The organism is Streptomyces sp. PTL18 (assembly GCF_059510295.1).
The window spans coordinates 393,278-618,719 of sequence record NZ_JCAJZO010000001.1 but is presented as its reverse complement, the minus strand read 5'-3'; the positions used below and the strand labels follow the sequence as shown (position 1 = coordinate 618,719).

Annotated in this window: 197 protein-coding genes and 19 pseudogenes (2 of these 216 cut by a window edge); 114 read left to right on the top strand and 102 right to left on the bottom strand. The window is 71.3% G+C overall.

All coding sequences use genetic code 11. The annotated features are described in order from the left end of the window. Both AC5WS8_RS02930 and AC5WS8_RS02925 read right to left on the bottom strand, forming a co-directional pair. A protein-coding gene (locus tag AC5WS8_RS02930) for an SDR family oxidoreductase (RefSeq protein WP_496101638.1) crosses the window boundary here: on the bottom strand, nucleotides 1-726 show its 5' portion. It extends 186 nt beyond the left edge of the window; only the first 726 of its 912 coding nucleotides appear in the window; the start codon lies at nucleotides 724-726; its stop codon lies beyond the left edge, outside the window. Nucleotides 727-761: 35 nt separating this feature from the next. After that, nucleotides 762-1,538: an SDR family oxidoreductase gene (locus AC5WS8_RS02925; RefSeq protein ID WP_496101637.1), complete on the bottom strand. Its 777-nt coding sequence runs from the start codon at nucleotides 1,536-1,538 to the stop codon at nucleotides 762-764. 77 nt (nucleotides 1,539-1,615) lie between these two features. Here AC5WS8_RS02925 and AC5WS8_RS02920 point away from each other — a divergent pair, with 77 nt between their 5' ends. The 4 genes from AC5WS8_RS02920 to AC5WS8_RS02905 are packed head-to-tail and all read left to right on the top strand — an operon-like array spanning nucleotide 1,616 to nucleotide 5,095. Beyond that, entirely contained in the window at nucleotides 1,616-2,407 is a 792-nt protein-coding gene (locus AC5WS8_RS02920) for an enoyl-CoA hydratase family protein (protein ID WP_496101636.1), read from the top strand. Beyond that, nucleotides 2,404-3,267, top strand: coding sequence for a CoA transferase subunit A (locus tag AC5WS8_RS02915; protein ID WP_496101635.1), 864 nt, complete (start codon nucleotides 2,404-2,406; stop codon nucleotides 3,265-3,267). Before AC5WS8_RS02920 ends, AC5WS8_RS02915 begins: the two co-directional genes overlap by 4 nt. Then, entirely contained in the window at nucleotides 3,264-4,034 is a 771-nt protein-coding gene (locus AC5WS8_RS02910; RefSeq protein WP_496101634.1) for a CoA-transferase subunit beta, read from the top strand. The genes AC5WS8_RS02915 and AC5WS8_RS02910 overlap by 4 nt, the downstream gene beginning before the upstream one ends. After that, nucleotides 4,031-5,095 (top strand): NAD(P)H-dependent flavin oxidoreductase, encoded by a 1,065-nt coding sequence (locus AC5WS8_RS02905; RefSeq protein WP_496101633.1) that lies wholly within the window; start codon nucleotides 4,031-4,033, stop codon nucleotides 5,093-5,095. Before AC5WS8_RS02910 ends, AC5WS8_RS02905 begins: the two co-directional genes overlap by 4 nt. 77 nt (nucleotides 5,096-5,172) lie before the next feature. Here the strand turns inward: AC5WS8_RS02905 and AC5WS8_RS02900 are convergent, their stop codons facing one another. After that, nucleotides 5,173-6,330 carry an acetyl-CoA C-acetyltransferase gene (locus AC5WS8_RS02900; protein WP_496101632.1) on the bottom strand — a complete coding sequence of 386 codons (1,158 nt, stop codon included), beginning with the start codon at nucleotides 6,328-6,330 and terminating at the stop codon, nucleotides 5,173-5,175. Between the two features lie 113 nt (nucleotides 6,331-6,443). Then, on the bottom strand, nucleotides 6,444-7,232 hold the full coding sequence (locus AC5WS8_RS02895) for an SDR family oxidoreductase (protein ID WP_496101631.1): 789 nt from the start codon (nucleotides 7,230-7,232) through the stop codon (nucleotides 6,444-6,446). Between the two features lie 80 nt (nucleotides 7,233-7,312). Here AC5WS8_RS02895 and AC5WS8_RS02890 point away from each other — a divergent pair, with 80 nt between their 5' ends. From AC5WS8_RS02890 to AC5WS8_RS02870, 5 genes and pseudogenes are all read left to right on the top strand, one after another. Beyond that, nucleotides 7,313-8,170, top strand: coding sequence for an enoyl-CoA hydratase (locus tag AC5WS8_RS02890; RefSeq protein WP_496101630.1), 858 nt, complete (start codon nucleotides 7,313-7,315; stop codon nucleotides 8,168-8,170). Beyond that, nucleotides 8,170-9,339 (top strand): acyl-CoA dehydrogenase family protein, encoded by a 1,170-nt coding sequence (locus AC5WS8_RS02885; RefSeq protein WP_496101629.1) that lies wholly within the window; start codon nucleotides 8,170-8,172, stop codon nucleotides 9,337-9,339. Before AC5WS8_RS02890 ends, AC5WS8_RS02885 begins: the two co-directional genes overlap by 1 nt. After that, nucleotides 9,339-10,328, top strand: coding sequence for an acyl-CoA dehydrogenase family protein (locus AC5WS8_RS02880; protein WP_496101628.1), 990 nt, complete (start codon nucleotides 9,339-9,341; stop codon nucleotides 10,326-10,328). The genes AC5WS8_RS02885 and AC5WS8_RS02880 overlap by 1 nt, the downstream gene beginning before the upstream one ends. A gap of 128 nt (nucleotides 10,329-10,456) precedes the next feature. Then, nucleotides 10,457-10,618, top strand: a pseudogene (locus tag AC5WS8_RS02875) (MarR family winged helix-turn-helix transcriptional regulator); the annotation flags it as partial. Nucleotides 10,619-10,623: 5 nt separating this feature from the next. Next, nucleotides 10,624-10,901: pseudogene (locus AC5WS8_RS02870) on the top strand (MBL fold metallo-hydrolase); the annotation flags it as partial. 202 nt (nucleotides 10,902-11,103) lie between these two features. Here AC5WS8_RS02870 and AC5WS8_RS02865 read toward each other — a convergent pair. The 6 genes and pseudogenes from AC5WS8_RS02865 to AC5WS8_RS02840 form a co-directional block, all read right to left on the bottom strand. Then, nucleotides 11,104-12,378 carry a glycoside hydrolase family 6 protein gene (locus AC5WS8_RS02865; protein WP_496101627.1) on the bottom strand — a complete coding sequence of 425 codons (1,275 nt, stop codon included), beginning with the start codon at nucleotides 12,376-12,378 and terminating at the stop codon, nucleotides 11,104-11,106. 159 nt (nucleotides 12,379-12,537) lie between these two features. Next, a complete protein-coding gene (locus tag AC5WS8_RS02860; protein ID WP_496101937.1) occupies nucleotides 12,538-12,873 on the bottom strand; it encodes a hypothetical protein in 336 nt (111 codons plus the stop codon). Nucleotides 12,874-12,991: 118 nt separating this feature from the next. After that, nucleotides 12,992-13,804, bottom strand: coding sequence for a MerR family transcriptional regulator (locus AC5WS8_RS02855; RefSeq protein ID WP_496101626.1), 813 nt, complete (start codon nucleotides 13,802-13,804; stop codon nucleotides 12,992-12,994). Nucleotides 13,805-13,939: 135 nt separating this feature from the next. Next, on the bottom strand, nucleotides 13,940-14,146 hold the full coding sequence (locus AC5WS8_RS02850) for a hypothetical protein (RefSeq protein WP_496101625.1): 207 nt from the start codon (nucleotides 14,144-14,146) through the stop codon (nucleotides 13,940-13,942). 187 nt (nucleotides 14,147-14,333) lie between these two features. Then, nucleotides 14,334-14,627, bottom strand: coding sequence for a hypothetical protein (locus tag AC5WS8_RS02845; protein WP_496101624.1), 294 nt, complete (start codon nucleotides 14,625-14,627; stop codon nucleotides 14,334-14,336). 89 nt (nucleotides 14,628-14,716) lie between these two features. Continuing rightward, nucleotides 14,717-15,436: pseudogene (locus AC5WS8_RS02840) on the bottom strand (MFS transporter); the annotation flags it as partial. A 1,192-nt stretch (nucleotides 15,437-16,628) separates the two neighbouring features. Here AC5WS8_RS02840 and AC5WS8_RS02835 point away from each other — a divergent pair. After that, nucleotides 16,629-18,089 (top strand): annotated as a pseudogene (locus AC5WS8_RS02835) (glycoside hydrolase family 10 protein); the annotation flags it as partial. A 395-nt stretch (nucleotides 18,090-18,484) separates the two neighbouring features. After that, the gene (locus tag AC5WS8_RS02830; protein WP_496101623.1) at nucleotides 18,485-20,128 is read left to right on the top strand and encodes a glycoside hydrolase family 27 protein; all 1,644 of its coding nucleotides are present in this window, start codon (nucleotides 18,485-18,487) and stop codon (nucleotides 20,126-20,128) included. Nucleotides 20,129-20,308: 180 nt separating this feature from the next. Here AC5WS8_RS02830 and AC5WS8_RS02825 read toward each other — a convergent pair whose 3' ends face one another. Next, a complete protein-coding gene (locus tag AC5WS8_RS02825; protein ID WP_496101622.1) occupies nucleotides 20,309-22,960 on the bottom strand; it encodes a glycosyl hydrolase in 2,652 nt (883 codons plus the stop codon). 648 nt (nucleotides 22,961-23,608) lie between these two features. On the opposite strand from AC5WS8_RS02825, the pseudogene AC5WS8_RS02820 reads away from it, so the two are divergent. Then, a pseudogene (locus AC5WS8_RS02820) lies at nucleotides 23,609-23,797 on the top strand (transposase); the annotation flags it as partial. A gap of 110 nt (nucleotides 23,798-23,907) precedes the next feature. Here AC5WS8_RS02820 and AC5WS8_RS02815 read toward each other — a convergent pair. The 3 genes and pseudogenes from AC5WS8_RS02815 to AC5WS8_RS02805 all read right to left on the bottom strand — a co-directional run. Next, a pseudogene (locus tag AC5WS8_RS02815) lies at nucleotides 23,908-23,992 on the bottom strand (XRE family transcriptional regulator); the annotation flags it as partial. 27 nt (nucleotides 23,993-24,019) lie between these two features. Further along, nucleotides 24,020-24,187, bottom strand: a pseudogene (locus AC5WS8_RS02810) (transposase); the annotation flags it as partial. Between the two features lie 413 nt (nucleotides 24,188-24,600). Then, a complete protein-coding gene (locus AC5WS8_RS02805) occupies nucleotides 24,601-24,987 on the bottom strand; it encodes a hypothetical protein (RefSeq protein ID WP_496101621.1) in 387 nt (128 codons plus the stop codon). 120 nt (nucleotides 24,988-25,107) lie between these two features. On the opposite strand from AC5WS8_RS02805, the gene AC5WS8_RS02800 reads away from it, so the two are divergent. Further along, complete coding sequence (locus AC5WS8_RS02800) at nucleotides 25,108-25,569, top strand: transposase (protein WP_496101936.1); 462 nt, start codon at nucleotides 25,108-25,110, stop codon at nucleotides 25,567-25,569. On the opposite strand, the gene AC5WS8_RS02795 is transcribed toward AC5WS8_RS02800, so the two are convergent. Together AC5WS8_RS02795 and AC5WS8_RS02790 are read right to left on the bottom strand one after the other, a co-directional pair. After that, a complete protein-coding gene (locus tag AC5WS8_RS02795; protein WP_496101620.1) occupies nucleotides 25,461-26,096 on the bottom strand; it encodes a hypothetical protein in 636 nt (211 codons plus the stop codon). The two genes, AC5WS8_RS02800 and AC5WS8_RS02795, sit on opposite strands and share 109 nt — an antisense overlap. A 330-nt stretch (nucleotides 26,097-26,426) precedes the next feature. After that, nucleotides 26,427-27,086 carry a hypothetical protein gene (locus AC5WS8_RS02790; protein ID WP_496101619.1) on the bottom strand — a complete coding sequence of 220 codons (660 nt, stop codon included), beginning with the start codon at nucleotides 27,084-27,086 and terminating at the stop codon, nucleotides 26,427-26,429. 585 nt (nucleotides 27,087-27,671) lie between these two features. Between AC5WS8_RS02790 and AC5WS8_RS02785 the strand changes: the two genes are divergently transcribed. Then, a complete protein-coding gene (locus tag AC5WS8_RS02785; protein WP_496101618.1) occupies nucleotides 27,672-27,836 on the top strand; it encodes an integrase in 165 nt (54 codons plus the stop codon). A 151-nt stretch (nucleotides 27,837-27,987) separates the two neighbouring features. Here AC5WS8_RS02785 and exaC read toward each other — a convergent pair whose 3' ends face one another. The 5 genes and pseudogenes from exaC to xylB all read right to left on the bottom strand — a co-directional run bounded on the left by exaC (nucleotide 27,988) and on the right by xylB (nucleotide 33,876). After that, the gene (gene exaC, locus AC5WS8_RS02780) at nucleotides 27,988-29,511 is read right to left on the bottom strand and encodes an acetaldehyde dehydrogenase ExaC (protein WP_496101617.1); all 1,524 of its coding nucleotides are present in this window, start codon (nucleotides 29,509-29,511) and stop codon (nucleotides 27,988-27,990) included. 106 nt (nucleotides 29,512-29,617) lie between these two features. After that, nucleotides 29,618-30,142 (bottom strand): annotated as a pseudogene (locus AC5WS8_RS02775) (transcriptional regulator); the annotation flags it as partial. A gap of 115 nt (nucleotides 30,143-30,257) precedes the next feature. Next, on the bottom strand, nucleotides 30,258-30,872 hold the full coding sequence (locus AC5WS8_RS02770) for an N-acetylmuramoyl-L-alanine amidase (protein ID WP_496101616.1): 615 nt from the start codon (nucleotides 30,870-30,872) through the stop codon (nucleotides 30,258-30,260). 332 nt (nucleotides 30,873-31,204) lie between these two features. Further along, nucleotides 31,205-32,413: an ROK family protein gene (locus AC5WS8_RS02765; RefSeq protein WP_496101615.1), complete on the bottom strand. Its 1,209-nt coding sequence runs from the start codon at nucleotides 32,411-32,413 to the stop codon at nucleotides 31,205-31,207. A gap of 17 nt (nucleotides 32,414-32,430) precedes the next feature. After that, nucleotides 32,431-33,876, bottom strand: coding sequence for a xylulokinase (gene xylB / locus AC5WS8_RS02760; RefSeq protein ID WP_496101614.1), 1,446 nt, complete (start codon nucleotides 33,874-33,876; stop codon nucleotides 32,431-32,433). Between the two features lie 198 nt (nucleotides 33,877-34,074). Between xylB and xylA the strand changes: the two genes are divergently transcribed. The 3 genes from xylA to AC5WS8_RS02745 all read left to right on the top strand — a co-directional run bounded on the left by xylA (nucleotide 34,075) and on the right by AC5WS8_RS02745 (nucleotide 36,146). Beyond that, nucleotides 34,075-35,241 carry a xylose isomerase gene (gene xylA, locus AC5WS8_RS02755; protein ID WP_496101613.1) on the top strand — a complete coding sequence of 389 codons (1,167 nt, stop codon included), beginning with the start codon at nucleotides 34,075-34,077 and terminating at the stop codon, nucleotides 35,239-35,241. A 140-nt stretch (nucleotides 35,242-35,381) separates the two neighbouring features. Further along, a complete protein-coding gene (locus tag AC5WS8_RS02750) occupies nucleotides 35,382-35,774 on the top strand; it encodes a hypothetical protein (RefSeq protein WP_496101612.1) in 393 nt (130 codons plus the stop codon). Between the two features lie 189 nt (nucleotides 35,775-35,963). Beyond that, nucleotides 35,964-36,146 (top strand): tail-anchor membrane protein, encoded by a 183-nt coding sequence (locus tag AC5WS8_RS02745; RefSeq protein ID WP_103842773.1) that lies wholly within the window; start codon nucleotides 35,964-35,966, stop codon nucleotides 36,144-36,146. Here the strand turns inward: AC5WS8_RS02745 and AC5WS8_RS02740 are convergent. From AC5WS8_RS02740 to AC5WS8_RS02730, 3 genes are all read right to left on the bottom strand, one after another. After that, nucleotides 36,096-37,547 carry a tannase/feruloyl esterase family alpha/beta hydrolase gene (locus AC5WS8_RS02740; RefSeq protein ID WP_496101611.1) on the bottom strand — a complete coding sequence of 484 codons (1,452 nt, stop codon included), beginning with the start codon at nucleotides 37,545-37,547 and terminating at the stop codon, nucleotides 36,096-36,098. The two genes, AC5WS8_RS02745 and AC5WS8_RS02740, sit on opposite strands and share 51 nt — an antisense overlap. A gap of 149 nt (nucleotides 37,548-37,696) precedes the next feature. Beyond that, nucleotides 37,697-38,536: a hypothetical protein gene (locus tag AC5WS8_RS02735; protein WP_496101610.1), complete on the bottom strand. Its 840-nt coding sequence runs from the start codon at nucleotides 38,534-38,536 to the stop codon at nucleotides 37,697-37,699. A 131-nt stretch (nucleotides 38,537-38,667) separates the two neighbouring features. Then, on the bottom strand, nucleotides 38,668-38,973 hold the full coding sequence (locus AC5WS8_RS02730; protein WP_496101609.1) for a hypothetical protein: 306 nt from the start codon (nucleotides 38,971-38,973) through the stop codon (nucleotides 38,668-38,670). Between the two features lie 98 nt (nucleotides 38,974-39,071). Here AC5WS8_RS02730 and AC5WS8_RS02725 point away from each other — a divergent pair, with 98 nt between their 5' ends. Continuing rightward, on the top strand, nucleotides 39,072-39,980 hold the full coding sequence (locus AC5WS8_RS02725) for an oxygenase MpaB family protein (protein WP_496101608.1): 909 nt from the start codon (nucleotides 39,072-39,074) through the stop codon (nucleotides 39,978-39,980). Nucleotides 39,981-40,276: 296 nt separating this feature from the next. Here the strand turns inward: AC5WS8_RS02725 and AC5WS8_RS02720 are convergent, their stop codons facing one another. After that, nucleotides 40,277-40,876, bottom strand: a complete 600-nt coding sequence (locus AC5WS8_RS02720; protein ID WP_496101607.1) for a class I SAM-dependent methyltransferase — start codon at nucleotides 40,874-40,876, stop codon at nucleotides 40,277-40,279. A gap of 152 nt (nucleotides 40,877-41,028) precedes the next feature. Between AC5WS8_RS02720 and AC5WS8_RS02715 the strand changes: the two genes are divergently transcribed. The 5 genes from AC5WS8_RS02715 to AC5WS8_RS02695 all read left to right on the top strand — a co-directional run bounded on the left by AC5WS8_RS02715 (nucleotide 41,029) and on the right by AC5WS8_RS02695 (nucleotide 46,046). Beyond that, complete coding sequence (locus AC5WS8_RS02715; RefSeq protein ID WP_496101606.1) at nucleotides 41,029-41,802, top strand: MHYT domain-containing protein; 774 nt, start codon at nucleotides 41,029-41,031, stop codon at nucleotides 41,800-41,802. A 48-nt stretch (nucleotides 41,803-41,850) separates the two neighbouring features. After that, complete coding sequence (locus tag AC5WS8_RS02710; RefSeq protein ID WP_496101605.1) at nucleotides 41,851-44,379, top strand: sensor histidine kinase; 2,529 nt, start codon at nucleotides 41,851-41,853, stop codon at nucleotides 44,377-44,379. Continuing rightward, nucleotides 44,376-44,813: a roadblock/LC7 domain-containing protein gene (locus AC5WS8_RS02705; protein WP_496101604.1), complete on the top strand. Its 438-nt coding sequence runs from the start codon at nucleotides 44,376-44,378 to the stop codon at nucleotides 44,811-44,813. The genes AC5WS8_RS02710 and AC5WS8_RS02705 overlap by 4 nt, the downstream gene beginning before the upstream one ends. A gap of 19 nt (nucleotides 44,814-44,832) precedes the next feature. Beyond that, entirely contained in the window at nucleotides 44,833-45,246 is a 414-nt protein-coding gene (locus AC5WS8_RS02700) for a DUF742 domain-containing protein (protein WP_496101603.1), read from the top strand. Nucleotides 45,247-45,440: 194 nt separating this feature from the next. Then, on the top strand, nucleotides 45,441-46,046 hold the full coding sequence (locus AC5WS8_RS02695; protein ID WP_496101602.1) for a GTP-binding protein: 606 nt from the start codon (nucleotides 45,441-45,443) through the stop codon (nucleotides 46,044-46,046). A 25-nt stretch (nucleotides 46,047-46,071) separates the two neighbouring features. On the opposite strand, the gene AC5WS8_RS02690 is transcribed toward AC5WS8_RS02695, so the two are convergent. After that, nucleotides 46,072-46,500, bottom strand: a complete 429-nt coding sequence (locus AC5WS8_RS02690) for a PPOX class F420-dependent oxidoreductase (protein ID WP_496101601.1) — start codon at nucleotides 46,498-46,500, stop codon at nucleotides 46,072-46,074. 94 nt (nucleotides 46,501-46,594) lie between these two features. Between AC5WS8_RS02690 and AC5WS8_RS02685 the strand changes: the two genes are divergently transcribed. Continuing rightward, nucleotides 46,595-47,008 carry a roadblock/LC7 domain-containing protein gene (locus AC5WS8_RS02685; protein WP_496101600.1) on the top strand — a complete coding sequence of 138 codons (414 nt, stop codon included), beginning with the start codon at nucleotides 46,595-46,597 and terminating at the stop codon, nucleotides 47,006-47,008. 128 nt (nucleotides 47,009-47,136) lie between these two features. After that, nucleotides 47,137-48,222 carry a DUF6397 family protein gene (locus AC5WS8_RS02680; RefSeq protein ID WP_496101599.1) on the top strand — a complete coding sequence of 362 codons (1,086 nt, stop codon included), beginning with the start codon at nucleotides 47,137-47,139 and terminating at the stop codon, nucleotides 48,220-48,222. Nucleotides 48,223-48,271: 49 nt separating this feature from the next. On the opposite strand, the gene AC5WS8_RS02675 is transcribed toward AC5WS8_RS02680, so the two are convergent. After that, nucleotides 48,272-49,144 carry an acyl-CoA thioesterase gene (locus tag AC5WS8_RS02675; RefSeq protein ID WP_496101598.1) on the bottom strand — a complete coding sequence of 291 codons (873 nt, stop codon included), beginning with the start codon at nucleotides 49,142-49,144 and terminating at the stop codon, nucleotides 48,272-48,274. 19 nt (nucleotides 49,145-49,163) lie between these two features. Beyond that, complete coding sequence (locus AC5WS8_RS02670) at nucleotides 49,164-51,677, bottom strand: DEAD/DEAH box helicase (protein ID WP_496101597.1); 2,514 nt, start codon at nucleotides 51,675-51,677, stop codon at nucleotides 49,164-49,166. A 145-nt stretch (nucleotides 51,678-51,822) separates the two neighbouring features. Between AC5WS8_RS02670 and AC5WS8_RS02665 the strand changes: the two genes are divergently transcribed. Further along, entirely contained in the window at nucleotides 51,823-52,617 is a 795-nt protein-coding gene (locus tag AC5WS8_RS02665; protein WP_496101596.1) for a metal-dependent hydrolase, read from the top strand. 119 nt (nucleotides 52,618-52,736) lie between these two features. On the opposite strand, the gene AC5WS8_RS02660 is transcribed toward AC5WS8_RS02665, so the two are convergent. From AC5WS8_RS02660 to AC5WS8_RS02650, 3 genes are all read right to left on the bottom strand, one after another. Then, on the bottom strand, nucleotides 52,737-53,207 hold the full coding sequence (locus AC5WS8_RS02660; protein ID WP_496101595.1) for a DUF5709 domain-containing protein: 471 nt from the start codon (nucleotides 53,205-53,207) through the stop codon (nucleotides 52,737-52,739). A gap of 311 nt (nucleotides 53,208-53,518) precedes the next feature. Continuing rightward, entirely contained in the window at nucleotides 53,519-55,300 is a 1,782-nt protein-coding gene (locus AC5WS8_RS02655; protein ID WP_496101594.1) for an ABC transporter ATP-binding protein, read from the bottom strand. Next, the gene (locus AC5WS8_RS02650; protein WP_496101593.1) at nucleotides 55,297-57,105 is read right to left on the bottom strand and encodes an ABC transporter transmembrane domain-containing protein; all 1,809 of its coding nucleotides are present in this window, start codon (nucleotides 57,103-57,105) and stop codon (nucleotides 55,297-55,299) included. The genes AC5WS8_RS02655 and AC5WS8_RS02650 overlap by 4 nt, the downstream gene beginning before the upstream one ends. Before the next feature lie 225 nt (nucleotides 57,106-57,330). Here AC5WS8_RS02650 and AC5WS8_RS02645 point away from each other — a divergent pair, with 225 nt between their 5' ends. Next, nucleotides 57,331-58,152, top strand: a complete 822-nt coding sequence (locus tag AC5WS8_RS02645) for a hypothetical protein (RefSeq protein WP_496101592.1) — start codon at nucleotides 57,331-57,333, stop codon at nucleotides 58,150-58,152. A gap of 111 nt (nucleotides 58,153-58,263) precedes the next feature. Then, nucleotides 58,264-58,737: a cation:dicarboxylate symporter family transporter gene (locus AC5WS8_RS02640; RefSeq protein WP_496101591.1), complete on the top strand. Its 474-nt coding sequence runs from the start codon at nucleotides 58,264-58,266 to the stop codon at nucleotides 58,735-58,737. Nucleotides 58,738-58,801: 64 nt separating this feature from the next. Here AC5WS8_RS02640 and AC5WS8_RS02635 read toward each other — a convergent pair whose 3' ends face one another. Next, nucleotides 58,802-59,290 (bottom strand): MarR family winged helix-turn-helix transcriptional regulator, encoded by a 489-nt coding sequence (locus AC5WS8_RS02635; RefSeq protein ID WP_496101590.1) that lies wholly within the window; start codon nucleotides 59,288-59,290, stop codon nucleotides 58,802-58,804. Between the two features lie 107 nt (nucleotides 59,291-59,397). Between AC5WS8_RS02635 and AC5WS8_RS02630 the strand changes: the two genes are divergently transcribed. Then, entirely contained in the window at nucleotides 59,398-61,200 is a 1,803-nt protein-coding gene (locus AC5WS8_RS02630) for an ABC transporter ATP-binding protein (RefSeq protein ID WP_496101589.1), read from the top strand. Between the two features lie 19 nt (nucleotides 61,201-61,219). On the opposite strand, the gene AC5WS8_RS02625 is transcribed toward AC5WS8_RS02630, so the two are convergent. Then, complete coding sequence (locus AC5WS8_RS02625) at nucleotides 61,220-62,299, bottom strand: NAD(P)-binding domain-containing protein (protein WP_496101588.1); 1,080 nt, start codon at nucleotides 62,297-62,299, stop codon at nucleotides 61,220-61,222. A 351-nt stretch (nucleotides 62,300-62,650) separates the two neighbouring features. Between AC5WS8_RS02625 and AC5WS8_RS02620 the strand changes: the two genes are divergently transcribed. After that, the gene (locus AC5WS8_RS02620; protein ID WP_496101587.1) at nucleotides 62,651-63,073 is read left to right on the top strand and encodes a secondary thiamine-phosphate synthase enzyme YjbQ; all 423 of its coding nucleotides are present in this window, start codon (nucleotides 62,651-62,653) and stop codon (nucleotides 63,071-63,073) included. Nucleotides 63,074-63,344: 271 nt separating this feature from the next. Then, nucleotides 63,345-65,507 carry an ATP-binding SpoIIE family protein phosphatase gene (locus AC5WS8_RS02615; protein WP_496101586.1) on the top strand — a complete coding sequence of 721 codons (2,163 nt, stop codon included), beginning with the start codon at nucleotides 63,345-63,347 and terminating at the stop codon, nucleotides 65,505-65,507. Nucleotides 65,508-65,676: 169 nt separating this feature from the next. On the opposite strand, the gene AC5WS8_RS02610 is transcribed toward AC5WS8_RS02615, so the two are convergent. Then, a complete protein-coding gene (locus AC5WS8_RS02610; RefSeq protein ID WP_496101585.1) occupies nucleotides 65,677-66,861 on the bottom strand; it encodes a beta-ketoacyl-[acyl-carrier-protein] synthase family protein in 1,185 nt (394 codons plus the stop codon). Between the two features lie 369 nt (nucleotides 66,862-67,230). On the opposite strand from AC5WS8_RS02610, the gene AC5WS8_RS02605 reads away from it, so the two are divergent. The 8 genes and pseudogenes from AC5WS8_RS02605 to AC5WS8_RS02570 all read left to right on the top strand — a co-directional run bounded on the left by AC5WS8_RS02605 (nucleotide 67,231) and on the right by AC5WS8_RS02570 (nucleotide 71,728). Then, nucleotides 67,231-67,470 carry a hypothetical protein gene (locus AC5WS8_RS02605; protein ID WP_496101584.1) on the top strand — a complete coding sequence of 80 codons (240 nt, stop codon included), beginning with the start codon at nucleotides 67,231-67,233 and terminating at the stop codon, nucleotides 67,468-67,470. A gap of 246 nt (nucleotides 67,471-67,716) precedes the next feature. Beyond that, nucleotides 67,717-68,394, top strand: a complete 678-nt coding sequence (locus tag AC5WS8_RS02600; RefSeq protein ID WP_496101583.1) for a HemK2/MTQ2 family protein methyltransferase — start codon at nucleotides 67,717-67,719, stop codon at nucleotides 68,392-68,394. A gap of 13 nt (nucleotides 68,395-68,407) precedes the next feature. Then, entirely contained in the window at nucleotides 68,408-68,683 is a 276-nt protein-coding gene (locus AC5WS8_RS02595; RefSeq protein ID WP_496101935.1) for a CDGSH iron-sulfur domain-containing protein, read from the top strand. Beyond that, a complete protein-coding gene (locus AC5WS8_RS02590) occupies nucleotides 68,635-69,699 on the top strand; it encodes an iron-containing redox enzyme family protein (RefSeq protein ID WP_496101934.1) in 1,065 nt (354 codons plus the stop codon). Before AC5WS8_RS02595 ends, AC5WS8_RS02590 begins: the two co-directional genes overlap by 49 nt. A gap of 164 nt (nucleotides 69,700-69,863) precedes the next feature. Beyond that, entirely contained in the window at nucleotides 69,864-70,058 is a 195-nt protein-coding gene (locus AC5WS8_RS02585) for a hypothetical protein (protein ID WP_496101582.1), read from the top strand. A gap of 90 nt (nucleotides 70,059-70,148) precedes the next feature. Beyond that, nucleotides 70,149-70,539, top strand: a pseudogene (locus tag AC5WS8_RS02580) (cytochrome bc1 complex cytochrome b subunit); the annotation flags it as partial. A 253-nt stretch (nucleotides 70,540-70,792) separates the two neighbouring features. Then, on the top strand, nucleotides 70,793-71,140 hold the full coding sequence (locus AC5WS8_RS02575; protein WP_496101581.1) for a DUF6479 family protein: 348 nt from the start codon (nucleotides 70,793-70,795) through the stop codon (nucleotides 71,138-71,140). A gap of 168 nt (nucleotides 71,141-71,308) precedes the next feature. Beyond that, the gene (locus tag AC5WS8_RS02570; RefSeq protein ID WP_496101580.1) at nucleotides 71,309-71,728 is read left to right on the top strand and encodes a CBS domain-containing protein; all 420 of its coding nucleotides are present in this window, start codon (nucleotides 71,309-71,311) and stop codon (nucleotides 71,726-71,728) included. A gap of 99 nt (nucleotides 71,729-71,827) precedes the next feature. Here the strand turns inward: AC5WS8_RS02570 and AC5WS8_RS02565 are convergent, their stop codons facing one another. Continuing rightward, entirely contained in the window at nucleotides 71,828-72,223 is a 396-nt protein-coding gene (locus AC5WS8_RS02565; RefSeq protein ID WP_496101579.1) for a DUF5997 family protein, read from the bottom strand. Nucleotides 72,224-72,281: 58 nt separating this feature from the next. On the opposite strand from AC5WS8_RS02565, the gene AC5WS8_RS02560 reads away from it, so the two are divergent. Continuing rightward, on the top strand, nucleotides 72,282-73,049 hold the full coding sequence (locus AC5WS8_RS02560) for a LysR substrate-binding domain-containing protein (RefSeq protein WP_496101578.1): 768 nt from the start codon (nucleotides 72,282-72,284) through the stop codon (nucleotides 73,047-73,049). 91 nt (nucleotides 73,050-73,140) lie between these two features. Here AC5WS8_RS02560 and AC5WS8_RS02555 read toward each other — a convergent pair whose 3' ends face one another. Both AC5WS8_RS02555 and AC5WS8_RS02550 read right to left on the bottom strand, forming a co-directional pair. Beyond that, a complete protein-coding gene (locus AC5WS8_RS02555; protein ID WP_496101577.1) occupies nucleotides 73,141-73,416 on the bottom strand; it encodes a hypothetical protein in 276 nt (91 codons plus the stop codon). A 243-nt stretch (nucleotides 73,417-73,659) separates the two neighbouring features. Further along, on the bottom strand, nucleotides 73,660-74,136 hold the full coding sequence (locus AC5WS8_RS02550) for an Lrp/AsnC family transcriptional regulator (RefSeq protein WP_496101576.1): 477 nt from the start codon (nucleotides 74,134-74,136) through the stop codon (nucleotides 73,660-73,662). Between the two features lie 265 nt (nucleotides 74,137-74,401). Here AC5WS8_RS02550 and AC5WS8_RS02545 point away from each other — a divergent pair, with 265 nt between their 5' ends. Continuing rightward, a complete protein-coding gene (locus tag AC5WS8_RS02545) occupies nucleotides 74,402-75,889 on the top strand; it encodes an FUSC family protein (protein ID WP_496101933.1) in 1,488 nt (495 codons plus the stop codon). Between the two features lie 107 nt (nucleotides 75,890-75,996). On the opposite strand, the gene AC5WS8_RS02540 is transcribed toward AC5WS8_RS02545, so the two are convergent. The 3 genes from AC5WS8_RS02540 to AC5WS8_RS02530 all read right to left on the bottom strand — a co-directional run bounded on the left by AC5WS8_RS02540 (nucleotide 75,997) and on the right by AC5WS8_RS02530 (nucleotide 78,737). Continuing rightward, nucleotides 75,997-76,920 carry a sirohydrochlorin chelatase gene (locus AC5WS8_RS02540; protein WP_496101575.1) on the bottom strand — a complete coding sequence of 308 codons (924 nt, stop codon included), beginning with the start codon at nucleotides 76,918-76,920 and terminating at the stop codon, nucleotides 75,997-75,999. Nucleotides 76,921-77,088: 168 nt separating this feature from the next. Further along, on the bottom strand, nucleotides 77,089-78,069 hold the full coding sequence (locus tag AC5WS8_RS02535) for an N-acetylglucosamine kinase (protein WP_496101932.1): 981 nt from the start codon (nucleotides 78,067-78,069) through the stop codon (nucleotides 77,089-77,091). 47 nt (nucleotides 78,070-78,116) lie between these two features. Then, entirely contained in the window at nucleotides 78,117-78,737 is a 621-nt protein-coding gene (locus tag AC5WS8_RS02530; protein ID WP_496101931.1) for a uracil-DNA glycosylase, read from the bottom strand. Between the two features lie 70 nt (nucleotides 78,738-78,807). Here AC5WS8_RS02530 and AC5WS8_RS02525 point away from each other — a divergent pair, with 70 nt between their 5' ends. Then, entirely contained in the window at nucleotides 78,808-79,485 is a 678-nt protein-coding gene (locus tag AC5WS8_RS02525; RefSeq protein WP_496101574.1) for a uracil-DNA glycosylase, read from the top strand. 178 nt (nucleotides 79,486-79,663) lie between these two features. Here AC5WS8_RS02525 and AC5WS8_RS02520 read toward each other — a convergent pair whose 3' ends face one another. Both AC5WS8_RS02520 and AC5WS8_RS02515 read right to left on the bottom strand, forming a co-directional pair. Continuing rightward, nucleotides 79,664-79,798, bottom strand: a complete 135-nt coding sequence (locus tag AC5WS8_RS02520; RefSeq protein ID WP_496101573.1) for a hypothetical protein — start codon at nucleotides 79,796-79,798, stop codon at nucleotides 79,664-79,666. A 66-nt stretch (nucleotides 79,799-79,864) separates the two neighbouring features. Beyond that, complete coding sequence (locus tag AC5WS8_RS02515; RefSeq protein ID WP_496101572.1) at nucleotides 79,865-80,491, bottom strand: TetR/AcrR family transcriptional regulator; 627 nt, start codon at nucleotides 80,489-80,491, stop codon at nucleotides 79,865-79,867. Between the two features lie 98 nt (nucleotides 80,492-80,589). On the opposite strand from AC5WS8_RS02515, the gene AC5WS8_RS02510 reads away from it, so the two are divergent. Then, nucleotides 80,590-81,582, top strand: a complete 993-nt coding sequence (locus AC5WS8_RS02510; RefSeq protein ID WP_496101571.1) for a 4,5-dihydroxyphthalate decarboxylase — start codon at nucleotides 80,590-80,592, stop codon at nucleotides 81,580-81,582. A 16-nt stretch (nucleotides 81,583-81,598) separates the two neighbouring features. On the opposite strand, the pseudogene AC5WS8_RS02505 reads toward AC5WS8_RS02510, so the two are convergent. After that, nucleotides 81,599-81,700: pseudogene (locus AC5WS8_RS02505) on the bottom strand (uracil-DNA glycosylase); the annotation flags it as partial. A 133-nt stretch (nucleotides 81,701-81,833) separates the two neighbouring features. Further along, the gene (locus AC5WS8_RS02500) at nucleotides 81,834-82,919 is read right to left on the bottom strand and encodes a WD40/YVTN/BNR-like repeat-containing protein (RefSeq protein WP_496101570.1); all 1,086 of its coding nucleotides are present in this window, start codon (nucleotides 82,917-82,919) and stop codon (nucleotides 81,834-81,836) included. Nucleotides 82,920-83,185: 266 nt separating this feature from the next. Between AC5WS8_RS02500 and AC5WS8_RS02495 the strand changes: the two genes are divergently transcribed. Next, nucleotides 83,186-83,752 (top strand): Rv1733c family protein, encoded by a 567-nt coding sequence (locus AC5WS8_RS02495; RefSeq protein ID WP_496101930.1) that lies wholly within the window; start codon nucleotides 83,186-83,188, stop codon nucleotides 83,750-83,752. Between the two features lie 105 nt (nucleotides 83,753-83,857). Here the strand turns inward: AC5WS8_RS02495 and AC5WS8_RS02490 are convergent. After that, nucleotides 83,858-84,111, bottom strand: a pseudogene (locus AC5WS8_RS02490) (oxidoreductase); the annotation flags it as partial. Here AC5WS8_RS02490 and AC5WS8_RS02485 point away from each other — a divergent pair. After that, the gene (locus AC5WS8_RS02485) at nucleotides 84,010-84,306 is read left to right on the top strand and encodes a helix-turn-helix domain-containing protein (RefSeq protein ID WP_496101929.1); all 297 of its coding nucleotides are present in this window, start codon (nucleotides 84,010-84,012) and stop codon (nucleotides 84,304-84,306) included. The pseudogene AC5WS8_RS02490 and the gene AC5WS8_RS02485 overlap by 102 nt on opposite strands. Here the strand turns inward: AC5WS8_RS02485 and AC5WS8_RS02480 are convergent. Further along, nucleotides 84,229-85,605 (bottom strand): nucleobase:cation symporter-2 family protein, encoded by a 1,377-nt coding sequence (locus AC5WS8_RS02480; RefSeq protein WP_496101569.1) that lies wholly within the window; start codon nucleotides 85,603-85,605, stop codon nucleotides 84,229-84,231. The genes AC5WS8_RS02485 and AC5WS8_RS02480 overlap by 78 nt on opposite strands. 36 nt (nucleotides 85,606-85,641) lie before the next feature. Further along, nucleotides 85,642-86,994: an FAD-dependent oxidoreductase gene (locus tag AC5WS8_RS02475; RefSeq protein WP_496101568.1), complete on the bottom strand. Its 1,353-nt coding sequence runs from the start codon at nucleotides 86,992-86,994 to the stop codon at nucleotides 85,642-85,644. A 211-nt stretch (nucleotides 86,995-87,205) separates the two neighbouring features. Between AC5WS8_RS02475 and AC5WS8_RS02470 the strand changes: the two genes are divergently transcribed. Then, complete coding sequence (locus AC5WS8_RS02470) at nucleotides 87,206-87,694, top strand: DUF6214 family protein (RefSeq protein WP_496101567.1); 489 nt, start codon at nucleotides 87,206-87,208, stop codon at nucleotides 87,692-87,694. Nucleotides 87,695-87,769: 75 nt separating this feature from the next. Here AC5WS8_RS02470 and AC5WS8_RS02465 read toward each other — a convergent pair whose 3' ends face one another. Further along, the gene (locus AC5WS8_RS02465) at nucleotides 87,770-88,450 is read right to left on the bottom strand and encodes a TetR/AcrR family transcriptional regulator (protein WP_496101566.1); all 681 of its coding nucleotides are present in this window, start codon (nucleotides 88,448-88,450) and stop codon (nucleotides 87,770-87,772) included. A 206-nt stretch (nucleotides 88,451-88,656) separates the two neighbouring features. Here AC5WS8_RS02465 and AC5WS8_RS02460 point away from each other — a divergent pair, with 206 nt between their 5' ends. Then, nucleotides 88,657-88,902: a DUF2630 family protein gene (locus tag AC5WS8_RS02460; RefSeq protein WP_496101565.1), complete on the top strand. Its 246-nt coding sequence runs from the start codon at nucleotides 88,657-88,659 to the stop codon at nucleotides 88,900-88,902. A gap of 27 nt (nucleotides 88,903-88,929) precedes the next feature. On the opposite strand, the gene AC5WS8_RS02455 is transcribed toward AC5WS8_RS02460, so the two are convergent. The 6 genes and pseudogenes from AC5WS8_RS02455 to AC5WS8_RS02430 all read right to left on the bottom strand — a co-directional run bounded on the left by AC5WS8_RS02455 (nucleotide 88,930) and on the right by AC5WS8_RS02430 (nucleotide 93,511). Further along, a complete protein-coding gene (locus AC5WS8_RS02455; RefSeq protein WP_496101564.1) occupies nucleotides 88,930-89,628 on the bottom strand; it encodes an HAD family hydrolase in 699 nt (232 codons plus the stop codon). A 31-nt stretch (nucleotides 89,629-89,659) separates the two neighbouring features. Then, entirely contained in the window at nucleotides 89,660-90,367 is a 708-nt protein-coding gene (locus AC5WS8_RS02450; RefSeq protein WP_496101563.1) for a phosphatase PAP2 family protein, read from the bottom strand. A gap of 64 nt (nucleotides 90,368-90,431) precedes the next feature. Next, entirely contained in the window at nucleotides 90,432-91,367 is a 936-nt protein-coding gene (locus AC5WS8_RS02445) for a M56 family metallopeptidase (RefSeq protein ID WP_496101562.1), read from the bottom strand. A 123-nt stretch (nucleotides 91,368-91,490) separates the two neighbouring features. Further along, complete coding sequence (locus AC5WS8_RS02440; RefSeq protein WP_496101561.1) at nucleotides 91,491-92,033, bottom strand: DUF5134 domain-containing protein; 543 nt, start codon at nucleotides 92,031-92,033, stop codon at nucleotides 91,491-91,493. A 213-nt stretch (nucleotides 92,034-92,246) separates the two neighbouring features. Further along, nucleotides 92,247-93,055: pseudogene (locus tag AC5WS8_RS02435) on the bottom strand (VOC family protein). A gap of 63 nt (nucleotides 93,056-93,118) precedes the next feature. Further along, nucleotides 93,119-93,511: a VOC family protein gene (locus AC5WS8_RS02430; protein WP_496101560.1), complete on the bottom strand. Its 393-nt coding sequence runs from the start codon at nucleotides 93,509-93,511 to the stop codon at nucleotides 93,119-93,121. Between the two features lie 74 nt (nucleotides 93,512-93,585). Here AC5WS8_RS02430 and AC5WS8_RS02425 point away from each other — a divergent pair, with 74 nt between their 5' ends. Beyond that, nucleotides 93,586-94,143, top strand: a complete 558-nt coding sequence (locus AC5WS8_RS02425) for a GNAT family N-acetyltransferase (RefSeq protein ID WP_496101559.1) — start codon at nucleotides 93,586-93,588, stop codon at nucleotides 94,141-94,143. A gap of 15 nt (nucleotides 94,144-94,158) precedes the next feature. Here the strand turns inward: AC5WS8_RS02425 and AC5WS8_RS02420 are convergent, their stop codons facing one another. Beyond that, nucleotides 94,159-94,842, bottom strand: coding sequence for a glycerophosphodiester phosphodiesterase (locus AC5WS8_RS02420; RefSeq protein ID WP_496101558.1), 684 nt, complete (start codon nucleotides 94,840-94,842; stop codon nucleotides 94,159-94,161). A 419-nt stretch (nucleotides 94,843-95,261) separates the two neighbouring features. Between AC5WS8_RS02420 and AC5WS8_RS02415 the strand changes: the two genes are divergently transcribed. From AC5WS8_RS02415 to AC5WS8_RS02400, 4 genes are all read left to right on the top strand, one after another. Beyond that, complete coding sequence (locus AC5WS8_RS02415; RefSeq protein ID WP_496101557.1) at nucleotides 95,262-96,659, top strand: DUF6421 family protein; 1,398 nt, start codon at nucleotides 95,262-95,264, stop codon at nucleotides 96,657-96,659. Between the two features lie 41 nt (nucleotides 96,660-96,700). After that, complete coding sequence (locus AC5WS8_RS02410) at nucleotides 96,701-97,453, top strand: SDR family NAD(P)-dependent oxidoreductase (RefSeq protein ID WP_496101556.1); 753 nt, start codon at nucleotides 96,701-96,703, stop codon at nucleotides 97,451-97,453. After that, entirely contained in the window at nucleotides 97,450-98,520 is a 1,071-nt protein-coding gene (locus AC5WS8_RS02405) for a threonine aldolase family protein (RefSeq protein ID WP_496101555.1), read from the top strand. The genes AC5WS8_RS02410 and AC5WS8_RS02405 overlap by 4 nt, the downstream gene beginning before the upstream one ends. Before the next feature lie 75 nt (nucleotides 98,521-98,595). Continuing rightward, on the top strand, nucleotides 98,596-99,189 hold the full coding sequence (locus AC5WS8_RS02400) for a transglutaminase domain-containing protein (protein ID WP_496101554.1): 594 nt from the start codon (nucleotides 98,596-98,598) through the stop codon (nucleotides 99,187-99,189). Between the two features lie 43 nt (nucleotides 99,190-99,232). Here AC5WS8_RS02400 and AC5WS8_RS02395 read toward each other — a convergent pair whose 3' ends face one another. Together AC5WS8_RS02395 and AC5WS8_RS02390 are read right to left on the bottom strand one after the other, a co-directional pair. Beyond that, nucleotides 99,233-99,961 carry a lysophospholipid acyltransferase family protein gene (locus tag AC5WS8_RS02395; protein ID WP_496101553.1) on the bottom strand — a complete coding sequence of 243 codons (729 nt, stop codon included), beginning with the start codon at nucleotides 99,959-99,961 and terminating at the stop codon, nucleotides 99,233-99,235. A gap of 179 nt (nucleotides 99,962-100,140) precedes the next feature. After that, nucleotides 100,141-100,557: a DUF4395 domain-containing protein gene (locus AC5WS8_RS02390; protein ID WP_496101552.1), complete on the bottom strand. Its 417-nt coding sequence runs from the start codon at nucleotides 100,555-100,557 to the stop codon at nucleotides 100,141-100,143. 76 nt (nucleotides 100,558-100,633) lie between these two features. On the opposite strand from AC5WS8_RS02390, the gene AC5WS8_RS02385 reads away from it, so the two are divergent. The 5 genes from AC5WS8_RS02385 to AC5WS8_RS02365 all read left to right on the top strand — a co-directional run bounded on the left by AC5WS8_RS02385 (nucleotide 100,634) and on the right by AC5WS8_RS02365 (nucleotide 105,275). Beyond that, nucleotides 100,634-101,047 carry a TlpA family protein disulfide reductase gene (locus AC5WS8_RS02385; RefSeq protein ID WP_496101551.1) on the top strand — a complete coding sequence of 138 codons (414 nt, stop codon included), beginning with the start codon at nucleotides 100,634-100,636 and terminating at the stop codon, nucleotides 101,045-101,047. A 207-nt stretch (nucleotides 101,048-101,254) separates the two neighbouring features. After that, complete coding sequence (locus AC5WS8_RS02380) at nucleotides 101,255-101,764, top strand: flavin reductase family protein (protein WP_496101550.1); 510 nt, start codon at nucleotides 101,255-101,257, stop codon at nucleotides 101,762-101,764. 194 nt (nucleotides 101,765-101,958) lie between these two features. Beyond that, a complete protein-coding gene (locus tag AC5WS8_RS02375) occupies nucleotides 101,959-102,744 on the top strand; it encodes an electron transfer flavoprotein subunit beta/FixA family protein (RefSeq protein ID WP_496101549.1) in 786 nt (261 codons plus the stop codon). Between the two features lie 56 nt (nucleotides 102,745-102,800). Then, the gene (locus AC5WS8_RS02370) at nucleotides 102,801-103,763 is read left to right on the top strand and encodes an electron transfer flavoprotein subunit alpha/FixB family protein (protein ID WP_496101548.1); all 963 of its coding nucleotides are present in this window, start codon (nucleotides 102,801-102,803) and stop codon (nucleotides 103,761-103,763) included. A 207-nt stretch (nucleotides 103,764-103,970) separates the two neighbouring features. Then, nucleotides 103,971-105,275 (top strand): DUF6986 family protein, encoded by a 1,305-nt coding sequence (locus tag AC5WS8_RS02365; RefSeq protein WP_496101547.1) that lies wholly within the window; start codon nucleotides 103,971-103,973, stop codon nucleotides 105,273-105,275. A gap of 210 nt (nucleotides 105,276-105,485) precedes the next feature. On the opposite strand, the gene AC5WS8_RS02360 is transcribed toward AC5WS8_RS02365, so the two are convergent. Next, nucleotides 105,486-106,577 carry a LacI family DNA-binding transcriptional regulator gene (locus AC5WS8_RS02360; RefSeq protein WP_496101546.1) on the bottom strand — a complete coding sequence of 364 codons (1,092 nt, stop codon included), beginning with the start codon at nucleotides 106,575-106,577 and terminating at the stop codon, nucleotides 105,486-105,488. 243 nt (nucleotides 106,578-106,820) lie between these two features. On the opposite strand from AC5WS8_RS02360, the gene AC5WS8_RS02355 reads away from it, so the two are divergent. From AC5WS8_RS02355 to AC5WS8_RS02335, 5 genes are all read left to right on the top strand, one after another. Then, nucleotides 106,821-107,774: an ROK family protein gene (locus tag AC5WS8_RS02355; protein WP_496101928.1), complete on the top strand. Its 954-nt coding sequence runs from the start codon at nucleotides 106,821-106,823 to the stop codon at nucleotides 107,772-107,774. A gap of 242 nt (nucleotides 107,775-108,016) precedes the next feature. Continuing rightward, nucleotides 108,017-108,736: a dienelactone hydrolase family protein gene (locus AC5WS8_RS02350; RefSeq protein ID WP_496101545.1), complete on the top strand. Its 720-nt coding sequence runs from the start codon at nucleotides 108,017-108,019 to the stop codon at nucleotides 108,734-108,736. A 231-nt stretch (nucleotides 108,737-108,967) separates the two neighbouring features. After that, nucleotides 108,968-109,162 carry a hypothetical protein gene (locus AC5WS8_RS02345; RefSeq protein ID WP_496101544.1) on the top strand — a complete coding sequence of 65 codons (195 nt, stop codon included), beginning with the start codon at nucleotides 108,968-108,970 and terminating at the stop codon, nucleotides 109,160-109,162. 184 nt (nucleotides 109,163-109,346) lie between these two features. Next, nucleotides 109,347-110,390, top strand: coding sequence for an NUDIX hydrolase (locus AC5WS8_RS02340; RefSeq protein WP_496101543.1), 1,044 nt, complete (start codon nucleotides 109,347-109,349; stop codon nucleotides 110,388-110,390). A gap of 327 nt (nucleotides 110,391-110,717) precedes the next feature. Then, a complete protein-coding gene (locus AC5WS8_RS02335) occupies nucleotides 110,718-110,999 on the top strand; it encodes a hypothetical protein (RefSeq protein WP_496101542.1) in 282 nt (93 codons plus the stop codon). 130 nt (nucleotides 111,000-111,129) lie between these two features. On the opposite strand, the gene AC5WS8_RS02330 is transcribed toward AC5WS8_RS02335, so the two are convergent. Then, nucleotides 111,130-112,485, bottom strand: a complete 1,356-nt coding sequence (locus AC5WS8_RS02330) for a dipeptidase (protein WP_496101541.1) — start codon at nucleotides 112,483-112,485, stop codon at nucleotides 111,130-111,132. Nucleotides 112,486-112,690: 205 nt separating this feature from the next. Here AC5WS8_RS02330 and AC5WS8_RS02325 point away from each other — a divergent pair, with 205 nt between their 5' ends. After that, nucleotides 112,691-113,923 carry a geranylgeranyl reductase family protein gene (locus AC5WS8_RS02325; protein ID WP_496101540.1) on the top strand — a complete coding sequence of 411 codons (1,233 nt, stop codon included), beginning with the start codon at nucleotides 112,691-112,693 and terminating at the stop codon, nucleotides 113,921-113,923. Here the strand turns inward: AC5WS8_RS02325 and AC5WS8_RS02320 are convergent. Beyond that, nucleotides 113,913-114,383: a nitroreductase family deazaflavin-dependent oxidoreductase gene (locus tag AC5WS8_RS02320; protein WP_496101539.1), complete on the bottom strand. Its 471-nt coding sequence runs from the start codon at nucleotides 114,381-114,383 to the stop codon at nucleotides 113,913-113,915. The genes AC5WS8_RS02325 and AC5WS8_RS02320 overlap by 11 nt on opposite strands. Nucleotides 114,384-114,551: 168 nt before the next feature. On the opposite strand from AC5WS8_RS02320, the gene AC5WS8_RS02315 reads away from it, so the two are divergent. Both AC5WS8_RS02315 and AC5WS8_RS02310 read left to right on the top strand, forming a co-directional pair. Next, nucleotides 114,552-115,244, top strand: coding sequence for a TetR/AcrR family transcriptional regulator (locus AC5WS8_RS02315; RefSeq protein ID WP_496101538.1), 693 nt, complete (start codon nucleotides 114,552-114,554; stop codon nucleotides 115,242-115,244). Nucleotides 115,245-115,433: 189 nt separating this feature from the next. Next, nucleotides 115,434-115,836, top strand: a pseudogene (locus AC5WS8_RS02310) (transcriptional regulator); the annotation flags it as partial. Here AC5WS8_RS02310 and AC5WS8_RS02305 read toward each other — a convergent pair. Further along, a complete protein-coding gene (locus AC5WS8_RS02305; RefSeq protein WP_496101537.1) occupies nucleotides 115,806-116,114 on the bottom strand; it encodes a DUF6332 family protein in 309 nt (102 codons plus the stop codon). The pseudogene AC5WS8_RS02310 and the gene AC5WS8_RS02305 overlap by 31 nt on opposite strands. A 57-nt stretch (nucleotides 116,115-116,171) precedes the next feature. Between AC5WS8_RS02305 and AC5WS8_RS02300 the strand changes: the two are divergent. Continuing rightward, nucleotides 116,172-116,336: pseudogene (locus AC5WS8_RS02300) on the top strand (hypothetical protein); the annotation flags it as partial. Nucleotides 116,337-116,464: 128 nt separating this feature from the next. Here the strand turns inward: AC5WS8_RS02300 and AC5WS8_RS02295 are convergent. Beyond that, a complete protein-coding gene (locus AC5WS8_RS02295) occupies nucleotides 116,465-117,205 on the bottom strand; it encodes a maleylpyruvate isomerase family mycothiol-dependent enzyme (RefSeq protein WP_496101536.1) in 741 nt (246 codons plus the stop codon). Nucleotides 117,206-117,634: 429 nt separating this feature from the next. On the opposite strand from AC5WS8_RS02295, the gene AC5WS8_RS02290 reads away from it, so the two are divergent. Both AC5WS8_RS02290 and htpG read left to right on the top strand, forming a co-directional pair. Beyond that, nucleotides 117,635-118,750: a GNAT family N-acetyltransferase gene (locus AC5WS8_RS02290; protein WP_496101535.1), complete on the top strand. Its 1,116-nt coding sequence runs from the start codon at nucleotides 117,635-117,637 to the stop codon at nucleotides 118,748-118,750. A gap of 191 nt (nucleotides 118,751-118,941) precedes the next feature. Next, nucleotides 118,942-120,846 carry a molecular chaperone HtpG gene (gene htpG / locus AC5WS8_RS02285; RefSeq protein WP_496101534.1) on the top strand — a complete coding sequence of 635 codons (1,905 nt, stop codon included), beginning with the start codon at nucleotides 118,942-118,944 and terminating at the stop codon, nucleotides 120,844-120,846. A gap of 181 nt (nucleotides 120,847-121,027) precedes the next feature. On the opposite strand, the gene AC5WS8_RS02280 is transcribed toward htpG, so the two are convergent. Beyond that, entirely contained in the window at nucleotides 121,028-121,342 is a 315-nt protein-coding gene (locus AC5WS8_RS02280) for a substrate-binding domain-containing protein (RefSeq protein ID WP_496101533.1), read from the bottom strand. Nucleotides 121,343-121,974: 632 nt separating this feature from the next. On the opposite strand from AC5WS8_RS02280, the gene AC5WS8_RS02275 reads away from it, so the two are divergent. Further along, complete coding sequence (locus tag AC5WS8_RS02275) at nucleotides 121,975-123,048, top strand: lactonase family protein (protein WP_496101532.1); 1,074 nt, start codon at nucleotides 121,975-121,977, stop codon at nucleotides 123,046-123,048. A gap of 39 nt (nucleotides 123,049-123,087) precedes the next feature. After that, nucleotides 123,088-124,614 (top strand): arabinosylfuranosidase ArfA, encoded by a 1,527-nt coding sequence (gene arfA, locus AC5WS8_RS02270; RefSeq protein WP_496101531.1) that lies wholly within the window; start codon nucleotides 123,088-123,090, stop codon nucleotides 124,612-124,614. Nucleotides 124,615-125,106: 492 nt separating this feature from the next. Here the strand turns inward: arfA and AC5WS8_RS02265 are convergent, their stop codons facing one another. Next, nucleotides 125,107-126,942, bottom strand: a complete 1,836-nt coding sequence (locus tag AC5WS8_RS02265; protein ID WP_496101530.1) for a glycoside hydrolase family 15 protein — start codon at nucleotides 126,940-126,942, stop codon at nucleotides 125,107-125,109. 100 nt (nucleotides 126,943-127,042) lie between these two features. Then, nucleotides 127,043-127,822 (bottom strand): DeoR/GlpR family DNA-binding transcription regulator, encoded by a 780-nt coding sequence (locus AC5WS8_RS02260; protein WP_496101529.1) that lies wholly within the window; start codon nucleotides 127,820-127,822, stop codon nucleotides 127,043-127,045. A 126-nt stretch (nucleotides 127,823-127,948) separates the two neighbouring features. Between AC5WS8_RS02260 and AC5WS8_RS02255 the strand changes: the two genes are divergently transcribed. Both AC5WS8_RS02255 and AC5WS8_RS02250 read left to right on the top strand, forming a co-directional pair. Further along, on the top strand, nucleotides 127,949-128,842 hold the full coding sequence (locus tag AC5WS8_RS02255; RefSeq protein ID WP_496101528.1) for an SIS domain-containing protein: 894 nt from the start codon (nucleotides 127,949-127,951) through the stop codon (nucleotides 128,840-128,842). A 12-nt stretch (nucleotides 128,843-128,854) separates the two neighbouring features. After that, complete coding sequence (locus tag AC5WS8_RS02250; protein ID WP_496101527.1) at nucleotides 128,855-129,739, top strand: class II fructose-bisphosphate aldolase; 885 nt, start codon at nucleotides 128,855-128,857, stop codon at nucleotides 129,737-129,739. A 43-nt stretch (nucleotides 129,740-129,782) separates the two neighbouring features. Here AC5WS8_RS02250 and AC5WS8_RS02245 read toward each other — a convergent pair whose 3' ends face one another. Beyond that, nucleotides 129,783-130,925, bottom strand: a complete 1,143-nt coding sequence (locus AC5WS8_RS02245) for a methyltransferase (protein ID WP_496101526.1) — start codon at nucleotides 130,923-130,925, stop codon at nucleotides 129,783-129,785. 84 nt (nucleotides 130,926-131,009) lie between these two features. On the opposite strand from AC5WS8_RS02245, the gene AC5WS8_RS02240 reads away from it, so the two are divergent. Both AC5WS8_RS02240 and AC5WS8_RS02235 read left to right on the top strand, forming a co-directional pair. After that, nucleotides 131,010-131,699 carry an alpha-ketoglutarate-dependent dioxygenase AlkB family protein gene (locus tag AC5WS8_RS02240; protein WP_496101525.1) on the top strand — a complete coding sequence of 230 codons (690 nt, stop codon included), beginning with the start codon at nucleotides 131,010-131,012 and terminating at the stop codon, nucleotides 131,697-131,699. Beyond that, nucleotides 131,696-132,934 (top strand): ROK family protein, encoded by a 1,239-nt coding sequence (locus AC5WS8_RS02235; protein WP_496101524.1) that lies wholly within the window; start codon nucleotides 131,696-131,698, stop codon nucleotides 132,932-132,934. The genes AC5WS8_RS02240 and AC5WS8_RS02235 overlap by 4 nt, the downstream gene beginning before the upstream one ends. 6 nt (nucleotides 132,935-132,940) lie before the next feature. Here AC5WS8_RS02235 and AC5WS8_RS02230 read toward each other — a convergent pair whose 3' ends face one another. After that, nucleotides 132,941-133,471, bottom strand: coding sequence for a LysR substrate-binding domain-containing protein (locus tag AC5WS8_RS02230; protein ID WP_496101927.1), 531 nt, complete (start codon nucleotides 133,469-133,471; stop codon nucleotides 132,941-132,943). Between the two features lie 176 nt (nucleotides 133,472-133,647). Here AC5WS8_RS02230 and AC5WS8_RS02225 point away from each other — a divergent pair, with 176 nt between their 5' ends. Beyond that, a complete protein-coding gene (locus AC5WS8_RS02225; RefSeq protein ID WP_496101523.1) occupies nucleotides 133,648-133,785 on the top strand; it encodes a hypothetical protein in 138 nt (45 codons plus the stop codon). A gap of 179 nt (nucleotides 133,786-133,964) precedes the next feature. Here AC5WS8_RS02225 and AC5WS8_RS02220 read toward each other — a convergent pair whose 3' ends face one another. From AC5WS8_RS02220 to AC5WS8_RS02200, 5 genes are all read right to left on the bottom strand, one after another. Beyond that, on the bottom strand, nucleotides 133,965-134,873 hold the full coding sequence (locus AC5WS8_RS02220) for a phosphotriesterase family protein (protein ID WP_496101522.1): 909 nt from the start codon (nucleotides 134,871-134,873) through the stop codon (nucleotides 133,965-133,967). Then, nucleotides 134,870-135,454 (bottom strand): DUF4865 family protein, encoded by a 585-nt coding sequence (locus AC5WS8_RS02215; protein WP_496101521.1) that lies wholly within the window; start codon nucleotides 135,452-135,454, stop codon nucleotides 134,870-134,872. Before AC5WS8_RS02215 ends, AC5WS8_RS02220 begins: the two co-directional genes overlap by 4 nt. Nucleotides 135,455-135,465: 11 nt before the next feature. Beyond that, nucleotides 135,466-136,026, bottom strand: coding sequence for a TetR/AcrR family transcriptional regulator (locus tag AC5WS8_RS02210; RefSeq protein WP_496101520.1), 561 nt, complete (start codon nucleotides 136,024-136,026; stop codon nucleotides 135,466-135,468). A gap of 539 nt (nucleotides 136,027-136,565) precedes the next feature. Further along, the gene (locus AC5WS8_RS02205) at nucleotides 136,566-137,090 is read right to left on the bottom strand and encodes an ATP-binding protein (RefSeq protein ID WP_496101519.1); all 525 of its coding nucleotides are present in this window, start codon (nucleotides 137,088-137,090) and stop codon (nucleotides 136,566-136,568) included. Nucleotides 137,091-137,334: 244 nt separating this feature from the next. Then, a complete protein-coding gene (locus AC5WS8_RS02200) occupies nucleotides 137,335-137,658 on the bottom strand; it encodes a hypothetical protein (protein WP_496101518.1) in 324 nt (107 codons plus the stop codon). A 416-nt stretch (nucleotides 137,659-138,074) separates the two neighbouring features. Between AC5WS8_RS02200 and cds1 the strand changes: the two genes are divergently transcribed. After that, complete coding sequence (gene cds1 / locus AC5WS8_RS02195) at nucleotides 138,075-139,184, top strand: L-cysteine desulfhydrase Cds1 (protein WP_496101926.1); 1,110 nt, start codon at nucleotides 138,075-138,077, stop codon at nucleotides 139,182-139,184. On the opposite strand, the gene AC5WS8_RS02190 is transcribed toward cds1, so the two are convergent. Then, complete coding sequence (locus AC5WS8_RS02190) at nucleotides 139,152-139,685, bottom strand: SRPBCC family protein (RefSeq protein WP_496101517.1); 534 nt, start codon at nucleotides 139,683-139,685, stop codon at nucleotides 139,152-139,154. The two genes, cds1 and AC5WS8_RS02190, sit on opposite strands and share 33 nt — an antisense overlap. Before the next feature lie 67 nt (nucleotides 139,686-139,752). Then, entirely contained in the window at nucleotides 139,753-140,583 is an 831-nt protein-coding gene (locus tag AC5WS8_RS02185) for a DeoR/GlpR family DNA-binding transcription regulator (protein ID WP_496101516.1), read from the bottom strand. A gap of 381 nt (nucleotides 140,584-140,964) precedes the next feature. Here AC5WS8_RS02185 and AC5WS8_RS02180 point away from each other — a divergent pair, with 381 nt between their 5' ends. Then, nucleotides 140,965-143,232, top strand: coding sequence for a hypothetical protein (locus AC5WS8_RS02180; protein ID WP_496101925.1), 2,268 nt, complete (start codon nucleotides 140,965-140,967; stop codon nucleotides 143,230-143,232). On the opposite strand, the gene AC5WS8_RS02175 is transcribed toward AC5WS8_RS02180, so the two are convergent. The 4 genes from AC5WS8_RS02175 to AC5WS8_RS02160 all read right to left on the bottom strand — a co-directional run bounded on the left by AC5WS8_RS02175 (nucleotide 143,202) and on the right by AC5WS8_RS02160 (nucleotide 147,916). After that, complete coding sequence (locus tag AC5WS8_RS02175; RefSeq protein WP_496101515.1) at nucleotides 143,202-145,640, bottom strand: right-handed parallel beta-helix repeat-containing protein; 2,439 nt, start codon at nucleotides 145,638-145,640, stop codon at nucleotides 143,202-143,204. The genes AC5WS8_RS02180 and AC5WS8_RS02175 overlap by 31 nt on opposite strands. 125 nt (nucleotides 145,641-145,765) lie before the next feature. Further along, nucleotides 145,766-146,371, bottom strand: a complete 606-nt coding sequence (locus tag AC5WS8_RS02170) for an Rv1733c family protein (protein WP_496101514.1) — start codon at nucleotides 146,369-146,371, stop codon at nucleotides 145,766-145,768. A 127-nt stretch (nucleotides 146,372-146,498) separates the two neighbouring features. Beyond that, a complete protein-coding gene (locus AC5WS8_RS02165) occupies nucleotides 146,499-147,434 on the bottom strand; it encodes an MOSC domain-containing protein (RefSeq protein ID WP_496101513.1) in 936 nt (311 codons plus the stop codon). Between the two features lie 47 nt (nucleotides 147,435-147,481). Further along, a complete protein-coding gene (locus tag AC5WS8_RS02160; protein WP_496101512.1) occupies nucleotides 147,482-147,916 on the bottom strand; it encodes a DUF6643 family protein in 435 nt (144 codons plus the stop codon). 294 nt (nucleotides 147,917-148,210) lie between these two features. Between AC5WS8_RS02160 and AC5WS8_RS02155 the strand changes: the two genes are divergently transcribed. Beyond that, a complete protein-coding gene (locus AC5WS8_RS02155) occupies nucleotides 148,211-149,416 on the top strand; it encodes a TerD family protein (RefSeq protein WP_496101511.1) in 1,206 nt (401 codons plus the stop codon). 30 nt (nucleotides 149,417-149,446) lie between these two features. Here AC5WS8_RS02155 and AC5WS8_RS02150 read toward each other — a convergent pair whose 3' ends face one another. Beyond that, the gene (locus AC5WS8_RS02150; RefSeq protein WP_496101510.1) at nucleotides 149,447-150,622 is read right to left on the bottom strand and encodes a glycosyltransferase; all 1,176 of its coding nucleotides are present in this window, start codon (nucleotides 150,620-150,622) and stop codon (nucleotides 149,447-149,449) included. 55 nt (nucleotides 150,623-150,677) lie between these two features. Between AC5WS8_RS02150 and AC5WS8_RS02145 the strand changes: the two genes are divergently transcribed. Together AC5WS8_RS02145 and AC5WS8_RS02140 are read left to right on the top strand one after the other, a co-directional pair. After that, nucleotides 150,678-151,463 carry a glutamate racemase gene (locus AC5WS8_RS02145; RefSeq protein WP_496101509.1) on the top strand — a complete coding sequence of 262 codons (786 nt, stop codon included), beginning with the start codon at nucleotides 150,678-150,680 and terminating at the stop codon, nucleotides 151,461-151,463. 78 nt (nucleotides 151,464-151,541) lie between these two features. Next, the gene (locus tag AC5WS8_RS02140) at nucleotides 151,542-152,087 is read left to right on the top strand and encodes a hypothetical protein (protein WP_496101508.1); all 546 of its coding nucleotides are present in this window, start codon (nucleotides 151,542-151,544) and stop codon (nucleotides 152,085-152,087) included. A gap of 147 nt (nucleotides 152,088-152,234) precedes the next feature. Here AC5WS8_RS02140 and AC5WS8_RS02135 read toward each other — a convergent pair whose 3' ends face one another. Further along, nucleotides 152,235-153,284 carry an O-antigen ligase family protein gene (locus tag AC5WS8_RS02135; protein ID WP_496101507.1) on the bottom strand — a complete coding sequence of 350 codons (1,050 nt, stop codon included), beginning with the start codon at nucleotides 153,282-153,284 and terminating at the stop codon, nucleotides 152,235-152,237. Nucleotides 153,285-153,512: 228 nt separating this feature from the next. On the opposite strand from AC5WS8_RS02135, the gene lnt reads away from it, so the two are divergent. From lnt to AC5WS8_RS02115, 4 genes are all read left to right on the top strand, one after another. Beyond that, the gene (gene lnt / locus AC5WS8_RS02130; protein ID WP_496101506.1) at nucleotides 153,513-155,174 is read left to right on the top strand and encodes an apolipoprotein N-acyltransferase; all 1,662 of its coding nucleotides are present in this window, start codon (nucleotides 153,513-153,515) and stop codon (nucleotides 155,172-155,174) included. 9 nt (nucleotides 155,175-155,183) lie between these two features. Beyond that, nucleotides 155,184-155,663: an NUDIX hydrolase gene (locus AC5WS8_RS02125; protein WP_496101505.1), complete on the top strand. Its 480-nt coding sequence runs from the start codon at nucleotides 155,184-155,186 to the stop codon at nucleotides 155,661-155,663. Between the two features lie 49 nt (nucleotides 155,664-155,712). After that, entirely contained in the window at nucleotides 155,713-156,501 is a 789-nt protein-coding gene (locus tag AC5WS8_RS02120) for a 3-hydroxybutyrate dehydrogenase (protein WP_496101504.1), read from the top strand. A 68-nt stretch (nucleotides 156,502-156,569) separates the two neighbouring features. Continuing rightward, nucleotides 156,570-158,495, top strand: coding sequence for a helix-turn-helix domain-containing protein (locus AC5WS8_RS02115; RefSeq protein ID WP_496101503.1), 1,926 nt, complete (start codon nucleotides 156,570-156,572; stop codon nucleotides 158,493-158,495). An 81-nt stretch (nucleotides 158,496-158,576) separates the two neighbouring features. Here AC5WS8_RS02115 and AC5WS8_RS02110 read toward each other — a convergent pair whose 3' ends face one another. Next, a complete protein-coding gene (locus tag AC5WS8_RS02110) occupies nucleotides 158,577-159,959 on the bottom strand; it encodes an MFS transporter (protein WP_496101502.1) in 1,383 nt (460 codons plus the stop codon). A gap of 440 nt (nucleotides 159,960-160,399) precedes the next feature. Between AC5WS8_RS02110 and AC5WS8_RS02105 the strand changes: the two genes are divergently transcribed. Both AC5WS8_RS02105 and AC5WS8_RS02100 read left to right on the top strand, forming a co-directional pair. Further along, nucleotides 160,400-160,972, top strand: coding sequence for a PadR family transcriptional regulator (locus tag AC5WS8_RS02105; RefSeq protein WP_496101501.1), 573 nt, complete (start codon nucleotides 160,400-160,402; stop codon nucleotides 160,970-160,972). A gap of 96 nt (nucleotides 160,973-161,068) precedes the next feature. Further along, on the top strand, nucleotides 161,069-162,793 hold the full coding sequence (locus AC5WS8_RS02100; protein WP_496101500.1) for an acyl-CoA dehydrogenase family protein: 1,725 nt from the start codon (nucleotides 161,069-161,071) through the stop codon (nucleotides 162,791-162,793). 577 nt (nucleotides 162,794-163,370) lie between these two features. On the opposite strand, the gene AC5WS8_RS02095 is transcribed toward AC5WS8_RS02100, so the two are convergent. After that, nucleotides 163,371-163,544 (bottom strand): hypothetical protein, encoded by a 174-nt coding sequence (locus tag AC5WS8_RS02095; protein ID WP_496101499.1) that lies wholly within the window; start codon nucleotides 163,542-163,544, stop codon nucleotides 163,371-163,373. 497 nt (nucleotides 163,545-164,041) lie between these two features. Between AC5WS8_RS02095 and AC5WS8_RS02090 the strand changes: the two genes are divergently transcribed. Further along, nucleotides 164,042-165,046 (top strand): phosphotransferase family protein, encoded by a 1,005-nt coding sequence (locus tag AC5WS8_RS02090; RefSeq protein ID WP_496101498.1) that lies wholly within the window; start codon nucleotides 164,042-164,044, stop codon nucleotides 165,044-165,046. 261 nt (nucleotides 165,047-165,307) lie between these two features. Here the strand turns inward: AC5WS8_RS02090 and AC5WS8_RS02085 are convergent, their stop codons facing one another. The 4 genes from AC5WS8_RS02085 to AC5WS8_RS02070 form a co-directional block, all read right to left on the bottom strand. Further along, nucleotides 165,308-166,009 carry a FadR/GntR family transcriptional regulator gene (locus AC5WS8_RS02085; protein WP_496101497.1) on the bottom strand — a complete coding sequence of 234 codons (702 nt, stop codon included), beginning with the start codon at nucleotides 166,007-166,009 and terminating at the stop codon, nucleotides 165,308-165,310. Between the two features lie 88 nt (nucleotides 166,010-166,097). Then, entirely contained in the window at nucleotides 166,098-167,141 is a 1,044-nt protein-coding gene (locus AC5WS8_RS02080; RefSeq protein ID WP_496101496.1) for an ABC transporter permease, read from the bottom strand. A gap of 2 nt (nucleotides 167,142-167,143) precedes the next feature. After that, on the bottom strand, nucleotides 167,144-168,739 hold the full coding sequence (locus AC5WS8_RS02075) for a sugar ABC transporter ATP-binding protein (protein WP_496101495.1): 1,596 nt from the start codon (nucleotides 168,737-168,739) through the stop codon (nucleotides 167,144-167,146). Between the two features lie 130 nt (nucleotides 168,740-168,869). Continuing rightward, entirely contained in the window at nucleotides 168,870-169,922 is a 1,053-nt protein-coding gene (locus AC5WS8_RS02070; RefSeq protein ID WP_496101494.1) for a sugar ABC transporter substrate-binding protein, read from the bottom strand. Between the two features lie 866 nt (nucleotides 169,923-170,788). On the opposite strand from AC5WS8_RS02070, the gene AC5WS8_RS02065 reads away from it, so the two are divergent. The 5 genes from AC5WS8_RS02065 to AC5WS8_RS02045 are packed head-to-tail and all read left to right on the top strand — an operon-like array spanning nucleotide 170,789 to nucleotide 175,074. Beyond that, nucleotides 170,789-171,640, top strand: coding sequence for a fumarylacetoacetate hydrolase family protein (locus tag AC5WS8_RS02065; protein WP_496101493.1), 852 nt, complete (start codon nucleotides 170,789-170,791; stop codon nucleotides 171,638-171,640). A gap of 11 nt (nucleotides 171,641-171,651) precedes the next feature. Continuing rightward, nucleotides 171,652-172,989, top strand: coding sequence for an L-fuconate dehydratase (locus AC5WS8_RS02060; protein WP_496101492.1), 1,338 nt, complete (start codon nucleotides 171,652-171,654; stop codon nucleotides 172,987-172,989). Beyond that, nucleotides 172,986-173,759, top strand: coding sequence for an SDR family NAD(P)-dependent oxidoreductase (locus AC5WS8_RS02055; RefSeq protein WP_496101491.1), 774 nt, complete (start codon nucleotides 172,986-172,988; stop codon nucleotides 173,757-173,759). The genes AC5WS8_RS02060 and AC5WS8_RS02055 overlap by 4 nt, the downstream gene beginning before the upstream one ends. Then, nucleotides 173,756-174,766, top strand: coding sequence for an aldo/keto reductase (locus AC5WS8_RS02050; RefSeq protein ID WP_496101490.1), 1,011 nt, complete (start codon nucleotides 173,756-173,758; stop codon nucleotides 174,764-174,766). The genes AC5WS8_RS02055 and AC5WS8_RS02050 overlap by 4 nt, the downstream gene beginning before the upstream one ends. Then, nucleotides 174,763-175,074 carry an L-rhamnose mutarotase gene (locus AC5WS8_RS02045; protein WP_496101489.1) on the top strand — a complete coding sequence of 104 codons (312 nt, stop codon included), beginning with the start codon at nucleotides 174,763-174,765 and terminating at the stop codon, nucleotides 175,072-175,074. Before AC5WS8_RS02050 ends, AC5WS8_RS02045 begins: the two co-directional genes overlap by 4 nt. 278 nt (nucleotides 175,075-175,352) lie before the next feature. On the opposite strand, the gene AC5WS8_RS02040 is transcribed toward AC5WS8_RS02045, so the two are convergent. Both AC5WS8_RS02040 and AC5WS8_RS02035 read right to left on the bottom strand, forming a co-directional pair. Beyond that, complete coding sequence (locus tag AC5WS8_RS02040; RefSeq protein WP_496101488.1) at nucleotides 175,353-176,783, bottom strand: arabinofuranosidase catalytic domain-containing protein; 1,431 nt, start codon at nucleotides 176,781-176,783, stop codon at nucleotides 175,353-175,355. Nucleotides 176,784-177,072: 289 nt separating this feature from the next. After that, nucleotides 177,073-177,177 (bottom strand): annotated as a pseudogene (locus AC5WS8_RS02035) (hypothetical protein); the annotation flags it as partial. A 1,255-nt stretch (nucleotides 177,178-178,432) separates the two neighbouring features. On the opposite strand from AC5WS8_RS02035, the gene AC5WS8_RS02030 reads away from it, so the two are divergent. Next, a complete protein-coding gene (locus AC5WS8_RS02030; protein ID WP_496101487.1) occupies nucleotides 178,433-180,859 on the top strand; it encodes a ricin-type beta-trefoil lectin domain protein in 2,427 nt (808 codons plus the stop codon). Between the two features lie 179 nt (nucleotides 180,860-181,038). Next, nucleotides 181,039-182,676, top strand: coding sequence for an RICIN domain-containing protein (locus AC5WS8_RS02025; RefSeq protein ID WP_496101486.1), 1,638 nt, complete (start codon nucleotides 181,039-181,041; stop codon nucleotides 182,674-182,676). 489 nt (nucleotides 182,677-183,165) lie between these two features. Here the strand turns inward: AC5WS8_RS02025 and AC5WS8_RS02020 are convergent, their stop codons facing one another. The 7 genes from AC5WS8_RS02020 to AC5WS8_RS01990 form a co-directional block, all read right to left on the bottom strand. Beyond that, nucleotides 183,166-184,152, bottom strand: coding sequence for a cyclase family protein (locus AC5WS8_RS02020; RefSeq protein WP_496101485.1), 987 nt, complete (start codon nucleotides 184,150-184,152; stop codon nucleotides 183,166-183,168). 238 nt (nucleotides 184,153-184,390) lie between these two features. Next, nucleotides 184,391-186,157, bottom strand: a complete 1,767-nt coding sequence (locus tag AC5WS8_RS02015; RefSeq protein WP_496101484.1) for a cellulase family glycosylhydrolase — start codon at nucleotides 186,155-186,157, stop codon at nucleotides 184,391-184,393. Nucleotides 186,158-186,240: 83 nt separating this feature from the next. Continuing rightward, the gene (locus AC5WS8_RS02010) at nucleotides 186,241-187,752 is read right to left on the bottom strand and encodes a glycoside hydrolase family 43 protein (RefSeq protein WP_496101483.1); all 1,512 of its coding nucleotides are present in this window, start codon (nucleotides 187,750-187,752) and stop codon (nucleotides 186,241-186,243) included. A 48-nt stretch (nucleotides 187,753-187,800) separates the two neighbouring features. Next, entirely contained in the window at nucleotides 187,801-189,786 is a 1,986-nt protein-coding gene (locus AC5WS8_RS02005; protein ID WP_496101482.1) for a beta-galactosidase, read from the bottom strand. A gap of 523 nt (nucleotides 189,787-190,309) precedes the next feature. Then, nucleotides 190,310-191,233 carry an expansin EXLX1 family cellulose-binding protein gene (locus tag AC5WS8_RS02000; RefSeq protein WP_496101481.1) on the bottom strand — a complete coding sequence of 308 codons (924 nt, stop codon included), beginning with the start codon at nucleotides 191,231-191,233 and terminating at the stop codon, nucleotides 190,310-190,312. Between the two features lie 324 nt (nucleotides 191,234-191,557). Then, a complete protein-coding gene (locus AC5WS8_RS01995; protein ID WP_496101480.1) occupies nucleotides 191,558-193,381 on the bottom strand; it encodes an alpha-L-fucosidase in 1,824 nt (607 codons plus the stop codon). A 169-nt stretch (nucleotides 193,382-193,550) separates the two neighbouring features. Continuing rightward, nucleotides 193,551-195,851 carry an alpha-L-fucosidase gene (locus AC5WS8_RS01990; RefSeq protein WP_496101479.1) on the bottom strand — a complete coding sequence of 767 codons (2,301 nt, stop codon included), beginning with the start codon at nucleotides 195,849-195,851 and terminating at the stop codon, nucleotides 193,551-193,553. Nucleotides 195,852-196,347: 496 nt separating this feature from the next. On the opposite strand from AC5WS8_RS01990, the gene AC5WS8_RS01985 reads away from it, so the two are divergent. The 7 genes from AC5WS8_RS01985 (at nucleotide 196,348) to AC5WS8_RS01955 (ending at nucleotide 206,253) form a co-directional block, all read left to right on the top strand. Then, entirely contained in the window at nucleotides 196,348-197,784 is a 1,437-nt protein-coding gene (locus AC5WS8_RS01985; protein WP_496101478.1) for an RICIN domain-containing protein, read from the top strand. Nucleotides 197,785-198,218: 434 nt separating this feature from the next. Then, nucleotides 198,219-199,265, top strand: coding sequence for a LacI family DNA-binding transcriptional regulator (locus AC5WS8_RS01980; protein WP_496101477.1), 1,047 nt, complete (start codon nucleotides 198,219-198,221; stop codon nucleotides 199,263-199,265). A gap of 172 nt (nucleotides 199,266-199,437) precedes the next feature. Next, nucleotides 199,438-200,685, top strand: coding sequence for a sugar ABC transporter substrate-binding protein (locus AC5WS8_RS01975; protein WP_496101476.1), 1,248 nt, complete (start codon nucleotides 199,438-199,440; stop codon nucleotides 200,683-200,685). Nucleotides 200,686-200,706: 21 nt separating this feature from the next. After that, a complete protein-coding gene (locus AC5WS8_RS01970) occupies nucleotides 200,707-201,690 on the top strand; it encodes a carbohydrate ABC transporter permease (protein WP_496101475.1) in 984 nt (327 codons plus the stop codon). After that, nucleotides 201,687-202,511: a carbohydrate ABC transporter permease gene (locus tag AC5WS8_RS01965; RefSeq protein ID WP_496101474.1), complete on the top strand. Its 825-nt coding sequence runs from the start codon at nucleotides 201,687-201,689 to the stop codon at nucleotides 202,509-202,511. The genes AC5WS8_RS01970 and AC5WS8_RS01965 overlap by 4 nt, the downstream gene beginning before the upstream one ends. An 82-nt stretch (nucleotides 202,512-202,593) precedes the next feature. Then, complete coding sequence (locus tag AC5WS8_RS01960) at nucleotides 202,594-204,330, top strand: amylo-alpha-1,6-glucosidase (protein ID WP_496101473.1); 1,737 nt, start codon at nucleotides 202,594-202,596, stop codon at nucleotides 204,328-204,330. Nucleotides 204,331-204,399: 69 nt separating this feature from the next. Continuing rightward, nucleotides 204,400-206,253 (top strand): RICIN domain-containing protein, encoded by a 1,854-nt coding sequence (locus AC5WS8_RS01955; RefSeq protein ID WP_496101472.1) that lies wholly within the window; start codon nucleotides 204,400-204,402, stop codon nucleotides 206,251-206,253. Between the two features lie 150 nt (nucleotides 206,254-206,403). Here AC5WS8_RS01955 and AC5WS8_RS01950 read toward each other — a convergent pair whose 3' ends face one another. Next, nucleotides 206,404-208,152 carry a glycoside hydrolase family 6 protein gene (locus AC5WS8_RS01950; protein ID WP_496101471.1) on the bottom strand — a complete coding sequence of 583 codons (1,749 nt, stop codon included), beginning with the start codon at nucleotides 208,150-208,152 and terminating at the stop codon, nucleotides 206,404-206,406. Continuing rightward, a complete protein-coding gene (locus AC5WS8_RS01945; protein ID WP_496101470.1) occupies nucleotides 208,152-209,669 on the bottom strand; it encodes a cellulase family glycosylhydrolase in 1,518 nt (505 codons plus the stop codon). The genes AC5WS8_RS01950 and AC5WS8_RS01945 overlap by 1 nt, the downstream gene beginning before the upstream one ends. 260 nt (nucleotides 209,670-209,929) lie before the next feature. On the opposite strand from AC5WS8_RS01945, the gene AC5WS8_RS01940 reads away from it, so the two are divergent. The 3 genes and pseudogenes from AC5WS8_RS01940 to AC5WS8_RS01930 all read left to right on the top strand — a co-directional run. Beyond that, nucleotides 209,930-212,848, top strand: a complete 2,919-nt coding sequence (locus tag AC5WS8_RS01940; protein ID WP_496101469.1) for a glycoside hydrolase family 48 protein — start codon at nucleotides 209,930-209,932, stop codon at nucleotides 212,846-212,848. A 164-nt stretch (nucleotides 212,849-213,012) separates the two neighbouring features. Then, complete coding sequence (locus AC5WS8_RS01935; protein ID WP_496101468.1) at nucleotides 213,013-214,137, top strand: glycoside hydrolase family 12 protein; 1,125 nt, start codon at nucleotides 213,013-213,015, stop codon at nucleotides 214,135-214,137. A gap of 156 nt (nucleotides 214,138-214,293) precedes the next feature. Continuing rightward, a pseudogene (locus tag AC5WS8_RS01930) lies at nucleotides 214,294-214,467 on the top strand (LacI family transcriptional regulator); the annotation flags it as partial. Nucleotides 214,468-214,629: 162 nt separating this feature from the next. Here AC5WS8_RS01930 and AC5WS8_RS01925 read toward each other — a convergent pair. Continuing rightward, nucleotides 214,630-214,947 (bottom strand): annotated as a pseudogene (locus tag AC5WS8_RS01925) (TetR/AcrR family transcriptional regulator); the annotation flags it as partial. A gap of 24 nt (nucleotides 214,948-214,971) precedes the next feature. Here AC5WS8_RS01925 and AC5WS8_RS01920 point away from each other — a divergent pair. The 3 genes and pseudogenes from AC5WS8_RS01920 to AC5WS8_RS01910 all read left to right on the top strand — a co-directional run. Then, nucleotides 214,972-215,149 (top strand): annotated as a pseudogene (locus AC5WS8_RS01920) (VOC family protein); the annotation flags it as partial. 115 nt (nucleotides 215,150-215,264) lie between these two features. Beyond that, nucleotides 215,265-215,582 carry an SHOCT domain-containing protein gene (locus tag AC5WS8_RS01915; protein ID WP_496101467.1) on the top strand — a complete coding sequence of 106 codons (318 nt, stop codon included), beginning with the start codon at nucleotides 215,265-215,267 and terminating at the stop codon, nucleotides 215,580-215,582. A gap of 39 nt (nucleotides 215,583-215,621) precedes the next feature. Continuing rightward, nucleotides 215,622-216,587, top strand: a complete 966-nt coding sequence (locus AC5WS8_RS01910) for a D-2-hydroxyacid dehydrogenase family protein (RefSeq protein WP_496101466.1) — start codon at nucleotides 215,622-215,624, stop codon at nucleotides 216,585-216,587. Nucleotides 216,588-216,662: 75 nt separating this feature from the next. Here the strand turns inward: AC5WS8_RS01910 and AC5WS8_RS01905 are convergent, their stop codons facing one another. Then, a complete protein-coding gene (locus tag AC5WS8_RS01905) occupies nucleotides 216,663-217,577 on the bottom strand; it encodes an SDR family oxidoreductase (RefSeq protein WP_496101465.1) in 915 nt (304 codons plus the stop codon). An 87-nt stretch (nucleotides 217,578-217,664) separates the two neighbouring features. Between AC5WS8_RS01905 and AC5WS8_RS01900 the strand changes: the two genes are divergently transcribed. Both AC5WS8_RS01900 and AC5WS8_RS01895 read left to right on the top strand, forming a co-directional pair. Further along, nucleotides 217,665-218,231, top strand: coding sequence for a TetR family transcriptional regulator (locus AC5WS8_RS01900; RefSeq protein ID WP_496101464.1), 567 nt, complete (start codon nucleotides 217,665-217,667; stop codon nucleotides 218,229-218,231). A gap of 521 nt (nucleotides 218,232-218,752) precedes the next feature. Then, nucleotides 218,753-219,397, top strand: a pseudogene (locus tag AC5WS8_RS01895) (MMPL family transporter); the annotation flags it as partial. An 84-nt stretch (nucleotides 219,398-219,481) separates the two neighbouring features. Here the strand turns inward: AC5WS8_RS01895 and AC5WS8_RS01890 are convergent. Together AC5WS8_RS01890 and AC5WS8_RS01885 are read right to left on the bottom strand one after the other, a co-directional pair. Beyond that, a complete protein-coding gene (locus AC5WS8_RS01890) occupies nucleotides 219,482-220,834 on the bottom strand; it encodes a serine/threonine-protein kinase (protein ID WP_496101463.1) in 1,353 nt (450 codons plus the stop codon). A gap of 115 nt (nucleotides 220,835-220,949) precedes the next feature. Next, nucleotides 220,950-221,348 (bottom strand): cupin domain-containing protein, encoded by a 399-nt coding sequence (locus AC5WS8_RS01885; protein WP_496101462.1) that lies wholly within the window; start codon nucleotides 221,346-221,348, stop codon nucleotides 220,950-220,952. 118 nt (nucleotides 221,349-221,466) lie between these two features. Between AC5WS8_RS01885 and AC5WS8_RS01880 the strand changes: the two genes are divergently transcribed. The 3 genes from AC5WS8_RS01880 to AC5WS8_RS01870 all read left to right on the top strand — a co-directional run bounded on the left by AC5WS8_RS01880 (nucleotide 221,467) and on the right by AC5WS8_RS01870 (nucleotide 223,279). Further along, entirely contained in the window at nucleotides 221,467-222,129 is a 663-nt protein-coding gene (locus AC5WS8_RS01880) for a helix-turn-helix transcriptional regulator (RefSeq protein WP_496101461.1), read from the top strand. Nucleotides 222,130-222,178: 49 nt separating this feature from the next. Then, nucleotides 222,179-222,616, top strand: a complete 438-nt coding sequence (locus AC5WS8_RS01875; RefSeq protein ID WP_496101460.1) for a hypothetical protein — start codon at nucleotides 222,179-222,181, stop codon at nucleotides 222,614-222,616. 87 nt (nucleotides 222,617-222,703) lie between these two features. Further along, on the top strand, nucleotides 222,704-223,279 hold the full coding sequence (locus AC5WS8_RS01870) for a DUF488 domain-containing protein (RefSeq protein WP_496101459.1): 576 nt from the start codon (nucleotides 222,704-222,706) through the stop codon (nucleotides 223,277-223,279). Between the two features lie 32 nt (nucleotides 223,280-223,311). On the opposite strand, the gene AC5WS8_RS01865 is transcribed toward AC5WS8_RS01870, so the two are convergent. Beyond that, nucleotides 223,312-224,064 (bottom strand): helix-turn-helix domain-containing protein, encoded by a 753-nt coding sequence (locus AC5WS8_RS01865; RefSeq protein WP_496101924.1) that lies wholly within the window; start codon nucleotides 224,062-224,064, stop codon nucleotides 223,312-223,314. Nucleotides 224,065-224,287: 223 nt separating this feature from the next. Between AC5WS8_RS01865 and AC5WS8_RS01860 the strand changes: the two genes are divergently transcribed. Next, nucleotides 224,288-224,953 carry a DUF4097 family beta strand repeat-containing protein gene (locus AC5WS8_RS01860; protein WP_496101923.1) on the top strand — a complete coding sequence of 222 codons (666 nt, stop codon included), beginning with the start codon at nucleotides 224,288-224,290 and terminating at the stop codon, nucleotides 224,951-224,953. Between the two features lie 40 nt (nucleotides 224,954-224,993). After that, a protein-coding gene (locus AC5WS8_RS01855) for an ATP-binding cassette domain-containing protein (RefSeq protein WP_496101458.1) crosses the window boundary here: on the top strand, nucleotides 224,994-225,442 show its 5' portion. It continues 514 nt past the right edge of the window; the window shows 449 of its 963 coding nt (coding positions 1-449); the start codon lies at nucleotides 224,994-224,996; its stop codon lies off the right edge, out of view.

Sequence of the window (225,442 nt, the reverse complement as noted above, 5' to 3'; positions counted from 1 at the left end):
GGTGGAGGCGAGCCATACGACGAGCGGGGAGACGTTCTCCGGAGCCATGGCGTCGAAGCCGCCGTCGCCGGGGGCGGCCATGGTGTCGGCGAAGGCCGTCTCGGTCATCCGGGTGCGGGCGGCCGGCGCGATGGCGTTGACCTGGACGCCGTAACGGCCCAACTCGGCGGCGGCCACCAGCGTCAGCCCGATGACGCCGGCCTTGGCCGCGGAGTAGTTGCCCTGCCCGACGCTGCCCAACAGCCCCGCTCCGCTACTGGTGTTGATCACCCGGGCAACCGGCGTCCGCCCGGCCCCGGCCTCGGCGCGCCAGTGCGCGGCGGCGTGCTTCAGCGGCAGGAAGTGGCCCTTGAGGTGCACGCGCAGGACGGCGTCCCAGTCGTCCTCGTGGAGGTTGACGAGCATACGGTCGCGCAGGAAGCCGGCGTTGTTGACCAGGGCGTCCAGCCGGCCGTATGTCTCCAGCGCCGTACGGACCAGGGACGACGCGCCCTCGGTCGTGGCGACGTCTCCGCCGTGCGCGACCGCCTGCCCGCCCGACGCCAGGATCTCGTCGACGACCTGCCGGGCGGGCCCGGTGGCTCCTCCGCTGCCGTCGAGGCCGACGCCGAGGTCGTTGACGACGACCGCGGCGCCCTCCGCCGCGAGGGCGAGGGCGTGCGCGCGGCCGAGGCCGCGCCCCGCCCCGGTGACGACGGCGACGCGTCCGGTGCACAGTCCGTTCATGGGGTTCGTCCTCACGTCATGGGTGGGCCGGCGGCTCACTTGCCGGCGGTGGCCGCGTCGAGGAAGGCCGGGCGCTCGCCTCCGCCGTGGACGAGGAGGCTGGCTCCGGTGATGTAGGCGGCGCGCTCGGAGAGGAGGAAGGCACAGGCGTCGCCGACTTCGGCGGGGTCGGCGAGCCGGCCGAGCGGGACGGTGCGGCCGACGGCGGCGATGCCGTCCTCGTCGCCGTAGTGCAGGTGCGACAGTTCCGTGCGGACCATGCCGAGGACGAGGGTGTTGACTCGTACGTGCGGGGCCCATTCCACGGCCATCGTGCGGGCGAGGTGCTCCAGTCCCGCCTTGGCGGCACCGTAGGCGGCCGAGCCGGGGGAGGGGCGGCTGCCGCTCACGCTGCCCACCATCACGATCGAACCGCAGCCGTGCTGAGCGCGCATCACCTCGTACGCGGCGAGGGAGGCGGTCAGGGGAGCGAGCAGGTTCAACTCCACGATCCGCGCGTGCCGTTCGGCCCCGCCTTCGTCGAGCATCCGGTGCGGCGTGCCTCCCGCGTTGTTGACCAGGGCGTCGAGATGGCCGTGCTCCTGGCGCACCTGATCGAAGAAGGCGGCCACCGCGTTCGCGTCGCGCAGGTCGAGGGGAAGGAACCGGGCCGTGCGGCCGGCCGCATCCACCGGCCTGTCGGGGGGCCGCCGGGCACAGGCGACGACCTCCGCGCCGGCCTCCAGCAGCGCCCGGGCGATCCCCGCGCCGACGCCGCGGGTGCCACCGGTGACCACCGCGACACGTCCGCTCAGATCGATGACCGATGCCATGAGGCCTCCCTGAGGGTGTGCTCCGCTGCTACCGTCACACCTAACAAACGTTTGGTGGAAAGGTAGCTGATCTGCTCATGGGTGTCTCCACCACGGCCCCCGCAGAGGGCGTTTCCGTCGTCGATGTGGACTTCCCGCCGGTCAACGCCCTCCCGGTGCGGGGCTGGCACGACCTCGCCGCCGCGGTGCGCGCGGCGGGCTCCGACCCCCGGGTGCGCTGCGTCGTGCTCACCGCCACCGGCCGCGGCTTCAACGCCGGCGTGGACATCAAGGAGATGCAGCGCACCCCCGGTCGCGCGGCGCTCATCGGCACCAACCGCGGCTGCTACGAGGCGTTCGCCGCGGTCTATGACTGCGAGGTCCCGGTCGTCGCCGCCGTGCACGGCTTCTGCCTGGGCGGCGGCATCGGCCTGGTGGGCAACGCGGACGCGATCGTGGCCAGCGAGGACGCGGTCTTCGGCCTGCCCGAGCTGGACCGGGGCGCGCTCGGCGCCGCCACCCACCTGGCCCGGCTGGTACCCCAGCACCTGATGCGCACCCTTTACTACACCTCGCGCACCGTCACCGCCGAGGAGCTGCACCGGCACGGCTCGGTGTGGCGCGTGGTCCCGCGCGAGCAACTGATGGAGGCGGCAACGGAGTTGGCCCGTGAGATCGCTGCCAAGGACGGCCTGCTGATCCGCCTGGCCAAGGCCTCGATCAACGGCATCGACCCGGTGGACGTCCGCCGCAGCTACCGCTTCGAGCAGGGCTTCACCTTCGAGGCCGACCTCAGCGGTGTCGCCGACCGGTACCGCGACGCGTTCCTGGCGTCCAGGCCGGTCACCACGGCCGAGCCGGCCAGGTCGCCGGAGGGGGAGCCGCGTTGAGCGACAAGACGATGACCGCCGAGGAGGCCGTCGGCCGCCTCAGCAGCGGTATGACCGTAGGGATCGGGGGATGGGGCTCCCGGCGCAAGCCCATGGCACTGGTCCGCGCCCTTCTGCGTTCCGACGTCACCGACCTCACCGTCGTCTCCTACGGCGGTCCGGACGTCGGACTCCTCGCCGCGGCCGGGAGGATCCGCAAGCTTGTCGCCGCCTTCGCCACCCTCGACTCCATCCCCCTGGAGCCGCACTTCACCGCGGCGCGCCAGCGCGGCGCCTTCGAGCTGGTGGAACTGGACGAGGCGATGTTCATGTGGGGCCTGACCGCGGCCGCGCAACGGCTGCCGTTCCTGCCGGTGCGAGCGGGCCTCGGCTCGGACGTGATGACGGTCGACCCGCATCTGCGGACCGTCACTTCTCCCTACGGCGACGGCGAGGAACTCGTCGCCGTCCCGGCCCTGCGCCTGGACGCCGCCCTGGTACACCTCAACCGGGCGGACGTGCAGGGCAACGCCCAGTACCTGGGCCCCGACCCGTATTTCGACGACCTCTTCTGCCAGGCCGCCGACACCGCCTACGTCTCCTGCGAGCGAATCGTCGACACCGCCGACCTGCTCAAGGAGGCGGTCCCCCAGACTCTGCTGGTCAAGCGGGCGTTCGTGACCGGGGTCGTGCAGACGCCGAACGGCGCGCACTTCACCTCCTGCGCCCCCGACTACGACCGCGACGAGGCCTTCCAGCGCGCCTACGCCCGGGCCGCCCGCACCCCGGAGGACTGGCGGACGTTCACCGACCGCTGTCTGTCCGGCGACGAAGAGTCGTACCAGGCCGCCGTCGCGGCATTCCACGAGGAGCGGGCGTGAGCAGTCCAACGACGAACAAGGCAACGCGTGCCGAGTACTGCGTGGTGGCCTGCGCCGAGGCCTGGCGGGACGCGGGCGAGGTCCTCGCCGCCCCCATGGGCACCGTCCCGACCATCGGCGCCCGGCTGGCCAGGCTCACCTTCGCCCCCGACCTAATGCTCACCGACGGCGAGGCACTGCTCATCGGAGACGTTCCCGCCGTCGGTGCCCCTGCCGAGGTGGTGGAGGGCTGGCTGCCGTACCGGCAGCACCTCGCGCTGGTGGCCACGGGCCGACGGCACGTGATGATGGGCGCGAGCCAGATCGACCGCCATGGCAACCAGAACATCTCCTGCATCGGCGAGTGGACCCGACCCCGACGGCAGTTGCTCGGGGTGCGGGGTGCTCCCGTCAACACGCTGAACAACCCCACCAGTTACTGGATCCCCCAGCACTCACCCCGTGTCTTCGTCGAGCACGTCGACATGGTCAGCGGAGTCGGCTACGCCCGCGCCGCCGCAGCGGGCCCCTCGGCCACCCGCTACCACCGCATCCCCGAAGTGGTCAGCAACCTGGGCGTCTTCGACTTCGCCACCCCGGACCGCACCATGCGGCTGCGCTCCCTGCACCCGGGGGTCACGGTCGAACAGGTCGTGCAGGCCACCGGGTTCCCGCTCACCGTCCCCGACGAGGTCCCGTACACCCGTGATCCGGACGCCCACGAACTGCGTCTGATCCGGGAGGTCGTCGACCCGGGTGACCTCCGCGACCGCGAGGTACCCGCATGAGCGACGCCACGATCACCACAGCGCTCACCACTCTCGTCGGTGTGCGGCACCCTGTCGTCCAGACCGGCATGGGGTGGGTGGCCGGGCCGCGGCTGGTGTGCGCGGCGGCGAACGCCGGCGCACTGGGGATCCTCGCCTCCGCCACCATGACCGTGCCGCGACTGCAGGCGGCCGTCCGCGAGGTGAAGTCCCGTACGGACGCCCCCTTCGGGGTCAATCTGCGGGCGGACGCCTCGGACGCGGCCGACCGGGTGGGTGTCATCGTCGGCGAGGGTGTGAGGGTGGCGTCGTTCGCGCTCGCGCCGAGCCGGGAACTGATCGCGCGCCTGAAGGACGCCGGAGTGATCGTCATTCCGTCGGTCGGTGCCCGCCGCCATGCGGAGAAGGTGGCCGCCTGGGGCGCCGACGCGGTGATCGTGCAGGGGGGCGAGGGCGGTGGCCACACGGGTGGCGTCGCCACCAGCGTGCTGCTGCCGCAGGTCGTCGACGCCGTGGACATCCCGGTGATCGCGGCCGGCGGCTTCCGCGACGGGCGCGGCCTGGTGGCCGCACTGGCCTTCGGCGCGGCCGGTATCGCGATGGGCACCCGGTTCCTGCTCACCTCCGACAGCACGGTCCCCGATCCCGTCAAGGCCCGCTATCTGGCAGCGGACGTGCAGGACGTCACCGTCACCACCAGGGTCGACGGCATGCCCCACCGGATGCTGCGCAGCGAGCTCGTCGACACGCTGGAGCGCGCCGGGCGCGTCACCGCACTGGTGCGCGCGCTGCGCCACGTGTCCGCGTTCAAGCGGGAGTCCGGCATGCGGTGGACGGCCCTGCTCCGTGACGGGACGGCGATGAAGCACGGCAAGGACCTGACCTGGAGCCAGGTCCTGCTGGCGGCCAACACGCCCATGTTGCTGAAGGCCGCCATGGTCGACGGCCGCACCGACCTCGGCGTGATGGCCTCGGGGCAGGTCGCCGGGCTCATCGACGACCTGCCGTCCTGCACCGAACTCGTCGACCGGATCATGGCGGAGGCCCGGACGACGTTGCAGCGGCTGTCGGCCGTGCCGTGACACCACCGGCCCTTTGCCCGTGAGGGGCGGCGGGCCGGCGACTGCTGCCCGACGTCGAACGGTGGGTGGAGGCGCGCTCAGAGCCGCTCGATGATCGTGACGTTGGCCTGGCCGCCCCCCTCGCACATCGTCTGCAGGCCGAAACGGCCGCCGGTGCGCTCCAGTTCGTGCAGGAGTGTGGTCATCAGCTTGGCGCCGGTCGCGCCGAGCGGGTGCCCGAGGGCGATGGCGCCTCCGTTGACGTTGACCTTCCCGGGGTCGGCACCGGTCTCCTTCAGCCAGGCCAACACGACGGAGGCGAACGCCTCGTTGATCTCGACCAGGTCGATGTCGTCGAGCGTCATGCCGGCCCGCTTCAGGGCGTACGCGGTCGCCGGTATCGGTGCGGACAGCATGCGGATGGGGTCCTCGCCGCGCACCGAGAGGTGGTGGATGCGGGCGCGCGGCGTCAACGCGTGCTCCCGCACGGCCCGTTCGCTCGCCAGCAGCATCGCGCAGGCGCCGTCGGAGACCTGGGAGGAGACGGCGGCCGTGAGTCTGCCCCCCTCGATCACCGGCTTCAGGCCCGCCATCATCTCCAGGCTGGTGTCGCGGCGCGGTCCTTCGTCGGCGGTCACCTCGCCGTAGGGGACGAGTTCGCGGTCGAAGCGGCCCTCGTCGATGGCGCGGACGGCCCGCCGGTGGGAGCGCAGCGCGTACTCCTCCATGTCGCGGCGGGAGATGCCCCACTTCTCGGCGATCATCTCGGCGCCCACGAACTGGTTGACGGGCCGGTCGCCGTAGCGGGCCCGCCAGCCTTCGGAGCCGGCGTACGGGCCCTGGGTCAGCCCGAGCGGTTCGGCGGCCCGGCGGGTGGCGAACGCGATGGGGATCATCGACATGTTCTGCACGCCGCCCGCGACCACCAGGTCCTGGGTTCCGGAGAGCACACCCTGGGCGGCGAAGTGCACGGCCTGCTGGGAGGAGCCGCACTGCCGGTCCACGGTGGTGCCCGGCACCTCCTCCGGCAGCCCCGCGGCCAGCCAGCAGGTGCGGGCGATGTCCCCGGCCTGCGGGCCGACGGTGTCCAGGCAGCCGAAGACGACGTCCTCGACGGCCGCCGGGTCGACTCCCGAGCGCTCCATCAGCGCCCTGAGCACCTGCGCGCCGAGGTCGGCGGGGTGCACGGCGGACAGTCCGCCGCCACGTTTGCCGACCGGGGTACGGACCGCTTCGACGATGTATGCCTCGGCCATGGCCACTCCTGTTCGCTCTGACGGTGTCGTTCACGCAAGGTGATGCCCGCCGGCACCCTCGACAGGTACCGGCGGGCGATCTCCTCAGGGCTGGGCACCGGGTCATCGCCGTCTCAGGCGTGCTGGCTGCTGACGGAGACGATCTCGCCGGTCATGTACGAGGAGTAGCCGGAGGCCAGGAAGACGATGACGTTGGCGACCTCCCACGGCTCGGCGTACCGTCCGAACGCCTCGCGTGCGGTCAGCTCCTCCAGCAGTTCCGGTGTGGTCACCTTCACCAGGTGCGGGTGCATCGCGAGGCTCGGCGCCACCGCGTTGACGCGGACGCCGAACCCGGCTGCCTCCAGGGCCGCGCACCGGGTCAGCGCCATCACCCCCGCCTTCGCGGCGGCGTAGTGGGCCTGGCCCCGCTGCGCCCGCCAGCCGATCACCGACGCGTTGTTGACGACCACCCCGCCGCCACCGGCGGCCTTCATCCGCCGCATCGCGGCCCGCGTGCACCGGAAGGTGCCGCCCAGTGTCACGTCGAGCACCGTGGCCCACTGCTCGTCGGTCATGCCGACGAGATCCGCGGTGCCGCCGAGTCCGGCGTTGTTCACGACGATGTCGAGCCGTCCGTGCCGCTCCTCGACGAGATCGAACAGGGCGGCCACCTGGTCCTCGTCGGTGACATCGCAGGGCAGGGCCGCGACCCGGTCCGCCCCGAAGGTGTCGGCCAGTTCCGCCGTGCTCTCCTCGAGCCGGCGCGTGTGCGCGTCGGAGACGACGACGTGCGCCCCCTCCTCCAGCAGCCTGCGCGCGGTCGCCGAGCCGATGCCGGCTCCGGCCGCCGCGGTGACGACGGCACCACGTCCCACCAGCAACTGGTGGCCGGGCACATAGGGCGGCGGGGAGGTGGTCATGGTCGGCTCCGGTCGGCTCTCGACGGCTGACGCCTCGTCAGGTTAGTCTACCGAACACTTGTTAGGGAAGGAGGGGGCGGATGGCCGCTGCCCGTACCGCGTCCGGGGAACCCGTTCGCTACGAGCGCCGGGGGCCCGTCGCCGTGGTCACGATGGACCGGCCCGACTACCGCAACGCCCAGAACTCCGCCATGACCTACGCCCTGGACCGGGCCTTCTACCGGGCGGCCGAGGACGACGAGGTGAAGGTCGTGGTCCTCGCCGGAGCGGGCGCGCACTTCTCCGCAGGGCACGACATCGGCACCCCGGAGCGGGACGCGCACCTGCCGTTCGAGCGCAGGGCCGGACTGTGGTGGGACCACTCGGACAAGCGGGGCGCGGAGAGCCGCTTCGCCCGCGAGTCGGAGGTCTACCTGGGCATGTGCCGCCGCTGGCGCGAACTGCCCAAGCCGTCCATCGCCTCGGTCCAGGGCGCGTGCGTCGCGGGCGGTCTGATGCTCGCCTGGGTGTGCGATCTGATCGTCGCCTCCGAGGACGCGTTCTTCGCCGACCCGGTGGTCCGCATGGGCATCCCCGGCGTCGAGTACTTCGCCCATCCATGGGCGATGCCGCCGCGGATCGCCAAGGAGTTCCTGTACACGGGCGACCGCATGACCGCGCGGCGGGCGTACGAGGTGGGCATGGTCAACCGGGTCGTGCCCCGCTCGGAACTCGTCGAGCGCACCATGGAACTGGCCACCCGCATCGCCGACATGCCGCGCATGGGCCTGGCCCTCGCCAAACGCGCCGTCAACCAGGCCGAGGACCTGCAGGGTCTGCACGCCGGCATGGACTCCGTCTTCGGACTGCACCACCTCGCCCACGCGCACAACGCCGAGACGGCGGCCGACCCGCTCGGCGGCATGGACGTCCGTGCGATGAAGGAGGCCGGAGCCTGATGGACCTGGACTTCTCGGCGGCCGAGGACGCCTTCCGGGCCGAGGCGCGCGCCTGGCTCACCGCCCACGTCCCCGGCGCGCCGCTGCCCTCCCTGGAGACCGAGGAGGGCTTTGCCGCGCATCGCGAATGGGAGCGCACGCTGTCCGCCGACCGCTGGTCGGTGGTGTCCTGGCCGGAGGAGTACGGCGGCCGGGGCAATTCGGTGCTGGAGTGGCTGATCTTCGAGGAGGAGTACCACGCGGCCGGGGCCCCGGGCAGGGTCAGCCAGAACGGCATCAACCTGCTGGCCCCGACCCTCTTCGAACACGGCACGTCCGAGCAGCGCGCCCGCATCCTTCCCCCCATGGCCACCGGCGAGGTGATCTGGGCCCAGGCCTGGTCGGAACCCGAAGCGGGCTCGGACCTCGCATCCCTGCGCTCCACCGCCCGACGGGTCGGCGGCGGCCTGCTGCTGAACGGCCAGAAGACCTGGTCCTCCCGAGCCGCCTTCGCCGACCGCGCCTTCGGCCTCTTCCGCAGCGACCCGGACGCGGACAGGCCCCACCGCGGCCTGACGTACGTGATGTTCCCGCTCGACGCCGACGGCGTGACCGTACGGCCCATCCGGCGGCTCGACGGCAAACCGGCCTTCGCGGAGTTGTTCCTCGACGACGTCTTCGTGCCCGAGGAGGACGTCATCGGCGAACCCGGGCAGGGGTGGCGGGTGGCGATGAGCACCGCGGGCAACGAGCGCGGCCTCATGCTGCGCAGCCCCGGTCGTTTCACCGCGGCCGCCGACCGTCTGACCCGGCTGTGGCGGGACCGGGCCGACCCCACCGACACCGCGCTGCGCGACCGGGTCGCCGACGCCGTGATCGGTGCCCGCGCCTATCAGCTGTTCACCTACGCCGACGCCTCACGCATCGCCTCGGGCGGGTCGATCGGCGCCGAGTCGAGCATGAACAAGGTGTTCTGGTCCGAACTGGACATCGCCCTGCACGAGACCGCTCTCGACCTGCTCGGCCCGTACGGCGAACTCGCCGGCCACGCCGACGAGGCGCCCGGACTGGGCAGTTGGGCCGAGGGCTACACCTTCTCCCTGGCCGGACCGATCTACGCGGGCACCAACGAGATCCAGCGCGACATCATCGCGGAGCGGCTGCTCGGCCTGCCGAGGGGACGCCGGTGATGCGGTTCCTCCTGGATGACGAACAGCGGGCGTTCGCGCGCTCACTGGACGCCATGCTGGTGGCGGCGGACACTCCGCGAGCCGTCCGCGCCTGGGCCCACGGCGACCACGGCCCCGGACGCGCCCTGTGGACCCGCCTGGCGGAGTCCGGTCTCTTCGGCCTGGCCATCCCCGAGGAACACGACGGCCTCGGGGTTCTCCCGGTAGAACTCGCCGTGGCCTTCACCGAGTTGGGACGCCACGCGGTGCCCGGCCCGCTGGCCGAGACCGTGGCCGCGGCCATCCTGCTCGACCGCCTCGGCGACCGTTCCGCAGCCAGTGCCTGGCTGCCCGGCATCGCGTCCGGCAAGACGATCGCGACCCTGAACGCGCTCACCGACGGCAGCCCCTACGCGCTGGACGCGGACGTCGCCGACCTCGTCCTGGTCGTAGCAGGCGACACCGTGCGGGTCGCCGCGTCCACGGGCCCCGTGCAGCCGTCCGCCGACCCGGCCCGTCGGCTGTCCCGGCCGGCGGGCGGCACCGTCCTGGCCGAGGGACCGCACGTGCCGCGCGCCGCCGCGCACGCCGCCGACGCCGCCGCCCTGGCCACCGCGGCGCAGGCGCTGGGCCTGGGCCGGGCCCTGTTGGAACAGACCGTCGCCCACGTGCGGCGACGCCACCAGTTCGGCCGGCCGATCGGCTCCTTCCAGGCCGTCAAGCACCGTCTCGCGGATGTCCTCGTCGCCCTGGAATTCGCCGAACCGCTCGTCCACGCCGCCGCCCTCTCCCTGGCGTCCGCTGTGCCCCGGGCCCGCCGGGACATCGCGGCGGCGAAGGCCGCGACGGGCGGGGCAGCGTACCTCGCGGCCCGCACGGCCCTGCAGTGTCACGGCGCCGTCGGCTACACCGAGGAACTCGACCTGTCCCTGTGGATCCGCAAGGCCCGCGCCCTGCGCACGGCCTGGGGCGCACCGTCGGCCTGCCGTGCTCGCGTTCTCGCGCCCTGAACCGTGGCGCCGGCCGAGCCGGAACGAGCGCCAGGGCCGGCCCCGCCCCGGCCCGCCTCGGTCCGACGGCCGCTGTGCGGCATGATCGGACGATGGTTTACGCGTAGGACGCGAGGGGAGCCGGGGTCGTGGACGAACAGGCGGAGATCTCGACGCCGCGGGAAGCGGCCGACAACCCGCTGGTCCTGGCCTTCGGCCGGCTGCAGGGAGCCGCGAACCGGCTCGAGTACATCGTGGGCCGGTCGCTGGAGCAGGAGTGCGGCATCACCCACCTCATGTACGAAGTGCTGGGACCATGACCACCCTCTCCTGCAAGGTCCTGGACCTCGACTTCCCCGCCGGGTCCAAGAACAGGACCGCCACCCTCGTCACCGGCGAGAGGGGGCCCTCCTGGCCGACGCCACCTTCACCCGCGCCGACGACCGCCGCCTGGCCGCCGAGATCCTCGACTCGGGCAAGACACTGACCACCGTGTTCGTCAGCCACGGCGACCCCGACTTCTCCTTCGGAGCCGAAGTGCTCACCGACGCCTTCCCGGAGGCGAAGTTCGTCGCCACCGCGATCGTCCGCGAGACCATGGCCGACTGACTCTCCGCACCACCGGCCGAACACCGCCCCCTGCGGCGCACGGCCCGTACAAGGGTCGGCCGGGCGCGCCGCGGCATCGCGGCTCGCAGTCAAGGCGTACGCAGCCAAGGGCGCCTGACGGGCACCGGTCCCGGTCAGGCCCCTGCGGGCCCGGTGGCCGGACGCGTACGGAGGCGTCCGACCGGACTCAGTGGTCGAACGTCAGGCGCGGTACCGCGTTGCGGGCCAGTGTGTGGGCCTGGTCGGGCCACCAGGTGCCGGCCGGCGGGTCGACGACGCCGTACTCGGGATCGATCGTGCCGCCGGTGCTGCGCGTACAGCTGCCGTCGGATTCACCGGGGGTCTTCACCCACAGGTACGCGTCGACGAGCGGGACGCCGGTGTCGGCGGTGGGGCGCGGGCCGAGACCGCGGCCGGGTGCGTTGCACCAGCTCTCCGGGTCACCGCTGTACCTGCCCGGTTCCGGCGTCCAGGCGCCCCGACCGTTGCGGCTGGTGTCGATCACGAAGTGATGCAGTTCGCCGGCCGGCGGGGTGCCCACGTTCTGGTCGAACCAGGCGTCGGTCCACCGCCAGGTGGTGGGGTCCGAAGGGGAGACGGCGTTGCCGGGGGCGCCGTCGTTCGGCGCGGCGGACGAGTAGTACTGGCTGGCGCACCAGTCCGCGTGGCCGCGTGCCCGCTCGGGTCCTTCGGTGGCGAACCAGATGCACTTGGCGATCCAGGTGCCGTATCCGGCGTTGTGGTCGGTGGGGTGGTAGTTGGACACGTTCAGGGCGAAGCCGTCGCCGTACCGGACCCCGGCGTCCTGCAGTCGCTGCGCGATGTCGCCGACAGCTCGCCACTGCACGTTGCCGGCGTCCAGGTAGACCGCGGTGCGGGGCCGGGCCTTCAGGGTCTTCACGGCGTAGGCGAGGTCGGCGATGCGGGCGGCCGTGAGTTCGCCGGTCGGGTCGGCGGCGGGCCCGCAGTCCCGGGGAAGGTTGGCCAGGCCGTCGGGTTCGACGACGATCACCGCCCGGTCGTCGCCGATGCCGGCGGCGAAGGCGTCGATCCACTGGCGGTAGGCGGCGGAGGATGCGGCTCCGCCGCTGGAGTACTGGGAGCAGTCCCGGCCGGGGATGTCGTAGGCGACCAGGACGGCGGTCTGGTCGACGGCCCGGGCCCGGTGGACGAGCTTGTTCACCTTGACGCGCACCTCGTCGGGCGTGCCCTCGGTGAACCACTCGGCCTGCGGCCGACTCGCGAGCCGGGCCATGTTCGCGGCGTTCTCGAGGTCGCCGTTCCTGAGGTCGACGATGGCCTGCTGCGCGGCCTTGCTGTGGGGGTCCACGTAGAACTTCGTGGCCGGGGTGATCACGCCCTGCGCGGGTGCGGCCTGCGCCGGCGTCGTGGTGAGGGCGGCGCAGGCGGTGAGGGCCGCGATGACGGCGGCCGTGCGGAGCCGTGGGCTGCGTGGTTTCATGGCTGCTCCTGGTCGGTGGATGGCTGGGGGAGCGTCCGCGTCCGGGGCGGGCTGTCGACCGCCTGTGCGGAAGGCGGTGAGGGGACGGCCCGGCTGTGGCGGACGGTACCCGTGACCCGGTTGTGAAGGAGGGACGTGCGAGGTCACGGCGATCCGCGATCAGTAGCCGTAGATCATCTCGTAGGCGGCCTCGGGTGTCCGGTTGTGGACCCGGCTCCGACGCCGCAGTTGCCGTCGGACTCGCCCGGCGTCTTGCTCCACAGGAGCACGTGGTCCTCGGCGTCTCCGTCCTTCCGGGTGGGGTGCCGATGCGGCGGGCCTGTCGAGCTGAGCCCGGGGCATGCAGCCGTCGTCCGAGAGGGAGTCCGGTTCGAGGAGGACCAGGGCGGGGCGGTTGGCGATCCCGCCGGCGAACCGGGCGATCCAGCTCGCGTAGGCGGACGGCGAGGCGGCTCCGCCGGCGGAGTGCCCGCCGCAGTAGTCGCGGTTGTGGATGTTGTACGCGACCAGTGTCAGCTTTCGAAGTCGGCTGCGCTGATGTCCGAAGTCGGCTGCACTCGCTGACGCCGGATCATGCCGGGGTCAGCCGGGGTGTCGGCTGACCCCTCTCCCATCAGGCCTTGGCCACCGGTTCCTGGAGCTCGGTCACCCACTCGTTGTGATTGTCGGGGCACTCCAGGTTGACCTCCCGCGGGTAGCCGATCGAGCGGTAGCCATTGGCGTCGATCCAGCGGCCCAGGGTCTGGATGGTGGGCAGGACGGTTTCCATCGAGCCGCGGTGCACGATGGTCGCCGCCTGCTCGACGGGCGGCAGGTCCACGATCCGCAGCCCCTCGTCCTCCCTGAGGGGGACGGAGACCTCGACGCCCGCGTGGATGAGAACCCCGCCGTCCGGAGCGTCCTCGTAGGAGGCGATACCGGGCCCGGAGGGAGCGATGCCCGCCGCCTCCAGACGCCGGAACAGCTCGCCGTACAGCGGTTGGATGACCGGCCCGATGGTGTCGAAGTTCGGTGCCGAACCGGTAAGTTCGGCTACCCGAACGCTCGGCAGGCGTTTCAGTACAACGTCGTTGCTGGGCATCTGCCCCTCGCTCTCGATCGAGCGGAGCCTCGCCTCGACCTGGACCAGCCGGGCAGCCGCAGCCGTCATTGCGGCCTCCAGCTCGGCCCGTCGCAGGCGGAGCATGGCGCGCAGTTCCTCGGTTGTGACCTTCTCGTCCAGGATCTCCTGGACCTGCTGGAGGCTGAAGCCGAGGTCCTTGAGCGCGATGACGCGGTTGAGGCGGGCCAGCTGGGCGGCCGTGTAGTAGCGGTAGCCGGAGGCCGGGTCGACGTGGGCTGGGCGCAGTAGGCCGGTCGCGTCGTAGTGACGCAGCATCCGGACCGATACGCGGCCGTGCCTGGCGAAGTCTCCGATGGTGAACATGATGTCTCCGAGTTGACCGCCTGACACGGTGAGAGGGTCAAGAGCCTGCTTCGCGGCCGGGCGGCGGCCGCGGCGTGGCCACAGTCAGCGGGGCGAGCAGTGCGCCAGCCGCGCTCTTGCCGCTTCTTGCCGCGGTCATCCCTGTGGACAGCGGTGCAGGGAGGTCTTGGGGATGCCGGCCTTCGCACCGATCTCGCCGTAGCTGGCGCCCTGGCCCCTGAGAAGCCGCGCGTGCTCGATCTTGTCGGAGGGGCGGGTGACAGGGCGGCCGATGCGGCGGCCGGCGGCTTCGGCGACGGCGCGGACGCGAGCGGCGCGTTCGGCGGTGAAGGTGCGCTCCACTTCGGCGAACAGGGCAAGATCGGGGACGCCGACAACGGGCCGCCTCGCTCCCCTCCCGCGCGGCAGTGGAGGGGACCGGCTCCAGCCGGGCGATCCGCCGCACCACCGTCCCCCGCGAGGGAGCCCGCAGGCTCCGAGCCCGGCACTGGCGCGCGATCTCCCGGTGAACGGCCGTCACACTTCGACGCTACCGGGTCAGGTATCGCTTGCGCAGCACCTCCGTAACGATCGCCTCGGCCTCGTCCGGCAGCCGCCCGTCCCCGCGGCCGCCGCTGGAACGGCCCGGCAGCAGATCCGACACCTGCCCCTCACCCGCGCGCCACCGCCCGAGTAGCACGTACAGCTGGCGCCGGGATCTCCCCAGCATCGCCGCGGCCTCGTCCTCGTCCGCCAGCCCCACCCTGGCCTTCTCGGCAGGTGGCCCGATCACCTCGGCCTGCCGCACCGCGGTATCCCACTCCTGCGCGGTCAGCACCCCCACGGGACGAAGTGTCGGCAGACGGTCGTTTGCCGACACTGAGGACCGGTCCGGCATGTGACCGGATCAGCCTGGTTATGGACGGCGGTTGTTCAATCATTTGTGTGTCGAACCGGTGATGCCTGCGGTGTTGGTGCTTGCGTCGGGCACGTGGAGGTCGTGCCGTGTCCTTCCTGGTAGGCCGGGCGCCGGGGTAGCCGCGACGCAGGGAGCAGGCCGAGGGCGGCGAGTGCGGCCAGGACCAGCAGGGCCGGGCTCATCGTTGAAACAGCGGACCCGGTTGCGCCTGCCGCGACGGCGATGCCCAGGGTCGGCCCGATGTTCATGGCGGTCTGCTTGAGCCCACCGACGACCCCGGCGTACCCGGGCGGCGCGTCGCCGACGACGGTCCCGGTGGCAGTGACCATCACAGTGGCGAACCCGGCACCGATGACGGCAAGGGCCGCGGTCATGGCCATCCACGGGCTGGTCGGACCGAGCCGGGACAGCCCCGCGATGCCGACCGCAACGAGGGCCGTACCGGCGATCGCGGTGCGGCGCGCACCGTACCGGCGCAGTGCGGCGCCCGCGGCCGGTGCGCCGAGGACCATGAGCGCGGTCAGCGGAAGGACGCGCAGACCGCTGGCGAGCGGGTCGAGGCGGAGTGTGTCCTGGAGGTGGAACGTGGCCCTGAACAGTGCGCCGAACAGGCCGGCGGTGGTCACCAACAGGATCGCCATCGACGCCGTCACCGGTGCGGACCGCGCCACGGCCGGCGGAACGATCGGGTGGGTGGTGCGGCGTTCGTGCCAGGCGAGGACCGCTGCGACGCCTGTGACGGGGTGTCGCGCGAATCGATTTCACGCAAGCGCTTCGACGGGAAGCTTCGACCGGCGGTGTGTGGGGTCAACGGCGTCCGGGAGGCGAATGCCGCGCCGACGCGCGGGTCGAGGCGTGGCCGTGTGGACCAGTGCCCCCCGTAACGGCCCTCGATCATCCCGGCTGGGCGACTTCACCGCTGCTCACCCGCGTGATGGTGACTCATCCGGGCCTGGCCGTCGCGCACTCGCGTGGCCCACCGCTCCCGCTCGACGGCGGTCATGCCGGTGTCCTCCTGCCGCCGTGCCGTAACCTCCCGCCCCCGCCGAGAGCGTCGAACCGCAGAAAATCAGCCTTCGAATCGATTCCGCGACAACGTTTGCAGCCGGGGGTCCGCACCCTTGACGGCCCGTCAAATCGGGAGCACCGTCTCCCCCGAAACCTCTCTGCAATCTCGCTGCAAAGCAGTGCCTTGAAGCGCTTCCGATGGCCAGCGCCATCAACGCAACCCCACCGGGTTGCGCCGGCACGGTACGGAGATCGGATGAGAACCACACGTACGAGACGCCACCTGCTGTCCGGGCGCCGTGGTGTGCCACGGTTACGCGTCGCGCCACGGCGCCATGGCAGCCCGGAAAGCGTGCCGGATGAGGCACACGTTCCTCCGCCGGTGCGCTCGCCCTGCTCCCGGACGAAATCCTTCGCCCGGGCGGGGCCGCAGCGGCACGCGTCGCCGGGCACTGGTCCACGCCCCGGCCACGGCCGGCACACTCCGGGCCGCCACGTCCGACGGCAACGGGGTCTCAACCGACCTGAACGGTTCCGGCCCCCTGGTCGGCTCACCGTTCGGCCAAGGACTCCTTGCCACCACGTGTACGTGGACGGCAAGGATGCACCGCGGGCGGCGATCCAGGTGCCCCGCCTCGGCTTCGCCTTCACCCGGACCGGCCTGACCGTCGCCGACTCCTCTCTCACCCGGCAGTGGTCCGCGCACTCCGACGGCACGCTGCGGGCGCCCGTTCAAGTGCCTCGACGCCACCGGCCGGGGTACCACCAACGGCACCAGGATCGAGATCGGGGACTGCAAACGGTGGCGCCAACCAGCAGTGGACCGCTTTGCCGGTCACCTCGGCCCGAGACCCGACCCCACCGCGGCACCGACCCGTGATCGGTGCCCCACCCCCCACACGAGGAGACTGATCCCTCATGTCCTGGCTCACTGAGGAGCCCCGCCTCCGCAAGGGCCTGACCCTGGCCACCGGACTGACAGCCGGCGCGGTACTGGCCCTGGCCGGAACGGCGGCCCCCGCCGCTCATGCGGCTTCCGGCACGCTGGGCGCGGCCGCGGCCGGCAGCGGCCGCTATTTCGGCACGGCCGTGGCTGCCGGGAAGCTCGGCGACTCGACGTACTCCACGATTCTCGACCGGGAGTTCGACATGATCACCCCGGAGAACGAGATGAAGTGGGACACCACCGAACCGGCCCGCGGCACCTTCGACTTCGGCCCGGCCGACCAGATCGTCGGCCACGCCACCGCGCACGGGCAGCGGATGCGCGGCCACACCCTGGTGTGGCACTCCCAACTGCCCGGCTGGGTCGGTTCCATCACCGACGCGAACACGCTGCGCAGTGTGATGGACAACCACATCACCACGGAGATGAAGCACTTCAAGGGCAGGATCTACGCCTGGGACGTGGTCAACGAGGCCTTCGCCGACGGCGGCAGCGGCCGGCACCGCAGCTCGGTCTTCCAGAACGTGCTGGGCAACGGCTTCATCGAGGAGGCGTTCCGTACCGCCCGGGCCGCCGACCCCGCGGCCAAGCTCTGCTACAACGACTACAACATCGAGAACTGGACCGACGCCAAGACCCAGGGCGTCTACGACATGGTGCGCGACTTCAAGTCGCGCGGTGTGCCCATCGACTGCGTCGGTTTCCAGTCCCACTTCGGCACCGGCGGGCCGCCCGCCGGCTTCCAGACCACGCTGTCGAACTTCGCCGCCCTCGGCGTGGACGTACAGATCACCGAACTGGACATCGCACAGGCGCCGGCGACCGCGTACGCGAACACCGTCAAGGCGTGCATGAACGTCGCCCGCTGCACCGGCATCACCGTGTGGGGGATCCGGGACAGCGACTCGTGGCGGTCCGGGGAGAACCCTCTGCTGTTCGACGGGGGCGGCAACAAGAAGCCGGCCTACGACGCGGTCCTGACCGCGCTGGGCGGTAGTACGGGGAACTCGGGGGGCATCGTCTCGGGCGCGGTGTACTGGTTGAGCGACGTCACTGCGGGGCGGGTGCTGGACGTGCCGGGCGGGCGGACGGCGAACGGCACGCCCGTGCAGATCTGGGACGCCAACGGCGGTGCGAACCAGCAGTGGCGGGCGAGTCGGAACGCTGATGGTTCGTACACGCTGACCAACGTCGGCAGCGGGCGGGTCCTGGACGAGCCGGGTGGTCAGACGGGCAACGGCACACGGATGGAGATCTGGGACGTCAACGGTGGTGCGAACCAGCGCTGGCGGGCGAGTCGGAACGGCGACGGTTCCTACACCCTGACCAACGTGGCTTCCGGCCGGGCGCTGGAGGTTCCCTCCGGGCAGAGTGCCAACGGGACTCCCGTCCAGGTCCGGGACTCCAACGGCGGCGCCAACCAGCACTGGAACCTCGGGTGAGGTGATCGGCGCCCAGCGCGCGCTCCAGCCCTCCGGACCGTTTCGGGAGTACCCGAACGGACACCCGCGCCCGGCACGGCGGCCGTCGCCGGACGCGGGTTTCGGTATGCCGTAGTGACCATCCGACCAGGGCAAATCATGGGATGGATCGGCTTATCCATCTGTGAGAATGGTCTATTGACAGGGCATCAGGCCTGTGGGATCACTGTGTGACATGGGATGTCTGAGTGTTCTCTGTGGGTGCTTTCGGGCACTCCGACGGGAGCGGTCGACCCCTCTTGCGAGGGAGGTCCGGGACTGCAACGAAAGGACCCCGACGCGACCCGTCCCGCCGCCCTGCATCGCCCTTTCCCCGACCTCGGCCCAGGAGTCGATGACCTATGCCCATGACCACCGCGAGAACCAGGCGCCTACGGCCGCTGCCCCCGCTGCTGTCCCTGCGCAGGACCCTGGCGCTCACGTTCTCGGCCGTGCTGCTCGCCGTGACCGTGCCCCTCCTCTCCCTCGGAGCGGCGCAGACCGCCGCCGCGCTCGACAACGGACTCGCGCTGACCCCGCAGATGGGCTTCAACGACTGGAACGCGTACGGCTGCAACGTCTCCGAGTCGCTGATCAAGTCCACCGCGCAGGCGATGCACACCAACGGCATGCAGGCGGCGGGCTACTCGTACGTCAACATCGACGACTGCTGGATGACCCACAGCCGCGACTCCGGCGGCCACCTGGTGCCGGACCCGGCCAAGTTCCCCGACGGCATCAAGGGCACCGCGGACTATGTGCACTCGCTGGGGCTGAAGCTGGGGATATACGAGGACGCGGGCACCGCGACCTGTGCGGGGTACCCGGGCAGTCTGGGGCACGAGACCACGGACGCGCAGTCGTTCGCGTCGTGGGGTGTGGACTACCTGAAGTACGACAACTGCAACAACACCGGTGTACCGGCGCGGACCCGGTACACCGCGATGCGTGACGCCCTGGCGGCCACCGGCCGGCCGATCCTGTTCAGCCTGTGCAACTGGGGTCAGGAGAACGTGTGGACCTGGGGCGCCGGCGTGGGCAACAGCTGGCGCACCACCGGGGACATCAACGCCGGCTTCTCCAGCATGCTGTCGATCTTCCACAGCAACGTGGGGCTGGCTTCGTACGCCGGCCCCGGCCACTGGAACGACCCCGACATGCTGGAGGTCGGCAACGGCTCGCTGACGGCCACCGAGAGCCGCAGCGAGTTCAGTCTGTGGGCCGAGATGGCCGCCCCGCTGATCGCGGGCACCAACATCCCGTCGGCCGGTGCGGACACCCTGTCCACCCTGACCAACCGCCGGGTGATCGCGGTCGACCAGGACGCCCTCGGCAAGCAGGGCACCATGGTCTCCTCCTCCGGCGGCCTGGATGTGCTGGCCAAGCCACTCGCGAACGGGGACGTGTCGGTGGCGCTGTTCAACGAGACGGGCTCGACGGCGACCATCACCACCACCGCGGCCGCGATCGGGAAGACCGGGGCGTCCGCCTACGCCCTGACCGACCTGTGGTCGGGCGCGTCCTCGACCACCTCGGGCACCATCAGCGCCTCGGTGCCGGCGCACGGCACGGTGATGTACCGGGTCGCGGGCGGCACCAGCGGCGGCGGCACCAGCGTGACCGGTGAACTGCACGCGGTGGGTGCGGGCAAGTGCCTGGACGTACCGAACTCGACCACGACCGCCGGTACCCAGGTGGAGATCTGGAGCTGCAACGGCGGCGCCGACCAGACCTGGACGCACTCCGCCTCCCACCAGCTCACCGTCTACTCCGGAAGCAGCCAGATGTGCCTGGACGCCTACAACAACCAGACCACCCCCGGGACAAAGGTGGAGATCTGGCCGTGCAACGGCCAGACCAACCAGCAGTGGACGCTGAACTCCAACGGAACGATCACCGGCGTCCAGTCCGGCCTGTGCCTCGACGTGACAGGCGCGGCCACCGCCGACGGAACCCTCGCCGAGCTGTGGACCTGCAACGGCGGCAGCAACCAGCAGTGGACGCTGGGATGAGTCCTCCTTCCCTCGGCCACCGGCAGCTGCGGTGCCGCCGTGCGGTGGCACCGCACGCCGTGTAGCAGTGGGACAGCTGTTCCGGCGTCTGCGCGCCCTGGAATCCGCCGAGCGGTCCAGGGGGCCTCGGCCCCCTACCCGGACGTTGCCGGGTAGGGAGTGGAGGGACTGGGTGTGGTGTTACGGCGTCGGCGTCTTCCAGATTCCTCGGCCGTGGGTGGCCACGTACACCTGGCTGCCGTCAGGGCTCGGCGAGAGGTAGACCGCGGGTGAGGTGGGCAGGTTCGTTCCCAGGCGCGCCCAGTGGCCGGCCGAGGTGCTGGTGAACACGCCCAGGTCGGTGGCTACCACGAGGGTGCCGTCCTTGGTGACGAGCGCCGAGTTTGCCGGGGCGTCCGGAAAGGAGTCCGTGGCCGCGGGATCGCCGCTGATGTCCGTCCAGGTGGTGCCACCGTCGGTGGTCTTCCAGACATGGCCGTAGCCGGCGCCCGGGCCCTCGTTCCAGTGCCGTGAGAAGCCGTTGATCACCGCGTAGACCGTCTTGCCGGAGGCGTCGGACGGGTCGATGGTCAGCCCGGAGATGTAGCGGTTCGGGAAGGCAGCGGGCAGGCTCACCTGGTGCCAGGCGCCGCCGTAGTCGGTGGCGATGCCCCTTCCGAAGGTGCCGTCGACCTTCGAGCACGGGCCGCACCAGGCCGCCCACGTCACGTGGCCCCGGCTGGCGACCGCCGAGGCGGAGTGGCCGGCGCCCAGGTCGTACAGCTTGGTCCAGTCGGCGCCGGAGGTGCTGTTCCAGGTCTTGGTGTTGCCCCAGACGTACTGGCCTCCCGCGACCCACAGGCCGTTCGGGTCGGTCTCGTCCGCGCTGAACGGGGCGATGAAGCGGGCCCCCGGATCGCCGGGCGCGATGTCGGTGATCACGTCCTCGGAGCCGTCGTCGCTCGCGGTGTAGCCGCAGTTGTTCGTGATCTGCAGCGCGAGGTCGACGTATTCGCCGACCGTCTGGCAGCCGTTGGCCGGGTTCACCAGCTGGTCGCCGCCGTCACCGCCGAACGGGGAGACCATCTGGCCGTCCGGGTTCAGCTGCTGTCCCCGGTAGGTGGCGCCCTTGGGCGCGAGCAGCGAGACGCCGTTGTCCTGCAGGCCGCCCCAGACGGCTTCGCCGCTGCCGTCCGTCATCTTCCCCGCGCGCACCGAATAGTACTGGAGGGTGCGCAGGGTGCCCGATTCGTTGAGGTTGCGCCAGCCGGCGGTGGTCTGCGCGGTGGGGCGGGCGTAGGCGCCGCCGTCGTTGCCGACGAACACTTCCGGCGTGCTGCCCTTCCACTGGGAGAAGGCGAGGGCGTGCTGGTCGGAGTGCATCACGTTGCCGTCACAGGTGTTCTGCGCCGGATCGTAGCTGAAGCACCCCATGCCGAAGTTCCAGTAACGGCCGATCGCCTTCCAGGTGGCTCCGCCGTCCCGGGACTCGAACATCTCCTCGAGTCCCAGGTAGACGTGGTTGGGATCGCTCGGGTCGACCGCGATGACCTGGTCGTACCACGCCTGGGAGCCGGGCTGGTAGCCGGTGCCGATCTCGTTGACCTTCATCGCGGAGCCGCTCGTCGACAACGCCGAGGAGGTCGCGATCTGCTTGAACGGGCCGTCCGCGTTGCCGCTCTGGCTGACGTACACACCGGCGAGAACGGAGTACACGCCGGAGCCGGACGACTTGTTGAGGAGTTTGGGGGACTCCATGGAGACGTACAGCCTGCTGCCGTCGGCCGCGTAGGCGAAGGCGGCGTTGCCGATCTCGGCGGGGTTGATCGCACCGCTCGGGTTGGCGCGCTTCCAGGTGGTGCCCGCGTCGGTGGAGTAGTAGAAGCCGTTGTAGTCGGCGCCGCTGCGCCAGGCCACGTTGGCCAGCAGCTTGGTGCCGTCGCTGCCGGGCTGTACGGCGATGTCGTTGGCGATGTCCGCGTAGTGGCTGTCCACTCCGCAGCTCACGCCGTCGATGCCGACGCCCGCGCAAGGGGCCAGGACCTTCGTCCAGGCGGTGGACTGCCCGGCCGACAGCGGACGCCGGAAGACACCGTGCGAGGACGCCGCGAAGACGTACCCGGCGGCCTTGTCGAAGGTGAGGGTATGGATGGAGCTGCCGTCCAGCTCGGTGCCGCCCACCTTGTCGCTCTCGCTGAAGGTGCCGGTGACCGGGTCCGCGAGCCGGTAGACACCGCTGCCGAGGTAGTTGTCGGAGGCGGTGGTGGCCTCTCCGGTGGCCAGCCAGAGCGAGCCGTCGGGCGCGACCGCGAGGGCGCCCACGGACAGAGCGGGCAGCCGGTCGGCGATCGGCGACCAGGTCCTGCCGTCGTCGGCGGAGCGGAACACGCCACCGCCGGCGGCGCCCGCGTAGACCACGCCCTGGTGCGTCGGGTCAGTGGCCAGGGCCGCGATACGGCCCGCAGAGTGCCCGGCGCCGCCACCGGAGTTGGAGGCCGACTGGTCACGGTAGTGCAGCGCGTCCTCGTTGTACGGGGAGGTGGTGACCTCGCTCCAACTCCCGGGACTGACCGGCATGCTCTTGATGTGTGCCCAGGCGCCGGCGTACGCACCCGACGCGATCTGGTCGCTGGGGGAGAGCCTCGGCTCGTTGAACGCGTCGAGGGACTCCATCAGTTCATGGGACTCCTCGCCCGCCACGTCATGGCGGCTGGAATTCGTGTCGCTCACCCCGTACGCGGTGACGGATCCCGTCCCCGCTATCAGGAGTGCCGCGGCGACGACGGCGAGTGCCCCTCTGCCGCCGCTCTCCGCCCCGCGGCGCGATCTGCGCCGTGCGGAATACACACGCATGGACTGTCTCCGGCTTCTTCGGCGTAAGTCGCGGCCGCCCCTACGACCGCACTTGATCCCCTACTGCCGAGCGCCGGAACCGTACTCCCGCACCCCCCCTCAACCCCAGAGGTTTACAGCGACTTTACAGCCCAACAAACGTAACGATTGTCAAAAATGGCCTCGCTCGCCATTTCGCCTCTCAGGGTGACGGCACACCTCATCACTTGCAGCGCGGTCGGCCGCTCATCCGTTACCGACGGCGACCTGCCCAGCCACGGACCCGGCCGCGGCCACGTCGGGGTGCAGATGGGCGGCTTGCCCCCAGGGTGAGCCCGACAGGGGCGCCTGCCGGGCATCGGACCTGGTCAGGCGCCCTCTTCTCGTGTCGGGAAGAAGCCGAGCTTCTTCGGCGAGTACGACACCAGCAGGTTCTCGTGCGGAAACTGGCACGGGGTATCGACTAGGGTCTGATCAACGAGGTGGCGCTGGTACTCCAGTCTGACCTCGCGATCTTGTCGCGCACCCGGCTGGGAACGGGTACGGCCACCGCGTGATCATCGGGGGTTGTGTGGACTCCTGAAGATCGTGCGGTGGCCGCATGCCATGGCGTAGACCCTGCCCGCTGGCGGGCGACGTTCGACCAGGTCATGGCCCGGATCGCGGGTGATGATCGAGGCCGCGCTGGACGCGGGGATCACCGCCTCCTGGATGACCGGCGACGAAGCCTACGGCCAGGACCCTCAGCTCCACGCCGCCCTCAAGGCGCGCGGCATCGGCTACGTCCTGGCCGTCGCCTGCTCGACACGGGTGAGAATCAACCACGGCCGCACTCCCGCCCGCGCCGCCTCGAAGGCGGCGGCCTCCATCAGTTCCGGCCGGCGCCACGGGCCCGACCCCGAAGCCGCTGTCTTTCAGGCTGTCGATCATCTGGTCGGCCTCGTCCGGGGAACGGTCGAGCTCCTGGGCAAAAAGCGCACTCGCCGCCTTGAGGATCTCGTTCGCCCGCTTCAACTCCGTTAGTTCTTTGCGGAGTTGCTTCAACTCCTCGTGCTCCGCGGTAGTCGGCCGGTCGCCGCGTTCGCCGGCGTCCGCCTCGGTCTGGCGGACCCAGCCGCGCAGGGCCTCCTTGTGGATGCCCAGGTCCTTCGCGACATGCGCGATCGGCCGGTCCGTGGTGCGGACCTCGCGGACGGCCCGCTCGCGGAGCTCGTCCGGACCAGGTCGGGTCTCCCGGCGTTTTCGCACCCCCGGGCTCCCAACAGAATCGTGCGTAACAGTCTCCCGTTACACGGCTCTTGTCCTCCTGATCAGCGGAACTCTGGTGTCCATGCCCACTGGGCGAAGAGCCTCGGGTACTGGCCTGTGCTTCAGCAGTGATTGACCGCTGGCCCGCGGAGAGCGCACCGGAGGAGAGACACCCCGGACGAGCCCGATGAGCGAATTCGTGCAGCGGAGCAGGCCGGGCTGTTGCTGGCTATCTGGTGAAGCAATGTTGTTCCGGGGCGGCCCCCCGGTTTGTGGACGGGAATCTGTCCGCTGCCATCCAATCGCGTCGCGTGACAGCGAACCTGTCGTGCCGGCTTTCCGCCTGCCGGACTGCCCCGGCCGCTGCGCCGTCGCCGCGAGCGCGCCGTACGAGTGATGGCCGGGTTGCTGCGCTATGAGCGGGCGGGTGCGTGCGTCACCTCGTGTCGTGCTCCTGTGGCCACTCCGCCGGTGATCTTGCCGTCGGGTGTCAGGGTGAACCGGGTTCCGTCCATCACCGTCGTGGCACTGGCCCGCGTGCCGTACGCCTTCATGGTGAAGTCCTCCGCTTTGCCCATGTATACATGCGCCTCAGAGGCGTTGCTCCACGAGTTGACCCGCACCTGCACTCCCCAGTGGTTCACCTGCGGCTTCTCCCGCCACGGCCCCCAGCTGCTCTGCGGCAGCAGCCCGGTGCCTCGGCCCGAGAACACGTACCAGCTCGCGAGGCCAAGCATGATCGCAGCGGCGACGAGCGCAAACGCGGTCGACCGGCGACGGATGCGGGAGGAGTGAGCCACTTGATGGGTTCCTTCATGGTTCGGGGAGGGCTTCGCCGCAGTCCAAGACGGTCCCCGGCCGGGGCGCGTTCCTGACCGCCGGGATCAACCGACTGAACCCCCAAGCCCTACCAGACTGACCTGTCCGAAAAGCAGTGGGCGCTGGGCGAGCCGGTGATCGCCGTGGAAGGTCGCGCACCCCCTCGGCCAGCGGTCACCGGGGGCCGGTACGAGATGCGGAAGATCGTCAACGCGCTGCTCTACCAGGGCCGCACTGACTGCCAGTGGGACCTGCTTCCGCACGACCTGCCGCCGCGTGGCGCGGTGATGTACTACTTCGCCAAGTGGCGCGATGACGGCACCGACCGGACCATTCACGACCTGGAGATCGTGGATCGCAACCCGGCCCGGACCGGGTTCGTGCCGATCCCCAAACGGTGGATCGTGGAGCGCGCCTACGGGATCTTGATGCTGCACCGCAGGCTGGTGCGCGATTACCGGCACCTGCCGCGCAGTTCGGAGTCGCGAGTGCACTGGGCGATGACCACGGTGATGCTGCGCCGGCTGACCGAGGCCACCGCTCCGTCCTGGCGCAGCACATGACCGGCGGGGAGCTGACCCTCGGGGCGGTACATGCGCGGCTGGAGGAGCAGGAACGGCAGATCGCCGCGCAGGCCGAGATCGATCACGCTGTCCACCACCTCGGTCACCGGCTTGGATGCATCGATGATCGTCGCGCCAGGGCTTTCGTAGATCGCTCGCATCCGAGGGTTCCACTTCAGGGCCGCTGCGAGCTCTTCGGGATGTTGACCGAATGCGTTCGTAGTGCGGGTCGCGAGCCGGTGACGGAGGGTGTCCTCGTCGATCACCAGGCACACGATGACGTCGAAAAGGTCGCGGACGTCTGCCTCGTTCTCCGCCGACCCACACAAGAACGCGATGCGGAAACGAGACTCCTCGACGAGGGTCTCAACACGCTCACGGACAATCGCCCACCCGTATCGATCGAGCCGGCCCCCGGGAACCGGATACGGAGGATCCATCACGACCTCGCCCCTAGCTCGGTCGATCCAGCGACTGAAGCCGTCCTCGTCGGCGTCGAGCGCAACGTAGCCACGCTCTCGCAACACCCCGCAGACCGTGGACTTACCAGCCCTCAGGTCAGGTGCAGCTTCGACCGAGTGACTGCTCCGGCACAGCCGGCGGACGGCCAAAGCCCCAGCTCAGCTACCCATGCCACGTCCGCCAAACACGCCATCGCGACCGGTCGCTCAGCCTGAGCTGCACCCAAGCCGGGACAGGCGTTGACGCGCGTACCGCCCTCTCAGAGGGCGGTACGCGAGCTGGTGCCCGTTTTGCTGTTTCGGTTGAGTACAGATCCCTTCAGGGAACTGCACCTTTACGGATAACTGGAACATCGCAGGTCGCGCTCCTCCGGCGTTGCGGCCAGGCGTGGCACGTTACTCCTCGTCGATCGTCTGCAGCTCGGCGGGCCGGTCGGCCACGTCCATCGTCTGCGGCATGGCCAGCAGCTTGTTCAGCCCAAGGGTCAACTGCACGACGAACACGCTGAGTAGGACGGCCAGGGTTATTCGGACCAGGCTGTAGCCGGCGTCGACGTTCGCTGCGGTCTCGTAGTCGCCGGGCGTTTGGAGGTTGGAGTTGATCACGAACGAGACGTAGACCGCGGCGAAAACCGACAGGAACCACGCGCCGTAGGTCCAGACGACTCCGCGGCCGCCTGGCAGGGCCCTGATCCATCCCAGGCCGATGTCGGTACGTGACATGGCGTTCGCGTGGCCGGCGCGCGCCCACCGCTGGTAGGCGTACAGAACTGCCATGAAGACTACGAAGCGCAACATGCTTGTGGTGTTGAGCGTCTGGAGCGCGTTGTGCAAAGCCTGCCGGTCGTAGCTGTTGTTAGCGGCGGCCAAGGCCCATTGGTGGGCCCGCGTGCGCTCGGCGGAGAACCGCACGGCCTCGCTGACGATGGCTACCGCGGCTGCAGCCAGTACCATAAGCAGTGGGCCCGACAGCGAGACCCGCCCGGGACTCACCTTGGACTGGACCAGCAACGCCGCCTTGTTGTTGCGCCCGCGACGCTGAGGCGGCTTCGACAAGTCGCTCTCCTGCTGACAGACCGGACACAGTCCTTTGATCCCGTCAAAAGCAACTTCACGCTGCCGACACTTCCGGCACGTCAGTAGCATCCCGCGCCCCCTCTTGCTTGATCGCTGTTGAATTGAGCGCCGCATCCTATTGGGTCCGCCAGGAAGACGTCGATCCCCCTGACGCAGTGAAGATCGAGAACGGGTGGGGCGGGGGGCCTGGCCGTGGGCTCGATGGACGGCTACGGCCGTGGCTGCTGACGGAGCGGTGGCGGGCCTTCCAGGCGGTGATCGCGGGCTCGATCCGGGCCCAACGCTCATCGGATAAAGCGTCGTGCGGCTACAGCCACTCGGCCCGCGCCCACCCCACCGCAGTTCGTGCGGATCCTCCATGCACACATCGAACGGTTCGGCGTGGCGCCTGACGGTCGGCTGTTTCGGAACCAGGCCGGCAACTACGTGGATGCAGCTGCGTATGGCACGACGTGGGCGCGGGCACGGAAGTACGTTCTCACCCGCACAGAGTTCGCTTCCGGCCTGGCCAAGCGGCCCTACGATCTCCGGCACGCTGGGATCTCGTTCTGGCTTCACTCAGGTGTGGACTCAGCCGAATGGGCTCGCCGTGCGGGCCAGAGCATCGAGGTCCTCTTCCGTCACTACGCCAAGTTCCTGGACGGCGTCCGGGGGCAGGTCAACCGTCTCATCGAGCAGTCCATGCAGGAGTGGGACCGCGTCAGCCGGGACGCGGCACCTGCTGGGTAACCGGGGCTCTGGTCCGTGACTGGTTCGGAAGCAGCGGGATGGCGGTGGGAGGAACTGGGAGTTACAACGTAAACCGATCCCCGCTCTGGGTGGGCTCAACCGAAGGCGCCTGACGGACAAAAGACCAGGTCAGGCGCCTTTTCTCGTGCGTCTAGAAGAAGCCGAGCTTCTTCGGCGAGTACGACACCAGCAGATTCTTCGTCTGCTGGTAGTGCTCCAGCATCATCTTGTGGGTCTCGCGGCCGATGCCCGAGCCCTTGTAGCCGCCGAATGCCGCGTGCGCCGGGTAGGCGTGGTAGCAGTTCGTCCAGACGCGGCCCGCCTGGATGGCGCGGCCCGCGCGGTACGCGGTGTTGATGTCCCGCGTCCACACGCCCGCGCCCAGGCCGTACAGCGTGTCGTTGGCGATCTTGATGGCATCGTCGAAGTCGTGGAACGACGTCACCGACACCACCGGCCCGAAGATCTCCTCCTGGAAGATCCGCATGCGGTTGTCGCCCTCGAAGATCGTCGGCTGGACGTAGTACCCGCCCTTCAACTCGCCGTCGTACTCGAGGCGCTCTCCGCCGGTAAGGACCTTCGCGCCCTCCTGTCGGCCGATGTCCAGGTAGGAGAGGATCTTCTCCAACTGGTCGTTCGACGCCTGGGCGCCGATCATCGTGTCCGTGTCCAGTGGGTGCCCGGTCGTGACCCTTTCCGTGCGGGCGACCGCAGCCTCCATGAACTCCGCGTAGTGGCCCCGCTGCACCAGCGCCCGCGAGGGACAGGTGCACACCTCGCCCTGGTTGAGCGCGAACATCGTGAAGCCTTCCAGCGCCTTGTCGCGGAAGTCGTCGTTCGCCGACCACACGTCGTCGAAGAAGATGTTCGGGGACTTCCCACCGAGTTCCAGCGTCACCGGGGTGATGTTCTCCGAGGCGTACTGCATGATCAGCCGCCCCGTCGTGGTCTCACCGGTGAACGCGACCTTCGCCACCCGCGAGCTCGACGCCAGTGGCTTGCCCGCCTCCACGCCGAATCCGTTGACGATGTTCACCACACCCGGTGGCAGCAGATCGGCGACCAGGCTCAGCCAGTAGTGGATGGACGCCGGAGTCTGCTCGGCCGGCTTCAGCACGACCGCGTTGCCCGCGGCGAGTGCCGGCGCGAGCTTCCAGACGGCCATCAGGATGGGGAAGTTCCACGGGATGATCTGCGCCACCACGCCGAGCGGTTCGTGGAAGTGGTACGCCACCGTGTCGTCGTCGAGCTCGCCCAGCGATCCCTCCTGCGCGCGGATCGCGCCCGCGAAGTAGCGGAAGTGGTCGATGGCGAGCGGAATGTCCGCGGCCAGGGTCTCCCGGACGGGCTTGCCGTTCTCCCAGCTCTCGGCCACCGCCAACTGCTGCAGGTTGGCCTCCATGCGGTCGGCGATCTTCCGGAGGATGTCGGAGCGCTCGGTCGCCGATGTACGGCCCCAGGCGGGCGCGGCGGCGTGTGCCGCGTCCAGCGCGCGCTCCACGTCCTCGGCGGTGCCCCGCGCGATCTCCGTGAACGGCTGCCCGTTGACCGGAGTCGGATTCTCGAAGTACTGGCCACGCGCCGGCGGCACATACTCCCCGCCGATGAAGTGGTCGTAACGCGCCTGGTAGGAGACGATCGCGCCCTCCGTGCCGGGCGCTGCGTAACGGGTCATTGCGGCTCTGCCTCCTGGGAAGGCGCTGCCCGCCGTTGGGCAGCTCTCGACGCCGAGGCTAGGAACGGAGACGTTGCGAGGACGTTGCGTCCCGGGGCATAGGGAGCACCGGCGCCGCCGCGCACGTCCACGGCTGGACCCGCCGGACGAAGTGCTCGGCGGCGAACACCTGCACCGGCCGGTCCACCGCCACGGCAGTCCCCGGCGCGTTCGTCCCCATCGCGGACTCCGCCCAGCGGGCACCCGGCACGAAGTTCATGCTGTCCGCCCGCCGCCGTGTCGCCGGATGCCCCTCGACCCACAGCAGCCTGCCCTGCGCGTCGCACACGGCCAGCAGATGCTCGCCGTCCGCCGCGAACGGTCCCATCAGCTCACGCACCAGTGGCATCACCCGCGCGAGCGGATGCTCGGCCCGGTACGAGCCGAGGTCGCCGTCCGTCAGCTCCATCGGCGCAGTACCGTCCGGTCCGACGCCCGCCCGCGCCGAACGCCGCCACGAGTCGGCCACCACAGGACGTACCCGCCGCGCCACCGCGCCCACCGCCGTGAACGTCTCGTGCGCGCGTCGCAGCTCCCGCACCCGTTCGACCGGATCGGTCCCTGGCTCCAGGGCCACCCACGGCTCGCTCAACTCGACCTCCCGGGAACGGCGGTGCGATGGGTGACATCCTGACTCCGGGGTCGTCCGCCGACAACCGTTTCAGCGGCCGTCGGTCCGGACGGACCCGGCAGTTCGCGCACCGGCGTCAAGCGGCGTTGACCAGCGTCATGTAGCGCGTCCAGTCCCAGTGCGGTCCGGGGTCGGTGTGGTCGGTGCCCGGGACCTCGTAGTGGCCGATGATGTGCGCCCGGTCCTTGGGGATGCCGTGCCGGGCGCAGACCGCCGCCGTGAGTTGGGCCGACTCCTCGTACAGGGCGTTCGTGAAATATCCTGGCCGGTCCACCCACCCTTCGTGCTCGATGCCGATGCTGCGTGTGTTGTAGTCCCAGTTGCCGGCGTGCCAGGCGATGTCGTGCTCGCGGACGCACTGCGCGATGTGCCCGTCCGCCGATCGCACGACGTAGTGCGCGGACACGTGCTTCCGGGGGTTCTGGAAGATGCCCAGGGTGCTCGTGTACGTCGCCTGCGTGACGTGGATGACGACGAGGTCGAGCGGGTAGCTGAAGGGCCGGTCGGACGGCGTGTAGTTGCCGGGGTCCGCCGACATCCAGTCCGCGAGGGGGTGGTCGACGGCCCGTGGCCTGGCCTGGGCCGGTGCGGAGGGAAGCAGCGTGTAGGGGACCGCTGCGAGGACGGCGCCGCGTAGTAACCATCGCCTGCTGGTGAGGCGTCTTGCCCGTTCCTGCTCGGTTCGTTTCATGGAGGGAGTGCCTTCCGCGCCTGATTTTCGAAGAAGTGCCGATTTCGTTCCTGGACTGCTCAACGCCCCAGCGCGGCCACCGTTTCGCGCATCCGGGCATGGATTGCACGGTTCCAATGAGCCGTGCCGTCGCCATGTGAACCCCCCGATCCGACTCCCGCGCAATTACTGCCCCGGCTGCGCCTCGCGTGAATCACGGTACGGCGCTGGGCGGTTGGGCAGGTGGGGCGCGGTGTCCTCGGTGGACAACCCGGAGACTGTGGATATCTCCGTCACCCGTTCGAGGGGCTGGCCCTGGGGGATCGGGATCCCGGCAGCGCCGGGCCGGGCCGTCACACCCGTGCGGCCACCGCCGCGGGATCGTCCAGCACCGTCCGCACCACCGAGTGCGCGGCGCCCAGCAGCGGTCCCTCGGATCCCAGCCGTGAGACGCGTACTGCGCAGGCCGGGCCGGCCGTGCGCCGGGCCAGTTCCCGCTCCAGGGACGGCAGGAGCCAGGGCGCGAGAGCGGCCAGGGCCCCGCCCAGCACGACCGTCTCCGGATCGAGCAGGTTGACCGCGCCGGTGAGCGCTGTCCCGAGCGCCGTTCCGGCACCGCGCAGGGCTCGGAGCACTTCCCGGTCGCCCCGCGCCGCACGCTCGGCCAGGAGTTCGACGCGGTCCTCACCCGGTGTCAGCCCGGCTGCGCGCAGCACGGCCTCCTCGCCGGCGTACTGCTCCAGACAGCCACGCCCGCCGCAGGCGCACGCAGGGCCCTGCGGGTGGACGGGCACATGACCCAGCTCGCCCGCGAACCCACGCGTCCCGCGCAGCAGCCGCCCGTCCACGACCACGGCGCCGCCGATGCCGATCTCCGCCGAGACGTGCAGGAAGTCGCGGGGCGTGTCGTCGCCGAGCCAGAGTTCCGCGAGCGAGCCGAAGTTGGCCTCGTTGTCCACGGTCAGCGACAGCTCGTCCGGCAGGTGGGGCGCCAGGTCGACGTCGTGCCAGTCGAGGTTGGGGGCGCGCACCACGGTCCGGGCGTCGCGTGCGACGAGCCCGGGCACGGCGACGGCGAGACCCGCGGGCCACAGGCCTGCCCGCTCCGCCTCCGCGACCACCTGCCGTACCAGTGCGGTCAGTTCGTCGAGCACCGGCCGCGGCGGGCGGCCCCGGTTCGTGCCGTGCCGCACGGCCCGCGCCCGTACGTCACCGCGCAGATCGACCGCGCACACCGCCAGATGATCGACACCGATCTCGGCGCCGATCCCGGCGGGACCACGGCCGCTGACGGCCAGAGCGGAACCCGGGCGCCCGACCCGGCCCGGCCGCTCGGGCCCCAGCTCCTCCAGCAGCCCGGACCGGATCAGCTCGTCGACCAGCGTCGAGACGGCGGCGCGGGTCAGCCCGATCCGTGAGGCGACGGCCGCACGGGACAGCGGGCCCTCGGCGCTCACGGTGTGCATGACCCGCGCCAGGTTCCGGCGGCGCATGCCCTGCTGGGTGTCCGGCAGCCGTCGGCCGGGGCTCGACGGATGGGCTTCGTGCAGCGGTGCGGTCATGCCTCCCTCGGATCTCGTCAGCGCCGGTCCGGCTCGCGCTCCAGCAGCGGCGCCGCGTCGGAGCGTACCCCGGCGATCCTGGCCAACGCCGCCTCGTCCCGCTCCACGGCCTCAAGGACCGGCCCGCGGGCGGTGTCCCAGCGGCGGGCGACGGCTGCCGGGTCCTCACCGGTCAGCAATCCGGCGGCCTGCGCGGCGGCACCCAACGCGACCAGCTCCCTGGCCTCCGGAACCTGGACCGGACGTCCCGACAGCCGGCGTACGGTCTCCTGCCAGGCCCGGCCCCGCGCGCCGCCTCCGATGAGCAGCATCGGAGTGGTGCGGTCCGCGTCCGCGTCGAGCACCAGGTCGAGGGCACCGAGCAGCGAGTGCACCGCGCCGTCATAGGCCGCCTGCAGCAGCTGTCCGGCCGTCGTGTCGTGCCGCAGGCCGTGCAGCAGCCCCGAGGCGTGGGGGAGGGCCGGAGTGCGCTCGCCGTCGAGGTAGGGGAGCAGCGTCACACCGGAGCCGGGCTCGACGGCCTCCCGGTCCAGGCCGAGCAGGGCGGCGATCCGGTCGACGGCGAGCGTGCAGTTCAGCGTGCACGCCAGCGGCAGCCAGTCGCCGTGCGCGTCGGCGAACCCCGCCACGGTCCCCGTCGGGTCGGTGGGGCGTCGCCTGGAGACCGCGTAGACCGTCCCGGAGGTCCCGAGGCTCAGCACCGGGGTCCCGGGGCGCAGCCCCAGGCCCAGCGCGGCGGCCGCGTTGTCACCGGTGCCCGGCGCGACCAGGGTGCCCTTGGAGAACGGCAGGTCATGGACGTCGCGCACGGTGCCGGCCACCTCTCCGGGGCGGACCACGCGCGGCAGCAGGGCGGGGCCGAGGCCCACGTGCCCGAGGATCTCCTCGTCGTACGACTCCGCCGCCGACGCCCACCAGCCGGTGCCGGAGGCATCGCCGCGGTCGGTCGTGCCCTGCCCGGTGAGGCGCTCGGTCAGGTAGTCGTGGGGCAGCCGCACCGCCTTGGTCGCGCGGACGGCCTCCGGCTCGTTCTCGGCCAGCCAGGCCCACTTCGTGACCGTGAAGGACGGGCCGGGCACGCTTCCCGTGCGCTCCGCCCAGGCCTTGGGGCCGCCCAGCTCCTCCACCAGACGGCGCGCCTGCGGCGCCGACCGTACGTCGTTCCACAGCAGGGCCGGGCGGACCGGCTCGCCCCGGTCGTCCAAGGTGACCAGACCGTGCTGCTGGCCACCGATCGACACGGCGGCGGCCTCGTGTGCCGCCTCGCCGCACTGGTGCAGGGCTTCGCACAGCGCCTCCCACCACTGGCGCGGGTCGCTCTCGCGACCGGCACCCGACGTGACCGTGTGCGGTGCCTGACCGCTCGCCACCACCCGTCCGGTCGACGCGTCGACGACCAGGGCCTTGGTGGACTGGGTGGACGAGTCCACCCCGACGACGAGCGGACCCTCGGCTGCTGACATCGGGTTTCTCCCTCTTCCGCGGCTTGCGGCATCTGGCCTGTGGCGGGCACACCGCCGACAGTGTGGCCGAACGTGCACCGATCGTCACCGTACGGAGTGCCCGTACGGAGGACACATCGTCTCTTCCCAGAGATGCCCCCGCATACTAATTTGTTAAGTGCCATGACGAAATAGTCTCAGCGAGCAAGGAGCCGCAGCATGAGCTACCAGCCCACCCCCGAGGACAGGTTCACCTTCGGCCTGTGGACCGTCGGCTGGCAGGGACGGGACCCGTTCGGCGACGCCACCCGGCGTGCCTTGGACCCGGTGGAGACGGTGCAGCGCCTCGCCGAGCTCGGGGCCTACGGCGTCACCTTTCACGACGACGACCTGATCCCGTTCGGGTCCTCGGACAGCGAGCGCGAGGCGCACATCAAGCGCTTCCGCCAGGCCCTCGACACGACCGGAATGACCGTGCCGATGGCCACCACCAACCTCTTCACCCACCCCGTCTTCAAGGACGGCGCCTTCACGGCGAACGACCGGGACGTCCGCCGTTACGCACTGCGCAAGACCATCCGCAACATCGACCTGGCGGTGGAGCTGGGCGCCAAGACGTACGTCGCCTGGGGCGGCCGGGAGGGCGCCGAGTCCGGCGCCGCCAAGGACGTGCGGGTCGCGCTCGACCGCATGAAGGAGGCCTTCGACCTGCTGGGCGAGTACGTCACCTCCCAGGGCTACGATCTGCGCTTCGCCATCGAACCCAAGCCGAACGAGCCCCGCGGCGACATCCTGCTGCCCACCGTCGGACACGCGCTGGCCTTCATCGAGCGCCTGGAGCGCCCGGAGCTGTACGGCGTCAACCCCGAGGTCGGCCACGAGCAGATGGCCGGGCTGAACTTCCCGCACGGCATCGCCCAGGCCCTGTGGGCGGGCAAGCTCTTCCACATCGACCTCAACGGCCAGTCCGGCATCAAGTACGACCAGGACCTGCGCTTCGGCGCGGGTGACCTGCGGGCCGCGTTCTGGCTGGTCGACCTCCTGGAGAGCGCCGGTTACAGCGGACCGCGCCACTTCGACTTCAAGCCGCCGCGGACCGAGGACCTCGACGGCGTCTGGGCGTCGGCGGCCGGCTGCATGCGCAACTACCTGATCCTCAAGGAGCGTTCGGCCGCCTTCCGTGCCGACCCGGAGGTCCAGCAGGCCCTGCGTGCCTCGCGTCTGGACCAGTTGGCGCAGCCGACCGCCGAGGACGGACTTCAGGCGCTGCTCGCCGATCGCGGTGCCTTCGAGGAGTTCGACGTGGAGGCGGCCGCCGCGCGCGGGATGGCCTTCGAGTGCCTGGACCAGCTGGCCATGGACCATCTGCTGGGCGCGCGCGGCTGATCACTGCCCAACCCTCCCGGAGTGACGGGCCCTCGCGTGGCAGGTCCCGGAATCATGTGGTCCATGACATGAGTCCGTATCAACGACCCGCGCGAGGGTACCGCCGTGACCGGTTGGCGACGACTGTGGATCGTATGGCCATGCCGTCGGGAGACACGCCGACTTCGGACCGCACCGGGTTCGGTCCGCCGCTCCAGCCGCCGACCGGGTCACCCGGCGCGTCCGGTCGCCGCCGCACGGGCCTCTTCGTGGCACTCGCCGCGATCGTGGCCCTCGGAATCGTCGCCGTGGTCCTCGTGGCCAACGGCCGTGGTGGCGCGTCGCAGCGGAAGTCGCCCACCGAGAGCGGTGCGAGCACGAGCGGCACGCCTGCCCCCTCCCTGAGCATCCCCACAGGACTGCCGACCGTACTGACCTCGATCCTTCCCTCGGATCTGCCGACGAGGTTGCCGTCGGGCTTCCCCAGCGGGCTTCCCAGCGGCTTTCCCAGCGCCCTGGAATCACTCCTCGCGGTGCCGGCCCCGGCGCCGTAGGGACAAGCCGGCGACCGGAGAACCGCCGCACGCGCGAACGACATGAGCCGGCCGTCGATCGGGCGGGTCGCCGATCGGGGGCTGAGGAGCCGCGTCTCAGGGTTGTATCAGGGGCGGGACCCGGAACCGCGCGCAGCAGGCACCCGTTCTCAGAACAAGGAGCGGCAGTGGCCGCGAAGGAGGCGACACATGTCGAGGAACGCGAAGATCGCCACCGGCGGAGTGCTGGCCGGGCTCATCCTGTGGATATGGCTGCCGTGGTGGGCCGCCCTCCTGATCGTGCTGGGAGTCCCGGCGGCCGCGTACTTCACCCTGGACCCGTCACAGCGGCGCAGGCTGCGCCGAGTGGCGCGCAAGGAGCTCGGCCGCTGAGAGGCCGGGGAGTTCCACCGAGGAAGTCCGCCGGCCTCGGGGCCCGGCCAGCGCGCAGGAGTTGACCACGTCACCGTCCGCCGGCCTGCCGACGGTACGGTCCGCGGGCGGCCGCTCGCCTCGCTCGACCCATGCGGTGAGCGCGTCGAAGGCCGCTCGGTAGCACGGCAGAATCGGCCTGAGCCGGTCCGGATAGGTGTCATAGAGGCCGTCGACGTGCGTACCGCCCTCGATGGTGTAGAAGCGGTGCAGCGGCCCGCGACCGGCCTCCCGCACCATGCGCGCGTACACGTCGGAATCCGTGCTCTTGGGCAGCAGGGCGTCCAGGTCCCCGTGCAGCGTGATCAGCGGCTTGCCGATCCGTCCTGTGAGCGCGACCCGGGCGACCGCCCGGTGCACGGACTCGGGACGCGCCGCATACGTGTAGTCCGCGTCCGAGGGACAGGGGGCCAGGATCTGCTCCGCCGTGGACCCGGCGGATGCACCGGGGCAGGAGGGGTCGTACGAGGGGTCGAACTCGGCCCGGTAGATCTTCTGTGTGATGCCCCAGTACGCCTTCTCGTGGTACGGCCACAGGAACTCGGACCCGCGGGCGAACCCCGCGGCGTACAGATCTGCGTCACGGGCGGAGCCCAGCATGCGGGCCACGGCCACCGGCAGCGACGTCAGCAGGTTCGGGCCGTCGGCCGCCCACAGCGCGCCCTCCCAGTCCACCCCGCCGTCGTACAGCTCGGGGTGGTGCTCCAGCTGCCAGCGCGTCAGGTAGCCGCCGTTGGAGATACCGGTCATGTACGTGTGCCGAGCGGCCCGTCCGTAGCGTTGAGCCACCACCTGCCTGGCGGCCAGCGTGAGCTGTGTCGTGCGCCGGTTCCATTCGGCGACGGAGTCACCGGGGCGGGTTCCGTCGCGGTAGAAGTCCGGTCCGCTGTTTCCCTTGTCGGTGGCCGCGTAGGCGTAACCCTGCGCCAGCACCCGGTCGGAGATCGCCGTGTCGGTCGCGTACTGCCGGCGCGTACCGGGGGCTCCCGTGACGACGAGGCCGCCGTTCCACCGGTCGGGCAGCCGGATGACGAACTGGGCGTCATGCCGCCAGCCATGGGTGGCGTTGAAGTGCGAGTCGTCCGGGAAGTAGCCGTCGATCTGCAGCCCCGGAACACCGGACGGATTGAGGGTGGCCGCGGCGGTCAGGCCCGCCTGGTCGCTCATGTCCGTGTACGGCGTTCCCGCCAGCCCCGCGGTGGTCATGTCGCCCAGGCAGGCCTGCTGCTGGAACGCGGCACCAGGTACCCGTATCCGCTCCTGCGGTCCGCAGTGGCCACCGTCGCTCGCCGCCGCGCCGCCGGGGAGGGCCGGGACCAGCAGAGCGGCGACGCACCACGCGACGCGACGGGACAGGCGCATGAGTGACCTCCGAGGCGGGACGGGAGCACGGGGCTGCCCATGCTGCGGCCACGGACGTTCGCCAACCATAGGCGTGGGCCACATGGACGCAGACGGTCATATAGGGGCTCACAACTCAGCCCATGCCCATCACGCCCTGCTGTCCCGCCTCAGGCCGGACGTGCCGCCACCTTGTCCAGACCCTCCAGCAGTCCGGGCAACCGCCGACCCCGGCCCACCGGGATCACCTCTCCGGGCTTCTCGTCGAGGAGGAGGAACGCGATGTCGTCTGTCCTGGCCACCATGGACCAGCCGGGCCCGTCGGCACGCAACAGGCGTGCGTCACCGGGTGCGAACGAGGAACGGACACGGCCCGGCGGCGGCGGAGAGTCCACATACGCGTGCGCCTCGTCCAGCGCGCGGTGTATCCCGCCGCGGCTCCCGTCCGCGGCCTTCCCGTCCGCGGGCTCACCCTCCGCCGCCCGCTCCCCGTCGTCCACGGGTGCGAAGTCGGCGTCGCCGACCTGATCTCGCCACACGGCCCACTGAAGCGCGATCTGGTCGGCGCCCAGACGCCGTTGCGCCGGACCCCAGCTGTCGGTGTCCGGCGGGGAGAGCGGCTCACGGCCGCTGTCTTCCGGTGCCGGGTCGTGCGGGGCGGGCACACCGGGCGCCGCGACGGCCACAGCCAGCGGCCAGCCCGGCAGGGCGGCGACGACCGAGCGCTCGTCGGGCGACAGGTCGTACTCCATGCCGCAGTCCCAGGACGCGATCGCCACGGCCACCAGCGACACGTCGTCGATGGCCACCGTCCAGCGGGCACCGTCGCCATCCTGGCCGAGCACCAGGCCGTACCCGTCCATCGCGGCCGGCAGACCGAGCGCCGCGCAGGCCTCCGGATAGTCGTCGCCCAGCACGCTCGGGAACTGTGCGGGCGTCAGCAGAATCGCCGTCAGCACATACAGCGCGTCGTCCGTGGCGGCGACGGAGTCCTCGTCCGTCCCGGTCATGCCGTCCTCCCGATCCGTCGTTCGTCGGCGCACCCTAATGCGCCCGCGAGCCGGTTGTCACGACGGTGAATCCCGGAAGGAAACGCACGTCTCCGGCCGGACGGGGCCAAAGCGCCCGGCGACTTCCGGTGTCAGGCGGCAGGCAGGCCGAGGAGCGTCTGCGCGACCGCCCGCGGAGAGTCGTCGCGCTCCCGCGCCAGAGCGATCACCGCACGGCACGCTAGCTCCGTCACACCGAACGACAGGGCCTCCGGCGAGACCCACGCCGCGGCCTCGTCCATCCGGTCCTGGTCGTCCTCGGCGCACGCCGACACATAGGCGGCTGCCGCCTCGAAGACGTTGTGTGTGCGCTTGCGCCCGGCTCCGGCCCTGGCCTCCCGGGCGCGCGGAGAGCTGTTGAGGAGTCTGCCGACCGATGTGCGGATCCTGTCGAACATGCCAAGCCGCCTTCCCCCAGTGTGGTTGCCCTCTCCGACGTGTGTGTGCTGCTCTTCAACGTAAGGTTGGAGTTGCCATCGCATAAGGGGGACGGACGGTGAAGCGGTTCGAACGGCTCGAACGGATCCGGCGCCTGGACCCCGAGAAGGACGCCCTGGAGATCTACCGGCTCAGTGCCGCGTACGAGTTCCCCTGGGACTACACCCGGGCCCTGGAACTGGCGCTCTACCGTACGTACGCCGTCCCGCGCATCGGTCGGCTGCTCGCCGAGACCAGGGAGCTCGTCGACCGCACACAGAAGCGCTACGACGACACCTCGCTGCTCCTCGACACCGTTGTGGAGCACGGCTTCGACAGCGACGAGGGGCGCACCGCGATCCGCCGCATCAACCAGATGCACCGCAGCTACGACATCAGTAACGACGACATGAGGTACGTGCTGTGCACTTTCGTGGTGATGCCCAAGCGGTGGATCGACGCCTTCGGATGGCGCCGGCTGTCCCGGCACGAGACCATCGCCTCCGCCGTCCACTACGGCACGCTGGGGCGGCACATGGGCATCAAGGACGTCCCCGGGACCTATGAGGAGTTCGAGGTCTGCCTCGACGCCTACGAGTCGATGCACTTCGCCTGGGACCGACAGGCCCGGCGCGTGTCCGACGCGACACTGGACCTGATGGCCTCCTGGTATCCACGCGCCCTCGCCCCCGTCCTGCGACGGGCGACCCTCTCCCTGCTCGACGACTCGCTCCTGCGGGCCTTCCGGTACGAGCCGCCGAACGCCGCCACGCGCGCGTGGGTGCGTCGTGCGGTCCGTGCCCGCGGCCGCTTCGTCCGCCTCATGCCCCCGCGCCGGACTCCCCATCACGCCCGGCAGAACTGGGAGATCAAGGGCTACCCGAACGGCTATCGCGTCGCCGACCTGGGCACCCGTCCGGTCCCCGGGGTCAGAGGGTGCCCCGTTCGGCAGGCGGGGGCCTCCTCAACGACCTCCCGCACCGAGTGAGTCGAGTGAGCCGAGCGTGGTGCGCGGCCACGCCGGTTCAGCCTGGACCGTGGCCCGCGCGATCGTGAGGATCCCGCGCCGGAAGGGGGCGTCCACCTTCTCCGCCCGCAACGACGGTCGCCCTCGTAGAAGTAGCCCGCGTCTGCCTCCAGGGAGAGCCGAGCGGCGAACTGGCCGGCAGGGAAGGCCTTCAGGCGGCGGGTGTCCGCGGGGTGACCGTGCCGGATGCGGGTCACCACGTCACGTTCGACAACCCCGACCTCCTGGTGGCCGCGATTGCGGCGCGAGGCTGGGACTCAGCCCTCGCGGACGGCCAGCGCCAGGAAGCGGGTGTCCTCGTCGACGTACGACGTCATACGCCAGCCGGAAGCGGCCAGCAGCGGACGGAGGCTGGGCTCGGCGCGCAGATCGCCTGCAGTGATCTGCCGGCCCTGGCGGGCGGCGAGGGCCGCCCGGCCGACCGGGTGGAAAAGCGCGAGCAGTCCGCCGGGCCGCACCACGCGCGCCAGTTCACGCAGATTCACGGGCGGGTCGGGGAGATGGGCGATCAGTCCAGCCGCGAAGACCGCGTCCAGTGACTCCGTGCGGAGCGGAAGCGCGGCCACGTCGGCAAGCAGCAACACGCCGTCGCGGTCCCGTCCGGCCCGTACCGCTGCCTGAAGCATGGCCGGGGTGACATCGGCTCCCAGGACCACGCCCGAGTCGCCCACGGCCGCACGCAGCGGCGTCAGGGCCCGCCCCGTGCCGCAGCCCGCGTCGAGCACCCGGTCGCCCTCGCGCAGACCGAGAGCGGTGACCGCGGCGGCGTACGCCGGGCCGTCGTCGGGGAACCTCGCGTCCCAGTCGGCCGCACGCGCGGTGAAGAACTCCTGGACGTGTGTGTGGTCGTCGCTCATGCACCGCATGATCCCTCACCTTCGCGAGGGAGGCTGCTGTGCACACGTTCGAGCATGACGCGATCGTTCCGTGCCTCCTCTATGTCAGATTTCAACAGCTTTCGAAATGCGCCCCCTTTGCGCCCCTCGGCCCGGGCTAGCGTCCCGTGGCCATGGGACACCTGGACCACGCCGCATTCGGCTGGCTGACCCCCGTGCTGTCGTACGTGATGGCGTGCATAGGCGCCGCCCTCGGGTTGCGCTGCACCGTCCGCGCACTCGGCTCCACCGGCAGGGCACGTCGCAACTGGCTCCTCACCGCTGCCTCGGCGATCGGCACCGGCATCTGGACCATGCACTTCGTGGCGATGCTCGGCTTCGGCGTCACCGGGACCGAGATCCGCTACGACGTGCCGCTGACCATCCTCAGCCTGCTCGTCGCCGTGATCGTCGTGGGTATCGGCGTGTTCGCCGTCGGCTACGGCGGTGGCCGGCCCCAGGCCCTCGTCCTCGGTGGGCTCACCACCGGCCTCGGGGTCGCGAGCATGCACTACCTCGGCATGGCGGCGCTGCGGCTGCACGGGACCGTGCACTACGACCCGGTGCTCGTCGCGCTCTCCGTGCTGATCGCCGTGGTCGCGGCGACGGCGGCCCTGTGGGCCGGCCTCAACATCAAGTCGCCCATCGCGGTCACCCTCGCCTCGCTCGTCATGGGTGCTGCGGTCAGCAGCATGCACTACACCGCGATGTTCGCGGTGAGCGTCGATGTGACCCCGTCCGGCCAGGTCCTGCCCGGGGCCACGGCGATGCAGTTCATCTTCCCCCTCGCCGTCGGCCTCGGGTCCTACCTCTTCCTGACCTCGGCGTTCGTCGCACTGTCGCCGACCGCCGGAGAGCGCGAGGCCTCCACGTCGGCCCAGCGGCCGGTCGAGAGCGCCGCCCGCTGACCGCGGGGCACGGACCACACGTCGCGACACACTCCGAGTGAGAAGGCCATGCGAACACCTCGTTGGACACCCACCGCCGACGCCGAGCCGCCGCCCCGGCCACCGGCGCGCGGCCGCCGTGCGCACGCCGGCCCGCCGGCCGACGAGCGCGTCGCGGCCGACGAGACCGGCGGCACGGAACCACCTGCCACCGCCCCGCGGGCGGAACGGTGGCGCATCCGGCCGCGCACCGTCCGGGCGAAGATCGTCTGCCTGCTCATGGTGCCCGTGATCTCCCTGATCGCCCTGTGGGCCTACGCCACCGTCAGCACCGCCCAGGACGTCGCCCGGCTGCGCGTGCTGCAACGAGTGGACTCCACCGTGCGCGTGCCGGTCGCCGACGCCGTGGCCGCGCTCCAGGACGAGCGCGCTGCCGCCGTACGCTATGCGACGGATCCCGCCGGTGAACAGCAAAGTGATCTGCAGGCTCTCGCCGGCCGCACCGACCGGGCCGTGGCCGCACTGAGGCTCGGCGGACACCACACCGTCGCCGACGGCACCGACCTGCCCTCCGGCGTCTCCAGCCGGCTCCAGGCGTTCGTCACCGGGGCCGAACAGTTGCGGTCCCTGCGCGGCGACGTACTCGCCCATCGGGTCGGCTGGGAGGGGGCGTACCAGCAGTACACCAGGACCATCGCCACAGCCTTCCAGGTGGGCGGTGCACTCACCGGTGTACAGGACGCAGACCTGGGCTCCGACGCGCGCGTGCTGCTCGAGTTCTCCCGCGCGGGCGAGTCGCTCGCCCAGGAGGACGCCGTTCTGGCCGGCGCCCGGCTGGCGCGGAGCCTTGACGGCGACCGGCTGAGGCTGTTCACCGGCGCCGTCGACACGCGCCGCACTCTGACCGCGTCCGCCGTCGCCGACCTGCGCGGCGCCGAGCGCACCTCCTGGAAGCGGCTGGCGGCAAGCAGCGAGTACGCCGGCCTCGGTGCCCTGGAGGACAGGGCGCTGGCCAGGCGGTCCGGCGCCTCGGCCCTCGCCGCCGCCCCCGAAGCCGCCTGGAACACGGCACACACGCGCGTGCAGGACGGCATGCGAACGATCGAGGCCGAGGCGGGCGGGAGCGTCGCACGCCAGGCGGACCCGTTCACGCGTGGCGTGCTCACACCCGCCGGCGCAGCCGTCCTGCTCGGCCTCGTCGCCGTCGCCGCGTCGCTCGTCATCTCCGTACGCATCGGACGAGGACTCGTCGTCGAACTGGTGAGCCTGCGCAACAGCGCCCTGGAGATCGCACGCCACAAACTCCCGCAGGCCATGCGGAAGCTGCGTGCAGGCGAGGAGATCGATGTCGACGCCGAGGCGCCCGGTGGCCCACCCGCCGAGGACGAGACAGGGCAGGTCGCCGAGGCCCTTGGCATCGTGCACCGTGCCGCCCTGCGCGCCGCCGTCGAACGCGCGGAACTCGCCAGCGGCATCTCCGGGGTGTTCGTCAACCTCGCACGGCGCAGCCAGGTCCTGGTGCACCGCCAGCTCAACCTGCTCGACAGCATGGAGCGCCGCTCCGATGACCCGGGCGAACTGAGTGACCTCTTCCGGCTCGACCACCTGACCACGCGCATGCGCCGCCACGCGGAGAGCCTGATCATCCTCTCCGGCGCCGCACCCGGCCGCGCCTGGCGCATGCCCGTCTCGCTGACCAACGTGGTACGCGCCGCGGTCTCCGAGATCGAGGACTACGCGCGCGTGGAGGTACGGCAGTTCCCCGACGCCGCGGTGATCGGCACCGCGGTCGCAGACGTCACACACCTCCTCGCCGAACTCATCGAGAACGCGGCACAGTTCTCGCCACCTCACACGCGCGTGCGTGTCAACGGAGAGCCCGTCGGCAACGGCTACGCCGTGGAGATCGAGGACCGGGGGCTCGGCATGGGAAAGGAGACCCTCACCGAGGCGAACCGGCGCATCGAACAGTCCGAGGCGCTCGACCTGTTCGACAGCGACCGGCTCGGCCTCTTCGTGGTCAGCAGACTCGCCTCCCGGCACGGGGTGAAGGTGCACCTGCGCACCTCGCCCTACGGCGGCACCACCGCCGTCGTCCTCCTGCCGACCGCTCTCCTGCACGGCGGCGCGGTGGAACCCCCGCGTCGTACGGCGGACACCGAGCGGGAGGAGGACGGCCAGTACGCGCGCGTGGCTGCTGTCCCGCCGCAGTGGGAGCCCATGACGCAGGCCGCGGAACGGCCGGCCCTGGCGCGTTCCGCGCAGGTCGGAGCGGAACCCTCCGGCGACCTGCCGCCCGAGACTCCTCCCGCGGGAGTCGCGCCGCTGAGGTTGCACCGCCCCGCGGACGACGCCGAGGCTCCCGACGACCTCCCGCGGCGGGTACGGCAGGCGAGTCTCGCCCCACAACTGCGCGAACGACGCCTGGAGGAGGTCGCGACAAGCGCTCGCGGCTCCCGGAGCGACGACGAGCGCACCCCCGAACTCGTACGGGACCGCCTGACGGCCTATCGCGACGGTTGGGCACGCGGCGGCGGCCGCCCACCCGGACGGGCGGCCCGACCCGACGGCGACAGCAGCGAAGGAGACCCCGCATGATCCAGGACCCGAGCATGAGGGCCGCCCAGCGGTCGGGTGAACTCGACTGGCTGCTGGACGACCTGGTGGTACGTGTGAGCGACGTCCGGCACGCCGTGGTGCTGTCGAACGACGGCCTGGCGGTCGGCGCCTCCACCGGCCTCAGCCGCGAAGACGCGGAGCATCTCGCGGCCGTCGCCTCCGGCTTCCACAGCCTCGCCAAGGGCGCGGGCCGCCACTTCGGTGCGGGCGGTGTACGGCAGACCATGGTGGAGATGGACGACGGCTTCCTCTTCGTGGCGGCCGCGGGCGACGGCTCCTGCCTCGCCCTCCTCACCGCCGTCACCGCCGACATCGGACTGGTGGCGTACGAGATGGCACGACTGGTCAAACGCGTCGGCGAGCACCTCTACGCCCCGCCCAGGGTGGGCGCCCGACCGCCCGCCGCGGGATGAGAACCAAGGGCGGTCGCAGATGACCGAGGACCGGACAGGCGTCCCGTACCAGCCGGGCAGTCAGTGGTACGACCACGAGGCGGGCCCCCTCGTGCGGCCCTACGCGATGACGGGCGGCCGCACCAGGCCAGGCCCGGCCGGGGTGCGCTTCGACCTCATCGCCCTGGTCACGCTCGATACCGGGGCGCCGAACCTCGACGACGAGGCCGCACTGGGCCCGGAACACCGAGCCCTCGTCGACCTCTGCCGCATCGAGACGCAGTCCGTCGCCGAACTCGCCGCAGGAGCCGACCTGGCCGTGGGTGTTGTTCGTGTGCTCCTCGGGGACCTCCTGGAGTTGGGGTGCGTGGCCGTCAGCCGGCCGGTACCGCCGGCCCAACTCCCCGACGAACGGATTCTGCGCGAGGTCATCGAGGGACTGAGGGCGCTGTAGCGATGTCCGGGACGCACGGCCGGCCGGACCCGTACCGAGTTGTACGTCCATTCGGGCACCGAACGGACGACAGGTGGTCGTATCGGTCAAAAAGCGGTCTGACCCCCCAGAGACGCACCGCTGTTGCCATGATGCTGACTCCGCACGGATGAACTGATGTCGACCGTGGTCGGCACTCCCGAGAGAAGTGATCGATGGTCTCCGAGCACTCCGACGTCACGGAGGACGAGATGGCCGCCCTGGCGTTGAAGATACTGGTCGCCGGCGGATTCGGCGTGGGCAAGACCACCCTGGTGGGTGCGGTCAGCGAGATCAGGCCGCTGCGCACCGAGGAACTGCTGAGTGAGGCGGGCCAGTCCGTGGACGATACCGACGGTGTGGACCAGAAGGTCACGACGACCGTCGCCATGGACTTCGGGCGCATCACCATCCGGTCCGGGCTCTCGCTCTACCTCTTCGGCACACCGGGGCAGGACCGGTTCTGGTTCCTGTGGGACGAGCTCTCCCAGGGCGCCCTCGGTGCCGTCGTACTCGCGGACACCCGGCGGCTCGAGGACTGCTTCCCGGCGGTGGACTACTTCGAGCACCGGCGCATCCCGTTCGTGGTCGCCGTCAACTGCTTCGCCGGCGCCCGCCCCCACGCGGCGCACGACGTGTCGCGGGCCCTCGACCTCGACCAGGGCACACCGGTGGTGCTGTGCGACGCACGGGACCGCGACTCGGGGAAGGAAGTGCTGATCCGCCTTGTCGAGTACGCCGGGCGGATGCACACCGCCCGGTTGCTCGACTCGGTGGGCTGACGTCAGGGGACAGGACCGGCCGGTTCTATCCGGCGACGGACGAATGGGCGAGGACCTTCTCGACCCGTACCCGGACGAGGAGTTCTCCCGGGACTCCGTTGCGGGCACCGAACTCCTCGGCCCGGTCCTCACCCATGTACCGGGCGCCGAGCCGCGTCGCCCAGTGCCGCACCTCCTCCAGGTCCTCCGACAGTTCGGCCCGCCCGTGCAGCACGACGAAGTCGTACGGAGGACGATCGTCGTCCACGCACAGGGCGACTCGGCCGTCCCTGGCCAGATTCCGCCCCTTCACCGTCTCCTTACCCGTGTTGAACACCACGTCGTCGCCGTCCAGCAGGAACCAGACCGGCGCCACGTGCGGGCTGCCGTCCGCGCGAACCGTGGAGAGCTTCCCGGTGCGGGTCCCGTGCGAGACAAAGGCCCGCCATTCCTCGTCGGTCATCTTCTGTGCCATACCTCCATCCTGCTTGCCGGGACGGCGGGTGTGGTGAAGGCTGGCTGACCGGATCCTCCGGCCAGGGAGGGCGACAACACGGGGAGAGCGGACCATGGCGCAGAACACGGAGCTCGGCTGGCTCCTGGACGACCTGACCGAGCGCGTGGAACCCATACGACACGCGCTGGTCCTGTCCAACGACGGACTGGTGACCGGCACCAGCACCGGGCTTAGGCGCGAGGACGCCGAGCATCTCGCCGCCGTCTCATCCGGACTGCACAGTCTGGCCAAGGGCTCGGGCCGCCACTTCGGTGCGGGTCAGGTGCGGCAGACCATGATCGAGTTCGAGGACGCGATCCTGTTCGTCACGGCGGCCGGGCCCGGCAGCTGCCTGTGCGTGCTCAGCGCCGCCGACGCCGACATCGGCCAGATCGCCTACGAGATGACACGGATGGTGAACCGGGTCGGGGAGCACCTCGCCGTGGCCGAGCGGCAGCGCGAGAACATGCCGCCAATGGACCTCTGACCTGTGTCGACGGTGGGGTGATCCGAGTTTTTCCACAGGCTTGTTCCGGGATCCGGCGATGAGGCTACGGTTTTTTCCAAGGCGGACGCACACGGCGCCCGCAGCGGACTCCACGGGGGAGAACTGCCATGTCCGGACACACGATCACGCCGGCGATCACGGAAGTCAACGGGGTAGCGGACGTCACGTCGCGGCCTCTGTCACTGACGTTGAGCCGGGCTGCGCGCGAACTGAACCTCCGACGCGATGAGTTGGACCTCGCCGTCCAGCTCGGCCGCGTGCGGACGGTACCCGACGACAGGGGAGGGGGACGCCGCGTCACGCGCGCCGAGGTCGACCGCGTGCGACGCGAGGACGGATTCCCAGAGACGCTCCGGGAACGTGTCGCGACGGTGGGCACCAGGGACGGTGCGGCGTTGCTGTGCGTGACGCCCGCCCGGTTCACGCGGTTCGCCCGTCTGGGCCTGATCGTGCCGGTGAGCTGGTACCTGAACCGCTACCGTGCCGTGGTGTGGCTGTATCTGGCCGACGAGGTCAAGCAGTTCGCGTCCGGGGAGGCGAACGCGCAGTTGCTCACCGGCAGGGCGCCCGAGGGGCTGCGTGACCAGTTGGACGCGGGACTGGACCTTCGACCCCGCAACTGGCGTGGGCGCCACTTCGGATTCCGGATGCGGCTGACGGAGGACCCGTGGGCGAGGGCCGCAGTGGTGGCGTCCCTGCTCGACCCGGCTCACGTGGCGGACGTCGTCCCCGATCCGTACGAGCGTGCCGAGCTGTACCGCCTGCGGCCCGCCCCGTCCGCGCAGTGGCCACCCGACTCTCCCGCGGCCGGGATCACCGCGCGGATCATGATCGCGGACGACTCCGACGAGGTCGGCCTGCTGCGAGCCGATCTGGGGCAGGCGCTGATGGAGGCGCGGCGACAGAGGCCCGCGCCGCGGGTGTCACCGGGAGTCCCCGACGACGAGAACCGACCCGCGACCGTCCACCGCACTGCCCCGGTCTGCAGGGCCGGGGCCGCGACGGTCTGCGGAAACACGACCGCGCACAGGGCCACGGACGTGGCCCGGACCGCGGGCGTCACCGCGACGGCCTTCCCGGGAGAGCCTGTGTCCCCCGCCGGGACCGCCCCCGGCCGACCGGCGATGGCCGGGTGCCACGAACCGACGCCGCCGCGAGGCGTGCTCGGATGGCTGCGCCGCAGAAACCCCTGACCGGCGCCGCACGCCGAACCGCCCACAGGGGCGTGAGACACACGTGCCGTCACCGCTCGAGCCTGCGGAAGAGTCCCTCCTGGACGACGGAGACGAGAAGGCGTCCCTCGACGTCGTAGATGCGGCCCCGGGCAAGACCCCGGCCGCTCACCGCGATCGGGGACTCCTGGTCGTACAGGAACCACTCGTCCGCGCGGAACGGTCGGTGGAACCACATCGCGTGGTCCAGCGACGCCATGTCGAAGCCCCGCGGTCCCCAGAGCGGTTCGACGGGGATACGGACGGCGTCCAGGAGCGTCATGTCGCTGGCGTACGTCAGCGCACAGGTGTGCACGAGCGGGTCGTCCCCGAGCGGACCCACGGCACGCATCCACACCGCGCTGCGTGGGTCGGCGTCCTTGATCTCGTCGGTGTTCCAGCGCAGCCGGTCCACATAGCGGATGTCGAACGGCTGCCGCCGGGCCATCCGTTCCAGTGTCTCGGGCAGCGCGCCCAGATGCTCCTTGACCTCCTGCGCCACCGTCGGCAGCGACTCCGGGTCCGGCACCTCGCGGGCCGGCGGCAACTGGTGCTCGAAGCTCCCCTCTTCAGGCTTGTGAAAGGAGGCGGTCAGATTGAAGATCGTGCGGCCCTGCTGTACGGCCGTGACCCGCCGGGTCGTGAAGGACCTTCCGTCACGGACCCGTTCGACCTGGTACACGATGGGTACGCCCGGTATGCCAGGGCGCAGGAAGTACGCGTGCAGCGAGTGCACCGGCCGTTCACCGTCCGTGGTGCGGCCGGCGGCGACCAGGGCCTGGCCGGCCACCTGGCCGCCGAAGACCCGCTGCAAGGACTCCTGCGGGCTGCGGCCACGGAAGATGTTGACCTCGATCTGCTCCAGGTCGAGCAGGTCGACAAGCCTCTCGGCTGGGTTCGTCATGGGTGGTGTGCTCCCGTGCTCACAGCTGGCCGACGTCGGTGACCCGGACGACGGCGCGGCCCTCCGCGTCGGAGGCCGCGAGCTCGATCTCGGCGCTGATGCCCCAGTCGTGGTCGCCGTTCGGGTCGGCGAAGATCTGACGGACCCGCCACAGCCCGTTCTCCGGCTCCTCACCGATGATCAGCAGCTTCGGGCCGCGCGCGTCGGGGCCGGTACCGAGTTCGTCGTACTCGTCCCAGTACTTGTCCATGGCCGCGCCCCACGCCTCGGCGTCCCAGCCGGACTCGGCGTCCATTTCGCCGAGTTCATCGATCTGATCGAGGGCGGCGAGCTCCACCCGGCGGAACATGGCGTTGCGGACCAGCACCCGGAAGGCGCGCGCGTTGGCGGTGACCGGTTTCACCTGGTCGGCCTTCTCCTGGGCCTCCTCGGCCGTCATCTCCTCGGGGTTGGCCAGTTGCTCCCACTCGTCCAGCAGGCTGGAGTCGACCTGGCGCACCATCTCGCCGAGCCAGGCGATGAGGTCCTCCAGGTCGTCCGACTTCAGGTCGTCCGGGACGGTGTGCTCCAGCGCCTTGTAGGCGCTGGCCAGGTAGCGCAGCACGATGCCTTCGGTGCGGGCCAGCTCGTAGAACGAGACGAACTCCGTGAACGTCAAGGCGCGTTCGTACATGTCGCGGATGACCGACTTCGGCGAGAGCGGATGGTCGCCGACCCATGGGTGGCTCTTGCGGTAGGTGTTGTACGCCTGGAAGAGCAGTTCCTCCAGCGGCTTGGGGTAGGTGACGTCCTGGAGCCGCTCCATGCGCTCCTCGTAGTCGACACCGTCCGCCTTCATCGCGGCCACGGCCTCGCCGCGCGCCTTGTTCTGCTGCGCGACGAGGATCTGACGCGGGTCGTCCAGCGTGGACTCGATCACGGAGACCATGTCCAGGGCGTAGGACGGGGACTCGGGATCCAGGAGTTCGAAGGCGGCCAGCGCGAACGTGGACAGCGGCTGGTTGAGCGCGAAGTCCTGCTGGAGATCGACCGTGAGGCGCACGATGCGGCCGGTGGCGTCCGGCTCGTCGAGCTTCTCGACGATGCCGCCGTCCAGCAGCGAGCGGTAGATCGCGATCGCGCGCCGGATGTGGCGCAGCTGCTGCTTGCGCGGCTCGTGGTTGTCCTCCAGCAGATGCCGCATCGCCTTGAAGGCGTTGCCCGGGCGGGCGATCACCGACAGCAGCATCGTGTGGGTGACCCGGAAGCGGGAGGTGAGCGGCTCCGGCTCGGAGGCGATCAGTTTCTCGAAGGTGTTCTCCGTCCAACCGACGAAGCCCTCGGGCGCCTTCTTGCGCACCACCTTGCGCCGCTTCTTCGGATCGTCGCCGGCCTTGGCCAGCGCCTTCTCGTTCTCGATGACGTGCTCCGGCGCCTGGGCCACGACGAGGCCCGCCGTGTCGAAACCGGCCCGTCCTGCCCGGCCCGCGATCTGGTGGAACTCGCGGGCGCGCAGGGTGCGCACCCGGTTGCCGTCGTACTTGGTCAGGGCCGTGAAGAGCACGGTACGGATGGGGACGTTGACGCCGACGCCCAGAGTGTCCGTGCCGCAGATCACCTTCAGCAGACCGGCCTGAGCCAGCTTCTCCACCAGGCGGCGGTACTTGGGCAGCATGCCGGCGTGGTGGACGCCGATGCCGTGCCGCACGTAACGGGAGAGGTTGCGGCCGAACCTGGTGGTGAAGCGGAAGTTACCGATCAGTTCGGCGATCTGGTCCTTCTCCTCCCGCGAGCACATGTTGATGCTCATCAGCGCCTGCGCCCGTTCCACGGCCTGCGCCTGGGTGAAGTGGACGATGTAGACAGGGGCCTGCCGGGTCTCCAGCAGCTCGGTGAGCGTCTCGGTGAGCGGGGTGCGCCGGTACTCGTAGGAGAGCGGCACCGGACGGGTCGCCGAGCGCACCACCGCCGTGGGGCGACCGGTGCGCCGGGTCAGGTCCTTCTCGAACATCGAGACGTCGCCGAGCGTCGCCGACATCAGGATGAACTGTGCCTGCGGCAACTCCAGGATCGGGATCTGCCACGCCCAGCCGCGGTCGCCCTCGGCGTAGAAGTGGAACTCGTCCATCACGACCTGGCCGACATCGGCCTGCCTGCCGTCGCGCAGTGCGATCGAAGCCAGGACCTCGGCAGTGCAGCAGATCACAGGTGCGTCGGCGTTGACCGAGGCGTCACCCGTGAGCATGCCGACGTTCTCGGTGCCGAAGAGCTTGCACAGCTCGAAGAACTTCTCCGAGACGAGAGCCTTGATCGGCGCGGTGTAGAAGGTGACCTCGTCCCGGGCGAGCGCCGCGAAGTGCGCACCCGCGGCGATCATGCTCTTGCCGGAGCCGGTGGGAGTCGACACGATCACGTTCGCTCCCGAGACCACCTCGATCAGCGCCTCTTCCTGATGCGGATAGAGGGTGAGCCCGCGCTCCCCGGCCCACGACTCGAAGGCTTCGTAGAGGGCGTCGGGGTCTGCGGTCTGCGGGAGCTGATCGATGAGGGTCACGCACCCATCTTGCCTGCCCTCGCACCCGATGGGGGAATCGGCTGCCGACCCGAAGATCTTGAACGCTACGCTGTGGCGCCGACAGTACGTCAGCGCACACGGACAACTGGACAGCGCGACACGAGGAATGGGGCGGGATGCGGCCATGATGGGACCAGCACACTCACTGTCGGGGGCCGCGGCCTGGCTCGGGGTCGGGGCGGCCGCCGCAGCGTCGGGTCATCCGATGCCCTGGCCGGTCCTTCTCGTCGGTGCGCTGATCTGCGCGGGTGCCGCGCTGGCCCCGGATCTGGATCACAAGGCGGCCACCATCTCGCGGGCCTTTGGACCCCTCTCCCGCTGGCTGTGCGAGATTGTCGACAAGCTGTCGTACGCCGTCTACAAGGCGACCAGGAAGGCCGGCGACCCTCGCCGGTCGGGTGGGCATCGCACGCTCACGCACACCTGGCTGTGGGCGGTGCTGATCGGCGCGGGCGCTTCCGTGGCGGCCGTCACGGGCGGCCGCTGGGCGGTGCTGGCCATCCTCTTCGCGCACATGGTGCTCGCCATCGAGGGACTGCTGTGGCGAGCGGCGCGCGGTTCGAGCAGCGATGTGCTGGTGTGGCTACTGGCCGCGACGAGCGCGTGGATTCTGGCCGGCATACTCGACAAGCCGGGCAACGGTGCCGACTGGCTGTTCACGGCGCCGGGCCAGCACTACCTGTGGCTCGGTCTGCCGATCGTCCTCGGGGCGCTGGTGCACGACATCGGGGACGCGCTGACGGTCTCCGGCTGCCCGATCCTGTGGCCGATACCCGTGGGCCGCAAGCGCTGGTACCCGCTGGGCACACCGAAGCCGCTGCGGTTCCGGGCGGGCAGCTGGGTCGAGCTGAAGGTGCTGATGCCGGCGTTCATGCTGCTGGGCGGCGTGGGCTGCGCGGCGGCACTCAACGTCATCTGAAGGCGGACGGGCGACGACGGATCCCCGACGGGTGCGGCAGCCTCCTGGGCGGAGTCGCCGTCGGCTCCCTGTCCTGCGACACAGCGCCCCCCGAAGCGGGCGATGCGTGCGACGGGGGCTCAGCCGGGGAGGGTGTCCTCGTCGACGATGTGCACGGCCGCCTCCTCGGCCGAGGAGGCCGCGCCGTCAATGCCGACGTCGGTGGCGATCAGTCCGTTCTCCTCGTCCTCGTGCACCCCTTCGTCGGGGGCGACGAGACGGCCGGAGCGGGCGTCGCCGACCTCGTTGTCCAGGGGTTCCCCTTCACCGTCGGGCCAGTCCCCGATGCCGTCGTCGTCCGGGACCGCGATGTCCGGGATCTCCTCGGCCAGCCGCTGGTCCAGGGTTTCGCCGTCATGCCCCTCGGCCGCGGTCACGCCCACGTGCTCCACCGCCCACGGCCGGTCGGGCGGCGACCAGCCCCGGTCGAGCGGGTTGGTGACGCCGTCGCTTTCCAGGGTGTCCTCGGCGTCGAGCAGCCCCGCGTCGTCCTGCACCTCGGATCCATCGGGCTGGTAGACGTCGTCGCCCCATCCCTCGGTGCTGTCCACAGATACCTCCAAGTGGTGGGACGGAACCGATTGCCGCCATGCACGCATGACGGCGGCGGGGGACCACTCGGAGCGGGCCGCCCTCCCGGGCCGGACGGCTCCGGCACGTCCCCCGGGCCGGTGCCACCTCCAGCCTTCCATCCCCCGTCCGCACCGCGCAACGGCAGCCGGGCAGGGCCGGACCCGGCGCAGGCGTCTGTGAGCCGGCGGATCGGCGGCGCCTGCGACGGTGGCGTCCCGGCGGCCGACTGCCCGCCCGGACCGCCGATCCGGTCCGCCGCCGACCGGACCGCCCCGGCGGCTGTCCATGCTCACCCGTGCCAGGAGCGCCACAGTGCCGCGTATGCCCCGTCGGCGCCGACCAGCTCCTCATGGCTGCCGAGCTCGCTGATCCGCCCGTTCTCGACGACGGCGATGACGTCGGCGTCGTGGGCGGTGTGCAGCCGGTGAGCGATGGCGACGACCGTGCGGCCGTCCAGCACTCGGGCCAGGGAGCGCTCCAGATGGCGGGCCGCGCGGGGGTCGAGCAGGGAGGTCGCCTCGTCCAGGACCAGGGTGTGCGGGTCGGCGAGCACCAGCCGGGCCAGCGCGATCTGCTGCGCCTGCGCCGGAGTGAGCGCCAGACCACCGGAGCCGACCTCGGTGTCCAGGCCGTCGTCGAGGGCACGCGCCCAGCTGTCCGCGTCCACGGCACCGAGCGCGGCCCACAGCTCGGCGTCTACGGCGTCCGTCCGGGCCAGCAGCAGATTGTCGCGCAGGGAGCCGACGAACACATGGTGTTCCTGGTTGACCAGGGCCACGTGCGAGCGCACCCGCTCGGCGGACATCCGTGACAGTTCCGCACCCCCGAGGGTGATCCGCCCGTCCCGGGGCGCGTACACCCCGGCGAGCAGCCGGCCCAGCGTCGACTTGCCGGCGCCGGACGGCCCGACCAGGGCGAGTCGGGTGCCCGGCGCAACCTCCAGGGAGACCTTGTGCAGCACGTCGACGCCCGCGCGGTAGCCGAAACGCACCTCCTCGGCGGCCACGTCACGGCCGTCGGGCGTCAGTGAGGCGTCGCCCGCGTCCGGCTCGATCTCGCGGACTCCGACGAGCCGGGCCAGCGACACCTGGGCCACCTGCAGCTCGTCGTACCAGCGCAGGATCAGCCCGACCGGGTCGACGAGCATCTGAGCGATGAGCGCGCCGGTCGTCAGCTGCCCGATGCCGATCCAGCCCCGCAGGACGAACACGCCGCCGATCAACAGGACCGAGGACAGGACGGTGACATGCGTGATGTTGATGATTGGGAAGAGGACCGACCGCAGCCACAGGGTGTAGCGCTCCCAGGCGGTCCACTCCTTGACACGCCGGTCCGACAGCTCGATGCGCCGGTCGCCGAGGCGGTGGGCCTCGACGGTGCGACCGGCATCCACGGTCTCGGCGAGGACCGCGGCCACGGCGGCGTACCCGGCGGCCTCGGAGCGGTAGGCCCTCGGAGCACGCTTGAAGTACCAGCGGCAGCCGACCACCAGCAGCGGTACCGCGACGAGCACGGCCGGTGCCAGCGGCGGGGCCGTGACGGTGAGGCCGCCGAGCAGCAGCACGGCCCACACCACGCCGATGGCCAGCTGCGGCACGGCCTCGCGCATCGCGTTGGCGAGCCGGTCGATGTCGGTGGTGATCCGGGACAGCAGATCGCCGGTCCCGGCCCGCTCCAGGACGCCCGGCGGCAGCCCCACCGACCGTACGAGGAAGTCCTCGCGCAGGTCGGCCAGCATGCGCTCGCCGAGCACGGCGCCGTGCAACCGCACCAGGCGTACGAAAACGGCCTGTACGACGAGCGCGAGGACGAACAGTGCGACGGTGCGTCCCAGACGGAGGTCCCGGGTGCCGTCCGAGACGCGTTCCACGAGCCCGCCCAGCAGGTAGGGGCCGGTCATCGAGGCGACCACGGCGACTGTGTTCACGGCGATGAGCAGCAGGAACGGGCGGCGTTGCCGGCGGAACAGTTCGGCCACGTAGGCGCGTACGGTCGCGGGGGCGCCGACGGGCAGCGTGGTCGCCGTCGTCGGGGCCGCCGGGTCGTACGCCGGTGGTGCCACGCCGATCATGCGGTCTCCTCGATCTGTTCCAGGTCCTGCAGCTCGTGCAGTCCGGCCAGGACGTCACCGCGCGCGGCGGCCTCGTCGTCGGTCTCGCGGCTGACGACCGAGCGGTACCGGGGTTCGGTGTGCGCCAGATCGCGGTGCGGGCCGACCGCCACGACCTCTCCCTCGTGCATCAGCACCACTCGCTCCGCCCGGTCCAGGAGCAGGGGAGAAGAGGTGAACACGACAGTCGTGCGGCCTGCCCGCAGCCGGCGGATCCCGTCGGCGATCCGGGCCTCGGTGTGCGAGTCGACGGCGGACGTCGGTTCGTCCAGGACCAGCACCTCAGGGTCCGTGACGAGCGACCGGGCCAGCGCGAGCCGCTGGCGCTGGCCGCCGGACAGCGAGCGGCCGCGCTCGGTGATCCGCGCGTCCATGGGGTCGTCGGTGCCCGGGGTGCCCTCCAGGAGGGCGTCCAGCACATCACCGCACTGCGCGGCGGCGAGCGCCTCCTCGGCGCCCACCTCACCGGAGGCGGGGACGTCGAGCAGGTCACGCAGCGAGCCGGACAACAACACCGGATCCTTGTCCTGGACGAGGACGGCGGCGCGGGCCGTCTCGAGCGGCAGCTCGTCCAGCGGGACCCCGCCCAGCAGTACCGAGGTGCCCTCCTCGACGGGGTGTCCGCCCAGCCGTTCGGCCAGCGCGCCCGCCGCGTCCGGGTCGCCGCAGACCACGGCGGTGAGCCGTCCCGCGGGCGCGAGCAGGCCCGTCCGCGGGTCGTACAGGTCCCCGGCCGGCAGGCTCGCCTCACGGGAGCCCGCGGCGTCCGTGGCGCGTTCCAGGGACAGCACCCGGGCCGCGCGGCGGGCGGACGGCCGGGAGAAGGAGTACGCCATGGCGATCTCCTGAAAGTGCTGCAGCGGATAGGTGAGCAGCATGACGGCGCTGTACACCGTCACCAGCTCACCGACCGCGATGCGCCCGTCATGGGCCAGCCGGACGCCGCGCCAGACCAGCGCGATCATCAGCAGCCCCGGCATCAGCACCTGGATCGCCGCGATCAGCGACCACATGCGGGCGCTGCGCACCGCCGCGGCGCGGACCTCCTGGGAGGCCCGGCGGTAGCGTTCCAGGAACAGCTCCTCGCCGCCGATGCCACGCAGCACCCTCAGGCCCGCGACGGTGTCGGAAGCCAGCTCGGTGGCGCGGCCCGCCTTCTCGCGCTGGGCGTCGGCGCGCCTGGTCGCCTGAGGCAGCAGTGGCAGCACGGTGAGCGCCAGCGCCGGCACGCCCACCGCCACGATGACGCCGAGCGCGGGCTGGTACACGACGAGCGCGACGCAGACCGCGACGACGGTGAGCGCGGCCGCGCTGAACCGGGAGACGGCCTCCACGAACCAGCCGATCTTCTCGACGTCACCGGTGGAGACCGCCACGACCTCACCGGCCGCCACCCGACGGGTGAGGGCGGAGCCGAGCAGGGCCGTCCTGCGCGCCAGGAGCTGCTGGACCCGCGCGGCAGCGGTGATCCAGTTGGTGACCGCGGTGCGGTGCAGCATGGTGTCGCCGAGTGCGATGCCGGCCCCGCACAGCAGGAGCAGTCCTCCCGTCAGTGCGAGTCGTGTGCCCGACCGGTCGATGACGGCCTGGACGGCGAGACCGACGCAGAACGGCAGCCCGCAGACGGCCAGGAAGTGCAGCAGTCCCCACGCCAGGGATTTCAGTTGCCCGCCCAGTTGGTTCCGGCCGAGCCACCAGAGGAATCGGGGACCTGAGCGTGCGTCCGGCACACCCGGGTCGGGGTACGGAAGGTCGTGAATCTGCATGACGTCCCAGTGCTCGGGTCAGCGGAAACGAGTAGTGAGGCAGGCGGGGCAGCGTCTGCGGATCCGGATCTGCCCGTGACAAGCCGTGACAGCCTCGCGTCGCAACGCACTCGAAGGCAAACGGTTTTTTGGCCCCTGCGGCGAGAACCGGCCCAGTCGTGGCACGGGGCCGAATGGACCATATCTGGACGGAAAGTCCATAAAAGTAATGTGACGATACGACATATGCGAAGAGGTGGTGTGTGCGGTGTCGCCGTCGACAAGTGGCTCATGGCGGTGGCCGGCGGCGTGCTGCTGATGTCCCTGTCGGCGTGCGGGGGTTCGGCCGACGAAAGCCACCGGGCGAAAGGCCCCGATCCGGCAGGCGTCGGCCGGACCTTCCGCGGCGCTCCGGGGAACGGGGCCGGGAGGACGCCTGCCCCCGAGCCCGGGCCGAGCCGCATTCCGGGTGTCGGCGACGGGTTGCTCCGGCGGATCCCTGACGGATCGCACCAAGTCGTAGTGGTCTACGGCGACGATGAGGACTCTCCGGACTCCACGATCGCGCTCTACCAGAAACAGGGCCCGTCCTGGAAGGAGTCCGGGCGTTGGCGCGGGCACAACGGGAAGGCGGGCTGGACGACGGACCACCACCTGGGCGATCTGCGCACTCCGGTCGGCGTGTTCACGCTCAGCGACGCCGGAGGTCTTCTCGAAGATCCGGGCACGAGACTCCCGTACAGCCAGGGACAGCCCTATGAGGTACCGCAGGAGTGGGGCGCGTCGCACCGGAACGCCTTCGACTACGTCATCGCCGTCGACTACAACCGGCTCAGGGGGACTCCGCCCCACGACCCGACCCGCCCCGAGGGTGAGGAGAAGGGCGGCGGTATCTGGCTGCACGTGGATCACGGAGACGGCACGTTGGCCTGTGTCACTCTGCCCGAATCCGGTATGAGGCGTCTGTTGCGCGCCCTCGATCCGGACCAGGAGCCCGTGGTGGTGATGGGCGACAGGGCGCATCTGCACGCCTGGGAGCAACCGGAGGACTTGCCTGACGCCGAGTGAGGCGGCGTGGTCGGTCGGCGGAGTTCCGGTCGACGACGAGTCGGTTCGTGGACGGGGCGTGCCTGATGCGACGTCGGCATCAAGGCCGTCATCTCACCGCTCGCGTTCTGAGTGGTCGTCGTCGGGATCGTCAAGGCCGGTGGTCCGAAGGCGTTCGGGTGGACGACCGGGCTCAAGGCCCTGATCTGGTCCCAGGCGGTGGGCGTGCACCTCGGCCCGAGCCGGCAGATCACGGTGGTGCTCGTGCCCACCGGCAAGGGAACGGCGGGCGTGCCCGGTTCGGCCTTCCTCGCGCTGTCCGCGGCCGCCGCCTCCCTGGTAGCGGTCCCCGCCGGAGCGGTCGCCCCGCTGCTGGGCCTGGACCGCGTCATGCACCCGATACGCGTCGTCACCAGTCTGCCGGGCAACCGCGTCGCCGTTGTCGCGGCGTCCCGCTGGGAGGGCGCATGGGAAGCCGAGCGGGCGAAGAAGGTGCTGGACGGTGAGATCCCGCTCCCAGCGGATGCCGAGGAGCGGGAAGCCGACGTCGCTCCGCAGGTCGACCTCGACGCCGACGCGGTCAGGGTGCCGGCAGGCGAGGACTGAGACGAGGGACGCGGCTGTCAGGGAGCGGGGGCCGCCCCCTCACCCGTGGTTCAGTCGCACGATGTCAGCACCGGCCCTCCCGGTCGGCCGCGAGATGCCGCTCTGCTGCCGGGACGACGTCCCCGCCGTCGATCAGCGTGGTGAGCAGATCACCGAGGACCTCACGCTGCTCGTCCGTCAAGGGGGCGAGGATCTCCTCGGCCGCGGACCGCCGCGCGCCGCGCAACGCGCGCAACGCCTTGCGCCCCTCGTCCGTCACCTCTATCCGGATCACCCTCCGGTTGGTCGGATCCGGCACCCGGCGCACCTTGCCGCTCGCCTCCAGACCGTCGACCAGTGTCGTCACCGCCCGTGGCACCACCTCCAGGCGCTCGGCGATATCGGCCATGCGCGGCGGCGAACCGAAGTGGGCGAGGGTGCGCAGCAGCCGGGACTGTGCCGGGGTGATGCCCAGGTCGCACCGTTCCAGATGGCGCTTCTGGATGCGGTGGACCCGGCGGGTGAGCCGCAGCAGCTGCTCGGCGAGCAGGCTGTCCGGATCGGGGGTCGTCATGCGGGGAACAATATCAGGACCTTGTACATTGTGAGTATAGGTAACAATGAGCTAGGATCCCGATGCTCGTTCCGACGCGTTCCATCGCCTCATCTCCGTAGGAGCCCATGCACCCCGACCAACCCACCTGGACACCTTCGCCGGGCGGCTCACCCGAGCAGCCACGGCAGGTCCGCCGCATCCTGAAGCTCTTCAAGCCGTACACCGGCCGGCTCGCGATCGTCGGCCTGCTGGTCGGCGCCTCGTCGCTGGTCTCCGTCGCCACGCCCTTCCTGCTGAAGGAGACCCTGGACGTGGCGATCCCGCAGGGTCGTACCGGCCTGCTGACCCTGCTCGCCCTCGGCATGCTCCTCAGCGCCGTCGTCACCAGCGTCTTCGGCGTGCTGCAGACCCTGATCTCCACCACCGTCGGCCAGCGTGTCATGCACGATCTGCGCACCGCGGTCTACGGCCGGCTGCAGCGCATGTCGCTGGCCTTCTTCACCCGCACCCGCACGGGCGAGGTGCAGTCCCGCATCGCCAACGACATCGGCGGCATGCAGGCGACGGTCACCTCCACCGCTACCTCCCTGGTGTCCAACCTCACCAGCGTGGTCGCCACCATCGTCGCCATGGTCGCCCTCGACTGGCGTCTCACCGTCGTCTCGCTGCTCCTGCTGCCGCTGTTCGTGTGGATCAGCCGACGCGTCGGCAACGAACGCAAGAAAATAGCCACCCAGCGGCAGAAGCAGATGGCCGCGATGGCCGCGACGGTCACCGAGTCGCTCTCCGTCAGCGGCATCCTGCTCGGCCGCACGATGGGCCGCGCCGACTCGCTCACCCGGTCCTTCGAGCGCGAGTCGGAGAGCCTGGTGGACCTCGAGGTGAAGTCGAACATGGCGGGGCGCTGGCGCATGGCCGTCATCACCATCGTCATGGCCGCGATGCCCGCCGTCATCTACTGGACCGCGGGGCTGGCGCTCCAACTCGGCGGCGCCTCCATCTCGATAGGCACCCTTGTCGCGTTCGTCTCGCTCCAACAGGGCCTGTTCCGGCCGACGGTCAGCCTGCTGTCCACCGGTGTCCAGATCCAGACCTCCCTGGCACTCTTCCAGCGCATCTTCGAGTACCTCGACCTGCCCATCGACATCACCGAGCCGGACGAGCCGGTCCACCTCGACCAGGTCAAGGGCGAGATCCGTTTCGAGAGCGTCGAATTCCACTACGACGACAAGAGCGGTCCGGTCCTGAAGGACATCGACATCGCCGTTCCGGCGGGCGGCAGCCTCGCCGTGGTGGGCCCCACCGGCTCCGGGAAATCCACGCTCGGCTATCTGGTGCCCCGGCTCTACGACGTGACGGAAGGGCGGGTCACGCTCGACGGTGTCGACGTGCGCGACCTGGACTTCGACACGCTCGCCCGCGCGGTCGGCGTGGTCTCCCAGGAGACCTACCTCTTCCACGCCTCAGTCGCCGACAACCTGCGCTTCGCCAAGCCGGACGCCACCGACGAGGACTTGTACGCGGCGGCCGGGGCGGCCCAGATCCACGACCACATCACATCCCTGCCCGACGGGTACGACACGGTCGTCGGCGAGCGCGGCCACCGCTTCTCGGGCGGTGAGAAACAGCGGCTCGCCATCGCCCGCACCATCCTGCGCGACCCGCCGGTTCTCATCCTCGACGAGGCGACCAGCGCGCTCGACACGCGGACCGAGCACGCGGTGCAGGAGGCCATCGACGCACTGTCGGCCAATCGCACGACGCTCACCATCGCGCACCGGCTGTCCACCATCCGCAGCGCCGACCAGATCGTCGTCCTCGACTCCGGACACGCGGTCGAACGGGGCACGCACGAAGAGCTGCTGGAGTTGGACGGGCGGTATGCGGCCCTGGTCCGGCGGGACGCGCAACTGGAGACCACGGCCTGAGGGGCCGGCGACGTGTGCCTCAGGCCGCGGCGACCGGTTCCCCCGCCAGCAGGCGCCTGATGTCCCGCACGGCCGCGCGGCCCGCCCGGTTGGCGCCGATCGTACTCGCCGACGGGCCGTAGCCGACCAGGTGGATCCGCGGGTCGGAGACCACCCGTGTGCCCTCCACGCGGATGCCGCCGCCCGGCTCGCGCAGCCGCAGCGGCGCGAGGTGGTCGATCGCGGCCCGGAACCCGGTCGCCCACAGGATGACGTCGGCCTCCACATGGCGCCCCTCGTCCCACTCGACGCCGTCCGGCACGATCCGGTCGAACATCGGCTGCCGGTCCAGCACACCATCGGCGATCGCCTGCCGGACCGCCTCATTGAGCGGCAGCCCGGTCACGGACACCACGCTCCTCGGCGGAAGCCCCTGCCGCACCCGCTCCTCCACGAGTGCCACGGCGGCCCGTCCCACCTCCTCCGTGAACGGACCCTCGCGGAACACAGGCGGATGCCGGGTCACCCATGTGGTCGCGGCGGCGTAGGGGGCGATCTCCATCAGATGCTGGGTACCGGACGCGCCACCACCGACGACGACCACCCGCTGACCGGCGAACTCCTCGGGCCCGGCGTACCGGGCCGTGTGCAGCTGCCGCCCCAGGAAGGCCTCCTGGCCGGGATAGCGTGGCCAGAAGGGCCGCTCCCAGGTGCCCGTGGCGTTGATCAGCGCCCGCGTCGACCAGGTCCCGGCCGACGTCTCGACGAGCAGCCGCCGCTCTGCGCCCTCCCGCACCGCTCGTACCCGTACCGGCCGCCTTACGCGCAGGTCGAAGGTGCGCTCGTAGGCGTCGAAGTACGCGCCGATGACCTCCGACGACGGCCGTGCCGGATCCGCGTCCGCGAGCTCCATGCCCGGCAGGGCGTGCATCCCGTGCACTTTGCCGTAGGTCAGTGAGGGCCAGCGGAACTGCCAGGCGCCACCCGGGGAGGGGGAGTGGTCGAGCACCACGAAGTCGCGCTCCGGCTCGAACCCCGTGCGTCGCAGGTGATAGGCGCTGGACAGGCCGGCCTGCCCGGCGCCTATGACGACCACCTCGACCTCGCGTGTGTCGTTCACGCTTCCACCAACCCCGTGCCGGGCGAGGATCTTCCCTCCGGGTAGAGCGCCCTTCCCCCGCGAGGAACGGCGCCCGGGGCCCGAGGTCCCGGCCGCGGAGCTCACGCCGCAGGCGGCGAGCAGCAGGGCGAAGGGCGGGAACAGGGGCAGGGATCCGTCGGTGACGAGGTCGCCCGCTACCTGAGCGATCCTGCGGGGGACGCGAGGACGCCGGTGGGCAACGTGTCGGTGCTGCTGAGGAGTTGCCGCAGGGCGAGCAACAGGGGCGGGCGCGGCGAAGGCGGCGGGGGACGCGTGCTCCATGAGGAGAAGGCTGAGTGTGGGCTTGGGCCGGTGGGTCAGGATGGAGGTATGTCCGATGTCTTCAGCACCCACGTCCTGCGTATCGCCACCGGATCCTCGGAGACGGTCTTCGACCTCACCCGGGAATGCGAGACCTTCCTTCATGACGTGTCGGCGGGCCGGGACGGCCTCCTCAACGTCTTCGTGCCGCACGCCACAGCCGGCGTGGCGATCATCGAGACCGGCGCCGGCAGCGACGACGACCTCCTGGCCGCCCTGCACACCCTTCTGCCCGCCGACGACCGCTGGCAGCACCGCCACGGCAGCCCCGGGCACGGCCGCGACCACGTCCTCCCGGCCCTGGTCCCGCCCCACGCGACCCTGCCGGTCATCGGCGGCCGACTGGAACTGGGGACGTGGCAGTCGGTGTGCCTGGTGGACACGAACAGGGACAATGCCAACCGTGAGGTGCGGCTGAGCTTCCTCGGTTGACGCATTGTGCGGAAGCGTCTCATTCCGGCCGCACCGAATGTCCCTTTGACCCTGCCGGATCAGCCGACGAGCGTCATGTTCCCGAGCCCGGCCGGGGGCGGGGAGCCGACTCGGGCGTCGGCGCTGTCCGCGTTCACCGCGCGATTCGCCGGTGTGGGCGAAGCAACCCCCGATGTTATTCAATGAGGTGTGCGATCAGGGATCTCGGGGCCCTGACGCACGGGTCCGATTACGGCCCCGGCGCCGCGCCGGGGATTGCTGAGAGAGCCGCATGGACTCCACACCCTCCCCCTCGTCCTCTTCGGCGTTCGACCTGGTCAGCAAGGCTTTGGGGCGCTACATCCCGCGCGGCGGAGCGGCAGCGGCCGCCGGTTCCGCCGACGCGCAGGGCGACCCCGGCCGTCATCGTGTCTCCGAAGACGCGGCAGTCGAGCGGCAGGACCAGATTCTCGGCGCGGTCAACCTGGACAGCGATCTGAGGATCACCCGCTGTAATCTGGACGCCCCCGTATTCGCGGGTCTGAACGTCGTGCCAGGGAGTCCTTTCGTCGATCTCCTGCCCCCGGGCGACGTACCGACGGTCATACGGCGATTGCGGCAGGTCCTGGAGACCGGTGAGGCGCACGTCGCCCGGATCCAGCGCCTGCGGCGCGGCGACGGGTCGCAGATGGTGGTCTCGATGAGCATCCTGCCCGCCGCAGTGCCTCAGGAGGGTCTGACCGTCTCCCTGATCGCCATGGCCAGGAGGCTGCACCTGTACGCCGCCGAGACCGCGATCGGCACCTCACTGGACATCGGCGAGACAGCGCAGTCGCTGGCGGAGTCCCTGCTGGCCTGGGGAGACGTGGCCGCCGTCGACCTCGACTTCTCCGTGTGGACGGGCGAGGGAGTCACCACCGGGCAGACGCAGCGTCGCATCCGGCTACGGCGGGCGGCCCTGGTTCCCGACCGTGCGTGGCCCGAAGGCTATGTGACTCCGGGCGACGATCTTCCCAGTGACGCCAGTCGCCTGCTGGCGCAGGCGGTCCTGCGGGACGACGCCCCGCAGGTCATCGTCATACCCGACCGGGAGGCGGTCGAGCGGGTCCTGGACAACCCGCGAGTGAGGCGGGCCCTGATGCCCGGCGACCGGTCGGCAGGTGTGGCGTGCATACCGCTGGTCCTGGACGGCCCGCCACCCGTCGTGCTGGGCGTGGCGGAGGTCTGGCGCCGGGCGGACCGCCCCTTCCGCGACAGCGAGCTGTTCGACCTGCAGGAACTGGTTGCCAGGACGGCCCATCACGTCGACCTGGCCCGTCAGCACCAGCGCGAGCACACGCAGGTGCTGGCGTTGCAGCGCCGGCTGCTGCCCCGGACCGGCGGCGACACCATCGAGATCGCCAGTGTCTACCAGCCCGCCAACCCCGACAGTGCGGGCGTCGGCGGCGACTGGGTGAACAGCTTTCCACTGGCGGACGGCCGTACCGCGCTGGTGGTCGGTGACGTCGTCGGGCACGGCCTCGGAGCCGCAGCGACCATGGGCCAGCTGAGTATGGAAGCCCGCGCGCTGCTGTCCGCGGGGCTGGCGCCCGACGAGGTACTGGAGCACCTGGACGAGACCGTGACGCTGCTGGACGACGCGGAGTCCGGGCTGACGGCCGGCTACAGCGCCCTCGGGTCGACCTGCTGCATCGCCCTCTACGACCCGGTCAGCCACCACGTGGCGCTGTCCAGCGCAGGCCACCTCCCTCCGGTCCTGGTCTCCCCGGACGGGCACGCGGGCCCGCTCGCGGTCCGCCCTCACCCCGGTCTGGGCGCCGAGTTCGCGCTGCGGGAGCCGTTCGACGTGCACACGTTCGGCGCACCCCCGGGTTCCCTGCTCGCCCTCTACACCGACGGCCTGGTGGAGGACCCGACCGTGTCGATCGACGAGGGCATCGGCAGGCTGGCGGACGCCGTGTCCAGGGTGCACCCCTGGGACGCCCTGCAGCAGGCCGCACGGCATGTCACCTCCTCGCTGGCCCCCCGGCGCCAGCGCGACGACGTGACCCTGCTGCTCGCGCGGATGATCGGCTACCGCAAGGGGGACACCGCGACCTGGCGGCTGCCCGCCCGCGACGACGCCCCCGCCCGTGCCCGCGTGCACGTCTCCGCGCTACTGCGGCAATGGCACACCAGGGACGACACCCGGGACACCGTGCTGCAACTGGTCAGCGAGCTGGTCGCGAACGCGGTGCGGTTCGCCACCGGCCCCATCACGGTACGGCTGATCAGGGCAGGCCACGGCCTGCTGTGCGAGGTGGGCGACACCGGCAACGGCAGGCCGCGTCTGAGGCGGGGCGGCCTCCTCGACGACGGGGGTCGTGGCCTGCACATCGTGTACAGGCTCACCACCCGGTGGGGGGTGCGGTGGACGGACACGGGCAAGGTGGTCTGGGCGGAAGTCGCGAGGTGACGCGGCTGCGAGGCGTGGCACGGCCCGCGTAGGGGAGCGCGGCGAGGGACGGGCGGCGTACCCGTCACCCGGCGCCACCGATGGGACGGCCGGTGCCCTCAGCGGCACCGGCCGGCGTGACCGGTGACGCGGAGGGCCCGTTCGGCGGGACGGGTGGCGCGGGCTCGCACTACAGCCACTCCCCGTCCAGGGCGGTGGCGGTCAGGCCCGGTGCCGCCGCGTACAGGACGGCGCGACTGCCCGGCTTCTGACCGGCGTCGTGCGCCCGACGCAGGATGTCGAACACGGCGGCGCCTCCGCGGTTGCCGCTGGTGTAGCTGTCCCGGCTGTAGTCCAGCAGCCCCGACGGCCACGCGTCGGGCATCGTCTGCTCCATGTACTCCAGCACCCGGGTCCCGCCGGGGTGCGCCAGCAACAGGTCGGGGTGCCAGGAGTCGGGGTGGTCCTGGTAGCGGACGCGCAGCCACTCCCACATCGCGGTGACCGTCTCCTGCACGGCTCGGGGCCCGCGCCGGTCCATCAGGAAGTGGTTGCCGTCCGCCCGCGTGTCCAGGCGGTGCAGGTCCTGGGTGCCGGGCAGGGTGTGGTGCCAGGCGGCGTCCAGCCGCAGCACCGACTCGCGCCGGGGGCGGCCCGTGACCACCGCAGCGACCGCGGTGTCTGCGAACAGCAACCGGACGATCAGGGACTCGAGGGTGTCGTCCGCGGGCTGGTAGGTCGTGCTCAGCGCCTCCGCGATCACGACCAGGACCACCCGGTCGGGGTCCGCGGCCACGAGATCCGCCGCCAGCGCCAGGGAGCGGGTCCCCGCGATGCAGGCCCACTGCGTGGCCGGCAGCAGCATCACGTCGTTGCGGAGTGCAAGCTTGTTGGCCAGGGCGATGTCCAGGCCCGGCAGCGCCGGGGTGGTGGAGTGACTGGTGATCAGACAGTCGATGTCTGCGGCGTCCAGCCCGGCGATCTGGAGGGCTCCGCGCGCCGCACGTTCCCCGTAGGACTGCACGGCCTCCCAGGCCGGGGCGGTGCGCTCCTGGACGGTCTGCGGCGTGGGTATCGTCTCGAGTGCGGCGATCACGCGGTCCACGTCCTGCTGGGTGAACCCGTCGCGTGCCAACGCCTCCTGGGCCGCGCCGGTGCCGACAGCGCGCAGCCCGCCGCCGTTGCCGGGCGCTACGGCGGCCTCCAGCGGCAGCATCCACCCGCGTGTCTTGATGCCGGTGCTGGCCGCGATGCCGTCGATCCGCGGCGCCCACGCCGCGTGCGGATGCCGGTTGCGCACCTCCTCCACGATCTGGCTGGTTTCCACGGCGTTTTCGCCGTGTATCACGGCAGGAGGGCAGACAAAAGCGGACATAAAGGGGCACCTTTCCTTGGGGGTGGGGGCGTCACGGGCGCTGTGTCATGGGTCACTTTGAACTTTGCGCCCAAGGGGTCGCCGATGTACTCCACTTCGGGAGCCGGTGGCCGGTTCGAGCATGGACGCCAAATGGACATTTCCGCTGTGATGCAGACAACTTAGGCGCCCTTTTGAGGGCGTGAGACGGCACACATCCTTGAAGTGGGGGCTCGCAGAACGGTTCCCGGGTTTCTCCCTGACTCACCGTCAGTTACGCGGCCGCCCGGTCACTGGTCGAGCCGATTCGGTTTCGGCTGCGGTGGTAAGCCGACGGTCGTCCGTGGCGGGCTGCATGGTGAGGAGTTCGGCCATGGAGGTGTCGGAGAGGTGGCGGCGGCCGAAGGCCTGCCGCTCATCGTGGAGTTGGGTCAGGACGGCGGCGGCGAGCCGATCGAGCCCGAAGGCCGCACCTTGCGCGCACGCCGCGACACCGGCGCACACGTTCACGCGACGACGTCCGGCGAGCCGGTCCGAGTGACCTCGGCTGCCACACCACGCGCAGCCTCACCGACCACGCCCTGGGAGGGGGCCGACCAACAACTCGTGCCGGCAAGCGCCCGCGCCTGATCGCGGGCAACGGTTGCCGTGGCGGACGTTCTCCAAGCGGCGGTCACCAGTCGTCCCGCGCCTCATCGACGGCGCGGTGCACCCGGGACGCGAAGGGATCGACGGCGCGGTGCACCCGGGACGCGAAGGGCACGTGTCGAGTGCGTGCAGTGGGGGACTCGGGGTGCGCAGGCAGAAGATCCGCACCCGCCGCGGTGCGCCGCGGCGGGTGCGGATGCCGTCTGCGTGAACCGCACGGAGGAGCCGATGACCGTCGAAACCCCCTGTCCGCCCTTCCCCGCCCCCGCGTGGACGCCGCCAGGTGTGTACGAGCCGCAGCAGGACACCTGGCTGCTGACCCACGCCCTGCGCCGGGAGGGCATCGCCCCCGGGACGGAGGTCCTCGACCTGGGAACCGGCAGCGGAGCACTCGCGCTGGAGGCCGCGCGGCTCGGCGCGCGTGTCACCGCCATCGACATCTCCTGGCGGGCGGTGCTCGCCGCCCGGGTGAACGCGCTGCTGAGCGGCCGGCGCATCAGCGTGCACCGCGGCGACCTCATGGCGGCCGTGCCGGGGCGCCGTTTCGACCTCGTGATCAGCAACCCGCCGTACGTCCCCTCACCCGACGCCGGAATCCCCCAGGGTGCCGCCCGCGCCTGGGACGCCGGCTGGGACGGGCGGCTGCTGCTGGACCGCATCTGCGATGCCGCGCCGGTCTACCTGCGCCCCCAGGGCGTGCTGCTGATGGTTCATTCCGTGCTGTCCGGCGTGGAGGAGACCCTGGGCCGGCTCACCGCGGCGGGGCTCACCGCCCGGGTCACGGACCGCGTGCCCATCCCCTTCGGCCGGGTGCTGCGGTCCCGGCTGACCTGGCTGCGCCAGCGGGGTCTGCCCGCCGACGACATGGTGGAAGAGTTGGTGGTCGTCCGTGCCGTACGAGAGTGATCGCGTGGTCCGCATCCGTGCCGATCGTGACGGCCCGCTGCTGGTCGAAGGCCCGGTGGAGGTCACCGGCCCCGATGGCGAGACAGTCGTCAGCCGGCGGTTCGCGGTGGCGATCTGCACCTGCCGGCGCAGCCGCACCTACCCGTGGTGCGACACCAGCCACCGTCGCCGCGGGAAACCGACGGACGACCGGGAAACCGGGCCGGAGGATCTGCCGCAGGAGCCGCGAGCGGGGTGCGGATGGACTCCGGACGATCAGGACCCGGAGCGAGAGGAGACACGCGCGTGACGACCGGCCGACGTGAGCCACGCCAGTTCAGCCCGCCGCTGCCACTGCCCAGGGGCCCGCTGTCGCACGGCGCGGTCAGCGCGCTGCGGGAGCGGGGCAGCCCGCTGTCGCTCGCCTCCCTGGCGGACAGCGATCCGTACGGCGAAGACCTGCAGCTGGCGCTGTACGTCCTGTACGAACTGCACTACCAGGGGTTCGACGGGGTCGACGACGACCACGAGTGGGACCCGACCCTGCTCACCTTCCGCCGCGCCCTCGAGGACCGTTTTCTGGACGCCCTGCGAGCCGACGTCCCCGTCGACGCCGACGCGCAGCGGGCCCTGGACGCACTCCAGGTGGAATCCGTCGGTGACGACGGCAGGAGCGTCACCCACTTCCTGCGGAGCCGGGGCGAACTGCGCCACCTCAGGGAGTACGCGGCGCTGCGGTCGCTGTACCACCTCAAGGAGGCCGACCCGCACGCCTGGGTGATCCCCCGGCTGCACGGCAGGGCCAAGGCGGCCATGGTGGCCGTCGAGTTCGACGAGTTCGGGGCCGGACGGGCCGACGAGATCCACGCGGGCCTCTTCGCCGACCTGATGGAGGACCTGGACCTCAACACGGCCTACGGCTACTACGTGGAGGCCGCGCCCGCCGAGATGCTCGCCGCGGTCAACCTGATGTCCCTCTTCGGTCTGCACCGCAGCCTGCGCGGCGCTCTGGCCGGTCATTTCGCGGCCGTCGAGGTCACCTCGTCCCCGGGCTCTCGCCGCCTGGCCGAGGCCATGCGGCGGTCGGGTGCCGGAGAGGCCGCCGCCCGCTTCTACGACGAGCACGTGGTGGCGGACGCGGTGCACGAACAGGTGGTACGCCACGACGTGATCGGTGGGCTGCTGGCGAGCGAACCCGGGCTTGAGGCGGACGTCGTTTTCGGGATCCGGTCCACCGGCTTCCTCGAGGACCGGCTCGGCGCCCACCTCCTCAAGGCATGGCGCGGTGGGGCCAGTGCCCTGCGCGCGGGGGCACTGGCCGCCTGACCCGTCCGGAATCCCGGCCCGCAGACGGGGCACCCGCACCGGGGCCGCACCTCCACGCCAGGCCGGGTCGCAACCAGGACAGGCACAGCAAGGACATGCACGGCGAGGGCATGCAGGGCGAGGGCATGCACGGCGAGGGCAGGGCACATCGGGAAGGAGTCGTCATGACCGAGCACCGAGATGACGAAGAGTTCTACAAGCGTGACCGCGCGGCCAACCCGACCCTGGAGGAGGACCGGCCCCGCGGGGGGAAGCCGAAGCAGAAGGCGCCGGCGAAGTACCGCGGATCCTGGAGCATGGTCGCGATCATCGTCGTGATCCTCCTGCTGATCGTCCTCGGCGTCGCGCTCTTCCCCTGAGGACGGGCCGCATGAAGGCAGAGGGGGGTCGTCGGCGGTCCGAGGGCCGCACAGTGCGTGGAACGGTCGGTGAGAGGCGGAAGAAGGAGGCCGGTGTGGACGTACGACCCCTACCGGCCGGACCAGGCCTCGACCGGCTCGCGGCCCGACTGGTACGTCGGCTTCCTGGAGGGATCGCTGCGGCTCATGCCGCGCTGGGAGACGACCGTCGCCGGCCATACGATCATGTGGAACGTGCTGCTCCCGGCAGTCGTCCTCCCTCTGCTGCTGTTCGCCGTCCTGTACGCCTACCCGTTCGTCGAGCAGCGGCTGACGGGGGAGCGGCACCGGGAACAGCACGTGTGCGACCGGCCGCGGGAAACGTCCGGTGCGCACCGGACTCGGCGCCGCCGGGATCACCTTCTACGGTGTCCTGTTGCCGGCAGGCGGCAACGACGTCGTGGCGGACACCTTCCCTATCTCACTGAACTCGCTGACCTGGGCGGCTCCCGGCCGGAAGCGGGTCACCGGCTCGTGGCCGTGACACCCGGCGCACCGGCCGAACGGCATGCGGGCGCATCGGGGATGCCCCGGCCCGTTCGGTGAAAACCGGTCCGGAGGAAGAGAAGGGCCCACCGTGCGACCCCGTGCCGGGAGCCGGTACACCGTCCCGCCGCCGTCGCGGGCGACCGGGAGCGGAGGGTTCGTTTCCGGCAGCGGGGTACCCGGAGGAAATGCTGACGATCTCTCTTCAAATGGCCGTTTCCGGTGCCACCTGGGGCGTGCTCGGCGCCTTCGTCGGCGGTCTGCTCATCGCGGCAGCCCTGGTGTGGGCGGTCCGGCTCGGCATCAAGGTGCGACGCCGGGAATCGGTGCCGCCGCACCCCTCCGAGCAGCCGACCCGGCCGGCCTCCGGACCCGTCATGGAGTCCCGGGAGGTGAGGGAACCGAATGAGGTTCCGCGCGCTCAGGACGAGAGCGAGCGTCTGACCCCGCACGAGGTCCACGCCTCCGGCACCCGGCGCAGCGGGGACCAGAAACGCCCGCGCTGGAGCCCAGGCTCCAGTGGCTCCTTCGGCAGCGGGGGCTCCGGCGCGACCTGATCCGGAGGCGGCGTCCTGTCGGCGGACCACCGCGGCGCGGGACGCCGCGCCGCGGCCGTGCAGGACCGCGCCCATCGGGTACTCGGCGCCTGTGCGGCGGGAGACCGGAACCGCCGCTTTGGGGGAGATCCGGGGAGACCCGGGAGACCTGTGGAGAAGGGACAAGTGATGGCCCAGCACGTACGCGACATCATGACCGCAGAACCCGTCAAGGTGGAACCGCAGACGTCGCTGGCGACGGTGGCGCGGATGATGCGTGATCAGGACATCGGAGCGGTCCTCGTGACCGAGGGCGACCAACTGCGCGGACTGGTCACCGACCGCGACCTCGTGGTGCGCGCGCTCGCGGAGGGATCGGACCCGCAGGAGACCACGGTGGCTCGCGCCTGCAGTGAGGACCTGGTCACCCTGAGCCCCGACGAGGACATCGACCGCGCGGTGCAGGTGATGCGCGAGCACCACATCCGCCGCGTTCCCGTCGTCGAGGGCGGAGAGCCGGTGGGGATCATCTCCCTCGGCGACCTGGCCGTGGAACGCCAGCCGGAGTCGGCACTCGGCGACATCAGCGGGGCCGAACCCAACGTCTAGGACACCCACTGGGGGAGAATCCGGGGCCGGGCATCAGCCCGGCCCCGGACGCCTCGCTCACGGCCGGAGCGGTCGCCGGAACGGTGGGCCCGGCGGACGTCAGGGACGCGGACGAACGGCCTGCTCGGCGTCACGCTTCCTGATACGCGCGGCTTCCTTGCGGACTTCGGCCTGGGTGGCCCGCTCCTTCTCCAGCCACTCGGGACGGTCCTTCTTCAGCGCCTCGATCTGCTCCGTGGTGAGCGCCTCGGTGACTCCGCCGCGCGCCAGGCCGGCGATGGAGACGCCCAGCTTCGCCGCGACCACCGGGCGCGGGTGCGGGCCGTTGCGTCGCAGCTCCCGCAGCCACTCGGGCGGGTCGGCCTGGAGCTCGTTCAGCTCGGACCGGGAGACGACACCCTCCTGGAACTCGGTGGGAGTGGCGGGGAGGTACACACCCAGCTTCCTCGCCGCGGTGGCGGGCTTCATCGTCTGGGTGGTCTGCTGCGACTTCATGCTGTCCAGACTATCGGCCGGATACGGGCCCTTTGACCACGCCCGGTAACCTGGCGGCGTGACAGGCACGGATGCATCCCCCTCGTTCCGGCTCGCGTACGTCCCCGGCGCGACGCCCGCCAAATGGGTGCGGATCTGGAACGAGCGCCTGCCCGGCGTACCCCTCACTCTGGTTCAGGTGCCGGCGGCCGCAGCGCCCGAGGTGCTGCGCGGCGGCGAGGCGGACGCGGGACTCGTACGGCTGCCGGTCGACCGTACGGTGTTCAGCGCGATCCCCCTCTACACCGAGACCACCGTGGTCGTCGTCCCCAAGGGCCACGTGGTGACCGCCGTGGACGAGGTGTCCTGCGACGACCTCGCCGACGAGGTCGTCCTCCACCCCCTCGACGACGTCCTGGGCTGGGAGCGGCCGCCGGGCGAGCCCGCCTTCGAGCGCCCCGCCACCACCGAGGACGCCGTCGAGCTCGTGGCGGCGGGCGTGGGCCTGCTCGTCGTCCCCCAGTCGCTGGCGCGGCTGTACCACCGCCGCGACCTCGCCTACCGCCCGGTCGTGGACGCGCCCCAGTCGAGTGTCGCCCTGTCCTGGCGCGAGGACGCGACGACCGACCTGGTGGAGGACTTCATCGGGATCGTGCGCGGCCGGACGGTCAACAGCACCCGGGGACGCACCCCCGCCCAGCCCCCCGCCGAAGCGAGGCGTCAGCGCACCGACGCGGCAGGGGACCGGCGCAAGCCCGCGCCGGGGAAGTCGACCGGCCGCGGTCCACGCGGCGGTTCCGCCGGGGCCAAGACCACACGGCGCGGCAAGCCCCGCCGGCGGTCGTGACCGGGGTCCGGCGCACTCCTCGACCGGCGGCTTACCCGCGTGTGCCGGACGGAGCGGCGCGCAGAAGCCGTCCAAGCCCGCCGCCAGGCGCTCACCACGTGTCGAGGAATCCCCGCCCGCGGGGGTCGCGGGGCCCCTCCCAGCCGTTCAGCGCCGCGAGCACCCAGCTCCGCGACTGCGCCGGAGCGGTCACCGTGCGCACGCCCTCGATCGCGAACTCGCCGAGCGCGCGACGGGCGCGGGCACAGGCGGCCCGCCACCCGCCGTGCGGGACGTGTGCCACCACCTTGGCGAGCAGCGCGTCGTAGTGCAGCACGCCGAGCCCGGCGTAGTGCGCGGCGCGCGCCAGCCGCAGGGCGGCCGACACCACCGCGACCCGTACGCGTTCCCGGAGTTCGGGCGGGTGCGATCTCGACGAGCTTCCGGTGCCGGCGCTGGGCGCTGCAGTCCCGTTCCCACAGGTGCGTGACGGAGCCGAACGCCGCCCACGGTCCGCGCCTCGATGTGGGCGACGAGTACGGCCTCGGAATCCATGAACCCCTCCCCGGTCGCAAGAAGGCGACGAGGACGCCGCGCCCGGCAGCCAGCCCCGATGGGGGCCGGCTTCGGGTCAGTGCACCGCCGCGCGGCCGATCGACTCCACCAACGGCAGCAGCCGGTGCGGTACGCGTTCGCGCAGCGCCACCTCCGTGCGGGTGCGGACCACTCCGGGCAGGCTGATCAGCTTCTGGATGACGTCCTCCAGGTGTGCGTTGTCGCGCGCGACCACCCGGGTCAGCAGGTCGCCGCCCCCGGTGATGGAGAACGCCTCCACGATCTCCGGCACACCCGCGAGCGCGTCGCCCACGTCGTCCAGATGCCCCTGTGTGACCTCGATGTGCACGAACGCCAGCACCGGGTGCCCGAGCGCGGCGGGGGACAGGGACGGCCCCGTGCCGGTGATCACCCCGTCGCGCTCGAGGCGGTCGAGGCGGGCCTGCACGGTGCCCCGGGCGATGCCCAGGATGCGTGCGTACTCGCGCACGCTGGTGCGGGGCTGTTCGATCAGCAGGCGCAGGATGCGGGTGTCGAGTCCGTCCAGGGCCATGGTCCGTTGGCCTCCCGGTGGTACGAATGGATCTTCTCCGACTGTACCAATGGCCCAGTGGACGGCACGGCGGTTGAGCCACTGCGCGCCTGATGCTTTCCTTATGGGTATCAGTGGCGCCGCGCAGCGCAGGACCGGTGAGGAAGCCGGAATCCGTGCCCGCGGCGCCATTCCCATGTCCTGGCGTCGCGATGGCATGAGGTGACATGAGAAGCGGGGCGGACGGACGACGGTGACGAACCCGGCGCTGAAGAAGTTGAAGAAGATGTTCACGGCTCCCGATCCGGGGCTGTTCCGGCTGCGTGTCTCGCTGCGCGCTGTGTTCGGTATCGGCCTCGCCGTGACCGCGTGCGCGACGGTCGGGCTGCCACTGTCGGCCTCGGTCACCGGCGGGCTGGCCGCGCTGCTCGCGCTGTTCACGGTCGCCGACCCGACCGTGCGCGGTCAGGCGGTCACCACCGCGCTGCTGCCCGCCGTGGGCCTGCCGGTGCTCACGGTCGCGACCGCCCTGCACGATGTGCCGGCGGTGCGGGACGCGGTCTGGCTCGCGGTGGTCCTCGCCGGCGTGTACGCGCGCCGCTGGGGACCGCGCGGGAACGCGCTCGGCATCTTCGCCTTCATGACCTTCTTCGTCGCGCAGTTCCTCCATGCCGTCCCGGGCGAGCTGCCGGAGCTGTACGGGGCCCTGGCGCTCGCGCTTGCCGCCGCCTCGGCGGTGCGGTTCGGGGTGTGGTGCGTCGAACGCCGTACGCCGCTGCCCGCCGCGCCCGCGCCGCTCGACGGCCGAGGCCTGGCCCGGCCCGTCACCCGCCAGGCCTTTCAGGCGACCGCCGCCTGCGCCTTCGCCGTCGCCGCGGGCCAGGCGCTGTCCCACGAGCGCTGGTACTGGGCGGTCGGCACCGCCTGGTGGATCTTCGTGAACACGGCCTCGCGCGGTGAGACGCTGGTGCGCGGCTTCAGGCGGATCGTCGGCACGGTCACCGGCATCGTCGCCGGGCTGCTGGTCGCGGTGCCACTGCACGGAGCCCCGGCGCCCACCGCCCTGCTCGTCGCGGTCTGCGTGTTCGGCATCTTCTACACGGCGGCGCCGTCCTACAGCTGGATGATGTTCTTCGTCACGGTGATGGCGGGCCTGCTCTACGGCCTCCTGGGCGTGCTGCACCCGGGGTTGCTCGCTCTGCGCCTCGCGGAGACGGGTGCCGGGGCCCTGGGTGCGGCCCTCGCCGTCGCGTTCGTCCTGCCGGTCACCACACACGCGGTCACCGACCAGTGGGTGCGGCGGGCCGTGCACGCGGTGCACGGTTGCACCGCAGCGGCGGCGCGTCGGCTTGCGGGCGACCCGGAGGCGGACCCGGCGTCGCGCGCGGCGGAGCTCGAGGCGTTGCTGGGGCGCGTACGACAGGCGCTCGCGCCGTTGGTGCATCCGCTGAACCCGCTCCGGGCGCGCAAGGCCCGGGCCCGCCAGGTGCTGGCGCTGCTCGACGAGTGCGCCCACCGAACGCGCGGCCTCGTCGCGGTCGCCGCCGACCCGCAGGCCTCGCACGACACGCGCCTCACGGACGCATGCCGCCGCGTCGAGGCCGCTGTGGAGGCGCTGCTCGGCGTGGTCCCCGAACGCACTGCGGCGTCTCCCGCGGGCGCCCCGGGCCATCACCCCGGCGCCGAGCAGGCCCTCAGCCACCTCCGCGGCCTGGAGCGTGCCCTCGTCGCCCTGGCCGTGCCGCTGCACGGTTCGTCTCCGGTCCGGGTCTGAGATCCCCTCGGCCGGGAGCCCGGCGCGGCGGCCGGCTTCCCCGTGACGCGGCGAAGGGCCCGCTCCTGGGCTGAGCGGACCCTTCGCCGTGTGGGTGTCCGGAGGGGTCAGCGCACCGGCGTCCCCTGCGGCTGCTGCGGGGCGATGCCCAGCGCCGTCGTGTACTTGCCGAGCGCGAGCCTGCCGACCGCCGGGTACGGTCCGAGCGCCTCGGCGGCGGGGCAGCCCGCCTCCTCGGCGGCCGCCTCCAGCAGTCCCGGCTCGAGCTCCGGGCCGATCAGGTACGGCGCGAGCGCCAGCTGCTGCGAACCCGAGGAGCGCAGCTGCTCGGCGACGGAGGCGATCGAGCCCTCCTGGTCGAGCGCCGCAGCCATCACCGGGACGGCGAGCCGTGCGGCCAGCAGCATGCCGGTGATCCCGGCCGCCTGCACGGCCTCGTCGCCGCCGACGGACGCGAGGATGATGCCGTCCGCGGCCGTCGCGACCGTGAACAGACGGGCGCGGTCGGCACGGGCCAGACCGGCCTCGGACAGGCGCACGTGCAGCGCCTCGGCGAGCAGCGGGTGCGGGCCGAGGGCGTCGGTCAGGTCGGCCGCGACCCGGCTGTCCATGACGGACTGGCGGACCTGGCGCAGCAGCGCGCTGTCCGGGCCCGCCAGCAGCGGCACCACCACGGCGACGGGGCCATCGGGCTCGCTGACCTCCAGGCCGGCGGCGCGAGCCTGCTCGTAGCGTGCGCTGCGCTCCTCGGCGGTGTGGGTGAGCACGGACTTCAGCGTGGGGAACTCGGAGTCGTCCCCGTCCAGGTAGCCGATGCGCGCGTCCAGACCGGGCAGCTCGGAACGCGCGATGCTCACGACCTCCTCGGCGAGACCGCGCGTCGCGGCACTGGGCGTGCCCGGCACCGCGAGGACGAGCGCAGGCGCACCCTCGGGAGCCACCAGGGGTTCCGGGCGACGGTGCCGCCCGGGCTGGCGGGGTCGCGGCATTCGTACAGGCAGGCCGGATACGGGCCCAGTCGGGGAGCTCATGGCGCCGCATGCTACTAACTTTGTGGGCTCCCCTGTTCGGGGAGGGGGCAGGTGAGCGGTATCTGTCCGGTTTTGTCTGATGAGTTACGTGCGGATGAGAAGTGATCGGTACGGTGTGACTTTTCCACCGCGCACGGGGACGTCACTTCCTTTTGCCCGCAAGGGGAATCACTCACTCTTTTCGGTCACGACACACAACAGGCGTTCGTCGCGGGGGAGTGTGAGCGAATCGTTCGCGAGTGCGAGCGCGATACGGACGGCACCGTGCAGGGGGTCGCCCTCCGCGGGCACCAGGCGGGCCTGCGGCACCTGGCGCGCCAACTCGTCTCGCAGCGGTAGGAGAAGCGGCTCGCCCAGGCGGAACAGGCCTCCGGTGAGCGCGACAGAGGGCTCTGCGGAGGCAGGGCACACGGCGGCCGCGGACTCGGCCATGTGCCGGGCGGCCGCCCCCAGGATGCCCTCGGCGACCGGGTCTTCCGCGGCGCAGGCGGCCACTTCGGGAGCGAACGAGGCCAGCAGCGCCGCCCGGTCGGCGCGCGGGTACACCTTGCCGGGCAGTCCGGTGGCCGGCCCGAACACCGCCTCGGCCCGCCGCAGCAGACACCGCGAACCGCCGGGCCGCCCGTCATGAGCGCGCAGGGCCGCCTCCAGCCCGGCCCGCCCGACCCACGCGCCGCCGCCGCAGTCGCCCAGCAGATGCCCCCAGCCGTCCGCACGGCGCCAGCCCGTCAGATCCATGCCGAGCGCGATCAGGCCGGTGCCGGCCGCCACCACCACGCCGGGGCGTGCTCCGAGCGCGCCCGTGTAGGCGGTGACGGCGTCCGCAGCCAGCGCAACCCTGCGCACTCCGAGCTCACGGGCCAGCGCGCCGGGAAGCCGGGCGCGCAGGTCGTCGCCCAGGGTGGCCAGACCTGCCGCCCCGACCGCGACCGCCCGTACCCCGGCACCACCGGCATCCGCCGTCAACCGCCGTGCGAGCGGCAGGAGTTGTTCCAGCAGATGACCGGCGTCGATCCCCCGGGCGCCGGTGCGCACCGGCTCACGCGATGTGCGCGGGGCTGTCGCCGCCGAGGCCGGGCCACCCCGCGGTACGAGGGCGACCCGCAGGCCGGAGCCACCGGAGTCCACGGCGAGCACGGCTTCCGGCACCGCGCCGGGTACGTCCGCCGACGGAACATGCCCGGGCCCGGAGGGTGTCACGGCAGGCGCCAGCCCACCGGCTGACCGCCCTGCCGGATCAGCAGGTCGTTGGCCCGGCTGAGCGGCCGGGAGCCGAAGAAGCCCCGGTCCGCCGACATCGGGGACGGGTGAGCGGACTCGATCGCCGGCCGGTCCCCCGGCGGCGGCCGCAGGTTGCGCGCGTCGCCGCCCCACAGGATGGGCACCAGCGGCTTGCCGTGCGCGGTCAGTGCCCGGATCGCCTGCTCGATGGCCTCCTCCCAGGCCTTGCCGCGCTGAGCCGCAGGACGGCGCGGGGCCGTGGTGAGCGCCCTGTTGAGCAGCAGCACGCCCTGCCTGGTCCATGGGGTGAGGTCGCCGTCGGACGGCTGGGGCAGGCCCAGGTTCAGCTTCCGGAAGATGTTGAGCAGACGGCCCGGCAGCGGCCGTACGTTCCGAGCGACCGAGAAGGAGAGCCCCACCGCGGGTGCGGGAACTCCAGGATCTGCGTATCGAGCATGAGGGGCTGACCAGGAGTGATGACCGTGAGGGAGTGGCTTGATCACTGAATGCAACAGGCCCCTCTCCTTCCCGGCGACCGGCTGCGTGATCTGCTCGACCGGTTCGAAGACCTCGACGAGGAGGAAGAGTAGCGCCAGGAGCGGCGGCCGTGCGCGAGGGCTTCTGCGGTGTGCCGGGGCACGGCACCCGCCAGTAGAGTGAGGCGCCGTGGCACCACGACCCTTGCATGAACTTGTTGAAGCAGGCTGGGCGAAGGCTCTTGAACCTGTGGCTGAACGTATCGCCGCGATGGGGGACTTCCTGCGGGCCGAGATAGCGGCCGGCCGGACCTACCTTCCGTCCGGGGCGAATGTCCTGCGGGCCTTCCAGCAGCCCTTCGACGACGTCCGTGTCCTGATCGTGGGTCAGGATCCCTACCCCACGCCAGGGATGGCCATCGGGTTGAGTTTCGCGGTCTCGCCCGAAGTGCGTTCGTTGCCGGGGAGTCTGGAGAACATCTTCCGGGAGATGCACTCCGACCTCGGGTTGCCCAGGCCGTCGAACGGCGATCTGACGCCGTGGACGCAGCAGGGTGTGCTGTTGCTCAACAGGGCGTTGACCACGGCGCCCCGCAGGCCGGGTGCGCACCGAGGCAAGGGTTGGGAGGAGGTCACCGAGCAGGCGATTCGGGCCCTCGCCGGGCGCGGCAAGCCGCTGGTGTCCATCCTGTGGGGGCGTGACGCGCGCAATCTGCGGCCGTTGCTGGGGGATCTTCCGGCTATTGAGTCCGCTCACCCGTCGCCGATGTCGGCGGACCGGGGCTTCTTCGGCTCGCGGCCGTTCAGCCGGGCCAACGACCTGCTGCTGCGACAGGGTGCGCAGCCGGTGGACTGGCGACTGCCGTAGGGCATGGTGCCCACGATGACGCGTCCTGTGGGGTGCCTCGTCAGCCGTGAACCGGCCGCGAAGGGCTTCTGACCTGCGGATCGTGCGTGCGCATCATGTGCGATACGGGCGTCGTCCTGACGCTGGGACGGCGCTCGTGACGCCCGCTCTGCGATCGTTGCGATGGGCAGTCGGACCGTCAGGCACCTGTTGGACGACCTCCGGCGGCGAGCTGAGGCAGCGCTCTGACGGCCTCCTCGGTGGCCGTGGTCTCGGCCAGGACCTGCTCCTCGTCGACGGAGGTGTCCCGCGGCAGCCGGGCCCAGCGCACCACGCCCGGCGGCAGCAGCCCCTGGAGAACACTCCCGGTGTCGCGCCGCCACTCACCGCGAAGTCGTGTTCAGCCCTTCGTGCCGCCGAGCAGCATCCAGACGTCATCGCCGAACCCTGCCACGTCGGTGAGACCGAACGCCACGCGCTGGAGCAGACAGCCGTGCAGCAAGCCCATCACCACCCGTGCGCCACGCTCCGGCTCCACGGCAAGCGGTACGGCGCCGGCCGCCTGGCCGCGGCGTAGCGCCTCGGTGATGCTGCGCAGCACCCCTCCGAAGCCCTCGACGGCACGGGCCCGTACAGCGTCGTTGCGCAAGAGCTCCGACCAGCTCTGTACAGCACAGCGGAGCAGCTCATCGACCGGCACCGCAAGCCCGGCGGAATCGGTGACGGTGTCGGCACCCAACGCCTCGAGCGAGGCAGCCACCAGGTCGGCGACGGAAACGGCGTCGGTGCCTGCGGCCAGCTGCTCCACGGGGTCGAAAATGAGCCGGAACGCGTCTCCGGCGATGGTGAGGATGATCTCCTCTTTGCTCGCGAAGTACCGGTAGGGCGCCCCGGCCGAGACACCGGCCTCTGCGGCGATGTCGGGCATCGAGGTCTGATGGAAGCCGTCTCGCGAGAAGCAGCGGCGTGCCGCCGCCACGATCTGTGCGCGCTTGGCCTCCCGTCGCTCAGGGGTGATGCGTGGCATGGTCGACCCTTTAACGTGAATGATCATTCATCTTGACATCCGTACTCTGTACCGCCCACCCTAACGTGAAAGGTCATTCACAGAAGCGAGGATCTCTCATGAGCGCGCACCTGACCATCGCCACCTACGCGTACGAACACACCCAGGCACTGTTCGACGGCCGCGTCACCGTGGACGGCGTGGACGCCACCTTTGAGACGGCGCCGCTGGTTTCAGACATCTTCCGCGGCATGTGCGAAGGTCGATACGACGTGGCGGAGTTCGGCTTGACCTACTTTCTGCGCACCTTCGACCTCGACGACACGCCTTTCATGGCGCTGCCGATCTTCCCGAACCGCAATTTCCGGCACTCAGCCATCTACGTGAACAGGGCGGCCGGCATCGAGAAGCCGCAGGACCTCGCAGGCAGGACCATCGGCGAGTTCGCGCTCTACGGTCACGACGCCGGGGTCTGGCCCAAGGGCATCCTGTCCGACGAGTTCGGCGTGACCCCCGATCAGTGCCGCTGGGTCATCGGCGGCACCGACTACCCCATCCCCGCGTTCGACTGGATACCGCAGCCGGTTCCGGCCGGTGTGGACGTGCGGCACGCAGCGGAGGGCCAGACCCTGAGCGCCATGCTCGAATCCGGTGAGATCGACGCGCTCATCTCGGTCGACGTCCCCCACGCCGTACTGAACGGCTCGACGACGGTTGCCCGGCTCTTCCCCGACTACGAGACCGTGGAGCGCGACTACTACCGGCGCACCGGGATCTTCCCGCCCATGCACATCGTCGCGGTCCGTGAGGAACTCACACACCGGACCGATCTCCTTCAGGCGGTCTACCGCGCCTTCAGCGAAGCCAAGCACCTCGCCGAACGCAAGTACCTGAACGACGCCGCGAAGCAGCACATGAGCCTCGTCACCCCCTGGTTCAGCAAGCTGTTCGAAGACAATCGCCGGCTGCTGGGCGACGACTGGTGGCCCTATGGCGTCGCCGGGAACCGCAAGGCCGTCGACACGTTCCTGCGCTACCACCACGAACAGGGCCTCTCGAAGCGTCTGCTCACGAGCGAGGACATCTTCGTCGCCGAATTCCTCGACACCTGAGCGGAGCGAAGCAGGCGCGCCCCGCGGCGATCTCCGCGCGCAGGAAGTCACCCGTCGCGGCGATCCGTTCGACCACCGGTTCCAGGGCCTTCGCCCGGCCTGCTTCGATGATTTTCATGCAACGGTCGGGGTGCCACGGCGTCACCGTGCCGCCGTACGCACACCGGCGATCAACCGGTGACCCAATGGGGGACCGGGAACGACCGGGCGGTGGGCGAACAGGGACGCCGTCCCGGCGGATGGCTGTCGGATCAGGCGATCACCGCCGCCCGTACGCACAGCACGTCCGGCAGATGCGCGGCGAGCTGCTGCCAGCTGTCACCGTCGTCCGCCGACGCGTACACCTCGCCGTTGCGGTTGCCGAAGTACACGCCCGCCGGGTCCGCGTCGTCCGTGCACAGGGCGTCCCGCAGGACCGTGCCGTAGTGGTCCTCGGACGGCAGGCCCGCCGTGAGCGGCTCCCAGCTCTTGCCCGCGTCCGCGGTGCGGTAGACACGGCACCGGTGGTCTGCCGGGACCCGGTCCGCGTCCGCGTTGATCGGGAAGACGTACGCCGTGTCCCCGCGGTGCGGATGCGCGGCCACGGCGAACCCGAACGTCGAGGGCAGTCCCTCGCCGATGTCCGTCCAGTGCGCACCCGCGTCGTCGCTTCTGTACACCCCCCAGTGGTTCTGCAGATAGAGTCGGTCCAGGGCCACCGCGTCCTGTGCGATCTTGTGCACGCACTGGCCGAACTCCGGGTTCGGGTCGGGCAGGAAGACCGCGGAGACACCGGAGTTGGACGGTTCCCAGCTGCTGCCGCCGTCCCGGGTGCGGAAGACGCCGGCCGTCGACACGGCGACTGTCACGGCCTTCGGGTCCCGCCTGTCGGTGACCACGGTGTGCAGGCCCTCGCCGCCGCCGCCCGGCACCCACTTGTCGCGCGTCGGGTGTGCCCACAGGGGGCGCACCAGCTCGAAGCTCTCGCCGCGGTCCTCCGAGCGGTACAGCGCGGCCGGTTCCGTGCCCGCGTACACCACGTCCGGCTCGGCGGCGGCCGGGTGCAGCTGCCAGACGCGCTCCAGTGAAGCACCGGTGTCCTTGGGGAACTTGACGGCGGGCCGCGCCGGCTCGGTCCAGGTGCGGCCGAGGTCGTCGGAGTGGAAGACGGACGGCCCCCAGTGCGAGCTGTCCCCTCCGGCCAGCAGGCGCGGGGTGTCGCCGCGGGTGTCGATGGCCACCGAGTAGACGGCCTGTGCGTTGAAGTACGGGCTCTGGTCGAACTGCCAGGCGCCGCCTCGTCGCCGGGCGATGAACAGTCCCTTGCGTGTCCCCACGGTGAGCAGTACGTCGGCCATGGCGGCCACCTCCGAAACGCCGTTGTCCCAGACAGGGGCCAGTCTGCACCCCGGCACTGACAGTCACCCCGGTGGATTGAGTCGCCGCAGGTCAGAGCCGTGTTGCAGGGGTGTGGAGCGGAAACCCGCCCGGGTGGGGGTCAGCCCTGGGGGCTGCGTGCGGGGCCGCCGGTGAGCAGCGACGGCCCCGCACGCGTATGGGAGGGCGGTCGGGGGGTGTCCGTGCACGTGTGAGGAGGATGCCATCGATGAGGTGGCTGTCGTCGATGACGTTCCGCGGTCGTGGGGTGTGGCTGTGGCGGTGGCGGCGCAATCCGCTGCGGCGCCGCAGCGACACGCTGGAGGCCTGGGTGGTGCTGGTGATCTGGGCCGTGACCGTGGTCGGCGGAGTGCTGTCGGGAGTGGCGGCGACGCGCTCGGTGGAGCGAGGGCTGGCCGAGGAACGGGCGCAGTGGCACCCGGTGGTGGCCCTGCTCACCCAGGACGCGCCGAAGGGGGACGCCGGGGCGAAGCGGGTGTGGGCGAAGGTGCGCTGGACGGACCGTGACGGTTCGGTGCACGCCGGGCAGATCCAGGTGGCTGTCGGCACTCCCACGGGCACGGCCGTCACCGCGTGGACGGACCCGGAGGGGTCCCTGGCGGCACAGCCCGCCACCGAGTCCCAGGCGCGGGTCCGTGGCGCCATGGTCGGGGTGCTGGTGGGGGTCGGGGCGGCGGCGGTCCCGTTCGTGGGCGGACGCATCCTGCGTGAACGGCTGGAACGCCGGAGGATGGCGCAGTGGGACGAGGCCTGGGCCCGGTTCGGGCCGCTGTGGGGCCGGATGACCGGCTGACAACGCCTCCGATCGACCGCACGTCGGTGCCCCTACGCCCGCGGAGACATCCGCGGGCAAGGTCCCGGGGGCGCGCGAGGTCCGCGCGGGCGGTGGAGGGCGGGGTCAGACGGAACGGTGGTACGGGTCCGGGATGCGCACCTCGCCGCCCGGTTCACGGGTCGCGAGGCGCGCGAAGGACGGGTTGCGCAGCAGTTCGCGGCCCGGCAGTACCGCTTCCGCCTCGGCGTTGACCAGGAACTTCTCGGCCTGCTCGCCTGCCGCACCGCGTCGACGACCTCGAGCCGCGAGCGGGCGCGGTTCTCGTACGAGCCGCCGTAGGCGTCCGTGCGGTGGTTCCAGAGGGGAGAGAGGAACTCGACCTGCCGGTCACCAAGTCCACCACCACGCACCACTTCCGGGTGCTGCGCGAGAGCGGGGTGATCCGGCAGGCCTACCGGGGCACGGCCAAGGTGAACGGCCTGCGCGGGGACGACCTAGACGATCTCTTCCCGGGGCTCCTCGGCGCCCTCCTCGCCGCCGAGCGTCAGGCCGTTCGTCTCGAGGACGGCTGAACCGGTCTTGGCGGGCAGGTGGTTGAAGAGCAGGTTCAGGACGATCGCGGTCAGGCATCCGGCACTGATACCGCTGTTCATCACCGTCTGGAACCAGCCGGGGAACTTCTCGTAGACCGTCGGCACCCCGACCGGCAGCATGCCGACCGCCACCGAGACGGCCACCACCGTCAGATTGTGGTTGCCCCGGAAGTCCACCCCGGCCAGCGTCCGCAGTCCGCTCGCGGCGACCGTCCCGAACATCACCAGACCAGCCCCGCCGAGCACCGGTGCCGGAATCGCCGCGACCACCGCGCCCAGCTTGGGCAGCAGACCCAGCAGCACGAGCATGCCGCCGGACGCCGCCACGACCCAGCGGCTGCGCACCCGGGTCATGCCGACCAGCCCGACGTTCTGGGCGTACGCCGTGTACGGGAAGGTGTTGAACACACCCCCGAGGATCGTGGAGAGCCCGTCGGCCCGCAGACCGTCCGCGAGGGAACGGGGCTCGGCCCCGCGGCCGGTCATCTCACCGACCGCGATCAGGTCACCGGTGGTCTCGGTCATCGTCACCAGCGCGACCACCAGCATCGACGCGATCGCCGAGGCGTGGAAGGCGGGCGTACCGAAGTGGAACGGCGTGCTGATCCCGACCCAGTCGGTATCCCCCACCCCGCTGAAGTCCGTGAAACCCAACGGCACCGCGACCGTCAGCCCCACCACGATGCCGATCAGTACGGCGACCCGGCTCAGGAACGCGGGTGCGAAGCGCTGCACCGCGAGCACGATCAACAGGACGAAGGCAGCGAGGGCCAGGTTTCCCGGCTCCCCGAAGTCCTTCGCGCCCTGGCCGCCGGCGGCCCAGTTGCCGGCCACCGGCAGCAGCGACAGGCCGATGATCAGAATGACCGTACCGGTGACGAGGGGCGGGAAGAAACGCAGCAGTCTGCCGAAGACGGGCGCCAGCAGCACGATGGCGAGACCCGCGACGATCACCGAGCCGTAGACGGCGGGGAGCCCACCACCCGTCGTCCCGATGAGCACCATGGGGGACACGGCGGCGAAGGTGCAGCCCTGCATGATGGGCAGCCGTACGCCGAAGCGCCAGAAACCGACGCACTGGACGAGGGTCGCGATGCCGCACACCAGCAGGTCGGCGGTGATGAGGTAGGCCAGGTCGGCGGGCGGCAGTTTCATGGCGCCGCCGACGACGAGCGGCACCGCCACGGCGCCGGCGTACATGGCGAGGACGTGTTGGAGGGCGTAGGCGGCGAGTTGGCGTATCGGGGGGACTTCGTCCACGGGGTGCACGGTGGGCATGAGGAGAACGTAAGCTCCTTGAACAGTTTGTTGATTTCAGCGATGTTGCGGGACAGTGTCGTGCGCGGCGGTCATCAGGGACTCCCAGTCCGGGAGTTTCACCACGCCACGTCCCAGGGACGCCCCGAGCGCCGCCTCCGCCCGTTCGATCGCCAGCCATCCAGGCCACTCGACCGGCTGCACGCCGTCCGCCCGCAGCGCCGCGAGCGCGTCGTCCGGGACCTCGCGGGCGGTGAGGCCGGGCGCGTCCTGGAGCAATGAGGTCACCGTCTCCTTCGCGCAGGGACGGTTCGTACCGATGACGCCCGTCGGGCCCCTCTTGATCCACCCCGCCACGTACTCGCCGGGGGAGACCTCCCCGTCGCGCACCACCCGCCCCTCCCGGTGCGGCACGGTACCGGTCTCCGGGTCGAACGGCAGCCCCTCCAGCGGCACTCCGCGGTAGCCCACCGAACGCAGCACGAGCTGCGCCTCGATGTCCTCGTACCGTCCGCTGCCCGTGACCCCGCCCCGTCCGTCGGGCAGCGTCCGCTCGCACCGCACCGCGCCCACCCGGCCGGCGTCGGCGAGCAGTTCCACCGGGCGCAGGAAGAACCGCAGCCGGATCCGCCGCGCCGCACCGCTCGGCGGTGTCGCGGCCCAGCCGCGCAGCACCTCGACGTTGCGCCGCTGCGTGGCCGGCAGCCCGGACGGATCGACGTACGCCGGGTCGAGCGCCAGTTCCGTCTCGTCCACGACGACGTCGGTGTCCGGCAGGGCGCCCAGTTCGCGCAGCTCCTTGGTGGTGAAGCGGGCCTGGGAAGGACCGCGCCGCCCCACCATGTGGATCTCCGTGACCTTGCCGGCGGCCAGCGCGGTGAGTGCCGCCTGCGGCATGTCGGTGGGGCTGAGCTCCGCCACCTCGCGGGCCAGTATCCGGGTCACGTCGACCGCGACGTTCCCGACGCCGATCACCACCGCCGCCCGGGCATGGTGCAGGAACCCGTTCTCGACGGAGTCCGGGTGCGCGCTGTACCAGGACACGAACTCGGTGGCCGACCAGCTGCCGGGCAGGTCCTCGCCCGGGATGCCGAGGTGCCGGTCGGTCGCGGCGCCCACGCAGTAGACCACCGCGTGGTACAGCTCGCGCAGTCGGGCGGACGGCACCCCGCCCGCGCCCACCGGGACACCGCCCAGGAAGCGGATCCGCTCGTGCTCCAGGACCGTGCGCAGGTTGTTCTGCAGGGACTTGATCTTCTCGTGGTCGGGTGCCACGCCGTACCGCACCAGCCCGTACGGGCACGGCAGGCGGTCGAGGACGTCGACGCGCACCTCCGGATCCTGCTGGACGAGGCCCTGGGCGGTGTAGACCCCGCTCGGACCCGAGCCGACCACGGCGACATGCAGCACGGCGGAACTCCCTCGCGGAGGAGATCGCTGGTGGCTCCAGCATTGCACCGCGCACGACGGGAAGGGAGGGGGCCCGCTGGGCCGACGGGGTGCGGTGCGCGCTCCCTCTGTGCGTGGCTCTCCGCATGGTATGTGATCATTCGCTTACGTTCCGTGTGTGCTGGAAGTGTCCTTTCAGGATTTTTCCGATCCCTCCCGGTCGGATGTGCCGGTGACCGTATGGCCCGCATGGGAACTGCGTGAGCACGGCGGCGTCACGTCGTGGTACGCGGTCCGGCTCGATCTGCCCGACGGAAGCCGGGTCGACGTCCTCGCCGTGGTCGCGGACGGCGGCGTGTCGATCGAGGAGGTGCGGGCCCAGCCGCCCCTGTCGCTCGGCGACCTGACGGCCCTCGCCGACTGGATCGAGGAACCGTTGCTCGAGGCGTGCGGTGTGGACTCCGGGTCGCCGCACGAGCCCCTGGGGGCACCGGCGGGCCGGCCCCGTCCCGCCTGGCCGCGCGGTGTCGAGGGGTGGCGTCTGGTCGCCGAGGAGTACCGAGCGGCCCAGGGGCGGGGCGTCGACCCGGTGTACGCGGTCATGTGCGCCACCGGGCGCACCCGGCGCCGCTCGCTGGAACTGATCGCCGGAGCGCGCGACGCCGGGTTCCTGGCCCCGCGTCACGCCCGAATCCGATCGGTCGGGTCTTCGACGTCCTGAAGCCGACCGACCGCCGCACGGACCCCGCGCAGCGGGTGGGGCTCGGTGGGCCGGCGTCCCGACGCAGCCGGACTGCTACGGCTGACCGCTCGCCTCCGGGGGACGGCTCTCGGTCGCGAAGAACCGTGACAGATCCGGGTCGTACGCCTCGTCGGTTCCCTCGGGGGCCGGCGGGGCACCCATCTCCCAGGCCAGGCCGTAACGCTTGAACAACTCGGCCCGCAGGACCGCCGGCTGCATCGGAACGCCCGGCACCAGCGCCGCGTAGACCGCGCCCATCAGCAGGGCCCGCAGCATCGGGTAGTCGGTGTCGGGGTCCGCCGAGCCGTGCCGGGCGACCGTCTCGCGCAGCAACTCCGCAAGCCGCTGCTGCTCGGGGCACTGCACGAACCCCTCGGCCTGCAGGATCCCCGCCATGTGCTGGCGCATCAGCACCGGGTGGTGCACCGTCAGGCCCAGGATCGCGTCGATGGCCCGCGCCATCCGCTCCCGGCCGTCCTCCGTGAACGGCTCACGCTCCAGCGCCTCCTGCAGTGTGCGGTGCATCAACCGGTGCACGGCCGACTGGAGAAGCTGCCGCTTGCTGGGAAAGTAGTACGACACCAGGCCCCGCGCCGACCCGGCGCGGTCCGCGATGTCCCCGAGCGTGGTCGCGTCATAGCCGTGCTCGCTGACCAGTTCGACGGCTGCCTGCAGAAGCCGCTCGCGGGAACGCCGCCGCAATTCTTCATTGACCGAGGCGCTGCGCGGCGACATCCTGGACTCCTGTGTTGACTGGCTGCCAGCCAACTATACTCAGTGCGTCCCGGACCGCGCCGCGCAGGCCGGCTCGGGCGGCGCCTGCCCCGGGCCACACGGGGGATGGTCCAGGGCAGGCGCGCTTTCTCGTCTCCGCCACCGATGTCGCACACCCGGTGAACCGTCCCTAGAGTGGGCAGCAGTCACCGAGGAGGCGGGCAGACATGGATCAGGACCAGATCCTGGGCAGGATTTCGGCGATGGTGGAGGAGGAGCGCGTCCTGCGGGAGGCGGTGTCGTCCGGCCGCATCGACAGCGCGACGGAACAGGAGCGGCTCGGCGACCTGGAACGCGCCCTGGACCAGTGCTGGGACCTGCTGCGCCAGCGCCGCGCGAAGGCAGAGTTCGGCGAGAACCCGGACGAGGCACAGGTCCGCCCGGCCTCGCAGGTCGAGGGCTACGAGAGCTGAGTCCGCGAGCCGGGGCGCGGGCCCGGCTCACCGGATCAGGTCCAGCACCGGACGGAGCCCGTCCGGGCGCTCGGTGACCGTGCGATGCTCCACGAAGTGCACCGCGCAGCCCAGGTCCGCCGCGCCGCCGTCGGCGCGGTGGTCGTCGCCGACCATCAGCGTGTCCTGCGGGGCGACACCGAGCGCGTCGCAGGCGAGTGCGAACAGCCGGACGTCCGGCTTCTGGATGCCGTGTTCGTACGACAGCACGTACGCGTCCACGTACTGGTCGGCACCGTGCTCACGGAAGACCGGCCGCAGGTCCCAGCCGATGTTGCTGACCACGCCGACGGCCACCCCGCGCTCCCGCAACGCGGCCAGCACCTCGACCGTGTCGGGGTAGGGCTGCCAGGCGGCGGGCGTCATATGACGGTCGTACAGCGCGTCGTGCAGCCGCGCATCCGGCAGTTCCACCTGACGGGAGAGCCCGGTGTACGCGGCCCGGTGCGCCTCGGCGCTGCGGTCCCGCACCGCCCACTGCGCGGCCAGTTCGCCCGGCAGCGGCCCCGCGGGAGAGGAACCTCCCGCGAGCGCGCCCGCCGCCTCCAGCCGGTCCGCCAGCCGCAGCAACTCGGTTTCGGGCAGCGTCGCGCCGGCCTCCTCGAGCACCGCACGCAGCCACGACTCGGCCGACTCGACGCGGAAGAGGGTCCCGGAGAAGTCGAAGAGCACGCCCTTGATCGCCATGGGTCGATCCTTCGCGATCCGCCGCACCCGGTCAAGGACGCCGTCGGCGCCATAGGGGCACCTGCTCGCCTGGGCACCACCGTTGGTACGACGCCACCGCGAGCGCGACCAGCAGGGCCCCCAGCAGCCAGCCGCCCAGCACGTCCGACGGCCAGTGCACGCCCAGCCAGACGCGGGTCAGACCGACGCCCACGACCGAGACCACGGCGACCGTGAGCGCCGTACACCACCACAGGCGCCCGGCGCCGTACCGGTGCAGGACCCACAGCAGCAGTCCGCACACCACGGTCGCCGTCATGGCGTGACCGGAGGGGAAGGCCGCGTAGTGGGCGGAGTCGACGGGATTCGGCCACACCGGGCGTGGACGGCCGACGGCCGCCTTGAGCGCGTTCTGCACCAGCGCCGCGAGCGCGCACGTGGCCGCCACCCACAGTGCGAGCCAGGGCGCTGTGCGCCGCCACAGCAGTGCGAGCACGGCGGCCGCACACAGGACACGCATGGTCTGGGGGTCCCACACCCAGTCCGTGAGGATGCGGGACACGTGTGTGATTCCCCGGTGTTCGACCGCCCAACGGTGCGTGGTGGTCGCGACGTCGCCGTCCAGCGTCATGAGCGGACGCCAGGAGACGGCGACCAGGACCAGGAGCGGCACCGACAAGGCGGTGAGGGCGGCGGCGGTGAGTGCCGCGACCCGCGGGGCCGGAGGGCGGGGCGGTGGTTCGACGGGCGCGGGGTGCATACGGTGATCCTCGCCGACAGGTGTGGCCACGGGTCAAGTCCGGGCCGCCGGGCGCCTCCCGTGGCTACCCGAGTGCGCGCAACCCCGGGACGAACGCCACCAGCACCGGAATCGCCGGGACCAGTGCCGCGATCGCCGTCAGCCGCAGCCGCCGTGCCGCCGGCAGCCGGTCCGGGGGAGTGAGGAGGCGGTGCACACGCTGCGGAACATGGGCCTGCGGGGTGGGGCAGGGTCCGAACACGCCCCGGTCCTCGTTGAGTTCCACCAGCGCCAGCGCGGTGGTGAGGCGGCCGTGGCGGCGCGAGGCCATGTCGTCGGCGGCGAGCTCGACCAGCCGGTGCATCTCGTCGCGGAACGCGGCGAAGACGGGCACCTGGGGAAAACCGTTGGCCAGTGCCGCCGAGGAGTGCAGCAGCCAGTGGTGCCGGGCCCGCGCGTGGCCCTGCTCGTGGGCGAGCACCGCGTCCAGTTGCCTGCCCTTGAGCCGACGCAACGCGCCCGTGGTGACGACCAGTTGAGGCGCCGGTCCGGGGAGCCACCAGGCGTCAGGGCGCTCTCCCTCGAGCACCACCAGCCGCTCTCCGCGCGGTTCCTCGCCGGGCAGCAGCGGAGCCCGTACAAGCAGTTCGGCGCGACTGTGCCGACAGCGTGCCCGTGCCCGGGAGACCTCCCGCACCAGCATCGCCGCGCTCCACGCGCCGCCGCACGCCAGCACCACGGCGGTCGCCGCGGCCCATGAACTCCCCGTGCTCAGCGCGTACGCGGCCACAACCGCCTGCGGCGCGGGGGCGAACACATGGCCCCGCACGGCCGTCCACGCGGCGGCCGCGCTCAGCGTCATCGACAGCACGCAGCACACCAGGACCGCCGCCACCACGCACTGCCACACCCACAGGGCGACCACCGGTTCGCGGTCCGGCCAGTCCGCCCTGGCGAGCAGCCGCGGAGCCAGGACGGCGGCCAGGGCGCCGAGCAGCAGCAGTGCCGCGGGGACCATCATGGGCCGAAGCCTATGAGCCGGGCGGAGCACGGCCTATGTACTGCCGCGTCAAAGTGACGCACACCACGGTTGCCTGCCGCTGTGCCCACAGCCGGCGCGATGCCGGCTCCGCCCGGCGCCGTATCACGGCGTGAGGAGCATCGCCAGCATCGCGATCGCCATGGACAGACGGCAGGCACGCGCGAGTTCCGGCCGGTCGCCCCAGCCCGTACCGGGCGCACCCCCGGCCGTGGCCACCGCCACCGCCGGCACCAGCCGTACTCCCGACCACAGCACATAGACGGTGAAGTAGAGCAGCAGCGCGCCGGTGAACAGCGATACGCCACCGTGCGCGTGGTGCCCGGGCGAGGCGGCCATCGGCACCGCCATGTAGACCATCGCGCAGGCGCCTATCAGATGGTGCAGATGGTGCATGCCGCGCCGGGCCTCCCACAGGGCCCGCAGGGCGGCCCCGCCGAAGGCCACCGCGTACGCGATCCACACGGCCCGCGGCACGGCGACCGCCGCCGGCACGGCCATCGCCGCCATGCCGAACCCCATCAGCGCCTCGCCGCCCGCGGCCCGGCGCTGCTCCTCGACGGTGCTGCGCATCCGCAGCAGACAGTAGGCCCCGACTGCCGCGCACAGCGCGACGAGCAGCCAGCCGGACGAAGCCGGTCCGTGCACCGCGCACCTCCCCGCTGGACGGTCTCGGACGGTCACCGGGAGGCATGCCCGTGACGCAGGGTGCGCACGCAAGCGCACAGGGGCGCAGGGGAGCGCGGGGATCGCGCGGCAGACCGCAGGTGTGCTCGGGGAATTGCCCCTGCGCCGCTCGCGCCCCGACCCTCGTCCGGGGCGCCCTCGGCATGCTCGGGGGTCTGCCGTCGCCCCGGTCCCTCACCGCGAACGCCGTGTGGCCCTGGTGACCGTGGGCGCCCTCCTCACGGCCGTGCAGCAGTCGCTCTGCGACGCGACCCGCATCGGGCCGCCCGACAACCCTCGCGCTCGGCGTCGGCCCCCCGTCCGCGGCGCCGGCCACCGCCGCCCGCGCGCGCCCGCCTGTGTCGCGACCTGGGCCGTGGCGTCGACGTCCTCCACCGCGAAGTACGGCAGCCAGTGCGGCGGCACCTCGGCCGGGAACCGGTCGCCCATCGTCACCGTGCCGCCGAAGCCGGCGCCTTCGAGACCCCACCGCGTGTACTGCTCGGAGGGGTGCACGCTCCAGCCGAAGACGGTCGTGTAGAAGTCGGTGACCCGCTCCGGGACGCGGGTCATCAGCTCCACCCAGCCGAGCGAGCCCGGCGCGTTGAACAGCCCCGCCCCGGGGAATGCCCGCGGCTGCCACATCTGGAAGACGGCGCCGCCCGGGTCGCCCGCGACCGTGAAACGGCCCGCGTCGAAGACGTCCATCGGCCCCAGGAGGACAGTGCCGCCGGCCGCGCGCACCGCCTGCGCCCCGCGTCGGCGTCGGACACCGAGAACGACACGTTCCAGGCGACCGGCTGCGACTCCTGGAACAGCGGGGTGAGGGCCGCGACCGCCGCGTCGCCCAGATGCGCGACGGTGTAGCCGCCCGCCTCCGGCCGCGGGTCCGTCTCCGGGCGCCAGCCGAACAGCTCGGTGTAGAACCGCTTGGCGGCCTCCAGGTCGCTGGTGCCCAGCTCCGTCCAGCAGGGGCCGCCGGTCACCGGCGCGTCGAGATCCATGGGGCGCCTCCCGCCACTGGGATCCCCCTGACCACGCTAAGCCCGCCCGTTGGGGGGGCGGCATCAGATGCCCGGTCGGTACCGCAGGGGATGGTCGGGCGGGATCTCCACGAGCACGATCTCGGTGGCGTCCGGGTCCTCGATCCACATCTCGATCAGCCCCCACGGCTCCTTCACGGGTGGCCGCACGATCGCCACCCCGGCCTCGGACAGCTCCGTGTGCGCCGCGGTCACGTCCGGTACCTGCAGCCAGAGCTTCAGCGCCGGCGAGGGCGGGATCTCGCTGCGGCCCGCCACCTCGAGAAAGCCGCCGCCGAGGAAGTACACGACCCCGCGGTCGGGACCCGTACCGAACTCCCGGTAGACCGGGAGCCCGAGTTGCCCGCCGTAGAAGGCACGGGAGCGCTCGGGGTCGGTCGGGCGCAGGAGGATGCGACTGCTCAGCACGTGGACCATACACGCGGAGCCTAGTGGGCGGGTTACCCTCATCGATGCTCGCGCCGCGCAACCGAACACGGAGAAGCATCCCAATGGACAGCCCCGTCACCGCTGGCACCTCCACGCCCGGCCTGACCTTCCGCGACGCCACGGAGGCCGACATCGACGCGCTGGTCGCGCTGATCGAGTCGGCGTACCGCGGCGACTCCAGCCGGGCCGGCTGGACCACCGAGGCGGACATCCTCGAGGGGCAGCGGACCGACCCGGAGGGCGTGCTCGGGGTCATCAAGTCGCCCGACAGCCGGCTGCTGACCGCGGAGCGCGACGGGGAGACCATCGCCTGCTGCCAGCTCGAGCACCGCGGCGACCACGCCTACTTCGGCATGTTCGCGGTCAGCCCCACGCTGCAGGGCGGCGGCGTCGGCAAGGTGGTCATCGCCGAGGCGGAGCGCACGGCCCGCGAGACCTGGGGCGTCACGGAGATGCACATGACCGTCATCTCCGTCAGGAACGACCTCATCGCCTGGTACGAGCGGCGCGGCTACCGCCGTACCGGACGGATGAGTCCCTTCCCCTACGGCGACGAGCGCTTCGGCATTCCCCAGCGCGACGACCTCCAGTTCGAGCTGCTGGTCAAGCCGCTGGTGTGACCGCGGGCGGGGAGGTCACGCCGTGAAGCGGCCGGTACGCCTGATCTCCGGGTAGTCCGTGGTCGCGCCGTCCAGCTCCAGCGCGCGGACCAGCCGCAGATGCTCGGGGGTGTTGACGATCCAGCCGATGATCCTCAGGCCCGCCGCACGCGCGTGCTCGACGACCTCCAGGGTCAGCCTGCGGATGTTGAGGCACACGGTGGCCGAACCGGCCCGCACGGCGCGGTCCACGACATCGGTGCCGTAGCGGCCGGCGACCAGCGCCGTGCGGACGCCCGGCACCAGCCGGGCGATCTCCGCGACCGCCTCGTCGTGGAACGAGGACACCTCCACCCGGCCGACGAGGTCCCGGCGGTGCATCACCTCGGCCAGCGCCCGTGCCGCCGCCACATCCTTGATCTCCGCCTGGACCGGTGTCCGCACGGCGTCCAGGACCTCCTCGAAGACGGGGACGCGCTCACCGCGGCCCGCGTCGAGCGCGCGCAACTCCGCGAGGGTCTTCTCCGCGATCGGCCCCGTACCGTCGGTCGTACGGTCCACCCGGTCATCGTGCATGACCACAAGGGCACCGTCCTTGCTCAGATGCAGATCGAGCTCGACCAGATCGAGGCCGGCGCGCTCGGCGGCGACGAAGGACCGAAGGGTGTTCTCGGGCTCGACACCCATCACTCCGCGGTGACCGATGGTGAGGAAGTTCAAGGTTCGGCTCGCTTCCGTCGACGGCGGCTCGGGCAGCCGCGCGGCGCTCCGTACCGGCGCGGCTCGGCCGCAGCCTAACGGCCCGACCGCGCCACGAACCCGCTCGTGCGGGGTCCCTGGGGCGCGTGGACCGGCGCGAAACCGGGCTGAGCGGCCGGTTCGGTGTCCCCCCTGAGTGGGCGCGTCCCGTCACTGTTGACAGTGTCTGACCGTCGGCCGATGGCCTGAAGTCGCCCCCACGCCTCGGGTGTGGCGCCGAACAAACGTTCAGTGGAAGTCGCCGTCCCGTCCGGGTTGCACAGGAAAAAGAGCGGTGAGGGTGAGGGGGCGCAGAATAATTTGTCGACTGCCCTCTTGCTGGGAGAAAGCCCCTATGCATACGGTGTGCTTACGAGAGGTTCTCCCGTGAAGGATGGGTCATGACGGAAATTCTTGTGCAGGTGGGTTCGGAGGAGCATGTTCCTCCGCAGGACAGGGTGGTGGACCACCCCGCTTGGCCCGTGCTCAAGGATGTGGTGGAACAGATCCGGCCATGGCAGTCCAAGGACGGTTCGATCGACTTCGACGCCGAGGGCGCACCGCAGCGCGCGGAGGCCGAGGCCGCCGTACGCCGTGTGGCTCAGGCCGTCGAGGAGCTTTCCCCGCTGCTGCCGCACGACGCCGCCTATCACGAGGCGCTCGTGAAGGACCTGCGCCGGTGGGCCGGTGAGGGCTTCCCGGTGCCCGACTTCCTGGACTCGCTGCTGGCCTTCCAGCCCGCCGCCAGGCGCGAGGACGGCCTCCAGCACCTGGTCGTCTTCCCGATGTACACGCAGAACGGAAACCCGGACCGCAACCTCGAAGCGGTCGTGCTGCGCATGGTCTGGCCGGACTGGCTGGCGGAACTGGAGCACACCCGCTACGACAACCCGCTGTTCTGCGGCATCAAGTTCGAGGACTTCACGGCCGGCTACGACACCAACTCCGCCGTCCTGTTCCCGGAGACCATCGCCGTGCGCGAGGCGCCGGAGCGGTTCTCCTGGGGCGGTATCTTCTGCGACCGCGAGGCCGCCCGCTTCCGCCGCGTGACCGCGGCCGCCGTCGACCTCCTCGGCCTCGAGCTGCCCGAGGACATCGCCGCGATGGTCCACGACCAGAACCGCTGTGAAGAGGCCTTCGTGCTCTGGGACATGGTCCACGACCGCACGCACAGCCATGGCGACCTGCCGTTCGATCCGTTCATGATCAAGCAGCGCCAGCCGTTCTGGATGTACGGCCTCGAGGAGCTGCGCTGCGACCTCACCGCCTTCAAGGAGGCCGTGAAGCTCCAGGCCGACGGCGTGCCGCAGGCCCGGGACGTGCAGTACGCGGTGCTGTTCGACCGTATGTTCCGTTTCCCGGTGACCGGCGAGCGTGTGCGCAACTACGACGGCCTCGGCGGCCAGCTGCTCTTCGCCTACCTGCACCGTCACGACGTCGTCCGCTGGACGGACAACAAGCTGTCCATCGACTGGGAGCGTGCCCCGCAGGTCACCAACCGGCTGTGCGCCGAGATCGAGAAGCTGTACAAGGACGGTATCGACCGCCCCAAGCTCGTGCACTGGTTCGCCGGATACGAGCTGGTCTCCACCTACCTCGCCCCGCACCCGGCCTCCAAGTGGGCCAAGGGCCCCGATGCCCTCGATCTGACGCAGCCGCCGCGTAAGCTCGTGGACGACGTGCTTCCGGACGAGTTTCCGCTGAGCATGTTCTATGAGGCGTTGCAGAAGAAGCTCAAGAACGTGATCGCCTCGACCAAGGGCATCACGGCTCAGGCGGCCGAGCGGGTCGCCGCGTGAGCGCCCCCGCAACCGGTAAGACCGCTCGGCAGGAGGCGAAGATGCGGAACGGAAACGGGCCACTGAGCGGCGCGGTGATCGCGGTGGCGGGCGCGGGCGGACCGGCCGGCCGGGCGGCGCTGCTCCGGCTCGCCGAGGCGGGAGCCACCGTCGTCGGCTCGGACAACGACCCCGAGCGCCTCGCGGAGGCCGTGGACGCGGCCCGCTACGCGTACGGCGGCGCCACCGTCACCGGGGACACCGTGGACCTGCTCGACCTGCAGTCCACCCAGGACTGGGCCGCCCACATCGAGAAGGAGTTCGGCCGGGTCGACGGGCTGGTGCACCTCGTCGGCGGCTGGCGCGGCAGCGAGACCTTCACCAGGACCAAGCTGGACGACTGGGACCTGCTCGAGCTGCTGCTCATCCGCACGGTGCAGCACACCTCGCTCGCCTTCTTCGACGCCCTGCAGCGCAGCCACCGCGGCCGGTACGTCCTGATCAGCGCTGCGGGCGCGAGCAAGCCGACCGCGGGCAACGCCTCCTACGCCGCCGCGAAGGCCGCCGCCGAGGCCTGGACACTGGCCATGGCCGACGCCTTCAACAAGGCGAAGGGCGAGGGCGAGCTGACGTCGGCGGCTGCCATCCTGGTGGTGAAGGCGCTGGTGCACGACGCGATGCGCGCCGAACGCCCCAACGCGAAGTTCGCGGGCTTCACCGACGTCAAGGACCTGGCCGAGGTCATCGCCGGAGTCTGGGACAAGCCCGCCGCCGAACTGAACGGAAACCGTCTGTGGCTGACCGAGAAGCCGTGAACCCCCCCAGGACCGACGCGCGGCGTCATCACGACCCGGAGGTCCGCGGTTTCGCCAGCGACAACTACGCCGGGGCCCACCCGGAGGTGCTCGCCGCCCTGGCCCTGGCCAACGGCGGGCACCAGGTCGCGTACGGCGAGGACGCCTACACCGAGAACCTCCAGCGGATCGTCCGCAGCCACTTCGGTGCCGCCGCCGAGGCCTTCCCGGTCTTCAACGGCACCGGCGCCAACGTCGTCGCGCTCCAAGCGGTCACCGACCGCTGGGGCGCGGTGATCTGCGCCGAGACCGCCCACATCAATGTCGACGAGTGCGGGGCGCCGGAGCGGGTCGGCGGTCTGAAGTTGCTCACCGTGCCGACGCCGGACGGGAAGCTCACGCCCGAGCTGATCGACCGCCAGGCCTACGGCTGGGAGGACGAGCACCGCGCGATGCCGCAGGTCGTCTCGATCACCCAGAGCACCGAACTGGGCACCCTCTACACGCCCGACGAGATCCGGGCGATCTGCGAGCACGCCCACGCGCACGGCATGAAGGTGCACCTGGACGGCTCCCGCATAGCCAACGCGGCCGCGGCCCTGGACGTGCCGATGCGGACGTTCACCAACGCGGTCGGGGTCGACATCCTCTCCCTGGGCGGGACGAAGAACGGCGCGCTGTTCGGCGAGGCCGTGGTCGTCATCAACCAGGACGCCGTCCGCCGCATGAAGCACCTGCGCAAGCTGTCCATGCAGCTCGCCTCCAAGATGCGCTTCGTCTCCGTGCAGTTGGAGGCCCTGCTCGCCAAGGACCTCTGGCTGCGCAACGCCCGGCACGCCAACGAGATGGCCCAGCGTCTGGCGGAAGGAGTCCGCGCGGTCCACGGTGTGGAGATCCTGCACCCGGTCCAGGCCAATGCCGTCTTCGCACGTCTGCCGCACGACGTGAGCGAGCGTCTGCAGAAGCGCTTCCGCTTCTACTTCTGGGACGAGGTCGCGGGCGACGTGCGCTGGATGTGCTCCTTCGACACCACCGAGGACGACGTGGACCGGTTCGTGGCGGCCCTCAAGGAGGAGATGGCTCGCTAGCAGATCATGCATAGATATGCGATCGCTCGAAAGTTCATTGACGTTCGGGTGGTCGCATTTCTATGCTCTGCCGGCATGGACCTGATCCAGGAAACGCCCGACATGTCCGCGTACCTGATGGCTGACGCGGTCATCGACCATGGCCATCCGCTGGTGCGCGAGAGGGCCGCCCGTCTTGCCGAGGATGTATCCGACTCGTATGCCTATGCGCGCGCGGCCTATGAGTTCGTCCGGGACACCATCCCCCACTCCGCCGACAGCGGCGACCTGCGGGTCACCTGGCGTGCCTCCGACGTCCTGCGGCATCGCACCGGCATCTGCTACGCCAAGGCGCACGCGTTGGCGGCGCTGCTGCGGGCCGAGGACATCCCGACGGCTCTGTGCTACCAGCGGCTGGCGCACGACGACGGCAGCGGTCATGCCGTGCACGGGCTGGTCGCCGTGCGGTTCAACGGCGCCTGGCACCGGCAGGACCCGCGCGGCAGCAAACCGGGCGTGAACGCGCGGTTCTCCCTGACCGGGGAGCGGCTCGCCTGGATCCCCGACGAGAAGCTCGGTGAAGCGGACTATCCGGTCCTGTACGCCGCGCCCCACCCGGTCGTGCTGAGCGCCCTGCGGACCGCGCCCGACCGGCCGGCCCTCTGCAGGACGCTCCCCGCCGCGCTGTGAGGCAGGCGAGGAGTGCGGTGCGGACCGGCTGACGGGCCGGTCGTCAGTGCGCCTCGGCGGTGCGCAGGGCCTCGGGCGTCGGCGCGGTGCCGCCGAGATGGGCCGGCATCCACCAGGCGTCCTCCGGGCCCTTGGGGCGCCCCGGATAGGCGCGCTGCGCCGCTTCCAGCAACTCCTGGACCCGCTCGCGGAGTTGACGGGTGAGGACGCCCGCGTACGATTCACGGGGGGCCTCGATCGCCTCGCCGACCCTGATCGTGACCGGGGTGTGGCTGCGCCCGAAGTTGCGCGGGTGCCCCTTGGTCCACAGTCGCTGGGTACCCCACAGGGCCATCGGGACCAGCGGCACGCCCGCCTCCTGGGCCAGGCGCACCGCACCGGACTTGAAGCCCTTGAGGGTGAACGACTGGGAGATGGTCGCCTCCGGGAAGACCCCGACCACCTCCCCGGACCTCAGGGAGTCCAGCGCGTGCGCGTATGCCGCCTCGCCCTGCTTGCGGTCCACCGGGATGTGCTTCATGGCGCGCATCAGCGGGCCGGAGATGCGGTGCCGGAAGACGGCCTCCTTGGCCATGAAACGCACCAGGCGCTTCTGCGGCAGCGCCGCCAGACCGTTGAAGACGAAGTCCAGGTAGCTGATGTGGTTGCTCACCAGCACCGCACCGCCGGCGCGCGGGATGTTCTCCGACCCTTCGCAGTCGATCTTCAGGTCCCACGCCTTGAACATCGTGAGGGCGAGACCGATGACGGGACGGTAGACGAGCTCAGCCATGTAGGGGGACGGACCCTTCTGTCTGCCTGGGAAGGGACTCCCGGCGGAAGTTACGCAGCCGTAGGTTTACTGCTTTCGCAGATCGTGCCCGAAGAACGGACGTGGGGCCAGTCCTGGTGCCCGTGTAGGGCGAGATCCTCGTCACGTCAGCCGTTCGCACCACCCGGTCTGATGCCCTATCAGTCCGCCCGGACCGCCACCCGCCGCATGAGCAGGTACGCCTCGCAGCCCAGGCAGTACCCGAACGCGGCGTTGAGAAAGGCGGCGGCGAGCGCCGCCCCGGTCGCCGCCAGCCCCAGCCACCGCGGACCCGCGGTGCAGCCGACCAGCCCCACGACGGCGAAGACGAGCCCGACCGCCTGGGCGAACTGCGGCGGTTGCGGCGCCTCGAACTCCGCCGGCGGCCCGAGCCGCGGGCGTACGACCCTCCGGAACAGCCATCCGTACGGTGAACGCGCCACGCCCCCGGCCGCGCCCAGCGCGAACGCCAGCAACTGCCAGGCCAGCAGCCACACGCTGCCGGTGACCAGCACCACGGCCAGCACAACCGTCGTCACGGCCGCCCCGAAGCGCGGCCCTCTTGCGTCGATGTCCATGAATCAAGCATTCCGCACGAGAATCGGATCGGGGAGCCGGGAATCTTTTGCAGTCTGGTGAACGCTGGAGCAGACGATGACGGGACTTGTGGTGTGCGTGGCTGTGCTCGCGCTGGCGAGCGCGTACGGAGTGCTGCACCGGCGGCGGAGCGGGAGGGTGAGAGTGCGCGGTCGGGACGAGGGAAAGCGGCTCGGCGCGGCCGAGTTGGGCCAGGCGCTCGGTGAGCGGGCGACGCTCGTGCAGTTCTCCAGCGCCTTCTGTGCTCCCTGCCGGGCCACGCGCCGGGTCCTCACCGAGGTGGCCGACATGGTTCCCGGCGTGGCCCACATCGAGATCGACGCCGAGGCGCACCTCGACCTCGTGCGCGACCTCGGCATCCTGAAGACGCCCACCGTCCTGGTCCTCGACGGCGACGGACGGGTCGTACGCCGGGCCACCGGCCGGCCCCGCAAGGCCGATGTCATCGCGGCGCTGGGAGAGGCGGTTTGACGGTCGCGCCCACGACGGTGACATGTCTCCCGGATCCCGGGACGCACTTGACTGTGCGCACCACCTATCGTCAGCCTGACTGTATGCCCCCGGAACTCCTTCTCCCCGAGCGTGTCCACGTGGATCTGGCCCGCACCGCGAGTGCCCGCTGTCCGGCGTGCTGAGCACCCACGGACCCCAGGTCGCCTCTTCCAGAAGGACAGTTGCATGAGGGCCACGCCCGACCTCGTCACCCATCGGCTCGCCTCCCCGGATCTGCTCCGGTCCGTCTTCCGGCGGCACGCGGCCGGTGTCGCCGTGATCACCGCCCGGGGTGGTGGCAGGCCGGTCGGCTTCACCGCCACCTCCCTCACCTCCGTCTCCGCCGAGCCCCCGCTCGTCTCCTTCGGTATCGGCGTCGGCTCCTCCAGCTGGCCCGTCGTCTCGGAGGCCGAGCACATCGGCGTGCACATACTCGGCGAGCATCAGGAGGACCTGGCCGGCACCTTCGCCACGAGCGGTGCCGACCGGTTCGGGGCGCCGACCAGCTGGCGCGAGGGCCCGGAGGGTGTGCCCCTGCTGGACGACGTCCTCGCCTGGCTGGTGTGCCGCGTGGTGGCCCGGGTGCCCGCCGGGGACCACCGCATCGTCCTCGCCGAGGTCGTCCTCGGCGATCCCTCGGGTGCCGGGCGCCCTCTCCTCTACCACCAGGGCCGGTTCAGCGGTCTCCGTGACTGAGTCCCACGGCCGGTTACGCAGCGTTGTCAACATCACAGTTCAAAGCGCTTGCTTAGCGGGCATTCACTCGATGTACTGGCGAGTAATATTTCGTTCGGAGCGCGGGGTCGCCCCGACCGGGATCGGCCGCTTCAGGCGCCTATGCTGCCTGAAAGAAGGCAGCCCAGAAATGACGATGCAGTAGGAGAGCCGGCGTGAGCTTGAGGATCGTTGTCACTGTGAAGTACGTGCCCGACGCCACTGGCGACCGGCACTTCGCCGATGACCTGACCGTCGACCGGGACGACGTGGACGGTCTGCTCTCCGAGCTCGACGAGTACGCGGTCGAGCAGGCGCTGCAGATCGCGGAGAACGCGGACGACGCCGAGGTCACCGTGCTGACGGTGGGCCCCGAGGACGCCAAGGACGCGCTGCGCAAGGCCCTGTCGATGGGCGCCGACAAGGCGATCCACGTGGAGGACGACGACCTGCACGGCACGGACGCCATCGGCACCTCGCTGGTGCTGGCCAAGGCGATCGAGAAGGCCGGGTACGACCTGGTGATCTCCGGCATGGCCTCCACCGACGGCACCATGGGTGTCGTACCCGCGCTGCTGGCAGAGCGTCTGGGCGTGCCGCAGGTGACCCTGCTGTCCGAGGTCTCGGTCGAGGACGGCACCGTCAAGGGCCGCCGGGACGGTGACGCCGCCTCCGAGCAGCTGCAGGCGCAGCTCCCGGCCGTCGTGTCGGTGACCGACCAGTCGGGCGAGGCCCGCTACCCGTCGTTCAAGGGCATCATGGCGGCCAAGAAGAAGCCGGTGGAGTCCTGGGACCTGTCCGACCTGGAGCTCGAGGCCGAGGAGGTCGGTCTCGAGGGTGCCTACAGCAAGGTCGAGGCCGCGAACGAGCGCCCGGCGCGCACCGCGGGCACGATCGTCAAGGACGAGGGCGAGGGCGGCAAGCAGCTCGCTGAGTTCCTCGCGAGCCAGAAGTTCATCTAAGGCGCTTCAGCCTTACCGCCCCTCAGACTTCGCAATCCGCAAGGAGATCCGTTCCCATGGCTGAAGTTCTCGTCTACGTCGACCACGTGGACGGTGCCGTCCGCAAGCCCACCCTCGAGCTGCTGACCCTGGCCCGCCGCATCGGCGAGCCGGTCGCCGTCGCCCTCGGCCCGGGTGCCGCGAACACCGCCGCCGCGCTCGCCGAGCACGGCGCGGTCAAGGTCCTCACCCACGACGCCTCCGAGTACGCCGAGTACCTGGTCGTGCCGAAGGTGGACGCGCTGCAGGCCGCCCACGAGCAGGTGTCCCCGGCCGCCGTCCTGGTCCCGTCCTCCGCGGAGGGCAAGGAGATCGCCGCGCGTCTGGCGCTGCGCATCGGCTCGGGCATCATCACCGACGCCGTCGACCTGGAGGCCGGTGACGAGGGCCCGGTGGCCACCCAGTCGGTGTTCGCCGCCTCCTTCACCACCAAGTCCCGTGTCAGCAAGGGCACCCCGGTCATCACGGTCAAGCCGAACTCGGCCGCCGTGGAGGCCGCGCCGGCCGCGGGCACGGTCGAGGCCCTGAACGTCACCTTCTCCGACAAGGCGACCGGCACGAAGATCACCGGCCGCACGCCGCGCGAGTCGACGGGCCGTCCGGAGCTGACCGAGGCCGCGATCGTGGTCTCCGGCGGCCGCGGTGTGGGCGGCGCGGAGAACTTCTCGCTCATCGAGACCCTCGCCGACTCCCTGGGCGCGGCTGTCGGCGCCTCGCGTGCGGCGGTGGACGCGGGCTGGTACCCGCACACCAACCAGGTCGGCCAGACCGGCAAGAGCGTGTCCCCGCAGCTGTACGTCGCGACCGGTATCTCCGGCGCGATCCAGCACCGCGCCGGTATGCAGACGTCCAAGACGATCGTGGCGATCAACAAGGACGCCGAGGCGCCGATCTTCGACCTGGTCGACTACGGCGTCGTGGGCGACCTGTTCGAGGTCGTCCCGCAGCTCACCGAGGAGATCAAGGCCCGCAAGGGCTGAGCCGGTTCACGGCCGAGAGGCCCCCGTGACCGCCCTGGTGAGGTCACGGGGGCCTCTCGCGTCCCCGGCCGCGGACGCCCTCACGGGCAGACCGGTCGCCGTCGGACCACCGGCCGGGCGAGGAGGTGTTGACCGGCGGCGGGAGGCTGGATAGCTTCGCTCTGCGGATTGTTGATTCCGTGCAGTGGAAGACAGGAGGGGTACGGGATGGGCCAGGGCCGGCAGGAGCGGGTGTCGACGAGCCTCGCGGGTGCCGTCAGTGAGGAGATCAGCGCCTCACTCGCCCCGGTTGACGCCGAGTTGGGCCGCCGCTATCCGGGTGACCCCGGTACGCGCCAGCCCGTCCACACGGTCTACGTCCCCGGTGACGTCTTCGCCGCCGACACCGTGCGCTCCTGGGGTGAGAAGGCCCTCGCCGCCCTGGATGAACACGCCCCGGACGCCGCCTCGTTCGCCTCGGTCCTCGGTCTCGGGGACGAACTCGCCGTGCCGGTCCACGAGCGCGTCCGGGCCAAACTCGAGCGCGAGCCGATCGAAGACCTGCGCGTCGACTTCGAGGACGGCTACGGGCCGCGCGCCGACGCCGAGGAGGACCAGGCGGCCGCGCGCGCGGCACGGCTGATCGCCGAAGCCTGCTCGCAGGGCACGGCCGCCCCGTACATGGGCATCCGCATGAAGTGCATGGAGGCGCCGGTGCGCGACCGGGGCATCCGCACGCTCGACATCTTCCTCACCGGCCTGATGGCGGCCGGCGGACTGCCGGACGGACTCGTGCTGACCCTGCCCAAGGTGACCTATCCCGAACAGGTCATCGCCATGGTGCGGCTGCTGGAGGCATTCGAGAAGGCGCACGGCCTCGATGCGGGGCGCCTCGGCTTCGAGATCCAGATCGAGACCAGCCAGGCCGTCCTCGCCGCCGACGGCACCGCCACCGTCGCCCGCATGATCCACGCCGCCGAGGGCCGCGCCACCGGACTGCACTACGGCACCTTCGACTACAGCGCCTGCCTCGGCGTGTCGGCCGCCCATCAGGCCAGCGACCACCCGGCCGCCGACCACGCCAAGGCGGTCATGCAGGTCGCGGCGGCGGGCACGGGCGTCCGCGTGTCCGACGGCTCCACCAACGTCCTGCCGGTCGGCCCCACCGAGCAGGTCCACGACGCCTGGCGGCTGCACTACCGGCTCACCCGGCGGGCGCTGGCCCGCGCCTACTACCAGGGCTGGGACATGCATCCCGGCCACCTGCCCACCCGGTACGCCGCCGTCTTCGCCTTCTACCGGGAAGGCTTCCGGCAGGCCGCGGCACGCCTCGCCCGCTACGCGGACCGCGCCGCCGGCGACGTCCTGGACGAACCGGCCACGGCCAGGGCGCTGAGTGGCCATCTGCTGCGGGGCCTGGACTGCGGTGCCCTCGACACGGCGGAGGTCGAGGAGGCCACCGGTCTGACCCGGGCCGGCCTGGAGGGCTTCGTGGCGCCCGGGCGAGGGGACCTCACGGCCTCGGCGCCGTAGCGGGGGCCGCTGCCTCGGCGCAGGAGGGGGAACACGGCCGGCGGCACCGAGCGGAGCCGCGCCCCGACGCGCAGGCACGACGTCACCCGGGTGACCGCGCCGCGGGCCGGCCCCAAGCTGACCTCGAACGTGAAGGGCTTGCGCCAGGAGACCGGACCGCCGCAGGGACCGCCGCCGACGAGGAACACCGGCAGGTGTACCGGCGGGACCTCAGTCCGCGGGTGGCAGTTCGCCCGAGCCCCGGGTGATCAACCGGGTGGGCAGCTCGATGCGTTCCGGGGCGATGAGGGTGCCGTCGAGCTGACGGAACAGGCGCTCGGCGGCCGTGCTGCCGAGGGCGGCGGCGTCCTGGGCGACGACCGTGACGCCGGGCTGGAGCAGGTCGGCCAGCTCGATGTCGTCGAAGCCGACCAGGGCGACCGGACGGCTGCGTGCGGCGAGGACGCGGATGACGGTGACGGTCACGCGGTTGTTGCCGGCGAAGATCGCGGTGACGGGGGCGGGCCCCGTGAGCATCTCCTCCGCGGCCCGGCGCACCCGCTCGGGATCGGTGCCGCCCAGGGACGTCCAGGAATCCTCGACGGGTATGCCCGCGTCCTCCATGGCGGCCCGGTAGCCGCGCAGCCGCTCGGCCGCGGTGTGGATGCGCGGCATGTCGCCGATGAAGCCGATCCGGCGATGGCCGTGCGCGATGAGGTGGGCGACCCCGTCACGGGCGCCGCCGAAGTTGTCGGACAGCACCACGTCGGCGTCGATCCTCCCGGCGGGGCGGTCCACGAACACCGTGGCGACCCCGGCCTTGATCTCCGGCTCCAGATAACGGTGGTCGTCACCCGCCGGGATGATCACCAGCCCGTCCACGCGGCGCGCGCACAGCGCCAGCACCAGCTCCTGTTCCCGGTCCGGGTCCTCCGCGCTGGAGCCGTTGATCAGCAGGGCCCCGTGCGCCCGGGCGACCTCCTCGACGGCGCGGCTCAGCGGCCCGTAGAAGGGGTCCGCGAGGTCCTCCAGGACCAGGCCTATGCTCGCGGTGCGGCCCTTGCGCAGCACCCGTGCGCTGTCGTTGCGCCGGAACCCCAGCGCCTGTATCGCCTCCTGGACCCGGCGCTCTGTGTCGGGAGTGACCCCCGGCTCGCCGTTGACCACGCGCGACACCGTCTTCAGGCCCACCCCCGCGCGCGCCGCCACGTCCTTCATCGTCGGACGGTTGCCGTAGCGAGCCCCCGTGTGGTGGCGGTCCGAGGGGCGGTCGGTGCGGTGGGCGGTCTCGGGCACGATGCGCTGTCCTGTCCTGTCGTCCACGGAAGATCCGTCACTCCACGGCTCTACCGGGATTCCACGGGGTTGTATGACGATATGGCGTCGAGCATAGAGCCTGGACAACGTTGTCAGATGCGGGAGAGACTGTCCACCGCACTCTCCGGCCCGCGCCTTCCCCCAGGGGCGCTCCCTGCCTGCTCGTGCTCGGCGCCCGGACCCCGTGGCGGCGACCGTGCACCGTACGCCGGGGCCGGTACCACTCACGCATTGGGAGACCTGACGCTGATGCACACCGACCTCGTGGCCGCGCTCGACATCGGCGGCACCAAGATCGCCGGAGCGCTGGTGGACGGCCACGGCCGGATCCTGCTGCGCGCGCAGCGCGCGACGCCCGCGCAGGAGGATGGCGACACCGTGATGGGGGCCGTCGAGGACGTCTTGGGGGATCTGGCGGAATCGCCGCTCTGGGGGCGGGCGCGTGCCGTCGGCATCGGCAGCGCGGGGCCGGTGGACGCCTCCACGGGCACGGTGAGCCCAGTCAACGTACCGGGGTGGCGCGACTATCCACTGGTCGAACGGGTCCGGTCGGCGACCGGCGGGCTGCCCGTCGAGCTGATCGGCGACGGCGTGGCCATCACGGCGGCCGAACACTGGCAGGGCGCGGCCCGCGGCCATGACAACGCGCTGTGCATGGTGGTGTCGACAGGGGTCGGCGGCGGTCTGGTCCTGGGCGGCCGGCTGCACCCGGGCCCGACGGGCAACGCGGGCCACATCGGCCACATCACCGTGGATCTGGACGGCGATCCGTGCCCGTGCGGCTCGCGCGGCTGCGTGGAGCGCATCGCCAGCGGACCGAACATCGCGCGCCGCGCCCTGGAGGGCGGCTGGCGGCCGGGGCCCGAGGGCGACACCTCGGCCGCGGCGGTGGCCGCGGCCGCCCGTGCGGGTGACCCGTTGGCCGTGGCGTCCTTCGAGCGGGCCGCTCAGGCGCTGGCCGCGGGGATCGCCGCTACCGCGACGCTCGTCGAGATCGACATCGCGGTCATCGGCGGGGGAGTGGCCGGGGCCGGCGACCTCCTGTTCGCCCCCCTGCGCAAGGCCCTGACCGACTACGCCACGCTGTCCTTCGTCCAGCGCCTGACGGTGGCGCCGGCGCTGATGGGCACGGACGCGGGGCTGGTGGGCGCGGCTGCCGCAGCGCTGGCGAAGGACACGGACGCGACGGCCGCCGGGGTGTGACAGCCGAAACCACACGGCCTTGGCCGTCGGGTGAGTGGCTCCTGGCATCCGGCCACGGAGCCTCCGCAAGAACCTGGTGGCGGACCGTGGCGACCACTGCTAGGTTTTCGGAGGCCGTGCGAGAGAACGAGGAGGTGGTACCCGTGAACGCAGTATCGACATGGGTGCTCCCCTCCGGGGTCACGGTCGGACGGTAGGTCGTCCGGGAGCGCCGTTCACGAGCACTCCCGAAAGGCACGACCATGCGATTCACCTCTGAACGACGCCTCGACGACGGCGTCCTCGAACGCGAATTCACCCTCGGCGAGATCCCCGGCACCCTGTGGACGCCTGGATCGGCACCGGCTCCGCTGATCCTGATGGCCCACAACAACGGCCTGCCCAAGGGGGAATCCCGGCTGGTGGCCCGGGCCCGGCATTCCGCGGCGTACGGCTACGCGGTGGCCGCCATCGACGCCCCCGGGTGCGGTGACCGGCCCCGTTCCGCCGTCGATGAGCAGGCCCGCGCCGACCTCCGCCGGGCGATGCAGGCCGGCGAGCCGGTCGACGAGATCTTCGAGTCCTTCGTCGGCCCATTGGTCGAAAAGGCGGTCCCGGAATGGCGGACCACCCTGGACGCCCTCCTTGCGCTGCCCGAGATCGGCGGTCCGGTCGGGTACTCGGGGTGGGCCGCCGTGGGCATTCGGCTGGCGGTGGTCGAGCCGCGCATCGCGGCGGCCGGTTTCTTCGCCGGGGGTTACGTGCCCCGCGCCCAGCGCGAGGAGGCCCGGAAGGTCACCCTTCCGCTGCTGTTCCTGATGCAGTGGGACGACGAAGGGAATCCCCGACAGAGGGCCCTGGACCTGTTCGACGCCTTCGGCAGCAAGGAGAAGACGCTGCACGCCAACACGGGCGGGCACACCGGCACCCCGTGGTTCGAGATGGAGGACGGGGGTCGGTTCTACGACCGGCACCTGAAGTGAGGCCGGGCCGTCAGGCCGGCGGTAGACGGCAGGCGGTGCCGGCCGGATGTCGCTCATCGGGGACAGGTCCCGGCACTCCTCGATGGCGGTGGCGGCAGCTGCACGACCGCCCCGACCCCACACCGTTCGGGATGCCCGCGGTGACCAGGCATGGGTCCGAGACTCACTCCTGCTCAGCGACCGGGAACGGTCCTTGCGTGACCCCGACGCGACTCGGCAGTTGAACGGGGCATGAAGAAGCGCAGCATGCTCGCCATCGCCTCCCTCGCCACCGGGTTCGTCGTGGCCGCCATCAGCCCCTCCCACGCCGCCGACCACGACAGGCTCGGCGATCCGAGCGTCAGGGACACCCTCGGCGCCGTCGACCACACCATCGGCCAGGACAGCCTGGCCGTGGACGACGAGGCCCTGGGGCAGGACGGCTGAGGGGGAGCCGACGTCGCGGCGCCGGTGCCCTTGCGCAGCAGGGGCCCGGCGCCGCGGCACGCGGAGCCCGGCGGCCGCACTGTCGTGGTGACCTCGGCCACGCCGAGGCGCCCTCATCAGCGGCGGGTTTCCGTGGCAGTGTGGAGCGGGCAAGCCCCAGGGGGCCAACAGAAGAGGGGGAACCGTGACCGTCGTCTGGATCAACGGCGCGTTCGGTGCGGGGAAGACGACCACCGCACGGGAACTGATCGAACTGATCCCGAACAGCACGCTCTTCGACCCCGAGGTCATCGGCGCAGTGGTCACCCATCTGCTGCCGCCGAAACACCTCGCGGAGGTCGGCGACTTCCAGGACCTGCCGATCTGGCGACGCCTCGTGATCGACACCGCGGCCGCGATGCTCGCCGAACTCGACGGCGTCCTGGTGGTACCGATGACTCTGCTGCGCCAGGAGTACCGCGACGAGATCTTCGGCGGCCTCGCCGCCCGGCGCATCCCCGTACGCCATGTCCTGCTCGCTCCGGCCGAAACGATCCTGCGCGAGCGAATAGCCGGCCGGGAGGTCCCGCTCGACCTCCCCGACGGCGAGATGCGCATCCGCCAGTGGTCGTACGACCACATCGAGCCCTATCGCACCGCCCTCGCCGCCTGGCTCACTGCCGACGCCCACCTCGTCGACACCAGCGCCCTCACCCCGTACGAGGCCGCCCTGCGCATCGCCGAGGCGGTTCGGACCGGCCAGGTCCCCGCCTGCGACATCGTGCAGACACCCGAGCCGACCTCCGAGACCGTCGCCTCCGGGGTGCTCCTCTTCGACGAGCAGGACCGCGTGCTGCTCGTCGACCCCACCTACAAGGCCGGCTGGGAGTTTCCCGGCGGAGTCGTCGAACCCGGCGAGGCGCCGGCCCGCGCCGGCATGCGCGAGGTCGAGGAGGAGACCGGGATCAGGATGGAGGAGGTCCCCCGGCTGCTCGTCCTCGACTGGGAGCCCCCCGCGCCGCCCGGCTACGGGGGGCTGCGCCTCCTCTTCGACGGCGGCCGTCTGGACGGCGCCGAAGCCGGCCGGCTCCTGCTGCCCGGCCCGGAGCTGCGCGGCTGGCGCTTCGTCACGGAAGAGGAAGCGGCCGATCTGCTTCCGCCCGTGCGCTACGAACGGCTCCGCTGGGCCCTGCGAGCCCGTGAACGCGGCCGGGCACTGTACCTCGAGGCAGGGGTTCCGGTGGGCTGAACCGTCCTCGCGGCCCAGGGGGTTGGCGGTGCGCCTGTCTCCACGGTGACCGGCGGTCTGTGTGAGCGGCGAGACCTGCGGCATCACACTCGGGCTCCCACGGCCGAGGAGGGGGGTGCGGCCTCGTACCTGCCCGCCGATTCCCGAAGTACCGCCCCGGCCCGCCCGATCACCGGATCGCCCGTGTCCGGAGCGGGCCGCGTCCGCCCCGTGGGCCGCGGGCGGGTGGAAGGGCCGGACCGCCGGTGTCCGGTCGGCGTGGAGAGACCGAGCAGCCGGAGCGGGCCGCGGCGGGTGGAGGGGCCGGACGGCCGGTGTCCGGTCGGCGTGGAGAGACCGAGCAGGACGCCGTGGGCGGGAGGGGTACGCGACCGCGTCGCCCGTCAACAGCACGCCGCGCTCCGGGAGACGGAGCCCGAGGCCGCTGTGCGTGCCCGGGGCCGTGGACGACCCGGCGCCACCGCCGAAGTCGAGGCCGTCGCCGTCGGACACTTCGACGAGGCGGGCCGGGCGCACGCGATCGCCCACTGGAAACTGCCGGGCGGCTGCCCCACGGACAGGCGGCTCCCCCTCCTCGAAGACCGGCGGCGGACCCGGGACCTGCCCTGATGACCGGCGCGCCCAAGCCGTGAGCGAGCGCGCCGACGCCGTTGGGAGCCGCCAACTCCCCTGCCCCGCCACAATCGTGGGCGGGCGCCCGTGCGTGGTGCGGGGACCCTCTGCCGTCGGCGGAGCCGGATCAGCCGGCCGCGTAGTTCCGGAGGAAGTGGGCCTCCGCGACCGACAGGCGCTCCAGCTCCTCGGGGGACACGCTCTCGTCGACCGCGTGGATCCGGGCCTCCGGCTCGCTCAGACCTATCAGCAGGATCTCCGCCCCGGGGTAGAGCGACGCGAGGGTGTCGCACAGCGGGATGGAGCCGCCCTGGCCCGCGTAGCTCATCTCCTGGCCCGGGTAGGCGACCGCCATCGCCCGCGCCATCGCCGCGTACGCGGGACCGGAGGTGTCCGCGCGGAACGGCTGCCCCTGCCCGATCTGCTCCGTCCGCACCCGGGCGCCCCACGGCGTGTGCGTCTCCAGGTGCGCCTGGAGCAGCTTCGTCGCCTCGGCCGCGTCCATGCCCGGCGGCACCCGGAGGCTGATCAGCGCCCGCGCGCTCGCCTGCACCGACGGGGTCGCGCCCACGACCGGAGGGCAGTCGATGCCGAGGACGGTCACGGCGGGGCGCGCCCAGATCCGGTCCGCGACCGGACCGGAACCGATCAGCTGCACCCCGTCGAGCACCTTGGCATCCTTGCGGAACTGCTCCTCGTCGTACGTCAGCCCCTCCCACGGGGAGTCGCCCCGAAGTCCCTCCACGGTCGTGGAACCGTCCTGCGCGCGCAGCGAGTCCAGCACGCGGATCAGCGCGGCCAGCGCGTCCGGAGCCGCGCCGCCGAACTGACCGGAGTGCAGGTTGCCTTCCAGCGTGTCGATCTGGACGCGGACCAGGGTCATACCGCGCAGGGTGGTCGTCACAGTGGGCAGTCCGGAACGGAAGTTGCCCGCGTCGCCGATGACGATCGCGTCGGCCGCGAGAAGATCCGGGTGCTGCTCGGCGTACCGCTCCAGGCCGCCCGTGCCCTGCTCCTCCGAACCCTCGACGACGACCTTGACGTGCACGGGCACGCCCCCGTTCGCCTTGAGCGCGCGCAACGCCAGCAGGTGCATGACGACGCCGCCCTTGCAGTCGGCGGTGCCACGCCCGTACCAGCGGCCGTCACGCTCGGCCAGCTCGAAGGGCGGCGTGGTCCAGCCGGCGTGGTCCAGCGGCGGCTGCACGTCGTAGTGGGCGTAGAGCAGCACGGTCCTCGCGCCCTCGGGGCCCGGCAGGCAGCCGTACACGGACTGTGTGCCGTCCGGCGTGTCGAGCAGCGCCACGTCCTGGAAGCCCTCGGCGGTGAGTGCGTCGGCGATCCACCGCGCGGCGCCCTCGCTCTCGCTCCTCGGGAACTGGTCGAAGTCCGCCACCGACTTGAAGGCCACCAGTTCGGTGAGCTCCTCCTTCGCCCTGGGCATCAGCGAGGCGACGGTCTCGGCGACCGGATTCGACGACATGGGGCACGCTCCTCGTAGGTGCTCAGGCACCGATGAGTACCTCTGGTGGTACGTGTAGGCGGTGTACGGGTGGTCCTGCGGCGTATGCGCGACCTGGTGCAGGGTACATACGCTTCCGATCCTCCCACAGCGACCTGCGAGGACGCGGCCGTAGGATGCGGGGGACAGATGCGGCAGGCGGCTTGATCGGGAGCATTGGACCATCGTGAGCGGCGAGAACTCTTCGGCGGACGGCGTGCAGCGGGTGTGGGACGTCGTCGTGGTGGGTGCGGGACCCGCGGGGGCCTCGGCCGCCTACGCGGCGGCGGTCGCGGGACGCAGCGTGCTGCTGCTGGAGAAGGCGGAGCTGCCCCGCTACAAGACGTGCGGCGGCGGTATCGTCGGCCCCTCGCGCGACGCCCTGCCGCCCGGCTTCGAACTGCCGCTGCGCGACCGGGTGCACGCGGTCACCTTCTCGCACAACGGCCGCTTCACCCGCACCCGCCGCTCCAAGCAGATGCTGTTCGGGCTGATCAACCGGCCGGAGTTCGACCAGCAGCTCGTCGAGCACGCGCAGAAGGCGGGCGCCGAGCTGCGCACCGGGGCCACGGTGTCGCGGGTCGAGCAGCACGGCACCGCGGTGCCGGACCGGCGCACGGTCGCCGTCGTCCTGCAGGGCGGCGAGACGCTCCTGGCCCGGGCCGTGGTGGGCGCGGACGGCAGTGCCAGCCGGATAGGAGCCCACGTCGGGGTGAAGCTCGACCAGGTGGACCTCGGTCTGGAGGCGGAGATCCCGGTGCCGCCGACCGTCGCGGAGGACTGGAAGGGGCGGGTCCTCATCGACTGGGGGCCGATGCCGGGGAGTTACGGCTGGGTCTTCCCGAAGGGCGACACGCTGACCGTGGGCGTGATCTCGGCGCGTGGTGAAGGCGCCGCGACCAAGCGGTACTTGGAGGACTTCGTCGCCCGGCTCGGACTCGCCGGCTTCCGGCCGAGCATCTCCTCCGGGCACCTGACCCGCTGCCGCGCCGACGACTCGCCGCTGTCGCGCGGGCGGGTGCTGGTGTGCGGGGACGCGGCCGGGCTGCTGGAGCCGTGGACCCGGGAGGGGATCTCGTTCGCGCTGCGGTCGGGGCGGCTCGCGGGGGAGTGGGCGGTACGGATCGCGGAGGCGCACGACGCGGTCGACACGCGCCGCCAGGCCCTGAACTACGCCTTCGCCGTCAAGGCGGGGCTCGGCGTCGAGATGAGCGTCGGCAAGCGGATGCTGAGCGCCTTCGAACGCCGCCCCGGTCTCTTCCACGCGGCCCTGACCGGTTTCCGGCCCGCCTGGAACGCCTTCAAGGACATCACGCAGGGGGCCACGTCCCTGGGCGAGATCGTGCGCACCCGCCCGATCGCCCAGCGCGTCCTGACCGCGCTGGACCGGGGACCGGCGGGCGGCGAGGTCAGCTCTTGACGGTGATGCGGAAGACCGGGTGGTCGGGGGCGCAGGCGATCAGCTCCTCGTCGGAGGACGTGGCCGTGACCCCGTTGAAGAACCCGTTGACCTGCCAGCCCCACTTCTCCAGATAGGTCCGCAGGACCGGCAGCTTCTCCTCGTCGGGAAGCTCCACCGCGGTGAACTCCCGGACCTTCCGCCCGACGCGCAGCTCCCCAACGCCGGCGGTACGCATGTTGCGCACCCACTGGGAGTGCCCGCGAGCCGAGACGAGGTACTGCGCGCCCTCGTGGGTGTGGGGGTTGACCGGGATGCGCTGCATCTTTCCGCTCTTGCGTCCGCGGACGGACAGTTCCGCCGAGCCCGCCAGGCTGAGGCCGTGGCGGGCCAGCCAGCCGACGACGTTGTTGAGACGGACGGCCGTCGGACTGCCCTTGAGGTAGTACGGCGACGGCGATGAGGACGAAGACGATGACATGGTGCCCCCCACTGGTTCGAGTGAGCGGCGCTCTCTTGGGAGAGCACCGCTCTCGGCTGGGGAACAGTATGGGGGAGACCGATGATCCAGGGCAAGAGCACTGCTCTCTTTTTCGTGCACCGCTCTCAATTGTGTGCACTGCTCCGGGAACATGGGACACTGCGGAGCATGAGCACACCCCGAGGAGCCCGCGCCCGCGCCCGTATGGAGGTCACCGCCGCCATCAAGGACGAGGCGCGCAGACAGCTCGCCGCTGGAGGCGCCGCCGCGCTCTCCCTCCGTGCCGTCGCCCGGGAACTGGGTATGGTCTCCTCCGCGCTCTACCGCTACTTCCCCAGCCGCGACGACCTGCTCACCGCGCTCATCATCGACGCCTACGACTCCCTCGGTGAGGCCGCCGAGGCTGCCGCGGCCGACGCCGGTGACGCCGCCCCCGCGCAGCGCTGGGTCGCCGTGTGCGAGGCCGTGCGCGCCTGGGCGCTGTCGCATCCGCATGAGTACGCCCTCATCTACGGCTCGCCCGTGCCCGGGTACTCCGCACCCCGGGCCACCGTCCCGGCCGCCTCCCGCGTCGGGGTCCTGATGATCGGCATCGTGCGCGACGCCCGCCGGCAACGCGGTGTGGCCCGCACCCGGATGCCCCCCGAACTGGAGCCGGAAGCCCGGCGCATGGCCGACGAGCTGGCCCCCGACCTCCCGCCCGAGGTGGTAACCGCTCTGGTCGCAGCCTGGGCGCAGTTGTACGGACTGGTGGGGTTCGAGGTGTTCGGGCAGTTCAACAACGTGGTGGAGGACCGTGCGACGTTCTTCCGACACGCGGCCGCCCAGCTCGCGCACGGCGTGGGCCTGGTGTTCCCGTAGGCGTACTCCCGGGGGAGTACACGTGGCCACCTCGTCCGGTCGACGCCGTCCCCGGTCAGGGGCGTCCAGCGTGAACGGCATGGAGAAGCGGCGCGCAGACGCCCTGTGGCGTTGGTACGAACCGCCGTGGTGGAGCCGCGAGCCCCCGCCGCTCCGCCCCCCCCTTGGCGCTCCCGCCTGCTGTTCAACGCCTTCGAACTCGACGGATACCTCTTCGAGGCGATCCGCTCCGGTGCCTCCGGCTTCCTCGTCAAGGGCACAGAACGGGAGCAACTCCTGCGCGCGGTACGGGTGGTGGTCGCGGGCGACGCCCTGCTCCCACCGAGTGCGACCCGGCGACTGTCCTCCGAGTTCGCGGCCCGCTCCAAGGAGCCCGAGCCACCTCTCGCTCGCCGGACCCCCGAACGGGAACGGGAGCTGATGGCGCTGGTCGGCATCGGCCTGTCCGACGCGGAGATCGCCCGCCGGCTCGTCGCCGGCCCGCTCGCCGCGAAGACCCACGTCAGCCGCACCATGGCCACGCCGGGTGCGCGGGAACGGGGCCCAACTGGTCGTCCCCGGCTACGAGTCGGGGCTGGTGCGCCCCGGCTGACCGGGCTGATCGCGGACGCCCCGCCTGAAGCGGACCAGGACGCTGACGACGCGTACGACGAACAGCGCGGACGCCACCGCGGTCCCCGAGGTGACGAGCGTGTGCCGTGTGCCGCCCGACAACCCGAAGGCGAAGGCCGGCCCCGCCACCGCTCCGAACACCAGGACCGCCGCGAACGCCGCACTGCACAGGGCGTATCCGATCTCGATCGTGATGGCGTCCCGGTCGGCCTGTGTCCGCTGCCCGCTGCCGGACGAACTTCCCCCGCGTTTCTCCACGGGACGAGTCAAACAGGCCTGTGCCCGGCGAGGCAAGGAACCCCCACCGGGCGCAGGTTGAGGAGGCGTCCCCTGGTCTCGGACCGCAACCGGTTCCGCTTCACCTCCTCCTGGAGGGACCTCGCGACCGCCGGGGACCGCTGTGTCCGCGGCCAGGGGATCTTCGAGTGGCTCCACCTCAGCCGGAGCGCGCTGTCACGGTTGGTCGCCCGCCTGGAGCAGGGCGGCCTGGTCGAGCGTGCCCTGTGCACCGAGGACCGGCGTGAAGTGCAGGCGACGCTCACGGACCAGGGGCCGCGCCCTGCACGGCGAGGTGCGGCCGGTGCGGCGCGCGGTGCTGACCAGGATGCTCAGCCCCAGGTGACGGCGGACCTCTCGCGCCAGAGCGCGGCGAGGGAGGCGTCACCGGCCACGTCCGGGAACGGCAGCCGGTTCCACAGCGACAGATACAACGTCGCTGCCTGTCCCGTGACTTCGCAGTCCGCCTCCCCGCTCTCGCCTCGCTCGGTCACGGGAGGCCCACCCGACAGCCGAACCGTCCACACCGCGTCGTCGGCGTCGGTCGCCCGTACCCGCAGCACCCGCGCTTCCTCGCTGCGAATCCTGCTCTTGGGCCGGGCGTGGAAGCCGCGCAGCAGCTCGTCGATGCCGTCCACCGCGAACTCCCGGTCGATCGTGGTGGGCGCACCGCCGCGCGCGGACTCGGCGTCGATCCGGTGCACGGTCGTCTCGTGGGCCTGTCGCCGGGCCCAGAAGGCCAGCGGCGAGGGGGCGGGCAGGAACTGCCAGCACCGGACGTCGGGCGCGGCGGTGGAGAGGGTGTCGACGAGATACCGGTGCCCGTCCCGGAACCAGGCCGTCAGCTCCGAGCCGTCGAGGTCCGGCAGCCCGCCGTCGGGGTGGTAGGAGGTGTGCCCCTCGGCGACGAAGGCCGCCGCCCAGCGGTGCACCATGCCGGTGTGCCGCAGCAGATCCCGCACCTGCCAGCCCGGGCAGGTCGGTACCCCCGACTCGGTACCGGCCCGCTCGGCCGCCGCGGCCAGCAACCGGCCCTCCCGGTCCAGGGCTCGCACGAACTCGGCAGTATCCATGCGGCGAGTGTGCCGGATGACGTGGGCTCCAGGGCAAGGGCGGCGCGCAAGGCGGTGCCGGCCGGTGAGCGAGCCGGGGCGCCGGCGGACGGGGAAGTCCGGGGGGCCGGGCGGACCTGATCCGGCCGAAGCTCCGCCCTCGCGAACTTTCGTGGCGGTAGGCACCCTTGACAGGATGCGCACTGTTTCGCGACGTTTGATCCTTGCCGAACGTGTCCCGTCCCGGTCCCCGAGCGTGGAACGAGCGGGTACGCGGCGTGGGCCTGCAGGGGTCCGAAGCAGTGACGGGACGCGCACAGCGTCACAGGGGGGAGCGGTCGTCCATGCCATCCACGATCAGATCGACGCGCAGTCGTCACCACGTCCTGCCGGGCTGCGCCGTCACCGGCGCGTTCCTCGCGGAGCCTGCGGAAGGGCGGTCGATGTGAGGTGGACATCACCATTCACCGGCCGCACGAGTTGAGCGACTCGCTCCGCGCCGCCTGGCACCGGGCCATGGACGCGTCGCCCGAATACGCCAATCCCTTCCTGGCACCGGAGTTCGCGACCGGGATCGGCCGGTACCGCGGCGGGGCACGGGTGGCGGTGCTGCGTGAGAACGGGGAGGCCGTCGGTTTCTTCCCGCACGAGCGCGACGCCCTCGGTGTGGGCCGGGCCATCGGTCTCGGCCTGTCCGACTGCCAGGCCCTGGTGCACCGCCCGGGGATCTCCTGGGACACGCGGGACCTGCTGCGGGCCTGCCGGCTGTCCATCTTCGAGTTCGACCATCTCGTCCAGGAGCAGAAACCCTTCGGCAGACACGTCACGGGGACGTTCGCCTCACCTGTGATCGATGTCAAGCCCGGTGACGGCGACTACCCGCACTGGCTGCGCGACACCTATCCGGGGCTGGCCAAGACGGTGCTGAAGAAGGAACGCCGTGTGGGGCGCGACGTCGGCGAGGTGCGGTTCGTCTTCGACGAGCGCGATCCGCAGGCGCTGCGCACGCTCATGCAGTGGAAGTCCGCCCAGTACCGCCGGACCGGGCGGATGGACCGGTTCTCGCGGCCGTGGATCGTCGACCTGGTGGGCCACCTCTCCCGCGTCCGCGAGGAGCACTTCACCGGCGTGCTGTCCGTGCTGTACGCCGGCGACCGGCCGATGGCCGCCCACTTCGGGCCGAGGTCGAGCACGGTGCTCGCGGCCTGGTTCACCGCCTACGACCCCGAGCTCCGCTACTACTCGCCCGGGTTGATGATGCATCTCCGCCTGGCCGAGGCGGCGGCCCGGCACGGCGTGACGCTGGTGGATCTGGGGCGGGGCGACAAGGAGTACAAGGACTGGCTCAAGACCCGGGAACTGCGCGTGGGCGAGGGGTTCGCGACCCGGCCGCACCCGGTGGCGGCGGCCTACGGGCTGTGGCGCAGGCCGGTCCGGGGGCTGCGCAACACGGTCCTGGCGCATCCCGGGCTGAGGAAACCGGCCGACCGGCTGCTGAAGACGGTCGGCACCCTGCGCAGCTCGCGCGGGGCCGACTCCGGCAGGGCGGAGCCCCGCGTACGGTGAGCGAACCCTCCATCTCTGCGGGCCTCCAGCACCGCCTTCCCGCGTGCCGGGAGCCCCCTCGGTCCCGATCGCGGCCCGCGCCCCGTCGTCGCGCGGGTTGCCGAAAGACGGCGGTTCCGTCGCGACATGGTGTTTTACAGTGACTACCATCAGTTCCGGCGACTTAGGGACCAGTGAGGTAACCGCGAACCATGCCGACCGAAACGTTTGAGTTCCAGGTTGAGGCCCGTCAGCTGCTGCAGCTGATGATCCACTCGGTCTACTCGAACAAGGATGTCTTCCTGCGAGAACTCGTCTCCAACGCCTCCGACGCGCTGGACAAGCTGCGCCTCGCCGCTCTGCGGGACGACACGCTCGACGCCGATGTCTCCGACCTGCACATCGAGATCCAGGTCGACGAGGACGCCCGCACCCTCAGCGTGCGGGACAACGGCGTCGGCATGTCGTACGACGAGGTCGGGCAGCTCATCGGTACCATCGCCAACTCGGGCACGGCCACGTTCCTGAAGGAGCTCAGGGAGGCTCAGGACGGGGCCGGGGCCGAGGGGCTCATCGGCCAGTTCGGGGTGGGCTTCTACTCCGGTTTCATGGTGGCGGACGAGATGACCCTGGTGACCCGCCGCGCCGGCGAGAGCCAGGGCACCCGCTGGTCGTCGCGCGGCGAGGGCACGTACACGGTGGAGAGGGTCGACGACGCGCCGCAGGGCACCGCGGTCACCCTGCACCTCAAGCCCGCGGACCCCGACAACCAGCTCCACGACTACACCTCCGAGTGGAAGATCAGGGAGATCGTCAAGCGCTACTCCGACTTCATCACCTGGCCGATCCGGCTGGTCCCCCGGGCAGCCGCGGCCGAGGGCGACGAGACCGCACGCGCACCCGAGACGCTGAACTCGATGAAGGCCCTGTGGGCGCGCTCGCGTGACGAGGTGTCCGACGACGAGTACCACGAGCTGTACAAGCACATCGGCCACGACTGGCGGGATCCGCTGGAGACCATCCGGCTGCAGGCGGAGGGCACCTTCGAGTACCAGGCGCTGCTGTTCCTCCCCTCGCACGCCCCGCACGACCTGTTCACCCAGGGCTTCAAGCGAGGGGTGCAGCTGTATGTGAAGCGCGTCTTCATCATGGACGACTGCGAGGCACTGCTGCCGCCGTACCTCCGCTTCGTCAAGGGCGTCGTCGACGCCGCGGACCTCTCGCTCAACGTGTCCCGCGAGATCCTGCAGCAGGACCGGCACATCCGGATGATGCAGCGTCGTCTGACGAAGAAGGTCCTGTCCACGGTCAAGGACATGATGACCGGTGCCCCGGACCGGTACGCCACGTTCTGGCGGGAGTTCGGCGCCGTCCTGAAGGAGGGACTGGTCACCGACGCCGAGAACCGCGACACCATCCTCGCCGTGTCCTCGTTCGCGACGACGCACGGGGAGGAGGCGACCACGCTGAAGAGCTACGTGGAGCGGATGAAGGACGGGCAGGAGGACATCTACTACATCACCGGCGAGTCCCGGCAGAGCATCGAGAACTCCCCACACATGGAGGCGTTCCGGGACCGCGGCATCGAGGTGCTGCTGCTCACGGACCCCGTCGACGAGGTGTGGGCCGACGCCGTGGGCGAGTACGGGGGCAAGGCGCTGCGGTCCGTCACCAAGGGTGAGATCGACCTCGGCACGCGGGGGGACGAGAAGGGCGACGACGAGCGGGAGAAGCAGAGCGAGGAGTACGCCGGTCTGCTCGGCTGGATGCAGGAGCAGCTGGACGACGACATCAAGGAGGTGCGTCTGTCGTCGCGTCTCACCGTGTCGGCGGCCTGCATCGTCTCGGACGCGCAGGATCTGACCCCGGCCCTGGAGAACATGTACCGGTCGATGGGCCAGGAAGTGCCGCGCACCAAGCGGATCCTCGAACTCAACCCCGACCACCCGCTGGTGAAGTCCCTGAACCAGGCGTACAAGGAACGCGAGGACCGCACCGTCCTCGCCGAGTCCACCGAGCTGCTGCACGGTCTGGCAGTCCTCGCCGAGGGCGGCCAGCCCAAGGAGCCCGCGCGCTTCGTCAGGCTGGTGGCGGACCGCCTGGAGCGCACGTTGTAGCTCCATGTCGGCCCGGACCGACGCAGGTTCGGGGCGCGTGGCACTGGTCGTGCCGCGGGGTGCCGTCCAGCGACGGACACCCCTCCAGGACCAGGCGGTGGCCGGCGGCCTCGCCGATGCCGGAGCCGCCCGCGGTGAGCGGGGCCCCCGCGGCCCCCGAGGCGGGCGGCGACGGCGGCAGTCATGCCGTGTACGCGGGGCGTGCGGTGGAGCCGCGCAGCACCAGGTGCGGCTCGGTGGGGACGACGACGTCTCCCGGTGGCGTGCCGCGGATGGCGGCCACGAGGGCGTCGACGGCGACGGTTCCCAGCTCGTACAGGGCCATCGCCACGGTGGTCAGCGGCGGATGGGGGTGGCCGGCGACGGGCAGGTCGTCGTTGCCGACCACCGAGACGTCCTCCGGTATCCGCAGGCCCGGACCCCGGATCGTCGCCTTGGAGACCCCGGCCGCCTGCGCGACATCCACCAGCCCGGCCCGGACGGACTGTTGCCCCAACGGGGTACCTCACTCGCCGGAGTTGGGAGGTCTTGACGCGTCCGGCGCCGTGATCAAGCTGGGGCACGGAGGGAGCGTTCGCCCTCCTGGGCGGACAGCCCCCCCGGCAGCCCGCGGCACCCGCGCGCGTGCACGACTCCGGCGGCGCAGGGGACGCGTGCGCCGCCGGACACCCAGCGCCGCATCAGGCGACGTTCGCCCCGTCGCGGCGTCCGGCACGCTTCCCCAAGCTCTTCGAGCAGGGGGACCCCCGCTCGCCGCACCGGCCGAAAGCCCGAGTACGTCCAGTACGTGGGCTTCCGGCCGGCACTTCCCCAAGCTCTTCGAGCAGGGGGTGCCCCCAGAGCACGCACCGGACGCCGCTCCTCGACGGGCAAACGTCGCCTGTTGCGGCACTCGCCGAACTGCTCGCCGGTGGACCTCCCGCGGAGCGGCTGAGGACGGCTGCCCTGCTCGGCGCCTTCGCGGTCAGTACGGCGGGCGACCGGGAGGGCCTGCCCCGCCGCTCCGAACCGGCCCTGCTCGACCACCACGACGACGACGTCCGCTGAACAGCCCCACCGCAAGCCGCCGTTCAAGACCCCTTCCCGCCCTTTTCCAAGCCCTCGTCCAAGGAAAGTCCGGAAAGCCCCATGCCCACACCCACCTCCGCAGACCCCCTCCGCGTCCTCACCGGCTCCTACACACCCGACACCGGGGGAGACGGCGCCGGGCTCGTCACCGTGCGCTTCGATCCGGCGAGCGGCGTGCCGTCCACCGAGAGCGGGCTGCCACCGCTGCCCGTCAGCGGCGCATCCTTCCTGGCGGCGCACCCCGCCCTCGACGTCGTCTACTGCACGAACGAGACCGACCCCGGTACCGTCACCGCGGTCACCCGGCAGTCCGACGGCTCCCTCACGCCCCTGGGCACTCCGGTCGCCGGCGGTGGGACGAACCCGTGCCATCTGACCGTCCACCCCGACGGCCGCCTGCTCCTGGCCGCCCACTACGGCAGCGACACCGCCCCCGGCACCGTTGCCGTGCACCGACTCGACGAGGACGGCCGGGTGAGCGAGCCGACCGACGTCGTCGTGCACGAGGGCTCGGGCCCCGTCACCGGACGCCAGGAGGGCAGCCACGCCCACCAGGTCCTCGTCGACCCGGCCGGCCGCTTCGTGCTGGCCACCGACCTGGGGGCGGATGCGGTGTTCGCGTATGTGCTCGACCCCCGCTCCGGAAGGCTCGCGCAGACGGCGGTGAGCAGGCTGCGGGCGGGCTCCGGCCCCCGCCACCTGGCGTTCGCCCCCGGCGGCGACCTGGCGTTCAGCGCCGACGAGCTGTCCTCCACCGTCACCTGCCACCGCTACGACGCCGCGACGGGCACCCTCACGGCGGGCTCCGCCGTGCCCGCCACCACGGCCCGGGGCGTCGCGAACCATCCCGGCGGAATCGTCGCCTCGCCGTGCGGGCGGTTCGTGTGGGTGACCAACCGCGGAGCGGACACCGTGGCCGCGTTCCGGATCACCGGCGCCGGCCTGACACCGATCGGCGAGGTCCCCAGTGGCGGCACCTGGCCCCGCGGACTCACCCTCGCGGCGGGCCATCTCCTCGTCGCCAACCAGCACAGCGGCACCCTCGCCGCGCTGCGTGTCCGCGGCGACGGCTCCCTCGAACAGCCCGCCCCGGTTGCCTCCGTACCGTCGGTGGTCTGCACGCTGCCCCTCTGAACAGGCCGGCTCCCCCTTCCACCCTTCTGAAAGGAAGCCATGTCCGCCTCCGGTATCACCCCCGCACGTTTCACCCTCGACGCGGCCTTCGCGATCGGAACCGTCCACCCCCGCCTGTACGGGTCGTTCGTCGAACACCTGGGCCGCTGCGTCTACACCGGCCTGTACGAACCGGGCCACCCCACCGCCGACGCCGCCGGACTGCGGCAGGACGTGCTGGCGCTGATCCGGGAACTGGGCGTCACCACCGTGCGCTACCCGGGCGGCAACTTCGTCTCCGGCTACCGCTGGGAGGACACCGTCGGCCCGCGCGAGGAGCGGCCGGCACGACTGGACCTCGCCTGGAAGACCACCGAGACCAACGAGTTCGGCCTCGGCGAGTTCATGGACTTCTGCCGCAAGACCGGGACGGAGCCCATGATGGCCGTCAACCTCGGCACCCGCGGCGTGGAGGACGCCCTACGGCTGCTGGAGTACTGCAACCACCCGGGTGGCACCGAGCTGTCCGACCGGCGCATCGCCCACGGCGGCGGGGAACCGTACGGCATCAGGATGTGGTGCCTGGGCAACGAGATGGACGGCCCCTGGCAGATCGGCCACAAGACGGCCGAGGAGTACGGCCGGCTGGCCGCCGAGACCGCCCGCGCCATGCGGATGATCGACCCGGACCTGGAACTGGTCGCCTGTGGCAGCTCCGGCTCCGGCATGTCCACCTTCGCCGCCTGGGAGGCGACCGTTCTGGAGGCCGCGTACGACCTGGTCGACCACGTCTCGCTGCACGCCTACTACGAGGAGACCGACGGCGACCGCGACTCCTTCCTCGCCTCCGCCGTCGACATGGAGCACTTCATCGAGGCGGTCGTCGCCACCTGTGACCACGTCCGCGCCAGACGGAAGGCGACCAGGCGGATCAACCTCTCCTTCGACGAGTGGAACGTCTGGTACCAGAGCCGGCCCAACCCGCACCAGGTGGAGGACTGGCAGCAGGCGCCGCGTCTGCTGGAGGACGTCTACACCGTCACCGACGCCGTGGTCTTCGGCTCCCTGATGATCGCCCTGCTGCGGCACGCCGACCGGGTCACCGCCGCCTCGCTCGCCCAGCTCGTCAACGTCATCGCGCCGATCATGACCGAGCCGGGCGGGCGCGCCTGGCGGCAGACCACCTTCTTCCCCTTCGCCCAGGCGTCACGGTACGGGCGCGGCCGGGTGCTGCGCGTGGAGGTGGACAGCCCCACCTGCGCAACGGCCCGGTTCGGGGACGTGCCCCTGCTGCACGCCACCGCCGTGACCGACGAGGAGACCGGCGCCGTGACCGTGTTCGCCGTCAACCGCGGCCGGAGCACGGCGCTGCCGCTGGAGGTCGACCTGCGCGGTGTCGACGCGCGCACCGTGGAGGAGCACCTGGTCCTGTCCGACGCCGACCCCGACGCCCGCAACACGCAGCACCACCCCGACCGGGTGACGCCGCACCCGGCCACCGGCACCCTCGTCAAGGACGGCATCCTCCGTGCCGAACTGGAGCCCCTGTCCTGGAACATGATCCGTCTGGTGCCACCACAGAGCTGAAGGAGCGGCACACCGTGACCCTCGCCACGACGAGCCCCCTCCGCCGGGGCCATGACGCCCTGGCACTCGAGGTCGGCCTCGCCGACGACCGCACGGCCCGGCTCGTCCGCCTCGCGATGCCCGGCGAGTCCACCGGGGAGCCCGGCCCGGGCGCGCCGCTGCCGCTGGTGGAGGTGGTGGCGACGGGCCGTACCTGGTCCGGTGGCCCGTTTCATCGCCCCGCCACCGGCGCCCGCCTGCGCCACCGGGCGCACCACAGCGGCCGCGACGGCCTCCGGCACCCTCACGATCGAGCTGTGCGACGCGGACAGCGGCCCGGCCGCCGAGGTCCGCTACCGCTCCCCGGACGGCATCCCCGCCCTGCGCGGCGAGGTGGTCCTGCGCAACGAGGGCGACGCCCTCGTTGCGCATGGAGTCCGTCACCTCCCTGGCCGTGGGCCGTCTCACCGACGCCCCGTCCGCCGTCCCGCTGCCCCTGGGGGAGGCGCCTTCCTAGCCAAGCGCCCGGTCGAGGTTGAACGCCGCGCTGATCAGGGCGAAGTGCGTGAAGGCCTGCGGGAAGTTGCCCTGCTGATCGCCGGTGTGGCTGATCTCCTCGGCGTACAGGCCCAGATGGTTGGCGTAGGTGAGCATCTTCTCGAACGCCAGCCGCGCCTCGTCCAGCCGTCCGGCGCGGACCAACGCCTCGACGTACCAGAAGGAGCAGATGGAGAACGTGCCCTCGTCCCCCCGTACGCCGTCCGGGCTGGCCTGCGGGTCGTAGCGGTAGACCAGGGAGTCGGAGACCAGGTCCTGGGTGAGGGCGTCCAGGGTGGACAGCCATTTGGGGTCGGTGGGCGCGATGAACTTGGCGAGCGGCATCATCAGCACGGACGCGTCCAGCACGTCGCCGTCCTCGTGCTGGACGAACGCCTGACGCTTGACGGACCAGCCGCTGTGCATGATCCGCCGGTAGATCGTGTCGCGGCACTGCAACCAGCACACCATGTCGGCGGGCAGGCCCCGGCGGCGGGCCATCCGGATGGCCCGTTCGATCGCCACCCAGCACATCAGCCGCGAGTACAGGAACTTCCTGCGACCGCCCCGGGTCTCCCAGATGCCCTCGTCCGGCTGGTCCCAGTGGGCGCAGACCCAGTCCACCAGTGCGCAGACCTCGTCCCACTGGTCGCTGGAGATGGGCTGCGCCCATTTGTCGTACAGATAGATGGAGTCGATCAGGGCGCCGTAGATGTCGAGTTGGAGCTGGCCGGCGGCCGCGTTGCCGATCCGGACGGGCGCGGAGCCCTGATGGCCCTCGAGGTGGTCGAGTTCGTACTCCGGCAGGTCGGTCCGGCCGTCGATGCCGTACATGATCTGCAGTGGGCCGGACGGTCCGCCGTCCCCGGGTGTGATGTGCCGGGTCACGAACTTCATGAACGCCTGGGCCTCGTCGGTGAACCCCAGCCGCAGCAGGGCGTAGACACAGAAGGCCGCGTCGCGCACCCACACGTACCGGTAGTCCCAGTTGCGTTCGCCGCCGAGCCGCTCGGGCAGGCTGGTCGTCGGCGCGGCCAGGATCGCGCCGGTCGGGGCGTAGGTGAGCAGTTTCAGGGTGAGGGCGGAGCGGTGCACCATCTCCCGCCAGCGACCGCGGTAGCGGGACTGGTGCAGCCAGCGTCGCCAGTACCCCACCGTGGCGGCGAACTGCCTCTCGGCCTCCACGTGTGCGCACATCCTCGGCGCCAGATGCGCACCGACCTGGTCCAGTGCGAACACCGTCGACTCGCCCTCGGCGAGTTTGAAGTCCGCCCACACGTCCCGGTCGTCGCCCTCCAGGGGAACGGTCGCGGTCAGGGCCAGTGACAGGTCGGCGGACTCGAAGACCGCCACGTCACCGACCAGCTGCAGGGTGTGCGCCTGCCTGCCGTAGTCGAACCGTGGAGCCATCCGTACCCGGAAGGGCAGGGAGCCGCGCACGCACAGGACCCTCCGGATCAGCCGGTGGCGTTCGGTCTCGACCGACTCTGCTCCGACGGGCATGAAGTCCTGCACCTCGCCGACGCCGTCCTCGGTGAAGAACCGGGTGATCAGGACGTTGGTGTCCGGGAAGTAGAACTGTTTCGTCCGGCCCGGCACGGTCGCGGCGAGTTCGAAGGACCCGCCCCGCTCGGCGTCCAGGATCGCGCCGAAGACGCTCGGGCTGTCGAAGGAGGGGCAGCAGTACCAGTCGATGGTGCCGTTGCTCCCCACCAGTGCGACGGTGCGCATGTCACCGATCAGTCCGTGGTCGGCGATCGGCAGGCACCGGGGGCGCCCCGGCCCGTACCGCTCGCTCGGCGTTTCGGCCATCGCAGCCTCCCTGACCACCGGGTACGCGCACCGCAGATCCCAGACTAGGCCCAGGGGGAGGGGGCGGCACCGGGAGCGGATCCGCCCCGGGCGCGGATCGTCAGACCGTGATCACCCGCACTCCCGCCTCCTCGAACCGCCGCACCGCCTCCGCAGCGGCCGCCGTGTCCGTGACCAGGATGTCCACCGCCTGAAGCGCGCAGATCCGCGCGAACGCGCGCTGCCCCAGCTTGCTGGAGTCCGCTGCCACGACCACGCGCGCGGCGCGCTCGCACAGCAGACGGTTGACCGCGGCCTCCGCCTCGTCGTGCGCCGCAGCGCCGTGCGTGACGTCCAGGGCCACCACGCCGAGCACCGCCACGTCCAGGGTGATCTGGCCGAGCACGCCGTCCGCGAGCGGCCCGGTCAGCTCGTACGACTGCGGACGCGCGACCCCGCCCGTCACCACGATCTTGAACTGGGGACGCACGGCCAGTTCGTTGGCGATGTTCAGCGCGTTGGTGACGATCGTCAGCGCGGGGGAGCCCGACGCGAGGTCGCCGCGCACCGCGAGCGCCCGCGCCACCTCGGTCGTGGTGGTGCCGCCGGTGAGACCCACGGCCTCGCCGGGCGCGATCAGACCGGCCACCGCCTGCGCGATGCGCTGCTTCTCCGAAGCGCGGCGGCCGGTCTTGTAGCGCAGCGGCAGTTCGTAGGAGACCCCGTGCACCACCGCGCCGCCCCGGGTGCGCACCAGCATCTGCTGCTCCGCGAGCTGGTCGAAGTCGCGGCGGATCGTCGCGGCCGACACCCCGAGCTCGGCCGCCGCCTCGTCGACCTCCAGTCGGCCCCGCTCGACGAGTAGTTCCAGCAGCGCCTTCCACCGGGCGTCGCGGGACATCCCACTCTCCCTCTTCCTCGACCCTGCGGGTGACCCTAGCGCACCTCACCTCCGTCCGAATGCTTGATTGTGCTCGAAATCAACCCCTATCTTGCAAGAACGAGCATCGTCCGGGAGGGGTGCGGCATGACGTACGTCGAGCAGGAGCTGACCAGCCAGCCCGAGTGCTGGACGCGCGCCGCCGAGTGCGCGCAGGGGCACCAGGACGCGCTCCCGGCGCCGGGTGAGCGGGTGGCGATCGTGGGCTGCGGTACCTCGTTCTTCATGGCGCAGTCCGCCGCTGCCCTGCGCGAGCGGTCCGGGCAGGGCGAGACGGACGCCTTCGCCGCCTCCGAGTTCCCCCACGGACGGGCCTACGACCGGGTCGTCGCCCTCACCCGGTCAGGCACCACCACCGAGGTCCTCGACCTCCTCGGCCGGCTCCGCGGTCGAGCGCGGACCACCGCGATCACCGCCGATGCGGGCACGCCCGTGACGCACTGCGCCGACGACCTGGTCGAGCTGGGCTTCGCCGACGAACGGTCCGTCGTCCAGACCCGGTTCGCCACCACCGCCCTCACCCTGCTCCGCGCCCACCTCGGCCTGCACTCGGACGCCGTGGTCGCCGACGCCCGCACCGCCCTCGAGTCCCCGCTGCCCGAAGGTCTCGTCGAGCGCACGCAGTTCACCTTCCTGGGGCGCGGCTGGACCGTCGGGCTCGCGCACGAGGCCGCGCTGAAGCTCCGCGAGGCCGCGCAGGCGTGGACGGAGGCATACCCCGCGATGGAGTACCGGCACGGCCCCATCAGCATCACCACGCACGCCACCGCCACCTGGATGCTCGGCGAGGCTCCCGGCCGACTCGCCGGGCAGGTCCGGGAGACGGGCGGGCTCTGGGTGGCCGGCGACCTCGACCCGCTCGCCGAACTCGTCCGCGTCCAGCGGCTCGCCGTGGCACTCGCCGCCGCCCGCGGGCTCGATCCCGACCGGCCGCGCCATCTGACCCGCTCGGTGATCCTCGCATCCGATGCCCCCAGGTGAGAAGGAGGAACCGTGCCCCTCGCCCCCACCGGTGAGCTGATCGCCGCCGCCGCAGCAGCGCGCGGTGCCGTCGCCGCGTTCAACGTCATCACCCTCGAACACATCGAGGCCGTGATCACGGGCGCCGAGGCCGCGGGCACCCCCGTCGTGCTGCAGGTCAGCGAGAACGCCGTCAGGTACCGCTACGGACGACTCCTCCCGCTCGCCCGGGCCGCCTCCGCGGCCGCCGAGCGGGCCGCGGTGCCCGTCGCCCTCCACCTCGACCACGTCCACAGCGACGACCTGCTCCGCCAGGCACCCGGCGCCGGGTTCGGCTCCGTCATGTACGACGCGGCCCGGCTGCCCTACGCGGACAACCTCGCCGCGACCCGCGCCGCCGCCGACTGGGCGCATGCCCAAGGGCTCTGGATCGAGGCCGAGTTGGGGCAGGTGGGTGGCAAGAACGGCGAACCGCCGCCCGACCCGCACTCGCCCGGCGCCCGTACCGACCCGGCCGAGGCCGCCGCCTTCGTGACGGACACCCATGTCGACGCGCTGGCCGTCGCCGTCGGCAGCACGCACGCGATGACCACGCGCACGGCCGCACTCGACCACGGCCTGATCGAACGGCTCAGTGCCGCCCTCGACGTGCCGCTCGTCCTGCACGGCTCCTCCGGGTTGCCGGACCACGAACTGACGGCGGCCGTCGCGGGCGGCATCACGAAGGTCAACATCGGTACCGCCCTGAACGTCGCGATGACCGACGCGATCCGGGAGTTCCTCGCCGGGCGGCCCGAGGCGGTCGACTCGCGCGGCTACCTCGGCGTGGGACGGGAGGCGATGGCCCGGACCGTGACCCAGCTCGTGAGAGTGCTGCGGGACGGCGGGAGGCAGGCACCGGCGCCCAGGCCCGCGTAGTCCGCTTCCCACGCGCCGTGCACGAGGGAGACCGCGGGTGGGGCTACTTCTTGACCGCCCTCAGCACGACGAACTTGGGGTCGCTCGCGACCAGTTCGCTGTTGCCGAAGAGGCGGCGCAGCTTCACGTGGTAGCCCAGGTGGCGGTTTCCGATCACCCACAGCTCGCCGCCGGGCCGCAGGGCCCGCCGCGCACCGCTGAACATGTGCCAGGCGGTGGCGTCCGTCGTCGCCTGGTGGGAGTGGAACGGCGGGTTGTTCAGGACCAGGTCGACGCTCGCGGCCGGCACCCCGGACAGACCGTCACCGACCCGGAACTCCGCCCGCCCCCGGGCGTTGTCGCGGTAGGTCGCCTCCGCCGAGGCCACCGCCTGGTACGACTCGTCGGTGAACAGCACCTCGGCCTCGGGGTCGGCCAGCGCGGTCGCCAGCCCCACGACGCCGTTGCCGCAGCCGAGGTCCACGATCCGTTCGGCGCCCCTGCCGCTCGGAAGGTGCCGGAGGAAGAAGCGGGTGCCGATGTCGAGGCGGTCGGCGCAGAAGACGCCGGCGTGGTTGGTGACGGTCCGGCCGGACAACGGGCCGAGGCCGTCCGGGAGCCGGTAGCGGTACGGCCACGGGTTGGTGCCCCGGTCGAGGTCCGGGTCGGGGGTGGAGAAGATCAGCCGGGCCTTCTGCTCGGCGAGCGAGGTACGGGTCGGCCCGAGCACGCGCTCGAACAGCTGCAGCGTCGAGGTGTGGATCTCCCTGACCATGCCGGTGCCGATCACCACCGTGCCCTCGTGCACCCCCGGCGCCAGCCGGTGCAACTGGTCCTCCAGCAGCGCGAGGCTCTTGGGGACGCGGACCAGGAGCACGTCGATACGGGACGGAGGGTCGTCCCGGGTGCTGAGCAGCCGGACGCTGTCCGTGTCCACGCCGTTGCGGACGAGGTTCGCCCGGGTCGCCTCACGAGCCAGGAACGAGTCGGTGATCTGCGTCGGGCGGTGCGCCGCGAGCGCTGTGGTGAGCGCGCCCCACCGGTCGCCGACGACCACGACCGCACCGCCGAGCGGGGTGCCGCTCGCCGCGAGGTGCCGCAGCAGATACGCGTCGGAGGCGTCCCAGGCACGCAGCCGGTCCCGGGGGTCCTCAGGGAAGCGGGCCAGCGCGTACTCGCCCCAGGGCGTGGTCAAACGGTCGTTCATCGTGCGTCCAGGCTAACGGAGCCGCAGTCGGGGCCCCGTCACCGGTCGGCCGGATGCGTGATGCGGATACGTGATGATGGAACCATGGACGCCGAGCTGTTCCCGCGGAGCCGCACACAGGTCGCCATCGGCGCGGTCCATGTGCCCGACTGGCTGGAGACGGACGGTCAGCGCCGGCTCCTTCAGGCCTGCCGGGAGTGGGCCCGACCGCCGGCCGGACTGCGGACCGTGCGCACGCGCGGCGGGGGGACGATGACCGCACGCCAGGTCTGCCTCGGCCGGCACTGGTATCCCCACGGGTACGCCCGCACGGCCGTCGACGGCGACGGCGCCCCTGTGAAGCCGTTCCCGGAACGGCTCGCCGCACTGGGCCGCCAGGCCGTCGAAGCCGCTCTCGGACCCGGGGCGGCGCCGTCCGAGCCGTACGACATCGCCCTGATCAACTTCTATGACGCGGACGCCCGTATGGGCATGCACCGGGACAGCGACGAGAAGTCCGACGCGCCCGTGGTGTCGCTCAGCCTCGGTGACTCCTGCGTCTTCCGCTTCGGCAACACCGAGAACCGGGCGCGCCCGTACACGGACGTGGAACTGCGCAGCGGCGACCTGTTCGTCTTCGGCGGCCCGGCACGGCTCGCCCACCACGGGGTGCCGAGGATCCGGCCCGGAACCGCACCGCCCGCGCTCGGGCTGACGGGCCGGCTGAACATCACCCTCAGGGTCAGCGGCTTCGGGCGGGCCCCGGAGCGGATCATGGGAGACTCCCCCTCATGAGCGGTAAGGCGGGCCCCCGGACGGCAGGGGAAGGGAACACCAGGACGCGGCTGGACCGGGGGCGCGGCGCACTCGGTCCCGCGCTCGAGCTGGTGCACACCGGCCGGGCGCCGACGCGTGCGGTGCTCACCGCCGAACTGGGCGTCACCCGAGCGACCGCGGGAGCGGTGGCCGCCGAGCTGGAGGCGCTGGGGCTGATCCGGGTCGACGCGCACCCGGGCGCCGCCGCCGGGGCGCAGGGCCGCCCCTCGCACCGGCTGGAGATCGCCGAGGACGGGCCCGTCGCGCTCGCCGCCCAAGTGCACGCGGACGGCTTCCGCGCCGCGCTCGTCGGCCTGGGCGGCCGGATCGTCGCGACCGCCCCCGGCTGCGAGACCGTCGACGCCGACCCGGCGAAGGTGCTGGGCTCGGTGGTCGAGGCGGGCGCCGAACTGCTGCGCCGGACCGGGCGGCGCTGCGTGGGCGCCGGGCTGGCCGTGCCGTCCGCGGTCGCCGAACCGGAGGGCCTGGCGCTCAACCCGCTGCACATCGCCTGGCCCGTGGGTGCGCCCGTACGGGAGATCTTCGCCGAGCGGGTGCGCGCCGCCGGTATCACCGGGCCCGCCTTCGCCGCCAACGACATCAACCTGGCCGCGCTGGCCGAGCACCGACACGGCGCGGGCCGGGGCTCCCGGGACCTGCTGTGCGTGGCCACCGGGCACCGGGGCGTGGGCGGCGCGCTGGTGCTCGACGGGCGGCTGCACACGGGCAGTTCGGGCCTGGCGCTGGAGGTCGGCCACCTCACCGTGAACCCGGAGGGCCGCCCCTGCCACTGCGGCAGCCGTGGCTGCCTCGACGTGGAGGCGGACCCGCCGGCCTTCCTGGCGGCGGCCGGGCGCAAGGCCGGTCCCGAGGTGTCACAGCTTCAGCAGGCGAACGACCTGATCCGCACCGGGCACCCCACCGACCAGGCCGTCCGCGGCGCCGTCGAGCTGCTGATCGACCGGCTCGGCCTGGGCCTCGCCGGACTGGTCAACATCCTCAACCCGGACCGCGTCATCCTGGGCGGGCTGCACCGCACCCTGCTCGACGCCGACCCCGAGCGGCTGCGCGCCGTCGTGGCCGACCGCAGCCTGTGGGGCCGCAGCGGCCAGGTGCCCGTCCTCGCCTGCACACTCGACCACAGCAGCCTGGTCGGCGCGGCGGAGCTGGCCTGGCAGCCGGTGCTGGACGATCCACTGACAGCCCTCACCTGAGCCCGATCAGGCCGTCAGGCTCCACCGCGCCGCCACCGGCGGACGGCGCAGATCCGTACGGCGCACGCACAGGCCGATCGGGAAGTCCTCGGGCGCCGGGTCGGCCGGAACCACGGTCAGCCCGTTGCGCACGGCGCCGTGCTCGAGGACCAGCCGGGGCACCACACCGCTGCCGCAGCCGGGCGCGACCGACGTCAACAGGGCTTCGCGCCGTCCGGTTCGGCGGCCACCTCGGGCACGGTGGCGCGGGCGCGGAGCCGGCGGTCGGCGGCGTCGCGGACCAGACCGCGGTGGGGCAGCAGGAAGGGGCCCCGCAGCCCGGGGTCCGGCCGCTCGCGGGAGGTCACGAACACCAGGGCGGTGGTCGTGACGGTGCGGCCGCCCAGCGGGTCCGGCAGGCCGGGGCGGGAGCCCCGCCACCGCCACGTCCACGGCGCGCTCGTCGAGCCGGGCCAACGCCGCCGCCGCGTCACCGGTGCGCAGCGCGAGCCGGACCTGCGGATGGGCGTCCCGGAAAGGGCCCGGAAACTCGGGCAGCAGCGCCTGACAGGCCGTCGCCGTCGCGAAGTCCGCGAGCCGGCCGGTGAGTTCGGCCGGTTCCGGGTGTTCCCTCCGGTAGGCGCGCCACAGCTCCGTCGCCTGAGCCGCGTACGCACGGAACCGGTGCCCTCGGCCGTCGGCGACACCCCGCGCGGGCCCCGGTCGAAGAGCCGGTGACCGAGCACCGACCTCCCACCGGCCCCGGGGTCGTCGCGGTCTGCCCGAAGGGCATGGGCGACTCCGTGCGGCGCCTGTACCACCAGGGTGCGGAGGTCAACGGCGCCGGAATCAACGGCAGCTTCGCCGCGTAGGCCGACCCCGACCGCCGCGCCACGGACCTCGCGCGCGGCTGGTCGGTCGCGCTCGGGTCGCCGTACACCTTCCGAAGGACGCTCGAGAGCGAGTACCTCTCCTACATCGCGGGCGAACGCGCCGTGCTGCTCGGCGCCGTGCACGGCGCCGCGGATCGGGCCATGCGCGGGGCCCGTGCTCAGCGCCACTCCACGGCGAACGCGCGGCCCGGGTTGTCGATGAAGATGCGGTCCACCAGCTCCCCGCCCAGCATGGCCTCCAGCCGCGGCCGCACCCGGCGCAGCAGGTACGGCATCCCGGGGCCGCCGCTCACGGAGCGGGCCGCGGCCGTGGTCGTGTCGGCGCCGAGCAGCAGCCGGTTGCCGAACCCGGCGTCGGCGAGGGCGCGCACGGCGTCGGGCATGCGCCAGTCCGTGGCGTGGTTCGCGCGTGACGGGCCGTCGAAGGCCAGGTACGCGCCTGTATCCGCGGCCTGGCGGTGCACCGCGAAGTCCGGGTTGCGGTTGAGATGGCCGAGGATCACCCGGTGCGGGGGCACGTCGAGACGTCCGCACAGCAGGTCCAGCACATCGAGTACGCCCGTGCCCAGTTCGTGGTGGACGGCGATGGGCGCCCCCGTGGCGTGATGGGCCTCGGCGGCCGCGGTCATCGTCCATCGCGCGTGCGCGTCGAGGGTGTGGAAGCCTCCGGCGACCTTGACGAGCCCGGCTCTGACCCCCGACGTGCCGATGCCCTCGGTGAGTTCGGAGACGAACACGTCCGCCAGCCGGCCACGCAGTCCGGCGAGCGTGGCGTCGTCGTAGTGGACGGCCTGGTGCAGACCGGTCGCGGCGACGATGCGCACGCCTGTGTCACGGGACAGCGGCGGCAGGTCGGCAGCGCGCCGGCCCAGGCCGTACGGGGACCACTGCACGACGGCCGAACCTCCCTGGGCGCGGAACGCGGTCAGTTCCTCCCGCGCGGCCGACACGTCCCGCAGCTCCTGGCCGGGGAGCTGAGGACTGCTGAAGAAGAGGTGGTCATGGGCGTCGCACACACCCAGGTCCTCCGGACGGGCGTCGCCGAGGACCGTACGGACGGTGTTCACCACTGCCGCCCCCGCGGCAACGCGCCGCGCCCGGGTGCCGACATGTGGAGCACCTCCAACGTCTCACCCGGGGCCTTCGGCGTGTCGTGATCCCAGAGCGAGAAGTGCACCAGGTCCCAGTGGCGCGTGTCGACGGCCGCCGCCGTGAGGACGGCGCCGTCCTCACCGGCCAGCCGCCCGGCCTCGCGCACGGCGTCCTCCATGACCTCGGACAGCCTCACGCCGTCGGGCACGTGCCGCCGGTGGCGCACCGCCGCGACGGCCGGAGAGCCCGCGGCGACGCCCTCCTCGTACACCAGTCCCGTCCACTGCTGCACCACCGGCCGCCCGAAGTCGTGGACGAGTCCCTGGAAGGCGCCACCCCACAGGAAGGTGTTCATGCCCTGCACGGTGTTCCAGAGGTAGAACGGCCCGTACTGGTTCACCGGTGAGCCGTGCACCCCCCGCTCACGCATCAGATAGACCTTGAAGCCGAGGCCGTCCCAGTCGTCGAGCAGGTGCCCGATACGACGGACGCGTCCGCGGATGATGTCCATGTCGTAGTCGGCGGGCAGGGTCAGCTCGTACTGCATCGCATGCATCGGGTCTCTCCTCAGGAGGCCGGACGCAGGAGGGAGAGCAGGCCCCGTACGCCCGCGTCGAAGGCCGCCGGCGAACCGGAGGCGCGGGCCAGGACGTACCCGCCCTGGACCGTCGCGAGGATCGTCGCCGCGATCTCCTCCGCGTCGAGGTCCTGCGCGAACCGGCCCTGTTCCTTGCCCTCTTCGACGATTCCGGCGAGCTCTTCGCGCAGCCAGTCGATCGTCTCGTCGACGGGTTCGCGCAGTTCGGCGCTCGCGACCACGTCGGGATCCATGGTGAGCCGGCCGATCGGACAGCCGCGCAGCACGTCACGCTCGCGCCGCAGATACGCCTCGATCCGTTCGTACGGCGCCCCGGGGGCGCCGAGTACGGCCCGTGCTGTCGCACGCATCTCCTCGGCCGTGCGCCGGATGGCGGCGAGCGCCAGGTCGGGCTTGCCCTTGAAGTGGTGGTACATGCTGCCCTGGCCGGCGCCTGCGCGCTCCAGGATGGCCTTGGGGCTGGTGCCCACGTACCCGCGCTCCCACAGCAGCTCGCGGGTGGACTCGATCAGACGGTCCGAGGTACTCATGGCAGGCAGTGTACATAACAGTAGGTACAGGCGTCGAGCTCCGGAGGAGGCGGCCACCGCTCGCCCGCGTACTCCGGCGGCGTGTGCGCGCTGCCACCGCCTGTACGGCGACCTGCACACCCTCCCGGCGCGAGTCTCGAGGCACCACCGGAGAAGCCACCGAGGGAGATGACCTCACCTGCAGACCCGGGCTCACCGGGACGGCGGCCCCGGCCCGTGGATCCTGTTCATCCCGCCGGCCCGGGCGGCCGTCGTGGCCGGGGGGCCGTCACCGTGCTGCGCCGCACGGCCTGGCGCGGCCACGGGGTGCCCCGGCGCCCGGTGGACGGCCGTCCCGCCGGGGACGCGTCGACAGCTGCTCGGCCGCCGCTGCGCGTCCGGCGAGACCGACGAGGACGAGTACGGGGGCCGGCTGTCCGTCCTGGACGGGCAGTCCGGCCGCGCCGGCAGGGACGGTACGGCGTGGAAACCGTGACCACCGGCGTTCCGGGCTGCCGGCGCCCGCGGTGCCGGAGAAGGGGTCAGGGGTCACCGCCCGGTCAGCCGGCAACGGCGGACCGGGCGGGAGCGTGTCGGGTCGTCCGCTCGTCGACAGCGAGCCCGCCGGCGGGCGTCTCGACAGCCCGCTCGTACGGCGTGCCGTTGCGTACCGGCCCGGCCGGCGCCCCCGACGGCGCGGGAAGCGAGAACCAGACGACCTTCCCGGTATCACCGTCCGGACGCGCCCCCCAACTGGCGGCCAACGCGGCCACCATCGCCAGACCGCGTCCGCTGGTGGCGGAGGGATCCGGCGGGCGCAGCTCCGGCAGGCGCGGGTCGTGGTCGTGCACCGAGACGGTGAGCCGGTCGAGCAGCAACTCCATCTCCACGGTGCACGTCTTGTCGGGCTGGGCGTGCAGGTGGACGTTGGTCAACAGCTCCGTCACACCGAGCGCCGCCCGGTCGATCAAGGAATCGAGGTGCCAGTAGCGCAACTGCGCCGATACGATTCTGCGGACCTGGCCGATCCGCGACGGCAGGGCTTGGAGCTCCACCGTGCAGTGCCTGCTTGGCTGGCTGATCACGGCTGCGACTCCCCGAATTGAGGTCCGGAAGAAGACACGTAGATCGGATCCAGCAGGGTGGCCGGGCGTGCACGCCGCCTGCTGTGCGGCTGAGTACTCCGGCCGCCTGGTGCGGAACGGCTTCGTACGGGGGCCGCCCGCTGTCGTGACCGGCGGCTGGTTCTTCAGCGTAATCGCCGGTAAACCGAGAGTGATGTGAGACCAGAGTGACGCAGCGCACGCCGCGCCGCAACTCACGCCACGCTCAGTCGCCGCGCCCCGCCGCCTTGCGGACCGCTTCGACGAACCGCCGCGCCGACGGCGACTCCGGCCGGCCCGGTGTCGGGTCGTGATCGCCGAGGGTCAGTGAGTAGCGGGTGCCGTTGAGATCGGCCAGGGCCCGGTCCTCGGGCGCGAACCAGGGGTGGGACGCGCGCACCGTCTGCACCGGCGCGCTGTCGATCTCGCTGCCGTAACTGGTGAGCAGTCGCAGCCTGCCGTCGCTGATCCGGATCTGCCCGGCTCGGGTGAGCGACCGCAGCCCCTTCCCGATCCGCACACCCGTGGCCGTGAACTCCGGCTCCGCCATGATGTCCGCCCCCTTGTGCCTTCGGCCGGCCCGCTGCGGATCCCGCCCGACGGCGTGATCCCGCGCCTCGATCGAGAGTTCGGTCGTGATCCAGTGTGCATCCTCGGCTCGGACGGGGCTCCCGGGCGGTGCCCACCGCACCGGCTGCCGTCCCGCGGTGCAGTCTGCCCCGACCCGGCGCGTCGCACCAGTGCGCGTACCGGGCTGACGGCGGCCACCCGGCGCACTCACGCGGATGCGCCCCCACGGATTTCCGCCTGCTGCCCGCCCCGTCCCCAGGTCCGCCTTTGACCGGCTCAAATATGTGTTTATGCAGGTGGGAAGGTATGTGGAAGGTGCCTATGATGAACTGTCCGGCCGAGTGATCCGGACGTCCGCACGCCCCGGTAAGGAGTCCCGCCGTGAGCACCTCCCAGATGACCTGCCCCGGCGAGACCCTCGACGTGGACCGCAGCGACCCGGAGTACCGGATCTGGCTGAAAGAGGCTGTGCGCAGGGTCCAGGCCGACGCCAACCGCTCCGCCGACACGCATCTGCTGCGCTTCCCGCTGCCCGAGCGCTGGGGCATCGACCTGTATCTGAAGGACGAGTCGACCCACCCCACCGGCAGCCTCAAGCACCGTCTCGCGCGCTCGCTGTTCCTGTATGGGCTGTGCAACGGCTGGATCCGGCCGGGCCGCCCGGTGATCGAGGCGTCCAGTGGTTCCACGGCCGTCTCGGAGGCCTACTTCGCGAAGCTCATCGGCGTGCCCTTCATCGCGGTCATGCCGCGCACGACGAGCGCCGAGAAGTGCCGCCTGATCGAATTCCACGGCGGGCGGTGCCACTTCGTGGACGACCCGCGCACGATGTACGAGGCCTCTGCCGCCCTCGCGGAGGAGACCGGGGGCCACTACATGGACCAGTTCACCTACGCGGAACGGGCCACGGACTGGCGCGGCAACAACAACATCGCCGAATCCGTCTTCCGTCAGCTGGAGTTGGAACGGTACCCCGAGCCCGCGTGGGTCGTCGCCACGGCCGGCACCGGCGGCACCTCGGCGACCATCGCGCGGTACGTGCACTACATGGGGTACGACACCCGGGTCTGTGTCGCCGACCCGGAGAACTCCTGTTTCTTCGAGGGGTGGACGACCGGCGATCCGGAGATCACCTGCGACCGCGGCTCGCGGATCGAGGGCATCGGCCGGCCCCGGATGGAGCCCAGCTTCGTGCCCGGTGCCATCGACCGGATGATGAAGGTCCCGGACGCTGCCGCCGTCGCCGCCGTACGGGCCCTGGAGCGGGCGATCGGCCGCAAGGCGGGCGGCTCGACCGGCACGGGCCTGTGGGGTGCGCTGAAGATCGTCGCGGAGATGGTCGCCGACGGGCGCACGGGTAGCGTGGTCACCCTGTTGTGCGACCCGGGGGACCGGTATCTGGACAAGTACTACTCGGACGTGTGGCTGGCCGAACAGGGACTGGACATCGCACCGTACGCGGCGGCGATCGAGTCACTGCTGCGGACGGGGGTCTGGCCGGGCTGATCCCGGCCCGGCGCCGTCATGTCCGCAGCCCTGACCCGCGAGCCTGCGGTCCAGGGCCGTCACCGCACCGCGGAACACCCGGGTCAGGGCGCCCCGCGACAGCCTCACCAGCGGACGGAAGAGCGCATTGCCGTCGGCCGCCCAGGTCCACTGCACACGGGTGCCGGTGCCGACGGGAACGAGGCGCCACTCCTCGAGCAGCGCGTGAACGCCGGGAACGGTCGCCTCGTCGACGCGGTACGCGTACAGCTCGTCGGGCCGGGCCGCGACGATCGTCTCGCGGAAGCGGGTGCCGCCGGCGAGCCGCACCGTGCGTCCCCTGCCCCCGTCGACCAGCCCTATGGACGTCACCGCGGGGAACCAGTCGCTCCAGCCGGGGACGTCGTCGGCGAGGGCCCGGAAGACCACCTCGGGGGGTGCGGCCATCTCTTCGATGAACACGAACCGTACGGGAGCGGTACGTGTGAACTCGAGTCCCACCGGGCGCAGGCGGTGTGCCATGGACGAAACCTCCTCGCGGGACGTGCGCGAACGGAAGTCGGCTCGGCTCACCATAGCTGACGATCTGTCAGCTGTCTGCGTCTTCCTCCGGCTGCCCTGCCACGATGAGCCGCCGCAGATGCTCCGAGATCTCCGTTCGTGCGTCCGTCGGCAGCCCGGCGTCCGTCACCAGCGTGTCGACCTCCTCCAGTGCGGCGAAGGAACTCAGGCCCACCGTCCCCCACTTGGTGTGGTCGGCGACCACCACCACACGCCGTGCGGACTGCACGAGCTGCCGGTTGGTCTCGGCCTCCGCCAGGTTCGGCGTCGACAGGCCCGCCTCCAGCGATATCCCGTGCACCCCGAGGAACAGCACGTCGAAGTGGAGGGACGCGATCGCCCGGTCGGCGACGGGGCCCACCAGCGAGTCGGACGGGGTGCGCACACCGCCCGTCAGTACGACCGTGGCCGCGCCCTGCCGCTGACCCGACGTGCGCTGCGCGGCGTGGAAGACGTCGGCCACCCGCACCGAGTTGGTGACGACCGTCAGTTCCGGCACGTCGAGAAGATGCTGGGCCAGCGCGTACGTCGTCGTGCCGCCGGACAGCGCGATGGCCGTACCCGGCGTGACCAGCTCCGCCGCGGCCCGGGCGATGTCCTCCTTGGCCGTCAGCTCCAGGCCCGACTTCGCCTCGAACCCCGGTTCGTGCGTACTGGCCTCGACCACGGGCACCGCGCCGCCGTGCACCTTCTCCAGGACGCCCTGACGGGCGAGCGCGTCGAGGTCGCGGCGCACCGTCATGTCGGAGACGCCGAGCTTGCGCGTCAGCTCGTTCACGCGAACGCCGCCACGCCGTCGCACCTCGTCCAGGATCAGGGCACGGCGCTGCTCCGCGAGGAGGTTCTGATTCTCGCTCACGTCCGCTCCGTCCCCTTTCATCCCACCACGTCCCACATGTCACGCATTGACTCCGACGAGGCCATTCTCCCGCCGGCCGCACCGCGGACGCCCCATCCTCGCACGCCTCGCCGCAGGTGGCGCCATCGCCCGTCACCCGGATTCCACCCGCCCTCTCCGCCGCTGTCACACGTTTCGGGGAGATTGCGTGCCCGCAGGTGTGCGCCACCGGTACGGCGGAGATCCTTTCGCTGCCCGGACACACCGTACGCAGCACGGGGGAAGAGCGGAACAGTGGAGCGTGCACGGGAAAGCGAGGAGAAGCGCGGCGAATTCGCCCAGCGGTCCGCGCCGGCCCTGGAACTCCTGGTCCACGGAGTCGGCGGCACCACGCCCGAGGTGATGCTCGGCGATCCGTGCACGGTGAGGATCACCGGTGACGAGACGGCCGCCGTCTACCGGCGCGCCGACGACGCGGACACGGAACGGCGGCCCGGCGGACCCCGCGACCGGCCGGTGCCCGAGGCGTACGTCTGGTGCAACCTCACCTCCGGGAACGCCGCCCGTGCCCTGTGGCTCTTGCTGCTGCCGTTCATGGTCGCGGGCCTCGCCCACTGGATGCGCCCCACGGCCATCGGCCGACGGCGGACGGTCCGCCTGTACGGAGTGATCGTCCGGCTCGTCGGGCTCACCCTGACCGTGCTGCTGGTCGCCGCCGCCTGCGAGGTCGCCCTGGACCTGGTGGCCTGGCAGTGCGCGGGCACGCGTGCGTGCGCCGGGCGCCACACCTGGCTGGGCTTCCTCTCGCCCGCCGGTTCCGGCCACGGCTGGTGGAGCGCGCCCGGCAGACGCCTCGCCCTGGCGTCGCTGACGCCCACGGCGCTGACCGGCCTGCTGTGGTACCTGTCGCACCGCACCTGGAGCGCCTACGAGTCCCAGCAGCCCCCCTCCCGCGAGCCGGAGCCCGATGACGAGCCCCACCGCGTCCCCCTCGGCCGCCCCGGGTTCTGGTACGGGCGCCGGCTGGTGGCCCGGCTGCGCGCCGCGCACACCGCCGCGGGCTTCCTCACCGTCACCGCGGCGCTCGGCAGCAGCGCCGCCCGCTACGACCGCCGCCACGGCTCCGTCGAGCTCGAGGTGCTCGGCTGGCTGCTGCACATCCTCTTCCTCGTGGGCGCGGTGGTCGTGGTGTGGGTGGTGTGCCGCCGCGGACGCTCGGAGAACCGGCTCGACAAGGATCTCGACGGGGTCCTGGTGCGGTGGCTGCCCGCGAGCGCCCTCGCCCTGCTCGTCCTGACCATGGTGTACGCCGCCTGGTCCCGCCCCGGCTGGCGTTCGTCGGGCCGGTTGCCCGGCGATGCGGCGTTCGGTGCGCTCAGCCTGGCGCAGGGCTTCCTGGTGGTCGTACTCGGTGTCGTCGCCCGCGTCCTGTACCGCACCCACCCCGACACCCGCACCGTGATGCGCGGGCTGGCCGGACCCGCCGTCGCTCTGCTGGCCTGCGCGCTCGGCAGCGTGATGTCCGGCGGAGTGGCCCAGCGGGTCGCCGACTGGCTCGACGGCACCGGCCACACTCTGGCCGGCCCGCCCGCCCTGTTGACCTGGCAGGCGTCCACGATCCCGCCGCTGCTGCTCGTCCTGTCGGCCGTCGCGGGCCTGCTCGCCCGGCGTACCCGGCTGCTGTGCCGCGCCGAGGCGGTCGCGGTCGACCTCGACCACCCGGGGGAGCCCGAGGACCCGGTCCGCACCCTGCGGATCGCCCGCACGCGCGCGATGGCCACCCTCACCGACCGGACACCGCTCATGGTCGCCGTCAGCTCGGGCATGGCCCTGCTCCTGGGCGCAGTCGCCCTGGCGGGAGCCTTCGCCACCCACGACACGCCCGAAGGAGCCGCACGGGGCACCGCGCCGTTCGTCCGGGACGCCGCCGAAACCTCCCAGGCCCTCGGCTCCTGGCTGGTCGGCATCGGTTTCCTGCTCTTCGTCACCTGGGGGCGCCGCGCCTACAAGGACCCCGCCGCGCGCCGCACCGTCGGCATCCTGTGGGACGTCGGCACCTTCTGGCCGCGCGCCGCCCACCCCTTCGCCCCGCCCTGCTACGCCGAGCGCGCCGTGCCCGACCTGACCTGGCGCATGTCCACCTGGACAGGCTCCACCGGTGGGAGGCTGGTCCTGTCCGGGCACTCCCAGGGCAGTGTGCTGGCGGCGGCCGCGGCCTGGCAGCTGGAACCGGCCGTCCGCAGGCGGGTGGCCCTCCTGACGTACGGCTCGCCCCTGGAGCGGCTCTACGGGCGCTGGTTCCCGGCCTACTTCGGCCCGGCCGCGCTCAGCTCCCTGCATCGCGAAGTGGACTGCTGGCGCAATCTGTACCGCCTCACCGACCCGATCGGCGGCCCGATCCGGCTGCCCGGCGCATGCGGCCCGCAGGTGGATCACCCACCGCTCAAGGATCCGCTCACCTACGGCCGGACCCGGGAGCATCCACTGCCCGCACCCGTCCTCGGACACGGCGACTACCGGGCGGACCCCGTGTTCGCCGAGGAGCGCGGGCGGCTGCTGGCACGGCTGCGGCCCGGACTGCCGGAGCAGCGGCCCGCGACCGGCTCCTCGGCCCCGGGCGCCGGGCCCGCCGGGCGCGCTCAGGGCGGCTCGGGCAGGTCCTCGGGGTAGAGCAGGGACAGGTCGTCGGTGCTGGCGTTTGTCAGCTGGGCGACCCGGCCCGCGTGCCGCTCCACCATCGCCTCGAAGGTCTGACGCGCGGTGCGGCCGTTGCCGAACGTCGGCCCCTTCGGGATCGCAGTGAAGTACTTCAGCAGCGCCTCCGCGGTGCCCGGCGCGAGCCGGTACTCGTGCTCCTCGGCCTGCTGCTCGACGATCCGCAGCAGCTCCTCCGGACCGTAGTCGCCGAAGGTGATCGTCCGTGAGAAGCGCGAGGCGACACCGGGGTTGACGGACAGGAAGCGCTCCATCTCCGCCGTGTAGCCCGCGACGATCACCACCACCGCGTCCCGGTGGTCCTCCATCAGCTTCACCAGCGTGTCGATCGCCTCGCGCCCGAAGTCGCGTCCCGAGTCCTCCGGCGACAGCGCGTACGCCTCGTCGATGAACAGCACTCCGCCGCGCGCCCGGTCGAAGGCCTCCTGGGTTCGGATGGCGGTGGAGCCGATGTGCTCGCCGACCAGATCCACCCGGGAGACCTCCACGAGGTGGCCCTTCTCCAGGACACCGAGCGAGGCCAGGATCTCGCCGTAGAGACGGGCGACCGTCGTCTTGCCGGTGCCGGGGGAGCCGGTGAAGACCAGATGCCGTCGCACGGAGGCCGCCTTCAGTCCCGCCTGCTGTCGACGGCGCCCCACCTCGATCATGTCGGTCAGGGCCCGCACCTCACGTTTGACGCTCTCCAGGCCCACCAGCGCGTCGAGTTCTCCGAGCACGTCCTGTGACGTGCGGGCGGACTTCTCCGGCTCCGGGGCGGCCGTGAGGAGCGGCTCCTGCTCGGTGGTGCGCTGACTCGGAATGCCCAGCAGACCCGGCGACACGTTCGTCGTCTGCCCGGCCGTCTCCTGGGCCGCCACCGGCCGCAGTCCCGCGCTCTCGTCGCTGGTGCAGTCCTCGACGACCGCGCCGCCACCGCCGCGCGCGCCCGGACCGCCGTCGGCGAACTCGTAGCCCCCGCGCGCACATCGCTCCGTACGGCACTTGCGCAGCGTGGCGCGGCAGCCGTCGATCACGTGGAAGCCATAGCCGCCGCTGCCCGTGACCCGGCAGTTCAGAAAGCTGCCCCGGCCCTCCGCGGAGACGTAGAAGCCCGCCTCGGCCGGTGAGGTCACCGTGCAGCGCTCTATCGTGGGGTCGGCTCCCTTGGTGACGATCACGCCGGTCTGGATGCCGTCGATGGTGCAGCAGGACAGCGTGCCGCCGCTGCCGTGGTCCCGGAACCAGGCGCCCGTCGCCGCCTCCCGGATCCGGCAGTCGTCCAGTTGCGCGGTGGCGCCGTCGCTCACCGACACCGCCGTGTTGCGCACCTGGGTGAGGTCGCTGTCCACGACATCGACGCGCGAGCCGCGGTCGAGGACGAACAGGGCGTCCGGCACGTCGTGCACACGGCAGGAGTCGAGCACCGCCGTGGCGCCGTCGCTGACCCACACCGCCGGGTAGTCGCCGGTGCTGTCGAAGATCTCGCACTGGTTGGCGTCCACACGGGTGCCCGGGTCCCACACCGACAGGCCGTTGCGGCCGAACTGCCGCACCGTCGTGCGGGTCAGCGTGAGCACCGAGCGGGACCTGAGGTCGACCGCGTTCTCCGGGATGTCGTGGATACGGCAGTCGGCCAGGGTGAGCACCGCGTCCGTGTCCATGGTGACGCCGTCCGCGGTGGTGCGGTGCACATCGCAGTCCGTCAGGTGCGCCGTGGCCCGCCCGGTGATCTGCACACCGGAGCCCCTCACCTCGTAGACCTCGCAACCGACCGCCTCGAGCGAGGAGTTCTCACCGGTCGCCGAGAGGCCCGCGCCCGAGGTGTGGTGCACCCGGCAGCGCTCGAGGCGAGGGTGCGCTCCGCCGCGCACGGCGACGCCCGACTGGGCCGCCGCCACCACCTCGCACTCCTCGAACACCCCGCCACCGCCGTCCACGACCGCGATGCCGATGCCGGCCGGGTTGTCGACCGTGCAGCGCCGCACCGCGGGGCGCGCGCCGCCGCGGACCTCGATGCCGGCCGCGGACCGGGTCGTGATCCGCACGTCGACCAGCTCGGGCGTGCCGTCCTCCACGAGGAGCGCGGGCGCCGCCGCGTCCTGCCCCTCGATGTGCAGGTCCTGGACCACGGCGGAGGCGCGCACGGTCAGAGGCACGCCGTCCACCGGCGCGATGCGCACCGAGCCGGGGGAGCCGTCGGGCCCACGCAGCGTCACCGCCCGCTGGACGACGAGGTTCTCCCGGTAGGTGCCGGGCGCGACGGTGAGGACGTCCCCGTCGCCCGCGGCCTCCAGGGCGGCGGCGAGCGACGCGTACTCACCCGTGCGGCGCCGCCACCGCGATGTGCCGGTGTGCGTCACCTGGACCGTGCCCTGTGCCATGGCGCTGCTGTGCCCCCACCTCGTTGCTCACGCGGGTTCTCGCGAAGATGCCGGACAGCGGAACAGTCCGGCCGGTCCACCGTAGCGTGCGCGGACACGGCCGGATGACCGGAGGCCGAAGGCCGTCAACTGCCCGTCCCCGTGCGGCCCCAGTCGGGGCCCGCCTTGTCCCATGCCTGGTCCCAGCGGGCGTAGCGGCGCAGCACCAGGCGCCAGACGATCAGCCGGCGGCAGCCCTCGATGAGTCCCGCGGTCATCGCGGCCGCGCCGAAACCGGCCAGCACCGCGTGCGTGGTGGCGGTGGCGCTGTCGAGGGGCCGGGCGGTTATTCGGCCGTGGTCGTCGGTCCACAGCGGAAAGCGGTCGCCCGGGTGCGGGGAGGAGAGAGTGGCCAGAACCTCGCCGTGCTGTGCGGTGCCGTCCGGTGCGGTCCAGTCGGCGAGAACGCGGCTGTGCGCGTCCCGGGTCGTCGGGGAGTCCGGATCCGGGTTCAGCGGCCCGCGGCCGAGCTGTTTGACGACGGTGGCCATCATCCGGTGACGGCTGTGCTGCTGGGCCCGTACGGAGCGCTGCAGGGAGTCCTGGGCGGCCGAGCCGATCAGCGAGCCGGCCACCGGCGCGGCGAGGAGGATCAGCAGCAGGGCGGCCAGCGCCACCCAGGCCTCGATCAGATCGGTCGTGCGGCGCAGCGGATTGTGCCGCCAGCGCCACAGGCCGTTGATTGCTCGCACGTCCCGCACCCCCTTCCGCGTCCGTGACAACCCCCGCACCCGGCCGTTCACCGGCGAGGCCGCGGAAGAGAGAGCGACGTCACCCCTCTTCCGCCGCGCCGGCCTCTCATGGACTGCTCACGCGGACTCAACGACCGCGGGCGTCCTGCTGGTTCCCGTCGGTCCGGCCCCTCAACGGCATTTCTCGCGCCGGTCGGACCAGTCGGGGGCGAGACCGCAGTGGCCTGCCGGCCGCCCTGTCGAGGATCGTGACCGGGTCGCCGATGCGGACCGTGCCGGTCGTCTCCGGCACCAGGTTCTGCCCGAACGCCAGTTGGTCGCCGAAGCGGCGATGGCGGGAGAGTGTGCGCAGCGGCTCCTTGCCACGCTCGGCGGTGGCCTGGTCCGTGGTGGTCACGACACAGCGCCCGCACATCTTGGCGACCCGGAACGTGACCTCGCCGACGGAGATCCGCTTCCAGCCGTCCTCGGCCCAGGGATCGGTGCCGGCCACGACGAGGTTCGGCCGGAACCGGCTCATGGGCAGCGGGCCCTCGTCGGCGTGGTCACCCTGCGCGATCAGGGAATTGAGCGCATCCAGGGAGGCGAGTGTGGTGAGCAGCAGGGGGTAGGCGTCCGCAAGGCTCACGGTCTCGCCCGGGCGCCCGTACGGCGGGTCGTCGATCGAGCGGCGGGTGGCCGGTTCGTCGAGGTGGACGAGGGTCACGTTCTCACCGAGGTAGTCGCTGAACCACTCGCTCGCCTCGCGGCCTGCGGGAACCGTCTCGATCTTCTCTCCCGCCCACTTCGCGGTCGTCGTGCGGGCCGGATCGGGGACGGCGACGGTCAGCGGCTCGAGACCGTCCGCGGAGACCCGGAGACCGCCGCCGGGTCGCGGTTCGGCGGTCGCCAAGGCCAGGCTCGCGCGCTCGCGTTGGGTGACGACCCGGCCCGTGTCGTCGATCAGTGCCCAGCGCCGGTCCCCGGCCAGCCCCCATGGCTCCACGACGGCCTCGTGGGGCGCTCGGCCCCGCAGCGCCTTGACCGGGTGGACGTGAATCGAGTGCAGCGCTGGATTCGGCATGAGGCCATCGTGCCACCGCGCACTGACGGCCTCACCCGGTTCGCGGATCAGTACCCGCGGTACTGCTGCCCGGTGTTGTAGGGGTCCTGGTAGGGCGCCGGGGCGGGGCGCTGCGCCGCGGGGCGCATCGCCTCGTAGCCCGAGGACATCGGGCGCTGCTGCATCTGCTGCGGGGCAGGGTAGCCGCGCGGCCCCGCCTGCTGCGGGATGTACGCCGTCGGGGCCTGCTGCAGCGGTGCGGGCTGCGGTGTCTGGGGGTAGCCGTACGCCGGGGCCGGCTGGGAGGGCCCGGACGGCAGCGCGGGCAGCGCCGACGGCAGTGCGGGCAGGCTGCTGCCCGGCGTCTCGTACGCGGAGGGGACCCGGATCGGAGCGATCTGCGGGGTGCCCCGCTCGGCGACGAGCCTGTCGTAGATCGGAGTGTCCGGGAAGGGCGACGCGGAGTAGTAACCGCCGCCATAGGTGGAGCGGGGGGAGGTCATGGGACATAAGTTAAGCCCACGATGTGCTGGTTGGGGAGACCGATAAGAGGGTTGTTTTCCGTGCCCGGGGTGACGCGGGATCCCCAATGCGAGCGAACTTCACAAAAAGGGGCAGCAAGCGGAGTCCAGATCGTGTAAAAGCCGAGTTCCCAACGGGTTACCGGCGGTTGAGCAGCGGTCCTGCGGCGCGGGTCGTGGGAGTACGTGCCCCCCGGGGGCATAGGTTGGCCGCAGGGAAAGGGCTGTCCGAGCCCCGGCCCCGGTGGCGACAGGTGGATGGGGACGGACATGTCGATGGCGAAGGGATCCAACCTTCAGGTGCCGACCACGGCGCTGCGTGTCGAACTGGGCAGGCGTTCCGGACCGGGCGTGCCCGACGCGGACGCCTCGGCACTGCTGCTGGTCTCGGGCAGGGTCCGTGACGACGGAGACTTCGTCTTCTACAACCAGCCGGGGCATCCCTCCGGCGCGGTGCGCCACGAGGGCAAGCGGGATGAGGGCGGCCAGGTGACGGACACGCTCCTCGTCGACCTCACGCGTGTGGAGCCCGCGATCGAGACGGTCGTGCTCGCCGCCTCGGCCGACGGCGGCACGTTCGGCCAGGTGCCCGGCCTGTACATCCGGGTGCTCGACGCCCGGCAGGGCACGGAGATCGCGCGCTTCGACCCCACCGCTACCGTCGAGACGGCGTTCGTGCTGGGGGAGTTCTACCGCCGCCAGGGCGCATGGAAGTTCCGCGCCGTCGGACAGGGCTACAGCAGCGGACTCGAGGGCCTGGCCACGGACTACGGGATCACGGTGGAGGAGCCGCAGCACGCCGCGCCGCCCCCTCCGCCCCCACCGGCGGCACCCGCCGCCCCGGTACGCCTCACCAAGGTCACGCTCACCAAGCAGGCCCCCACCGTCTCGCTGGCCAAGCAGGGCGGCACCTCGGGAGCGATGCGCGTCAACCTCAACTGGCAGGTGCGCGGGCAGGTGTCCGCACTCGGCGGAGGACGGGGCCGGGCGGTGCCCCGCCACACGGACCTCGATCTGGACCTGTGCGCCCTGTACGAGCTGTCCGACGGCGGCAAGGGCGTCGTCCAGGCGCTCGGCAACGCCTTCGGCTCGCTGCACCGGCCGCCGTACATCCACCTCGACGGCGACGACCGCACCGGAGCCCTGGAGACCGGCGAGAACCTCACCGTCAACCTCGACCACAAGGACCGATTCCGGCGCATCCTCGTCTTCGTCACCATCTACGAAGGCGCCCGCTCGTTCGCCGACCTGCACGCCACGGTCACGCTTCAGCCGCAGCACGGAGCCCCCATCGAGTTCTTCCTGGACGAGTGCACGGTGCCCTCCACCGTGTGCGCGCTCGCCCTTCTCACGAACACCGGCGGCGACCTGGTCGTCCAGCGCGAGGCCCGCTATCTCGTCCCGGAGCGCGGCGTCAGCCCGCAGCGCACCGTCGACCGGGCCTACGGGTGGGGCATGAACTGGACACCGGGCAGGAAATGACCCGACCGCGCGCCCTCGCGTCCGGCCCGCTCACCGCTCCTCCAGCACCGCGTCCGGGCGCGCGTACGTGCGGCCCTTCCAGGCCGCGCCGCGCCCCCGGTGGTGCTGCACCGCCGAATCGACCGTCATCAGCAGGTACAGGAACGCGGTGAGGGGCAGCAGCGGAGCGAGCCACAGCGGCTGACGGTAGTAGCGCAGCATGGGCACGTACGTCGCCGTCATCACCGCCTTCGCGAGCCCGCCCACCACCACGGCCGCCACATCGCCCGTGACGATCCCGGCGACGAGCGCGAGGGACGGCACCAGGTAGACGAGGGCGAGTCCGAGCACCGTACCGACGAGCAGCAGCGGATTGTGCCTGAGCTGGGCGTAGGCGCTGCGCGAGACCATCCGCCACAGATCGTGCAGCCGCGGGTACGGGCGCACGCTGTCGACCCGGTCGGCAAGCCCCAGCCAGATGTGGCCGCCGCTCCTCTTGACCGCGCGTGCGAGCGCCACGTCGTCGATGACGGCCTGCCGGATGGCGTCCGGAATCCGCGCTCGCTCGGCGGTGTCGGCCCTCAGCAGTACGCAGCCGCCCGCCGCGGCCGCTGTCCGCGCCCCCTCCACCGCGATCCACCGGAAGGGATACAGCTGCGAGAAGAAGTAGACGAAGGCGGGTACCACGAGCCGCTCCCAGACACTTGCCACCCGCAGCCGCGCCATCTGGGATACGAGGTCGAAGCCGCCGGTGCGCGCGGCCGCCACCAATTCCCGCAGGCTGTCCGGCGCGTGGGCGATGTCGGCGTCCGTCAGGAGCAGGTACTCGGGCGCCCGCGCGCGTGCCAGTCCGATTCCGTGCCGTACGGCCCACAGCTTGCCCGTCCAGCCCGGGGGAGGATCGCCGGGGGAGCCGACGGTGAGCGGCAGCCCGCCGTGCCGCTCCGCCAGCGCGCGGGCCAGTTCCCCGGTGCCGTCGGAACTGCCGTCGTCGATCAGGAAGACCTCGGCGCGCCCGGGATAGTCCTGGGCGAGCAAGGAGGGCAGACTGCGCGGGAGTACGGCGGCCTCGTCCCGCGCCGGTACGACCACACAGACGGACGGCCACTCCTCGGGGTCCCGGCGCGGCGGCAGTCGTACATCTGTACGCCAGAAGAAGCCCTGGCCGAGTAGGAGCCACACCCAGGCGGCCAGTGACGCGACGGCGATCCACACAACGGCACTCACCGTGGCAGTCTGCCCCACCACAGGGTCCGTTGGGCAGATCGTCTATGGTTGCCGGGTGAAGATCGCGCTCATGGACTCCGGAATCGGACTGCTGCCGGCCTCCGCCGCGGTACGCCGTCTGCGGCCGGACGCGGACCTGGTCCTGTCCTGGGACCCCGACGGGATGCCGTGGGGGCCGCGCACCCCGGAGGACATCACACAGCGGGCACTGGCCGTCGCGGAGGCCGCCGTCGCCCACGATCCCGAGGTCCTGATCGTCGCCTGCAACACCGCCTCCGTGCACGCGCTGCCCGAGATGCGCGCCCGTTTCGAACCGGACCTGCCGATCATCGGCACGGTTCCGGCGATCAAGCCGGCCGCCGCAGGCGGCGGACCCGTCGCGATCTGGGCCACACCCGCGACCACGGGCAGTCCCTACCAGCGGGGCCTGATCGAGCAGTTCGCGGACGGTGTGACGGTCACCGAGGTGCCGTGCCCCGGACTCGCGGACGCGGTGCACCACGCGGACGACTCCGCGACCGATGCCGCCATCGCCGCCGCCGCGGCGCTCACCCCCGACGACGTCACGACCGTGGTGCTCGGCTGCACCAACTACGAACTGGTCGCCGACCGCATCCGTGAAGCCGTGCAGAAGCCCGGCGCGGCGCCGCTCATCCTGCACGGCAGCGCCGGAGCGGTGGCCGCGCAGGCGCTGCGCCGCATCGGTGAGGATCCGGCGCCGCAAGCTCCCGCCGGGGGCGGTCTGACGGTGCTGCTGAGCGGTCGGGAAGGCGTATTGCCGCCCGAGGCGCTGACGTACCCCGAGGGAAGGTTCCTTCAGGCGGTCAGCCCGGCGTGGTGAGCGGCGCAGGTGCCGGCCCGAACGGGTGACACTCCGCGATGCGGTGCTCGCGCAATGGAACATGGGTACTCTCGTGGCATGAGGGACCACCTCCACGGCGACGAATCCCCGCACCCCGACATCTGGACAGGGCGGGCGACCAATCGGGCGCAGTGGCCGGCGGCGCTCGTCGGCGCCGCCTGCATGGCGCTCGGTGTCGAACTGGCCGTCGACTCGGCGTGGACGTCCGGCGTCGCCCCGCTCGTCATGTCGGTGGTGGGCTGTATCGCGGCCGGGCTGCTGGTCCTCTTCGGCACGCTCGCGTTCGTGCACGTCGCCGTGAAGGTCGACCAGGAATGCCTGGAGGTCCGCTGCGGCCACATCGGTGTGCCGCGCCGCCGCATCCCCCTCGCGCAGGTCGCCGGTGCGGAGTTCGTGCCGCGGGTCACACCGCGCCAGTGGGGCGGCTGGGGCTACCGCTGGCGACCCGAGAAGGGCACGGCCGTCGTCGTACGGCGCGGTGAGGGCGTCGTCCTGCGCCTGTGGGACGGTCGCACGTTCACGATCACCGTGGACAACGCGGAGGCGGCGGTGCGGGTCATCCGTGCGCGGCTGCATCCGAGGTTCCCCGGCGCCACGCACTGACTCCCGTATCCCTTCTTCTCTCCCACCGGCTCGTATCCCTTCCTCTGCCGGCTCTCCCGCCGGCTCGTATCCCTTCTTCTCCCGGCTCCCCCACCGGCGGGCCCCCTCCTCGTCGACCGGACGGTCTGACCGGCCCGGCCTCCTCCCTCATCGGCCCGGCGGTTCCTCGTCCACCAGTGGGCGCGCGGTCGCGATCCCGGCCAGCAGGCCCGCTCCCGCCGTCACCGTGGTGAAGCTCAGCGCGTTGCCGAGTGAGGCGATCACCGCGAGTGCCGTCAGTGCGGCGCCCGCCGTGAGTGCGAGCGGAGTGGGGCGCCGGGTGCACCACAGCGCGTACAGAACCCAGCAGAAGACCGCCGCGAGCAGCGTCACGCCGAGCAGCCCCTCTTCGGCGGCCTGCTGCCAGGGGGCGGAGTGCGGTTTGCCGTCGGGCAGGAGGGACTGCGCGGCCGTGGCGCTCAGATCGCCGAAGCGTCCGGGGCCCACGCCCAGCGCGGGATTCCGGTGCGCCAGCGCCAGTGCGTCGTGCCAGAGCAGGACCCGGTGCCGGCTGAGCTGGTCGGCCAGAAAGGACCTGAGTCCGCCCGGGACGGCGTCCTCGGTGATTGCCCAGGTCAGGCTGGTCACCAGGGCCGCTACGAGCCCCAGGGCGGCGAGTGCCGGGGCGCGGTGCCGGGTCCGGCCGGCGGCGAGCGAGCACAGCAGCACTCCGGTGCAGGCCACCAGCCCGGTCGTGGAACCGATCGCCGCCGCGGTCACCGCGATCCCGGCGGCCGACAGCCGCAGCGCCAGTCGTGTCCCCGGGGCCCGTGCGGCCCATGCGGCGCAGCACGCCGCCCCTGAGGAGAGCGTCAGCAGGGCTGCGGTTCCGCCGGTGCGCCCGAGCGGTGTGGCGAACTGCGGGCCCACCGCGACATGCGGGGCGGCCACGGCGAGCCCGACACCGGCCAGGGCGCCCGCCACGGGTGCCGCGACCGGCAGCAGCGCCCCGAAGATACGTCCCGACGCGTATCCCGCGGCGACCGCCAGCACCGCGAGCAGGACGCCCTCGGGTCTGCCACCGTGTGTGGCGGCCGTGATCAGCGACCACACCGCGCACGCGCCGAGCACCAGGGCGCCCGCCGTGTCCGAGGCGTTCCGTCTCTCGTCTTCCGTGTCCTCGGCCCTGGCCTCGGACTCCGTCCCCGTGGATCCCACGCCGCCCCCCTGTGACGGATCCGATCGTCCCGACCGTCCCGGCCGCCCCGTTTGGCCGTGGTCCGGAGCTTCGGCACACGGTATCGGGTGATGCGCCGGTTGTGGACGGGTTGTGCAGAAACGATGCAGCAGGGTGGCGGCCGATGTACCGGAAGAAGGCGCGGACCGTCCATGGCCGGCCATGGGCCGTGCTGTCCGCGCCCTCGTCGCGCGCCGTAGACTCCCCGGGTGACCGTCACCGCAACATCCGTGGGCGAGCCGGAACAGCTCGAACCCCAGACCGCACCCGTACCCCGTGCCCTTCGCCGGGTGCGGCGTGTCGTTCCGGCCGCCGCCGCGTCCCTGTCCGGAGTGCTGCTCTACGTCAGTTTTCCGCCCCGGACACTGTGGTGGCTGGCCCTTCCGGCGTTCGCCGTCCTGGGCTGGGCCGTGCGCGGCCGCACCTGGAAGGCGGGTCTTGGCCTCGGCTACCTGTTCGGCCTCGGCTTTCTGCTGCCGCTGCTCGTCTGGACCGGCGTCGAGGTCGGCTCCGGACCGTGGCTCGCGCTCGTCGCGGTGGAGGCGATATTCATCGCGCTGGTCGGCGCGGGCGTCGCACTGGTCTCCCGGCTGCCCGTCTGGCCGGTGTGGGCGGCAGCCGTGTGGATCGCCGGGGAGGCGGCACGCGCGCGAGTGCCGTTCGGCGGCTTCCCCTGGGGCAAGATCGCCTTCGGCCAGGCGGACGGTGTCTTCCTGCCGCTCGCCGCGGTCGGCGGCACCCCGGTGCTCGGCTTCGCGGTCGTCCTGTGCGGCTTCGGGCTCCACGACGTCGTACGGCTCGTCGTCCAGTGGCGGCGCAGCGGAAGCGCGCTGCGGCGCGGGGCGGCCGTCGCGGCACTGATCAGCGTCGCCGCTCCCGTGGCGGGTGCTCTCGCCGCACGGTCGCTGGTCAGCGACAAGGCGGAGAACGGGACCGCGACCGTGGCCGTCATCCAGGGCAACGTGCCGCGCGCCGGGCTTGCGTTCAACGCCCAGCGGCGCGCCGTCCTGGACTACCACGCGCGGGAGACCGAACGTCTGGCCGCCGAGGTCAAGGCCGGCAAGGTCGCGCGGCCCGACTTCGTGCTGTGGCCCGAGAACTCCTCCGACGTCGATCCCTTCGCCAACCCCGACGCCGCCGCCGTGATCGACCGCGCCGCCAAGGCGATCGGGGTGCCCGTCTCGGTCGGCGGTGTCGTCGGGCGGGACGGCAGGCTCTACAACGAGCAGATCCTGTGGGACCCCGCCAAAGGCCCCATCGACACGTACGACAAGCGGCAGGTGCAGCCGTTCGGCGAGTACCTTCCGCTGCGCTCGCTGCTCGGTGCGATCAACCCCGACTGGACGGCGATGGTCCGCCAGGACTTCAGCCGGGGACACAGGCCCGGAGTGTTCAGCATGGCGGGCGCCAAGGTGGGGCTGGTCACCTGCTACGAGGCCGCCTTCGACTGGACGGTGCGGTCGACCGTGACCGACGGCGCCCAGCTGATCTCGGTACCCAGCAACAACGCGACCTTCGACCGCAGCGAGATGACGTACCAGCAGCTCGCCATGTCCCGGGTGCGGGCGGTGGAGCACAGCCGCACCGTCACCGTCCCGGTGACCAGCGGTGTCAGCGCCATCATCATGCCCGACGGGAGGATCACCCGGCGGACGGGCATGTTCGTCGCCGACTCGCTCGTCCAGAAGGTGCCGCTGCGCTCCTCCACGACCCCCGCCACCCGGCTCGGCACCCTTCCCGAGATGCTCCTCGTACTCGTCGCGGCCGGCGGTCTCGGGTGGGCGCTGGTGCCGGCGGCGCGCGGCCGCCGCGACCGCCACGTCGAGGCCGTCCGGCCCGAAGACGCGGGAGTGACAGAACCGACCCGCTAGGGTCGGCCCATGGCTACTCCCGACTTCATCCGGACCATCCGGACCTCCGCCGGCCATCAGCTGCTCTGGCTCCCCGGCGTCACCGCCATCGTCCTGGACGACGACGGCAGGGTGCTGCTGGGCCGCCGGGCCGACACCGGCCGGTGGTCGGCGATCGGCGGCATCCCGGATCCGGGGGAGCAGCCCGCGGCCTGCGCCGTGCGCGAGGTCTACGAGGAGACTGCCGTGCGGTGCGTCGCCGAGCGTGTGGTCCTCGTGCAGGCCCTGGCTCCGGTGACCTACCCCAACGGCGACACGTGCCAGTACATGGACATCACGTTCCGCTGCCGCGCCGTCGGGGGCGAGGCGCGCGTGAACGACGACGAGTCGCTGGAGGTGGGCTGGTTCCCGGTGGACTCTCTGCCGGAGCTGAACGAGTTCGGCCTGCTGCGGATCAAGCAAGCCCTATCGGATGCACCCACATGGTTCGACGCCACGAATCCGCTGTGAAGTATGGGTGGTGACCATATGGGGTGCTAGCGCTGCTTAGTGTCGACTCATGACCGTGCCGCACCCCCACACCACCTCAGTTGATCTGGGCGGACGCACCGCCCTCGTCACCGGCGCCGCCGGCGGCATCGGCCGCGCCTGCGCGCTGCGGCTGGCCGCGGCCGGGGCCAAGGTCAGAGCGGTCGACCGGGACACCGCCGGCCTTGACGCCCTGGCCGGCGCGGCCCGCGATCTGGCGGGAACCGTCGAACCCCACGTCCTCGACCTCACCGATCTGGACGCGGCCGAACACGCCGCCGCCGGCACCGATATCCTCGTCAACAACGCCGGGATCCAACTGGTGCGGCCCCTTGAGGAGTTCCCGCCCGACGTCTTCCACACCGTCCTGACGGTGATGCTGGAAGCCCCCTTCCGGCTCATCCGCGGAGCGCTGCCCCACATGTACGGGCAGGGCTGGGGCCGTGTCGTCAACGTCTCGTCGGTCCACGGGCTGCGCGCCTCCGCGTACAAGGCGGCATACGTCTCCGCCAAGCACGGGCTGGAAGGGCTGTCCAAGACCGCCGCCCTGGAAGGCGCCCCGCACGGAGTCACCTCGAACTGTGTGAACCCTGCCTACGTGCGCACGCCCCTCGTGGAGAAGCAGCTCTCCGACCAGGCGCGGGCGCACGGGATCACCGAGGAACGCGTGCTGTCCGAGGTGCTGCTCCAGGACAGCGCCGTCAAGCGATTGATCGAACCGGAGGAGGTCGCCGAGGCGGTGGCCTATCTGTGCAGTCCGCAGGCGTCCTTCATCACAGGTACCTCGCTGGTCCTGGACGGCGGCTGGACCGCCCACTGAGCAGGGACATGTCGGAAGTTGTCCACAGGCCCGGCGACCCCGGGCCTGCCGTGAGCCATTCTGGGGGCATGTCCCGCGATCACGTACAGTCCGCGCAGCGCCCCGGCACCGGTGCCGAGGCGCCGTTCCTGGAGCTCCTGGCCCGGGGCGCGTCGGCCGACGCCTACGAGCAGCCGGTGCTGCTCGCCCGCGCCGAGGGCCTGCCGGCCGAGCGCGTTCGCGCGCTCGAGCAGGCCAAGCGGCTCGCACTGCACGTGCGCGCCGAGATGGAAGGCAGACGCCGCCGCGAGGCCGAGCTGTCCGCGCTCTTCGAGACCGCCCACGACCTGGCCGGGCTGCGCGACCTCGACGCCGTCCTGCAGGCGATCGTCCAGCGCGCCCGCTCCCTGCTGAGCACCGACGTCGCCTATCTCACCCTGCACGACGAGGCCGCAGGCGACACCTACATGAGGGTCACCGAGGGCTCGGTCGCCGCACGCTTCCAGCAGCTGAGGCTCGGTATGGGCGAGGGACTCGGCGGGCTCGTCGCCCAGACCGCCCGTCCCTATGTGACGCCCGACTACTTCCAGGACGACCGCTTCCAGCACACCTGGACGATCGACACGGGAGTGCGCGACGAGGGGCTCGTGGCGATCCTTGGCGTACCGCTGATGATCGGCGCCCAGGTCATCGGGGTCCTGTTCGCCGCCGACCGGCGGGCCCGGGTCTTCGAGCGGGAGGAGATCGCCCTCCTCGGCTCGTTCGCGGCGCTGGCCGCCGCCGCCATCGACACGGCCAACCTCCTCACCGAGACACGCTCGGCCCTGGACCGGCTGGCCCGTGCCAACGAGATCATCCGCGACCGCAGCGCCGTCATCGAGCGCGCCTCGGACGTGCACGACCGGCTCGCCGAACTCGTCCTGCGCGGCGGCGGCGTCCACGACGTGGCGGCGGCGGTGTCCCAGGTCCTGGACGGGACGGTCGAGTTCACCGAGGCGCAGGCGGCCCCGGCCGCGCCTCTGGAGGCGTCCCGCGCCGAGGGCCACGCCGTCCGGCACGGGGACGACTGGATCGCCGCCGTGGCGGCCGGCGGAGAACTGCTCGGCGCGCTGGTGCTGCGCGGCCATCCGGGGCTCGACCCCGTCGACCAGCGCACCCTGGAGCGCGCGGCCATGGTCACCTCACTGCTGCTGCTCGCCCGCCGCTCGGCCGTCGAGGCCGAACAGCGTGTCCGGGGCGAGCTGCTGGACGACCTGCTCGATGCCCGCGACCGCGACCCGCGCGTGCTGCGCGAGCGCGCCGCCCGCCTGCACGCGGACCTCGACGCCACCCATGTGGTGCTCGCCGCCCGCCTCGACGGCGCCGCGCCCGACGCCGACCAGGAAGCAGCCGCCCGCCGCCGTCTGTGGTCCGCGGCCTCCCACCTGGCGGCCACGCGGCACGGCCTCGCCGCCGCCCGTGACGGCGGTACGGTCCTGCTGCTGCCGCTCGATCCGGGCGACACGGCGACGGACCTGGCCCGACGCACCGCCCGGCACCTCGGCACCGCGGTCCATGAACCGGTCACCGTCGGCGCCTCCGCCCCCGTCGAGGACCTCGCCCGCCGCCCCGACACCGTGGCCGCCGCCTACGCGGAGGGACTTCGCTGCCTCGACGCCCTGCGGCTGCTGGGCCGCGTCGGAGACGGGGCCGCCGCCGAGGACTTCGGCTTCCTGGGCCTGCTGCTCGCCGGGGACCGGGACATCGCCGGCTATGTCGAACGCACGATCGGCGAGGTCGTCGCCTACGACGAACGGCGCGGCACCGACCTCCTCCGCACCCTCGACGCGTACTTCGCCTGCGGGATGAGCCCGGCCCGCACCAAGGACGAACTGCACGTCCATGTGAACACGGTGGCGCAGCGCCTGGAGCGGGTGGGCCGGCTCCTCGGCGACGACTGGCAGAGCCCGGCCCGCGCCCTGGAGATACAGCTGGCGCTCAGGCTGCACCGGTTGTCCGCCCGGCCCGGACACTGAGCGGCTCACTCGATGCGCCGCCGCACGACGCGCACCGGCCCCGTACGCGGGTACGCACGGGACCGGCCGGGAGATCCGGACTCAGGCGGTACGCGCATCCGCCGCCCGCGCCCCAGAGGGCTCGGCGTCCGCGGACTCCACCCGGGCAAGGTCGCGATCGCGCGTCTCCCCGGCGGCACCGACCGCGATCAGGGTGAGGACGGCCGCGGCGATCACATACAGGGCGATCGGCGTGGAGCTGCCGTACTCGGACAGCAGCGCGGTCGCGATGAGCGGTGCCGGAGCGCCGGCCGCCACCGCGGAGAACTGGGCGCCGATGGACGCGCCCGAGTAGCGCATGCGGGTCGCGAACATCTCGGAGAAGAAGGCCGCCTGGGGCGCGTACATCGCCCCGTGCAGTACGAGACCGACGGTCACGGCGACGGTCAGGGACCCGAATCCCCCGGTGTCGATGAGCGAGAAGAACGGGAACATCCACAGACCGACACCGGCCGCGCCCAGGAGATACACGGGCCGGCGGCCGATCCGGTCCGACAGTGCGCCCCATGCCGGGATGACGGCGAAGTGCACGGCGGAGCCGATCAGGACGGCGTTGAGGGCCGTCTGCTTGGAGACGCCGGCCGACGTGGTGGCGTAGACGAGGATGAAGGCGGTGATCACGTAGTAGCTGATGTTCTCCGCCATGCGCGCGCCCATCGCGACCAGTACGTCGCGCCAGTGGTGACGCAGGACGGACACCAGCGGCAACTTCTCCGCATCAGCGCCCGGGTCCGCCTTGCGCGCCTCGGCCTGAGCCAACGCCTGCCGGAACACGGGCGATTCATCGACGGAAAGACGAATCCACAAACCGACCATCACCAGTACCCCGGACAGGAGGAACGGAATGCGCCACCCCCAGGAGGCGAACGCGTCGTCCGACAGCACGGCGGTCAGCAACGACAGCACACCCGTGGCGAGCAACTGCCCGGCCGGCGCTCCGGTCTGCGGCCAGGAGGCCCAGAAACCGCGTCGCCGAGCGTCGCCGTGCTCCGAGACGAGCAGCACGGCGCCACCCCACTCACCGCCGAGCGCGAAGCCCTGCACGAGGCGCAGCGTGGTGAGCAGCACCGGTGCGGCGGTGCCGACGCCGGCGTGCGTGGGCAGCAGTCCGATGGCGAAGGTCGCGCCGCCCATCAGCAGCAGACTCAGCACCAGCAGCTTCTTGCGCCCGAGACGGTCACCGTAGTGCCCGAACACCAGGGCGCCGAGCGGCCTGGCGGCGAATCCGACTGCGTACGTCAGGAAGGACAGGAGCGTTCCCACCAGTGGGTCGGAGCCGGGGAAGAACAGCTTGTTGAAGACCAGCGCCGCAGCGGACCCGTAGAGGAAGAAGTCGTACCACTCGATGGTGGTGCCGATGAGGCTGGCGGCGACGATCCTGGGGAGGCTTGCGGGGGGTGGGGGAGCGGTGGTTTCGGAGGCCATCGGCGCCACTTCCTCGTGTGCGGTGGGGACGTCTGTGTGTCGCCACACCGTAGAAACATGCAGGTCAGGCGCACATGTGGCGGGACAACATAGTTCAGGGATCGGCTGTGCGTGTGGCCACCATGCCCAACGAAGAGGGGCCGGGCCGAGGGAAGCGGTCGACACCGCGAACTCCTCCGCGACGCCCTCCGCGTGTTCCTCGCCGCCCATAGCGGCCACGCCGCCACCGCGGACCAGCTGATGCCGCTGCTCCATGTGCTGGTGTTGCTCGCGACGAGCTCTGCGGAAGTGCTTCGCGCGGTCCAGCAGTGGCTCAGCAGCTACACGAACGGTGAGAAGCGGACATACCTGGAGTACCGGAGGGGGGCGGGGAGTGAGCCGCGTCGCATCGGAGCGGGCGAGGCTTGCTATGCAACGAGTTGCATAGCAAGCTCGGTAACATGGCGCTCGAACACGCGATTTTGGTGTCGCTTCTGGAGAGGCCGGGATCCGGCTATGAGCTGGCCCGGCGCTTCGAACGGTCCATCGGCTACTTCTGGACCGCGACCCACCAGCAGATCTATCGCGTGCTCAAGCGTATGGAGACCGACGGTTGGGTCGACGTCCGGGACGTCCCGCAGCAGGGCCGGCCGGACAAGAAGGAGTACAGCGTCGCCGACCTCGGCCGGGCCGCGCTGTCCTCCTGGTTGCGTGATCCGACCGAGCCGGAGAGTGTCCGCCACGACGTGGCCGTGAAGATCCGGGGCGCCGCCTTCGACGACCCGGCCGCCCTGATGGACGAGGTGGATCGGCACCGGCAGGCGCACCGGGACCGGCTGGCGCACTATCTCGCGGGAGAGGCGCGGGACTTCACGGGGCGCGCGGCAAGCACGACCGGTTCAGAGGTGCCGCTCGACGCGGAGCGGGAGCTCCAGCACGTCGTCCTGCGCGGCGGCATCGCGTACGAGCGGATGATGATCGACTGGCTGGACGACGTGCTTGCCACGCTGGCCCGGTTCGGTCCGGGCCGCTGATCGCCGCCCCACCCTCCGCCGGTTCTCCCGACCAGGCCAGTCCAGCCGTCAGACCTCCCGATTCCCCCCGTCCACCAGCCGAAAGGCGTCGTCACCATGGCTGACCCGCTGCTGTTCAACCCGCGCACATACGACCCCGCGCACTTCGACCCCGAGACGCGCCGCTTGCTGCGTGCCACCGTCGACTGGTTCGAGGAGCGTGGGAAGGCGCGACTGATGGAGGACTACCGGACCCGCGCGTGGCTTGGCGACTTCCTCTCCTTCGCAGCGAAGGAGAACCTGTTCGCCACCTTCCTGACGCCGTCGTCCGCAGCGGGGGAGGGGGAGCCGGACAAGCGGTGGGACACCGCCCGGATCGCCGCGCTCAACGAGATCCTGGGCTTCTACGGCCTGGACTACTGGTACGCCTGGCAGGTCACGATCCTCGGCCTCGGTCCGGTCTGGCAGAGCGGCAACCACGCCGCCCGCTCCCGCGCCGCGGAACTCCTCACACAGGGAGAGGTCTTCGCGTTCGGCCTGTCCGAGAAGGCCCACGGCGCCGACATCTACTCCACCGACATGCTGCTCGAGCCCGATGGCAACGGCGGCTTCCGGGCCACCGGCTCCAAGTACTACATCGGCAACGGCAACGCCGCCGCACTCGTCTCCGTCTTCGGCCGTCGTACCGACGTCGAGGGGCCCGACGGCTACGTCTTCTTCGCCGCCGACAGCCGTCACCCGGCCTACCGCCTGGTCAAGAACGTCGTCGACTCCTCGAAGTACGTCAGCGAGTTCCGTCTCGCCGACTATCCCGTAGCGGCCGATGACGTCCTGCACACCGGCCGCGCCGCCTTCGACGCCGCCCTCAACACCGTCAACGTCGGCAAGTTCAACCTGTGCACCGCCTCGATCGGCATCTGCGAGCACGCGATGTACGAGGCCGTCACCCACGCCCACAACCGCATCCTCTACGGGCGCCCCGTCACCGACTTCCCGCACGTGCGGCGCGAGTTGACCGACGCGTACGTCAGGCTCGTCGGAATGAAGTCCTTCAGCGACCGCGCTGTCGACTACTTCCGCTCCGCCGGCCCGGACGACCGGCGTTACCTGCTCTTCAACCCGATGACGAAGATGAAGGTGACCACCGAGGGCGAGAAGGTCATCGACTTGATGTGGGACGTCATCGCGGCCAAGGGCTTCGAGAAGGACAACTACTTCGGCCAGGCGGCCGTGGAGATCCGTGGTCTGCCGAAGCTGGAGGGTACGGTCCACGTCAACCTGGCGCTGATCCTGAAGTTCATGCGCAGCCACCTCCTGGACCCGGTCGAGTACCCCGGCGTGCCGCCCCGCCCGGACGCGGCCGACGACGACTTCCTGTTCCGGCAGGGACCGGCCCGCGGCCTCGGTTCGGTGCGCTTCCACGACTGGCGTCCCGCCTTCGACGCGTACGCGCACCTGCCCAACGTGACTCGCTTCCGTGAACAGGCCGACGCACTCTGCACGTTCGTCGCCACCGCCGCCCCCGACGCGGAGCAGAGCCGCGACCTCGACCTCGTCCTCGCGATCGGTCAGCTCTTCGCCCTCGTCGTGCACGGGCAGCTGGTCCTTGAGCAGGCCGCCCTGACCGGACTCGACGAGGACGTGCTCGACGAACTCTTCGCCGTCCTCGTGCGGGACTTCTCCGCGCACGCCGTCGAACTGCACGGCAAGGACTCTGCGACCGAACAGCAGCAGGAGTGGGCGCTGGGTGCGGTCCGGCGGCCGGTCGTCGACGAGGCACGCACGCAGCGGGTCTGGCAGCGGGTCGAGGCGCTGTCCGGCGCGTACGAGATGGCTCCGTAAGCGCGCCTCTACATCACCGGTGGCCGGGTCGCGAGGGTCGGCCACCGGTCGGTTGCGGGCCCCTGCCCACTCCCGCCGGCCATGTGGACAGCCCCTACGCGGGTGCGACCCGGTGGGCCTGACGCGCGCTTGGGAGACCCGAAGACGAATGCCGGGTGAGCTCCCTTTGCCGCCGCGATCGGCTCCCCACACCGCCACAGACGTAGGCGCAGCGCCGCCGGGAACGCGAGACGGCCGAAGCCGGCCGGGACGGCCCGCGATCGTGGAGATCGTCCGCCGGCTCTTCCTCGGCGCAGGGATCGTGGACAGCCCCTCGGGCGGACCTACCGCGAGCTGATCACCTCCTCTCGTGCGGAGCTGTCCCGTCTGGTCGCCGGGCACCGGGCGGACAAGGCTGAGGGGGCGTCCGGCAATACCGCCGGGCCGACGACCGGCTCGAGCGGCTCGTTCGCCGTGCGCGTACCCGGGCCCTGGCCGCCGACGGCTCAGCGGCGCTGCGCGGGACGTCGGCGCTGCGCGGGACGTCGGCGCCGCGCGGGATATCGGCGCGCGCCGAGGTCGCAGGTCTGCCCGCGATCTACTGCCCCTGGTCTCGCCTGCGCATCCGCCTCAGTGCCGTTCGGATCAGGGAGAGGGCCCCTCCTGCGAGGGTGGCCATGCCCATGAAGATCAGGAAACCGCCGACGGCCGCCAGGAGTATGGCGACCAGGGCCAGGAGGGCGCCGATGAAGAGCACGAGAGTGCCAACCAATACCAAGATCGTCGCGGTGACGAGCACAAGAAATGCGAGGATCGCCACGGCTGCCTCCAGCCCCTCGCTCGTTCTTTTCGCTTACTGGCCGAGGACTGCCGATCATCGTGGCCGTGCGGTCAGACGAACGGCACGTCGGTGTCTTTTTGCTCGCCTCCAGCCTCACCCCCGCGATACGCGGGCGCCAGCACTCGCCCGAGGACGGGTGCGGAGCCGGGGGAGCGGTAGCTCCGCACCGGGGGCACGGTGGGTCTGCTCAGGAGGCGGAGCCGGTGACCGTGGTGCCGGTACGGGTGACGTGGTGGTTCATCTCTGCGGGGATCTTGCGCATCTTCGGAGCCGCCTTTACTCTCCCGTACTCTCCCGGCCATGTTGAAGCGCTTCGATGCTCGGACGGGGCGTGCCGACTCCCGGGACCGCGTCGAGCACGCCGGGCCCGGGATCTCCAGTCCGCCGCGTACGCACTCGCGCAACGCCATTCCGAAAGCCGGGGAGCCATGCAGAGTCAGACCAAGCGCCGGATGTCAGCCGGTCGGCTCGACACGCTGTTGCGGTCCTGCGCCGGTGTCGGGTGCCGGGTGGAGGCCGAGCTGACCGACGGCTGGTTCAACGCGGCCTACCGCGTCGTGCTCGACGACGGCAGGGCCGCCGTCGTCAAACTGGCCCCGCCGGCCGGCGCCGAGGTCCTCCGCTACGAGCGCGGCATCCTTGCGACAGAGACCATGGTCTACCGGCGGATCGCCGCGCTCCCCGGTGGCGGCGTGCCGACGCCGGATCTGCTGTACGCGGGGGAGGACTTCCTCGTCCTCTCCCTTCTGGAGGGCGTGCCGTGGGACAAGGCGGGTGACCGCCTTCCCGCCGCGGTGAACTCGGTGCTGCGTCGCGAACTGGGCGCGATCAGCGCACGTCTGCACACCCTGGCGCCGGAGGACGGCCGGTTCGGTTATCCGGCCGCCGAGTCCGCGCTGTCCGCCTCCGACTGGCGGACGGCCTTCGCCGCCATGGTGAACGCACTGCTCGACGACGCCGAGCGCTGGCAGTCGTCGTTCGGCGTTGCTCCCGCCGAGATACGGGGGCTGGTGGACGAGGGCGGGTACGCGCTCGACGCGGTCACCGAACCCCGCCTGGTGCACTTCGATCTGTGGCCGGGCAACATCTTCGTGGATCTGGGCGACCACCCGGCCGGTGGCGTGGGACGCGCCCGCATCACGGGACTCATCGATCACGAGCGGGCCTTCTGGGGCGACCCGGCCGCCGAGCTGGTCTCCCTGGCATTCGGCGGGGACACCGGACCGGACAGCGATCTGGTCGCCGGCTACACCGAGGCGGGCGGCAGCCTCGACTTGGGCCCCGCCTTCCGGCACCGGCTCGCCCTGTACGAGCTCTACCTGGGCCTGCTGCTCGTCATCGAGTGCGGACCCCGCGGCTTCGACTCCGACCACCGCGCGTTCTGCCGCGGCCGCCTGGCCGACGCCGTCGCCCGGCTACGGGCCCTGGGGTAGGCGGTCGAGGGAGGACAAGAGGACGGGAGGACGGTGGCCCGCGACCTCCTGTGGGCGCGTCCATCAGGTCGTGGAGAACACAGAGGCTCACCGGCGCTGCGTGTGGATGCGGCCCCGGTCGCCCACAGGGGGCGGCGGCCGCCTGTCACTCCGGCCCGCAAGTGCCTGCGCTGCGTGCTCGGCTCGTCCGCGTTGGTGGCCCGCCGTCCGGCCGGCTCGGAGGGGTGTCGGGCGGCGGCGGGAGCCAGGCGGACGCAGCGGTCAGCCGGCGAGGGGTTCCTCGGGTGCGTCCCTCAGGCTTGCCGCCAGCCACTGCTCGACGGCGGTGATGTGAACCGCCGCGGTGGAGGCGGCCAGCAGTGCGTCGCGTGCCCGGAGCGCGCCGAGGATCTGGTCGTGGTCCCGGTGCGCGTTCTCCACCGCGCGTCGGGCCCGGCTGCCCCGGACGATGCGTACCCGCTGGGTGCGGGTGGACAGCACGCGCAGCAGCATGGACAGCACCGGGTTGCCGACGGCTTCGACGATCCTCGCGTGGAAGGCGATGTCATGGGCGACGAACTCCTCGACCGTGGCGGCCGACTTGGCCCGCTCCAGGATGTCGCCGAGTTCCCGGAGGTCATCCGGCGTCAGCAGCGCGGCGGCCAGCCCGGTCGCCTGGGGTTCCAGGAGCCTGCGGACCTGGATCAGTTGCAGGGCGGTCCGCCCCTGGGAGACGTCCGAGGCGAAGGAGAGCGTCTCCAGGAGGATGTGGGGCTCCAGACTGGACACGTAGGTGCCGTCGCCCTGCCGTACGACCAGGATGCGCATCGCGGTGAGCGCGCGGACGGCCTCGCGCAGGGAGTTGCGGGACAGGCCCAGCTGCCCGGCGAGGACCTCCTCCTTGGGCAGGCGGGACCCGGGCGCCAGTTCACCGGCGACGATCATCGCCTTGATCTTGTCCATCGCTTCGTCGGTGAGTGCCACGCGGGTGCCTTTCCTTACCGGTGGGATGTGCGCGCGCCGCTCCGCCACGCGGCACCGAGGCCGGGGCGGAGCGGCGCACCGGCCGCCGCTACTCCTGCTTCTCGCCGGAGGCGAAGCGGGAGATGATCAGGGCGACGATGATGATGGCGCCGTTGAGGAACTGGTTCCACAGCGGCGGTACGCCCGCCAGCGTCATGACGTTGACGACGAGCTGGAGGGTCAGGACGCCCGTGAGGGCGCCGAACACGGAGCCCTTGCCGCCGTTGAGGCTCACTCCGCCGATGACGGTCGCGGCGAAGACCTGGAAGATCCAGCCGCTGCCCTGCGTCGCCGAGATGGAGCCGTAGTGTCCGCTGTAGAGGATGCCGGCGAACGCGGCCAGCAGGCTGCCGAGGATGAGCACGATCCACACGATCCGGTCGACGCGGATGCCGGCGGTGCGTGCCGCCTCAGCGTTGCCGCCGATCGCGTACAGGGCCCGCCCGTGCCGCAGCCAGGCCAGTGCGCTGCCACCCGCCGCGAACAGCACCGCGCAGATCCAGATGGCGGCCGGTACACCGAGCCAGGACGCCCTGCCCAGGTAGCTGAACGAGGGCGGCAGGTCCACGATCGACTGGCCCTCGGACAGTGCGACCTGGAGGCCGCGCAGCATGGTCAGCCCGCCCAGGGTGACGATGAACCCGTTGAGCCGCAGCTTGAGGATGAGGAATCCGTTCAGGGCACCGATCGCCACTCCGACCAGGAGGCAGAGCGGCACCGCCATCCACTCGGGGAAGAGCCCGAGTCCGTTGAACCGCCCACCGCTGGTGGGCAGTACCAGCCATACGGCGATGACCGGGGCCACGCCGATGGTGGATTCCAGGGACAGGTCCATGCGCCCGCAGATGAGGATGAGGGCGGTGGCGAGGACGAGCAGGCTCAGTTCGGTGGACTGCTGCGCCACACCGATGAGGTTGTCGGCGGTGAGGAAGGCCGGCGAGACGATGAAACCGATCAGACCCAGCGCGAGGATGGCCGGGATCAGGGACAGTTCACGGAAGCGGCCCAGGTCGAGGCGGCGCCGTGCGGTGTCCGCGGCGGCCGGCTCCACCGTGTGCGATGCGGGCTCCGTGACATCTGTGGTGGCGGACATGTCTACCTTCCGTGCTCGTCGGTACCGGACGCCGTGGCCGCGGCGGTGGGGGTGGTGGTGTCGGCGACGCCCTCGACGCCGGCGACCACCTGGTCGTCCGTCCAGCCGCGGTCGAACTCGGCGACCACCCGTCCGTGGAACATGACCACGACCCGGTCGCAGGCCCTGAGGTCGTCGAGTTCGTCGGAGACGATCAGGGCGGCCTTGCCCTCGTCGGCTGCCCGTCGGATCCTGCCGAGCAGGAACTCCTTGGACTTGACGTCCACACCGTTGGTGGGGCGGATGGCCACGAGCACGTGCGGGTCGGTGGCCAGGGCGCGGGCGACGACGACCTTCTGCTGGTTGCCGCCGGACAGCGCGGAGACCGGGGTGGCGGCCGCCGGGGTCTTGATGTCGAGGTCCCTGATCATGCGCCGGGCGAAGGCCCTGGTGCGGGCGGGCAGCACGGTGCCGAACGGACCGAGCTGGTCGGTGACGGTGAGCGTCGCGTTCTCCGCCACACTGCGGCCGTTGACCAGGCCCTGCAGATGCCGGTCCTCGGGGACGAAACCCACTCCGGCGGCCAGGGCGGACGGCACGCTGCCGGTGCGCAGGCTCCTGCCGCCGACCGAGATCCTGCCGGCCTTGGCACGGTGCAGACCGGCGATGGCCTCACCCACCTGCACATTGCCGCTGGCCGTCGCTCCGGCGAGCCCGACCACCTCACCGGAGCGCACCGAGAGGGACAGGTCCTCGCAGGCGCCGGGCAGTGTCAGGCCGTCGATCCGCAGCAGCTCAGCCCCGTCGGTCAGCGCGGCCGGAGACGCGGCCGCGGAGGCGGTGGCCGTGGAGGCGGTCTCGCCGGTCATGGCCTCCACGAGTGAGTGGTGACCGAGCTCGGCCACGGGTGCGGTGAGGATGTGGCGGGCGTCTCGGTAGACCGTGACGGTCGTGCAGAGGTCGTACACCTCCTGCAGGTGGTGCGAGATGAAGAGGAAGGCGACGCCCTGGCCCTGCAGGTCCCGCAGCCTGTCGAAGAGGCGGCCGATGCCGCGGGCGTCGAGCTTGGCGGTGGGCTCGTCCAGGACGATGAAACGGGCGCCGAAGGACAGCGCACGGGCGATCTCCACGAACTGCCGCTGCTCGACGGTCAGGTCCCTGGCCCGCGCCGCGGGGTCGACGGCGACACCGTATTCGGCGAGGAGTTCCTCGGCACGCTGTCTGAGGTGCTTCCAGCGGATCGGGCGCACCGCGCCGGGACTCTGCCGATTCAGGAAGAGGTTCTCGGCGACGGTCAACTCACCGATCACGGTGGACCGCTGGTAGACGCAGGCGACCCTCGAGCGCCAGGCGTCGATGTCGCCGAAGGCGGGCGCCGGCTCACCGGAGAAGCGCAGCGAACCGGCGTCGGGCTGCTGGAGGCCGGTGAGGATCGACACGAGCGTCGACTTGCCGGCGCCGTTGCGTCCCACCAGGGCGTGCGACTCGCCCTCGGCGACGCTGATACGGGCGTCGCGCAGCGCCACGGTGGCGCCGAACCGTTTGCTGATGCCGGTCGCCTCGGCGACCGGGGCCCGGGTTGCGGGGCCGGCCGCCGGGGTGGTGGCGGTGTCCGCCATGGTGGATACCGTCCTTCGGGTACGGATGCTGGGGGCCGAGGAGCGCGGGGTGAACCCGGATCCGTGGTGCTGGGGCGCTGCCGGGCGAACGGGCCGCCGGTCCCCCGGCAGCTGTGGGCGGTGGCCCGGGTCACTGCGGGACGTTGTTGCCCCACAGGGTCTTGTCCTCCACGTTCGCCTTGGTCACCAGCGGGGCGGGGAGCTGGTCCTCCAGACCGTTCGGGAGCTTGACGATGGTGGAGCCGTGGTCGGTCGGGCCCGGCTTGAAGGTCTTGCCCTGGGCTGCGGCCTGGGCGTAGTACAGCGCGTACTTGGCGTAGAGGTCGGCGGGCTGGGAGACGGTCGCGTCGATCTGGCCCTTGCGGATCGCGTCGAACTCCTGCGGGATGCCGTCGTTGGAGACGATGGAGATGTGCCCCTTCTGGCCCGCCGGCTTCAGCAAGCCCTTCTGCTGCAGCAGGGCCAGGGTCGGCTGCAGGAAGACACCGCCCGCCTGCATGTAGATGCCGTTCAGATCGGGGTTCTGGGCGAGCAGACTCTGCAGCTTGGCCGAGGCCACGTCGCCCTTCCAGTCGGTGGGAAGTTCGAACACCTTGATCTTCGGGAACTTCTCCTTCATGCACGCGGCGAACGCCTCCGAGCGGTCGCGGCCGTTGATGGAGTCCAGGGCGCCCTGGAACTCGGCCACCTTGCCCTCGCCGCCGAGTTGCCTGCCGAGGAACTCGCAGGCCTTGGTGCCGTACGCCCTGTTGTCGGCACGGACGACCATGTACACATTGCCCTTGTCGGGTCTGGTGTCGACGCTGATCACCGGGATCTTCGCGGCCGACAGGTCATCGAGGGCGGAGGCGATGGCACCGGTGTCCTGCGGGGCCATGACGATGGCCTTGGCACCGGTGTTGCGGAACACCTGCACGTTGGCGACAAGGTGCGTGACGTCGTTCTGCGAGTCGCTCATCGGCAGGGCGTTGATGCCGTCGGCGTGGATGTCCTTCTTCAGGTACTGCGCGTAGGAGTTCCAGAAGTCGGAGTCGGCGCGGGGCACGTCGATGCCGATGGCCGGCTTGCCGCCGCCCGAGCCGACCGACGCGGCGCTCCCGCGGTTGCACGCGGTGGCGAGGGCCAGTACCGCGAGCACGGCGGCGGCAGCGGTGGCGGTCGAGCGAGTGCGAGTGAGCTTCATGGCCGTGTTGTCTCCTTTGGCGGGGCGGAGGACCGCGGGGCGACGGTGAGAGGGGGGCGTACTCGCCTGCCGGGGAGGGACGGGCGAGGCCGCGGGCCGGGCAGACGGTGGCCCGGCACCAGGCAGTGCGGACCGCGCCCGAGGGGGACGGAAGTGAGGGGCAGCCGGTGTCGAGAGCTGGAGGCCAGGCGCGCGAACTGTCCCATTCATAGGGGAATCTGGAGCGTTTCGAGCTATTCCTCCGATGTCTCTCGGACGCCGAGGACGTTACGACGACGTTGCAGACGTTGACAAGGGTCCGCCACCACTGAATTGCTCCGCATGACGGCGTGAGGCTCCGCAACCGCGCCAGAACGAGTCGTCGGCTCGTCATGTTCCCTTTGCGACCTGCGGCTTGGCTCAGTCGGCCGATCGTGCCCCAGGGAGCGACTCAGGCTCACGATTCGGAAACGACCGCGGCCGGCCGGTCGGGCGCAGCGTCGGCGGAGCGGCGCGCCGGGGCGCCTTCACCCGCTCCGGCTGTTCTCGGCGTACCGGCTCAAGGCTCCGACCGGCGGACCCTGCCCTGTGCAGCCGGCGCCTCAGTCATCCGAGGAAACGTCCGTGTGCCGCCCCGGCTTCGGCTGATGTCGGGCGCCAAGTCGCCCCGGATGGGCGCGAACCGTCGGCGCCAGGGAAATACATCCGAGGTATGCGTTGTCAGGCGGCTCCGCTGCGTCTACAGTCGCGATGCCGCCACACATCCGATGACTGGGGGCGAGCGCTGAGGCTCTCCGCATGACCCGGTCGGGGCACAACTGGCGGCACGGCCCGTACGAGCGGCCGTCACCTCCCTCCGCGAACCGCCTATGGCAAGGGAACTGCCAGTGAAACTGCTACGAGTCGGCGCCCCCGGCGAAGAGCGGCCCGCTGTCCGCACCGACGACGGCCGGCTGCTGGACCTGTCCTCCGTGACCTCCGACATCGATGGCGCGTTCCTCGCTTCGGACGGTGCCGACCGTGCCCGGGCGTCGGTCGCGGCAGGAGCCCTCCCCGTACTTGAGGCGGACGGACTGCGGATCGGCCCGCCGGTCGCCCGGCCCGGCAAGATCGTCTGCATCGGCCTGAACTACCGGGACCACGCCGCCGAGACCGGCGCGGCGATCCCCGAGCGGCCGGTGGTGTTCATGAAGGACCCGGGAACCGTCGTCGGCCCCTACGACGAGGTGCTCGTCCCCCGTGGCTCGGTGAAGACCGACTGGGAGGTCGAGCTCGCGGTCGTCATCGGCCGCCGGGCGCGCTATCTCGACGGCCCCGAGGACGCACGGGACGTGATCGCGGGCTATGCGATCAGTCATGACGTCTCGGAGCGGGAGTTCCAGCTGGAGTACTCCCCGCAGTGGGACCTCGGCAAGTCCTGCGAGACCTTCAACCCGCTCGGCCCGTGGCTGGTCACCGCCGACGAGGTGGGCGACCCCCAGCACCTGGGGCTGCACCTGAGCGTCAACGGCGTGAAGCGGCAGAGCGGGCACACCCGGGACATGATCTTCCCGGTCGACCACGTCGTGGCGTACCTGAGCCGGTACATGGTGCTGGAGCCGGGCGACGTGATCAACACGGGCACGCCCGCAGGCGTGGCCCTCGGTCTGCCCGGAACGCCCTACCTCCGCCCCGGCGACACCGTCGAACTCTCCGTCGACAGGCTCGGCAGCCAGCGCCAGACCTTCGGCCAAGCATGAAAGGCACTCCCTTGACTGCCATCCCAGCCCGGATCACCGCGGTCGACACGTACGACGTCCGCTTCCCCACCTCGCGGGAACTGGACGGTTCCGACGCGATGAACCCGGATCCCGACTACTCGGCCGCCTACATCGTGCTGCGCACCGACGCAGGTGACGGACTCGAGGGCCACGGCTTCACCTTCACCATCGGACGCGGCAACGAGGTGCAGGTCGCCGCGATCGGAGCCCTGCGGCCCCACATCGTGGGCCGCTCCGTCGCGGAGCTCTGCGCCGACCCGGGCTCGCTCAGCCGCGACCTGATCGGTGACAGCCAGCTGCGCTGGCTCGGCCCCGAGAAGGGCGTGATGCACATGGCGATCGGCGCCGTGGTCAACGCCGTCTGGGACCTGGCGGCCAAGCGGGCCGGCCGGCCGCTGTGGCGGCTGCTCGCCCACGCCGAACCGGAGTGGCTGGTCTCCCAGGTCGACTTCCGGTACATCGCCGACGCCCTCACCCCCGAGGACGCCCTCACTCTCCTGCGTGAGGGCAGGGCGGGGCTCGCGGACCGTGAGGCGGTGCTGCTGGAGCGCGGCTACCCGGGCTACACCACCTCACCCGGCTGGCTCGGTTACTCCGACGACAAGCTGACCCGGCTGGCCAAGCAGGCCGTCGCCGACGGGTTCACCCAGATCAAACTGAAGGTCGGCGCCGACCTCGGCGACGACATCCGGCGGCTGCGCATCGCTCGTGCCGCCGTCGGCGACGACATCCGCATCGCCGTCGACGCCAACCAGCGGTGGAACGTGGACGACGCGATCGAGTGGACCAACGCGCTCGCCGAGTTCGGGCCCTACTGGATCGAGGAGCCCACCAGCCCCGACGACGTCCTCGGCCACGCGGCCGTACGCCAGGCGGTCGTCCCCGTGAAGGTCGCCACCGGCGAGCACGTGCAGAACCGCATCGTCTTCAAGCAGCTCCTCCAGGCCGGGGCCATCGACGTGCTGCAGATCGACGCGGCCCGCGTCGGCGGAGTCAACGAGAACCTGGCGATCCTGCTGCTCGCCGCGAAGTTCGGGGTGCCGGTGTGCCCGCACGCCGGCGGGGTGGGGCTCTGCGAACTGGTCCAGCACCTGTCGATGTTCGACTACCTCGCCCTGTCCGGTACGACCGAGAACCGGGTCATCGAGTACGTCGACCACCTCCACCAGCACTTCACCGCGCCCGTGGTGATGCGCGACGGCCACTACACCGCCCCGCTCGCCCCCGGATTCTCCGCCACCATGCGGGAGGAGTCCCTCGCCGCCTACCACTTCCCGGACGGGACTTTCTGGGTCGCCGACCGTGCCCGCAAAGAAGGTGCCTCATGACCGGTCTTTCAGGGCTCAGGGCCCTCGTCACCGGCGGCGCGTCCGGCATCGGGCTCGCCACGGCCCGCGCACTGTCGGCGCGCGGCGCGGCGGTGGCCGTGCTCGACGTCGAACCGTCCGGGGTGCCCGAGCCCCTGCACGCCCTCAAGGGCGACGTCCGGGACGACACCTCGGTACGCCTCGCCGTGGAGGAAGCGGCCGAGCGGCTCGGCGGTCTGGACATCCTCGTCAACAACGCGGGTATCGGCGCCGTCGGCACGGTCGAGGACAATCCCGACGAACAGTGGCGCCTCGTCCTGGACGTCAACGTCCTCGGCATGGTCCGCACGACCCGCGCCGCCCTGCCGCATCTGCGGCGCGCTGCCACTGCCCGCCCGGGCACTGCGGCCATCGTCAACACCTGCTCGATCGCCGCCACGGCCGGTCTCCCCCGGCGCGCCCTGTACTCCGCCAGCAAGGGCGCCGTCCTGTCGCTGACCCTCGCCATGGCCGCCGACCACGTCCGCGAGGGCATCCGCGTCAACTGCGTCAACCCGGGCACCGCGGACACGCCTTGGGTGACCCGGCTCCTGGAGGCCGCCGACGACCCGGACGCCGAACGCGCCGCCCTCGACGCCCGGCAGCCGATGGGCCGCCTGGTCACCGCGGAGGAGATCGCGGCGGCCGTGGTCTACCTGGCGTCCCCGGCCGCCGCCTCGGTGACCGGTACCGCCCTCGCCGTCGACGGCGGCATGCAGGGGCTCAGACTCCGTCCGGCGGCCGGCTCATGAGGACGGCGACACTGGGCGGCACCGGCGTTCGGGTCACCGAGGTCTCGTTCGGGGCCGCGGGCATCGGCAACCTCTACCGCCCGGTCACCGCCGAGGCGGCCTTCGCCGCCGTGGACGCGGCCTGGGACGCGGGCATCCGCGCCTTCGACACCGCGCCCCACTACGGACTCGGGCTGTCCGAGCGCCGTCTGGGCACCGCGCTGTGCGACCGTCCCCGGGACGCGTACACCGTGTCCACCAAGGTCGGGCGGCTGCTGGAGCCGAACCCGCGGGGTGGCCGCGGCGACGACCTCGCGCACGGTTTCGCCGTGTCCGACAGCCACCGGCGGGTCTGGGACTTCAGCGCGGACGGAGTGCTGCGCTCCCTGGAAGCGAGCCTGGACCGCCTCGGTCTGGACCGCGTCGACATCGCACTGCTGCACGACCCCGACGACCACGCCGAGCAGGCTCTCACCGAGGCGTATCCGGCGCTGGAGCGGCTGCGTGACGAAGGCGTCGTCAAGGCGATCGGCATCGGAACGAACCAGTGCGCGCTCCCCGCCCGCTTCCTGCGCGAGACCGACATCGACGTGGTCCTGCTCGCCGGCCGCTACACCCTGCTCGAGCAGGAGGCGCTCGCCGAGGTACTGCCCGAGGCCGCCGCCCGGGGCCGGAGCCTGATCATCGGCGGTGTGTTCAACTCGGGGCTGCTGACCGACCCGAAGCCCGGGGCGACGTACGACTACACGCCCGCTCCGCGCCCGGTCCTCCACCGGGCCCTGCACCTGAAAGGCGTCACCGAACGCCACGGTGTCCCGCTGCGCGCCGCCGCCCTGCACTTCCCGTTCGGCCACCCCGCCGTCGCGAGCGTCCTGACCGGGGCACGCTCCGCCGAGGAGGTGCGCGACACCGTGGAGCAGCTGCGGCACCCCGTCCCGCCCTCGGTGTGGGACGAGTTGCGCGCCGAGGGACTGCTGGCCCGGGGCACGCCGATCCCCACCGCCCCGCCGTCGAAGGAGTCGCCATGAGGGTAGCCCTGCACACCAAGGTCCGCGCCGACCGCATCGAGGAGTACGAGGCGGCACACCGTGAGGTCCCCGAGGAACTGACCGCGGCCATCCGCGCCGCAGGGGTCGGTCAGTGGACGATCTGGCGCAGCGGTACCGACCTGTTCCATCTGCTGGAGGTCGAGGACTACCCGGCGATGATCGCCGCGCTCGAGAACCTGCCGGTCAACATCGCCTGGCAGGCCAGGATGGCCGAGCTGCTGGACGTCGTCCACGACTACTCGGCCGAAGGCGCCGACGCCTCCCTGCCGGTGGTGTGGCAGCTGTGACCGGGAACCACGCACGCGCATAGCCCTGTTCCTCACCTGATGAAGGCCGCCGGGTCGGTCCCGTCCTCCCCGACGTGGCCGGCCGTGCCGAGGCGCCCGCCTCGTGGCCCGTGACGGCCGGATCGGTGCCCTGCCGGGTCCGTCGGCCCGTTGGACCGGCACCCGGGACGCGCCGGCACCGGCCCAGGAGTCCGTGCGGGCGCGGTGGCGCCGAGTCCACCACGTCCCCGGCCCGCGGCCGGTGGTGCGCCGGCCACGGGGGCGGGGCGGGACCGGGCTCAGCCCATGGTCCACTGCTGGTTGGAGCCGCCGTTGCAGGTCCACAGCTCCACCGGAGCGCCGTTGGCCGTGGAGGCTCCCGTCACGTCCAGGCAGAGCCCTGACTGGACACCGGTGATCGTGCCGTTGGAGTTGAGGTTCCACTGCTGGTTGGCTCCGCCGTTGCAGGGCCAGATCTCGACCTTGGTGCCCGGGCTGGTCCGGTTGCCGTAGGCGTCCAGACACATCCGGCTGCCGCCGCTGTAGACGGTCAACTGCCCAGCGGCGGTGGGGGTCCACGTCTGGCCGGCGCCGCCGTTGCAGTCCCAGATCTGCAGCTGCGTGCCCGCCGTGGCGGACCCGTTCGGCACGTCCAGGCACGTGCCCGCGCCCGTCGCGTGGATCGCACCGGGACCCGTCCCGGTGGACGTGGAGCTGTACCCGGCCGCGACGATGTTCGCCTGCACCGCGTTCTCCGTGGCGTCCGACGGATAGCCTGACGTCATCACGCCTTCGTAGAACGTGCCGGCGGAACCCTTGCTGTTGTCGCCGCCGATGCCGAGGATGATGGCGCCCTCCTTGTGCATCGGGTTGTACCCCGCGACGTTGGGGCGCGGCCCGCTGTAGAAGGTCGACAGGCCGCCGGACTGTGCGTCGCCGCCACGGATGGCCCACTGGTTGGGTGCACCCTTGACGATGGCGGTCAGGTACCGGTGGTTCACGCTCGGGTCGTTCGCGTTGTAGCCCGCGTTCACTCCGGAGAACAGGCCGTTCTCGAGGTCGGCCATGATCCAGGGTCCGTTGCCCGTGCCGTAGCCCCAGACCTTGATGTTCCCGAAGTAGATGGCCTCCATGTGGCCGTTGCCGGTGTCGTTGCTGCTGGTTTCGGCGTTGCCGTAGTCGAAGCAGCAGCCGCCGTTGTAGTGCGTGCCGTCGAAGATCGCGTACATGCCCTCCGACTGGTCTCCGGTGGCGATGCCGTTGGTGTGGTTGTTGCGGTAGCCGGTACCGGGGGCCACATGGACACCGTAGGCCTTGTGGCCGCCGACCGTGGTCGGCGCGGCGGTCGCGATCGCCAGGTCGTCCGGGCCGCCGGCCGCGCCACCGCCGGGCGCCTGGGTGAGGTGGTTGCCCCGGCCGGACTGGTCGTAGATGACGGTGATGACGCAGGTGGTGCCGGAACAGAACGAGTCCTGGGCGGCGGCGTTCGCGTATCCGCCCGTGCTCAGCACGCCGATGTCCCGGGTCGCGTTGTCGGACGAGCGCCTGACCTGGTAGAGCGGGCCGTTGTACGCGGCGTACAGCGCCCGGGTGGTGCTGTGCGCCGCGACGCACGGTGTGCCACCGGCCGCGTAGATGTCGCACGGCCCGGAGGTGGCGGCCTGCGCTGCGCCGGTCGCGACCGAGCCGGCGACCAGCGCACCGAGGAACACCACGACCGCGGCCGCCATCCGGGCGACGACGGAACGGCGGCCCGGGCGGCGCTGACGTCGGACGGATGCCGTATTTGTGGTATCCGTCGCGTCCGCGGCGGACCGGCCGTGCGGCAGCGCCGGCAGCCGGCGTCCGCTCCCGTCGGGGGAAGGTCTCGTGAAGGAACCGTCTCTCATGGCATCCCCAAGGTGTCGATGGTCGGGTGATGGGGCGTCGGGGGTACGGGGGTCGGCTCTCCTCGCGCCGGCGCTGGTTCCCACCGCCCGTGCAGCTCCGCAGCTGGACCTTCGTCCCGTTGGCGGTGCCCGCGCCGTTGGCGTCCAGGCAGAGCCCCGACTGCACCGCAGTGATCGTGCCGTCGGGGTGGATGTTCCGTTGCTGGTCGGCCTGTCCGCCGCGGTCCGAGATCACCGCTGGGCTGCCCTTGCCGGTCTGCCGGCCGGAGGTGCCCAGGCACTTGTTGCCGTGGACGACCAGCTGCTTGCCGGCGGTGGTCGTGGGCCGTGCCGCCCCGCCAGTGGAAACCGAAGATCAGCCGGTAGGGGTGGCTGCCGTCGTTGCCGGCAGGAACCCGCAGTATGTAACTGAGCGTCCGGCCGCCGCTCTGAATCGCGTGTGTACCACTCGTCAGTGCCGGGGCCTTGCCGCAGCCGGCGGTCGCCGCGGCGGCGGCCCGCGGGGCCGCGGCGGCCGTGCCCGGGCCGCCGCCGAACGACGTGCCCGCGGCTGCCAGGACGTGAAGTACGGCGGCCGCACAGGGCGTTAAGAGGCGTTCGTGTCTCATGCGCTCCTTCTTCCGAGACCAGGGAGGGGGGAGGGGAGGGAGCGTCGGCCGGTCGCGTGCGCGTGCCGGACGGCGGACATCCAAAGGGGCGAACCTCCGGCTCGTCGGTCAGCCGGCCACCTGGTCAGTCGGTCAGCCGGTCAGCCGGACCCGGTCAGCCGGTCGGCCACACGTCACCGGCGGTCGGCGTGACCGCATCGGTGCGAGCAGTGGCGCGCGCCGTGCGGTGGTCGAACCAGAACGAGGACCAAGGCATGGCTCGAAGCCTCCCGGGACGGTGGGGGACGTCACTCTTCGACGGTTGGTTCGAGATGTCGAAGCGGTTCGCTGATCGCGCTCGCTGGATCGTAGGGCTGGGGCCGGGGGCGGTCAATGGTTGCGTCGCAGTTCGTCCAGCGCCGCAGGTCGCAGAGCAGAGAACGCCGCGGTGACCGGTCTTGGGTCGCCTCGCCTTCGGCCTTCCCTTCCCGTCGAAGCGATTCCGCGCACCGGGCTCCGGCGCGTTCCCGCTCCGCGGCTGCCTCCGAGTGACTGCCCGACGTGCGGGCGCGGATGCAAGGTCGTCGCGACATAAGGATAGATGGGATGTCTCATCCGGTTCACCTGTCGGGTGAGGCAGCGTCAGTTCGGCTGCCCGTCCAGCCGGTCGCCCATCGCCGATCCAGCGCCGTCCGGTAAGTCAGAAGCATTGACGCTAAACAGAGTCGCACATACCTTCAGCGTCGAAGCGTTGCGGGCTGAACGGGTAATGGACCAAGCCTATCCTGCCTCATGGGTTATATCCGCAGGTTGATTCCACATCGACTGCGTCAACGCCGCTGATCCGTCAGCCTCCTTCCTCCAACGAAACCCGTCATCATCCAACAACCCGAGGAGAACGGGATGCTGATCCACAGACATCCGCCCACCGGGCGCGACAGTCGCCACCGGGAGTCGGCGCCGCGGTATCCCTCCGCGTTGCTACGTCGGACCTTTGCCATGGTGTGCGCACTCGTCATCGCAATGATGGGATCCATGCTCGCCGCCGCCCCGGCCCAGGCAGCGACCTCGATCACCCTTGACGGCACCTCCGCCGGGCGCACCTACGACGGCGTCGGCGCCATCAGCGGCGGCGGGGGCAACAGCAGACTGCTGATCGACTACCCGGAGCCGCAGCGCAGCCAGATCCTGGACTACCTCTTCAAGCCCGGCTACGGAGCCGCCCTGCAGATCCTCAAGGCGGAGATCGGTGGCGACACCAACTCCACCAGCGGCGCGGAACCGAGCATCGAGCACACCGCCGGCACGGTCGACTGCAACAGAGGCTACGAGTGGTGGCTGATGGAGCAGGCCGTGGCGCGCAACCCGAACATCAAGTTGTACGGCCTGGCCTGGGGCGCACCGGGCTGGATCGGCGGCGGCAACTTCTGGTCCAACGACATGGTCGACTACCTGCTCTCCTGGCTGGGCTGCGCGAAGTCGCACGGGCTGACCATCAGCTACCTGGGCGGCTGGAACGAGCGCGGCTACAGCACCTCGTGGTACGAGAGCCTGCGCTCCGCGCTGAACGCCAACGGCTACTCCTCCGTCAAGATCGTGGGTTCGGACGGAGACTGGGCGATCGCCGACGACATGGTGAAGGACCCCGCTTTCGCCGCGTCCGTGGACATCGTCGGCAGCCACTACCCCTGTGGCTGGCTCACCTCCCAGACCTCCTGCCCGAGCACCCCCAACGCGCTGGCCACCGGTAAGCGGTTGTGGGCCAGTGAGAACGGCTCGCAGGACTACAACGGCGGCGCCGCGGCGATGGCCCGTGCCAACAACCGGGACTACATCGACGGGAAGATGACGGCGACCATCAACTGGCCCGTGATCGCCGCCATGACGCCCAACCTGCCCTTCCCGACCGCCGGTCTGGTCGTGGCCGACCAGCCGTGGTCCGGCGCGTACTCCGTGGGCCGGAGCCTGTGGGTCACCGCCCAGACCACCCAGTTCACCTCGCCCGGCTGGCGCTACCTCGACCGTTCCACGGGATACATCGGCGGCAGCGCCTCCAACGGCAGCTACGTGACCCTGAAGTCCACCGACAACAGCGACTACAGCACCGTCATCGAGACCACTCAGGCCTCCGCGGCGCAGACGATCGACTTCGCGGTGACCGGCGGACTGTCCACCGGCACCGTCCACGTATGGTCGACCGACGTCAACTCGACCGACCCCGCGACCGCCATGGTGCACGTCACCGACATCACCCCGTCCCAGGGCGCCTACTCGCTCACCGTCCGGCCGGGGTACGTCTACTCCCTCACCACCACCACCGGGCAGGGCAAGGGCACCGCTGTCAGCCCCGCGAAGGGTTCCCTGGCGCTTCCGTACGCCGACTCCTACGACGGCTACGCCACCGGCACCGAGGCCAGGTACGTCCAGGACCAGCAGGGCGCCTACGAGGTCGTCGGCTGCGGGGGCGGACGCGCCGGGCAGTGCGTCCGCCAGATGTCGCCACGGGCTCCGATCACCTGGGCCCCCCTGTCGCACCCTTACGCACTCTTCGGTGACGTGGGCTGGAAGGACTACCAGGTCTCCAGCGACGTGCTGCTGGAGAGCGCGGGCTTCACGGAGCTCATCGGCCGCGCCACCTGGCAGCACTCCTTCGGCCCGGAGGGCCTGGACGGCTACTACCTGCGGGTCGGCAACACCGGTGCCTGGTCCATCCTGCGCAACAACACCGACAACAACGTCGTGACACTGGCCAGCGGTACGGTCACCGCGCTGGGCACCAACTCCTGGCACAACCTGAGGTTGGGCTTCTACGGCGACACGATCACCGCGTGGATCGACGGCGTCAAGGTGGGCTCGGTCAACGACAGCACCTACGGCGCGGGCCAGGCCGGCTACGGCAACAGCCAGCAGGAGACCGGCCAGTTCGACAACCTGTCGATCGGGTCGACCACGAAGGTCGTCGGCGCCGGCTCCGGCCGCTGCCTGGACGTGCCGGGCTTCAACCGGACCGACGGCACCCCGACGCAGATCTGGGACTGCAACGCGGGCGCCAACCAGCAGTGGACCCTGACCCCGGCCAAGGAGCTGCGGGTGTACGGCGACAAGTGTCTGGACGCGAAGGGCCACGGCACCTACGACGGTACGCCCGTGGAGATCTGGTCCTGCAACGGCGGTGCCAACCAGCAGTGGAGGGTCGACTCGGGCGGCACCATCGTGGGAGTCGAGTCCGGGCTCTGTCTCGATGTGGTCAAGGGGGCCACCGCCAACAGCAGCGGAATCCAGCTCTACTCGTGCAACGGCGGCGCCAACCAGCAGTGGACGCGGACCTGATCCGAACCACGCACCGGCTGCCACCAGGTCAGGAAGGACCAGGGATCCGCCGACGAGGCTTCCGACCCGTTCGGCGGGTCCCCTGGCGTGCCGCGTCCTCCGGCGACGCGGAGCCGAACGGCTCCGGCGGCGGCACGTCGGCTTTGTCGCCACATGCGCCCGATGAGAGGAAGGACTACATGGAAGAGCTCATGAGAGGGAGTCGGAACAGGGCCGCCACCATGGGAGCCGCGGCTCTCACCGTCCTGGGGCTGTCGCTCGTCCCGGTCGCCCCGGCCACCGCCGCCACCGGACCGCAGGACGGCCACGTCTACGCCCTGACCGCTGCGCACAGCGGCAAGAACGCACAGGTCCAGTCGGCCTCGTCGGCCGACGCGGCGGCCGTGGTGCAGAACACCCCCTCCGGCGACCCGAGCCAGCTGTGGCAGGCCGTCGCCCACGGAGACGGTTCGTTCTCGCTGGTGAACATCAACAGTGGCAGGTGCATGGACGTGTCGGGTGCGTCCACCTCGGCTGAAGCACAGGTCATCCAGTGGCCGTGCACCGGCAACGACAACCAGCGCTGGACCTTCGACGGTGCCGCGATCGTCTCCGTCAACAGCGGAATGTGCCTCGACGTCTCGGGCGCTTCCACGGCCGACAACTCACCGCTCATCCAGTGGCCGTGCACCGGCAACCCCAACCAGCAGTGGAGCCTGACCGAACGCCCCCGGGTCACGGCCTTCGGCCCCAGCATGGCCGCCGGCGGCGACACCTTCTCCGAGCAGACCCTGCGGATGGTCGTCCACCCCAGCGCCGCCGGTTCCGGGGTCCGGATCCACCTGTCCAACCTGCGCAGCACCGCCGCGCTGTCCGTCGGCGCGGTCGATGTGGCCGTCCGGTCCAGCGGCGCCGCCGCGGTTCCCGGCACGCACCACACCGTGACCTTCGGCGGGTCCGGCAACCCGACCATCGCCGCCGGGGCGGAACTCACCAGCGATGTCGTCCCGATGCCGGTCGACGCGGGGCAGGACCTCCTGGTGAGCCTGTACCTGCGGGGCACGACCGGCGCCTCCACCTTCCACCGTGACGCGTTCCAGACCTCGTACCGGTCGGCGGCCGGCTCCGGCAACCACGCCGGCGAGGACGCCGCCACGAACTTCACCACCTCGATGTGGAGCTGGTACTACCTGTCGGGATTGGACGTCGTGCCGGCCGCCGTGACCACCGGAACCGTGGTCGCCTTCGGCGACTCCATCACCGACGGATACGACAGCACGACCGACGCCAACCGGCGCTGGCCGGACCAGCTGGCTGCCCGGCTCCGGTCGGAGAGCGGCGGCCAGCGGCTCGCGGTCGCCGACGCGGGCATCTCGGGCAACATGGTGCTCCGCGCGACCGGCTGGGATCCCCAGGGCCCGGCCGCTGTGGACCGGTTCGCACACGACGCCCTGGGCCAGCCGGGCGTACGAGACGTGATCTTCATGGAGGGCATCAACGACATCAACGGCACCCCCTCCCTCACCGCCGACCAGCTGATCGACGGGTACAAGAAGATCATCGCGCAGGCACACGCGGCCGGCGTGAGGATCGTCGGCGGCACCATGCTGCCCAACTCCACGCAGAGCAGCGCACAGGCCGGCATCCGGACCACAGCCAACAACTGGATCCGCACCAGCGGCGCGTTCGACGCGGTCGTCGACTTCGACGCGGTCGTCCGGGACCCGAACAACCCCGCCCGGATGCTCCCCGCCTACGACAGCGGTGACCACCTGCACCCCAACGACGCCGGCATGCAGGCCATGGCGAACGCCATCGATCTGTCCCTGCTGCGGTAGGCACGCTCGGGCCCCGGCCGGCGGACCGCCGTGGGCGGCAGCCACACGCCGGCGCGGATCATCTCGTCTGCGCCGGTGAGGTCGACGCCCGGCCGGGACGGGGTTCCGCGACGCGGCGGCTCTCTTCTCCGAAGGCGGCAACCCACTCACCTTCCGCTTCTGGAGCGGTGCCTCGGTGACCCACCGCGTCAGCATGTCGGGCACCACGGTCACCGACAGCTGGGCGTGGGTGGTCCGACGACGTACCCAAGGGCGCCCCGGTCAGGCCACCTCCGGATCACCGAGGTCGGGCAGCACCTCGCAGGAACGGGCGGAGCCGGCCCCGGGGTCGAGAGCTGTCGTAACCGACGCCGAAGCGTGCGAGCAGCAAGGGCGGCCGGGCCGCCCCGGCGAAGGTGCGCTCGGTGACGGCGGGCGCGGCGAACAGGACGGGGCCCGGTCCCTCGGCGTCCCGGAAGTCCCTGTCGACGCGGATGTCACCGCGCCCCGTCACAGCACCGCCACCGGGTTGACCGGCGAGCCGGTGCCGCCGGGGACGTTCAGCGGGGCCACGGTCATCAGGAACTCGTAGCGGCCGGCCTCCGCGCAGGCCACGGAGAGCGCCTCGAGATCGAGGTTGTCCAGCAGCGGCACGCCCATCGCGGTAATGGCGAGCGCGTGGACGGGGGAGGACACCCCCTCGACCGGGGAGGGCCGCACATCGCTGTCGCCGTCACCACCCAGCAGGGCGATGCCCCGCTCGGCCAGCAGCGGCATGACGTCCACGTGGAGACCGGCGCTGGCGTCGTCAGGGTTCCAGGCGCCGAGTTCCCTGCGGCGGCGGAAGCGGCCGGAGCGCAGGAGCACCGCGTCACCCTCGCCGATCGTCACTACGAGGGCCTTCTCGGCGGCGAGGACCTCCTTCGCGTGTACGGCCTGGCCGGGCTCCAGCCAGTCGGTGCCGAGGACGGCGGGCATGTCGAGCAGGACGCCCTTGGTCACCAGGGGGCCGAGCGAGGAGACGGCGCCGAAGTGCGCGCCCCTGGCGTCGACGACCTCGGCGGCGGTGCGGCCGTCGTACAGGTGCCCCCGGTAGGCGATGTGGGACAGCGCGTCGAGGTGGCTGACGCTCTTGCCGTGGTAGTCCACGGCGATGAAGTCCTTGTGGCAGGTGGGCTCCGGGGCCTCGATGTCGCCCAGTTCGGACATGTAGTGCAGGGCCGGCTTGCCGTTGTCCGGGCCCGGCACCGTGTTCCACGGCAGGGCCATCGCGACGACGGTCCCGGTGCGCACCAGCGAGGTGGCTCGCCGGACGTGCTCGGCGGTCACCCGGTTCCAGGCGCCCCGGTCCGCGGAGGTCCAGCGGCCCCAGGTCGTGAGGGCGTCGAAGAGGGCGTCGAACTCCCCGCGCGAGAGGCGGGACCCGTTGCCGGGAACGGGCGGGAGGGAATTCGGGTCGGGCGGGGGAGGCGGGGAATCGGTCGGGCTGCTGGTCATGTGCTGCTCAGCGCTCCAAGGCTCGCAGGGTGTCCTCAAGGCTCGCAGGGTGTCGTCGGCCGGCCCGGAAGGCGCGCTGCGGTCGGATGTCCGGGCGAGACCCGACGGCGAAACGGAGGGCGCGCAGGGCGAGCCTCCTCCGGGGGGCACGGCTCCGCCGAAGGAGGAGTGAGGACAGGCCGAGGCACGGGTGTGCCCTGGCTGTCCGGGGCGGGCAGCCAGGGCGAGGGCCGGGCGGTCAGGACGTCGTGCCGGTGACCGAGCTTTGGGACTTCGTGACGTGGTACGTGACGGTGGCGCCGCTCCAGAAGTAGAAGGTGAGCGTCACCGGTGCGCCGTCGGTGATCGCCTTGAGGAAGGCGGACTTGAGGACGATGGAGCCGCCCGGGTAGTCGGGGGAGAAGGAGCTGTTGAACTCCTGGTAGGGGGTCCAGCTCGCCGGGCCTGCGTTGCTGCCGTCGGCGTACTCGGCCTCCATGGTCGCCAGCCTGTCACCGCGGAACTGCGTGGGGATGGTGAGGGAGCTGGTGGTGCCGGTCGCGTTCGACAGGACCGGGAGGTCGTGGGTGATGACGCCGATCTGCCAGGGGACGCCTCGGGAGAACCTGGCCTGCAGCGTCGAGTTCACCCCGTACGCCCGGTTGCCGACCAGCCGGGTGAGTGCGCCCGCCGTCAGTGTGAGCCGACTGCCCGAGACGGTGTAGTCCCTGCCGCGGAGCAGCGGGATGCCGCCCCGCCACAGGCCGCGGAAGCTGGTGCCGTTCAGGTTCAGGGTGAGCGTCCGGGCGGTGATCCGACCGGACTTCGGCACGTAGACCGCGTCGGAGGACGCGGTGCCCGAGCGTGTGGACCAGCCAGCCTTGATCAGGTCCATCATGCCGGGATCCCGCCACTGCAGCGTGTTGCGGTTCACGAACGAGCCGGCGTCCCACAGAGCGGTGGTGACCCCGCTGCGGCGCGCCTGGTAGCCGAAGTCCTCGAAGTACTTCAGCGCCTCACCGCGCTCGACGGAGTCGGGGTGGGTGTAGTCCGGGTAGCTGAGCAGACCGTACTCGCCGAGGTAGACGGGGATGCCCTGGGCGACGAACGTGTCGCGCATCCGGGCGAAGGCGTCGCTCATGTCCTTCTGCGCATCGGCGTCGTACCGGGTGCCGCCGGCGATGTTCACGCTGAACGGGTACCAGCCGTAGTAGTGCACGGTGGCGACCAGGTTGCCGTCGTGCAGCGAACCCATCGTTGCGGCGAGGTCGTCCATGAGGTCCTGCGAGGGCGTGCAGCCCTGTGTGGGCAGGACGAGCAGACGGTTGGCGTTACCGCCGCCCGAGGAGCGGACGACGGTGTGGAAGGAGGTGTTCAGCTCGTTCAGGAGCTGGGCCTTCTGCGAGTCCGTGGCGTTGTTGAAGACCGGCTCGTTGACGCTCTCGAAGAGCAGGGTGCGCGGCTCGTCCCGGAAGGCCGAGGAGATCTGGGCCCAGGTCGTGCTGAAGCGGGCGAGCACGTCGTCGTGGTCGGTGGGCATGTCCGCGATCCACTGCCACGAGTCGTGGTGGACGTTGAGCACGACGTAGAGGCCGTCGGCGAGGGCCCAGTCGACCACCTGCTTGACGCGGCTCATGAACGTGGCGTCGATGGTGTAGGGCGCGGAGGCCGACTGGTGGTCTTTCCACGTCACCGGGATCCGGACGCTGCGGAAGCCCTTGTCGCGGACGGTGTCGAACAGGGCCTTGGTGACCGGCGGGTTGCCCCAGGACGTCTCGTCCGGAATGGCGTCGAGGGTGTTGCCCAGGTTCCAGCTGGGCTGCATGGCGGCGACGGCGTCCACGGCGGCGGCCGGGACTCTGACCGAAGGCCGTGGCCGGTGGTGCCCCGTGCCGTCGGCCGCGGCGAACGCGGTGCCGCCGGGCAGCCCCAGCACCACGAGCAGCGCCAGCAGCAGTGCCGCCAGGCGTCCGGGGCCCTGAGCGCGCCGGTGCGCGCGTTGTCGTGGGTTCCCGATGTCCTTCACGTGTCGTCCTTTCGGTCGGGCGTGCGGGTGATCGGTACCGTCGCCGCCGGCGACGAGCCACGGCCGCCGGCCACGCGTGCGGCTCAGCCGTTGCGGGGCTCGTAGTCGAACCAGTCGAAGCGGACGGTGCCGGCCGCGGCGTACAGGCCGATGACCCGGCCGGTGAAGCCGCCTGCGACCTCGGTCGACAGGTAGCGGCCGTCGAGGGCCGCGAGCACCGTGAAGGTGCCGTCGGGCTCCTCGACGCCGAGGGAGACGACGTCGGGTCCGGTGCACGGCCCGTGCGGAGGCGGCGGGTCCGTGATCGTGAGGCCCAGGACCAGTGGACCGGTGCGCACGGGTCGCGTCGCCACGACCGAGCGCACGGAGCCGATACGCGCGATCACCCGCAACTCCTCGGCGGATGCCTCGATCGCGTAGTGATGCCGCTCGTCCAGCCGGAGGGCGAGCCCGCCGCGCCCCTGAGAGGGGTCGACCAGGGTGCGCGCCCGGCACGACAGGTGTTGCTGGCGCCGGCCGGTGAACACGACGTCGGGCTCGTCCAGGGCGTTGCCCCGCGCGCGGAGCGTCAGCCACCCGGGGCGCTCCCCGGTGGTGCAGTGTTCGGGGGACCGGTCCCGCACGGAGATCCAGGACGGCCGCAGTTCGCCGAGCTCGAAGTCGTCACGATGCTCCTCGACGGGCCCGGGAACGAGCGGCCACGGCAGCGCGGCCGGGTCCGGGGCGACCTCGCCGACGACCGGCCAGCCCTCCTCCCAGGTGACCGGCGCCAGGAAGCTCTCCCGGCCGAGCACGTGCCAGCCGGGGGTGCCGCCACGCGGTCGTGCGCCGAGCAGGAGCATCCACCAGGAGCCGTCGGGAGCTTGGACCATGTCCGCGTGACCGGTGTTCTGCACGGGGTGGTCCGTGCTGCGGTGGCTGAGGATCGGGTTGGCCGGGCACGGCTCGAACGGGCCGCCGGGCCCACGGCCGCGGGCGATCGACACGCCGTGGCCGCGCTCGGTGCCGCCCTCGGCGATGAGCAGGTACCAGTAGTCACCGATCCGGTACAGATGCGGCGCCTCCGGGGCCTTGGCACCCGGCGTGCCGGACCACAACCTGCGCGGTGTTCCGTACGTCTGCCCGGTGGACGGGTCGATACGGACCTGCGCGACCCCGGCGAACGTGCACCAGCAGGTGCCGTCCTCGTCCCAGGCGAGGTCGGGATCAATACCGGGCACGCCGGGTGCCGGGACCGGATCCGACCACGGTCCGGCCGGGTCGGTCGCCGTGACGATCAGGTTGCCGCCGCCCTCGCTCACATGGGTGACCATCAGCCAGAAACGTCCGTCGTGGTGGCGCAGGGTGGGCGCGTAGATCCCGCCGGAGGACGGCATGCCGGCCGGCAGACGCAGTTGGTCCGGGCGGTCCAGGGCGTTGCCGATCTGTGTCCAGTGCACCAGGTCGCGGCTGTGGAACACGGGTACGCCGGGGAAGTACTCGAAGCTGGAGCAGGCGAGATAGTAGTCGTCGCCGACGCGGCAGACGCTGGGATCCGGGTGGAAGCCGGGGATCACGGGGTTGGTCGCGCGGACGGCCTCGTGCCGAAGGGGCACCCCTTCTGTCCTTTCGTCGGGTGGGCCGCCGGACGGCGGCTGAGAAGGTCACGGCCTGCGCAGCACCGCGCAGCCGCCGGGCGGCAGGCCGGACAGCGTGCCGTCCGTGAGCAGGTCGTGGGCGGGTTCGGGCAGGGGCACGGGGTCGGGGCGGTGGTTGATCAGGACGTGCCAGCGGCGGCCGTCGGGGGCGTGCCGGGCGACGGTTTCGACGTGTGCGGGCAGGTCCGGCAGCTCGGGGCCCACCCCGGTCTCGCTGAGGAGCCGGGTGATCAGGGCGGTGTAGTCGGTGTCGTCGAGGCGGGTGGAGAGGTACCAGCCCTGCCCGGTGCCGAAGCGGTGCCGGGTGAGCGCCGGGCTGCCGGCGAGCATGCCGTGCCTGTAGGCGGCGAGCGTTTCCGCGCCCTCGGTGCGCAGGGACTCGCGCCAGACGGTGCCGTGGGACCCGTCCGACAGGGTGATCCGCTCGCCCCGCCGCAGCGGCCGGTACTCCTCGACGCGGATGCCCAGCGCCTCGCGCAGCGGCTCGGCGGGGTAGCCGCCGAGGCGGGCGTGCATGCGGTCGTCGACGTATCCGCTCGCGTGCTGGACGAGGAGCGTCCCGCCGCCGGCGATGCAACGGCGCAGGTTTTCGGCGCCCTTGTCGGACAGCAGGAACAGGGCCGGGGCGATGACGAGCCGGTAGCGGCTCAATTCGTGTTCGGGGTGGGCGAAGTCGACGGTGACGCCGGCGTCCCACAGTGCGCGGTGCGCCCGGCCGAGTGCCGCGTGGTAGTCGAGGTCCGCGGAGGGCAGACCGTCCACGCCGAGCGCCCACCAGGCGTCCGCATCGTGCAGGATGGCCACCGATGCGGTGACCGTCGATCCGGCCAGCTCGCCGAGCCGGGCGACGGCCTCGCCGACCTGCGTGACCTCGCGGAAGACGCGGCTGTCGGGGCCCGCGTGCGGGACCATCGCCGAGTGCCACGTCTCGGCGCCGGCGCGGGACTGCCGCCACTGGAAGAACAGGGCGCCCTCCGAGCCGCGGGCGATGTGTCCCAGGGTGTGGCGCAGGATGTCCCCGGGCTCCTTGGCGAGAACCCGGTCGCGGTCGTAGACGGTATTGGTGCCCTGTTCCATCAGCAGCCAAGGACGGCCGGCGGCCAGGGAGCGGGTGCGGTCGGCGTGGAAGGCGGCGTCGGCGGCGGCGTCCGGACCGGGTGAGCTGGGGTACTGGTCGGAGGTGACCACGTCGAGTTCGCGGGCGAAGGCCCACAGGTCCACGTTCTGGTAGGCGGGCAGCATCAGATTGGTCGTCACCGGCCGGTCGCTGTGGGCGCGGATCGCGTCGCGCTGCTCGCGGTAGGCGGCGATGACCTCGTCGGACCAGAACCGACGGAAGTCCAGCGCCTGGCCGGGATTCTTGTGCCACTGCGTCGCACGCGGCGGCACCACCTGCTCCCAGGAGGTGTAGCGCTGGCTCCAGAAGGCCGTCCCCCACGCGTCATTGAGGGCGTCCAGCGAGCCGTGGCGGGCGCGCAGCCACACCCTGAAGGCCGCGGCCGTGTGGTCGCAGTAGCAGAGCGTGGCGTACTCGTTGTGGACGTGCCACAGGGCGAGGGCGGGGTGGTCGCCGTAGCGTTCGGCCAGGGCGGAGGCGATCCGCCGGGCCGCGGTGCGGTAGGCGGGGGCGGTGAGGCAGTAGGTGTCGCGGCTGCCGTGGGTGAGGCGGGTGCCGTCGGGAGTGACCGGTAGCGCGTCGGGGTGGGCCAGGGTGAACCAGGGCGGCGGGGAGGCCGTCGGGGTGGCGAGGTCGACGGCCACGCCGTTCGCGTGCAGGCGTTCGATGTGGGCGTCGAGCCAGGTGAAGTCGTAGCGGGCTTCCTCCGGTTCGAGCAGGGCCCAGGAGAAGACGCCGACGGTGGCCAGGTTGACCCTGGCCCGGCGCATCAGCTCCTCGTCCTCCTTCCACACCGGCTCGTCCCACTGTTCGGGGTTGTAGTCCCCGCCGAAGGCGAGGCCGCCCAGGCGGTCGGTCAGGCTGCGGGTCGTCATGACGGCTCCTCGGACAAGGCAAGTCGGACGGTGGTGCTCTGACGCTTTGCCATGGTGCTCTGGCGCCCCGTCAGCGACGCTGCTGTCCGCCACCCCCGCAGGCGGACAGCAGCGGTGTCCGTGCGGCCGCACCGGCGACCGGGGCCGCTGCGCTGACGAAGCTTCTGCCGTTCGACTCGTGACCCATGGGGTGGCCCTTCCCCTTCGGAAGCGTCGAAGCGGGCGTCGAAGCGCTTCACCTACCGGCGAAGGTAACGATAGGCTGCGTGCGAGAACAAGAGGTCGGGTCAAAAGAATCTTCCTTTGAGCAGGGCCACTGACAGTCCCGCAAGGTGTTGGCAGCGTCGATGCGCTTCGACTGCACCCTGACAGACGGACCTGACCGGCTTGCGCTTCGGCGCCGTCGCCGGACAGCGGACGCCACCCACCACGGGGATCCGTGGTGGGTGGCGTGGGTGGGTGGCGTGCCCCGCGAGACTCTTTCCGAGCAGGACGCCGTCGGCGACCCTGCCTGGCGCCCGGGTCAGTGCCGGGCGAACTGGAGCCCGGTCGGTTGGGCGACGTTCGGCCGCAGCGCGATCCCGTCGATGGTCAGCCGTTCTCCATAGATGTCCGTGAGTCGGATCGCACCGCCGCACCCGGTGCCGTCCGCGGAGATGAAGTAGTTGAACGCGGTGCGGGGCAGCTGCCGCCAGCCGCCCCCGGCGCGGACCTCCAGCCTCGCGACCGGATTCCGATGGCCGATCGCCTGGATGCCGCACCAGTAGGGACTGGATCCGGTCTTGTACCTGATGGAAATCGTCTCGGACGTGCTGGGGCTCACCAGGCTCCAGGTGATCGGGAGCCGGCCGACCTTGAGGTCGGCGAGTTCGGCGAAGGCCTGTTCGCTGAGGTCGATCTGCCCGGGTGCGCAGGGCAGTGGGCATTCATTGGTGATCCGGACCGTGATGGAGGCGCCGTTCGCCGCGCGGACGCGCACATACGCGCCACACGCCTTGGACCCCTCGTAGTCGGTGGTGTTCATCGCCGCGATCATGAGGTCGGGGCTCGGGCCGAACAGGCAGGCGCCGTCTCCGACCCCGGCCTTGTAGGCGGTGGCGACTCCCTGGTACGTGGTCCCTGGCCGAATCCGCCCCGCCAGCGACCCCACCGAGGACGCCGCTCTCTCGTGCCGCGCGGCGACCGGTGGCGAGGACTTCGCCGTCGCGGTGGTGGTGCCGGCCGCCGTCGGGGACGGGGAGCCGGTCGCGCTCGAGGAGCCGGTCGGGGACGGGGAGCCGCTCGGGGACGGGGACCCCGTCCCGGTCGCTTTGCCGGCCGTCACTTGGCCGGTCGCGACGGGTGTGGCCACGACCGGCCCTGCATCGGCCTTGCGGTCGGGCACCAATGCCAAGACCAGGTAGGCGAGAACGCCCGAGGCGGTCAGCGCCACCGTGGTGCCCAGCATGATCCTTCGTCTGTGCCTGCGCTGCCGCGCGGCCTGCCTTGCTGTCTTCATACCCGTCCGTTCAGGAGATCGCGTCGTTGGTGCACTGCTCAGTGACCGCAGGAGGCGAAAAGGTTGCCGACGTCTTCTCGCTGGGGAGGGACCGGGTTTCGCGGGAGGGCGGACACCGCGGGGCGGCGTCGGACCCCGCTGGCTGATCTGGGCCGGGAGCTCCTGCCGGGCCGAAGGGGCCCCATGGCCGGCAAGGCGAGCTGCGACGGCGACTGCGCGGATCCGGGCCCTCTTGCGGCCCGGATCCGCTCCTGAGTCCGTCGTACCGGGTGCTCAGCCGACCTTGGTCATGTTCCACCACTGGGTGGAGCCGCCGTTGGGGGTGTACTGGATGATCGGATTGCCCTCGAGGGTGGTGTTGGCGTTGTCCAGCGCCTTTCCGCTGTGCCGGTTGACCAGCCGGTACCCGCCGCTGCCGAGCGAGGTGACGGCCCACTGCTGCTGGTGGCTGCCGTTGTCGGTCCGCTGCACCATCACGGCGCCGTCGGAGGTGTTGTCGTTGCCGTCCAGGGCCTTGCCGCTGCGGACGGAGACCAGCTTGTAGTAGCCGTGGCCCAGGTCGGTGATCGTCCACTGCTGGGTGGAGCCGCCGTCGGGGGTCCACTGGACGACCTGGTTGCCGTCCAGGGTGGTGTTGGCGTTGTCGAGAGCCTTGCCGCTCCGGGCGCAGACGAGGGTGTAGACGCCGCCCGCGAGGACGGCCGGCATGCCGGTGACCTCCACGCAGACCACGGAGTCGTTCGCGTCGGGCGCGGTGGTGGGCACCTGGACGTCGATCCGGCCGCCGCTGACGCTGTACGAGAGCGAGACCGTGGGGTTCTTCATCAGGTAGATGCGGTTGATCGTGTTGTACACGGCCGGGATCTGCAGGGTGCCGCCCGTGGGCCAGGTGAAGACGTGGGCGAAGAGCTTGCCGTTCTTCTTGGTGATCGTGCCCCAGGACGGCTCGGTGCTGAAGGGGCTGCCGCTGGTGCCGTAGATGCTGTCGGAGCAGGTGGCCATCCAGGAGGCCAGGCCGTTCAGAATGGTCGTCTGCCCGGGTGTGACGTGGCCGTCGTTCGCGGTGCCGTCTGCGTTGAAGCCGCCGTCGGGGCCGATGTTGAGCAGGTAGTTGCCGTCCCGGGAGACGACGGTGACCATCTCCCGGATGATGCTCTGGACCGAGCGGTAGTTGGTTTCCTTGCTCGCGTTGTAACCCCATGCGCCGTTCATGGTGGCGCAGGACTCCCACGGCCGGTCCATCGGCGTGCTGGGGATCCCGAACTCAGCGACCGCGTAGTCGCCGAGGCCGAAGTCCCGCTTGACGCGTTCGTTGATGACGACGTTCGGCCAGTTCGCGGTCAGCCAGTCGTACAGGTCCACGCCGTCGGGCCGGGTCCACCAGTCGGCGAGGGTGGGCGGGGAGGGGTTGGCGCACCAGTCGCCGTCGAACCACAGGAGGGCCGGGTTGTAGGTGTTCATCAGCTCCGTCAGCTGGGCCTTCATGTCGTTGATGTAGCCGGTGCGGGCGGTCGGCGACGACATGTTGGAGTAGCCCCTGGCGCTGTCGCAGGTCTGGGAGGGGTGGCTCCAGTCGAGTATCGAGTAGTAGAGCCCGAACTTGATGCCCCGGGCGTCGCATGCGGCCTTCAGCTGCCCCAGCAGATCGCCCTGGAAGCCGATGTAGTCGTGCAGGTTGTACAGCCTGGTACCGGTGGTGTCGGTGAAGCCCGCGACATTCGAGTCCCACATCGCGAAGCCCTCGTGGTGCTTGGCGGTGATCACCAGGTACTTCATGCCGGCGTTCTTGGCCAGATCGGCGATCTGGCCGGCGTTGAAGCTGACCGGGTTGAACCCCTTGGTCACCTGGTTCTGGTAATCGGACTTGGTCCAGTTCTCGGTACTGAACGCCCACTCGCCGTGTCCAAGGTGCGCATAGGACCCGAAGTGGATGAACATCCCGAACCGGGCCTGGTACCACCAGTCCAGCTTCGAGGGGACGGTGTAGGCCTCGGCGGCGGTGGGCCACAGGGCCTGCGGCAGGCCGAACGTCATGGTGCCGCCGGCGAGCGCGGCGGCTTTCATCAGGGAGCGTCTGCTGAGGGGAGCGGAAGACATGGTGCGGCTCCTGGAGAAGCGAAGGACACAGGGATGCTGGACCGGTCGTCGCGCACAGCGCCGACGACGGAGTACGGAACCGCCCGGTGTCACGGGCCTCGTGAGGCGACGTGGGGCGGATGCGGGGAGGGGCCGTGCCGCCGGTGCGGCCCGGCCCCGTGGCCGCCGCTCAGAGGGCCACGAGTTGCCAGTCCTGGTTGGCGCCGCCGGTCGCGGGCCACTGGATGACCGTGGCGTTGTCCAGGGTGGAGGCGTCCTTGACGTCGGCGCACCACCCGTTGCGGACGTTGACGAGCCGGTAGTAGCCGCTGGTGGCCGAGGGGACCAGCTTCCACCACTGGTTGTCGCTGCTGCTGTCGGTCGCCTGGTCGAGGCCGGCGCCCTGGGTGGAACCGCTCGGACTCTGCAGGAGCTTGCCGCTCTTGACGCAGGCCGGCCGGTAGGAGCCGTCGGTGTTCGGCAGCAGCTTCCACTGCTGGTTGGTGCCGCCGTTCCAGGGCCACTGGATGATGGAGGCACCGTCGGCGGTCGAGCCGTTGGCGACGTCCATCACCTTGCCGCTGTTGCGGTTGACCAGCTTGAAGGTGCCCAGGTCCGCGGTGAAGGGCCGGTCGTAGACCTCCAGGTTGCGGATGGAGGCCCACACGCCGGAGGGCAGCCCGGTGACCGTGACCCGCACGTACCGCGCCTGCGCCCGGAACAGGGCGACCTGCACCTGGCTGGTGCCGGTCGTGGCCGTGTTGTCGACGAGGGTGGTCCAGGTGGTGTTGTCGGTGGAGCCCTCGATCCTGTACCGGTAGTTGGTGCTGTCCTTCTCCCACGCGATGCGGGTGCCGGTCAGGGAGCGGGTGGAGCCGAGGTCGACCTTGAGCCAGTGGCCGGTGTTGCCGTCGTTGGCGCACCAGCGGGTGGAGGTGGACCCGTCGACGGCGTTGGCGGCGTAGTTGCCCTTGGAGCTCTCCACGCTGTCGGCGGAGGCGGTCTTGCCGGCGGCTATGTCGGCCGGCTGGACGCTGCGGTCCAGCGTGACACCGACGACGCTGTCCTCGGGGTGGGTGGTGCGGTCGATGCCGCTGATGGCGATCCGGCCGTCGCTGCCGACCGTGTACGGCAGGTTGGTGCCGGACCGCACGTCGAAGACCCGGGTGACCTGGGCGTCCCCGACCGGCGGGGTGGTGAAGCCGGTGCCGCTGTAGCCGGGCAGGAGATGGATGTAGAAGGTGTTGTCCTTGCAGGTGTAGCCGTACTGGCCGTCCACGGGGTTCCACGGGCCGCCGCGGGTGCCGTAGACCGACTGGCCGCAGGCGGTCATGAAGGAGCCGATCTGGCGCAGCAGGCTCGCCTGGCCGGAGGGCACGGTGCCGTGCCGGTCCGGGCCGACGTTGACCATGACCGTCATGTTGCGGATCCAGGAGTTGACCAGGATGTTCACGGCGGTTCCGTAACTCATCACCTTGCCGTCGGAGTTGTAGCCCCAGGTGCTGCCGACGGTGAAGACCTTCTCGGTGACCTTGCCGGTGCGGAGGGAGCCGGTCGGCACCGAGGAGCCCTCCTCGCTGGCGTAGTCACCCATCCAGCCGGAGCGTGAGGTGGCGACGATGTCGGGCTGGTGCTTGCGCACCATGCCCATCAGCCCGAGCGGCTTGCCACTGGCGTCCGTCTCGCCGTAGGTGGAGTCCACCGGCCACTGGTTGGCGGTGTCCCGGTACTGGCCGGGCTCCCAGAAGAACGCGGCGTCGGCGTCGCTGCCCTGTTCCGCGATCCAACCGCCGTCCCACCACAGGTCGTCGATGACGCCGTACTGGGTGACGAGTTCCTTGATGGACTCGTACACCTCGGTCTTCATGATCCGCGCGTTCTCCTTGTGCGCGGGGTCGGTGGTGTACCCCCAGGGGTTGGTCGCGCAGTTGGTGCCGTACACGTCGTAGTACCCGGGGTAGCGCCAGTCGATCGGCGAGTAGTACAGGCCCACCTTCAGCCCGGCCGCCCGCACCGCCGCGACGTAGTCCTTGACGAAGTCACGGTTCAGCGGCGCCTGCCCGGAGTTCCAGCTGTTGGGGTGGTTCAGCGGCCACAGTGCGAACCCGTCGTGGTGACGTGTCGTCAGGGTCACGTACTTCGCCCCGAAGTCCTTGGCCAACTGCGCCCAGGCCGCGGGATCGTAGGCGTCCGCGGTGAACTGCTCACTCGTGGCGTCGGTGACGTACTTCTGGTAGTCGGCCGGCGTGATCGGAGCATTGTGCATCCACCACTCGCCCCTGGCCGGGCCCGAGTACACGCCCCAGTGGACGAACATGCCCAGCTTGGCGTCCTGCAGCCACTGGACCTTGGAGTCGGGCTGCTGCTCCACTCCCATGTCGGTCTTCGGGATCCGCAGGGGAGGGAGCGGCAGGGGGTCGGCCGTCGCGGCGTACGCGGGCGTCGCCACCGCGACGGAGCCGACTGCGGCCGCCGCCGTCATGGCCGCCATGCCGACGAGAACCGATCTACGTGAGAGGGATCGGGGCAACGTGGTTCCTCCTGTTCGATTGTCGACAGCCCGCCCGGAGCCGACGACGTCGGACCAGGCGGCGTCGCGGCCCGGCCGGTGGGTCGGGGGACCGGGAGAGTCCTGCTGTCCCTCCCTCTCCACCCACAACACATCGGATGGATTAACGGATACGCGACCTGTGTCTGTCCAGGCCTATGACGCAATTTCTTGCAAGCGCGGAGTCGATGCACGGCTGGGCTGCCTGGGGCAGAGGCTTACATCGGATGTATCGAGAACGTGTCTGACGTGCGAGTCTGAGAGCGGATCAGCTCGAGGCGTTGACGAGGCCGCTGACGCCGTCCTACCGTCCTCCAACCAGAAACGCACAGGTTCTAACATCTTCCGAGGCTTCCCCCTTGGATGCCACCCGCCTGTGATGAGTCGAACCCGCGCCGGTCCCTTCCCCTCGCGCCCGGCCCTCCACGGAGGAACCCCCATGCTCCGTCGTGTCTGCTTGCTTCTGTCGGCCGTACTCACAGGCGTGCTCGGGCTGCTGGTCACCGGCGCGCCCGCGCAGGCCGTCTCGGTCACCGTGACCAACGCGACCCAGTTCACCGACACCACCGGAGCCGTGGTCCACGCCCACGGCGGTGGTGTGATCAAGGTCGGCTCGTACTACTACTGGTTCGGCGAGAACCGCAACTCCGACAACTCCTTCCAGTACGTCTCGGTCTACCGGTCGACCGACCTGAAGTCCTGGGAGTTCCGCAACAACGTCCTCACCCGGAACAGTGCCGCCGAGCTGGCCTCCGCCAACATCGAGCGGCCGAAGGTGATCTACAACAGCGCCACCGGCAAGTACGTCATGTGGATGCACAAGGAACTGGCCACCGACTACACCCAGGCCCGGGTCGCCGTCGCGGTCTCGGACACGGTCGACGGCAACTACACCTACCTCGGCAGCTTCCGGCCGCTCGGCATCACCTCCCGCGACATGACCCTGTACCAGGACACCGACGGCTCGGCCTACCTGGTCTCGTCCGCCAACGAGAACGCCGACCTCGACATCTTCGGGCTCACCGCTGACTACACCGGCGTCGACAGCCTGGTCGCCAACCCCTGGCCCGGCACCTACCGCGAGGCGCCGGCGCTGTTCAAGCGGGGCGGCGTCTACTTCATGCTCACATCCGCCAACAGCGGCTGGAAGCCCAACCAGCAGCGGTACGCCACCGCGACGAGCCTCGCCGGCCCGTGGACGGCCATGACGGATGTCGGCAATGACACGGCCTACGGTTCCCAGACCGCCTTCGTCCTCCCCGTCCAGGGCGCCGCGGGCACCTCATACCTGTACATGGGCGACCGCTGGGGCAATTCCATGGGCGGCACGGTCGACGACTCTCAGTACGTCTGGCTGCCGCTGACGTTCCCGACCCGCACCACCATGGATCTGCCGTGGTACCCGCAGATCGCCATCGACACGGCGGCCGGAACGGTCACCGGCGTCGGCGGCGGCCCCGCCTACGACTTCGTCGCCCGGCACAGCGGCAGATGCGTCGACGTATCGGACAACTCCGCGGCCGACAGCGCGGTCATCGTTCAGTGGGACTGCAACGGCGGTCTCAACCAGCAGTGGCGGCTCACCGACGCGGGCGGCGGCTATGTCCAGGTCATCGCCGAGCACAGCGGCAAGTGCATGGACGTCACGGGCGCCGCGACGGCGGATGGCGCCTACGTGAACCAGTACCACTGCAACGGCGGCACCAACCAGCAGTGGCTGCTGCAGGACCAGGGCAACGGCTACTACCACCTGATCGCCCGGCACAGTGGCAAGTGTCTGGACGTGAAGGACGCCTCCACCGCCAACGGCACCCGCCTCATCCAGTGGACCTGCGGCACCGGCAGCAACCAGCAGTTCCAGAAGCGCGGCGCCTGACCGTCCGGGCTCCGTCCCGTACTCCGCCTCGGCGGCGCGCGAAAACCGTTTGGACGACAGACACCTCGGGGCCGGCCCGTCCACCGGCCGGCCCCGAGGTGCCTGCACGGTGTCGGCCGCACCACCCGGGCCGCGTCGCAGACCACACCGTCCACCTCTCCCGGCCGGACCACTTCATCGAACCGGTTCGACAATCCAGCAGCGGGGAACCCGGCCGGTAATCCCTCCCATACAGGGCTCTCCTCGGTTCTTCGGGGTTTCCTTCTGAGGCAAGGAAGTGGGTCAGGGGTGTTGACAGGGGTTGGGGCAGTTCCTACCGTCGCTTCACGCGAACCGGTTCGACAGCCGATCCTCGTGTCTCGTCCCATCCCGTCCTCACAACCGGCGGCGGTCCCTCCTCCGAGATGCCGAACCGGTTCGAGCAAGGAGTCGCCGTGAACATCGGTGAGATCGCCCGGCGGGCCGGTGTCTCGCGGAGCACCGTGTCCTACGCGCTCAGCGGCAAGCGTCCGGTCTCGGAGGAGACGCGCCGGAGGATCCAGCAGGTCGTCGACGAGCTGGGCTACCAGCCCAGTGCCAGTGCCCGCGCCCTGGCCAACGGCCGCACCAGCACGATCGGCCTGGTCTTCCCGCCGGCCGGGAACCACTACACCGGGATGCAGCTGGACTTCATCGGCAGCGTGGTGGAGGCCGCCGCGGTCTACGACTACGACGTGCTGCTGTCACCCAGCGGTGTGGACAGCGACCGTTCCTTCCAGCGGTTGCTGGGGGAGCGGCGGGTCGACGGCGCGATCCTCATGGAGATCAGGCTGGAGGACGACCGGGTCGATCACCTGGCCGCTCTGGACTTCCCCTCCGTCGCCATCGGCCGCACCGCCCGTCCGGAGGGCGACTGGTGGGTCGGCCTGGACCACACCGCGCTGGCGGCGGCGTGCGTCCACCACCTGGCGGATCTCGGCCACCGCCGGGTCGCCTTCGTCAACCGGCCCGAGCAGCTCCTACGGGCCGGGTACGAATCCGCGCACCGCGGCCTGGAGGGGTTCACGAAGGCCGCGGCCGAGCGCGGGCTGGCCGTGAGGACGTACTGCTGCGGGGACGACGCGGCCTCGGGCCAGGCCTGCGTGGAGCAGATCCTGTACGACGACCCGGCCACCACGGCCCTGGTCACGCTGAACGAAGCCGCCCTGGGCGGCCTCTACCGGGGGCTCGCCCAGGCCGGCCGCCACGTGCCGCGCGACTTCTCCGTCACCGGAGTCGTGGCCGCTCGCTGGGCGGAGACGGTGACCCCGCAGCTCACCGCGGCCGACGTGCCCGCAGCCGACATGGGCCGACTCGCCGTCGAGCTGCTGGTGGAGCGGCTCGACCACCCCGACGCGCCGCCCCGGCACCGCCTCCTCACGCCGCCCATCTCCCTGCGGGCCAGCACCGGGCCCGCAGGAGCCACGCCCACCGTGGCCACCGGGACCGTCAGGACACCCTGACCGCATCCCGCGGGTGACCCCCGCGCACCTTCCTCACCGCCGATCGCTCGAACCGCTCATGGATGTACGGCCTCGTCGGCCGGCGGGGGCGGTGGGCGCGGTCGTTCGGCGCGCCCGACCCCAGCAACCCCATGCCCTCGGCACCCGCATGCCAAAAACAAAGGAACCCACGATGAACAGCTCCTCCAGACGGCGCCGTCTGACCGCCGCAGCCCTGACCGCGCTGGCCGTGACCGCCGGCGCCACGGCCTGCTCCTCGGGATCGGGCAGCACCGATGCCAAGAGTGCCGGCAGCGGCACGTACACCATCTGGGACCCGTACCCGCAGTTCGACAAGAGCTCGCAGTGGGCGAAGCTGCTGGACGTCTGCGGCAAGAACGCCGGGGTGAAGATCAGGCGGACGGCGTTCGACACCAGCGACCTGACGAACAAGGAGCTGCTGGCGGCGCAGCAGGGCAGCTCCCCGGACGTGCTCATCGTCGACAACCCGGTGGTGTCGACCCTGGCGGAGGCCGGAGTGCTCACCACGACCAACGACACCAAGATCGACACCTCGAAGGTGGACCCCAACCTGCTCGCGGCCGGTCAGGCGGGCGGGAAGACGTACGGCACACCGATCGGAGCCAACACCCTCGCCCTGTACTACAACAAGAAGGTCCTCAAGGCCGCCGGCGTCGACGTCTCCTCGGTCAAGGACTGGAAGTCGCTGACGGCGGCGCTCGCCAAGACCACGCAGGCAGGGAAGAAGGGCATCACCTTCTCGGCGATCGGCACGGAGGAGGGCAGTTTCCAGTTCCTGCCGTGGTTCTGGGGCTCGGGTGCGAAGCTGACCCGGCTCGACTCGCCCGAGGGCGCCTCGGCGCTGTCGCTGTGGACGGACTGGCTGAGGAAGGGCTATGCCCCCAACTCGGTCATCAACAACACCCAGACCACCAGCTGGCAGGAGTTCGCGAGCGGCGACTACGCCTTCGCCGAGAACGGCACCTGGCAGCTCGCCAACGCCCGGAAGGCCGGCTTCGACTTCGGCGTCCTGCCCGTTCCCGGTGCCACGGGAGGCACCGCCGCGGCTCCGACCGGTGGCGAGTTCGTCACCGTCCCGGTGCAGAGCGACACCGGACGCTACGCCACCTCGCAGAAGCTGGTGTCCTGCCTGACCAGCGACACCAACCTCTACTACACCGACACCACACTGTCGTACGTGGCACCCACCGGCGCCGTCCAGGCCAAGCAGGTGGACGCCGACGCCGCGCTGAAGCCGTGGGTCGACGCGGTCAAGTCGGCCAAGGGGCGCACCAGCGACGACCTGGGCACCAAGTACCCCAAGATCTCCGAGCAGATGTGGAAGGCCGTCCAGTCCGCCCTCAGCGGGTCCAAGTCGCCCAAGGACGCGCTGGCCGCGGCCCAGTCCGCCGCCAAGTAGCCAGGACCGCCCGGACCGCAGATGAACCACACGACACAGCTGCCGGATCACCGGTCCGTGCACGCCCGGAACGGGGCGGACACCGCCGCCCCGTCTCCGGACCGCACCAGGACACGGCGCCGGCCCGTCTCCCCGCAGTGGGCCGCCTGGGGATTCCTCGCCCCGGTGACCCTCTACCTCGCCCTCTTCTACGCCTATCCGCTCTACCGCAACCTCGACCTGAGCCTGCGCAACTACACCGTCCGCTCCTTCGTGCAGGGCGACGCGCCGTTCACGGGCCTGGCCAATTACCGCAAGGTCTTCGCCGACCCGACGTTCGCCCCCGCCCTGCTCCACACCGCGGTCTTCACCGCCGTGTGCCTCGTCTTCCAGTACGCCATCGGGCTCGCCCTCGCGGTCTTCTTCAACCAGAACTTCCGGCTGTCGGCGACCCTGCGTGCCCTGTTCCTCGTACCGTGGTTGTTGCCGCTGATCGTCTCGGCCTCCACCTGGTCGTGGATGCTCAACAGCGAGTCGGGCGTCGTCAACGCCGCCCTGCACGCCTTCGGCATCGGCCCGGTGAACTGGCTGACCTCGCCGTCCTGGTCACTGACCTCCGTGATCATCGCGAACATCTGGATCGGCGTCCCCTTCAACCTGGTCGTGCTCCACAGCGGCCTGCAGTCCATCCCCCTGAGCCTGTACGAGGCGGCAGCGATCGACGGCGCCAACTCCTGGCAGCGCTTCTGGCGCGTCACCTTCCCCCTGCTGCGCCCGGTGTCCGCGATCACCCTCCTCCTGGGGCTGATCTACACGCTCAAGGTCTTCGACATCATCTGGATCATGACCAGGGGTGGCCCCGCGGACTCGTCCACCACCTTCGCCACCTGGTCCTACCGGCTCGGCTTCGGCAACCTCCTGCCCGCCTTCGGCCCCGGGGCCGCCGTCGGCAACCTACTCGTCGTCGCCGCACTGGTCTTCGGTCTGGTCTACGTCCGGGCCCAGAGAAAGCAGGCGCTCTCATGAGCCGAAACCGCAGGCGTACGTGGGTGAAGACGACGATCGGCGTCCTGCTGACCGCGAGCATGCTCTTCCCGGTCTACTGGATGTTCAACGTCTCCCTCACCCGCGACCAGGACATGCGCAAGAGCCCGCCGGACCTGCTGCCGATCCACGGCACCCTGGCCGGCTACCGCACCGTCCTCGACGAGCAGTTGCCCTACCTCGGCACCAGCCTCGTCATCGGCCTGGGCACCGTCGCCCTGACCGTCGCCCTGTCCGCCCCGGCCGGGTACGCGCTGGCCAAGCTGCGCCCGCGGGGCGGAGGCATCCTGGGCTTCGTCCTGCTGGCCGCCCAGATGATCCCCGGCATCATCATGGCGATGGGCTTCTACGCCATCTACCTGCGACTCGGCCTGCTCCAGTCCGTGCCCGGGCTGATCGTCGCCGACTCCACCCTGGCCGTTCCCTTCGGCGTCCTCATCTTCACCGCGTTCATGTCCGGCATCCCCGGCGAACTGCTCCAGGCCGCGAGGACCGACGGCGCCGGGCCGCTGCGCACGTTCTGGTCCATCGTCCTGCCGATCAGCCGCAACGCCGTCGTCACGGTGTCCCTGTTCGCCTTCCTGTGGTCCTGGTCCGACTTCGTCTTCGCCGGCACCCTGGTCAACGGCGGTGCCCACGAACCGATCACCCTCGGCATCTACCACTACATCGGCAACAACAACCAGCAGTGGAACGCCATCATGGCCACCGCCGTCGTGGCCTCGCTGCCGGCCGCGGTGATCCTCGTCCTCGCCCAGCGCTACGTCGCCGCCGGCGTGACCGCCGGCGCCGTCAAGGACTGAGTCCCCTCGACCCCGCCACGGCGGCCGAGCCGCTCGCGGGTCAGCCGGCCGTCGCCCCAGCTCCAGAAACGAGTCACGCCACATGACCGCCGCCCGACCCGGCCCGGCCTTCTCCGTCCACGACATCCCGTTCAGCACGTACGGATCATGGTTCGGCATATCGCCCGTGGTGGCCGAGAAGACGTACGCCGAGGACCTCCACCTCGTCTCGCACCAGAACGGCATGCACGGCGTCCTGCGCCTGGCCCCCCGGGACCCGGCGAGCGGCGACCGGGCCGACACCCGCGTCGAGGCGACACCGGGCCTGCTCAGCTGGATCGGCGTGAGCGGGCGCGCCGACCTGACCTACGAATCGCCGGACACCGTACGCCTGCGGGGAAGCGGTCTCGGCATCAGCGTCTTCGCCGCAGCACGGGCGCTCACACCGTTCAGCGGAACGTACTTCTTCCGCGACGCGGCAGCGGACGCGTACGTGTTCACGTCGTACGAGACGGGTCGCCGTTACCGCGTCACCGTGCTGTCCGGCACCGTCGCCGACACGGCCGGAGCCCAGGCACTGGGCGCCGCCGAGCGCGGTCTCGCCGTGACCGCGGAGGCGGACGGCTTCTGGGAGATCGCGATCGAGGAACTCGACACCTCCCGCCCTGCCTATGCGTCCTCGGCGACCTTCGACGACATCGTCGAGTCCGCACACCACTCGTTCGCGGACTTCGTCGACGCGGTGGCCCCCTGGCGCTCGACCTCCACACCGGCCGCCGAACTCGCCGCCTACGTCGTCTGGTCGGCAACCGTACGCCCGACCGGCCTGGTCACCCGGCCCGCCGTGCTGATGTCCAAGCACTGGATGGACAAGGTCTGGAGCTGGGACCACTGCTTCAACGCCCTGGCCCTGGCGCCCGGGCACCCCGAACTGGCCCTGGACCAGTTCGCCCTGCCCTTCGACCACCAGGACACCAGCGGCGCCCTGCCCGACTCGGTCACCCACTCGGAGGTCCTCTACAACTTCGTCAAACCGCCCATCCACGGCTGGGCCTTCGGCCTGCTCCGCCGCCGGCTGCCGACACCACCCGCGCACGCCGAACTGGCCGAGGCATACGACCGGCTGGAACGCTGGACCACCTTCTGGCTCACCGCGCGACGAGCCCCCGGCGCCGAACTGGCCCACTACCAGCACGGCAATGACAGCGGCTGGGACAATGCCACCACCTTCGACCCCGAGCGGGTCGTCGTCACCGCCGACCTCGCCGCGTTCCTCGTCCTCCAGCTGCGCGAACTCGCCTTTCTCGCGACGGAGTTGAGAAGACACGACGAGGCGCGACGGTGGACACGAGCGGCCGAGGAGACCCAGGCGGCGCTGTTCGACCAGCTCTGGACCGAAGACAGGTTCGTCGCCCGAAGTGCCGGCACCGGGGACACCTGGACCAGCTCCAGCCTCCTCGACCTGATGCCCGTCGTGCTGGGCGAGCACCTGCCCGACGACATCAGCGGCGCGCTGGCCGACCACATCGAGGCCCACCTGACGCCGTACGGCCTCGCCACCGAAATGACCACCTCGCCGCACTACCTCGCCGACGGCTACTGGCGCGGCCCCATCTGGGCCCCCGCCACCGTCCTCGTCGTGGACGGCCTGCGCCGCGCCGGCCATCACCGGCTGGCGGACGACATCAGCGCCCGCTTCCGCGCCCTGTGCGAGACCCACGGCTTCGCCGAGAACTTCGACGCCCTCACCGGAAGGGGACTGCGCGACCGCGCCTACACCTGGACCGCCAGCAGCTACCTCCTCCTCGCCGAGGCACACGCACACCGAGACGACCGCTGACCTGTCGCCTCCCTCACAGCCCCGGGACCGTTCGTGTCCCGGTCCGATCCCCCCGTTCAGGAGCCGCACATGAACCAGCACCGCGCACTGCCCAGACCAGGAACACCCACCGGACGCAAGGCGGTCTCATCCCTCGCCGTCCTCCTGGCCGCCTTGGCCACGACCCTGGTGCCCGCCGTCCCGTCGCACGCCGCCGACACCGGCGTCACCGTCGACTTCGCCACGGCCGGAGGCGCCCCCGCCTACCGCGCCTCGGGCATGATCTACGGAATGACCCCGGACGGGTCCCTTCCGCAAGACCACTTCTTCAAGGACATCAAGTGGCACTTCATGCGGGCCGGCGGCGCGCAGCTCAACAGCGGCGGCTACGCCACCAGCCTCGCCGACTACCGGACCCGCTGGAACTCGACCCTGGCCCAGTACAAGCGCACCGTCGCCCTCGGCGGCACCTTCGTGCTGTTGCCGCACGACCTGTGGGGCGCAGACGGTACGACCAGCCAGGGCTGGCCCGGTGACAACGGTGACTGGACGCAGTTCGACAACTTCGTCACGCAGCTGATCAATGACGTCAGAGCCAACAACATGACCGTCGAGTGGGACCTGTGGAACGAGCCCGACGGCAGCGGCTTCTGGGGTCGGTCCCAGGCCCAGTACCTGCAGATGTGGTCGCGGTTCCACGCCCGGGTGCGGGCGGCGTTCCCCGGCCGGCTCATCGTCGGTCCCAGCATCGCGGGCCAGCCGACCTCCTCCAACACCTGGTGGACCACGTATCTGAACTACGTCAAGGCCAACAACGTCGCCCCCGACATCTACAGCTGGCACGACGAACCCGCCGACCCCGTCCCGGGCGTGGCCAGCGCCAACTCCACTCTCTCCGCAGCGGGCCTGACCAACACCCGCCCGTACCAGATCAACGAGTACGGCGCGCTCTCGCAGCAGAACCCAGGTGGCGGCGCCTGGTTCATCGGCCGACTGGAGCGGGCCGGCGCCGACGGCCTGCGCGGCAACTGGGCCATGGGCACCGCCCTGCACGACGACGAGGCGAACCTGCTCACCAAGAACAGTTCCGGCCAGTACCTGCCGCTCGGCGAGTGGTTCATGTACCGCTACTACGGCTCGCAGACCGGCAACATCGTCAACTACATCCCCGGCACCAGCACCGACGGCCTCGCCACCAAGGACAACACCGCCAGGAACGCCAAGGTCCTGATCGGCAGCAACGGCAACACCGGCAACGTCACCGTCAACCTCACCGGCCTCAACACCACCTCGGTGGTGGAGAACGGCCAGGTCCGCGCCGTCCTGCAGCGTGTCCCCTACAACAACGGCGCCGCCGTCACCGGCCCGACCACCGTCTCGGACCAGATCCTCAACGTCGGCAACAACGCCGCCTCGGTGGCCGTTCCCTATACCAACGCCAAGGACGGGTACACCGTCACCCTGCTCCCGCCGTCCGACACCACCATCTCCACGGTCGCGGTGAGCGAGAACAGCGGTCAGTGCCTGGACGACACCAACCTCAGCACCGCCAACGGCACCCAGTACCAGCAGTACTACTGCGAGGGCGGCTACCAGCAGATGCTGGACTTCAAGCCGGTCGCCGGCCGGCCGAACACCTACACCATCGTCAACGAGCTCAGCGGCAAGTGCCTCGACGTCTCCGGCGCCTCCACCGCCGACGACGCCGCCGTCATCCAGTACACCTGCAACGGCCGGACCAACCAGATGTTCACCCTCAACCCCGTCACCGCACTCGGCAACAACCAGGACTACCAACTGGTCGCCGTCCACAGCGGCAAGTGCGTCGACGTCACCGGCATCTCCACTGAGCCGCGAGCCCTCATCCACCAGTGGACCTGCGACCCGGCCGGCGTCCTCAGCACCAAGAAGAACCAGATCTGGCGACTGCAGGGCAAGGTCTGACGGCCGCCGGATCCCGGACGTCCCCAAGACGCGCGACCGTCCGACCGGCCCCCGGCGGCGTCCCCGTGCCTGACAGCACACGCAGGAAACGGATCCGCCGGGGGCGGTCCCTGAAGTCCGGCCCCGGCGGGCGCTCACCGCGTCAGAGGGTTACGGCAGGGGCGGGTAGGCGTTCTGCATCAGCTGCTGGAACTGGGCGGAGAACCAGTGCCCGGCCAGCGGCGCGTCCGGCAGGGCGCCAGTGGGGTTGTCGCCGTTGCGGGCGTTGCCTCCGTACGTCGGGTCGCACATCCGGTCGAAGCCCTTGCCCTCGTCGTTGGAGACGGCGGAGCTGGAGCCGTCGGATTCCCCCGGCGGCTTGACCCACACGTAGGCGTCGATACCGGCGGCCGGGGCCGCGGTGGGCCGCTGTCCGAGTCCGGCGCCACTCTGGTTGCACCAGTTGCCGGCGTGGATGCGCCGGTCGATGCGGCTGCCGTTGACATAGTCGTCGACGGATGTCGTCGGACCGGGGCCGGTGGGCCTTGCCGAGCCGCCCCAGCCGTTGCGGGAGGTGTCGATCAGCATGCCTGTGCCGGAGTTGAACCCGGCCGCGACAAGCTTGTCCCGCAGCGCGAGCGCGAACGACTGCTCGTCCACGTACTGGTTCCAGTCGACCCACTTCGACTGGCGCACGGTCTGACCGTTCACCGTGTCGGTGACCTTGAAGTTCGGCTCCTTGGTGGGGCTGTAGTTGGCGGTGTTGACGATGAACCCGGCCACGTCGTCCACGCTCGCGCCGTTGGTCGTGGCGACCTTGGCGAACTCCTGCACGGCCGGGCCGAGGTTGCTGTCCCAGCCGAGCCAGCCGTGGTGGCCGGCGTCGATGTAGTTGTAGACGTTGGGGACGGCGCCGAGCTTGTCCAGGGCGTAGGAGACGCCCTTCTCGTAGTTGCCGTTGCTCTTCATGGTCACACAGGCGTCGGTGGTGGTGTTGGTGCCGCCTGCGTTGGTGACCAGGTTGGGCAGCGAGTCGGGCTCGATGACCGTGGCGATCCGCAGGCCCGCGTACTTCGGGTCGGACAGGATCGAGGCGATCGGGTCGATGTACTGGCTCTTGTACTTGTCGATGTCGTTCGGTCCGAGTTCGCCGTTGGAGGCGAGGGCCGCGCAGTCACGGCCCGGCAGGTCGTAGATGACCAGCTGGACGACCAGGTCGCCGGAGCCCTTCTGCTTCAGCGCCTCGTCCAGGTGGTCGCGCAGCCCCATGCCGCCGGCGACACCGTTGATCGTGGCGATCCGGTCCAGCCAGACGGCGGTGGGCTGGTTGGAGATGCGGCTGCCGCCCGGCTCGGCGGCGGCCCGGGCCGACCATTCCGGGTTCACGTACGCCTTGGCCCCGACGTAGGGGTTGTCGACGCGGCTGTCGGTGCCGCCGCCCGTTCCGCCGCCGGTGCCTCCCCCTGTTCCGCCGCCGGTGCCGCCGCCCGTTCCGCCGCCGTCGTCGACGTTGCAGGCGACCCCGTCGAGGGTGAAGGTGGTGGGGACGGCGTTGGTGCCGCTGTAGGAGCCGTTGAAGCCGAAGCTGACCGAACCGCCGCCGGGAAGCGAGCCGTTGTAGCTCTCGTTGACGGCAGTGACGTCGCCACCGCTCTGGCTGATCTTCGCGTTCCAACCGTTGGTGATCTTCTGGTTGCCGGCGTAGCTCCACTTCACCGACCAGGCCGACTTGGTCGCGTCGTTGTTGGTGACGGTGACGGCGGTGGTGAAGCCGGTGTCCCACTGGTTCTGCACCTTGTAGTCCACGGAGCAGGGGACCGAGGCGGCGGCCGCACCGGCCGGTGCGGTGAGGAGTGCCGTTCCCGATGTCCCGGCCAGCACGGCCAGGGCAGTGAGCAGTGACATTCTTGTACGATTCATCAGTGCGGGTTCCTTCGTGTGGGTGAGGGATCACGGGTCAGGGCGCGCAGGTGGTCGCGCAGCCCGGTGCCGTACGCGGTGGGTGTGCCGTCGAAGTTCGCGATCAGGGACGGCCCGGAGGAGCAGTCCCAGGTGTTCCAGGTCCAGCCGAGGTAGGACAGGTTCCGGTCGTCGAACCACTTCATGACCTGGTCGACGAACCCGTGCGAGCAGGTGTTCTCCCCGATCTCCCCGGCCACCAGCGGAACCTGGGCGGCAACGGGGGCGAGCGTGGAGTTCCAGCAGCTCTCGCTCGCGCAGGTGTTGAAGTTGTAGACGTGCCAGGCGGCGGCGAGATTGCCCGCCGGGTCGCTGGGCCTGTACGTCAGCCACTGGCTCAGGTCGTTGGAGTACGCGAGGCCGCCCGCCAGGATCACGTTCCTGGCGCCGGTGGAGCGTACGGCGTCGACGAGGTCCTGCATCCCGGCGACCTCGTACCCGATGCCCGGGCAGGTGCCTCCGTCCTTCCAGCACTTCCAGGCGGCCGCGACGGAGGAGGTCGCCCGGTCCGGATACGGCTCGTTGAACAGGTCGAACACCGGCGTCGGGTCGTCCTTGAAGGTGCTCGCCACCGAGGTCCAGAAGGCCGGGCTGTACTGCTGGTCCGGCATCGGCTTCTGGCAGGTGGCGTGCACGTCGGAGCAGCCCGCCGAGTTTCCGGTGTACCGGCCGTACGTCCAGTGCAGATCGAGGACCGGTGTCATGCCGTGCGCCTCGACACGGGCCACCAGGTCCTCGACGGCCTTGATGTAGTTCGCGCCCGCGTACTCCGGCTCGATGTCGGAAAGGCCCAGCCAGCACTCCTCGTTGAGCGGGATGCGGACCGCGTTCGCCTTCCAGTCGGCGATCGCCTTGATCGCCGCGTCGTCCACCGGGCCGTCCCAGATGCCACGGCCCTGGACGCACATGAACTCTCCGCCGGAGCGATTCACCCCGAGCAGTCGGCGGCTCCTGCCGTCGGCGTCCACCAGCTCGGTGCCGGAGACGTGCAGTGCGGGCGGGGTCCCGTCGGACGGGGGCGGATTGCTCGGTGGCGGGCTGGTGGGCGGCAGGGGCGGCTCCGATTCGACGTTGCAGACTGTGCCGTTGAGAGTGAACGCGATCGGCGCGGTGTTGCCGCGCGACCAGGTGCCGACGAAGCCGGCGGTGACGCTCGCACCGGTGGCCAGCGAGCCGTTCCAGCTCTCGTTGGCCGCGGTCACGGTGGTTCCGGACTGGGACCACTTGGCGTTCCAGCCCTGGGTGACCTTCTGGCCGCCGGTGAAGTCGAAGCCGAGCTGCCAACTGTTCACCGGGGCCTGGTTGTTTGTGATCTTCACCGAGCCCTGGAAGCCGCTGTCCCACTGGCCGGCGATGGAGTACTCCACCGTGCACGCGGGTGTGGATCCCTGGGCCGATACCGACGGCAGGACCGCGCTCGAGACGAGCGCGACCGCACCGGCGACGGCTGGGAGTAATGAACGAGGGGGGTGTCGCATGAGCGAGTCCTTGCAGCTTGGCGCGCCGTGACGGACGCGTCGAGTGATGGAATCGCTCCCACTGGTGCGACGGACGGTAGCGCCAACCCCGCTGGTTTCACAGGGTTGTTGCTCAAGTTTCTTCGGGTCGTCCGGTTCGAACGATTCAACTTCTCAACGTCTTGACCGCACCTGTGCCCGTCCTCACTATGGGAGCGCTCCCACTGGTTCAGGCCCTTGACCCCCCACCGAGCCGCACATGGCAGGGAGGAACCAGCACCATGGATCCCGGACGCAAGAGCAGAGCGGTACGGCGGCTGTGGACCGCCGCCGTGGCGGCCCTCGCGCTGCCCCTGACGACGTTGGCGAACGGCACGACTCCCGCGCACGCGGCGGGCGTTCGGTGCAGCGTCGACTACAAGACCAACGACTGGGGCTCCGGCTTCACCGCCGACCTCACCCTCACCAACCGCGGTACCGACGCCATCGACGGCTGGACGCTGACGTACGACTACTCGGGCAACCAGACGCTGAGCAACGGCTGGAGCGGCAGCTGGTCGCAGACCGGCAAGTCGATCACGGTGAAGAACGCGTCCTGGAACGGCACGATCGCCGCCGGGGCCGCGGTGAACACGGGCGCGCAGTTCACGTACAGCGGCGCCAACGCGGCCCCGACGAACTTCGCGGTCAACGGCACGACCTGCGCGGGCGCGCACCAGCCGCCCGTCGCCGTGCTGACGAGTCCGAAGTCGGGGGCGGTGTACGCGCAGGGCGAGGCGGTGCCGCTCGCGGCGACCGCGGCGGCGGCGGACAGCGCGACGATCAGCAAGGTGGAGTTCTACGACGACACCACGCTGCTGGGGACGGACACGAGCGCGCCGTACACGCTTTCCGTTTCGGATATGACCGTGGGCAGTCATTCGTTGGTGGCGAAGGCGTACGACAGCCTGGGCGCGTCCGCCGAGTCCACGCCCGTCGGCGTGACCGTCGCCGCCGGACCCGCGCTCGTGGCGTCACCGACGCAGCTCGGCGTCCAGCAGGGCAGGACGGGCACGTTCGGCATCACGCTGTCCAAGCAGCCGAGCGCGGACGTGACGGTGAGCGTGGCGCGGACGGACGGCAACGCGGGTCTGTCCGTGAGTGCAGGATCGTCGCTGACGTTCACGCCGTCCAACTGGAACACGGCACAGACGGTGACGATCACGGCGGACGCGTCCGGCACCGGAGCGGCCACGTTCACGGCCTCCGCTACCGGCTACTCCAAGGCCACGGTCACCGTGACGGAGCTGGCCGGGACGAAGGCGTACGACGCCCGTTTCCTGGACCTCTACGGGAAGATCACCAATCCGGCGAACGGCTACTTCTCGCCCGAGGGCATCCCGTACCACTCGGTGGAGACGCTGATCGTCGAGGCGCCGGACCAGGGCCATGAGACGACGTCGGAGGCGTACAGCTATCTGCTGTGGCTGCAGGCGATGTACGGCAAGGTCACGGGTGACTGGTCGAAGTTCAACGGCGCGTGGGCCCTGATGGAGAAGTACATGATCCCCACGCACGCCGACCAGCCGACGAACTCCTTCTACAGCGCCTCCAAGCCCGCGACCTACGCACCCGAGCTGGACACCCCGAACGAGTACCCGGCCAAGCTCGACACGTCGGTCTCCGTCGGCCCGGACCCGCTCGCGAGCGAGCTGAAGAGCGCCTACGGTACGGACGACGTCTACGGCATGCACTGGCTGCAGGATGTGGACAACACCTACGGCTACGGTGACACGCCGGGCGGCACCTGCGAGGCCGGGCCGGCGGCGAAGGGCCCGTCGTACATCAACACCTTCCAGCGCGGCCCGCAGGAGTCGGTGTGGGAGACGGTGCCGCAGCCGACCTGCGACGCCTTCAAGTACGGCGGCAGGAACGGCTATCTGGACCTGTTCACCGGCGACAGCTCCTACGCCGGGCAGTGGAAGTACACCGACGCCCCGGACGCCGACGCACGCGCCGTGCAGGCCGCGTACTGGGCCGACCTGTGGGCGAAGCAGCAGGGCAAGGGCAGCGACGTCTCCGCGACCGTCGCCAAGGCGGCGAAGATGGGCGACTACCTGCGCTACGCGATGTACGACAAGTACTTCAAGAAGATCGGCAACTGTGTGGGCGCCTCCACCTGCCCGGCCGGCACCGGCAAGGACGCCTCGCACTACCTGCTGTCCTGGTACTACGCCTGGGGCGGTTCCCTCGACACCAGCGGGGGCTGGGCCTGGCGCATCGGCTCCAGCCACGTCCACGGCGGCTACCAGAACCCGCTCGCCGCATACGCGCTCAGCTCCAACGCCGACCTGAGGCCCAAGTCGGCCACCGGCGCCTCGGACTGGTCCAAGTCGCTGCAACGGCAACTGGAGTTCTACCAGTGGCTGCAGTCCTCCGAAGGCGCGATCGCCGGCGGTGCCACCAACAGCTGGCAGGGACGCTACGCCACCCCGCCGGCCGGCACCTCCACCTTCTACGGCATGTACTACGACTGGGAGCCGGTCTACCACGACCCGCCGTCCAACCAGTGGTTCGGCTTCCAGGCCTGGTCGATGGAACGCGTGGCCGAGCTCTACCAGCAGACCGGGAACGCCACCGCGAAGGCGGTCCTGGACAAGTGGGTCAAGTGGGCACTGTCCAAGACCACGATCAACCCGGACGGCACCTACCGCATCCCCGCCACCCTGCAGTGGTCGGGCCAGCCGGACACCTGGAACCCCGCCGGCCCCGGCTCCAACCCCGGACTGCACGTCACCGTCACCGACTACACCAACGACGTCGGCGTGGCCGCCGCATACGCCAAGACGCTGACCTACTACGCCGCCAGGTCCGGTGACGCCACCGCCAAGTCCACAGCGAAGGCACTGCTGGACGGCATGTGGAACAACTACCAGGACGACCTCGGCATCGCCGTCCCCGAAACCCGCACCGACTACAGCCGCTTCAACGACAGCGTCTACGTGCCCACCGGCTGGAGCGGCACCATGCCCAACGGCGACACGATCAACTCCTCCACCACCTTCACCTCACTCCGCTCCTTCTACAAGAACGACCCGGCCTGGTCGAAGATCGAGTCCTACCTCAAGGGCGGCGCCGCGCCCGTCTTCACCTACCACCGGTTCTGGGCCCAGGCGGACATAGCCCTGGCCATGGGCTCGTACGCGGAGCTCCTCGAATAGACCCCCGCCGAGGCTTCGCGTACACGACCCCGTCACAGGGCGACGGGGTCACCCCGGCCGGCGGCCCGCACCAGTACACAGGGCCGTCCGGCTCGTGACCGGGAGCGCTCCCGCCCGGTGGGCGCTCCCGCCGCCCTCCCCACACCCCTCCGCGGAGGATCCGCATGCAACCGTCAACACACCGAGGCAGGGTGCGAGCCCTGTTCGGGACGCTGCTCACCTCGCTCGTCGCGCTGGCGGCGCTCCTGACCGCCGCTCCGACGTCGCACGCAGACACGACCGTCTGCGAGCCGTTCGGCACCACCACGATCCAGGGCCGTTACGTCGTCCAGAACAATCGCTGGGGCACCAACGACGCCCAGTGCATCGCCGTCACGGACTCCGGCTTCAGAATTGCCCGGGCCGACGGCTCGGTCCCGACGAACGGTGCCCCGAAGTCCTATCCGTCCGTCTACAACGGCTGCCACTACACCAACTGCTCACCCGGTACCGACCTCCCGGCCCGGCTCAGCTCCATCGCCGACGCGCCCACGAGCATCTCCTACCATTACGTGAGCGGTGCGGCCTACGATGCCGCGTACGACATCTGGCTGGACCCGGCGCCCCGCACCGACGGCGTGAACCGCACCGAGATCATGGTCTGGTCGAACCACGTGGGGTCCGTGCAGCCGGTCGGCTCGCCGACCGGCACCGCCACCGTGGCCGGACGTTCGTGGCAGGTGTGGTCCGGCAACAACGGCTCCAACGACGTACTGTCCTTCGTCGCCCCGTCGGCGATCGACGGGTGGAGCTTCGACGTCATGGACTTCGTCCGGCAGGCCGTCCTGCGCGGACTGGCACAGGACAACTGGTACCTGACGAGCATTCAGGCCGGGTTCGAACCCTGGCAGAACGGCACGGGACTGGCGGTGACGTCGTTCTCCTCCACCGTCGACCTCGGCAGCGGCACTCCCGGCGGCCCCGGTGGCTCGTCGGCGTGCAAGGTGGCCTACACCGCGAACGTGTGGCAGGGCGGCTTCACCGCCGAGGTCACCGTGACGAACACGGCTTCCGCTCCGGTCAACGGCTGGGATCTCGCCTTCACCCTGCCCGCGGGGCAGAACGTCACCAGCGCCTGGAACGCCGGCATCTCTCCGTCATCGGGAGCGGTGACGGCGGTCAACCTGCCGTACGACGCGTCCATCGCGCCCGGTGCCCAGGTCTCCTTCGGATTCCAGGGCACCTACGGCGGCGGCTTCAGCAAGCCGGCCGGCTTCAGCCTGAACCGTACGTCCTGTACCACCGCGTGACGCGTTCGGGACAGTGAGCCCGAGCCGAGACGCTCGCCGGCCACCCCGCCCGAGTGCGCACCGAACGCACGTCGTGTCCGCCCCGGGACCCGCCCCTCCCGGCCTTCGTGCCGACAGGGCGGGCCCGGCTGCTCTCCCGGCGGACTCGCCGACGGCCTGCTGGAGTCGACGCGCCGGGCCGTGCAGCGAGCCATCGAGGAACTGGGGCAGGTGCCCAATCTCGCGGCGCGGTCCCTGGCCGGGCGGCGAGCCGATGCCGTAGCCCTCGTTGTGACGGAGCCCGACTGGAGACTGTTCGCGGAGCCGTTCTTCTCGGACGCACTGCGCGCGAACTTTCCGGCGCCTTCCGGAGGACACACCGGCGTACCGGTCCGGGCCTGACGGGCGCGTCGGTGAACCGTGCCACGGCGACAGCGCCGTGTACAACAAGCCCCTCGACCCCGGCGGGCCGACCCGTCCGCCGCGCAGGGGCGGTCGGTCAGGAGGGGCGTGAAGAGGGCGCCGGGCGACCTCGTGGGCCTCGTGTCGGCGCGACGCCCAGCATGCGCAGGACCATCTCGGCCAGGTCCACCGCGGGCTCGTCGCCGTCCAGGTCGGGGCGGGCGAATCTCAGCTCGACCAGCGACCTCGGGGTCCCGCCGGCGCGGACGGGACGACCGCCGGGCCGACGGCGGTGGAGCGGCCGGAGGCCGTGCCGACCTCGAGGTCGCGCAGTGCCCGCCCGGCCCGACCGTTGCCGGAGTGGATGTGGCCGAGGCCACGACGGCGCAGCACCGGCATCAGCTCCGGGTGGGATTCGGCCATGCGGCGCTGAGCCGTCAGCCCGCCGCGACGATCGGCCCGGCGTTCCGTGCGGCCGAGCGGGCCGACCTGGACCGGCTGGCACGGGCCACCGGGACCGACGTGCGCGACGCGGACGTGCCCGGCGGTGGCAGGGCGGTCGACCTGCTCGCCCCCTCGGGCTTCCCCGGTGCGCGGGGTGCGGTGCGCCGAGCAGGGCTCGCCGGCCCTTGGAGGAGGGCCGTCCGGCCTGTCGCCGCGCCGTCGGCGGCGAGCGACGATGGATACCGGGAGAACCGCCGCCGCGGGTCTGGTACCCGGGACGACCTGGGAAGGCGAGGCAGAAAATGATGTTCTGGTACGGCCGCGGCATGAGCGGCTGGGGCTGGTTCCTGATGTCGGTCGGCACGTTGCTGTTCTGGGCGCTGGTCATCACCGTCTGCGTCCTGCTCTTCCGGGCTCTGACCCGCCCCGCCCCTCCCGGTGGAGGGCACAGCACATGGCAGAGGACGCCTCCGGGCAGCGGCCCCGAGCAGATCCTCGCCGAACGGTACGCGCGCGGCGATATCGACGACGAGGAATACCACCGTCGTCTGGCCACCCTCCGCGGATCGCCCACGGACGCGGCCCCGTCCACGGATGCGGCCCCGCCCCCGGCCTCATAGCCGCCCGGTGTGCGGACCGGTCAAGGGCACAATGTCCGCATGACGATCAACTGCGCTGTGCTGGACGACTACCAGGGTGCCGCCCTGACGCTGGCGGACTGGAGCCCCCTCGCCGGCAGAATCGAGGTACGCACGCTCCGGGAACACGTCGCCGACCGTGACAAGCTCCTCGCCGAGCTCGGCGACTGCGAGATCGTCGTGGCCATGCGGGAGCGCACCCGCTTCGACGCCGACCTTCTGCGCCGCCTGCCCCGGCTGCGTCTGCTGGTGACCACCGGGATGCGCAACGCCTCCATCGACCTCGCCGCTGCGGCGGCGCAGGGCGTGACCGTCTGCGGTACGGCGAGCAGTTCCACCCCGCCCGTCGAACTGACCTGGGCCCTCATCCTCGGCCTCGCCCGGCATGTCACAGCCGAGAACCGGGCCCTGCGGGAAGGCGGCCCCTGGCAGTCCACCGTCGGCCAGGACCTGCACGGCCGGACACTGGGCCTGCTCGGACTCGGAAAGACCGGCACCCGGGTCGCTCGCGTCGCCGCCGCCTTCGGCATGGAGGTCCTCGCCTGGAGCGAGCACCTCACCGCAGAGCGAGCAGCCGATGCCGGAGCCGCACTCGCCGACAGCAAGGATGAGTTGCTCAGCCGCAGCGACTTCGTGTCCCTCCACCTCGTCCTGTCCGACCGCACCCGCGGCCTGCTCGGCGAGCCGGAGTTGCGCGCCATGCGCCCGCACGCCTACCTGGTCAACACCTCCCGCGCCGCCATCGTCGACCGGAGCGCACTCGTGCGTGCACTGCGGGAGGGCTGGATCGCCGGGGCGGGGCTCGACGTCTTCGAGACGGAGCCGCTCCCCGCGGACGACCCCCTGCGCTCCCTGCCGAACGTGCTCGCCACCCCGCACCTGGGCTATGTCACCGAGCGGAACTACCGCACCTTCTACACGGAGGCGGTGGAGGACATCACGGCCTTCCTCGCCGGTACCCCCGTTCGACTGTTGACGGGCGGCTGAGCCGTCGCAGCACCGCCGGCCACCGGACAGGGCGGGCCGACCCGCGCATCGCGAGGGTCGGCCCCCGGCGGCTGGTCAGCCGGTGGTGGTGTGGAAGTAGTGGCCCTTGTCGAGCTCGGTGACGAGTCCGGGACGGGTCGGCTCCCAGCCCAGCAGTTCGCGGGTCAGGGTGCTGGACGCCGGCATGTCGAAGCGGAGGAAGGTGCCCAGCCAGGCGAAGTGCTCGGCTGCGGCCTCGGGGGCCACAGAGGTCACCGGCACGTCGAGATGACGGCCGATCACCTCGGCGACCTCGCGGAGCGTGACACCCTCTTCCGCGGCGCCGTGCAGCACTGTTCCGGCGGGGGCCTTCTCGGCCGCCAGGCGGAACAGCCGTGCGACGTCGAGACGGTGGGCGGCCGGCCAGCGGTTGTCGCCCTCGCCGAGGTAGCCGGAGACCCCCTTGGCGCGGGCGATGGCGACCAGGGTCGCCATGAAGCCGTTGTCCCCTTCGCCGTGGCAGATCGGAAGCCGGATCACGGATGAGCGCACGCCGCGCGACGCGAGAGCGAGCACCTCTTGAGCGGTGGCCGCCCGGATCGAGTGGGGTGAGCCGTCGATCGTGGGCGCGTCCCGCTCGTTCGCCACCCGCCCGGGCGCGAGACCGGCCAGACCGGAGGCGAGGACGAAGGGGCGGTCGGTGCCGGCGAGCGCGTCGCCGAAGGCGTCCACGGCGCGGCGATCGGCCTCGGCGGCGCCCTGGAAGTCGCCGCCGAAGGCGATGTCGTGCTTGAACGCGAGGTGGATCACCCCGTCCGAGGCGGCAGCCGTGTCCCGCAGGACGTCGAGGTCGTCGATGGTGCCTCGGACGACCTCCGCCCCGGCCGCGGTGAGCGCGTCGGCGGAGGCCTCGGAGCGGGCGAGCCCGACGACCTGGTGCCCCGCGTCGATGAGCTCGGGTACGACGGCGGAACCGATCCAGCCGGACGCGCCGGTCACGAAGAAGCGCATGGGAGAGTCCCCAGACTGTTGATGTCAGTTACTGTCATCGACGCTAGCACTCAATGTCAGTCACTGTCATCACGTAGCATCGGGGGCATGGGTAGATGGGAGCCGAACGCGCGCGGCCGCCTGGCGGAGGCGGCGTTGGAGCTGTACAGCGAGCGCGGGTTCGAGCAGACCACCGTGGCGGAGATCGCCAGAAGGGCCGGACTCACGGAGCGGACCTTCTTCCGGCACTACGCCGACAAGCGCGAGGTGCTGTTCGCCGGCTCCGGGGACTTGGAGGAACTGCTCGTACAGGCGGTCGCCGGCGCCCCGGAGACCGCGGCGCCGATCGAGGTGCTGGCGGTGGGCCTCGACGCGATCTGCGAAAGGTTCGCCGATCGGCGCGAGTACGCGCGGAAGCGGCATGCCGTGATCATGGCGAACGCGGAACTCCGGGAGCGTGAGCTGATCAAGTTCGCGTCGATGTCGGCCGCGCTCGCCGACACCCTGCGCCGACGGGGCGTTGCGGAGCCGGCCGCGAGCCTGACCGCCGAGGCGGGGGTCGCCGTCTTCAAGGTCGGCTTCGAGCGCTGGATCGCGGCGGCCGAGGAACGCGAGATGTCGCAGCTGGTGAGGGAATCACTGGACGAGCTGAAGTCCGTGGCCGCGGGCGGCTAGGAACTCGGTGCGTCCGAGATCGACGTGATCCCGCCGCGCGCGGAGGCCGCCGTCGACGGGGATCTCGGCAACGGCGACGGGCGACGCGGCGTTGCCCTCCACCGCGACGGGAGGCGAAGGCGCGGAACGGGCATGGCGACTCCAGGGTCCACGTCCAGGACGGTGCAGGGGAGCGGGCGCGCCTCGCGGGCGCCGGCGGCGCACGGCATGCTGAGCGCTGGGGACGGCCGCACGCCTGTCGCGGATCCGGGCAGCGGCGTGCGGGTGGGGACGGCTGTGAGGGCTCGCTCTTCCCGCTGCCGTCCTGCACGGGATCGCAATCCCCGATCCGCGCCGTCCGTGCTGTGAACGGAGGGGGACGAGCGCGGACGAGACGTACCGGGCCGCCCTTCCGTGGCACCGCCCCCGGCGCCTTCGGACCGACAGCCGCGACGGCCGAAAACCGCTTCGCAACTTCCCGGAATGCCTGATGAAATGATCTAGGCGTGCCGTCCCCACCACCGGACGCCGTGAACACAACCAAGGACATCAATGCCGCGGTCAACCACGACTACCGGACTGTCTTCCCCGTGGCCGCCGTCCTGATCATGGCCATCCTCGGGCTGCTGCTGCGCAGTGCGGTCGCCCCCTGGTACCTCATGGCCTCGGTGGGTCTCGGATTCGGCGCCACCCTCGGCGCCACCGTCTGGATCTTCCAGGAGGGACAGGGACACTCGGGGCTGATGTTCATGCTGCCGGTGATCATGTACCTCTTCGTGGTCGCCATCGGCACCGACTACAACATCCTCATGATCGCCCGGCTGCGCGAGGAGGCCCGGGAGGGCCGCGAGCCGCATGAGGCGGCGGGCATGGCACTGAGGCACGCCGGGCCGACCGTGGCTGCCGCGGGCTTCATCCTGGCGGCGACCTTCGCCACGATGATGCTGGCGGGCAACTCCCTGCTCACGGAGATGGGCTTCGCGGTCTCCTTCGGCATCGCCGTCGCCGCCTTCGTCATGGCGATGTTCTTCACGCCGAGCCTCACCGCGCTGATCGGCCACGCGGCGTGGTGGCCGGGGCACGGGGACCGCGCGGACGGAGCGGCGGCCGGATCCATCGGTTCCGGGCCGGTCCCCGGTGAGGACCGGGACACGCTCGCGCACGATCCGTCCGGGCGTCGCCGCTAGCGGCAGTCCGACGAGTCAGGTCTGCCGGGTCGCGAGGCCCGGTAGACCGAACCCGCGGCTCCGCCGGCCCGGTGTGCACGCGGGTCAACCGTGGCCCTGGTGCCCCTTGGACCTCTGAGACTTCTTGGCCTTTGCGGGCTTGACGGCCTTCGGCGCCTTCTTTCCCACCTGGTCCGGCGTACGGGCGTCGCGGAGTGCGGCCCCTGGTCGAGTACGGCCGTCAGCGCCGATGCCATCGCCAGAGGCGTTCGTGACGGGGGAGGGGGAAGTCCTCGAGTCGGACGGGAGCGCGGACACCGTCGGCCGAGGGACCGCCGTGGACGGTGCTTCACTGGTCGCGGGTTTGGTGGGCGGCTTGTCCGACGGCGAGGTGGGCGGGGCGGAGCCGGCCCGCCCGGCGCTGGTCTCACTGCTGCCGGGAGCCACGACGAGAGTGGCCGTCAGCGTGGCCGAGAGCGCAGTGAGGACGGCGCGGGCCGTACGGCGGCGTGTGTGTTTCGTCCTGTCGGCATGTCGCGTCCCGGTGCGCGGATGTGCGACGGCGGACTCGAGCGCAAGCCCCGAGGCCTCCTCGACCGCGGTCCCGCCGGTACGGGCCCGCACAGGCGTGTCGGCGCGCAGAGCGGACAGCGCCTGGGCGCATTGCTCGGCGTCGGGACGGGCCGTCGCATCGTGTGCGGTCATGGCGCGCAGCAGGCAGGCCGGCTGATGGGGCACCGAGGGGGGAACCACCGGTTGGCGGTGAAGGCGGGCCACGGCGGCTTCCAAGGGTGTGCCCTCGTATTCGAGTTCGCCCTTCAGGCACTCCAGCAGGACCAGGCCCAGCGCGTACACATCGGCGGACGGTCCCACTCCCTGGCCGAGGACCTGCTCCGGGGCCAGATAGGCCGCGGTCCCGATCAGTACGTCGGAGGCCGTGTGCCGCGTGGCGTTCACCAGCCGTGCGATACCGAAGTCCGCCAGGTGGGGGGCTCCGGAAGCGTCCAGCAGGACGTTCGACGGCTTCACATCACGGTGCACGATGCCGGCAGCGTGCACATGGGCGAGCGCCTGCGCAAGGGCGGCACCGAGCTCGGCGACGCGCCCGGACGTCAGGGGCCCGGCGGCCAGATGCGTGCGCAGCGTCTCGCCCTTGATCAGTTGCATCACCAGATAGGCGCGCCCCTCGTGCCGGCCGGCGTCGTAGACGGTGACCAGTCCCGGATGCTGCATGCGTGCGAGAAGGACGGCCTCCTCGGAGAATCGCTCCTCCATCCGCGGATCGGTGTCCGGCCGGAAGAGTTTGACGGCCACCTCTCGACCGAGGCGGACGTCGAACGCCTCATGGACGTCGGCGGCGCCTCCACGGCCGATTCGGGCACCCAACCGGTACCGGCCACCCACCGTCTCCGAAGAGTCCTGCAGCGCCGACCGGAATCCGGAACGTGGGCCCTTCATCTGTCCTCCGTCACCGTCACCGAGCAGTGCAACCAGCGAAACGCTGCGGCGCGGGTACCCCCTGCCGCTCCAGGCAACCGGAGGAGTCGGCAGGGGCGGGCCCCGGGGGAATCGTTCAGCGGCGGCCGATCTGCATGCCCGGACGGCGCTTGTGGACGGTGAGGTAGGACAGGCCCTCTTCCCCTGCGGTGATGCTGCGCGGGGAGCCGTGCGGCAGCCAGAGCAGGGCTCCCTCGCCGAGGCGGTGCGGTCCGTCCGGGCTGCCGAGGGTGCCGTCGCCGGCCACGACCAGGAGGAGGACGTCCAGGTCCGGCTCGGCGTGGGTCTCCACACTCCGGCGAGCGGGCAGGCGGATGAGGTTGGCGTCGAGCTGGCGTCCGGACTCGGCGAGCCTCCACGCCGCGCCGGCCGCCTCCGGGGTGGCCTCGGTGAGAGCTCGGATGTCGCACAACAGGCGCGGAGCGGGGACGTCCATGGGCATGCCGTCCGGTCGGGGGGCGGAAGGGTCGGTCATCGACGGCCGTTCGTCCGGTGCGTGAGGGAGCCCTATTATTCCATGTGCCATTCGTGGAAATCACCGAAGAGGACCGGCCGGCGGCCGCTCCGCCGCTATGGGAGAAGGGGTGAGCGCCGTGAGCGGTGCGGTCGAGCGCCCTCGCAGGCGGGAGGTGGCGCGGGCGCTGCGCGCGGCGGAGCGCCCGTTGGCAGTCACCGAGGTCGCGGAGCTGCTCGGCGTCCACGCCAACACCGCGCGCTTCCACCTGGATGCCCTGGTGGCGGCGGGCGAGGCGCAGCGGAGCCTGGAGGAACCCGCGGGTCGCGGACGCCCCCGCGCCGTGTACGCACCGCGACCGGGCATGGACCGCGCGGGCGTGCGCCATTACCGCCTGCTGGCCCAGATGCTGCTCAGCCGCCTGGCGTCAGCCGGTCCCGGCGCGTCGGAGGCCGCCCGGGACGCCGGTCGCGCCTGGGGTCGCTACCTGGCCGACCCGCCACCTCCGTTCCGACGGCTGACGGACGAGGAGGCCGCGTCCCGGCTCACCGACCTGCTGGCCGACCTCGGCTTCGCTCCGGAACCCGAGCAGGGCGCCCCGGTGCCGGAGACGATCCGGTTGCGGCACTGCCCGTTCCTGGAGTTGGCCGAGGAGTACGGGGCCGTCGTCTGCCCGCTGCACCTCGGGCTGATGCAGGGCGCGCTCGCGCACTGGGCCACCCGGGTCACCACCACCGCACTGGAGCCGTTCGCCGAACCCGGCGCCTGCCTGGCGCGCCTGGGACACGCAGGCACCGCGTAGCTCCGTACCGCGCGGACCGCGCTTCTCACCCAGGGCGAAGGAGACCTTCATGAATCAGACAGGGGCCGCGATCGCGTCCGCGGTGGTCTTCGTGTGGCTCGGCATGGTCCTGGCGATCTCCTTCCTGGAGGCGCCGCTGAAGTTCCGTGCCCCCGGAGTGACGATCGCCGTCGGACTCGGCATCGGCCGCCTGGTCTTCCGCGCGTTGAACCTCGCCGAGGCCGTGTGGGCCGTGGTCGTGATCGCTGCGTTGGCGGCCGCAGGCCCGCCGACCGGTGTTGTCGCGCTCGCCGCGTGCGTGGTGGCGCTGCTGGTGGTGCAGCTCTGCTGGGTCCGGCCGCTTCTCAACCGGCGGTCCGATCGCGTGCTGGCCGGAGAGACCGGAGAGGACGCGCCCCGCTCCCGGGCGCACCTGTACTACGTGGCCCTGGAGATCCTGAAGGTCGTCGGCCTGATCGCGCTGGGCATCAGTGTGCTGACACGGTGAACCCGGAGCGCCGGGGCAGACCTACGGCGGGGGCCGGCCGTCGCGCCGGCTCGCTGCGGTGCCGGGCGTTCGGACCATCCTGGACGTATGACCCAGGAGGCGCTCATCACTTTCGGACACGGTACGGCGGACCGCGACCGGCTCTCGGAACTGTTGCGCGCGGCCGGGATCGCCGCCGTGGTCGATGTCAGGACCGCGCCCGGAAGCCGCCGAAACCCGGACGTCGGCAGGGAGCGGCTGCGGCAGTGGCTGCCCGAGAGCGGGATCGCCTACCGCTGGGAGCCGCGACTGGGCGGATTCCGCAAGGCACCGCCGGATTCACCGGACACCGTGTGGCGCAACGAGTCGTTCCGCGGATACGCCGGACACACCCGGACGGTCGAGTTCGTCGACGCGATCACGCTGCTCCTGGAGGGAGCCGGGCAGCGCCGGACGGCCGTGATGTGCGGGGAAGCCGTCTGGTGGCGCTGCCACCGTCGCGTCATCGCCGACTTCGTGGTCCTTGCGCGCGGACGGCCCGTTCTGCATCTGATGCACGACGGCCGGCTCGTCCCGCACTCCCTCAGCCAGGGAGTGCGGCTGCGTGACGACGGACTGCTCGTCTACGACGTTCAGCCTCCGGCGGAGTCCTCTTCTTCGCCTCCCCGCCGCCGCTCGCACTGACCGACGCCCGCAGCCGTCAAGAGGGCTGTCCGTCAGTGATCCGGACTTTGCTCGGCAGCCCCGCCTGAGGTCGTTTCGGCTTTCGTGTGGAGGATCTCGCGGGCCTGGTCCGCCGCGCGGGCGAGGCTCTCGGCGACGAAGTCGAGGAAGCGGGCGGTGTTCTCGAGGCGGGCGCCGGCCGGGGTGCCGGGGCCGAGGACGCCGACGCCCTGCCGAGCGGTTTCGGCCACCTGGGCGGTGGACCGGGCGCTGGCCATCATCGCCTGGTACATGACCTCGTCGTCGACGACGTAGCGCTCACGGCGGCCTTCGTCGCGTTCCCGGCGGACGAGGTCCTGGCTCTCGAGGAACGCGATGGCCTTGGAGACGGACGCCGGGCTCACCTGGAGGCGCTGCACGAGCTCGGAGGCGGTGAGGCTGCCCGTGTCGCTGATGGTGAGGCAGGCCATCACCCTCGCCATCATCTGGGGCGTGCCCGACTGCATGAAGACGGTGGTGAGCGTCTCCTCGTACGCGCGTACGGCCTCAGGATCGCGTCCGTAGGCCTGCGGGGGCGCCGCCGCCCCGCGGGGCGCGGCCTGTCTGCGACGGTGGGCGCGGCGTTCGGTGGCGCGATGGGCCAGGTCGGCCCGGTAGGCGGTGGGGCCGCCGTTGCGCATGACCTCGCGGGTGATGGTGGACGTCGGGCGGTCGAGACGTCTGGCGATCTCCGCGTAGGCGAGCCCGTCGGCCAGCCCCAGCCCGATCTGCTGGCGCTCCTGCTGAGTGAGCCTGCCGCCCGGCATCGCGGCCTCCTTCGGGGTGTGTGGTGTGTCGACCATAGCGTTCACTTTCAAGACATTGCAACGATTCGGACGTGGTCGTTGCATTATCTTGCAGAGTCATTGCACTGATATTCAGGATTTCATCTGCGGATATGGAAGCGAGACGCAACGACGCTATTGCTGCATCGGTAAATGCAACGTAGCGTTTTCGCTGTCAGAAACGAAGGACCGACAGGAGGGCATGATGCAGAAGTTCGACACCCCCGCCCCGGTCTCCGCCGTCCTCGCCCTCCCCGCGGGACGCGTCCGGCTCATGGCCGCCGACCGGGCCGACACCACGGTCGAGGTCCTGCCCGCGGACGCCTCCAGGGACCGCGACGTGAAGGCGGCGGAGCGGGTCGAGGTCGCCTACGGCGACGGCGTCCTGCGGATCGAGGCTCCGGAGGCGACGAGCCGGCTCTTCGGCCCCTCCGGAGCAGTAGAGGTGACCGTCCGGCTGCCCGCCGGCTCCCGCATCGAGGCCGACTCGGCCGGCTCGGAGCTCCGCGGCGTCGGACGCCTCGGTGACGTCGCCTTCAACGGCGCCTACCGCCAGATCAAGATCGACGAGCCCGCGAGTGTCCGCCTCACCGCGGTCGACGGCGACGTCGAGGTCGGCCGGCTGGGCGGCTGCGCGGAGATCAGCACGGCGAGGGGCGACATCCGGATCGCCGAGGCCGGGCGCGGCACGGTCGTACTGCGCACCGAGTCCGGCGACATCTCGGCCGGTGTCACCCGCGGAGTCTCCGCCTCCCTGGACGCCGGCACCGGCCGCGGCCGCATCAGCAGCGCCCTCAGGAACGACGGCGCCGCCGAACTCGACATCCGCGCCACCACCGCCCACGGCGACATCAGCGTCCGCAGCCTGTGAATCCGCAGTCAGTCATAGCCGGCAACAGGAGGCACCTCGCATGAGCGACCTGGCCATCGCGGCGAACGCGCTGCGCAAGTCCTACGGCGACAAGACCGTCCTCGACGGTGTCGACCTGGCCGTCCCGGAAGGGACGATCTTCTCCCTGCTCGGCCCGAACGGCGCCGGCAAGACCACCACCGTCAAGGTCCTCTCCACCCTCGTCTCCCCGGACCCCACCAGTGGCCGGATCCGCGTCGGCGGCCACGACGTCGCCACCGACCCGCAGGCCGTGCGCGCCGCGATCGGGGTCACCGGGCAGTTCTCCGCCGTCGACGGCCTGATCACCGGCGAGGAGAACATGCTGCTCATGGCCGACCTGCACCACCTCTCCAGGCGCGAGGGACGGCAGATCACCGCCGAGTTGCTGGAACGGTTCGACCTCACCGAGGCCGCGAAGAGGCCCGCCCAGAGCTACTCCGGCGGCATGAAGCGCCGCCTCGACATCGC

Coding starts and splice junctions, on each gene's coding strand:
- AC5WS8_RS02765 (WP_496101615.1), bottom strand. CDS start 32,413: ATGACCGCACCGCTGCACGAAGCCCATCCGTCGAGCCCCGGCCGACGG.
- AC5WS8_RS02665 (WP_496101596.1), top strand. CDS start 51,823: ATGATGGGACCAGCACACTCACTGTCGGGGGCCGCGGCCTGGCTCGGG.
- AC5WS8_RS02070 (WP_496101494.1), bottom strand. CDS start 169,922: ATGAAGCTCACTCGCACTCGCTCGACCGCCACCGCTGCCGCCGCCGTG.
- AC5WS8_RS02260 (WP_496101529.1), bottom strand. CDS start 127,822: ATGTCCCGCGACGCCCGGTGGAAGGCGCTGCTGGAACTACTCGTCGAG.
- AC5WS8_RS02410 (WP_496101556.1), top strand. CDS start 96,701: ATGCGGAACGGAAACGGGCCACTGAGCGGCGCGGTGATCGCGGTGGCG.
- AC5WS8_RS02920 (WP_496101636.1), top strand. CDS start 1,616: ATGGGTGTCTCCACCACGGCCCCCGCAGAGGGCGTTTCCGTCGTCGAT.
- AC5WS8_RS02075 (WP_496101495.1), bottom strand. CDS start 168,739: ATGGCGGACACCGCCACCACCCCGGCGGCCGGCCCCGCAACCCGGGCC.
- AC5WS8_RS02380 (WP_496101550.1), top strand. CDS start 101,255: ATGAGGGCCACGCCCGACCTCGTCACCCATCGGCTCGCCTCCCCGGAT.
- AC5WS8_RS02895 (WP_496101631.1), bottom strand. CDS start 7,232: ATGACCACCTCCCCGCCGCCCTATGTGCCCGGCCACCAGTTGCTGGTG.
- AC5WS8_RS01890 (WP_496101463.1), bottom strand. CDS start 220,834: ATGAAGGGCCCACGTTCCGGATTCCGGTCGGCGCTGCAGGACTCTTCG.
- AC5WS8_RS02255 (WP_496101528.1), top strand. CDS start 127,949: ATGACGTACGTCGAGCAGGAGCTGACCAGCCAGCCCGAGTGCTGGACG.
- AC5WS8_RS02190 (WP_496101517.1), bottom strand. CDS start 139,685: ATGGCACACCGCCTGCGCCCGGTGGGACTCGAGTTCACACGTACCGCT.
- AC5WS8_RS02635 (WP_496101590.1), bottom strand. CDS start 59,290: ATGACGACCCCCGATCCGGACAGCCTGCTCGCCGAGCAGCTGCTGCGG.
- AC5WS8_RS02460 (WP_496101565.1), top strand. CDS start 88,657: ATGGATCAGGACCAGATCCTGGGCAGGATTTCGGCGATGGTGGAGGAG.
- AC5WS8_RS02545 (WP_496101933.1), top strand. CDS start 74,402: ATGTTCACGGCTCCCGATCCGGGGCTGTTCCGGCTGCGTGTCTCGCTG.
- AC5WS8_RS02020 (WP_496101485.1), bottom strand. CDS start 184,152: ATGACCAGCAGCCCGACCGATTCCCCGCCTCCCCCGCCCGACCCGAAT.
- AC5WS8_RS01940 (WP_496101469.1), top strand. CDS start 209,930: ATGGATCCCGGACGCAAGAGCAGAGCGGTACGGCGGCTGTGGACCGCC.
- AC5WS8_RS02610 (WP_496101585.1), bottom strand. CDS start 66,861: ATGTCCGCTTTTGTCTGCCCTCCTGCCGTGATACACGGCGAAAACGCC.
- AC5WS8_RS02030 (WP_496101487.1), top strand. CDS start 178,433: ATGCTGATCCACAGACATCCGCCCACCGGGCGCGACAGTCGCCACCGG.
- AC5WS8_RS02735 (WP_496101610.1), bottom strand. CDS start 38,536: ATGACCGGGACGGACGAGGACTCCGTCGCCGCCACGGACGACGCGCTG.
- AC5WS8_RS02720 (WP_496101607.1), bottom strand. CDS start 40,876: ATGAGCGACGACCACACACACGTCCAGGAGTTCTTCACCGCGCGTGCG.
- AC5WS8_RS02055 (WP_496101491.1), top strand. CDS start 172,986: ATGACCGGTCTTTCAGGGCTCAGGGCCCTCGTCACCGGCGGCGCGTCC.
- AC5WS8_RS02425 (WP_496101559.1), top strand. CDS start 93,586: ATGGACAGCCCCGTCACCGCTGGCACCTCCACGCCCGGCCTGACCTTC.
- AC5WS8_RS02140 (WP_496101508.1), top strand. CDS start 151,542: ATGAGGGACCACCTCCACGGCGACGAATCCCCGCACCCCGACATCTGG.
- AC5WS8_RS02240 (WP_496101525.1), top strand. CDS start 131,010: ATGGACGCCGAGCTGTTCCCGCGGAGCCGCACACAGGTCGCCATCGGC.
- AC5WS8_RS01870 (WP_496101459.1), top strand. CDS start 222,704: ATGACCCAGGAGGCGCTCATCACTTTCGGACACGGTACGGCGGACCGC.
- AC5WS8_RS01990 (WP_496101479.1), bottom strand. CDS start 195,851: ATGGCGGCCATGACGGCGGCGGCCGCAGTCGGCTCCGTCGCGGTGGCG.
- AC5WS8_RS01995 (WP_496101480.1), bottom strand. CDS start 193,381: ATGTCTTCCGCTCCCCTCAGCAGACGCTCCCTGATGAAAGCCGCCGCG.
- AC5WS8_RS02210 (WP_496101520.1), bottom strand. CDS start 136,026: ATGAGTACCTCGGACCGTCTGATCGAGTCCACCCGCGAGCTGCTGTGG.
- AC5WS8_RS02465 (WP_496101566.1), bottom strand. CDS start 88,450: ATGTCGCCGCGCAGCGCCTCGGTCAATGAAGAATTGCGGCGGCGTTCC.
- AC5WS8_RS02615 (WP_496101586.1), top strand. CDS start 63,345: ATGGACTCCACACCCTCCCCCTCGTCCTCTTCGGCGTTCGACCTGGTC.
- AC5WS8_RS02345 (WP_496101544.1), top strand. CDS start 108,968: ATGAAGAAGCGCAGCATGCTCGCCATCGCCTCCCTCGCCACCGGGTTC.
- AC5WS8_RS02825 (WP_496101622.1), bottom strand. CDS start 22,960: ATGCGTGTGTATTCCGCACGGCGCAGATCGCGCCGCGGGGCGGAGAGC.
- AC5WS8_RS02165 (WP_496101513.1), bottom strand. CDS start 147,434: ATGCCGAATCCAGCGCTGCACTCGATTCACGTCCACCCGGTCAAGGCG.
- AC5WS8_RS01945 (WP_496101470.1), bottom strand. CDS start 209,669: ATGCGACACCCCCCTCGTTCATTACTCCCAGCCGTCGCCGGTGCGGTC.
- AC5WS8_RS01885 (WP_496101462.1), bottom strand. CDS start 221,348: ATGACCGACCCTTCCGCCCCCCGACCGGACGGCATGCCCATGGACGTC.
- AC5WS8_RS02600 (WP_496101583.1), top strand. CDS start 67,717: ATGACCGTCGAAACCCCCTGTCCGCCCTTCCCCGCCCCCGCGTGGACG.
- AC5WS8_RS02685 (WP_496101600.1), top strand. CDS start 46,595: ATGGCGCAGAACACGGAGCTCGGCTGGCTCCTGGACGACCTGACCGAG.
- AC5WS8_RS02830 (WP_496101623.1), top strand. CDS start 18,485: ATGACCACCGCGAGAACCAGGCGCCTACGGCCGCTGCCCCCGCTGCTG.
- AC5WS8_RS02180 (WP_496101925.1), top strand. CDS start 140,965: ATGCTCGGCGATCCGTGCACGGTGAGGATCACCGGTGACGAGACGGCC.
- AC5WS8_RS02315 (WP_496101538.1), top strand. CDS start 114,552: ATGAGCACACCCCGAGGAGCCCGCGCCCGCGCCCGTATGGAGGTCACC.
- AC5WS8_RS02000 (WP_496101481.1), bottom strand. CDS start 191,233: ATGCTGGGCACCACGGTGGCGCTGACCGCCTCGGGCGTTCTCGCCTAC.
- AC5WS8_RS02680 (WP_496101599.1), top strand. CDS start 47,137: ATGTCCGGACACACGATCACGCCGGCGATCACGGAAGTCAACGGGGTA.
- AC5WS8_RS01975 (WP_496101476.1), top strand. CDS start 199,438: ATGAACAGCTCCTCCAGACGGCGCCGTCTGACCGCCGCAGCCCTGACC.
- AC5WS8_RS02715 (WP_496101606.1), top strand. CDS start 41,029: ATGGGACACCTGGACCACGCCGCATTCGGCTGGCTGACCCCCGTGCTG.
- AC5WS8_RS02745 (WP_103842773.1), top strand. CDS start 35,964: ATGTCGAGGAACGCGAAGATCGCCACCGGCGGAGTGCTGGCCGGGCTC.
- AC5WS8_RS02400 (WP_496101554.1), top strand. CDS start 98,596: ATGGACCTGATCCAGGAAACGCCCGACATGTCCGCGTACCTGATGGCT.
- AC5WS8_RS02415 (WP_496101557.1), top strand. CDS start 95,262: ATGACGGAAATTCTTGTGCAGGTGGGTTCGGAGGAGCATGTTCCTCCG.
- AC5WS8_RS02730 (WP_496101609.1), bottom strand. CDS start 38,973: ATGTTCGACAGGATCCGCACATCGGTCGGCAGACTCCTCAACAGCTCT.
- AC5WS8_RS02045 (WP_496101489.1), top strand. CDS start 174,763: ATGAGGGTAGCCCTGCACACCAAGGTCCGCGCCGACCGCATCGAGGAG.
- AC5WS8_RS01985 (WP_496101478.1), top strand. CDS start 196,348: ATGCTCCGTCGTGTCTGCTTGCTTCTGTCGGCCGTACTCACAGGCGTG.
- AC5WS8_RS01955 (WP_496101472.1), top strand. CDS start 204,400: ATGAACCAGCACCGCGCACTGCCCAGACCAGGAACACCCACCGGACGC.
- AC5WS8_RS02025 (WP_496101486.1), top strand. CDS start 181,039: ATGGAAGAGCTCATGAGAGGGAGTCGGAACAGGGCCGCCACCATGGGA.
- AC5WS8_RS02385 (WP_496101551.1), top strand. CDS start 100,634: ATGACGGGACTTGTGGTGTGCGTGGCTGTGCTCGCGCTGGCGAGCGCG.
- AC5WS8_RS02700 (WP_496101603.1), top strand. CDS start 44,833: ATGACCGAGGACCGGACAGGCGTCCCGTACCAGCCGGGCAGTCAGTGG.
- AC5WS8_RS02565 (WP_496101579.1), bottom strand. CDS start 72,223: ATGAAGTCGCAGCAGACCACCCAGACGATGAAGCCCGCCACCGCGGCG.
- AC5WS8_RS02365 (WP_496101547.1), top strand. CDS start 103,971: ATGGGCCAGGGCCGGCAGGAGCGGGTGTCGACGAGCCTCGCGGGTGCC.
- AC5WS8_RS01900 (WP_496101464.1), top strand. CDS start 217,665: ATGGGTAGATGGGAGCCGAACGCGCGCGGCCGCCTGGCGGAGGCGGCG.
- AC5WS8_RS02245 (WP_496101526.1), bottom strand. CDS start 130,925: ATGAACGACCGTTTGACCACGCCCTGGGGCGAGTACGCGCTGGCCCGC.
- AC5WS8_RS02125 (WP_496101505.1), top strand. CDS start 155,184: ATGGCTACTCCCGACTTCATCCGGACCATCCGGACCTCCGCCGGCCAT.
- AC5WS8_RS02115 (WP_496101503.1), top strand. CDS start 156,570: ATGTCCCGCGATCACGTACAGTCCGCGCAGCGCCCCGGCACCGGTGCC.
- AC5WS8_RS02630 (WP_496101589.1), top strand. CDS start 59,398: ATGCACCCCGACCAACCCACCTGGACACCTTCGCCGGGCGGCTCACCC.
- AC5WS8_RS02620 (WP_496101587.1), top strand. CDS start 62,651: ATGTCCGATGTCTTCAGCACCCACGTCCTGCGTATCGCCACCGGATCC.
- AC5WS8_RS02200 (WP_496101518.1), bottom strand. CDS start 137,658: ATGGCGGAGCCGGAGTTCACGGCCACGGGTGTGCGGATCGGGAAGGGG.
- AC5WS8_RS02540 (WP_496101575.1), bottom strand. CDS start 76,920: ATGAGCTCCCCGACTGGGCCCGTATCCGGCCTGCCTGTACGAATGCCG.
- AC5WS8_RS02480 (WP_496101569.1), bottom strand. CDS start 85,605: ATGCCCACCGTGCACCCCGTGGACGAAGTCCCCCCGATACGCCAACTC.
- AC5WS8_RS02695 (WP_496101602.1), top strand. CDS start 45,441: ATGGTCTCCGAGCACTCCGACGTCACGGAGGACGAGATGGCCGCCCTG.
- AC5WS8_RS02740 (WP_496101611.1), bottom strand. CDS start 37,547: ATGCGCCTGTCCCGTCGCGTCGCGTGGTGCGTCGCCGCTCTGCTGGTC.
- AC5WS8_RS02750 (WP_496101612.1), top strand. CDS start 35,382: ATGCCGTCGGGAGACACGCCGACTTCGGACCGCACCGGGTTCGGTCCG.
- AC5WS8_RS02575 (WP_496101581.1), top strand. CDS start 70,793: ATGGCCGTTTCCGGTGCCACCTGGGGCGTGCTCGGCGCCTTCGTCGGC.
- AC5WS8_RS02235 (WP_496101524.1), top strand. CDS start 131,696: ATGAGCGGTAAGGCGGGCCCCCGGACGGCAGGGGAAGGGAACACCAGG.
- AC5WS8_RS02155 (WP_496101511.1), top strand. CDS start 148,211: ATGGCGAAGGGATCCAACCTTCAGGTGCCGACCACGGCGCTGCGTGTC.
- AC5WS8_RS01950 (WP_496101471.1), bottom strand. CDS start 208,152: ATGAATCGTACAAGAATGTCACTGCTCACTGCCCTGGCCGTGCTGGCC.
- AC5WS8_RS02320 (WP_496101539.1), bottom strand. CDS start 114,383: ATGTCATCGTCTTCGTCCTCATCGCCGTCGCCGTACTACCTCAAGGGC.
- AC5WS8_RS01905 (WP_496101465.1), bottom strand. CDS start 217,577: ATGCGCTTCTTCGTGACCGGCGCGTCCGGCTGGATCGGTTCCGCCGTC.
- AC5WS8_RS02705 (WP_496101604.1), top strand. CDS start 44,376: ATGATCCAGGACCCGAGCATGAGGGCCGCCCAGCGGTCGGGTGAACTC.
- AC5WS8_RS02500 (WP_496101570.1), bottom strand. CDS start 82,919: ATGGCCGACGTACTGCTCACCGTGGGGACACGCAAGGGACTGTTCATC.
- AC5WS8_RS02885 (WP_496101629.1), top strand. CDS start 8,170: ATGGACCTGGACTTCTCGGCGGCCGAGGACGCCTTCCGGGCCGAGGCG.
- AC5WS8_RS02855 (WP_496101626.1), bottom strand. CDS start 13,804: ATGTTCACCATCGGAGACTTCGCCAGGCACGGCCGCGTATCGGTCCGG.
- AC5WS8_RS02390 (WP_496101552.1), bottom strand. CDS start 100,557: ATGGACATCGACGCAAGAGGGCCGCGCTTCGGGGCGGCCGTGACGACG.
- AC5WS8_RS02645 (WP_496101592.1), top strand. CDS start 57,331: ATGCGAAGAGGTGGTGTGTGCGGTGTCGCCGTCGACAAGTGGCTCATG.
- AC5WS8_RS02690 (WP_496101601.1), bottom strand. CDS start 46,500: ATGGCACAGAAGATGACCGACGAGGAATGGCGGGCCTTTGTCTCGCAC.
- AC5WS8_RS02120 (WP_496101504.1), top strand. CDS start 155,713: ATGACCGTGCCGCACCCCCACACCACCTCAGTTGATCTGGGCGGACGC.
- AC5WS8_RS01875 (WP_496101460.1), top strand. CDS start 222,179: ATGAATCAGACAGGGGCCGCGATCGCGTCCGCGGTGGTCTTCGTGTGG.
- AC5WS8_RS02100 (WP_496101500.1), top strand. CDS start 161,069: ATGGCTGACCCGCTGCTGTTCAACCCGCGCACATACGACCCCGCGCAC.
- AC5WS8_RS02110 (WP_496101502.1), bottom strand. CDS start 159,959: ATGGCCTCCGAAACCACCGCTCCCCCACCCCCCGCAAGCCTCCCCAGG.
- AC5WS8_RS01960 (WP_496101473.1), top strand. CDS start 202,594: ATGACCGCCGCCCGACCCGGCCCGGCCTTCTCCGTCCACGACATCCCG.
- AC5WS8_RS02090 (WP_496101498.1), top strand. CDS start 164,042: ATGCAGAGTCAGACCAAGCGCCGGATGTCAGCCGGTCGGCTCGACACG.
- htpG (WP_496101534.1), top strand. CDS start 118,942: ATGCCGACCGAAACGTTTGAGTTCCAGGTTGAGGCCCGTCAGCTGCTG.
- AC5WS8_RS02330 (WP_496101541.1), bottom strand. CDS start 112,485: ATGTCGTCGAATCCGGTCGCCGAGACCGTCGCCTCGCTGATGCCCAGG.
- AC5WS8_RS02710 (WP_496101605.1), top strand. CDS start 41,851: ATGCGAACACCTCGTTGGACACCCACCGCCGACGCCGAGCCGCCGCCC.
- AC5WS8_RS02445 (WP_496101562.1), bottom strand. CDS start 91,367: ATGATGGTCCCCGCGGCACTGCTGCTGCTCGGCGCCCTGGCCGCCGTC.
- AC5WS8_RS02265 (WP_496101530.1), bottom strand. CDS start 126,942: ATGGCCGAAACGCCGAGCGAGCGGTACGGGCCGGGGCGCCCCCGGTGC.
- AC5WS8_RS02355 (WP_496101928.1), top strand. CDS start 106,821: ATGCACACCGACCTCGTGGCCGCGCTCGACATCGGCGGCACCAAGATC.
- AC5WS8_RS02080 (WP_496101496.1), bottom strand. CDS start 167,141: ATGTCCGCCACCACAGATGTCACGGAGCCCGCATCGCACACGGTGGAG.
- AC5WS8_RS02455 (WP_496101564.1), bottom strand. CDS start 89,628: ATGGCGATCAAGGGCGTGCTCTTCGACTTCTCCGGGACCCTCTTCCGC.
- AC5WS8_RS02395 (WP_496101553.1), bottom strand. CDS start 99,961: ATGGCTGAGCTCGTCTACCGTCCCGTCATCGGTCTCGCCCTCACGATG.
- AC5WS8_RS02050 (WP_496101490.1), top strand. CDS start 173,756: ATGAGGACGGCGACACTGGGCGGCACCGGCGTTCGGGTCACCGAGGTC.
- AC5WS8_RS02295 (WP_496101536.1), bottom strand. CDS start 117,205: ATGGATACTGCCGAGTTCGTGCGAGCCCTGGACCGGGAGGGCCGGTTG.
- AC5WS8_RS02590 (WP_496101934.1), top strand. CDS start 68,635: ATGGACTCCGGACGATCAGGACCCGGAGCGAGAGGAGACACGCGCGTG.
- AC5WS8_RS01935 (WP_496101468.1), top strand. CDS start 213,013: ATGCAACCGTCAACACACCGAGGCAGGGTGCGAGCCCTGTTCGGGACG.
- AC5WS8_RS01910 (WP_496101466.1), top strand. CDS start 215,622: ATGACGATCAACTGCGCTGTGCTGGACGACTACCAGGGTGCCGCCCTG.
- AC5WS8_RS02430 (WP_496101560.1), bottom strand. CDS start 93,511: ATGGTCCACGTGCTGAGCAGTCGCATCCTCCTGCGCCCGACCGACCCC.
- AC5WS8_RS01860 (WP_496101923.1), top strand. CDS start 224,288: ATGCAGAAGTTCGACACCCCCGCCCCGGTCTCCGCCGTCCTCGCCCTC.
- AC5WS8_RS02675 (WP_496101598.1), bottom strand. CDS start 49,144: ATGACGAACCCAGCCGAGAGGCTTGTCGACCTGCTCGACCTGGAGCAG.
- AC5WS8_RS02890 (WP_496101630.1), top strand. CDS start 7,313: ATGGCCGCTGCCCGTACCGCGTCCGGGGAACCCGTTCGCTACGAGCGC.
- xylB (WP_496101614.1), bottom strand. CDS start 33,876: ATGTCAGCAGCCGAGGGTCCGCTCGTCGTCGGGGTGGACTCGTCCACC.
- AC5WS8_RS02215 (WP_496101521.1), bottom strand. CDS start 135,454: ATGCATGCGATGCAGTACGAGCTGACCCTGCCCGCCGACTACGACATG.
- AC5WS8_RS02770 (WP_496101616.1), bottom strand. CDS start 30,872: ATGAAACGAACCGAGCAGGAACGGGCAAGACGCCTCACCAGCAGGCGA.
- AC5WS8_RS02650 (WP_496101593.1), bottom strand. CDS start 57,105: ATGCAGATTCACGACCTTCCGTACCCCGACCCGGGTGTGCCGGACGCA.
- AC5WS8_RS02905 (WP_496101633.1), top strand. CDS start 4,031: ATGAGCGACGCCACGATCACCACAGCGCTCACCACTCTCGTCGGTGTG.
- AC5WS8_RS02450 (WP_496101563.1), bottom strand. CDS start 90,367: ATGCACCCCGCGCCCGTCGAACCACCGCCCCGCCCTCCGGCCCCGCGG.
- arfA (WP_496101531.1), top strand. CDS start 123,088: ATGTCCGCCTCCGGTATCACCCCCGCACGTTTCACCCTCGACGCGGCC.
- AC5WS8_RS02865 (WP_496101627.1), bottom strand. CDS start 12,378: ATGAAACCACGCAGCCCACGGCTCCGCACGGCCGCCGTCATCGCGGCC.
- AC5WS8_RS02175 (WP_496101515.1), bottom strand. CDS start 145,640: ATGGCACAGGGCACGGTCCAGGTGACGCACACCGGCACATCGCGGTGG.
- AC5WS8_RS01970 (WP_496101475.1), top strand. CDS start 200,707: ATGAACCACACGACACAGCTGCCGGATCACCGGTCCGTGCACGCCCGG.
- AC5WS8_RS02495 (WP_496101930.1), top strand. CDS start 83,186: ATGACGTTCCGCGGTCGTGGGGTGTGGCTGTGGCGGTGGCGGCGCAAT.
- AC5WS8_RS02105 (WP_496101501.1), top strand. CDS start 160,400: ATGGCGCTCGAACACGCGATTTTGGTGTCGCTTCTGGAGAGGCCGGGA.
- AC5WS8_RS01915 (WP_496101467.1), top strand. CDS start 215,265: ATGATGTTCTGGTACGGCCGCGGCATGAGCGGCTGGGGCTGGTTCCTG.
- AC5WS8_RS01865 (WP_496101924.1), bottom strand. CDS start 224,064: ATGCCGGGCGGCAGGCTCACTCAGCAGGAGCGCCAGCAGATCGGGCTG.
- AC5WS8_RS02510 (WP_496101571.1), top strand. CDS start 80,590: ATGAGCGCGCACCTGACCATCGCCACCTACGCGTACGAACACACCCAG.
- AC5WS8_RS02925 (WP_496101637.1), bottom strand. CDS start 1,538: ATGGCATCGGTCATCGATCTGAGCGGACGTGTCGCGGTGGTCACCGGT.
- AC5WS8_RS02275 (WP_496101532.1), top strand. CDS start 121,975: ATGCCCACACCCACCTCCGCAGACCCCCTCCGCGTCCTCACCGGCTCC.
- AC5WS8_RS02655 (WP_496101594.1), bottom strand. CDS start 55,300: ATGATCGGCGTGGCACCACCGGCGTACGACCCGGCGGCCCCGACGACG.
- AC5WS8_RS02880 (WP_496101628.1), top strand. CDS start 9,339: ATGCGGTTCCTCCTGGATGACGAACAGCGGGCGTTCGCGCGCTCACTG.
- exaC (WP_496101617.1), bottom strand. CDS start 29,511: ATGACCCGTTACGCAGCGCCCGGCACGGAGGGCGCGATCGTCTCCTAC.
- AC5WS8_RS02160 (WP_496101512.1), bottom strand. CDS start 147,916: ATGACCTCCCCCCGCTCCACCTATGGCGGCGGTTACTACTCCGCGTCG.
- AC5WS8_RS02040 (WP_496101488.1), bottom strand. CDS start 176,783: ATGGCGGCCGCGGTCGTGGTGTTCCTCGGTGCGCTGGTCGCCGGCTCG.
- cds1 (WP_496101926.1), top strand. CDS start 138,075: ATGACCTGCCCCGGCGAGACCCTCGACGTGGACCGCAGCGACCCGGAG.
- AC5WS8_RS02550 (WP_496101576.1), bottom strand. CDS start 74,136: ATGGCCCTGGACGGACTCGACACCCGCATCCTGCGCCTGCTGATCGAA.
- AC5WS8_RS01965 (WP_496101474.1), top strand. CDS start 201,687: ATGAGCCGAAACCGCAGGCGTACGTGGGTGAAGACGACGATCGGCGTC.
- xylA (WP_496101613.1), top strand. CDS start 34,075: ATGAGCTACCAGCCCACCCCCGAGGACAGGTTCACCTTCGGCCTGTGG.
- AC5WS8_RS02570 (WP_496101580.1), top strand. CDS start 71,309: ATGGCCCAGCACGTACGCGACATCATGACCGCAGAACCCGTCAAGGTG.
- AC5WS8_RS02900 (WP_496101632.1), bottom strand. CDS start 6,330: ATGGCCGAGGCATACATCGTCGAAGCGGTCCGTACCCCGGTCGGCAAA.
- AC5WS8_RS02350 (WP_496101545.1), top strand. CDS start 108,017: ATGCGATTCACCTCTGAACGACGCCTCGACGACGGCGTCCTCGAACGC.
- AC5WS8_RS02005 (WP_496101482.1), bottom strand. CDS start 189,786: ATGACGACCCGCAGCCTGACCGACCGCCTGGGCGGCCTCGCCTTCGGC.
- AC5WS8_RS02370 (WP_496101548.1), top strand. CDS start 102,801: ATGGCTGAAGTTCTCGTCTACGTCGACCACGTGGACGGTGCCGTCCGC.
- AC5WS8_RS02515 (WP_496101572.1), bottom strand. CDS start 80,491: ATGCCACGCATCACCCCTGAGCGACGGGAGGCCAAGCGCGCACAGATC.
- AC5WS8_RS02585 (WP_496101582.1), top strand. CDS start 69,864: ATGACCGAGCACCGAGATGACGAAGAGTTCTACAAGCGTGACCGCGCG.